The organism is Geothrix limicola, from assembly GCF_030268085.1.
GTDB classification, from domain to species: Bacteria; Acidobacteriota; Holophagae; order Holophagales; family Holophagaceae; genus Geothrix; species Geothrix limicola.
This window is the reverse complement of sequence record NZ_BSDE01000001.1, coordinates 682054-912739: the sequence shown is the minus strand read 5'-3', so window position 1 is coordinate 912739 and position 230686 is coordinate 682054. Positions and strand designations below refer to the sequence as shown.

The following is a 230686-nucleotide window of genomic DNA, read 5'->3' as shown; positions in this document are numbered from 1 at the left end:
CCAGGGACACGCCGAAAGCTCCTGGCAGGACCTTGCGCTGACCATCGAGCACGGCGCCCAGCACCGTTTCGAAGAGGTAGACCTGGATCACCAGCAGCACGAGGATGACGCCGAGGGCTGCGGGGGAGATGCGGACGCGGGGAGTCATGCCTTCACCTCCTGCCGTTCTTGAAGTTGTTGTTCCTTGGGGCAGTCGGCCCGGCGGTCGAGGTTTTCGAGGGTGGGCTTGGGAAGCTCACCCACGGCCCAGAGGCTGCCGTCGGGGCGGGTTTCCAGGGCGATGGCGGACAGGGGACGGCTGGGCGGGCCCTGCACGGGGAAGCCGCGGTCGGTTTCGAAGAAGCCCAGGTGGCAGGGGCATTCCAGGCGACCACCTGAGAAACGCACGGCGCAGCCCAGGTGCGTGCAGGTCTGCCGGTAGGCCTTCAGCTCACCTGTGGAAGTCCGAAGCAGGATGCAGGCGTCGTGGGCATCCCTGAACTTGAAGAGGCGGCTTTCGCCGGGCTTCAGATCCGAGGCCATGCCCAGGGCGACGGGCTGTCCCGTGAGTCCGGACTCGGGGTCGGAGGCACCTTCGAGAGGCTTCTTCCGCATCCACAGGAAACCAATGCCGGCGGTGAAGCCGGCGCTGACCAGGGCCAGGAAACGGGCGAACTCGCGACGGGAGAAATGGCCTTCCTCGGCGAGTTCAAGGGGGAAGGCGCGACGCCACCAGGTCATCAGAAGCCTCCGTCAATCAGCAGCGCAGCATCCAGGTGCAGGGGCGTTTCGGGGTCGGGCACCATGATGGCGTTCTTGGTCTTCACCCTCACGGTGCCGATGAGGAATTCGCGCAGGGGCTTGTTCTTGCGCATGCCCGCCACTTCGTCCTTGCGCACGAAGAGCAGGGCCTGGCTGGGGCAGACCGTGGCGCACATGGGCTTATGGCCCACGGAGGTGCGGTCGTAGCAGAGGTCGCACTTGAGCATCTGCTCGAGGCCCGAGAACACGAGCGGCACACCGAAGGGACAGCTCAGCTCGCAGTTCTGGCAGCCGATGCAGCGGGGTTTCTGGGCCGCGTGCACGACGCCGTCCTCGCTGCGCTTGATGGCATCCGAGGGGCAGACCTGGGCGCAGATGGGATCCTCGCAGTGCATGCACACGGTGGGCACCGTCTGGGTGCTGTTGAAACGATCCATCTCATCCAGGTGGATCATGGACCGGCCGCGGTGGGTGCCGCATTCGGCGCAGGCGCCCACGCAGGAGCGACAGCCGATGCAGCGCTGGGGATCGATAAAGAAGCCGTAGTCCTGGGGCACCATCAGAACACCTGCTCGGGCATGTCGGTCTGGTTGCTGCGGGCCTCGAAGGCCATGCGCTGCAGTTCGGCCAACTCGGGGGAGAACTGGTCCTTGGTGGTCTTCTTGAGCCGCACGGCGCTCACCTTGAACTCGGGAATCTTCGACACGGGATCCAGGTGCCTGGCCGTGAGCCGGTTGGCCGACAGGGCCCCGGCCCAGTGGTAGGGGATGAACACGGTGTCGGGGCGGATGGTCTTCACCACCTTGGCGGGCAGCACCATGGAGCCGCGCCGTGAGCTGATCTCCACGGCGTCGCCCTCCTGCAGTCCGTACCGCTCGGCGAGCCGCGGATGGATTTCCAGGTAGGGATGCGGGCACTGTTCGACGAGGAAGCCGATGCGCCGCGTCTGGGTGCCGCTCAGGTAATGGAAGACCACGCGGCCCGTCGTGAGCCAGATGGGGTATTCGTCATCGACCACCTCCATGGGCGGGCGGTAGGGCGTCGGATTGAACTTGGCCTTGCCGTCCGGGTGGAAGAACTTCCCGCCTTCGAAGAGCCGCGGCGTTCCGGGATGATCCTCCGTGGGGCAGGGCCAGAAGATGCCCATGTTCTTTTCGATCTTCTCGTAGGTGATACCCGCGTAGTCCGCCGTGCCGCCCTTGGAGGCGATACGCAGCTCGTTGAAGATGGATTCGGAACTGGTGAAGTGGTCGAAGTATTTGCCGCGGCCCAGGCGCTTCGCCAGCTCGACCATGATCTGCCAATCGGGGCGGGCGTCGCCGGGGCATTCCACGGCCTTGCGGATGCGGATGACGCGGCCTTCGGCACTCGTGGACGTGCCTTCGTCCTCCTCGTGCAAGGCCGAGGGGAACACGATGTCGGCGTGCTGGGCGCTTTCGCTGAGGAAGAAATCCAGGCAGACGAAGAACTCTAGCTTGCTGAGCGCCTCCCGGGTGAATTCGGTGTTGGGCAGCGACACCAGGGGGTTGAAGCAGAGCAGCAGCAGGCCCTTGATCTCGCCCGCATGGATGGCATTCATGATCTCCTGGGCGCTCTGGCCCATGCCCGGAAGCTCTTCATCCGTGCAGCCCCAGACCGAGCAGATGTACTTCCGGTGCTCGGGGTTGCTGATGTCGCGGTTGCCCGGCAGCTGGTCGCACTTGTGACCGTGCTCGCGGCCGCCCTGGCCGTTGCCCTGGCCCGTGATGGTGCCGTAGCCGCAGCCGGGCCTTCCGATGCGCCCCGTGGCCAGCACCATGTTGATGCAGCCCAGCACATTGTCCACACCCTTGCTCTGGTGTTCGATGCCGCGGGCGTGGAGCAGGAAGCTGGTCCGGGCCTCGCCCCAGATGCGCGCGGCCTTTTCGATGGCCTCCACGGGCAGGCCCGTGATCTGGCTGGTCCACTGGGGCGTGCAGTCCTTCACGGCCTCCAGGGTTTCTTCGAAGCCGTGGGTGTGCGCCTTCACGAAGTCCCAGTCGATGAGGTTCCACTTGTGCAGCAGGTGCAGGATGCCGTTGGTCAGCGCCGAGTCGGTGCCGGGCTTGAGGGGCAGCACCAGGTCCGCCGTGCGGGCCAAGGGCGTGATCCGCGGGTCCACGACGATGAGCAGGGCGCCGCGGTCCCGGGCGCGCCAGATGTAGTCGGTGGTGATGGGCGAGCACTCGGCCACATTGGATCCGGCCACCCAGATCACGTCGGCCAGCTCAATGTCGGCCCAGGAGTTGGCGGCACGATCGACCCCGAACGCCTTCTTGTTGCCCGCGCCGGCGCTCACCATGCAGAGGCGGCCGTTGTAGTCGAGGTTCTTGGTCTGCAGACCCAGGCGCGCGAACTTGCCCGCGAGGTAGCTCTTCTCGTTGGTCAGGGACACGCCGGACAGCACGGCGAAGGCGTCCTTGCCGTGGGTGGTCTGGATGCGCTGGATCTCGGCCACCGTGCGGTCCATGGCCTCGTTCCAGTCCATGGGCTCGAAGCCATTGGCCGTACGTTTCATGGCCTTGGTGAGGCGATCCGGGTGGTTGCCCTGCAGGTAGCGCTTCACACCCTTGGGACAGAGCTTGCCCTGGTTGAAGGGGAACTCCTCCCAGGGATCGAAGCCGATCACCTTGTTGTCCTTTACCTTCAGCTTGATGCCGCACTGTTGGCCGCAGAAGCAGCAGTGGGTCTCGACGATCTTGTCCGGCGTGGGATCGGCCAGCCAGCCCCCCGGGGGGGCCAGGTTCAGATGGGGGCCGAACTGGGCGCGGAGCTGATCCTGGGAAAGAGGAAGAACGCTCATGGGTACCTCAGGACTTCAAGCTGGTGAGATCGGGAATGGGCTCGGCGTGCACGGGGATGGTAGCGAAGGGATCGAAGGCCCCCTGAAGCCGCTCGCTCTGGGCTTTGGCGACGAGTCGCCGCTTGCACTTCGGGCAGAGATCCAGGTGGTGGATCTCCTTGCCGTGCCGCGCGCCATCCAGGTCGAGTTCTTTCCACAGTGCGCCGAGGTCACGGCGCTGGTTGGCGCGGATGAAGGGGCTGCCGCAGCCCTTGCAGGCGAGGCGTCCCTCGGCTTCTCCGTCAGCCTTGTAAAGGCTGACGCCCACCTGGGCGGGGCGCTGGATGACGTGGAAGAGTTTGCCGAAGGGCAGGCCCAGAAGCATGAGGATCACGGTGAGTTCGTGCATGAAGGAGAGGGTTTCGAAGTTGCGGCCCTGCAGCCACTTCTCCGAAGCCGTCAGCATCAGGCCCGTCATGCTGACGGCGATGAGCAGCACCAGCGGCAGCAGGTCCAGGTCGAAGCGCTGCGTGGCGGTGTCGCCCTCATCCTGCTTGCGGCGGATAAGGCTGAGCACGCAGCCGGCGATGACCATGACGGCGGCGAGATCCAGCACGTGGAAGCTGCAGAAGGCGATGAAGCTGTCGAGTGGGAAGGAACCCGCCGGGAAGCCGAAGAGCCAGGCCTGATAGCGGGTGGCGTCCAGACCTTCGCTGGTGAAGCGCACCCAGCCGAAGACCAGCGGGATGGTCACCGCGAACCCGAGCATGCAGCCCCAGGCGATCAGCGCGTGGGCGCCCCAGCGGCGAAGCGAGCGCTTCTCGATGAAGCGCTGCAGGAACATCTGGTCCAGCGCCAGCACGGCCATGCGGGGCAGGGCCTTGAAGGCCTTGGGCGAGAGCAGGGTGCCCATGGTGTGGCGGAAATACATGCGCGTGGCGGGCCGCTCGATCCAGGTGAAGTAGCGGTAGGCGATGCCGAAGCACGCGAAGAGGGTCGCCAGCAGGTAGCCGAGAAGGGCCGGATCCAGCCAGCGCCCTCCGCGGCTGCCCAGGGCCACCACGCCGCCCAGGACGGCGGTGACCAGGGTGGCCCGGATCAAGGGCCGGGGTTCGAGATCGAGACGGTCTGATAAGGACATGGCGTGTCTCCGGAGACCCTGTCTGGCGTTTCAGAGAATGGGACCCAAAAGGTGGCTGTTTCGGGAACGACAATCAAGACATTTGCAGGGGTGTTTCAGTGGACCAGCCCCAACCGGTTTTCATTCAGCCATTTGGAAGCGCCTATTGAATCCAGGGATGGGCAGGATTCCCTTGGTTTTCTGGCGCCTTTCGGGCTTTAGAATCGGCTGGGCCTGAGGACTGGAGCGGGTGAAGGGTTTAGGATTCATCACTCCGAATTGTAGACCGAGTGCTTGGACCCGGACAATCCACCACCCTGTGACGCAAGTCATAGCGCGACGTCGGTTCCCTTTCGAGGCTCCAGTCCCGTGTGGTTGAGAATGAAACGGGCGATGGCGGCCGGATCGTTCAGATCCAGTTGAGGAATCGTCTGGCCCGGCAGCTTCGTGTCGCTGGCCACGGCGACGATCTCCGGGTCCCCCGGATAGAGCAGGGGCTTGCCTTCCGACTCGCGATGGATTTCCAGCTTGGGATGATGGTGGGTCTTGAAGCCTTCGATGAGGAGCAGGTCCACGGGGGTCATGCGCTCGATCAGGGCCTCGATGCTGGGCTCGGGTTCCTCGCGGGATTCGTGCATGAGCACCCAGCGTGACGAGGTGACGACGAGTACTTCCGAGGCTCCGGCCTCCCGGTGGCGGAAGGAATCCTTGCCGGGCTTGTCGACGTCGAAGCGGTGATGGGCGTGCTTCATCGTCGAGACCTTCAGTCCCATGCCGCAGAGGATGGGCAGCAGCTCCACCAGCAGGCTGGTCTTCCCGCTGCCGCTCCAGCCGACGATGCCCATGACCTTCATGCGTGCCTCCCCTTCGAACCGGCCCCTTCCTCGCGGAACACTTGGATCTTGGTCGCAGGCAGGGCAATCCGGATCGGGTGCCCCGCCGCCAGGTTGCTCCGCTGCACCATCTGACGCGAGGCCGTGAGATGCAGGGTGCGTTCGGCGGCGCCCGGCAGGGCGAGCACCACGCGCGCCGTGTCCCCGAATCGCACCAGGGTCGAGATGGTGCCGCCGAGGTAGGTATGGCCGGGCCGGTCTTCCGGCGTGCCGGGGTAGCGATAGCTCACGTCGCCCGGTGCGATCACCCAGGACACGCGCTCGCCCAAGCTCAAGGGATCTGCCACCAGCGCGAGGATCTCCTCGCCCTCCCAATCCAGGACGGTTTCCCCGGTCACCGCGTCCTGCCGGCGCACCACCGCGGAAAAGATGTTGCGGTTGCCCAGGAGCCGCGCGACCTCGGTCGAGTTGGGCTTCAGCATGACCTCGTCCGGCGTGCCGCTTTGCAGGGTGCGCCCCCGGGAGAGCAGCACCATGCGGGAGGCGAGCATGGCGGCCTCGTCCAGATCATGGGTCACGAGGATCATGGGGATGGAAAGGCCCTGGAGCAGGTCCGCCAGCTCCAGGTAGAGTTTTTCCCGCGTGACGCGGTCCACGGCGGAGAAGGGCTCGTCCATCAGCAGCAGGTCGGGGTTGCGCGCCAGGGCCCTGGCCATGGCGACCCGTTGCTGCTGTCCGCCGGACATCTGGTGGGGTTTGCGGGATTCGAGCCCCTGGAGATGCACGCGCTCCAGCCACTGGCGGCTCCGGGCCCGCCGTTCGGGCACACTTCCGCGATCCACGGCCTCCATGACGTTTTCGAGGGCTGTCAAATGCGGGAACAGGCCGTAGTTCTGGAACACGAAACCCACGCGGCGCTGGCGGGGGCTGAGGTCGAGGTGCCGTTCGCCGTCGAACCAGATCTCGCCCTGACAGCGAATCAGGCCCGAAGCAGGCCGCACCAGGCCCGCGAGGGTGCGGAGCAGGGTGGACTTCCCCGAGCCGGAAGGCCCCACAAGGGCCAGGACCTCACCCGGGGCGCAGGCGAGGGTGGCCTCCAGCGGGATCGGCAGGGTCTGGGAGACCTGCGCCCAGAGGCCTTCGGCGCGCTCAGACATGACGCCTCTTCCGCCGCGCCGTGGCTGCGTATGAGAGCCCGATGGCCGCCAGCGAGATCAGCAGGAGCACGAGCGACATCAGCCCCGCGGCCGAATGATCGAGGCGCTGGGCCTGATCGTAGATGGCGATGGCCATGGTCTTCGTTTCGCCGGGGATGTTGCCGCCCACCATCAGCACGACGCCGAATTCGCCGAGGGTGTGGGCGAAAGTGATGACTAGGGCACTCAGGAGGCCCGGCCAGGCCAGGGGGATCTCGATGCGCCAGAGCGTTCGCCAGCGGGACAGCCCGCAGCACGCGGCCGCCTCGCGGACCTCCTTGGGGATGCCTTCGAAGGCCCGCTGCATGGGCTGGATGGCGAAGGGCAGGTTGAAGATCACCGAAGCCAGCAGCAAACCTTCGAAGGTGAAGGCGAGGGGGCGGCCCGCCAGGCGCGCGTATAGGCCCCCGAGGGGAGACTGGGCGCCCATGGCCACCAGCAGGTAGTAACCCAGCACCGTCGGCGGCAGCACGAGTGGAAGCGCAAGCAGCGCTTCCACGCCGCTCTTCCCGCGGAATGCCGACCACGCGAGTCTTCGCCCCAACAAGATGCCCACGGGAAAGAGGATCAGCATGGTCCAAAGGGCCAGGCGGAGCGAAAGAGAGAGGGCGGTCCAATCCACGCTCAGGGTCTTTCATCGGGAAGGACGAAGCCATGCTTCTGCAGGATGCCCCGGGCTTCGGGCTGCTGCAGGTAGACGTAGAAGGCCTTGGCGGCGGGCCCCGCCCCCTTCATCAACACCATGCGCTGGGCCAAGGGGCGGTGCCATTCCGCAGGGATGAGGGCGAAGGTTCCGGCTTCGGCGATCCGCGGTAACCGCGCCAGCGAATAGGCCAGGATCCCGCCCTGGGCGCTTCCCGAGGCGGTGAATTGGGCTGCCTGACTCGCGTTTTCCCCCAGCACCAGCTTCGGCCGGATGGTTTCCCACAGGCCCGCCCTGCGGAGCGCCTCTTCGGCCCTCTGGCCGTAGGGCGCGTGCTCGGGATTGGCGATGGCGAAGGATCGGAGGCGTCCGTCCTTCAATGCCACGCGAAGGTCCTCCAGGCTGCCGTCTGCCTTCAGGGGCGAACCCCGGGGCACGAAGAGGCCGATCCGTCCGATGGCATAGAGGGTTCCGGCATCCATCGTCCTGCCGGCCTGGGACAGGCGGGTCACGAAGGCTTCGTCCGCCGACATGAAGAGCTGGAAAGGGGCACCTTGTTCCAGCTGCCTGGCGAATTGGCCCGAACTGCCGAAGGCGAGCTTCACCTGCAGGCCGGTGCCGGCGCTGAAGTGCTGTGCGACCTCTTCCAATGCGAACTGGAGGTCTGCCGCGGCGGCCACCACTGGCACGTCCTTCGAGGGTGCGCGCCGGCAACCCACGAGGGATAGAACCAGGATCAGGGTGTAGGTCAAACCGCGCGACCAACGTGACATGCGTACTCCAATGCCTTTTGAGCATGACGGCAAATCGTCCGGCGAGCATCCTGGAATGAACCGTGAGGATGTGGTGAGGGCGGTCAGATGAAGGTCGGCGAATGAAGGTCGGGATGCTGCTGCTCACGGGCGGGCGGGGCTCCCGCATGGGCGCGCCCAAGCACAACCTGGCCCACCCTTCGGGCGCGAGCTGGGGAAGACACCTCATCGACGTATTCCGGGAAGTGTTTCCGGAAGGCCCCGTTCAGGTGCTCGGAGAACCTCTGCAGGACCTGCCGGAGCTGCCCCTGGTGGAAGATCCCCGCGAAGGGCCTGCGGCGGCCCTCCGCGCCTGGGCCCTGGCGCCTAGTCCCGCAGCGGACCTGTGGTGGGTGGTCGGTTGCGATCAGGTGCGCTGGCGAGCAGACGCGTTGAGGGCCTGGATCAATCAGGCCGAAGCCCTCGATCCGGCCCATGAACGTTGGATCCTGGCCCGGTCCGAAGGCATGCTGCAACCCTTGGGCGGCTGGCTGCCCGCGGCGCTCCGCCCGAACCTCGCCCAGGCCCGCGGGGCCTCGCTTCGGGACCTCGTGAACGCACTGCCGCACCTGATCTTGGATAGCGGCTTGGAGGGCTGGCGGGATGTGGATACCCCCGAGGAGCACACGGCCTTTCAGGATGAAGTGAAAGCCTGGAGACCTTCCGACTGAAGCAGGGCAGCTTCCTGCCAAAGACCAGAGCCTAGGCCTCAGGACTCGGTTCAGCGCCCAGTCGGGCTCGGAGCCTTCAACAACGCCACCGTGGCCGTCCCTCCGGCCCGGACCTGCAGCCGCACCACGGACATGGTCCGCCCGAGGGGGCCGCGTTCCAGACGGGCCTTCTGCGCTTTGCCGTTGACCCGGAGGACCTGGTGGCGCCCCTCGAAGGCCGCTTCCCAGGTCAGGTCCGGCCCGCGCTCATTGTGAAAGGTGCTGGAGCGCCCCGCCTCGTGCCGGAGGCCGATCTGGTTGTCCCTCACCGGCAGGTGCCTCAGCTCCACCCAGCCAAGCTTGCCGAGGGCGGGCAGGGTCCTCACGGCCACGGGCGCCGGAGCCTCCCTCCGCAGGACTGAGAAGGGGGAGGTGGGCACCACCTCGATCCCCATCAGGCCCGTCACGATGGCCCCCACCACCGAAAAGGAAACCTCCGGATATTCCTGCCTCGACCGGCGTTCCTGCGTGAGATCCAGCAGCTGCTGGCTGGCCAGATCCGGAAGGCCGCACCGGTACAGGACCTCGGCCTGGTGGGATTGTCCCTCCACGCTTTCGGAGGAAGGATCCTTGCGGATAGCCGCCACCAGCTCATCGACGGCCCCCTTGGCCTGGGGGCCTTCGTTCACGATCCCGTAATAGAGCGGGTCCAGGCCTCCGCGCCCCTCGAACGAACCTGGCCCCAGCGCCGTGGCGTGGAAGTAACCGCCCTGCGGATTCCACCAGGTCGTGTTGACGAGGGCGCGGACGCCTGTGGCCTTCTTCCGGAATTGACGGGCCCTGTCATGGCTGCCGCGGAGATCCTGGATCTGGGCGTAGGCCTGGTAGGCGGCGTACTGGGTGCCCAGCAGATCGAGGCTGGCGCAGTAGGGCGAATCCCCCTCGTCATAGCCGGGGATGCCGCGTGCCCCGCGGAACTTCAGAGTCGAGTCCTTCGCCGGGGTCTGGTTCATCGCGCGGCGCCGCTGCATGATCCGGTCGAGCCCCAGGTCCCAGCGCTGGACGTACTCGTTCACCGTCCGGTCGTAGAAATTCAGGAAGGCGGGATCGTTCAGATAGGCCGCATCGCCCGTCCAGAGGTACATGCGGTAGCAGCAGTCCAGCACGTCGAAGTTGGCCGGCAGGTTGTACCAGAAGTCCTTGTCGTCCTTGTAGTCGGCCGGCGCGGCGCGATTCAGCCGATCGATCTCCCAGTAGCTGCACCAGTCCCTGGATTCCGAAATGTTCTCCGCGAAGCGGTGCAGCATGTTCTTCGTGTGCCGGGCCAGGCCGAGCGCCTGCGCCCCGTTCGCCTGATGGGCCGTGTCCCGCATGCAGAAGGCCATTCGCCCAGGCAGCGCGGCCTCGTACCAAGGCCCCACGGGGTCCCCCTCGAAGACGTAGGCCAGAGCCTGCTTCTTTGCCCAGGCGAAGCCCTTCACCAGGTCTGCGTCCGAAGAGGTGAGTTCGAGTTCGGCCTTCGCATCCGACGGGTTGGATCCAGCCCTTAGGATCCCAAGGGAACCTGCGATGACGACGAACGCCACCACCGTTCGCATGACGGATGAGGCGTGGTGGGTAATCGAGTTCTTGAAGCAACGCATGGGACTCCTTGGCTGAGGCTTGGAACGGACTGGTAATGCGGACACCGCGTGGGGTTGTTCGAGGTCAAGCTGTCTTTGATATTAATATCTGATGTTTCTAAGGAGAATCTCAGATCTCGAACCACGCGCCCAAGACTCGGCCGACAGACTCGAACTGGCGCGTGGCTGGCCACGCCCGCGGACGCTGCGCAGGCCCCACTGGGGCCTTGCTCGCTGCGGCCTATCGGGCCGCCACTGCTTCTCGGCAGTCCGAGTCTGCCTTCCTTGCCGTACGTACAGAAGAAGATCGGGGCCGTGGCTCCGATCTTCTGAGTGGTGGCTGGAGGCAGACTCGAACTGCCGACCTAGGGATTATGAGACCCTCGCTCTAACCACCTGAGCTACCCAGCCAGAACGCACAGTGTAGCGTAGGCCTGGGCCTGCGTCTACGAGAGATCTTGCACGAGCACGACGATGAGGCGCTTGGGGCCGTGGACGCCATAGGCGAGAGTTTGCTCGATGTCGGCGGTCTTGCTGGGGCCGGAGATCATCAGGGCGTTGGGGGGCAGGCGGCGTCCCCATCCCAGGGACTTCACGGCGGACCAGAACGTGTTCTGGATGGTGGAGGCCCGCAGCAGGGCGATGTGGATGGGCGGTACCAGGGACATGAGCCGGGGTTCGGCGGGGCCGGGCATCAGCAGCAGTCCGCCGGTTTCGGCCACGCCGCCCACGGTGTCAGTAAACCCGGCATCGACGCCCGTGAAGAGCTCCTCCTTGAAGGTTTCCACGGGACGGTCATAGGGCAGGAGCTGGGTGCCGCCGGGGGTCCAGGCGTCTGCCAGAGCGGCGCCCGCTTCGCTGGCCGGCCCGAAGAGCAGGTTCTTCAGCCCCTCCCGGTCGCAGAAGGCACGGACCACCGCGGGCCAATCGGCGGGGGTGGCGTCGAGGAATTCCGTGTGGACGGCCTCCATGCCTTTCCGCAGGCGGACGACGCGTTCGGCGGCAGGCCAGGCGCGCCGTTCGAGCACGGCGGTGTCGAGGCCGGGCAGGGGGCCCGTATCCATGGAAGCGCGGAGGCGGCCCAGGATGGCGGAGCGGGCATCGGCGGTGGCGTTAGTCATGGCGGGCTCCCTCGGCGCGCATGCGCTCTTGCAGTGAGCGGCGGGCTGGAACGGGTTTGGTGCGGGTCCGCGTCCAATCCTTGATGAGCGGCGCCCCGGTCGGCAGAGCCTTGCCGAAGCGCGTGGCGAACCAGGCGGCCAGACGATAAAGGGTGGGGCGTTTGAGCACGCCGGCCCAGAGTCGCCAGGCCCAGTCTTCCGTGGCCGTGCGGCCCGTGCCGCGACCTTCCACTTTGGACCCGGCATCCTCATGGGTGGCCTCGCGGCGCAGGCGCACGAGGATTTCGGGAATGGGAATTTCGACCGGACATACCTCCGCGCAGGCGCCGCAGAGGCTTGATCCATGGATCAGGTCGTGGCGGACGCCGACGCCTTCCATCTGGGGCGTGAGGATCTTGCCGATGGGGCCGGGGTAGACGGCCTCGTAGGCGTGGCCGCCCACGCGGGTGTAGACGGGGCAGTGGTTCATGCAGGCGCCGCAGCGGATGCAGCGCAGGGTGGCACGCAGCTGGGGATCGGCGTAGATCCGCGAGCGGCCGTTGTCGAGGATGACCAGATGCACTTCCTGGGGGCCATCCTTCTCGCCGGTGCCTCGAGGGCCCGAGATCAGGTTGAAGTACGTGCTCACGGCCTGGCCCGTGGCTGAGCGCGTGAGGATCGAGTACAGCGGCGCCACGTCCTCCAGGCGCGCCACCACCTTCTCCAGGCCCATCACGGCGATGTGCAGGGGCGGCACGTGGGTGCTCATGCGGCCGTTGCCTTCGTTCTCCACGAGACAGAGAGTCCCGGTCTCGGCCACGGCGAAGTTCACGCCCGATAGGCCCGCGTCCGCATCGAGGAATTTCTGGCGCAGCACCTTGCGGGCCATGGCCGTGAGCTCATCAACGTCCTCGGTGTACTTCGCGTCCTTGATCTTCTGGCTGAACTGCCGGGCGATCTGATCCTTGTTCTTGTGGATGGCAGGCATGATGATGTGGCTCGGCGTCTCGCCATCGAGCTGGATGATGTACTCGCCGAGGTCGGATTCGAGGGCCTCGATGCCCTTGGATTCAAGGAAGGCGTTGAGGTGCATCTCCTCGGAGACCATGCTCTTGCCCTTGACGAGGGTCTTGGCACCCTTGGCCTGGAGCAAGCCCAGGATGAGCTCGTTGGCCTGTTCGCAGGTCTCGGCCCAGTGCACCTGGATGCCGTTCTTCCTGCAGCTGGCTTCCAGCTGCTCCAGCAGATCGGGAAGGTTCAGCAGGCTGCGCGAGCGGATGGCCGTGCTGAGATCCCGCAGATCCTGCAGGTCGCGGGGATCCGGGAACTGGGCTCGGCGCTTGGAAATGAGGCCATCCATGGCCCGGCGGAAATTGGCCCGGAGCTGGGGATCCAGCAATGCCTTCGCAGCGGCGTCGCGGAAGTGGATTTCGGATTCAACGTGCATGGGTCCGCTCCCACAGGAATTCAGCGATGTGCTGGACGCGGAGGGGGCTCTGCTTCGCCTCCAGAGTGCCGTTCACATTGAGCAGACAGCCGCCGTCCGTGGACAGGACCACGGAGGCGCCGGTGGCTTCGGCATCCGCGGCCTTGTCGCAGGACATGGCCCCCGAGATCTCCGGCTGGCGCACGGAGAAGGTGCCGCCGAAGCCGCAGCATTCATGCTCCCGTGCCAACGGGGCCAGGGTGACATTCGACAGCTGGCCGATCAGGGACTGGGGTTCGCCCTTCAAGCCCAGATCGCGAACGGCGTGACAGGAACTGTGCCAGGTCACCTTCACGGGCTCGCCCAGATCCTTCAGTTTCACGTCGAGGACCTCCACCAGGAACTGGGTCAGCTCGAAGACACGGGCGCTGAAGGCGCGGACCTTCGCCTCGTCCGGCTGGCCGTGGAACAGTTCCGGATAGTGCACCTTCATCATGCCGGCGCAGCTGCCCGAGGGCAGGATCACGGGCAGGTCCTGGGGGAAGAGGGCGACCTGGGTGCGGGCCACGTCACGTGCCTCCTCCCAGTAGCCGCAGTTGAAGGCGGGCTGGCCGCAGCAGGTTTGGCCCTGGGGGAAGATCACCTCCAACCCGGCCTCCCGCAGGAGCTGGATGCCTGCCATGCCCGCATCCGGAAAGAAGAGATCCACCAGGCAGGTGCCGTAGAAGTAGACCTTGGTCGGTTTCGAGCTCACTGGACCACCTCCGGCCGGGTCGCGGATTCCAGCAAGTATAGGAAGCTCCGATAGACCGCGCCGGTGGATCGCGTCATGCCCACCTCGCAGGTGCGACTGCTGGCGTAGTGGCCGTCGAAGGCCTGGGCCTTCACTTCGCGGGCCTCATGCTTGGTGGCCGAAGCCGTCAGCTCGGGGTGGGTGAAGCCCCGGTCCCCCGCGAACCCGCAGCAGCCGGCGTCGCGCGGCACCACCACGTTGTCAGCACAGGCCTTGGCCACGCCTTCAAGCTTGGGCAACAGGTTCATCTTGGTCACCGAACAGACCGGGTGCAGCGCCACCGAACCCACCTTGTGCGTGACCCGGAGCCGCGGCAGCAGCACATCGTGGGCGAAGGCGGTGCTGTCGAGAATCCTCAGCTTGTCGAACTTCGCCTGGTTCTCAGGCGTCAGATAGGCACGGCTGGTGATCATGCCGTAGGTGCAGGGACTGGTGTCCATGACGATGGACAAACGGCCCCCGTCGCTCCATTCCCAGAACTTTTCGATGGCATGGTTCACGGTGTACTTGTGGGCCAGGTCGAAACCTTTGGACGAGAAGGGCACGCCGCAGCAGGTGCCTTCCACATCGCGCGGGATGTGGACCGGAACACCGGCCCGCTCCGCCACCTTCACGAGGGCCTCCACGAGGCTCATCTCCTCGGGTTCTCCCGGCAGGTGGCCCATCATGCGGGAGATGCAGGCGGGGAAGTAGATGGCCTGGGCCTTCTCGTTCGAAGTCAGGGGAAGGGGCGCCTTGGTGGCCTTGGGCATCTCGGGGCTCCACTGGTGGGAGGCGCCGAAGGTCTTCAGGACCCGCGTGATGAAGGGCATCACCTTGGGTCCGAAGAGGCTCTGCACGAGGTGACCCGAGCGCAGGGCCACTCGCATGATGGGTTCCACGGTGGCGAAGTTCCGCGCGACGGAAAGAGCGATCTTCTGGGCCCGTCGGCTGTGGTTGGCCCTGCGGAAACGCTTGGTGAGCTGGCCCGTGTCGATGCTGACGGGGCAGGCCGTCGCGCACAGGCCGTCCACGGCGCAGGTGTCCAGCGCCATGTAGGGCCAGGCTTCTCGCAGGGAGGCGAGCAGGGCGGGGTTCTCGCGGCTGGATTCGAGGCGGGCCATCTCGCGGCGCACGACAATGCGCTGGCGGGGCGTGAGCGTGAGTTCGCGGCTGGGGCACTTGGGCTCGCAGTAGCCGCACTCGATGCACTTGTCGACTTCCTCCTCCACGCCGGGCATGGGCTTGAGGTCGGCCAGGTGGCACTTGGGATCGGCGTTGAGGATGACGCCGGGGTTCAGCAGGTGCTCGGGATCCACGAGGGCCTTGAGCTTTTCCATGACGGCCTTGGCTTCCGGTCCCCATTCGGCTTCCACGAAGGGGGCCATGTTGCGGCCCGTGCCGTGCTCGGCCTTGAGGGCCCCGTCGTATTTCTTGACGACCAGTTCCACCACGTCATCGATGAGCGCCGAATAGCGGTCCACCGCGGCCTGATCGTTGAAGGACTGGGTGATGACGAAGTGCAGGTTGCCGTCCTTGGCGTGACCGAAGAGGATGGCCTCGTCATAGCGGTGCTTGGCGAAGAGCTTGGTAAGGTCCACCGCCGCGTCCGCCAGTTTGTCGATGGGGAAGGCCACATCCTCGATGAGCACCGTCGTGCCGCGCTTGCGCACCGCGCCCACGGAGGGGAAGGTGCCCGACCGGATCTTCCAGAAGAGGGCCTGCTCCACGGGATCATGGGTGAAGCGGGCGGGCTCCAGCAGGGTGAGGTTCCCGGCGGCGGCCAGGGCGAGGCGCTCCAACTCGGCGCGGGCCGACTCGTTGGGGCCCTGGAACTCCACGAGGAGGGCGGCGGCGCCTTCGGGCAGGGTCTTGATGGAGGGCGGGGTGCCCGGCTGGTTCTCGACGGATCGCAGGGAGGCGCGGTCCAGCATCTCGAGGGCAGCCGCGCCCGCGTCGCGCAGGGGCACAATGGCCGCGCAGGCGGCGTGGAGATCAGGGAAGAGCAGGAAGCCCGTCACCTTCACGGGCAGATCGGGCACCGACTTCAACACCGCCTCGGCGATGAAGGCGAGGGTGCCTTCGGAACCCACCAGCAGGTTGCGGAAGATGTCCACCGGCCGATCGAAATCGATGAAGGCATTCAGCGAATAGCCCGTGGTGTTCTTCATGCGGTACTTGGCGCGGATGCGCTCGGCCAGGGGCCGGTTGGCCAGGAGTTCGGCCTTGAGGTTCAAAAGCCCTTGCGCCAAGGCTGGCTCCAGGGCGCAGAACTGTTCATTGGCGTCGGGCGAAGCCGTATCGATCACGGTGCCCGAGGGCAGCACAAAGGTCAGCGATTCGAGCGTGTGGTAGGCGTTCTGCGTCACGCCGCAACACATGCCGCTGGAGTTGTTGGAGAGGATGCCGCCCACCGTGCAGGTGTTGATGGAGGCGGGATCGGGGCCCATCTTCGCCTTGAAGAACTTGAGGGCATGGTTCACGTGGGCGCCGATGACGCCGGGCTGGACCTTCACCTTGGCGCCGCCCTCCAGCACCTGGATGCCGCGCCAATTGCGGGCGACTTCCACGAGGATGCCGTCCGACACGGACTGGCCCGAGAGGCTGGTGCCCGCGGCCCTGAAGGTCATGGGGATCTTCCGTTCGCGGCTCAGACGGAAGAGCGAACGAACCTCCTCCACGTTCGACGCGAAGGCCACGGCCTTGGGGATGAGCCGGTAGAAGCTGGCATCCGAGGCGAAGGCGATGAGGTCGACGGGTCGGTCGAGCACGCGGTCGGGCCCCACGATGGCCGCGATGGATTCCCTCAGGGGGGTACTGGCAGTGGTCATGAAAAAGATCCTCATTCCTTGCGGGGTGGTGCGAAATCCCGCCGACAGGTGTTGAGGTCGGCGGGATTCCATGCGTTCGTCGAAAGGCCGCCCTGCTTACTTCGCGGGGACGGGCAGGGCGGGAGCGGCGGGCGCCGCCGTCGTGCCTGTCGGAGCGGGAGGCGGGAGCTGGGGCATCCAGTTCGCGGGCAGGACCTTCGCGTAGAGGAAGATCACGATACCCACCATGGCCGCCAGGGAGAGGCTGTGGAAGAACACGTAACGGAGGATGGTGCCCTCCTCGCCCTGCTGGTTGGTGGCGACGGAGGCCACCACGAGGCTCTGGGCGTCGATCATCTTGCCCATGACGCCGCCGGTAGTGTTGGCCGCCGCGGTGAGGATCGGGTTCAGGCCCAGCTGCTGGGCGGTGATCTTCTGCAGGCCGCCGAACAGTACGTTGGCGGAGGTGTCGCTGCCCGTGAGGGCCACGCCCAACCAGCCCAGCATGGCGCTGAAGAAGGGGAAGAGAGCGCCGGTGCTGGCGAAGGCCAGGCCCATGGTGGCGTCCAGGCCGGCGGACTTCGACACGAAACCGAGGGCCAGCATGGCCGCGATGGTGAGCAGGGAGATCTTCACGCGATTGATGGTGTGGCCGAAGATGCGGACCAGGGCCATGGGGCGGAAGCCCAGCAGGAGGCCGCTGCAGATGCCCGCGAGCAGCAGGCTGGTGCCCGTGAGGGAGAGCCAATTGAAGGTCCAGGTGGCCGGTTCGACGGAGGCCTTGGCGACCACGGGCGGGGCCTTGATGACGTTCTTGTGGAGCAGGGGGATCTCGAAGGTCTTGACGGTGTACCCCGCGAGGAAGTTCGGCTTCTCCTTGGTGCCGCCATTGAGGAAGGTCTTCACCTGCGGCGTGCCCCAGGCGAACACGAAGAGGGAGAGGAACACCCAGGGCATCCAGGCCTTCACGACCTTGCGGGTGGGCTGCTCGACCTTGGCGGCGTGGGGTTCTTCCCGCTCATGCTCGTAGCGCCAGGTGGTCTTGGGCTGCCATACCTTCAGGAAGAGCACCAGGGACATCATGGAGACGATGGCGCCGATGATGTCCACCAGCCAGGGGCCATGGAAATTGCTCACGGCGAACTGGGTGATGGCGAAGCTGCCGCCCGCCACCAGGCAGGCCGGCCAGACTTCCAACATGGCCTTGCGTCCGGCCATGGTCCAGATGATCCAGAAGGGCACGATCAACGAGAAGAAGGGCAGGATGCGGCCCGCGGCAGCGCTCAGCATGTCCAGGGGCAGGCCGGTGACACCGGCGAGCGCGATGAGGGGGCTACCCAGGGCGCCATAGGCCACGGGAGCCGTGTTGCCGATCAATGCAAGGCCGGCGGCCTGGAGAGGGCGGAAGCCCAGGCCGATGAGCATGGCGGCGCTGATGGCCACCGGGGTGCCGAAGCCCGCGGCCCCTTCGATGAAGGCCCCGAAGCTGAAGGCGATGAGCAGGGCCTGGATGCGGCGATCCCCCGCCAGCCCCGCGATGGAGTGCTTCACCACCTCGAAATCGCCGGATTTCACGGTGATGTCGTAGATGAAGATGGCGTTCAGCACGATCCAGCCGATGGGCGCCAGGCCGAAGAGGGCGCCGTTGACGGCGGCCATGCCGGCCAGACCTGCAGGCATCTTGTAGACGGCGATGGCGACGGCCAGGCAGGTGATGAGGCCCAGGATGGCGGAGTAATGGGCCTTCACGTGCTTGGCCAGGAAACCCAGGAGCACAAAGACCGGCAAGGCGGCCACCAGGGCGGAAAGAAAGATATTCCCCGCCACGGGGGAATAGACCTGAGTCCAGGGGGTCATGAAGCCTCCTTTAAGGGGGTAGATGATGGATAGATAGCGTTTTTGAAAAGATCCTGGCCGAAGATTACAATGGGTCTAGTGGTCAGACCAGTAGTGAGCGTGGTATTTTGATCACAGGTTGCATGTTCTTTTTTCCTACTGTTTAGACGTCCATTTCAAAGTGACCCCATGGATTTCACCCCGATAAAGACCAAGCGCCTCTACGAAGAGATCGTGGAGCAGATCAAAAAACTCATCACCGATGGCCGGTTGAAGCCCGGGGACAAGCTGCTGGCCGAGCGGGAACTGGCGGAACAGTTCCAGGTGAGCCGCGCCTCAGTGCGGGAGGCCATCCGGACCCTGGAGATGCTCGGTGTCATCGATATCCGGCCGGGAGAGGGCACCTTCGTGCGAGGCACCGAGACCGACGACATCATCCGGCCTCTGGCGATGTTCCTGGCGGTGGAGCGCAGTTCACTTCTCGATATGTTCGAGATGCGGCGCATTTTCGAAACGGCCACGGCCAGCCTGGCCGCTGAACGGGCCACGGAAGAAGAGCTGGATCACATCGAGGCCATGCTCGAAAAGATGCGCGAACGGTTGAATGTGCTCGATCCCGAAAAGGGCGAGGAATTCGACGCGGCCTTCCACTACGCCGTGGCCGAGGCCACCCACAACAGCCTGCTCACCAAGCTGTTCAAGACCGTGTCCGAGGAATTCGCCAAGGCCAATTCCGTGGCCCGGCGACAGCTGTACCACGACAACATCCAGAACGCGCAGCGGATCATCGATCAGCATTCCGAGATCCTGGAAGCCATCCGCTCCCGGTCTCCCAAGAAGGCGTCCGAGGCGATGCTGGCCCACCTGATCTTCGCCGAGGGGGAACTCCGCAAATGGATCATCTAGGCAATCGCCTTTAACAGCCAAATATGACAAGGGTTAACGAGGACACTTCATGTGCCCTCGTCCTTGTCGCCAGCCATGGCAAATGGTGGCCCCGGTGGGGTTCGAACCCACGACCAAGCGGTTATGAGCCGCCAGCTCTGACCGCTGAGCTACAGGGCCGCAGCCAGTGTAGCAAATGGAATGAGGCGAACCAGCCTAGAGCCCCTGGATGGAACGGCCGCCCACGGCAAAATCCAGCAACTGAAGCATGCGGTCGGCGAGGGTCAGAAGGTCCTTCGACTCCAGCAGGAACTGGCGTTCCGTGGGCTCGAAATCCAGAGCCATGGCCAACGTGTTCAATCGGCCGATGTCTTCCAAGGGAAGATCGAGCAGCTCTTTCAATTGAACTTCGATCCCTTCGGATGCAGCGTAGGCGTGCAACGATTCCATCAGGCGGCGCCGGTGAGGTCCCGGCCAAAGCACCGAAGCATCGAATGGCACAGTTTCGGTCCTGGCCTGACGGTACGGCTTTCCCGGGGCTTCTTCGAGGATCTTCACGGAGTTCTTGCCTTGAAGCAGCAGGTTCCACCTGCCCCCGGTGAGGGGTTCTGCTCGCACCACTTCTGCCAGGCAGCCCGTTTCAAACACGGGCGCCTTTTCCCCGAGGGCGCCCGCCTCTGGAGCTTCCCGCATCAGGGCGATGACCAGGTGGTGGTGGGAATTGAGCACCTCCACCGTCATCTCCTGGTATCGCGGCTCGAAGATGTAGAGCGGCAGAAAGGTCTGCGGAAAGAGCACGACCTGGGGCAGGGGGAATAGGGGCAGAAGGGCTGGTAGCATGAACACCTTGCTCGTCATAGCATCGGAGTCTGCGCAGTGAAGGATGAGAACGAGGGTGCCGGGGCACTGGAAGTTGGAAACGCCGTACTGGACGCGGCCCGCAGAGCACTCGACGACCTCAGGGGCGGTTGGGATGCCCGCAAGGTTGACGACTGGACCAGCATGGTGGTGGCCCGACCCGGACGCGTCGTCCTGACCGGCATGGGCAAGTCGGGGCTCGTCGCACAGAAGATCTCCGCCACCCTCGCATCCACCGGGTGTCCGAGTTTCTTCCTCCATCCTGCGGAAGCCCTGCACGGCGACCTCGGCATGGTGACGCCCGAGGATTCGGTTCTGGCCCTTTCGAACAGCGGTGAGAGCGAGGAAGTGGTGCGGCTGCTTCCCAGCCTCCTTCGTCTGGAAATCCCCCTCGCAGCCATCACGGCCAAACCCGAAAGCAGCCTGGGAGTGGCCGCGGATTGGACCTTCAGCTATCGGCTGCCCCTCGGGGAGGGTTGCCCCTTGGATCTTGCGCCCATGGCGAGCACCACCCTCCAGTTGGTCTGGGGCGACCTCCTGGCCGGAAGCCTCATGGTTCGGAAGGGCTTCACCCGGGACCTCTTCGCCTTGAACCATCCCGGTGGAAGTCTTGGAGCCAAACTCATCAAAGTTGGCCCCTTAATGCACGATTCGTGGCCCAATGTGCCGCCCGAGGCCTCTTTGACCCAGGTGTTGAAAGCCATGACTGAAGGTCGGCTCGGCATGACCAGCGTCATGAAGGGATCGGTTCTGTCCGGGGTCGTGACGGATGGGGACATCCGCCGCGCATTGGAAAGGTCTGAAAAGGAAGGCGGCAATCCCTTGGATCTGACCGCGGAACGCATCATGACCCGGACGCCATCCACCATCGATGAAGAGGCTTTGGCCTTGGAAGCGGCCGGAACCATGGAGGCCCGGAAGATCACCTTTCTCATCGTGACCCGGAAGGGAGCTCCGTGCGGTGTCCTGCACATCCACGATCTCTTGGCAGCCAAGGTCTTATGATTCGCGGGCCAGTTCGCTGGTTTGTATTCAAGGTTACATAATATACATTATCGAAAGTCAAATATTGACCTCAAGGTGCCTCCTTTGCTGACGCGATACGTCCTGAGACGCTGGGCCACCCCGTTCCTGGGTGCCCTTCTGTTCTATGGGTTCCTCCTCCTGTCCTGGGAGATGGTTGCCATCTCCCGAGAGATCTTTTCAGAAGGCGCTCCACTCCGCTGGCTCGTGCCGCTGCTGCTGACCTCCATGCCCGAAAACCTGGGGACGGTCATCCCCATGGCGGCGGTCCTCGGCGGCCTCCTGGGAACCCAGCAGATGATGGAAGGCTCCGAACTCGTGGCAGCCCAGGGACTCGGCGCCGGACGGCGCACCTGGACGGCACCCTGGATCCGCATGTCCTTCTGGCTGGTGCTGCTCGCCACCCTCAATGCCCATTTCCTGGTTCCCGCTGCGGCGCGAATCCAACAGTCCATCAAGGTCCGAATGGCCGAGGAGGCCAAGGCCAGGTTCCTTCGGCCCGGTGCCCCACCCTGGTTTCCCCCGAGCGCGCCCCACTCAGCCTTCTGGGTGTCTCCCGAGGGGCAGATCCACATCATGGAGTCCACACCCCAGGGGGTGCAGCACCTGACGGCCTCCTCCATGACCTACGCCCTTGAAGCCAAGCCTGACGGATCATCCGAGCTGCAGCTTCACCTCTCCGGGCTCCAGGGGGCGCTCTACCAGACCTCCGGAGCAGGGAGCGTCCTGCACCTGAGCCAGAAGGAGCAGGTCCTCCGGTTCGCCATCGCCGCAGGCACCCGTCTGCTACCCCCGACGCCCATGCGCTACGAAAGCTCGGCGGCCCTGCTCCGCAAGCTCTGGGCCTCGTCGCCCCTCGCCGAAGCAACGCCGGAATCCAAGGAGCAGCGCCTGCAGGCGGCTCAGGAATTCTGCCGACGGGTAACGCTGCCCCTGGCCGCCGCGGCTTTGTTGCTGCTGGGGATCGCCCTGGGGTTTGGCCATCCCCGGTTCTACCGAGGGGGCGCGATCCTCAAGAGCCTCGGCATCATCATGCTTTATTACCTGGTGATGAAGTACTTTGAAAACATGTGGATGGGTGGAAAGATTCAAACCATTGCCCCCATGCTCCTGGTGCCGATCCCCTTCCTTGTGGGTGGCTGGCTCCTCCTGCGTGAACGCCTCAAGCCCCACCATTCCAGTCGATTGATAAGACAGTTGGCGCCGGTCTTCAGGCCGTTTCGACACCAACTGAACCCCCTTCTCGGCCGCCTTCAGCGATCCAAGGATTCCGCCCTTTGCTGGCTGCATGGCAAGGGCACCCAGCACGGGGTGCTGAGACATTGGGCCACCCTCGCCTGGTGGCGAAATTGGGCCTCAGCCCTTGGCAGCCTGCTCGTGCTGAACCTGCTGGTGGAGTACGCGACCCTGGCGGGAGATCTGTCGAAGAATGGTGTCCATTTTATTGTTTTTGTTCGATATTGGATCTGGAATCTTCCGCCGTTTCTGGTGGTCGCCCTTCCGATGGCCTTCCTGCTTGGATCCCTCCTGACCCTTTCAGAGGCCGCCTTGAACCGGGAGTGGCTGGCCCTCCGGGCGGGGGGCGTGAGCCTCCTGCGGTGGCTTTGGAGCAGCCGATGGGCCTGGGGCCTGGTGGCCGGTCTCACACTGCTTCTCCAGGTCGGCGTGGCGCCTTTCGCCATGGGCCGTGCCAACACGCTCTACAGACAAATCCTCAAGCGATCCCAGAACGCCACCGCGACCAAGCCCTGGCTCTACCTTGGATCGACCGGTGTGCTTTGGCACCTCCAGGCTGAGCAACGGTGGGGATTTCCCCTCAAGGCCCCAGGCGAAGCCCCGATCCTGCTGCACTGGCGCATGGGGGATTCCCATTCAGAGGCCCTGGCCTGGGGTGGACTGCGTCTGGTTCAGGGCCCTCCAGCCGAGCGCCTGTTCCCTTCCCAGGCCCTGCGCAACGCAGCCAACGCCGAGGAGGCGCGCACCCTGGATCTGATCCGCTGGCAGGCCTGGGCTCCGGATCCCGAGCGGGCCTACATGTTGTGGGGAAGGATCCTGGGCTGGTTGGCAGGTCCCTGCCTGGCCCTGGCCATGCTCTCGTACGCCTTCCCGGGACCCCGACAGGGTCGTGGCCAGGCCCTTGGCGCCGGCTTGGTCGCGGGGCTCATCTTCCTCGGGCTCCAGACCCTCTTCGGAGGCGCCGCCCGAGCTTCCGAAATTCCAGCCTACTGGGGCGTTCTCGCCCCCCTTCTCCTGCTGTTGGCGGCCTCGTTCCTGCGCCTCCGGCGACTGAGGACCTGATCTTGAGTGACCTGCTTGATTTCGCCCTGGCTCCCCTGCGCACCCATCCAACCTTGCGCCAGGGCGACCGCATCCTCGCGGCCATGTCCGGAGGTGTCGACAGCTCGGTCATGGCGGCCCTCCTTCACCACGCAGGGTACGAGGTCATTGGCATTTCCATGCAACTCTTCGACAAGAAGACGACCCGAGATTCGGACGGGAAGTGTTGCACTTTGGATGACTTCCAAGATGCTCGCCGAGTGGCTTATGAGATGGGATTTCCGCACTACGTGATGGACTTCGAGGCGAAGTTCCGCGACACCGTCATCGAAGGTTTCATCCAAGGGTATTTGAACGGCGAAACCCCAAGCCCTTGCATCCGTTGCAATCAACACCTTAAATTCTCTGCGCTCATGGATCGGGCCAATTCCATGGATGCGGCTTTCGTCGCAACCGGACACTACTCGACCATCTCCCTCGCCGAGGGGAAATGGCACCTCCGAAAGGCATCCGACGCCGCGAAGGATCAGAGCTATTTCCTTTTCCACCACACCCAGGAGAGCCTCGCCCGAACCTTGTTCCCCCTGGCCCACCTCACGAAACCCGAGGTCCGCCAGCTGGGCGCCGAATTGGGGCTGCATCTGGCCGAAAAAGCCGAAAGCCAGGAAATCTGCTTCGTGACCCAGGACCGCTACGATGCCTTCCTGGAATCTGAAGGGCGCGATCCCGGACGGGGCGAAGGCGAGATCCGGCACCTGGACGGTCGTGTCCTGGGTCACCATCAGGGCTATTGGAGGCACACCATCGGCCAGCGGCGCGGTTTGGGGGTGGCTTCCACCGAGCCGCTCTATGTCGTTCGGATCGATCCAGACACCAACACCATCTGGCTGGGGCCGGAATCGGGCCTGATGTCCCGGGACCTCGTGGCGCGGGAGCTGAGCTGGGTCGATGGGGCCCCGGCGGCACCCATCGCCTGCGAGGCCCGCATCCGGAGCCGCGCCCCTGAGGCCGAGGCCATCGTCATCCCGCTTCCCGACGGCCGGGTGAAGGTGGCCTTCGCCGAACCCCAGCGCGCCATCGCGCCAGGCCAGGCCGTGGTCTTCTACCGCGATGGCGAGGTGCTTGGCGGCGGCTGGATCGACGGCCGCTGAAAGCGGGCTGTGACCCCCGCCCGGCCCGGCCCCCGGTAGCCTGCAGGCATGGATACCTATCGCCTCTGGGTGCAGGCCCACCCCTTCCTGTCCGCCGCGCTCCAATTCGGCCTCCTGGGCACGCTGGGGGAACTGGTGGCGGCCAGCCTGAGGGCCCGCCGCTTCACCCTGCCCTGCACCCCCCTCCAACTCTCGGCCAAGGTCCTTGCCTGGGCCCTGCTCGGGCTGGTGATCAAGGCCGGATTCGTCGGCATGAAGGGGTTCACCAAGGCGCTTCTGGATCACCACATCCTGCCGGCCTTCCTCGGAACCGGCATGGGCTGGGCCTTCGCGCTATCAACCCTCACCAACGTATTCTTCGGGCCCCAGATGATGCTGTTCCATCGCCTGGAAGACAACCTCATCCTGGGTCGGCGCGGTTTCGACGGCATGGCGCCCGCGATTCGGACCCTCGTCTGGTTCTGGATTCCCGCCCACACGCTCACCTTCAGCCTGCCCGTGGACTTCCAGGTGGGCCTGGCGGCCCTGTGGTCGTTGGCGCTGGGCGTGATTCTGGGCCTGGCATCGGGTTCCGCCGCGAAGCAAGTCACTGACGATCGCCCAGTCCCCCAGCCCGAACATATGTGAACGCTGACGGGCGATCCGGGAAGGGATCGCCCGACGACTGAAACGGGTGTGGCGCGACGTGCGCGGGTCCGCGGCCTACCTGCGCGCCATCCGCGACTTCGATTCCGATCGGCATGAGAAAGCCCCCTTGCGGGGGCTGGTTGGAGGCGCCGATCGGAATCCGGTTCCCGCCGCGCGCTGGCTGCGCACGGCCCCCTTCGCCCCGGCCGCCACATTCAGTGGCGCCCGAGGCGGGGCCTACCTGCGCGCCATCCTCGACTTCGATTCCGATCGGCACGAGAAAGCCCCCTTGCGGGGGCTGGTTGGAGGCGCCGATCGGAATCGAACCGATGAATACAGGATTTGCAGTCCCGGGCCTTACCACTTGGCTACGGCGCCTTGGTGTTGCACTGGTTTTCAAACGATCCGGGCCGCTTGCGCGGCCCGGTTAGTGGAGCGGGTGATGGGATTTGAACCCACGACTTCAACCTTGGCAAGGTTGCACTCTACCACTGAGTTACACCCGCGTTAGACATCAAGACTAGCAATGGCGCGCGATCCGGTCAACGATCTTTTTCAGCACTGCAGGCTCCGCAAAGGCCGAAGAGCATGAGTTGATGGCGCGTGATCTGGAAACCGGAGAGGGATTCCAGTTTCCTCAAGGACTCTTCCAGACCGCAGGCATCCACCTCCGCCGTGCGGCCACAGCGCTCGCATTGCAGGTGGTGGTGGTGGTGGCGCGAATCGCAGCGGACGAAGCGCATCACCTGATCCGCGCCGAGGATGCTCTCGGCCCAGCCCTCGCGCACGAAGCGCTCCAGGTTCCGGTACACCGTCGGCAGGCCTGATCGCCGCTCGGGCATGCGCTCCCAGATTTCCTCCACCGTCAGGGGCCGGTCGGAGTCCTTCAGCACGTGGAGGATGCCTTCGCGCTGCGGGGTCTGCCGCATGCCGGCGGCTCGGAGGGATGGGGTGGATGAGGCGGCGGTGTTGGACACGCCCATAGGATGGCAGATTCGGGCACCATGAACGCTATGCTCCAGCGCACATTGGACCGGTTGGGTGTATCAGACCCGAGCGCCCCCTTCCTTCCGCTCTCCTTCCGCCTGTTCGCCACCTTCGGCCTGCTGATCCTGCATGCCGCCCTGCCCATCGACACCAGGCCTTCGGGCCCGGGGGAACTGGCCTACCTCCTGGTCCTCCTGCTGATGTTCGCCGAATCGGCCTGGGAGTCGGGACGCAGCCAGCTGGCCTCGGGGCACCTGTTCAGCACGCCCCCGAAGGCCTGGATCTGGTGGAACCTCGCGCTGGACCTGGCCATGGTCACCCTGATCATCGCGTTCCACGGGGTGGTCCAGGAGCGCTTCGCCACGCTCTACATCTTTCCCGTCCTGGCCTCGGCCTTCTACCTCAGCACGGTGGAGATCGTGTGGGTCGGGGTCGCCTCGTCGCTGACCCACGTCTTCCTGGTGCTCGGCTTCGCCTTCAACCTGTTCCCCCCCTTCGGCCTTTCAGGCGAGATGGGGGAACCGGACCAGGGCCGCCTCTCCTACCTGCTCGGCATCGCCTCCCTGCAGGTCTTCGCGGCAACCCTGGTGGTCGTGCTCATCCGGAGGAACCTGGACCGGCTCCGCACCGACCTCAAGGACAGCGAAGCCGCCGTAGACAAGCTGTCCGCCCTGCACCAGCGCGTGGTGGAGTCCATGAGCTCGGGGCTGATCACGCTGGATCTGAAAGGCCTGATCACGTCCGCCAACCCCGCCGCCGAGGCCATCCTGGGGCTGCCGATCACCACGGGGGCGCCCATTCAAGACCTGCTGCCCATCGGCGATCCCATCCCCTGGCGCCGGGGGCGTGAGCACCGGTTCGAAGTGGTGCTCCCCGGGCCTGGCAAGGAGCGCCGTATCCTCGGCGGACACCTGGCCTCGCTTCGCGATTCCTCGGGCATCGAATCCGGGCAGCTCCTGCTGTTCCAGGACCTCACGGACCTCAAGGCCCTGGAGGAGCGCACCCGCATCAGCGAAAGGCTGGCGGCCATCGGGCAGCTGACCGCAGGACTCGCCCACGAACTCCGAAACCCCCTGGCCTCCATCAGCGGATGCGTCCAGCTGCTGGGCCGGGAAGGCTCTCCCGAAGAGGTGCGCACCCGTGTGCTGGGCATCCTGGAGCGGGAAACCCACCGGGTCGGGGCCATCGTGTCGGACTTCCTGGATTTCGCCAAGGTGGCCTCCCCCAACGGCGCCGTGCTGTTCCTTCCCAAGATCCTCGAAGAGGTGCGTTCCAGCTGGGAGATGGACCCGCGCACCGTGGGCCTGACGCTGGCCATGGAACCCGTGCCTCCGGTGTGGATCCAGGCGGATCCCACGGGCCTCCACCGGGCCCTGATGAACCTGCTCAGCAACGCCCGCAAGGCGGTCAAGCACGTGCCCGCGCCATCGGTGCGGCTGGCCTGTCTCGTCAGCGAGGCCTCCATTCGACTCACCGTCTCCGATAACGGCTGCGGCATGACGCCCGAGCAGCTGGACCGCCTGTTTGTGCCCTTCGCGGGAAGCTTTGAAGAGGGATCAGGACTGGGCATGAGCCTGGTCTACAAATTCATCGAGGCCATGGGCTGGCAGATCGAAGTGGAAAGCAGTCCCGGCCAGGGCACCCTCGTCCAGATTTTCCTTCCGGTCCAACGAAATGAAGAGGCAATGGCGCCGCAGGCCGATCAGTCGTAAACTTCTCCCTGCTTTCAAGCATCAAAAATTGGCATCCACCCTTGCAGGGGCCGCTCGGCACCTGCCACAGTGGTTCATCCCCTTTCAGTGCGCTCAGTCCGCCCATTCACGGGTCTGGCTGTCCAGGTCTGATCGGAGTTCGGCCACTGGCCGATGCCTTTGACATCTCCCGTACCGCCCACTGGGCCAGGATCCTCCATGAACCGGAAGCTCATCCGACCGAATCTCAGTGAATTGAAAGACAAGCTTGGGATCCCTGCCAAAGGTGGCGGAGGGGAAGCCATGACTGCCCTTCCTCCGGCGACGACGTCGAGCGGTGAACCCAATCCGGCGGTCAATCCCTCGGCCGCCACGGCTCCCCAGGGACTGGGCAGCCCCCGGCGGAAGATCGCTCCGCCCGAACAGACCAACGCCGAAAGCTTCTACTACCTCAAGCAGATGCAGTCCAAGACGCCGATGGTGATCGTGCTTCAGGACGACGAGAAGGTGCGGGGCGTCATCGAGTGGTACGACAAGCACTGCCTGAAGATCAACCGGGTCAAGGAACCCAACGTCCTCGTGCCCAAGCACAACATCAAGTACATCTACAAGCAGGAGGAAGAGCCGCGCATCCGCCGCAGCCGCTCCTCCAAGAAGGAAGAGCCTCTGGCCGCCGAGGTCGAGATCCCGGTCTACGATTGAGCCCTGGCACCAGTACGCAGGGGACTCCATGAGCCGTCGTCCGCACATCGTCATCAGCCTCGGAGATCCCTGCGGCATCGGCCCGGAGCTGCTTCTGGCGGGCCTTTCGTCCATCCGGCCCTGGACGGATGTGACCGTGGTGGGATGCAAGGGCGGCGTGGATCTGCTGCTCGATCGCCCCGGCGCCCCCGTGGCCTGGCGCTGGGTGGAGCCGCCGATCCAACCCCCCGGGGGATTCTCGGGCAAGGCGTACGGCCTGCAGGTGCTTTCCCTGGGCGAAACGCCCGGCCAGATCCTGGGAGAAGCGCTCTGGCTGGATCCCACGCCTGAGATCGGGACCGCAGATCTGACCCTTGGCGAAGGCTCCGCCGCCTCCGGGCAGGCCACGGTCGAAGCCATCCGTGTGGCCGCCCTGATGGCGCTCAGCGGTGCGGCAGATGCCCTCGTGACCCTGCCCATGGCCAAGTCCGCCGCGCACCTGGCCGGCTACGACATCCCCGGCCACACCGAGTATCTCCAGGACCTGTCGGGCGCCCCCATCACCCGCATGGCCTTCGTGAGCCCGCGCCTGAACGTCGTGCTCCACACCGTGCATCAGAGCCTGCGCTCGGTCGTCGAAACCATCGATGCCGACGAGGTGGCGGAAACCCTCGTCTTTTCGGCGGATCAGTTCATCCGGCTCACCGGAAAGCTCGACCTGCGGGTGGCGCTTTGCGCCCTGAATCCCCACGCCGGCGAACAGGGGGCCTTCGGTGGAGAAGAGGTCCTGCTGGAAGAGGCCATCGTGCAGGCCGAGGCCGCCTTCATGGACTTCCCCACCGCCAAGGGCCCGGCATCCGCCTCCGTCTCCCCCTTCCGCCTCACGCTGCCCCCATCGGAAGTGGCCCCGCCGCAGCATTCCGCAGGACAGCGCGGGCTGGAGGTCCTCGCCACCGGAGACCTGCCCGATACCCGGCCCGCGCCGCGCTTCTTCGGTCCCCTGCCCTCGGACAGCCTCTTCGGGCGAGCCTCTCGCGGCGAGTTCGACCTGGTGGTGGCGCTGTACCACGACCAGGGCCTCATCCCCGTCAAGGTTCTCGAACCCGCCCGCGCCGTGAACCTCACGCTGGGCTTGCCCTTCATCCGCACGAGCCCCGACCATGGGACGGCCTTCGACAAGGCCGGGAAATGGATCGCGGATGCCCAGAACTTCCTGGAGGCCGCCGCCCTCGCCGTCCGGCTCTCTGGCCGAGCCGGCCAGCTCGCGCATCCCAACGTGCCGTTGGCATGAACGGTCTTCGATCCTTCGGTCCGGGCGCCGGCGTGACACCTGCGCCCGTGCCAACGACCGGTCCCCTGCCCCGCACGGCCCTGCCCGTGCTGCAGGGCATCCCCCGGCATCTGGAAGCGCATCTGCGGCGATTGGAAGCAGGGGCGTCGATCCAGGGTCATCCCGCGCCCTGGCTGCCGGGCCTTCAATCTGAAATCGAAGCCTGGCTGGGTTCGAGCCTGTCCGGTCAAGACGCCGCGCTGCGACTGATCCTGCATCCGGATTTGGGGCTTCTGTCCGCCAAGCTGGAGGCCCTACCGGTCGCCCCGGCGCCGTACCGCCTGGTCCTAATGCCGCATCCCCTGGCTCTCCGACAAGCGGATCCCCTGGTCACCCACAAGGGACTGGCGGGAGCGTGGTGGGTCGAGCCCCTCGCCCGGGCCCGCGCCCGAGGTGCCGAAGACGCTCTGCTCGCCTGGTCCGATGGTTCCCTCGCGGAAACCGCCATTACGTCCATCGCCCTGCAGGTCGATCAGGTGCTGGTGGTGCCGCCGGCTCCCGGCCGCGTGGCCAGCCTGGCGGAACGACTGGATCTCCCCGGATGGGCCGCATCCAGGGGGCTCCGGACCGAGCAGGACCACCTATCCCCCGCCCAGATGAGTGCCGGCCAGCTGTGGTGCATGAACGCGCTGCGCGGCATCTGGCCCGCGACCCTTCTGTGAGACGCTTCAAGAGAGGATTCCTCCCATGGCCGTTGCGGACCTGATCGCCGCCCTCCTGCTGCCCCTGCCGCCCTGGCTGGGGTTCTGGATCTTCCGCCGAAAAGGACGGATCGGCCTCAGCTACGGCTACTTCCTCGGTGGCATCCTCACCATGCTCGCGCTGCCCTGGGCGCACCTCGCGGGCAGCCCCGTGCCCACCGCGCAGCTCGGCGGCGCGCTCTTCGGGTTCACCCTCTTCCTGCAGGCCCAGCGCGAAGGTGTGCAGGGCGTCCGGCGGCTGGCGCTGGGCGTCGGTGGAGCCACGGGCTTCCTGCTGCTGCTGCTCCTGCGGTTGCACCTGCCGGCGCGCGAGGTGGCCCATTTCTGGGTGGGTGCCGCACTGGAAGGCCTGCTCTGGCTGCTGTGCTCGGATCTCGCCTACCGCTGGGCGAAGGGCCGCCAGCTCGAGGTCCGCATGCCCCTCGTGGGCGCCGCGGCACTGGGCCTGGGTGCCCTGGCGCAGCGGTTCCTCCCGGCCGGAGCACCCCGGGTTTCCTGGTCCGCGGCGCTGCTTGCGGGCATCCTCCTGGGTCTGGTCGCGCTTCAGCAGCTCCGCTGGCTGAGGAGCCAAGGGGCCTGGGTCGAGGGCCGGGGCGAAGGCCTGCGCGTGGCCCTCGCCATTCTCGATCAGAAGACCCTGGGCACCCCTCCGGCCCTCGCCCTGGGCCTCGAGGCCCGGCAGCCCATGTGGCTCGTGGACGCGCAGGGAAGGATCCTCGAATCCAACGGCCCCTTCAGCCAGCTGGCCGGACTCCCCCGCCATCGGCTGCGGGGTTATGCGCTGGATGCCATCTTCCAGGGCGGGGTGACCGCGGTCTGGGAGGATCTGCGCAGCCAGCTGCTGCAGTACGGCTGCGGTGCGACCCAGGCCACCCAGGTCAGCGAGGACGGCACCTTCCGTCAAATGGGTCTGGAAGCCGCCGCCTTCGATCGGGGCATGGCCCTGGTCTGGATGCGCGACCCGGCCGCCGGATCCCTCAGCCTGAGCGGGGCCGGGGCCCTCGAGGCCGGGGGCGCCGAGGAGGGCCGCCGTCAGCGGACCAACGCCCTGCTCGCCCTGTCCGCCGCCATCGAGCGCTTCCGTTCCGAGCTTCCCCAGGGACCCCTACATGCGGTGGTCGATCAGATCGGCGCCGCCGCGGCCCGACTGGACCCGTCCCCGGATCCGCAGACACCCAGGCCCCACCTGGACGGAAAGGAGGCCCTCACGATGGTGCTGCCCTGGCTCCAGACGATCCTCCCCGTGGGGGGTTCGCTTCAGCTGGAGGCCGAGGCCCTGCCTTTGGCGATGGATCCCGATGCGCTGCGCCGCATCGCCACGCACCTGGCCCTCCATGCGCTTGAGCATGCGCCCGAGGGACGCCTCACCCTGATCCTCGAATCTGTCCTCCTGGGCAGCCGGACCTTCGGACTCCTGCACGTGCGCGCCCAGGCCGGCCGCACCCGGCCCGTCGCCACCATTTTCGGTTTGGGTTGGCTGCGCCAGTCCGTGCTGGAGGTCGGAGGCCTGCTGGAACTGGATCAGGACCTCCACGGCGGGCTTCGGCCGCGGGTCTACCTTCCGACGGCCTCCCGACTGGAAACACCGGCGGCGCAGGCTCTCGCAGGCCGGCAGGTCTGGGTGGTGGATCAGGATCCCCTCGCCTGCGAAGCGCTGACCACCCTGATCGAGCTGGGAGGTGGCCAGGCACGGAGCTTCGAGGACCTGCGCGGCCTGCTGCGCGACAGCCGCGAGCAGGCCCAACCCGACGTGCTGGTGCTGGAGCGGACGCCGCGCCTCGAACGGTTCCACCGCTCTCTTCGCGCCTTCCAGAAGGAGCCCATCCCCACCCTCGTATTGGGCATGGGCCATCCGCTTCCGATCAACCCCAGCGCCCTCGGGCTGCGGCGTCTCGGGTTCCTGGAGAAGCCCTTCCGAGCCGAAGCCTTCCTCGAGGCGCTGCTGGCCCTGCTCCATCAGCCGGATGGAACGGGACACGGCCTGTTGTAGGCTGATGGGGTGCGTTGTTTGAGATCCGAGGGAGGTGGCATGTCCACGGTTGCGGTCATCATGGCGGCGGGTCTCGGAACCCGCATGAAATCCCGGCTTCCCAAGGTCCTGCATCCGATCCTGGGCGACCCCGCCCTGCTGTGGGTGCTCCGCACCCTGCCCAAGGATCTCGGCGGAGCCGTCGTCATCGTCCACCACGGGAAGGAGCAGGTTCTCGCCGCTCTGGAAAGTTGGCGGAAGGCCGGGCTGCTGCCCTGTCCCGTGACCACGGTGGACCAGGGCGAACCGCTGGGAACGGGGCACGCACTTCAGACCTGCATCCCCGAACTGGACCGTCTGGGGGCCACCAAGGTGGTGATCCTCTCCGGCGACGTGCCCCTCACGACGCCGGCCACCGTGGCCCGGCTCTGCACGGCGGATTCGCTGCTGCTGGCCATGGACCTGCCGACGCCCGGCGCCTATGGCCGCGTGCTGCAGCATCCGGACGGGCGTCTCGCGGGCATCGTGGAGGCGAAGGACGCCACGCCCGAGCAGCTGGCCGTCCGTCGGGTGAACGGCGGAACCTACGCCCTTCCTTGGCCCGCGCTGCGCCAGGCGCTGCAGGGGCTGACGAACCACAACGCCCAGAAGGAGTACTACCTCACGGACGCGGTGGCGGCTGTAGCCCAAGCCTTCCCCGTCACCGTGGAGGTCTGCGACCCCGAAGAAATGGCGGGCATGAACTCCCGCCAGGATCAAGCCAGCCTGCAGGCCGCCGCCCAGCGGCGCATCCAGCGGCACTGGATGTCCGAGGGCGTGACCTTCCTCCATCCCGAAGGCACCTTCGTGGGACCGCGCGTCACCCTTGGGCGTGACGTGCTGCTGGAACCCGGCGTCACGCTGGAGGGCTACGTCGCCGTGGGCGAAGGCACCCGCATCGGCCAGGGTACGGTCATCACGGATTCTGAACTGGGCACCAATGTCGAGGTGCGTCCCTACTGCGTCATCGAACGGGCCCTCGTGGGAGCCGGCGCGAAGGTGGGGCCCTTCGCGCGGCTGCGCGAAGGCACCGACCTGGCGGAAGAGGTCCACGTCGGCAATTTTGTGGAAACCAAGAAAGCCAAGCTCCATCGCGGCGTCAAGGCCAACCACCTGGCCTATCTGGGCGACACCGAGATCGGCGAGAAGAGCAACATCGGCGCCGGCGTCATCACCTGCAACTACGACGGCGTCAACAAGCACCACACCGCCATCGGACGGAACGTCTTCGTCGGCTCCGACACCCAACTGGTGGCCCCGGTGGCCATCGGAGACGGCGCGCTCATCGGAGCCGGGAGCACCATCACCCAGGATGTGCCCGCGGATGCCCTGGCCCTCAGCCGGGTGCCCCAGACCTCCAAGGAAGGCGGCGCTGTCAGGCTCAGATCCAGGCAGAAGAATCCGACTCGGGTAAGCTAATTCTTTTGGCTCGGAGCCCCATGGTCCTGACTGTATTCGACAAGGTCGGCGCGGCTGTCTTGAAGGGCACGGACACCTTCGGCGATTTCGCCGTCCTGGCGGGACGCACCTTCGCCGCCATCTTCAAGCGCCCCTTCGACATCAAGAATCTCCTGAACCAGTTCCAGTCTGTGGGCGTGAACTCCATCCCCGTCGTCGTGCTCACGAGCCTGGCCGTGAGCATGGTGTTCGCCGTGCAGCTGGCCTTCGGCTTCAAGCAGTTCCAGGCGGAGGGCCTGGCTTCCCAGGTGGAAGGCCTCGCCATCATGCGGGAACTCGCGCCGGTGATCACGGGCCTCATGCTGTCGGGACGCATCGGATCCGCCATGGCCGCCGAGCTGGGCACCATGCAGGTCACCGAACAGATCGACGCGCTGGAGTGCCTGGCCACGGATCCCGTCCACTACCTCTTCGTGCCCCGCCTCCTTGCCTCCATGCTCGTGGTGCCCCTGCTGACCGTGGTGTCCGTGTACGTGGGTTTCTGGGGCGGCTACCTCATCCTCGTCGGCGTGGAGGGCCAGAGCGCCTACGTCTACGGCAACGAGTTCTACAAGCTGCTGGCCTTCCGCGATCTTCGCATCGCCATCTACAAGGCCTTCGTGTTCGGCATGATCATCGCGCTCGTGGGCTGCTGGAAGGGTTACCGCACCCAAGGCGGTGCCGAGGGCGTGGGCAACGCGCCCACCAGCAGCGTGGTGACGAGTTCGCTGTGGATCCTCATCTCCGACTTTTTCCTGACCAAGCTTCTGCTGGTGTGACGACATGGCCCTGATCGATGTCGTCAACCTCTCCAAGGCCTTCGGGCCCAAGGTCGTGCTCTCCAACGTGAACCTTCAGGTCCAGGAGGGCGAAAGCCTGGTGGTCCTCGGCGGTTCGGGCACGGGCAAGACCGTGCTGCTGCGCAACATCATGGGCCTGCTCACGCCGGATTCGGGCCACGTGGCGGTGGAGGGCAAAATCATCGCCCAGCTGTCGCGCGAAGAGCTCTTCAACGTGCGCCAGAGCATCGGCATGTGCTTCCAGATGGCCGCCCTCTTTGATTCCATGACCGTCTTCGAGAACGTGGCCTTCGGGCTGCGCAGGCACATGAAGGCCACCGAGGCCGAGATCGGCGCCCGGGTGGAGGAATGCCTGACCATGGTCGGCATGAAGGGCACGGACAAGCTGAAGCCCGCGGAGCTTTCCGGCGGCATGAAGCGGCGCGTCGGCTTCGCCCGCGCCATCGCGCTGAAGCCCAAGATCCTCCTCTTCGACGAGCCCACGACAGGCCTGGATCCCGTGATGACGGACGTCATCGGTCGCGTGATCCTCGATCTCAAGGAAGAACTGGGCGTCACGACCATCACCATCACCCACGACCTCAAGTCCGCCTTCGAGATCGCCGACCGCATCGCCCTGCTCTTCCGCGGCGAATGCATCGCCTGCGAAAAGCCCTCGGAGTTCAAGGTCAACCCGCATCCCGTCATCCAGCAGTTTCTGCGCGGCGATGCGGACGGTCCCTTCCTTCAGGACCCGCCCCCACCCAAACGCAAAATTCAGGAGGCCCATTCATGAAGCTTGAAACCAAGGTCGGCCTCTTCTTCACCGGAGCCATCGCCCTCATGGGCGTGCTGATTTTCCGTACCGAAAAACTGGATTTCGGCGGCAAGCGCAACATGGCGGAACGGTTCACCTACTTCGACCAGGTGGCGGGTCTCAACCTGCAGAGCAAGGTCCTGATCGCCGGCGTGAAGGTCGGTGAGGTGCGCGCCATCTCCCTCGAGAACGGCAAGGCCCACGTGGTCCTCGGCCTCTCGAACCAGGTGCCGGTCTATGGGGATGCCACCGTGTCCCTCGGTTCCATCGGCATCCTGGGCGAAAAGTTCGTGGATCTCGATCCCGGCCACAGCGCCAAGGGACCCTTCCCCGAAGACAAGCCCCTGCCCAGCAAGGCCGGTGTCAGCCTCGATAACCTGATGGAGACCCTCTCTGACATCGGCAAGAACGTGAAGGGTGTCACCCAGGCGCTCAACGAATCCATCGGCGGTGAACAGGGCCGCCAGAAGCTCGACGAGATCGTCGACAACATCCGGGTGCTGACCGCCGAAGTGCGCAGTATGGCCCAGGAAAACCACGGCGCCATCAACCACACGATGGCCAACGTGGAAGCCATCACCGCGGAGCTGCGCGATCGGCTGCCCAAGCTGGCCCAGCAGTTTGAAAGCGTCGGCCGGAACCTGAACGCCATGATCGAGGAGAACCGCCCCGAGCTGAAGGGCGTCATGGGCGATGTGCGCAAGCTGGCCCAGAGCTTCCAGGGATCGGCGGACAACATCAAGGTGCTCACGGATCGCCTCAACAAGGGCGAAGGCACCATCGGCAAGCTGCTGAACGACGACGCCACCGTCAAGAAGATCAACGAGGCCGTGGACAACCTGAACGGCCTGCTGGGCGGCGTCAACAAGATGGACTTCCGCCTCGACATGAACGGCGCCCAGTGGGACAAGCGGCACGACAGCCGCGTGGGCCTCGATCTCGAGATCGCGCCGCGGCCCGACTACTGGTACGCCTTGGGCTTCGCATCGACTCCCGACGGGAAGATCAACGAAACCACCCATTCGGTCACCCAGATCGATCCGATCACCGGCAAACCCATCACCGTCACCCAGAAGGACAGCTGGGTCACCACGGACAAGGCCTTCACGGTCTCGGCCCAGTTCGCGAAGCGCATCGGCGCTGCCGTCTTCTCCGCCGGCATCGTCGAAGGCAAGGGCGGCGGCGGCCTGGAATTCCGCACCCTCGAAGATCGTCTGCGCTTCGGCGTGCTGGCCTACGATTTCACCAAGCGCGACGACAAGCCGAACCCCCGCTACCGCTTCACCAGCAGCTATCAGTTCTGGAAGGGCGCCTACATCCAGGCGGGCCTGCAGGACATCGGCAACAAGGATCTCCGCACGGTCTTCTTCGGCGGCGGCCTGCGCTGGAAGGATGACGATCTCAAGAAGATGATCGGTCTCGCCGGAGTCGGGAAGTGAAGGAACTCCGCGCCCTGCCCGCCCCCGGCCCCTTGCCGGACGAGCAGGGCCGGCTGTTTCTCTGCGTGCGCCGGGGGGTGCCCCTGGCTGCTGCGGCCCTCGCCTTTTTGGCCGCCGCGCTGCACGACGTGGGACGCGGATGGTGGATCCTGGCAGGTGTGGGTGCCCTGGCGGCCGCCTGGCCGAGCTTCCTCCGCGGCGAATCGTTTCAACGCAACCGGACCCGGGTCATGCGCCAGGACAGCCTCTGGGCCAACGCCCTGCGCCCCCTGGCACGCTGGCTGAACCAGGAAGACGCCTGGATCCTCTCCTTCTGCCGTCACAACAACAGCCGTGTGCGCGAGGCCTTCGGCGGCCGCCGGGCCAAGCGGGCCCTCATCCTGCTGCCCCACTGCATCCAGATGGCTCGATGCAAGGCCGGGATCCTCGACGACCTGCAGGCCTGCTACGACTGCGGCCTCTGCCCGGTCGGCGACTACATGAACGCCGTCCTCCTGAATCACTGGGAAGGCCGCATCACCAACCGCAGCCACAAGGCCTACCGCGAGGCCCGGGAATACCGCCCGGACCTCATCGTCGCCGTGAGCTGCACCGACCGCCTGCTGAAGGGCCTGACGAAGCTGCCGGAGATCCCCTCGTACGTGATTCCGCTCTCCCTGCCCCACGGCATGTGCGTCGATACGGATTTCAGCATTCCCCTGCTGCTTTCGGCCATGGAGGCCCTCGTGGAGCCCAAGCGCCCATCCGGGGATATCCAGCCCCTGCGGCGGGAAGGCATCGCTTGAGCGGAGACCGGTTTCCCATCCGCCGCTTCTTCGAAGGCCTGATCGGCGCCAGGGCCATGCCCTACCTGCTGCACCTCCGGCCCCTCGAATGGCCGATCATGACGGCCCATTTCTTCCTCGGCGCGCTCCTGGCCTTCGGTTGCGGGTTGCGTTTCTGGCCCTCCTTCCTGGGTTGGCTGGTCTTCGTGGCCCTGATGAACGGCGGCACGCTGGCCATCAACAGCGCCTTCGACAAGGATGAAGGCGACATCGGCTACCTGAAGGCCCCGCCCAAGCCCCCCGAACACCTGCTGGCCTTTTCATCCGCCCTGCTGGGAGCCGCGGCCCTGCTGGGTTTCCTGCTGCCCCTGCCCTTCGCCCTGATCAACCTTGCCTGCGTCGTCATGAGCCTGCTCTACTCGGTGCCCCCGGCCCGGTTCAAGGCCCGCGCGGGCTGGGACCTCATCATCAACTGTGTGGGCTTCGGCCTGCTCACGCCCATGGCGGGCTGGGCCCTGACGGGGCGGCCCTTCAGCCGCACCATCCTGCTGGCTTCGGCCGGCTTCGCCTTCCTGTTCGCCACCCTCTATCCCATGACCCAGATCTACCAGGTGGCCGAGGACAGCCGCCGGGGAGACCGGACCCTGGTCATCCAGATGGGCGTGGGCCGCAGCCTGGTCATGGCCCTGCTGGCGGCCTTCGTCGCCCACGGATTCTTCCTGGCGGGAGTCCTGGCACTCGGACGGCCCACGATCTACCTGCTTCCCTCCCTGCTGGCCTGGCTGGCCATCCTCCTGCCCTGGATGCGCGGATGGCGGACCTGGACGGATGCCCGGCACGAGGCGGGCATGTACTGGGGCCTGGGCGCCTGGGCCGTGACCGACCTGAGCCTACTCGCCCTTCTTTGGCCCTGAGGCCTTGAGCAATGGACTCCCGGATCCGATAGACTGGGAAGAAGTGATAACAATCGGAATCTTCAGGAGTGTTCATGGGCTTCAACCGAAGCACACGGGGATGGGTGTTGAGCTGGATCATGGCCGGTGTTGCGGTCACGGGCCTGGCCTCCTCTCACGCCACCCCCCGGCTGTCCCTCAAATCCGCCTCGGCGCTGGTCCTGGATCAGAGCACCGGGCAGGCCCTGCTCGAAAAGCAGGCCGGGGCTTCGGTTCCCATCGCCTCCCTGACCAAGCTCATGACGGCCATGGTGCTGCTGGACGCCCACCTGGACCCCAGCGAAATGCTCACCATCACCGACGATGACAAGGATTCGCTGCGCCACAGCAAGTCGCGGCTGCCCGTGGGCACCCGACTTCCCCGCGAGCAGGCCCTCCTGCTGGCCCTGCTGGCCTCGGAAAACCGCGCGGCCCACGCCCTCGGGCGCACCTACCCCGGCGGACTCCCCGCCTTCGTCCAGGCCATGAACGCCAAGGCCAAGGAGCTCGGCCTCACGGGCGCCCGCTTCGCCGATCCCACGGGTCTTTCCAGCAGCAACGTGGCTTCGGCCTGGGACTTGGCCCGCATCCTTCAGGCGGCCTACGCCTACCCCGAGATCCGGGACTTCACCACCCGCCCCGAGACCTCCATCCAGTCCGGGCGCCGCAGCATCCAGTTCCCCAACACCAATGCCCTCGTGCGCAGCCGCCACTGGAACATCGGCCTGTCAAAGACCGGCTACATCGAGGAAGCGGGCCGCTGCCTCGTCATGCAGGCCATGCTGGCCAACCGCCCGGTCTTCGTCATCCTGCTGGATTCCTGGGGCAAGTACAGCCGCCTGGGCGACGCGAACCGCATCAAGCAGTGGCTGGAGGCCCGCCTCGGATCGAAGGGCTGAGCTTTCCGTGCTGATCCCCGACATTCCGACCCCCTTTCCCATGAGCTGGGGGTTTTCCACCCGCCTGGATGCCGAAGGTGACCTCCCGGCCCGCCGCCTGAACCAGGTGCACCGATGCGGCATCGTGGAAGCCTCGGATGCCGTGGTCGAAGGCGACGGCCAGTGGACCACCACCCGGGGCCTGCGCATCGGCGTGCGCGTCGCAGACTGCGTGCCCGTGCTGCTGGCGGGCCCTCTGGCCGATGGAAGCCCCTGGATCGCGGCCCTGCACGCGGGCTGGCGAGGCGCCACGGGATTCGGTGATCCCGAACCTGGAGGTGGCATCCTCCGACGTGGCGTGGCCCGCTACCGCTCCCTGGGCGGCGACCCCGCAAAGCTCACCTGGGCCTTCGGTCCAGCGATCCTCGTTTGTCATTTCGAGGTGGGCGAGGAAGTCATCGAGGCCGCGCGCCTGGATCCCGCCTGGCGGGACGAGCTGCGATGCATCGGCCCTTCCGGTAAGCCCCACTTGGACCTCCATGGCTTTCTGAGGGCGCAGGCGCTGGACCTGGGCTTGAATCCGGCGCGGGACGGCAGCGTCGCCCTCTGCACAGTCTGCCGCCCGGACCTGCTCTATTCCTACCGCCGCGGAGAAACCACCGGGCGCCAGTGGGGCTGGATCGAGATCGGATAACCTGAGAGGCGGCCCCGTGGTTGGGCCGACGATTCGGACCGAGGACGGACATGCTCAACATCACGGACATTCGCATCACCAAGGTCGAGGGTGACGACAAGCTCAAGGCCTTCGCGGCCCTCGTCATCCAAGACTGCTTCCTGGTGGGCGATCTGCGCGTGGTGGAGGGCGAGGACGGCTACTTCGTCGCCATGCCCAGCCGCCGGAAGCGGGATGGCAGCTTCAAGGACATCGCCTACCCCCTGAACAACGCCCTGCGCGAGCAGATCGAAGAGAAGGTGCTGCTGGCCTACGAAACGGCCACGGGCCACCGCGCCCTCAGCCGCATCGAACGGGGCGAAGCCGCCCAGGTGCGCCCCGACCTGCTGAGCGTCGAGGAGTTCGGCTTCACCCCCAAACCCAACCCCTGAAGACCGGAACTCAGGCTTGGGAAGAACGCGAACCCGCGCTATGCTTATGTTTCCGCCTGGGGAGTAGCCAAGTGGTAAGGCAGCAGGTTTTGATCCTGCGTATCGAGGGTTCGAATCCTTCCTCCCCAACCAGACAAGCGCCCGACCACAAGTCGGGCGTTTTTGTGACTGCGGATGAGAAGACGAAAGCCCCACCTAGAGCGAGCGTTCCTGTGGTTTTTTAAGATTTCCCGCACACTTGGGTGGGCCAGCGGCTGTATACAGAAATTCTGAGAAACGGCCCTGTTGGCCACGACTTTGTGGCCCACGTCTGACGGTGATCCGCCAAAGCAGGGGCCGCGCCATGACCGTGAGGTCTGGGAAAGTCACAGGTCAGGCCTTCAGATGGGACAGCAGTACCTTCTCTTGGAGATTCGAGGGCAGGCAGACCAGGACATCAACCTGGACGAGGCGCTTCACCTGAATCGATGTGAAGGACGAGTCCGTTCGTATTGATGGGACCGGCTCGTTTAACCTTGGCTATTACAATTTAAGGCGTTTATTTAGATGTATTTCCAGTTTGGATTCAATTTTGCACACCAACAGGAATACTCACGGATGGCACGCTGCCCTCCGTTCAACGCCACCGACCTGGTGGTCCATGGAGTTCGTATGAATCGCTTCGCCATCTTTCCCCTAGCCGTGGCGCTCTCCCTGCCTCTGGCTGCCCAATCCACTAGTCATCCCAGTTTCGGATTCTCTGCCCAGCTCAACTCTCCCCTGGGGGAATTGAAGGACGACACGGACAAGACCCTCGGTGCTGGTGCAAGTTTCCTGGTGCAGTGGGACTTTCCTGAGGGCCATGCCATCCGCCCCAGGTTTGACGTGAACCGCTTCAACGTTTCTACCTATGAGCCCAGCCACAGCAACTACCGCGAGTCCCGCGATCTCACCTCTTTGGGCCTCGGCCTGGATTACCTCTACTACCTGAACGGCGCGCCGAAGGGCCTCTACCTCACCGCGGGCGCGGGAGTCACACGCTGGGATCTCTCGTACACCACCTCTGACAAGATCGGAAACACCTTCTCTTCAAGCCGGGACACGACGAAGAACACCACAAGCCTTGGCCTCGCCGCCGGACTCGGCTGGCAGTTCACGCGCGTCATCGGTTTGGAAGCCCGTTTCCTGCACTCACCCTACAAGGCCTTCGATTTGAATGACCCCACCTCAACCGCTCGCACAGACGTGAACCGAGATGGCAATTACCTGCAGTTCGCTGCAACCTTCCGTTGGTAGCGCGAACCTTGATGTGACACCCTGTACCCGAAAACGCCCCGACCCTGGGGCGTTTTCATTGGCAACTCAACCAGAATGATTCAAGGCTTTCGGGCCGGCCTTGGAACTTTGGTCCGTGCTCCGGGATTCAAGGATTCGATCCGCAGCGTTCGCGCTTTGCGCTTCCGTTTTCAAGGCCATGTACGTGGCCATTCGGGTGACTCTACCTCGGTCCGGTGAAGGACAATCCAGCGATTTCGAAGTTCCGGATCTCGAAGAGGGCCTCACTTAAATTCATCTCATTCGCGTCCAGCAGCTTGGCGACCAGATGTTCGGTCAACGGCATGAGGCCCGCCAGAATGGCCCTGGTTTCTCCATACAGCCGCTCGCTTTGGGCTTCCATGATGCTGCGAGTTTCATCGTCCACCTCCTTGCCTCCGCCGGATTTGTCCTCGGAGAGCGCACCAAAGTTCAGGCGGGTCTTACGGTACATGCCCATTTCGCCCACCGCATGATGGAGCAGCTTCGTCACGCGCGTGATGTCGTTATGGGCCCCGTTGGTGGTCCCCTCCTCACCAAAGAACAACTCCTCATTGGCCATTCCGCCGAGAAGCACACGCACCTCATGCTCGATGTCGCCCTTGGTCTTGAGCAGGTTGACACCCTGCTTGTGAAAGACGAACCCCAGCGCATTGGTGCGCGGATTGGCCTTGAGGGATATCTTGATGGTCTTCACTTCGGCCAGCATCTGCTCCCAGTTGTCATGGGTCAGTTTGCGTTCGCGATCGAGGTCGACGAGGAAGTGGCCCCATTCATGGGTGGCGATGATGCGGCGATCGCGTTGGCGTTCCTGCGTGGTGTTGATGTTGACGTTGCCCACGAGTACCCGCTCGGCGGCTTGCATCAAGGTACCGGCCCCGATCATCCCCTTTGCTTGTACGGCCGTGATGCCGGCTTGATTGACGATGGTTTCCAAGTCTGCCGGACTGCAGCCCTCGGTCACGGCGACCAGGTGGCGAAGGTCCAGATCGGGTAGCACCTTGTCGGCGCGTTGCCCGAGGTAGTGGTCGATGATCGCCAAGCGCTCCTCCTGGTTGGGCAGGCGGAAGTCCACCTTCATCTGGAAGCGCCGCAGCATGGCCTCATCCATCGCCATGGTTTCGCTATTGAAATTGCTGGCCACGATCCAGATGATCTCGGCCCCATTCCTGCTGCGGACGCCGTCCAGCACAGACAGGAACGTGTTCGAGGTGTCGTCGTCGAACTTCCTGCGACCGCCGCGTTTCATGAACAGGTCTTGGGCCTCGTCCAGGAAGACGATGCAGCGCTTGCGCCGCTTCGCCAACGCCAGGATGCGCGTGAGCGTATTCGACCCCCCGGAGACGAGGCCGGTTTCGAGGTTGGCGGCAGAGTGGAACAGGATCGGCAGCCTCAGCTCCTTGGCCAGGTAGCTGGCCAACTTGGTCTTGCCGGTACCCGCCGGGCCGCTGAACATCACATTGAAGGGCTTGGCGATGCCGTATTCGGCGTACTCCGCCCGGCGCTGGTACTGATCCTTGATCTGAGCCACTTCAGCCTTGATGTCGTCCATGCCCACCAGGTCGTCGATGGAGCCATGCACCTGCGAAGGCTCGATGAACTTGAGCGCCTTGAACTGCCCCTTAACCTGCATAAAAAGGAATCCCAGCACGCCAAGCAGAGCCAGAACCGATAGCAATCCACTCGCGATCGTCGTCCAGGCATATTTCTCGGATTGTGGGCGGGCCCCGGAAAAGCGCTCGTCCAATCGCTCGATCAACCTGAGATGACTGGCACTGAGTTCGCTCCGCGGGATGAAGACAAGCTTGCCGCCCCAGGCTGCGGTGACGGCCTTGTCGGTGAAGATCTTCGTCTCCATGTCGCTGGGATAGAAGGCGTAATACCTGTTGTGCGATTCGATGAGGAAGATCCGCTCGGAGACATTCCACATGAGGGGTTTGTAGATCACATTCACCCGCTCAATCGGATGGGATTCCAGGAAGCTCAGCAGGGAACTGGTACCCAGAACCACTGGCAATTGATCGTTGAGCGACCCCACCCCGACGCCCGTCTGGCCCTCCATGACGAAAGCCCCGACCTGCCCCGCCACGGGCCCTCGCCTAAGCATCAGACTGAAGGAGTAGAGGCCGGCAGCCACCATCAGGACGCACAAGGAGAGCATCGCCACCTTGAGGACCCGGGGCTGGATGGTGAACCAAACCCGGATCCGGTCGATGGCCTTTTTGACGGAAAACCGCAGGCCCGTGGCGCTCCTTGCCGTTCCGCCTGGTTTGGGTGGATTGGACATGATCCCCCTAGATCAACCGTCTCCCCTGAATCACCTGGACGAGAATGGCAATGACGGCGAGCACGAGCAGAATGTGAATGAATCCGCCCATGGTGTAGGCACTGAGGAGCCCCAGAACCCAGAGAACGATAAGGACGACAGCGATGGTCCACAACATGATGATTTCCTTTCAAAAGGGACTTCCCATACGGGAAGCCCCGACCCCACTAGGTTGATTACTTGCCAAGCACCTTCTCCACCTGGCCGATCTTCTTCTGAACTTTGCCGCTGACTTTTTCAGCGCGACCCTTGTCCTTCAACCGAGGATTTTTCGTCACCTTGCCCGCGGTCTCCTCGACCTTGCCTTTGAGTTCATGAAACGTACCTGCGACCTGATCCTTCGTGCTTGATTTCATGGTTCTGACTCCTCGTGTGAAACTGCGGTTGTGCGCACCGGATGGTGGCCAACAGAACTGAGCAGGTTTCAAGCCACAATCAATGCTCCTTAGTATTCATGTCTTTACAATTGCGATCAGGGCGCGAGCGAGATGGATCCATCATTCTGAATGAGCCCCCGCCTTCACGGCCGCATCCTCGCTGAACGATCGGCATCCGCGATCGCCACCATCCTTCCCGCCACACACCTTCCGCTCCCAGCCTTGCCGGGCAACGCGCTCGCCTTGATCTGAATGCGACCCGCTCGCGACAGAGAACCTCGCCAAGTTGAACGACTTGATCAAGGCGTCCACGCGCAGTCGTCCACGTGGGAAATCGATGAGACGCATTCAGGCATGCAAGGGAAGGTCGAAGGATTTCGCCTTCGCGGCCATTCGCCCCGCTCCAACGTGCCTGCCGGCTGATCAGGCTGAAAGCTTCCTGGCCACGTCCGCCACATGCGCGCCCTGGAATCGCGCGATCGTCAACTCGTTCTCTGAGGGTTGGCGGTGGCCATCGCCACCCGCCAGCGTACCGGCGCCGTAGGGCGACCCACCGCTGATTTCACCCATGTTTCCGATCTGTACGCAGGAATAGGGGACGCCCACGATGACCATGCCGTGATGCAGCAGGGTGGTATGGAAGGACGTGATGGTGGTTTCCTGCCCGCCGTGCTGCGTGGCAGTGCTGGTAAACACGCTGCCCACCTTGCCGATCAGGCCGCCCTCCTGCCACAGCCGGCCCGTCTGATCGAGGAAGTTCCGCATCTGGGCGCACATGTTCCCGAACCGCGTCGGGGTGCCGAAGATGATGGCGTCGTACCCCGAGAGTTCATCGACATTCGCAAGGGGAGCGGCCTGATCGACCTTGGCGCCGGCTTTGCGGGCCGCCTCTTCAGACATCAATTCGGGCACGCGCTTGAGGGTGACCTCGGTGTTTGCGACTCCCCGGGCGCCCTCCGCCACCGCCTTGGCCAGGCTTTCGATGTGGCCATACATGCTGTAGTAGAGAATCAGGATCTTGGTCATGGGATCGCTCCTTGGAGATGGGGTGGTGGCAGTTTCAAAGCCTTGATCGCGCGTTTGTTCCGCCGGCCTGCGGCAACCTCAGGTACTCAGGAAGGCCAGGAGGTCGGCATTCAGCTCGTCCTTGTGAGTGTCGGCAAGGCCATGGGACCCCCCTGGGTACAGCTTCAGGGTTGCCTTCGGGATCAATTGGGCCGTGGCATAGGCCGAGGAACGGACCGGAACGATCTGATCGTCGTCGCCCTGGATGATGAGGGTGGGTACATCCATTTTTTTAAGGTCCTCCGTGAAATCCGTTTCAGAGAACGCTTTGATGCACTCGAGCTCGTTCAGGAGGCCGCCCTGGATGCCCTGGAACCAGAAGGCATCCCGAACCCCCTGGCTGATCTTGACGCCGGGTCGATTGGCGCCGTAGAACGCGGTCGTCAGGTCCTTGAAGAACTGGGAGCGGTCGGCCCGCACGCCGGCTCGGATCTGATCAAAGACCTCCATGGGCAGGCCATCGGGATGGTCGTCTGTCTTCAGCATCAGCGGCTGCACGCCGCTTACGAGGACCACCTTCGCGACCCGCTTGGTGCCATGGCGTCCGATGAACCGAGCGATCTCGCCCGCGCCTGTCGAATGGCCCACCAACGACAGGTTCGTGAGGTCGAGCCGGTCGATGAGTTCTGCCAGGTCGTCGGCATAGGTGTCCATGTCGTTGCCGATCGAGGGCTGGGCTGAGCGTCCATGTCCGCGTCGGTCGTGGGCGATGCACCGGAATCCCTTGGCCGCAAGGAAGAGCATCTGGCCTTCCCAGGCATCCGCGGTGAGGGGCCACCCGTGGCTGAAGACGACGGGTCGTCCCGACCCCCAATCCTTGAAATAGAGTTCCGTTCCATCTTTGGTGGTGAAGCTGCTCATGGTTTGTCATCCCTCCATTGGAAACAAGGCCCGGATGCGCCTGGGATCGAAGGCGGGTAATAGGACCCCGTCGAGCCCGAAAGCACGCTCATGGCACAGGCCTGGCAAGTAAGGCGGTCAATTTTCGGGCGTGCCCGCAATACCCGATGCTTTGTGAATGCGTGAACACGAACTGGAACTGATCGCTCACCCTTCCGGTGAGAAGCAGCTTCCAGAAAGCCCAGCTGAAGATCCGCGGACGAACCCCCCGAACCTCTTCCACGACCAGGTGTTGGCGGGCGCAGAGATCCCTCAATTCGGAAGGCTTTAGGAAAAGCCGGTACACATGCATGTGCGCGGGTGTGTTCTTCACAAACCACTCGACGCCCTTGATGCCGATGAGCCAACTGAGGAGCGTCCGATTGAAGGTGTGGAAGAAGAACCACCCACCCGGCTTGAGGACCCTGGAGGCCTCTCGCAGCACCTCTTCCTTTTCCGGAAGATGTTCGAGGAAATCCATCATGCAGACCACATCGAACCGCGCGTCGGGAAAGGACAAGCACCGGGCATCCATGGGGAGGTACGTCACGGATCGGGTGTGATCGTGCCGTTTCGCCACCTCGAGGCTGCTAAGCGAGAGGTCGATGCCGGTGACCTCATGCCCGGCCTGTGCCAGCGGGTTGCTCAGAAATCCAGCTCCACAGGCCACATCGAGAATGGCCAAGGCTTCTTCGCCAAAGGCTGCGTGAAGGTCCGCCTGCACCCAGGAAGTCCGGAGTCGCGACTCGGCCCTAAGCAGCGCCACAGGGTCGTCGGTGGTCGTGTACCAACGGTCGCCCAGATCCTCGTAAATGCTGTTGTTGATCTCCGGACCCTTCCCTTCCCACCGAGCCCGCCAGAACCACTCGGCAATCTGGTACACCAGAAATCCGAAGACGAGGGCCGCCTGCAACTGGAGCAGCCATGCGGCCAGGGGTCGAGGGAAGGTCTGAGAAAGGGCGGCGGATCCAAGGTCGATCCAAAGCATGGCTGTGGCTAACAGCACGATGGGATGGAGGATGAACAACACGGCATGAAGCCAATGCTCCCCTCCCGAGCAGAGGCGCTGGTGGATGAATTCGTCCTTCGTGATCAGAAGACATGAGCACACGGCCATGCCACTGAAGAGCCGGATGTTCGAAGGTGTGGGAGCGACCAGCACCGGGAGCACCAAGCAAGCCAGGAAGACCAGGCTGTCCAGCACGTGTCCCAGCCCTTCCCAGCGGGGCACCTCCCGGCGGCGGTGGTAGATGAACGTGTCAAACCCCATGGCCAGGCCCTGGAATCCGAAGGGCAGGAGCCAGAACAAGGTACCGTTCACGGCGTTTTCCGGAGGATGGCACCCGCGATGGTCAGTCCGGGCCCAAAGGCCAGGGAGACGATGAGGGTGCCGGGTTTCACGGCTGGATCCGCCAGCACGGCCTGCCACACATGGGGCAACGTGGCGGATGACATGTTGCCGAACTGGCTGAGAATGGCGTTGCTGGCGCTCACCTGTTCGGGCCGCAGGCCAAGGTGTTCCGCGATCTCATCGATGATTCGCGGGCCGCCGGGATGTATGGCGAAGATCGCCTCTTCGATCAGCTGACCCGACGTCAGCTCCGCTGAAGCGGCCAACCTGTCGAGGAACGCCCCCAAACCTGCGCGAATGTGATCGGGCACCTTCCGGGAGAGCGTCATCAGCATCCCGAAATCCGAGACCATCCAGGTCATGGCATCGCCGGTGCCAGGCACGATTTCCTCACGGGTGGTGATCAGCTCCAGGCCATTCGAAAGGGGTTTCCCGGCCCTGGCACGAGACACCGAATACCGAATCAAACCATCCGCGAACAGGGTCTGCACCACCAGTTGCTCGGGCAGGTGCTGGCTGGGATCCATGTGCAAGGTGCACAACTCGGTGTGGACGATGTCCACACGGGCCTTACCCCTTTCCACAAAGCCCGCTGCCATGCGAATGGCTGGCATCGAGGCATAGCAACCCATGTGATACGCGTGAAACACTTCCGTGGACCGGCCCCAGTCCCGGCTGGCCACCAGCCGTTGGGCGCCGCTGGGGGACACGTACCCCGTGCACGTGACATGGATGATGACCGGAGGCGGCTCGCTCTCATGGGCGTAGAACTGTTCGAACGCTTCGCCGCTGATCTCACTGAAAAACCGGCTCCGCTCCCCGCAAGGCCTTCCCGAGGGAAACTTGTTCAGCTGGAAGATCCTCATCCGATCCCAATCCGTATGGGTGAAGTCCTCCAGTGAGGAATTCCGGAAGGCGATCCGATCCGTGCTGCAGCCAAACCGCCGAACCAACTTCCGGAATTTCCGGACGAGGGTTTCACGGGCCTCATCCGTCGGTGGTGCCTGAAGGGTGATCTCCGCCTGGGCGTGGGCCGCGGCGATCCAATCCACGATGGTCGCCTGATCCGAGTGGTACCTCGCGGGCTGGATCTGGAAATCATGTAGATGGATCGGGACACGCGCCATGCTGGTCGACCTCAAGATTCAGATCACTCTGCATTTCTTGAGCCCGTTAACTAATATCTTATTTGTTTACATTTATACACGTTTGAGCAAACGACGAGGTTCGGGCCTTCGATCAATTTGAGACGCCGATCAAGTCACTTCGAAGGAGTCTTGCCGGGGAACACCCATGGCAGGAATGGCATGGTCTTCTCCCCCCAAATGGACAGTCGAGAGCGACTTTGATGGGGCCTTCAAACTGAAGCAGCAGGGGCATCATTTTGGTGGAAAGCCCTCTCGGAAGAATCCCTTGCAAGCGCATAAACACTTTACTTAGACGCACTTTCGCATTGGATTGGAAATTGCTCCAGACCTTCAGGCGTAGGAATTCTTTTGCTTCAATCGACCGGCATCCTGGAGGCGTTTCATGACCTACGAAGCGATGAATTACGAGCACCTGAAGGGTGGGGCCCTGAAAGGGTTCAGCGATAGCCAGCTGGAACTGCATTTCACCCTCTACAAGGGCTACCTGGCCAAGCTCAATGAAATTGAGGAGAAGCTGACGGTGGAGAACAACACCAAGCCCAACTACTCCTTCAATGAATACAGCGAATTGAAGCGGCGGGAGGCGGTCGCCTTCAACGGCTCCTTCCTTCACGAGCTCTACTTCGAAAACCTGGGTGCCGACGCCACCACCGCTCCGGACTTCCAAAAGGCCATGGACGCGCAGGGTGGCAGGGACAAGATTCTGGCGGACCTCAAAGCCACCGCCCTGGGCGGGCCGGGGTGGGCCCTGCTCACTCGCAACCGACGGGACGGCCGCCTCCACACCTACTTCGTAGCCGAGCACCACCTGGGGATGCCCATCGACCAGGATCTGCTCCTGGTGCTGGACAGCTGGGAGCATGCCTTCATGGTGGATTTCGGCATCAAACGGCCCGACTACATCAATGCCTTCTTCGACAACGTCAAGTGGAGTGAGGTGTCCAGACGATTCAGTGCGGCGACACGTCACGACCAGGCCAAGAGGCAGCGATGAGCAGCGGACTCCTGGAAGCGGGCCTTTCGCCTGAGGCGCTCGGTTTCCATAGGGCGCTGGCCAGTTTGCAGGAAGAACTGGAAGCCATCGACTACTACCACCAACGGATGGATGCGACCGCTGACGAGCCGCTCAAGGCCATCCTGATCCATAACCGCAATGACGAGATGGAACATGCGGCCATGCTCCTTGAATGGTTGCGACGAAACCGGCCCGAGTTTGACGTCCAGCTGAGGAAGTTCCTCTTCACCTCCGGTGAATTGACCGCCCTGGCCAAGGGATTGGAGCCTCCCCCAGCGCCGGGAAACGGGCTGGGATTGGGGCGTCTCACATGAGCCACCTACAGGGGAAACAGATATGACTGACATGCTCCGGCGCCACGTGGCGCCCATCGTGGATGAGGCTTGGAAGGAAATCGAACTGCAGAGTTCGCGCATTCTGAAGGGCAATCTTTCCGGGCGGAAGCTGGTGGATTTTTCGGGCCCTCATGGTTTGCCCTTTGCCGCGGTGAGCCTCGGCCGCCTGGATATCGGCCCTGGGAGCGACGCCGATGATGTGGCCTGGGGCCTCCACAAGGTGCTTCCCCTCATGGAGGTCCGGGTGCCTTTCAACCTGGGAATCTGGGAATTGGATGACATCGCCCGAGGCGCGAAGAACCCGAATCTGGATGCCCTCAAAGCTGCCGCGCGAAAGGTGGCCCTTTTCGAAGAAACGGCCCTCTATTGGGGGTTCAGCGCTGCCGGCATCCAAGGCATGCTTGCGGGCTCCAGCCATCCTCCGGTGGTGCTCAGTTCCGATCGGGGCAGTCTCACCGAATCGGTTGAATCGGCCCTGCTCTGCATCCAGAAGGCAGAGATCGGTGGCCCCTTCGCCTTGGTGCTGGGGACCGATCCCTACCAGTGGTTGATGGCCGGAGAACCAAATGCCTACCCCCTGCGCGAACGCATCAAGTCCCTGGTCACAGGTGGCATCCACTGGAGTCCGGTGCTTGAAGGTGGTGCCGTGCTTTCGCGACGGGGCGGGGATTTCGAAATGACGGTGGGTCAGGATCTCGCCATTGGCTACAAGATCCACGATGCACGCGAGGTCGAGCTGTACTTCACCGAGTCCTTCACGTTCCGCGTCCTGGAACCAGCTGCGGCAGTTGAGTTAAAACTTCATAATCGCGTCAGTTGAGAGGACGGATGATCATCGCAGCACTTGGTTGATCGATGCCAAGACCTCGCTGCCAATGAAACCACCTTGAGGCGTGGTTTCTTTGTCTGAGTCCCAACCTTCCATTCGCCCCCGTGAGGGACCGCTTCTTCTGAGAAGCCGCTTTCCCGAAAAAGATCCCCGCGGTAGGGTCACCTTCACGCGGGTGATCCCATGACCGAATCGACATCGAAACCGAAAGTGGATGCCGCCCGCGCCTGGCGTGAGGCGCGTGTCCTGCTCCGCCAGCATCGGGGCTCCCTGGGCCTGGGGCTTTTCCTCATGCTGATCAGCCGTCTGGCGGGACTCGTGCTTCCCGCCAGCACCAAATACCTGATCGACGAGGTCATCGGAAAACACAACGGGCGCCTTCTGCTGCCCTTGGCTCTTGGAGCGGGCGCGGCCACGTTGCTGCAAGCCATCACCAGCTACGCCAATTCCCAGGTGGTCAGCGTGGCCGCCCAGCGAGCCATCATGGCCATGCGTCAACGGGTGCAGGATCACATCCTCCGCCTGCCCATTCGCTACTTCGACAACACGAAGAGCGGCGTGGTGATTTCCCGCGTCATGAACGATGCGGAAGGGGTCCGCAACCTGGTGGGTACCGGAATCATCCAGCTCGTGGGCGGTGTTCTCACGGCGGTGATCTCGCTCGCGGTGCTGTTCTGGCTGAACTGGAAGCTCACCCTGGCGACCCTCATCTTTTTATCGGCTTTCGGAGGAGCCATGGCCCTGGCCTTCCGCAGGCTCCGCCCGCTGTTCCGGAAGCGCAGCGAGATCACGGCCGATATCACCGGGCGCCTCACCGAATCCGTGGGCGGCATTCGGATCCTGAAGATCTATGTGGCGGAAGACCGTGAACGTCGGATCTTCGCGGAGGGCACCGAGCGACTCTTCCGCAACATCGCCGGAACGCTGACGGGCACCAGCGCCATCACCGCCTTTGGCACGGCCATTGTGGGAGCGCTCGGCGTGTTGATCATGATCATCGGCGGCCGAGCCATCCTGGCCGGGGCGATGACGCTGGGTGACTTGATCATGTACACCTTCTTCGTCGGACTCATGGCGGCTCCGGTGGTCCAGATCGCCAACATCGGGACCCAGGTCAGCGAGGCTTTCGCAGGCCTGGACCGCGTCCGGGAGGTCCTGGACATGCCCACGGAGGATCAGGAGGATGCCGCCCGGGAACCTCTGCCGATCGTCGAGGGGTCCGTCGCCTTCCATGATGTGCACTTCGCCTACGAAGAAGGAAGCCCGGTGCTGAAGGGCATCTCCTTCGAGGTTCCGGCGGGCAGCACGGCCGCCCTGGTGGGCTCCAGTGGTGGCGGCAAGAGCACCATCCTGTCGCTCGCGATGGCCTTCAACCATCCCCAACAAGGCCGGGTTCTCGTCGATGGCAAGAACATCGAGACCCTCAGGCTTCGGGAATACCGGGCGAAACTGGGCGTCGTCATGCAGGACAACTTCCTTTTCGATGGCACCGTCGCCGACAACATCGGCTTTGCCAAACCCGGTGCGACCCGGGAGGAGATCGAGACCGTGGGCCGCATCGCCCATGTCCACGAATTCGTCGACCGCTTCGATCAGGGCTACGACACCGTCGTTGGTGAACGGGGCGTGAAGCTCTCGGGCGGCCAGCGTCAACGCGTGGCCATCGCGCGCGCCATCCTCGCGGATCCCCGCATCCTGCTCCTGGATGAAGCCACCTCGAGCCTCGATAGCGAAAGCGAAGCCATGATCCGGGATGGCCTGAGGAGGCTGCGGACCGGCCGCACCACCTTCGTCATCGCCCACCGGCTCAGCACCATCGAAAGCGCGGACCAGATCCTCGTGGTCGAGCAGGGCGAGATCGTGGAACGCGGCACACACCGCGAACTGCTCGCCTTGAACGGACGCTATAAACAGCTCCACGACCGTCAGCACGGCGTGGAAATGGATCAGTTCATCAATCCGGGCGAGGACTTCACCGCCCCGCCCGTTTGATCAAAGCGGGTGATCAAAGTGGGAACTTCAGCCCCTTGTCTCCGGTGAGGTCCACGGTCTGGTGCTTGATGCCCTTCGGGCCGCGCACGGACACGTTGTGGCGCCCCTGGGCCACCTGGACACTGCTGCCGTCGCTTTCGATGCCCGTGTCCTGATCGTCCACGAACACCTTGCCGGTGCCCGGGAAGGTTTCCACGGTCAGCGTGGCGAGGCCGGGCAGCGTCAACGTGGCGGTCTGGCCCGCGATGATCGAGACGGTGCGGGAATCCTTGTAGTAGTGCCTGGGGCTCGCCAGGTCGAGGCGGTGACTCCCCGGAGTGAGCGGCAGTTTCGAACCGGGGCCGAGTTCACCCTGGTCCTTGCCATCCACCTTCACGCGGACACTGAAGCCTCCGGCCAGTTTCAGGCTGCCGGGAGCGTTGGGATCCAGCGGCGGCTCCTGGCGCGTCTCCGACGTGGCGGCTTCCTTCAATTCGAAGGCCCGCCCGCTGGGCACTTCGCCGGGGCCGAAATCCGCGGCGTAGATCAGCTTCCCGAGGGTGAGGGTCAATCGGTGGGTCTGGCCCTGGTTCCAGCGCACCTTCAGGGGCGTCACGCCCTCGAGGGCCTTTTCATCGATGACGACGGTGGCCCCCTGCGGCGTGGAATCCACCAGTTCCTCGTTGATGATCGGCTGCATCGGGAAGGCCGAGGGCGCCTGGTTGGGCTTGACCTCGTAGACGACTGGCAGATAGCCCTTCAGCTCGAGGCGCAGCTTGTCTCCGGCGGTCAGGGGCTGATTCATGGGCGTGCTGCCCACGGGCAGGTCATTCACGAAGACCTTGGCACCTGCAGGCAGGGAATCGATCTGGAGCCGGGTTCCCTTGGAGCCCCGGAACAGGAACCAGCCCGTGCCCACCACGAAGGCCAGGGCCAGGGGTGCGATCCAGAGCCAGCTGCGCCTGTGATGGTCGGCCGGGGGCACCACCATGGTTTCGTCGAAGGAGGTCGACTTGATTTCGGGGATGCTGGCATCGCCGTTGATGCCCATCAGTCCCATGATCTCGCGGCGATCGTCCTTGCCCAGTTCCACCACCACGTCCAGCAGGTCGCGCGCGAAGGCAAGGCAGGAGGGATGGCGGTCGCTCGGCTGCTTGGCGAGCACCTTGTCGAAGACGCGGCGCCAGCCTTCCGGAAGCAGGCCCAGCACCGGGGGATTCACCTCGATGGGCGGCTCGTTCACGATGCGATAGAGGATCGTGTTGATGGAGGTGCCCGGAAACGGAGACTGGCCGCTCATGAGCTCGAAGACCAGCACGCCGAAGCTGAAGATGTCGGAGCGGTTGTCGACGGTGCCTTCCCGGATCTGTTCGGGGCTCGCGTAGCTGGGCGTGCCCAGGAAGGTGCCCGTCTGGGTGAGGCTGGCATCCTCTCGCTTGGCGATGCCGAAATCCATCAGCTTGGGGCGCCCGTCCTCACTGACCATCACGTTGCCGGGCTTCACATCCCGATGGACGATCCCCTTGGCATGGGCGTGATCGAGGGCCTCGGCCAAACCCACGGTGATCCGGAGCTTCTCCTTGAGGCTCAGGGCCGGGCCGTTCTTCATGAGCCCGTCCAGGGGCTTGCCCGGCACGAACTCCATGGCCAGGAAGGGCCCGTGGCCCTCCACCTCGCCCACGTCGTAGATGGCCACGATGCCCGGGTGGTTCAGGAGCCCGGAGACTTCCGCTTCTCGTTGAAAACGCGCGAGATATTCATGCTGGTCCGCCTCGGTGCGCACGGCGTCCAGCTTCATGAGCTTGATGGCCACCTTGCGCTTGATCCGGGGATCCTCGGCCAGGACGACGCTTCCCATGGCCCCCGAACCCAGCAGCCGCAGGACCTGGTACCGGCCGATCGATCTGGGGAAGTTGAGGTTGTCGATATCACCCATGCTTGCCATCCTACCGGACGCTTCGGAGATGTGACGGTAGATTGTTAGGTTTTTCGTGGATTTTCCAAGAACAACTGACACAATAAAGCAGGCCCGCCGACCCGGGCTGTGGGGGGTGTATTCCGTGATGGAATTCGTCAAAACCGTCGTGCTCGTGACCTACTTCACGCTGCTCAGCATCCTGAGTGTCTACGGGGCTCACCGCCTCTGGATGCTCCTGCTCTACTTCCGCCACAAGAAGGACGTGCCTCAGCCCCAGGGCGACGAGAGCTACCTTCCCGTGGTCACGGTGCAGCTGGCCGTGTTCAACGAGATGAACGTCATCGAGCGGCTCATGGACCACGTCGTGAAGATGGACTGGCCCAAGGAGAAGCTCGAGATCCAGGTGCTCGACGACTCCACGGACGACACCGTGAAGGTCGCCAGCGCCGTGTGCGACCGCTACAAGGCCCTCGGCTTCGACATCCACTACCTGCACCGGACGGACCGCACGGGCTTCAAGGCCGGCGCCCTCTCCGAAGGCCTCAAGGTCGCCAAAGGCGAGTTGGTGGCCATGTTCGACGCCGACTTCCTCCCCACCGAAGACTTCCTCCGCAAGGCCGTCCCCCACTTCGCCAATGAGAAGGTCGCCTTCGTCCAGGGCTGCTGGGCCCACCTCAACCGCGAGTTCTCCCTGCTGACCCAGGTGCAGGCCATCCTGCTCGACGGCCACTTCGTCTTCGAGCACACGGCCCGCCACCGCTCCAAAGCCTTCTTCAACTTCAGTGGCACCGCCGGCATGTGGCGCGTTTCCGCCATCGCCGATGCGGGCGGCTGGGAGCACGACACCATCACCGAGGATGCGGATCTCTCCTACCGCGCCCAGCTCAAGGGCTGGAAGGGCGTCTACCTCAAGGATCTCGTCGTCCCCGCCGAGCTGCCCGTCGAGGTCAATGCCTTCAAGAGCCAGCAGCACCGCTGGGCCAAGGGCAACGCCCAGGTCATCCGCAAGCTGATGAAGACCATCTGGAAGTCCAACGAGAGCCTGCACACCAAGCTGGAGTGCTGGTTCCACCTGACGGCCAACTGCAACTACATGCTGATGGTGGTGCTCTCCATCATCATGGTGCCCGCCATGATCTTCCGGGCCGGCACCCCCGTGCACATCCTCCTGCTGACGGACGGCCCCTTCTTCCTGTTGAACGCCGTGAGCGTCGGCCTCTACTTCGGCCTCTCCCAGAAGGAACTGACGGACAACACGGGCTGGCTGCGCCGCCTGAAGTACATCCCCGGCCTCATGGGCCTGGGCATCGGCCTCGCGCTCAACCAGGCCAAGGCCGTGCTGGAAGGCTTCTTCACCGACGACAAGGAATTCAAGCGCACCCCCAAGTACGGCGTGGACGCCAACGGCAAGTCGGTCACCAAGCGCGCCTACAAGGTGCCCAAGAGCCTCATGACCTTCCTCGAACTGGGCTTCGCCATCTACTACTTCGGCGCGGTGCTGGTGGCCATCTACATCCGCAAGTGGGCCTCCGTGCCCTTCCTCTGGCTGTTCTTCAGCGGCTTCTCCTACATGAGCATCCTCTCCCTGGCCGACGTGAAGCTGTTCCGCCGCCTGGCCATGGAAGAGCCCGCCGACGACGCCCAGAGCGCCGCCAACTTCGTCCAGTAGCCGAATCGACCGATAAGGGCCCATGGCTCGTCCAGCAGCCCGTCCCGGAACCGCCCGCCCCCGCGCCGCCGCCCTGCGGTACCGGCCGGAGGCGCCCTTCCAGGACGCCGCGCCCCGCCTCGTCGCCAAGGGCCAGGGACTGCTGGCCGAGCGCATTCTTGAGTTGGCGAAACAGCATGGCGTCTCGGTGTCGAAGGATCCGGATCTGCTCTCCGCCCTCGAACCCCTGGATCTGAACCGGCTCATCCCCCCCGAGCTGTTCCAGGCCGTCGCCGTGCTGCTGGCCGCGCTCTACCGCGCCAACAAGAACCTCTCTCCACCGGCATCCGAGCCCTGACACTGTGATCGACCTCCACTGCCACACCTTCCATTCCGACGGAACGGACACGCCCGAGCAACTCGCCCTGCTCGGCGAAGAGGCGCGGCTGACGGCCCTCTGCCTCACCGATCACGACACCCTCGGCGGCATCCCCGACTTCCTCGCCATGCAGCCCCGCGTGAAGGTGCGCCTGCTGGTGGGTACCGAACTGAGCTGCCGCTTCCTGGGCCAGTCACTCCATGTGCTCGGCCTGCTCGTCGACCCTGCGGACGCCCGCTTCCAGGCGCGGCTGGAAGAACTGCGCGGACGCCGTGACGATCGCAACGGCCGCATGCTCACGCGCCTGGCTGAGCTGGGCTGTCCCGTGACCCGCGAGGACGTGCAGGCCCAGGCCGATACCCCCCTGCTCTCTCGCGTCCACTTCGCCAAGGCGCTCGCCGCCCGGGGCTTCGTGCGCCGCCCCCAGGAGGCCTTCGAGCGGCTCATCGGCGATGATTGCCCGGGCTTCGTGCCGAGGGAGGAGCTGAGTCCCGAAGAAGCCACCCGCTGGATCCGCGAGGCCGGCGGTGTGCCCGTGGTCGCGCATCCCGGGCGCTTCGGCGGCAAGGGCTTCCGCTGGGACGAGGCCATGGCGGATCTGCAGCGCAGGGGCGTCGAGGGCCTCGAAGGCTATTACGGCGAGTACCGAGCCGCCGAGCAGAAGTATTTCGTGGCCCTGGCGGCGCGCCTCGGCATGGTCGTCACGGGCGGGAGCGACTACCACGGCGCCAACAAGCCGGGCCTGCGCCTGGGCCGCGGACGGGGCGGGCTGCAGGTGCCCGACGACCTCCTCGAACGCTTGGAAACTCAGCAAAAGTTTGGCAGTTACCACTGACTGTCGATAGGCTGAAACAACTGAGGCGTTCATGTCCAACCGGATCCTCCTCGTCGAGGACGACCCCATCAATGTGAAATTCATCCAGACCGTGCTCGTCAAAAAGGGCGGGTACGAGGTGCTCGTCTCGGAAGAGGTGGAGGAGATCCTCCGCCTCGCCCGCGAAGCGGATCTGGCCGCCGTGATCATGGATGTCAGCCTCTCCCGGTCCAGCTACGAAGGTTCCAAGGTCGATGGCATCTTCATCACCCAGCTGCTAAAGAAGGACGAGGCCACGCGCCACATCCCCGTGCTGCTGGCCACGGCCCACGCCATGTTCGGCGACCGAGAGAAATACCTGGAACTGACGGGGGCCGAGGGTTACATCGCCAAGCCCATCCACGACCCCGCCACCTTGATCGAGGCCGTCAAGGCCGTCATCGGACGCTGACATGGCCATGAGATCCGCCCCCCTGGCCGCTTTCAGGCTGCTGATCGAATACGACGGAAGCCGATTCCAGGGCTGGCAGAAGCAGGGCGCCAAGCAGTCCCGCGAAGGCGTGCGCACCGTGGCGGGCAGCCTGGAGCACGTCATCCACGAGGCCGGCCTGCGCCTCGTCTATCTGGGTGGCGCGGGCCGCACCGACGCCGGCGTGCATGCCCTCGGCCAGGTGGCCCACCTCCACCTGGAGGCCAAGGGCGCACCCCGCCCCGGTGAGCTGCGGCGCATTCTGGACAGCGCCCTGCCCCAGGACATCGCCATCCGCGACATCCGCACCTGCCCGCCGCGCTTCCATGCGCGCCACGATGCCGTCGACCGCACCTACCTCTACCAGATCAGCCGGCGCCGCAGCGCCTTCGGCAAGCCCTGGATCTGGTGGGTGAAGCGCAACCTGGACCTGGATCGCCTCCAGCGCGCCTGGGGTGCCTTCGAGGGCGATCAGGACGTGTCGGCCTTCGCGGACCTCGATACCGAGGAGGATGGCCGTTCCCGCCTGTTGCGCTGCGAGGTGTCCGAGTCCGGATCGCTCGTCCTGCTGCGGGTCCGCGCCACCCACTTCTACCGCCGCCAGGTGCGCCGCATGGTCGGAGCTTCCGTGGCCTGCGCCCTCGGCGAGGAAGAGCCGCGGCGGGTGCAGGAGGATCTCCGGAACCCCACCGAGGCGGCCAACCTCTACTGGGGCGCGAAAGCCGCGCCCTCCTCGGGGCTCTTCCTCGAAGGCGTCCGCTACTCCGGCGATCCGGAACCCGGCGCGCCCATGCCCACGATCTTCATTCCCTGAGGGTGCCCGGATGCTGACCCGCGACGAAGCCTGGCAGCTGCTCTGCGACTGGACGCCCTCGGACAAGCTGCGCGTGCACGCCCGCGCCGTGGAGCTGGTCATGCGCGACCTCGCCACCGGACTCGACCAGGATGTGGAGCGCTTCGGCCTGGCGGGACTGCTGCACGACGCGGACTACGATTCCTGGCCCGAGGAACATCCCCGGCGCATCGTGGCCTGGCTTCGGGCGCGTGGTGACGAAGACATCGCCCACGCCATCAGCGCCCACTACACACGCTGGCAGGTGCCCTACGAGAGCCTGCTGGACAAGGCGCTGCTCGCCTCCGACGAAATCACGGGCTTCGTCATGGCCTGCGCCCTCGTGCGCCCCACCCGCACCGAAGGCCTGGAGCCCAAGAGCGTGAAGAAGAAGCTGAAGGACAAGGCCTTCGCCGCGGGCGTCGATCGTTTCGAAGTGGCCGAGGGGCTGCGGATGCTCATCGAAGCCATCGGCGGCACCGAAGACGAGCACCTCGCGCGCATCATCGGCGTGCTGCACGCGCATCGTGGAGAACTGGGCCTGAATTAGGGCTCCGGCCTAGCGGGTCCGGGCGGGGTGGAGGAAGCCGTCCACCGCCTCAAGGAAGGCCTTCGGCTGATCCACGAAGGTCATGTGCCCGCTGTTGGGAAGCACGACGAGGCGGGAGCCCGGGATCAGGCGGTTCATCTCGCGGGCCAGCGAGGGATCGCATTCATCGTGGTCCCCGACCGTGATCAGGGTGGGCATCTTGAGCCCCGGAAGCCGGTCGGCATATTCCACGGAAGTGAGGTTGCCATCGATGACGAACTCCCCGTGGGAACCCCACATTTCCCGGTAGACGGCCCAATCGTCCGGCCCCGCATTCGAGGCTTCGAAGCGCGGATCCGGACGCGCGCCATACAGGTAGGGGAAGTAGCCCTGGCCCCAGGCCGCCTCCGCATACTCGGCCGTGTAGCGGCCGCGCTCGTACGGCCTGCCCTTGCCGAAGAGGCCTTCGGCCTCCATGCGGTCGATGGAAGCGCGGAGCTCCGGTGGCATCTTCTCCTTCATCTTCCGGAACACCTCGTTCATGGCCCTGGCGGAATGGAAGGTGCTGCACAGAACCAAGTGGGAGAGGTTGGCGGGATACTTCAGCGCATAGGCCTGGGCCAGCACGCCGCCGCAGGAATGGCCGAGCACCGAGACCTTCCCCAGGCCCAGGGCCTTCCGCACGGCCTCCACGTCGTCGGCCATGGCCTCCGTGGTGTAGCGGGTGGCATCCTCCAGCTTCTGGGAGCGGCCCGAACCCCGCTCGTCGATGAACACGAGGCGGTTGTGCCGCGCGAGGGGAAGCAGGTGGGGCAGCAGATACTCGTGGGTGGCGCCGGGCCCGCCGTGCAGCAGGATGAGCGGATCCCCCTTCCCCACCGTCTTCACGTAGATCAAGACGCCGCCACTGTCGACGAACTGTTCCTGGACCGGATAGACCTGGGCCGGAGGCGGGGCCGCCCCGAGGCCACCAACCATGAGCGAAAGAACCAACGACAATGCGGCTTTCCGAAGAACACGGTCCGTCATGACTGCTCCCGGGAGGATGGGCCATTGTCGGCGCGGAATCCGGCCAGAGTCAACGCAGGGACGCGGCTTGCGTTCGTTCGAGGCTCTCTAGGGCGCCATCACAAAGGCTTCGCCGACCACCTCTGCCACGCGCTTCCGCCGCAGGATGAGGGTGCGCAGATACTCCTGCTTTTCGAGGATGGCCTTCCTGCGCTGGGCCTCGTCCGCCGCCGCCTTGGGCCCTTCGATGGGATCGGCCAGCCGGTCGAGTTCGGCACGGACGCGGGACTCAGCGGCTCCCACGCGGATCACGCGGATCTCCCGGCGAGCAGGGGAACCCCAGTTGTTTTCGGTCCAGAGCGGCTCGACCGAGGCTCCGGCCAGGCTTAAACGATTCCGCCCGTCGCCACCGGGCCTTTGTTCGAAACGCACCTTCAGCGCCGCGCCGTCGCGGTTGTCCCCTTCGGCCACGGGAAAGAGATCCGCACGGTACATCCGGTCCTGGTTGCTGATGAAGTTGCCCAGGGAGTAGGCCACAAGGGCCTTGCGACCCTCGACCTCCAGCAGCTCCGCGGGCTGGAGCACGTGGGGGTGATGACCCAGGATCACGTCGCAGCCCGCGCCCACCAGGGCGCGGGCGAGGTCCCGCTGCCGCTTCGTGGGCGTGTGCTGGTACTCGTTGCCCCAGTGCACGCTCACGACGACGAGATCCGCCTGGGCCCTCGCCTCCCGCACGGCCCGAAGGGCGGGTTCCAGATCCATGGGCCGCACCCAGGGCTCGGTGGCGCGCCGGTTCAGATCCAGGTTGAAGAGGTCGGTGAACCCGAGAAAGGCCACGCGGAGGCCGTGGCGTTCGACGATCCGCGTGGTTTCCGCCTGGGCGCGATCCTCGCCGCTGCCGACGGCCACCAGGCGTTCCGTCCTCAGGCGCTCCAGGGTCTCGCGAACGCCCCGGGGGCCCTGGTCGAAGGCGTGGTTGTTGGCCGTGGAAAGCACCGTGAATCCGCTGGCACGCAGGGCTGCCGGCAGGCCTTCCGGCGCGTTGAACTGGAAGGGGACGCCCGGCCGGCCGGTGCTTGGTGCCACGGGCGTCTCCAGGTTCCCGAAGGCCAGGTCCGCGCCCTGGAACAGGGGCACCAGATCGGCCCACAGCGCGGGGAACCCCTCGGGTGCCTGGGCGGCGGCCTGCTTCACATCCTGGTGCATGAGGATGTCCCCGACGGCCACCAGGCTGAGCGACACGGGGGGCGGCGGCGCGGGTTTCACCGCCCGGTTGCGACATCCGAGGCAGGCGAGGCCCAGCAGGAGGGCCGTGCCCAGGTGCCTCCGGCGCATCAGGCCCACTCCTCCGGACCGTAGTAGACCTCCACCGGCAGGTTCGGAAGCCGGCCCCGCAGGCTCGCCGCGATGGCGTCCATTTCGAGGCGACGCAACGGCCGCGCCTCGGGCTCGGGCGTGGGCCGGGCCACCGTGTAGAGCTGGATGGCCTGGAGCTGTCCGCCCTGGGCCAGGATGTGTTCCAGGCGCTGGCAGTAGGCCTCCAGCTCCGCGCCCCCAGGCCCCTGCCCCTGCCATTCGAGGAAGAGCGTCTGGATGAGGATGGGCCAGCGGCGGGCCGTGGCCAGCAGGTTGTCGAGGATGCGTTCGAAGGGGACCTGGCTGCGGCAGATCTCGCGGTAGTAGGCCTCGGTGCCCGCGTCGAGCTTGGCCCAGACCTCCCCCTGGTGGGCCATCATGATGTCGAGCCCCTTGACCACGTCGGGCGCCTGCAGACGGCTGGAATCCGTGATGAGCACGAGCTTCACCAGGTCCAGCCCCCGCCGTTTCTTGATCTCGGCGACGCGGGCCACCGCTTCCGCGAACTCGCGGACCGTGGTGGGTTCCCCGTCGCCGCTGAAGGCGATGTCATTGAGGCGGCGATGCTCGGGGCGGGCCGAATCAAAGGGAGGGATGTCGTAGATCTCACCGCTGGTGGCGAGGTCCATCAGCAGGCCCAGCTCCCGCTCCAGGGCCTCCAGATCGAGATCCTTCCGCTTGGGTGGCGTCAGGCGGTCCACCTCGCAGTAGACGCAATCGAAATTGCAGACTTTGTCGGGATTCAGGTTCACGCCCAGGCTCAGGCCGTGGCTGCGCCGTGAAATCACGGGATAACAGTAGTCGAAGTCCCGCCATACGCGCCGGTGATCCAGGTGAGCCTTGATGAGGTCCGTCATGCCACAAGGATACGCGGATCAGGACCCGTCCACCCGGAATCCGGTTCAACCCGGATGTCGGTCCGCATGGGCCTGGGCCGCCACCTGAACCATCTCCGGCTTCCACTGGATGAGGATCGGATGCAGGGATTCATCCACGGCCACCATCACGAATTCCCCGCTGGTCACGTCCCGGCGCCGGTCCGAGACGGGCTCGTAGACCTGGACCTCGATTTGCAGGGTGAGGCTCGTGCGCCCCTGGCGGCTGATGCCCACGTAGAACTCGATGATCTCCCCGGCCCGGACGGGACTGTGGAAGACCAGCTCCGAAACCTTGAGGGTGAGGAAGCGCCGGTTGCGCGACAGCAGCGAGGCCGCGATGCCCGCCACCTTGTCCATGCGCGCCATCATGTCGCCGCCGAAGAGGGCGGCGTTCAGGCCGATGTCCATGTCCAGGACCATTTCCCGGGAGATCAGCATGGGGCCTCCGTCTGCAGCATAGGCTCACCAGGCCCGGGAGGCGATGAGAACCGCCGCCAGGCCCCCGCTCAGGGCCAGGCCGACCGAGAGCAGGCGCGGACCGGCGAGGCGGGTCCAGAGCAGGGTCCCGCTCAGCGTGAGGAAGACCAGCCCTCCCGCGAAGCAGTCCACCAGCAGGATCCAGCCCGCCTGGCCGCCATCCGATTTGTGCAGGCGCTCCAGGGTCTCGACGAGATTCGCGTCGCTGCGTTCCAGGTCCACCGTGCGGTTGCCCGGCAGGTAGGTGGCGCGGGCGAAGTGGGCGTGGCCGCTGACCATCACCATCCACTGCGGCGCCGCCGTCACCTGCTGGCCCCCGAAGCGCGCGGGTCTGGGCGCCTGCACGCGCCAGCGCAGCCGGGACAGGGGCACCTGGAACCGCGCAGCCAGACCGGAGGCCAGTTCCTCGATGGAAGCGGGCGGGCGGTCCAGCTCGATCTGGACCTTGTGCTCCTCCACCGCGCCCGCCTCGATCTTCATCACCGAGCGGTGGCTCATGAGGAAGCCCGTCAGGCCGAACAGCAGGCCGAAGGCGGCCCCGCTCAGGCCCACCCAGGCATGGAAACGCCGCAGGTTCCGCAGGAAGGCGCCCTTGCGCCTGTTGGGGCGCGGTTCGGATCGAGTCTCAGTCAATGTCATCATACGAACATCATCTGATGAGGCTCATGCCTTCGGGAAGGCCCCACACGCGAAGACACCAAGCACGAAGTCGCCTTCGCCGCTTGGTGTCTCGTTGATCGGAACTGGGACTACTTGAGGCGCTCGGCCAGGGCCTTGCCCATGTCGGCGGGGCTCTGCACGACGGTGATGCCCGCGGCCTGGAGGGCCTTCATCTTCTCGGCAGCGGTGCCCTTGCCGCCGGAGATGATGGCGCCTGCGTGGCCCATGCGGCGCCCCGGAGGGGCCGTCTGGCCGGCGATGAAGGCCACCACGGGCTTCGTGACGTACTGCTTCACGAACTCCGCGGCCTCTTCCTCGGCGCTGCCGCCGATCTCGCCGATCATGATGATGGCGTGGGTGTCGGGGTCGTCCTGGAACATGCGCAGGGCATCGATGTGGCTGGTGCCGTTGACGGGGTCACCGCCAATGCCGATGCAGGTGCTCTGGCCGATGCCGAGCGCCGTCAGCTGGCCCACGGCCTCATAGGTGAGGGTGCCGGAGCGGCTGACCACGCCCACGTGGCCCTGCTTGTGGATGCGACCGGGCATGATGCCGATCTTGGCCAGGCCGGGGCTGATGATGCCGGGGCAGTTGGGGCCGATGAGGCGGCTCTTGGGGTAGTCGGGAAGGACGCGCTTGACCTTCACCATGTCGAGGACGGGGATGCCCTCGGTGATGCAGACAATGAGCTCGATGCCCGCTTCCAGGGCCTCGAGGATGGCGTCCGCCGCGCCCACGGGGGGCACGAAGATCATGGTGGCGTTGGCGCCCGTCTTGGCGACGGCTTCCTTGACGGTGTTGAAGACGGGGAAGCCTTCGATTTCGGTGCCGCCCTTGCCGGGGGTCACGCCGCCCACCACGTTCGTGCCGTAGTCGCGGCTGCCCTTGGCGTGGAAGAGGCCTTCGCGGCCCGTGATGCCCTGGACGATCAGCTTGGTGTGGTTGCCCACGAGAACTGCCATGTCATACCTCTCGAAAATGGGGATTCATGGGATGGGTGAAGGATGCGAGCACGGGCTCAGCCCGGGCGAGCATCGGGGGCTCCGGGGGTGTGCGCGCAGCGCGAAACCCCCGGATAGCGTGCCCTACTTGATGGACGCGACGACCTTCTCGGCGGCGTCCTTCAGGTCCTTGGCGACGATGAGGTTCAGGCCGCTGTCGGCGAGGATCTGCTTGCCCTCTTCGACGTTGGTGCCCTCGAGGCGCACCACCACCGGCACCTTGATGCCGATCTCCTTCGCGGCTTTCACAATGCCCGCGGCCACGATGTCGCAGCGCATGATGCCGCCGAAGATGTTCACCAGCACGGCCTTCACGGCGCTGTCCTGCAGGATGATGCGGAAGGCGTTCTTCACCGCATCCTCGGTGGCTCCACCGCCGACATCCAGGAAGTTGGCCGGCGAACCGCCGTGGTACTTGATGATGTCCATGGTGCCCATGGCCAGGCCCGCGCCGTTGACCATGCAGCCGATCTGGCCATCCAGCTTGATGAAGTTCAGGTTGAACTTGCTGGCTTCCACTTCCTCCTCGGCCTCTTCGTTGAGGTCGCGGAAGGCGAGGACGTCGGGGTGGCGGAACAGGGCGTTGTCATCGAAGCCGATCTTGGCATCCAGGGCAGTCACATCGCCGTCCTTGGTGACCACGAGCGGGTTGATCTCCACCATGGAGCAGTCCTTCTCCACGAAGAGCTTGTAGAGGTTCTGGAGGAAGACCACGCCCTTCTTGAAGGCATCGCCCTCGAGGCCCAGCGCGAAGGCCACCTGGCGGGCCTGGAAGCCGCAAAGGCCCAGGGCCGGATCCACGGCCACCTTGACGATCTTCTCGGGGGTCTTTTCAGCGACCTCCTCGATTTCCACGCCACCCTCGGTGGAGGCGAGTACCGTCACGCGGCTGGAGGCGCGGTCCACCAGGAAGCTCAGGTAGAGCTCGCGGGCGATGTCGATGGGCTTGGAGATGAACACCGTGCGGACCTTGCGGCCCTCATGGCCGGTCTGCTTGGTGACGAGCTGCATGCCGAGCATGGCCTTGAAGAGCTCGGCGGCCTTGTCGGGGTCGGTGGCGAACTTGACGCCGCCGCCCTTGCCGCGGCCCCCGGCGTGGATCTGAGCCTTCACGACACTGGCGCCACCGAATTCCTTGGTGATCATCCGCGCTTCTTCGGCATCCTGGGCCACCTTCCCATCGGGCGTGGCCACTTTGTAGAGCCGAAGCAGTTCCTTGGCTTGGTATTCGTGGATGTTCATGCTCACTCCAGGAAAAGGTGCATTCCAGTCTACAGGCCTGAGGCCCAGGGCCGAACCCCGAAGGCTGTGATCACTGCCATCCTTTGGCGTTGACAGAGGGCCGGAGAACTCCTAGTGGGAGGCCCGCAGGCCACGAAGCCGAGCCCCGCCGCGCCCACGCCTGTTACGCTTTGACTCGCAATCCCCCGCACCGCTCGTCCGGCCCACCGCACGGCCTTGCGGGGTTTTGTGAGGAGCTCTCGGCCATGGCCCAGCTGGATCGCCTACTCACCCACGTCATCTCGAAGGCTGGCAGCCGGCTGGAACTGAAGGCCGACCGGAAGCCCCGCCTGGAGCTGAAGTCCGGGGAGTCCGTGGACCTGCTGCCCAACCCCCTGCCCGCCGTGATGGTGGACGTGCTCGCCGGAGACGTGGTGCCCCCCGAGCTCAAGGGCGCCTGGCAGCAGGAGGGGCAGGCCGAATTCGACTACGACCTGGCCGGGCAGCGGTTCCACATCCGCCTCAACCGCTACATGGACACGCCCCAAATCCAGGCCGAACACCAGGGTCCGGCACCCGTCTCGACCAGGCCCCCCACCCCGGCGGCTCCGGCCCCGGCACCCATCGAGCTGGCGATCCCCTCTCCCGCGCCCACCAAGCCCCAAGCTCCGCCGACGGAGGCGCTGGCCCAGGCCGAGGCTCACCTGCCCCCGCCGCGACCTGCCCCAAAACCTCCAGCTCAGCCCACTTCCAGGCCCGCGCCACGGCCGAACCGGAACCAGGGCCATCCCCTGGCCGAGCGATTGCTCGCGGCACTCCTGGAGAAGGAGGGATCGGACCTGCACTGCACCAGCCACGAGCCGCCCATCATCCGCGTCCACGGCGACATGAAGGAACTCGAAGGCTTCGGCGCCCTCGATCCGGCCACCCTGCTGGAGATGATGGAGGCCCTCGCCACGCCCGCATCCTGGCAGCGCTTCGAGGAGCACCACGACGCCGACTTCGCCTACGCCTACGAGGCGGGCGGCTGCCGCCTGCGCGTGAACTATTTCCACGACCGCGTGGGCCCCGGCCTCGTCTGCCGCGTCATCCCCAACCAGCTGCCGGACCCCGACCGCCTGGGCCTGCCCGAGCCCGTGCGCCGCCTGGCGACCCTGTCCAAGGGCCTCGTGCTCGTCACCGGTCCCACCGGCAGCGGCAAATCCACGACGCTGGCGGCCATCGTCGACCTGGCCAACCAGAAGCGGAAGGACCACATCCTCACCATCGAGGATCCCATCGAATTCGTGCACCCCCGCAAGGGCTGTCTCGTGAACCAGCGCGAGGTGGGCACCCACACGGACAGCTTCAAGAGTGGCCTTCGCGCCGCCCTGCGCGAGGATCCCGACGTGGTGCTGGTGGGCGAGATGCGCGACCTCGAGACCATCGCCATCGCCCTGGAGACCGCCGCCACGGGCCACCTCGTCTTCGGCACCCTGCACACCAGCAGCGCCATCGGGACCATCGACCGCATCGTCGATCAGTTCCCCGCGGACCGGCAGCAGCAGATCCGCGTGATGCTCGCCGATTCCCTGAAGTGCGTCGTGAGCCAGGTGCTGCTCAAGCGCGTGGGCGGCGGCCGCGTGGCCGCCCTGGAGACCCTGTTCATCAGCCCCGCCATCGCCAACCTCATCCGCGAAGGCAAGAACTTCCAGATCGCCAGCGCCATGCAGACCGGTCGCAGCTACGGACAGCGGCTCATGAACGACGCGCTCATGGATCTCATCCAGGCCCGCAAGGTCGAGCCCATGGAGGCCTACCTCAAGTGCCCCGACAAGGAGAGCTTCATCGCCGCCTGCAAGCGGGCGGGGATCCCCTTCGATCTGAGACTCGGGGAAATGGAGAGCTAGACGAGCGGATCCCTTGCACAGGGCGGCCACTATCCCATCCTGGTTACGCTTGGGGTGAGCCATGGAAGTCTATCCACCCAATGGTCGTGATAGGGCGCGATCCGCAAAGGCCGCTGCACAGAGCCGAAACGGCCTGTGTACGGCCGGCGCCGGGGCTCCTCCGATGCATATCCTTCCCGGAGGTCGGACATGCCCTTGCGACTGGTCAAATCCCACCCGATGAAGCCGGGCCTCACGGCGAAAGAGGCCCTGCGCCACCCGAAATCGCGCCTGCACCAGCCCAGCCTGGCCGTGCTTCCCTTCCGGAACCTCCCCCAGAAGGAGGACGAGGGGCACGTGGGCGAGGGCATCGCGGAAGAGGTGCTGCTGGCGCTGAACCGGGTGGAAGGCCTTCGCGTGATCTCGAGGACGACCTCCTTCCTCTACGGAGGCTCCGGCCTTTCCCCCGTGGAGGTCGGCCGCCGCCTGGGCGTTCACTTCGTCCTGAGTGGCGAGCTGCTCGAATCAGGCGGATCCCGGACCTTGAGCACCGAACTGGTCGAGGTGCCTTCGGAGCTGGTCCTCTGGTCCCGGACCTGCACGTTCCAGCCGAAGGATCTGTTCGAGACCGTGGGCGATGTCACGAAGGGCATCGCCGAGGCCCTGCACCTGACCCTCACCCCGCGATCAAAACAGGCACTGGATCCCCAGGCCTACGACTACTACCTGCGGGGCCGGCAGTACTACTTCCGCTTCAACCGCCAAGGCATGGGCTTCGCGGCCCAGATGTTCCGCCGCGCCCTGGATGTCAGCCCCGAATACGCCTCGGCCTGGGCGGGGCTGGCCAATTGCGCCGCCTATTCCTACATCTACATCGAGCGCGCGGAACCTCAGCGCCAGCTGGCGGAATCCTGCAGCCTGAAGGCCCTGGAACTAGATCCGGACCTGGCCGAGGCTCACGCGTCACGTGGGTTGGCCCTGTCGGCGGCGGGGCTTCCCGAGGAGGCCGAGGAGGCCTTCGAGACCGCCCTCCGCCTGGATCCCAATCTGTACGAGGCGGCTTATTTCTACGCCAGGCACTGCTTCGCGGCGGGCAAGGCCGAGCGGGCCATCGAGTATTTCGAGTGGGCCGCGGCCCTGCGCCCCGAGGATTTCCAGGCCATCCTGCTCGTGGCCCAGGTCTACCACAGCCTGGGCGTGGAAGATGAGGCCGAGCGGGCCAGGAAGGCGGGCCTGGCGCTCGTCGAGGCTCGCCTGCAGCATGCACCGGACGATGTGCGCGCCCGCTACCTGGGCGCCAACGCCCTGGTGGCCCTGGGCGAGCGGGACAAAGGCCTGGCCTGGGCCCGCATGGCCAGGGAGATGGACCCCGAGGACCCCATGCTGCTCTACAACCTCGGGTGCATCCACGCCCTGGCCGGCGATCCCGACGAGGCCCTGGATTGCCTGGAGAAGGCCGCGGCCGGCGGTCTCTCGCAGAAGGATTGGTTCCAGCACGACGGGGATCTGGACGCCCTCCGAGCGCTACCGCGGTTCCAGTCCCTGATCGAGGCTCTGACGAAGTAGGCGCTGACCGTCTACATGCTGCGCGAAAGCAGGGCTTCAGGGATCTCCTGGAGCAGGTCGCCCGTGGCCGCATCGCCCGACATCCCGGCCACGTGGGCCACGGCGTTGCGTGACGCGATCAAGGCCAGCTCGCGGGTCTCGGCAAGGGCATCGTGCTTCTCGATGAGGGCGCGCAGCTTGATCTCTTCCCCTTCGGGGATGGGCACTTCCTCGCCGCGGTCCCAGATGGTGCGGATGAGGGGACGCACCTCGTCCGGAGCCTTCTCGAGGAGCGTGAGCATCGGCAGGGTGAGCTTGCCTTCGCGCAGATCGCTGAAGGCCGGCTTGCCCAGCTGGGCACTGGTGGCGGTGTAGTCCAGCAGGTCGTCGATGAGCTGGAAGGCACGGCCCACCTCCAGGCCGTAGCCCCGCATGGCCCGGCAATCGGCTTCGCCGCGGCCCGTGAGCACGGCCCCCGTTTCGGTGCAGCCGCTGAACAGCAGGGCCGTCTTCCGCTCCTGGATGTCGAAGTAGTCCTTGCGGCTGGTGTCGAGCTTGAAGAGCACGTCGTTCTGGATGAGCTCGCCCTCGGTCATGCGGGTGGTCACTTCCGCCAGGATCTCCATCATCCGCCAGCTGCGACAGGCGATGGCCTCGCCCATGGCCACCAAGTAGAGCAGGTCGCCAAAGAGCACCGTGAGGGTGTTGCCCCAGAGCCGGTTCAGCGTGGGCATGCCGCGGCGCAGCTGGGCGTGGTCGATGACATCGTCATGCACCAGGGTGGCCGTATGGATCAGCTCGAACACCGCGCCGAAACGCACGTCGTCGTCGTTCTGCAGGCCGCAGAACCGCGAGGACAGCATCACGAGGGCTGGGCGCAGGCGCTTGCCCTGCCCGCCGCGCACGTGGTCCGCCAGCTTCTGCACCACTTCCACATCGCTCTGCAGGATGCGCTGCAGCTCCGCCTCCACGCCCGCCAGCTTGGGGGCGATGGGCACGAAGTAGCGGGCGAGGTCCAGCCGGCTCACGGGCTCAGCCACGGTAGTTCGTGAACTGAAGGTCCAGGCCCTGGTCGTCCTTCTTGAAGAGGGCGATCACCTCCTGCAGATCGTCCCGGCTCTTGCCGCTCACGCGGAGCTGATCGCCCTGGATGCTGGCCTGCACCTTGATTTTGGCGTCCTTCACGGCCTTGATGAGGCCCTTGGCCTTCTCCACGAGGATGCCCTGCTGGATGGTGACCTCCTGGCGCACGCTGCCCTTCGCCGCGGGCTCGATCTTGCCGTAGACCATGCTGCGGATGCTGACGCCGCGCTTGTGCAGCTTGGTCTGCAGCACGTCGATGACGGCCTTGAGCTTCACCTCGTCGTCGCTGGTGAGCACCAGCACCTTGTCGTCCTTCAGCTCGATCTTCGAGACGGAGCCCTTGAAGTCGTAGCGCTGGCCGATCTCCTTCATGGCCTGGGAGAGGGCGTTCTTCACCTCGTCCAGGTCCACCTTGCAGACGACATCAAACGAGCATTCGCTGGCCATGGGCACTCCTCATCTGGAATCACCTTCCAGACTAGCGCCCGGCAGCCCTTAGGAAAAGGCAGCAGGGTCTTCCCGGCCCCCGGGGTGAGCTGAGTCCCGGCGCCCCTCAGGGTTTGGCGCCGCCGCCCAGGCTGCGGAAGAAGGCCACGGTGCTGAGCCGCAGGCCCACGAGCATGACGGCCTCATCCTTGCCGCGCCGCCCCTTGTTCACCGAGCCTTCCATGTAGAAGTCGCCGCTGGCCCCCTGGGAGCCGAACTGGGTGAGCACCACCCGGCCCCGCAGATAGAGCCGGTCCTGGGAGCGGAACAGCGGATCGCGGAGGTACGAGCACTCGGCGAAGGATCCCTTGAGGGCGCCCTCCTCCTGGCGCGTCGTGAGGCCCAGCTTGAAGCGGTTGTGGAACTCGTCGCGCGAGCTGCTGGTGAGATCCGCCTGGGAGATGGGTTTGCTGTAGCCCACCACGCCGGCGGTCCCCATCACGCCCCAGCTCACGCGCTCGGTGAGCGAGGTCATCCACCAGAGCCCCACGTCGCCGTGGAACTGGCCGCTGCTGGTGATCACGTTGAGGGTCTCGGAGGTTTCGAAACTGGAGGACTGGAAGGCCAGGGTGCTGAAGACCTCCCACCAGGTGTCCTGGGCCGGGCGGCGGAAGGTTTGGCGGATGTCCAGGGCCACGAAGGGGCGCGATCTCGAGAAGAAGGAACCGTTCTGATCCGGTTCGCTGAACAGGCTCGAGAACTGGAAGCCGCCGTAGAGGTCCACCTTCAGCTCGTCCGCATCGAGCTTCATGGGATCCTCGGTCCAGCGCGTACGCGCGATGACCTTGTCCATCTCCCGAAAGGCGGCCAACAGCCGCGCCTGCCCTTCCACCAGGGCCTGGCCCTGGGGCAGGTTCGGGGAATGCTCGCGCTCCAATGTGTTTCGCAGGGACTGGGCCTGCTGAAGACCGCGCTCGACCTCCAGGATGCGGTACTGCAGTTCCCGCTGCTTGGCCCGCAGCGCCTTGAAGAAGGCCTTGCGATCCGCCGACTGCAGCGACCGCACGGCCGCGTCCAGCTCGGCCTCGAAGCGCGCGTTGGGCGTGCCCGCGATCTGGCAGGGCGGCACGGCCGGAGCCGGGGCTAGGGCTTGAGCTTGGGCCACCAGAGCCGCGCAGAAGGGCAGGAGCAGGGCGAAGCGCTTCACGTCAGGCCTCCAGACGGCGCAACAGATCGGGCCAGCCCTCCCAGAGGCTGAGCAGCTGGAAGGCCGTGAGCACCAGCGCGTGGTGGATCTCCCCGCGGCGCATGCGGGCTTGCCACTCGGGCCAGGTGCAGGCCCAGACCTGCAGTTCCTCCGCCGGATCCAGATCCAGGGCCCCTTCCGGATCGCAGTCCAGGGCCAGGAAGGAGTAGCAGCGGTTGTTCTGGGTCGCGGGGTTCGGCGTGCAGGATCCGAGGGTGATCCAGCGCTCCGATACATAGCCGGTCTCCTCGCGGAGTTCGCGCTGGGCCGCCTGGAGCGGCGCCTCGCCGGGATCGCAGCCACCGCCCGGGATCTCCAAGGTGGCTTCGTCGATGCCGTGGCGGAACTGCTCGACGACGATCAGCTCGCCGACCCGGTTGAAGGCCACCACGTTCACCCAGTCCGGCCCCTGAAGGCGGTAAAAGGCGTGGTTCCGCCCTGTGTGGGGGCTGCGTCGCTGGGCGACGATCTGGCGGAAGAGCCGCGAGTCCTGGCGCACGCTTTCGGATTCCTGCACCCAGGGCGTCGTGGGGTTGAAACCCTCAGGATGCCGGTGCAGCAATCGCATCAGTACCTCGGCACGGACGGATCGAGACGGCTGTAGGCGTCGATGCCACCGGACAGGTGCGCCAGGTCCTTGAAGCCGACGCTCTGCAGGAAGCGCAGGGCCTGGAGGCTCCGCATCCCGTGATGGCAGTAGGCAGCCACGGGCTTGGCGGGGTCCAGCTCGTTCCAGCGCTCCACCAGCTGGGCCAGTGGGATGAGGATGGATCCAGGGATGTGGGCGCGGTCGAATTCCCACTGTTCGCGGACATCCAGCAGCTGCACGAGGGCCGGATCGAGGGCCTGGAAGGCCTGGGCATCCAGATGGGGACCAGATTCAAACACGGGCACTGCCCTCCTGATTGAGCACGCGGCTGCAGATGTGATGGAGGATCACATCCAGCGCGGTGCGGTTCTCCACGCCGGTGGGAACGATGAGGTCGGCCCAGCGCTTGCTGGGTTCGACGAATTCGAGGTGCATGGGACGCACACTGTTTTCGTACTGATCCATGACGCTTTCGAGGCTGCGGCCCCGCTCGCGGGTGTCGCGGCGGATGCGGCGCAGGATGCGAATGTCCGCGTCCGTGTCGACGAAGACCCGCACATCCAGCTGGTCGCGCAGCTCGGGCAGCGCGAAGAGCAGCAGGCCCTCCAGGATCACCACCTGGCCGGGCGGGATCGGATCCTCCCAGCCGGTGCGGTCCGAGAGGGTGAAGTCGTACTTGGGCTTCCGGATGCTTTCGCCGCGGTGCAGGGCCGACAGGTGGGTGGCCATCAGCTCCAGATCGAAAGCATGGGGATGGTCCCAGTTCACGGGCCGACCGTCGAAGCGGCCCTTCACCACCTCCAGGGGCGCGTAGTAGGCGTCCATGTCCAGCAGCATCGTGGCGATGGCCTTCTTGCGAAGTCGTTTCACCAGCTCCATGGCCACCGATGTCTTGCCGCTGCCGGAGCCCCCCACGATGCCCACCAGCATCGGTCTGTCCGTCATGAGCCCCCCCTTCCTCCCATGTTAGAGGCAAGCCCGCCCCGCGGCCTACTTCAATGCGGGCCACTTCAACGAGGGCCGGGGCTCTGCTATGGTTCAGGCCATGAGCCTGTCCCGAACCGTCCCTGCCCTGGCCCTGCTGGTCCTGATGGCTGGATGCAGCTCCGAGGATCCCCGCCTCCCGGCAAACCTCTATGAAGAAGCCCGCAAGCTGAACCTCGAAGGCCGCAGCCTGGAGGCACGGGCCATGATGAAGCAGCTGACCCAGCGCTATCCCGACAGCGAGGCCGCCCAGCAGGCCAAGCGCGATCTCTACCTCATCGAAGCCTTCGTCGCCCGCGACATGGCCGATCGGCAGAAACAGGTAAGGGCAGCCATGAAGCGCCTCACGGACGCCCTCACCCGCTACAAGACCAAGCGCGGCGAGTACCCCTTCTCCACCCAGGAGCTGGTGCCCGAGTACCTCGACCAGGTGCCGGAAACGCCCTGGGGGCACCCTTTCCTTTACCGTGCCTACGTCAGCAAACCCATCGAGGACGTCCCCGTGAAGCGCGGCCCCGCCAGGCAGCGCTTCAACACCAAGCTGGACGAGTACTACCTCATCTGCCTCGGCACGGACCTGCAGCCCGGCGGCGAAGGCCTCGCCGCCGACATCCTCATCAAGGACGGCGCCCCATTGGCGGAAAGCACCTTCCCGCCCGTGCCCGAACCCCAGCCGCTGCGCTAGATTCCGTGCTTCTTGGCCATTTCGGCGTTGAAGGCGGCGGAGCCGTGCCTGGCCACGCTCAGCGTCTGCCAGAGTCCGCCGGCCAGGTGCCCGGTCAGGTGCTTGGCGAGGAAGACCACCTGGCCCGCGTGGTAGGCATAGTGGGCCAACTGCCGGTTGATGGCCTCCACCACCGTCAGGGGCTGGGAGCGGATGGTCACGATGCGATCGAGGTCTTCGTCGGAAAGGCTCGACAGGGTCTCGAAGAGGCAGGTCCAGCCCCGGGTCCACCGGTCCATCAGCGCCTGCTGCGTCAGACCTTCCGGATCCTCGAATTCCGAGTCCCGATCCCGGTCCGGCTTTTCGCCGTCCGAAGTGAGGAACCCTCTCCAGCGCGACAGCAGGTTGCCCGACAGGTGCAGCAGCAACGTGTTGAGGCTGTTCGATTCGGGATCCAGGCGCACATTCCAAAGCTCGGCGGGCACCTGGGCCAGGGCCCGCTCGCACTGGGTGCGGGATTCCTGGAACCGCTTCTGCGCGTCCGCCAGATAAATGCGGCCGTTCATGGGATCTCCTGGGCCTGGGATAGATCGATTCACGGGATGAAAAGCCAGGCCTTCAGCCGCGGCGGCGCGGGCTGAAGGCCTGACTTGAACCAGGGGTTATTTCACGCCCCAATCCAGGATGACCTTGCCGGACTGCCCGCTGCGCATGGCGTCGAAGCCCTTCTGGAAGTCGTCGATGCCGTAGTGGTGCGTGATGACGGGCGTGATGTCCAGGCCGCTCTGGACCATGGCGGCCATCTTGTACCAGGTCTCGAACATCTCGCGGCCGTAGATGCCCTTCAGGATGAGCCCCTTGAAGATCACCTGGCTCCAGTCGATGGCGCAGTCGCCGGGCAGGATGCCCAGCAGGGCGATGCGACCGCCGTGGTGCATGGCCTCCAGCATGGATTCGAAGGCGTTGCGGTTGCCGCTCATCTCCAGGCCCACGTCGAAGCCCTCGGTCATGCCCAGGTCCTTCATGACTTCCGTGAGGTTCTTCTTCATGGGGTTCACGGCGACGGTGGCACCCATCTTCCGGGCCAGGTCCAGGCGGTACTCGTTCACATCCGTGATGACGACGTTGCGGGCGCCCACGTGCTTGGCGATGGCCACCGCCATGATGCCGATGGGGCCGGCGCCTGTGATCAGCACGTCCTCGCCCACCATGTCGAAGCTGAGGGCCGTGTGGGCGGCGTTGCCGTAGGGATCGAAGATGGAGGCCACGTCATCGGGCACGTTGTCGGGCACCTTGAATACGTTGAAGGCCGGGATGCTCAGGTATTCGGCGAAGGAACCCGTGCGGTTCACGCCCACGCCCACGGTGTTGCGGCAGAGGTGGCGCTTGCCCGCGCGGCAGTTGCGGCAGTGGCCGCAGGTGATGTGACCCTCGCCGCTGACGCGGTCTCCGGGCTTGTAGCCTTCGACCTCGGCGCCCACCTTCTCGATGACGCCGAAGTACTCGTGGCCCACCACCATGGGCACGGGAATGGTCTTCTGGGCCCACTCGTCCCAGTTGTAGATGTGGACGTCGGTGCCGCAGATGGCGCTCTTGTGCACGCGGATCAGCACGTCGTTGGGCCCCACTTCCGGCATGGGAACCTCGCCCATCCAGATGCCTTCTTCGCGCTTGGTTTTCAAAAGGGCTTTCATGCATGCCTCCAACCCCACCATTTCATCATCAAGCGCAACCATCTCCAACTTTTCACATTCCATCCTTGACGATCCGGGAAAGCCGCCGATAAGGTTCATGACAGGCAACTCATGACCCCCTCCTTCCAGCGGTTCAACCGCAATACCAATCGGCTCCCTCGCGCGGATCGCGCGTGGGCCGGCGAGGGTCTCTCCTAGATTCCTGACACCCCGGACCACCCCGATTCGCGAAAGCGGATCGGGGTTTTTCCTTTTTGGAGCAAGCCATGTGCGGCATCCTCAGCATCCTCAACCTGGACCCGGCGAAATCGAACGGGGCCGAACTCCGGCGTCAGGCCCTGGCCATGGCCCGGAAGATCCGCCACCGCGGCCCCGATTGGAGCGGCATCTACAGCGACGACCGGGCCATCCTCGTGCACGAGCGCCTGTCCATCGTGGACGTGGAGCACGGCGCCCAGCCCCTCGTGGACACCCTCCAGGGCACGGTGCTGGCCGTCAACGGCGAGATCTACAACCACCAGGATCTGCGACGAGGATTGACGGAGCCGCACGACTTCCAGACCCTCTCGGACTGCGAAGTGATCCTCTACCTCTACGACGAGCTGTCGCCCCGCGACTTCCTCAACCGCATGAACGGCATCTTCGCCTTCGTGCTCTACGATCCCAAGCGCGAGACCCACCTCATCGCCCGGGATCCCATCGGCGTCATTCCCCTCTACGTGGGCTGGGACCGCCACGAGCACCTCTACGTCGCCTCGGAGATGAAAGCGTTGGTCGGCCACTGCGAGCGCATCCGCGAGGTGCCGCCGGGCCACTTCTACCTGGGCCACGAACCGGACAAGGGCTTCCAGCGCTACTACCAGCCGGACTGGGCCGAGCCCGGCCACGTGCCCTCGGAACCCTACGATCCGGCCAAATTGCGCAGCGCGCTGGAGGCCGCCGTGAAGCGCCAGCTCATGTGCGACGTGCCCTACGGCGTGCTCATCTCGGGGGGCGTGGACTCCTCGATCATCTCGTCCATCGCGGCCAAGTACCGCGAGGGCCGCGTGGAGGAGGGCGGCGCCTCGCCCGCCTGGTGGCCCCGCATCCACTCCTTTTCCATCGGGCTGGAGGGCGCGCCGGATCTGGCGCCCGCGCGCAAGGTGGCCGAGGCCATCGGCGCCATCCACCACGAGATCCACTTCACCGTTCAGGAGGGTCTGGATGCCCTCTCGGACGTGATCTACCACGTGGAAACCTTCGACGTGACCACCATCCGGGCCTCGACGCCCATGTACCTCCTCATGCGGAAGATCCGCGCCATGGGCATCAAGATGGTGCTCTCAGGCGAGGGGGCCGACGAGATCTTCGGCGGCTATCTCTACTTCCACAAGGCCCCCGACGGCCCCGAGCTGCACTTCGAAACCGTGCGCAAGCTCCAGAAGCTGCACCTCTACGACTGCGCCCGCGCCAACAAGTCCAGCGCCGCCTGGGGAGTGGAGGCCCGCGTGCCCTTTCTGGACCGCGAGTTCCTCGACGTGGCCATGCGCATGGATCCGGCAGTCAAGCTGCCCTGCAACGCGCCGCGCCCGCGGCCCATCGAGAAGTTCCCCCTGCGCCAGGCCTTCGACGGCGCCATCCCCGACGAGGTGCTCTGGCGTCAGAAGGAGCAGTTCTCCGACGGCGTCGGCTACGCCTGGATCAACGCCCTCAAGGCCACGGCCGAGCGCGAGGTCAGCGATTCCATGATGGCCGGCGCGGCGGAGCGCTTCCCCGTGAAGACGCCCGAAACGAAGGAGGCCTACCTGTACCGGCAGCTCTTCGAACACCACTTCCCCAGCGCCACCGCCATCAACTGCGTGCCCTTCGAGCGCAGTGTCGCCTGCAGCACCGAGACGGCCCTGCGCTGGGATGCGGCCTTCGCGAAGATGACCGATCCCTCGGGCCGGGCCGTCATGGATGTGCATGACCAGGGCTATCAGGATCCTGCCGCCCCTGAGGCCGCGCCCTGAGACCCCGCCCGGCGGGCCCTGGGGTATCATGGCCAGGCCCGGATAACCCATGACGACGCCCATCCGGAATCGGCGCTTCCGCCGCATTCCCATCGCCTACCACGTGAAGCTGGTCTCCGACGACCGGATCATCGCCTACCCCGAGGCCATCGACCTGAGCATGGGCGGCATCCTGCTCAAGGGACGCGATCAGCTGCCCGTCGGATGCCAATGCGGGGTTGCCATCCTGCTCGCCAACGGCGACGCGGGACGGCGCGTCGTGGCCCGGGGGACCGTGGTGCGCAACGACGAGCGCGGCATGGCCATCGCCTTTTCGAAAGCCCTGGATTCGGGCAGCGAAGCCTCCCTGCGCAAGCTCATCCACTCCCTGGAAGCCGGCGCGGAAGATGAGCTCGATTCACCAGGACCTGGACCGGAGACGCAGAGCGAATGATGCCGGAACCCGAAACAGCCCTCGCCCGCCTGATGGACCGCATCAAGCCCGGCTCCGCCCGCCGCATGGCGGAAGGCGAAGCCTGGGAGCCGCCCGTCTTCGGGACCTACGAAGACATCCGCGAATGGCTGAAGGAATCCGTCATGAGCGCCACGATGTTCGAACGCTTTCCCGACGGCCGCTGGACCATCCAGCTGATGCTGAAAGAGCAGATCCCCGGCGGCTATCGCCACATCGTGCTTTGAACCGCCGCCCGTCGATGACGATCTCCCTGCGCTCCCCGTCCACCCAGATCCTCGCCCTGGCGGCGCTGGCGGTCCTCGCCGCACTCGTTTCCAACGGCCTCGCTTCCCCCGCCCGGCGCCTATCCTGGAGGCGGTCCGTCTCCCCCCTGCTGGGGCCACCGCCACCGATGACCTGGCCCCAGGCCCCCACGGCCCCAGCTGCGGCACCAGCCTCGGCGCCCTCCGTGGCGGCCGTCGAAACCCAGCCTCAGCGGCCCACGCCGCCTCCCAGGGCCGCAGCTCCACGAACCGCCCCGCCCGAAGCGCCGCAACCGCAGGAAACGCAGGCTTCCACACCCATCCGTGAAATCACCGGCGCCGAAGCCTGGAAGGCCTTCCAGTCCGGCGCGCCCTTCCTCGACGCCCGCCGCAGCGCGGAGTTCGCGGAAGGCCACATCGCCAAGGCCTGGTGCACGCCGGTGTGGGAATCGGATCTGGAGGACCGCCTCATCTCGTTCAAGGCCGCGCGGCACCCCGGCGCGGAGGATCCCATCGTCATCTACTGCAGCGGCGGCGACTGCCGGGATTCCCACCTGCTCGCCGCGAAGCTGCTCAACGAGGGCTACTTCCACCTGCTCATCTACCACGATGGCTACCCGGGCTGGGTGTCTCAGGGGCATCCGATCGAGAAGGGGCAGCCATGAGTCCCGCGACGTCGCGCCACCTTCTGCACCCGAGACTGACGCTGGTCGTGAGGATCGCGCTCGGACTGGTCTTCGTCGGCGCCGCCCTGCCCAAGATCGCCGACCCCCCCGCCTTCGCCAAGTCCATCTGGGCCTACGAGCTCTTTCCCGCCTGGAGCCTCAACCCCCTGGCCCTCGCGCTGCCCTGGCTCGAACTGTTCTGCGGGCTGGCGCTCTGCCTGGGCTTCTGGCTGCGGGCTGCGTCCACCTGGGTAGCGACGCTGCTCCTAGCCTTCGGCCTGGCCCTGTCCATCAATCTGGTGCGGCACCATCCCGTGGATTGCGGCTGCTTCGGCGCCACGGCCCCCAAGACTCAGGCCGAGCGCCTGACCGACATGCGCTGGTCCATCCTGCGGGATGCCGGGCTGCTGCTCCTGGCCATTCAGCTCCTCTGGGCCACAACCCCGCGGCGGCACGGCGGGAATTCAGCTCCGGCCGACGGCCAGCAGGTCTGAGGCCCAGTCCAGCCACAGGCCGGCCGTGGAATCGTGGCCCAGGTCGCGGGACAGCTCGTCCGGCGTGGGCTCCGGCAGCGACAGCACGGGGATGCCCGGCATGCCGTAGGCGATGGCGCACATCATGAAGCGCGCGGCTTCGCCCAGGGTGATGATCTTGAGCCGGTCCATGGAGCGGCTCCAGCAGCCCTGGGCCAGGGTTTCGAGGCGGTGGATGTTCCAGGGGTGCACCACCTGATCGAAGTCCACGGCCCCCTGGGCCGGACGGAAGCCCACGTAGGTCATGGCGAGCCCCAGGGTGCGCGGCGGCGCCGGATCCCAGAACCCGCCGCGCCCCAGGGTGTAGCCCGCATCCTTCTTGTGCAGCAGCTTCGCCCGGCCCAGGGCCTGCCAGATGAGGTATCCGCCGGCGGCGTCATCCTCCCAGAAAGGTGCCTGACGATGCAGCGAAGCGTCGGTGGCGAAGCCGCCCACCACGAGGATCAGGATCGGCCCCCGTTTCCGGGAAGAGGGTGGGCAAGTTCAGCGGCTTGAAGGTGCGTCGCTCGCCTGGGGCCGGTGCCTTCGAGTCGCCCTGCCTGCGCTCTCGCGGTGGCGCCTCAGCGTGCGTCATCACGAGGCGAGAGCCGGCCTCCGTGGCCTCCACCTGCAGGCGTCCCAGTTCCAGCCTCGCGAGGATCTCCTCGAAGGTGTATTCGGCGGTGTCATGCGGCGAGGGCTCACGCTTCGGCGGCAAGGTCACGCAACCTCCCGAGAATCCCGAGACACCATGCGCCCTTGTCCGCCGAGGCGCAAGCCCCGGCCAAAGGTTTTTCTAGCTGATCACGCCCAGTTCGCGGCCCACCTTGGTGAAGGCCTGGATGGCGTGGTCGAGGTCCGCGCGGGTGTGGGCCGCGCTCATCTGGGTGCGGATGCGGGCCTGGCCCTTCGGCACGACGGGGAAGAAGAAGCCGATGACGTAGACGCCCTCGTCCAGCAGGCGCTTGGCGAATTCCTGGGCCAGCGGCGCTTCGTAGAGCATGACGGGCACGATGGGGTGCTCGCCCGGCAGCAGCTTAAAGCCGGCCTTCTCCATGCCGGCGCGGAAGTACCGGGCATTCTCATGCACCTGCTTGATGAGGCCCTGGCTGTTCTTGAGCAGGTCCAGCACCTTCAGCGTGGCGGCCACGATGGCGGGGGCCACGGAGTTGGAGAACAGGTAGGGGCGCGCCTTCTGGCGCAGCCAGTCGATGGCTTCCTTCTTGCCCGCGATGTAGCCGCCGGAGGCGCCGCCCAGGGCCTTGCCGAAGGTGCCCGTCATGAAGTCGATGCGGCCCATGACCCCACAGTGCTCATGCGTGCCACGTCCGTTCACACCCATGAAACCCACGGCGTGGCTGTCGTCCACCATCACCATCGCGCCGTATTTCTCGGCCAGGTCGCAGATCTCGCCGAGCTTGGCGATGTAGCCGTCCATGCTGAACACGCCGTCGGTCACCACCAGCTTGAAGCGGGCACCGGCGGCGTCGGCGGCCTTGAGCTGGGCTTCCAGGTCGGCCATGTCGGAGTTGGCATAGCGGAAGCGCTTGGCCTTGCAGAGCCGGATGCCGTCGATGATGGAGGCGTGGTTCAGCGCATCGCTGATGATGGCGTCCTCCTCGCCCAGCAGACCTTCGAAGATGGCGCCGTTGGCGTCGAAGCAGGAGGAGTAGAGCTGCGTGTCCTCGAAGCCGAGGAAGGCGGCCAGCTTCAGTTCCAGTTCCCGGTGGATGTCCTGGGTGCCGCAGATGAAGCGTACCGAGGCCATGCCGAAGCCGTGAGCATCCATCACCGTCTTGGCGGCCTGGATGACATCGGGGTGGTTGGCCAGGCCCAGGTAGTTGTTGGCGCAAAGGCAGACGACATCCTTGCCGTTGGCCTTCATCTGGGGCTGCTGGGGCGAGGTGATGACGCGCTCGGTCTTGTAGAGTCCGGCCTCCTTCAGCAGCTCGATCTCGCGGTTGAGGTGGGCCAGGTAGCCAGGATTCACGACGATCTCCTATCATCAGAAGCTTCATAGGATACTGCGAGGTTGTGTGGCGAACAGGTTGTTGTGTCACCATTCTTGCGAAACGTTGCGAATCGATAAGGAAACGACCATGCGCCACCTTCTGCTCTTGCCCGCCCTGCTGCTCACCCTGGCCTGCAGCTCCAAGCTGGATCGCACCAAGGCCGAGGATCTGATCCGCAAGGACTACCCCGTGGTGGTCCCCGTCACCGTGCCCGATCAGGTAATGGCCGAGAAGGGCACCCCCGAACACCTGCGCATCACCGACCTCAAGGCCAACCTCGAGAAGACGGGCTGGTTCGACATCACCGCCAAGACCGAGGGCACCAGGGAGAGCTTCACCTTCCGACTGAAGCCGGATGCCCCCAAGGCCATCAAGGCCGCCCCCAAGGGCTTCGCGATGCCCGCCGCTGAGGCGAACTTCGTCCGCGCCTTCAAGATGGAGCCCACCCGCGAAGGCTGCCGCGTGGCCTACGAGATCCGGCTAGAGAAGCCCACCGCCCAGTTCGCCCTCTTCCAGGCCCTGCACCAGGATGCGAAGCTCGGCCAGACCCGGGTGCGCTACGCCACCTTCGAGCGCCGCAAGGGCGCCTGGGAACTCACGGGCACCGACGAGGTCTTCCACAAGGTGCAGTAGGCAGTTCATCACGCCAGGCGGGACTTGATCGGAGTTACAGCCTTGTGGCTTGGGGTAGCGGGGAGGCTCCGGTACCTTTGAATCCATCGAGGTTCCTTTGGATCACAGCCCCGCCTTTCGTTTGCGCCGCTTCCTGAACTGGTTTCCCCTGGGGCTGACCTACGCGGCCATGTACATGGGCCGCTACAACTTCAACATCGTGAAGAACGACATCGGCGCCTGGTACCACCTCGACAAGGCGCAGATGGGACTCATCGCCTCCGCGGGCTTCTGGACCTACGGCCTGGCCGTGGCCTTCAACGGCCCGCTGGCGGACCGCTTCGGCGGGCGCAAGGCCATCCTGCTCGGATCCCTCGGCGCGGCCCTCCTGAACCTGGCCATCGGGTTCATGTTCCTGAACAACCACGTCACCCAGATCCTCCTGAGCATGAGCCTGCTCTGGAGCGCGAACATGTACTTCCAGAGCTTCGGCGCGCTGTCCGTGGTGAAGGTGAACAGCACCTGGTTCCACGTCAGCGAACGCGGCGTCTTCGGCGGCATCTTCGGCATCATGATCAGCTCGGGCTACTTCCTGGCCACCACCATCGGGGCCTGGTTGCTGGCCAGCTTCCGCAGCTGGACCGTCATCTGGTTCGTGCCGGCGGCGGCCATGGCCTTCATGTTCGCCGTGGACTGGTTCCTCGTGCGCAACCGCCCCAGCCATGCCGGGCACGTCGATTTCGACACGGGCGACGGCTCCAACGCCCACCACGCCGAGGACGCGCCCCTGCCCCTGGGCGACCTCATGCGCAAGGTCTTCCACAATCCCGTGATCGTCGCGCTCATCTTCGCGGAGTTCTGCACGGGCTTCGTGCGCCAGGGCGTGATGCTCTACTTCACCGAGTACCTGCAGGAGATCTACCACCTGGGCAAGAAGGAGCACCTCTTCTGGTGGACGGGCATCGCCTTCATGGGCGGCGGCATACTCGGCGGCCTGCTCTGCGGCTGGATGAGCGACAAGCTCTTCCAGTCGAGGCGGCCTCCCGTGGCCTTCCTCTTCTACCTGGTGCAGGTGCTGATGCTCGGCCTGCTGGGCATGACGCTCGGCCAGGGCACGCCCGGTGGCCAGGTCTGGGCCGTGCTGCTGCTGGGCCTCACGGCCATGTTCATCTTCGGCGTGCACGGCATGCTCAGCGGCACCGCCAGCATGGATTTCGGCGGGCGCAAGGCCGCGGCCTCCGTGGCGGGCGCGCTGGACGGCATCCAGTACATCGGCTCGGGCCTCACGGGCTTCGGCCTCGGCTGGGTGCTCAAGACCTACGGGTGGGATGGCGTGGCCACGCACGGCCACCAGCCCGCCCACGCCTGGGTGTGGGTCGGCTCCATCATCCCCTTCAGCCTCATCGGCGCCTTCATCATGACCCGCATCTGGAACGCCAAGGCCGGCAACGGGGCGCACTGATTAAAAGACACGCCAACCGCAGAGAACGCCGAGAACGCAGAGGAAGGCGATCTTGGCCTCTGCGTTCTCGGCGGTGAATCAACCGGCGGGTGTTAGCGCTTCGCCAGCTGGTCGAAGGCCGCCTTCAGGCCGCCGTGAATGGCCTTCACGTCCTCGGGCTTCCACTGCTTCTGGTCTTCGCGAACAAAGGTGGTCAGGTCCCGGCGGTTGTCGAAGCGGGCCACGGGCAGGTGGTAGACCCGGGTCTCGTACCGGTCGCCGACCTGGATGAGGCGCTCCACTCGGATGGTGCCGGGGCGGTCGCTCTGCTCCATGAGCCAGGCCATGTCATCGGTGCCGTACTGGCCCAGCATCACCTCCATGGGCACGCTGTGGTGCAGGATGCTGCCCTGGCCGTCGGGGCGGCCGCGCTCGATGTTCTTGCGGCGGCTTTCCGTCGGATCCACCCACACGTAGAGCACGGAGGCTTTGTCGAGGATGGCCGGGGACAGCGTCTGGAAGGCCGTGTCGTAGCCGTGAGGCGGGCAGAGCGGGAAGGCCGATCCGTTGGCGCCGCCCCGGGCGGCTTCGATGACCAGCGTGCGCCCGGCCTTGTCCTGGGCGTTCTGGCGGTTGAGGGCGTCCAGCTCGGCGCGGCACTCGGCCTCGAGCGCCTCGGCCATGCGCACGCGGATGCGGTGGGGGATCTCGCCGAGGGGCTGGGACAGGCCCACCTTCGCGTGGGCCGCGTCGAGGCGGTCGAAGAGGTGCTGGGCGGCGCTGGCCACCAGGGTCTGGCGGCTGGCCATGAGGTTGGCGTAATCCTCGTTCAGCAGCTCGATGAGCACGGCCCAGGTCCAGTTGTCACGGAAGGGGCGGTTGGGGCCGTGGTAGTAGGCGTAACCAAGGCCGTTCGCCTTCAGCTCGTCGTCGATGCGGTGCATGAGGTGGACGTAGGGATAGTCGTCCAACTGCAACGTGGGGCCCATGTGGAAGTCGTTCCGGCACTGGTCCGGCGTGAGGCTGGCGAGGTAGCGGCGCACCTCTGACTTGCCCGAGGCGGGCAGGCTGAAGAGCAGGATGGTGTCGAGGAGCTGGCTCATGGGATTCACCGAACGAATCCTCAAGCATGCCACGCCCTAGCCAAACGTAAATCACGGAAGAAAAGGCACTCGCAGAGAGCACCGAGAAAGCAGAGGGCGCCGAGGTTATGCTGTTGGAAGGCTTTGCTATGCACCCTCGGCCACCTCTGCGACCCCGCGAGTGTGGTTTCTTTTTTTCAGGAAGTCTCAATCCATGCGTGACCGTGAAATCGTCGAGCGCGTCCGGGACGCCACGGACCTGCTGGCCCTGGTGGGCTCGGCGGTGAAGCTGCGCAAGCAGGGCTCGGCCCACGTGGGCCTCTGCCCCTTCCACGCCGAGCGCAGCCCCAGCTTCCAGGTGGTGCCGGGACGCGGCTTCTACCACTGCTTCGGCTGCGGCAAGCACGGCGATGCCTTCGCCTGGCTCATGGAGCGGGAGGGCATGAGCTTCCCCGAGGCTCTCGAGCAGCTGGCGCGGGCCGCGGGCATCGACCTGCCCCAGCGGCGGGAGCGACCTTCCGCCGAAGTGGATCTGGAAACCCGCATGCGCTCGGCCCTGGACGCGGCCCAGGCCTTTTTCGAGGCCCAGCTGGCCCGGCACGAGGGCGCCCGCGCCTATCTGCGAAACCGCGGCTACGAAGGGGCCTTCCTCGCCGAGGCGGGTTTCGGCATGGCGCTCGATGCCTGGGATGCCCTGGTGAACCACCTCCGCGGCCTGAACTTCTCCGGTGAGCTGCTGGAGCAGACGGGCCTGGCCAGCCGCAGCGAGCGGGGCACCCAGATCGACTTCCTCCGCAACCGCCTCACCATCCCCATCCACGACGCCCGCGGCCGCATCGTGGCCTTCGGCGGAAGGATCATGGGCGAGGGGCAGCCCAAGTACCTCAACACCCGCGACACGCCCCTCTTCCACAAGGGGAACACCCTCTTCGGCTTCCACCGCGCCAAAGGCGCCATGCGCGACGGAGCCCTGGTGGTGGAGGGCTATTTCGACGTGCTGCAGCTTCATCAGCACGGCATCCACCAGGCGGTGGCGCCCCTGGGCACGGCCCTCACCGAGGATCACCTGAAGGCCTTGGGCCGCTTCACCCGCCGCGTCATCCTCTGCTTCGACGGCGATTCGGCGGGCCGCCGGGCCATGGAGAAGAGCCTGAGAATGGCCCTGCCCCTGGGTTTCGAGGTGCGCCTGCTGGAACTGCCCCAGGGCGAGGATCCCGACACCTGGTGCCTCAAGCTCGGCGGCGAGGCCTTCCGCGACCTCCTGCGCGCCGCGCCGGACTGGACGGCCTTCATGGTGGACCGCGCCATGGAAGGCAAGGATCTGCGCCGCATCTCGGATCGCATGGGCGCCTTCAAGGACCTGCTGGATTTCCTGCCCTACCTGCCCCGCACCACGGAAACCCGCGACCTCTTCTCCAGCCTGGCCCACCAGCTGCAGGTGCCCATCCAGGAGCTGGACCGGGCCGTGAAGGGCCGCCAGGCGCCGATCCAGGCGACCGAGGAGGCTCCGGCCCAGGCCCCCGTCCTGCCCCAGATGGACGAGCTGATCCGCAGCCTCCTGCTGCTCTGTGCCTCGGGCCAGTGGCGGCGCGTGCAGGAGGCGCCCCCCGCCTGGTGGGAAAGCCTGGACGGCGCGCCATTGCTGCAGGCCCTGCTGGATGCCGAAGGGGATTCCTCCCTGCTGCCCGAAGGCGTGGTGGCCTGCCTGCGGCATCTGGAAGCCCAGGCCAGCCGCCAGGATGAGGCGGGACGCGATGCCGAGGCCCTGTTCGTGAAGCTTGAAGGCCGGTACGTGGACCGGGAGCTCCAGGCCAACAACCGCCTGCTCCAGGATCCGAGCACCGTGGTGGACCAGGCCCTCATGAACCGGGTGATGGCGCGGCAGAACGACCTGCTGGCCCGCCAGAAGGAGCTGTCCCGTCGCCGGAGGGGTCTGCGCTGATCTCTGCCAAGACTTCAGCTCTTGCCTGATTCGGCCGATCCCCTATACTGAAAAGTTCCGGACTCGGTCGGTACATTGGCCGAGATCTGTACATCCCTCGGTTACCGGGTCCCCCGGTCCGAAGTTCGCAGCGCTCTTTGAGGTCCGAATGGTTCCAACGCCGCAACGCGACAGCTACTACGCCCTGACCAAAGCCCTGATCTCCATCGGAAGGAAAAACGGATTCCTGCTGGTTGACCAGCTCAATGACTTCCTCCCCGACGCCGCCTCCAGCCCGGCGGACCTCGAGGTGGTCCTGAGCCTGTTCGCCCGTCTGGGCGTGGGCATCGGCGCCACCGAAGAAGAAGCCCAGGCCAACCGCGAAGCCATCGAACCCGAATTCATCGTGGTCGAGGGCGGTTCCGGCAAGGCCGACAAGGATCTCGAAGTCGAGATCGACAGCCCCGACAGCGACAAGTTCAACGATCCCGTCCGCATGTATCTCAAGGAGATGGGCACGGTGCCCCTCCTCAAGCGCGAGGACGAAGTCGAGATCGCCAAGCGCATCGAGATCGGCGTGCGCAGCGTCATGCGCGCGCTTTCCCGCTCGCGTCTGGCCGCCAGCCTGCTCATCGACATCGGTCGCATGCTGAAGGAGAACCCCGGCAAGATCCGCGAGGTGGTGGGCCTTTCCGACGAGGTGGATGACGACGAGGATGCCGAGAGCACGTCGGCCACCCAGCACGTGCACCACCAGTTCGAGAAGCTGCTCGTCTACGATCAGGCCCTCCAGGAACTGCTGGACCTCAAGCTGCAGGTGGATGCCGGCACCAAGACCCTGCCCAAGAAGCGCAAGCTCGACCGCGAAGTCCTCATGGCCCGCGGCCGCCTGTCCCGTCAGATCCGCAAGCTGGGCCTCAACAGCCTGGCCGTCACGCGCCTCATCGACCGCATCACCCACCAGCACAGCCAGGTGATGGCCGGCGAGCGCAAGTGCCGCGAACTGCGGGACCGCCTGAAGAACCCCGCCTTCGCCAAGCTGAAGGACAAGTACAAGGACGAGCTCGCCCACATCGAAAAGACGCTGGCCGAGTTCTTCGAGAAGTACGAAACCACCAGCGAGCAGTTCCACAAGGACTTCAACGGCCTCAAGGCCGCCGAAAGCATCAGCCGCGGTGCCAAGGCCGAGCTGATCGAAGCCAACCTGCGCCTCGTGGTCAGCATCGCCAAGCGCTACACCAACCGTGGCCTGCAGTTCCTGGACCTCATCCAGGAGGGCAACATCGGGCTCATGAAGGCCGTGGACAAGTTCGAATACAGCCGCGGCTTCAAGTTCTCGACCTACGCCACCTGGTGGATCCGCCAGGCCATCACCCGCGCCATCGCCGATCAGGCCCGCACGATCCGCATTCCCGTGCACATGATCGAGACCATCAACAAGCTCATCCGCACCCAGCGCGAGCTGGTGCAGAAGCTGGGTCGCGAACCGTCCAGCGAAGAGATCGCGCACGCCATGGACATGCCCGTGGGCAAGGTCCGCAAGGTGATGAAGATCGCGCAGGAGCCCATCTCTCTCGAAACGCCCATCGGCGAGGAGGAGGATTCCCACCTGGGCGATTTCATCGAGGACAAGACCGTCGTCTCCCCCGTGGAGCAGGTCGTGCAGCAGCGCCTCAAGGAGACCGTCCGCAACGTCCTCAACACCCTCAGCGAGCGCGAAGAGCGCGTCCTCCGCATGCGCTTCGGCGTGGGCGACGACGGCTCCGAACACACGCTGGAGGAGGTGGGCAGCGAGTTCGCGGTCACCCGCGAGCGCATCCGCCAGATCGAGTCGAAGGCGCTGCGTAAGATCCGTCATCCGCGGTATTCCAAGACGCTCAAGGCGTTCCTGGGCTAACCCGCCGCCGGCACACCGAACCGCGAAAGCGCGCAGCGAGAGGTTCTCCTCCCTGCGCGCTTTCTTTTTCATGCCTCGTCATGAGGTGTATTTCCCTCCCCGGACCGGATAGCCTGAACCTGTGACCGAAGCCAGAAGCCCTTTCGCACCCCTTCGCAACCGCCTCTTCCTGGCCATCTGGATCGCGGCCATGGCCTCGAACGTGGGCACCTGGGTGCAGAGCGTCGGCGAGAAGTGGCTCATGGCCGAGCTCACCCGCTCCCCGCTACTCATGAGCCTCATCGAGACCGGGGCCACCCTGCCCATGCTGATCCTCTCCATGCCCGCCGGCGCCATCGCCGACATCGTGGACCGGCGGCGGATGCTCCTGCTCACCCAGACCTGGATGCTGTCGGCAGCCACGGCCATGGCCATCCTTTCCGCCCTGCATCTCGTGACACCGGGCGTGCTCATCTCCATGTCCCTGCTGCTGGGCGTGGGGGCCGCGCTCAACGCCCCGGCCTGGCAGGCCTCGGTGCCCGACCTGGTGCCGAAGGATCAGATCGCCGCCGGCGTGGCACTCAATAGCGCCGGGTTCAACGTGAGCCGCGCCGTGGGTCCCGCCTTGGGCGGCCTGGTGGTGGGCTGGCTGGGGCCCACCTGGGCCTTCGCCCTCAACGCCGTCTCCTTCCTCGGCGTGCTCGCGGTCTTCAAGAGCTGGAAGCGCCAGCCCACCACCACCGACCTGCCCGCCGAGCGGTTCAGCGCCGCCATGAAGGTCGGGCTCCGCTACACGCGCCACCGCACGGTGCTCCAGATCATCCTGCTGCGGGGCGGCGGCTTCGTCTTCTTTGGGGGGCCGATCTTCTCACTCCTGCCCACCCTGGCCATCCACCACCTGCACCTGGGATCTTCGGCCTTCGGTCTGCTGCTGGGCTGCACCGGCGTGGGCGCCGTCACGGCCACGCTCCTGCTGCCGGCCCTCAAGGCCCGCATCAGCCCCAATCAGCTGCTGGCGCTGGCCACGGCCACCTTCGCCACAGGCCTGCTGGGCCTCGCCTTCGTCGTCCACGCCATTCCGGTGGCCCTCATCCTCCTCGTCTGCGGGGGCGGCTGGCTGACGGTGCTCAGTACCTGCAACACGGGCGTCCAGCTCTCCGTGCCTTCCTGGGTGAGGGCGCGGGCCCTGGGCGTCTACATCACGGTCTGGGGCGGCGCCATGGCGGGCGGCGCGGCCTTCTGGGGCTGGGTGGGCGAGCACCGCGGCATCCACACCGCCTTCGCCGCGGCGGGCATCGGCATGTGGCTGCTGCTCGCCGCCACGGCGCGCCTGAAGATCCAGGCCCTGGACGAGCCCATGGATCTGAGCCCCCATCGCCAGAAGCCCCACGCCCCCGAATCCATCCATCCCGACGAGGGCCCGATCCTCACGGTGCTGGAGTACCTCGTGCCCGAGGATCGCAAGGCGGCCTTCCAGGAGGCCATGCGAGAGGTCCGCCGCATCCGCATCCGGGATGGCGCCGTGCGCTGGTCGCTCTTCCACGACCTGGCCCAGCCCGAGCCCGGCCAGATCCGTTTCGTCGAAAGCTTCCTCAGCTCCAGCTGGGGCGAGCACCTGCGCCAGCACCACCGCGCCACGGTGGAGGATCGGGCCGTCTTCCGCCGCGCCTACAGCATGGGCGTCGAGGCATCGCCCAGGATCCGCCACCTGATCGGCGCCTGGGAGGACCGGGATTCCCTCTTCGACCGCATCTTCGATTAGGAACCGCACCTCGCCGCACTAGGATGTGCCGCGGGTTTCGGTCATGCTGAATCCATCGCTTCGGAGCCTCCCCCCGTGCTTTCCAAGGACCAGACCCTGGGCAAATACCAGATCCTGGACCGCCTCGGTTCCGGCGGATTCGGCGCCGTGTACCTGGCCATGGACACATGGGTGAACCGCAAGGTGGCGCTGAAGGTGCCCCACCAGCAGCAGGACGAGATCGTGGACCTGCTGAAGGAGCCGCGCATCATGGCGGGCCTGAAGCATCCGAACATCGTCGAACTCATCACCGTCGAGCGGAAGAACGGCATCTTCTTCATGGTGCTCGAATACGTGGAGGGCGAGGGGCTCGACCGCTTCATCCGCCGCGAGCGCTCGCTGCCGCCCACCCGTGCGCTCGAAATCGGGCTCGATGTTTGCAGCGCCATCGCCTTCGCCCACGGGCACCAGATCCTCCACCGCGACCTGCGCCCGGCCAACATCCTGGTGAACCGGGACGGCGTCGCCAAGGTCACGGATTTCGGCACCTCCCGCGTGCTGGAGATGCAGCACGTGCCCTACGCGCCCACGCGCATCGGCTCGCCCCCCTACATGGCACCCGAGCATTTCCGGGGCCGCGCGGTGTTCCAGTCCGACCTCTGGTCCCTGGGCATCACGCTCTACGAAATGCTCACCGGCACCGTGCCCTTCTACGACGCCGATCCCCTGAAGATCGCCCAGGCCCTCACCAGCCAGCAGATCGTGCCGCCGCACCTGCGCAACCCCATCGTGCCGAAGGCCTTCTCCGAGGTGGTGATGAAGGCCCTCGCCGTCAACCTGGGTGAGCGCTTCCTCTCCGCCCAGGCCCTGCTGGAGGCTCTCCGTCGCCTGAAGGACAACGTCGCCCGCGAGACCCGCCCCCTCGGCACGGCGGTCCTGTCGACGACCACTTCCGGCCCCCATCCCACCCTTCGCGCCGCCACCCAATCGCGGCTCTGCCGCTTCTGCTACCGGCAGCTGCCCCGCATGGCCATGGTCTGCCCGAACTGCGGCGAAAAGAACTGATGGTGTGGCATCCCACCAAGGACGCGGTGAAACGGCTCTGGGGGCGAAGGTGGGTCCGCCGGGTGTCCTACGCCCTCGTCGCCGGCGGCACCCTCTTCAACGTCCTGCCCTGGATCGCCTCCCGGCCCGCGGTGCTCCGCTGGACCGTGCGCCAGCTGGACGCGATCGTCCGGGATGAGACGGGGCTGCCTCTGGCCATCGGACACATCGAGCTTCGCCCGGCCGGAGGCTCCCTCGTGCTCCAGGACATCCAGCTCGGCGGGGACCTGCTGACCATCAAGCGGGCCGAGGTCCACGCCGATCTCTGGTCCCTGCTCAGTCCGACCCACCACCTGTACTTGATCCGCCTGGAGCATCCCCACCTGCGCCTGACCGAAGCCGGGCTCGCTGCCATCAAGCTCAAGGAGCATCCCCCGCGGAAGGGCCCTCTGCCCCAGTTCCGGCTGGACTACTTCAGCCTCACGGGCGGCGAGATCGACGTGCCCGAGCCCGTGCGGGGTATTCCGGCCCTGCACTACCAGTTCGATGTGAAGGCGACGGGCCTCGGGCCCAACCATGTGCGGGTGGACCTGACGGGCGCCCACCTGTCGGTCAAGGGCCCGGGCGGCTGGGAGAAGGGCCGGCTGGACCTGAACGGCGAGGTCTCCGAACCCTCCGCTTCCATCCAGGAGGCCTACCTCCGCCTCGGTGAAAGCCAGGCCCGCCTCAACGGCCGGATCGAAACCGGAACGCCGCCGTCCGCAGGCCGAATCGACGCCCGCCTGAAGGGCGTGCTGGACCTGGCCCAAGTCTCACGCTGGGTCTCGCGCTGGAGCGGAACCCAGCGCCCTCCCCTGACCGGCGACCTGGACTTCACGGGCACGCTCCAGGGCCCGCTGACCCAGCCCAAATGGACCTTCGCGGCCGACGGCCAGGACCTGCGCCCGGCCGCCGGCGTCTTCCTTCCCGGCAATCTGGATGTGAAGGGCAGCGGGGGGCTCGACCGGGTCCACCTGGATCATCTGCGCTGGGCCTCCTCCCAGGGCGAGCTGGAGGCGCAGGGCAACTGGTCCCGCCATGCGCCGGTGCAGGCCACGCTCCAAGGCAAGAACCTCGATCTGGAGGCCGTGGGACGCGCCCTCCGCGTGCCGGAATTGAAGGGCGTCCGGGGCGCCATACAGGCCCAGGTCAAGGGGCCGGAGGCCATCGAAACCGCCGGGCACCTGGACCACTGGCAGGCCTCGCTCCAGGCGACCCTCTCCCAACGGGGCCTGGAGGCCGGCGGCCTGGAGGCCACCCTCGAACGGGGCCGCGCCACCTTGAAGCGCCTGAACCTGGACCTTGAGGCCCTGAAGGTGAACGGCACGGGCTGGGCCACGCTGGACGCCCGGGGTCTCACCCAATTGGACGCCGAAGGGAGCGCCGAAGTCGGCGCCGATCAGGTCGCCGAGGCGCTGCGTGCCTGGAAGGTCGTGGATCTGGACATGGAAGGCCAGACCCGGGCCCAGGCCAAGGTGCGCTGGAGCCGGAAGGCCGGTCTCGAATTGGATGGGTCCGCTGAGGTGGACCATCCGCGCTGGCATGGCGCCCACGCGGACAGTGTCTTGGCGAAGACGGTCGAGATCCGCGGTTCGGACCTTTGGATCAAGGACATCGACCTGGTGAAGGAGACCGGCCGGGGCGGAGGCGACATCTGGCTCACCTGGGCCCGGACGGCGCCCGGACAGCCGCAGATGGACATGTGCTTCACCGCCTTCAAACTCCCCGCCGCCGAAGGACTCCGGGCGGCGGACCTGAAGGACGAATCGGGAAAGGACCTGCCCATCACGGGAATCGGAAGCGGGTGGGTGCGCCTTTGGGGGCCCTACGACCATATCCTCATGACTGGATCAGCCCAAGTCGAATCAGGAGAAACGTACGGAATCAAAATTCCAGCGGCCTCCTCGGACTTCTGGATGGATCTGGACACTCTCCGAATGAGGCTGTCGGACACGCGAATTGCCGAAGGGCCTGATCGACTGGGCCAGGGCGACCGGTCGCCTGAGGGGTCGCTGGCCCTCACCGGACGGGCCGACATGGATTTCAAGCACTGGACCTGGTGGGTGGACCTGGAGGGCCGCCTGGATTCCCAGCTGCTGGCGCTGCCCGGGCCGCATATCCAATCCCAGGTGCAGGCCAGGCTGCTCGGTCCCATCACCAAAGCCTTCGGGGACCTGGAACTCCCCGAGGGGCGGGTCTCCCTGAGCCGGGGCCGGATCTTCTTCGGCGAGCGCAGTGTCGAAGGCCTGGAGGGCCGGGCCCAATTGGAGCGCGGCCGCCTCGAAGGCCAGCTCGGTTTCGAAGGCATGACCCGGCCCCTGCTCGAACTCAGGGCCCGCCAGGAGGGCCAGGATCTCGCAGGCGAGGCGAGCCTCAACGTGTCCCCCGAAAGCGCACACACCGACGTGCTGGCCCAGGGGCTGTCCGATGACCTGCTCGAGGATCTTCGCCTTTCCGCCAAGGCCAAGGGCCGCTGGAAGCATGGAGGCGAGCTCGCCTGGACCGGCTCCCTGGACGACCTGGCCGCGCAATTCGGAGCCTTCGAACTGCACCAGGTGGGCCCCTCGAACCTGCGGGGCACCGCACAGGGCGTGGCGGTGGATCTCAGCCTGGAGGGCGGCGGGCGTGGCCCCGCCTCGCAGCAGACGTCCCAGGCCGCGCAACTGCACCTCTCCGGCAGCCTGCCCTTCACGAGTTCGGTTCCCCTATCGCTTCGGACCCAGGGATCGGCGGACCTCGCCCACATGAAATCGATCCTGGACCGGGTCATGGAGGTGGACGATTACAGCCTGCTGTCCGAACTGAGCGTCCACGGCACCAGCCGCTTCGACCTGCTGATGCACGGCACCTACTTCGATCCCCTGCTGGACGGAACCCTGTCCCTGGAGAAGGGCCAGATGAGCCTGCGCGGGTATCAGGGCGCCGAGGACATCCAGGCCTCGGTCATCCTGAAGGATCGGACCCTGGCGGTTTCCGAAGAGAACCCCGTGCGCGGGACCCTGGCCCATGGGGATCTGAAAGCCAGCGGGGCGGCCACCTGGCGGCTCGGCGGGCTGGAGGCCTACGCCCTGAAGGCCACCCTTTCCAACTTCCAGCTGCGGGATGTGCCCGACGGGTTGGACCTGCAGGGCAGCCTCCAGGCCACCCTCAACGGCACCGAGGAAAGCGGCGTGCTCAAAGGGAAGCTGCGCGCCGACCGCCTGAGCTACCAGTCCGAAGTGAAGCTCGCGGACCTGATCCTGCGCAGCGCCCTCAGCGACAGCGGGGGCCTGACCGGGTTGGATCTGGACGATCCCCTCGAAAGGATCCGCCTGGACCTGGACCTGGACCTCCGCACGCCCTGGAGCTTCGATACCAACCTCCTGAAGCTGGAGGGCCGCACCGAGGGCCCCTTCCAGGTGCTCGGCACCCTCGGCCATCCCGTGCCCAAGGGCACGATGATCTTCCAGCCCGGGGGCCGGGTCACCAACATCTTCCCGGCCGGCGACATGGTGGTGGACCGCGGCTCCCTCGCCTTCTCCGAATCCAGGCCCCTGGACCCCGCCATCAACCTTCAGGGCAGCGTGAGCTCCATCCCCGGCTATACGGTGAACCTCGACATCCGCGGCACCCTGAGCAACCTGACCATCGTGCCGACCTCCATCCCCAGCCTGCGCCAGGATGAGATCGTCGCCATCCTCATCAACCCTGGCAACGTGGCCAACGTCGGCACCGCCGGAGCCTCCTCGGGGGCCACGCAGGGCGCCATCACCTCGGGCCTGGCCAGCGCCGGTTCCGGCCTCATCACGACCCTCGCCTTCGCCCCCTTCCAGGAGCAGCTGCGACGCACCCTGGGCCTCGACCGCGTGAACGTCGCCGTGCGCACGACGACCCTGGGCAGCACCGAAACGGAGGTCACCATGGGCAAGAGCGTCAACCTCCTGGGTCAGCGCAGCGCCTTCGTCATGTCCCACAAGAAGAGCGGCGAACTGAGCATCACCTCCGGCCAGATCGAGTGGCGCTTCGGCAACGTCATCCTCCAGCTCGGCGCCAGCAAGGGCAGCGGCGGCCTCGACCCATCCGGGGAGATCCGCCACACCTGGAGCCCCAAGTAGGTCGTGCGGGACCAGACCGCGTTGTAGTCTGGGAGCGGAGACACGCATGCTCACGGTGAAATGCTTTGCCCGCTACCGCGACCTGCTCGGATTCACCGAGCAGACCTGCGCCACGGCGGCCACCCTCGGGGACCTGCTGATGGACCCGCGGTTCGAGCGGCTGCCCAAGGACGCCCTGCTGGCCGTCAACCAGACCTTCGCCGACCGCGCCACGCCCCTGCGGGATGGCGACGAAGTGGCCCTCATGCCGCCGGTGTCAGGCGGGTGATCAGCCGGGCACGTTAGAGACAAAAAACAGAAAAGAATTTTTAAAGCGGAGGAAAGCAGAGTTGCTGAGGAAAGCGGAGAAGGACAAGAAGGTTTTTTTCTCCGCTTTCCCCCGCTCCTCCGCAAACCTCCGCTTATTCCATTCTTTGATCCATAAAGGGCCTCAGCCCTCGCGCCGGATCTCCAGCACTTCGCCGCCGCTGAGGCGCAGCAGCTCCTGGAAGGCGGGTTCGCGGCGGAGGCGATCCTCAGGTTTCTCGGCTGCGGCCCCGCCCTGCTCGTCGAAGCTGATCTCCACGGCCTTCAGGCCCGGCAGCACACCGCCGAGGGCCTCCAGGAGGTGCGGGCTCGCCTTCTCCCGCTCGAAATCCTGAAGCGTGTGGCGCACGTTGCCGGGAAAACGGAACCGAAGGACGGGCGGTTCCCAGCGCAGGTCCGCCGCCATCTGCGGGGCCGTGGCCAGGGCGCGCAGGCCCGGAGCCTGGCGCAGCGCCTCACTGCAGGCCGTGCGCAGCTGATCGGGTGAGGCCGGAACCGGGCGGATCGCCGGGCGAGCTGCGGGCGCAGAGGAAGCCGGGACAGGAGCCGCTGCGGGAGCCGGCCTCCGAGGCCCCTCAGGCGCCGGCGCGACCTGGGGGGCCCTATGAGGGACCGGTGGAGGGCCCGCGGGAGGACTTGGCGGCCGGGGCGGAAGCGCGCCCGCGCTGGCGGCACCGGAGACCAGGGCATCCAGGGGGGCCAGATGGGGCAGCTGGGCGGCCGTGACCAGGGCCAGCTCCACCACCACCCGGGGCAGGCTGCTGTCGCGCAGATCGCGTTCGCGGCTGAGCAGCAGATTGAGCATCCGCGCCCAGCGCAGCATCTCCTGCGGCCCCCGCTGGGCCCGTGCCTCCTGCTCCAGCCGGTCGCGGAAGGCCAGCACCAGCTCCCGCCAGAAGGTCGCCCAGTCGGCGCCCTGATCGGTCAGTTCGCGGCAGGCCTCCATCAGGGCGGCGGAATCGCCGATGGCCAGGGCCGACATCACGCCCTGCACCAGGTGGGCGCTGACGATACCCAGCTGCTCGCGGACGGCCTCCTCCAGCACCTTCCCGTCACCGGCGGCGATAACGCGGTCGAGGATGGTGAGGGCGTCGCGCATGGAGCCCTGGCCGGCTTCCGCCACCAGGCGCAGGCTGCCGCCCTCGGCCTCGACGCCCTCCTGCTCGCAGACGTGCTTCAGGCGGCTTTCGATGAGCCCCACGGGGATCAGGCGGAAGGGGAAGATCTGCACCCGGCTCTTGATGGTGTCGGGCACGTCCTGCAGTTCGGTGGTGGCCAGCACGAAGATGGCGTGGGGCGGTGGCTCTTCGATGACCTTCAGCAGCGCGTTGAAGGCCTCGGTGCTGAGCATGTGCACTTCGTCGATGATGTAGACGCGGTATCGGCAGAAGGCGGGCCGCGTCTGCACCTGCTCGCGCAGCGCACGCGCGTCAGCCACGGAGGCCCGGCTGGCGGCGTCGATCTCGACGATGTCCAGGCTGCTGTCGGGCTGTTCAGCCGCCCGGCAGGGATCGCAGACCCCACAGGGCGTGGCCGTGGGGCCTTCGGCGCAGTTCAGGGCCCGCGCCAGGATGCGCGCCGTGCTCGTCTTGCCCGTGCCGCGCACGCCCGCGAAGAGGTAAGCCTGATGGATCCGGCCGCTCTCCTTGGCCCGCTTCAGGGCGTTGGCCAGGGCCTTCACGCTGCCTTCCTGCCCCACGAGGTCGGACAGCAGACGGGGACGGTATTTGAGGGCGAGGGTGGTCATGAGGAATCCAGTTTCCCACAGGTCGGGGCCAGCGTTCAGAAAGGGACGCAGAGGCCCGCTATAAGCGGATCCGGGGGACCCCCATAAGCGAAGCTTGGGGTCCCGCCGACCGGGCCTTTCGGATAGTCTGCTCCACATCCCGAAGGGAAGAGAGATGCCACATGCATCCCGGAACGAGCACGACGCGTGCGGGGTTGGCTTTATCGCCAGCCGCAATGGTGAGGCCTGTCACCAGATCCTGAAGGACGCCCTTCATGCCCTGAGATGCGTGGAGCACCGCGGCGGCTGCGCGGCCGACCAGATCTCGAGCGACGGCGCGGGCATCATGACCGACATCCCCTTCGATCTGCTGGGCTACAAGCCCGGCGAGATCGCCGTGGCGAACCTGTTCATGCCCCAGGATCCGGAGCGCCTCCAGCGCGCGCTGGACACCTTCGCCACCACCTTCAGCTTCTTCGATCTCGAGATCCTGGCGAACCGCGAGGTGCCCGTCGATGCCTCGGTGCTGGGCGAGGATGCCCGCAAGACCTTGCCCTCCCTGCGCCAGGTCATCCTGAAGCGGCCCGCCCACTGCCGCACGGACGCCTCCTTCGACAAGCTGCTCTACAACGCCAAGCAGGTGCTGCGCACCAAGCAGACCGAACAGGGCATCCGCGGAGAATTCTTCTTCGCCTCGCTCTCGCCCCGCACCATCGTCTACAAGGCCCTCACCCGCGCCGCCGACCTGCACCGCTTCTACCTGGACCTGCAGGATCCCCGCTACGCCACGCGCTTCGCGCTGATCCACCGCCGCTTCAGCACCAACACGCGCACGAGCTGGGACAAGGCCCAGCCCTTCCGCCTCATCGCCCACAACGGCGAGATCAACACCATCGCGGGCAACCGCTCTCGCGCCATCTCCCGCGAGCTGTCCATCGGCCTGAAGACCGACCAGCTCGTCACCCACGGCTCCATCAGCGATTCGGGCAGCTTCAACGAGATCGCCGAGGCCCTGCTGAACCGCAGCAGCATCCCGCACATGGAGGACATCCTCGCCATCATGATGCCCCCCGCCGAGGGCCAGACGGACTTCTACACCTTCTGGAGCCGGGCCATGGAGCCCTGGGACGGGCCCGCCATCGTGATGTTCTCCGACGGCAACACCGTCGGCGCGCGCCTGGACCGCAACGGCTTCCGCCCCGCCCGCTGGACCATGACGGACGATCGCTTCATCCTCGCCTCCGAGGCCGGCGCCTTCCCTGTCGACGAGGCCGCCATCCGCCGCAAGGGCATCGTCTACGCGGGCACAGGCGTGAAGGTGGACCTGCCCACGGGTCGCGTCCACTTCCGTGACGCCAGCCTGTCGCGCGAGAACCGCGATGCGGCCTTCGACGCCCGCACCACGCCCATCGGCTCGATCCCGGAGGAAGTCGCGCCGGAAGGCCCCGTCAGCGTCTTCCGCAAGACCCTATTCACCTGCTCCCGCGAGGAGCTGGAGAAGATGATCTACCCCATGATCGCCACGGGAAAAGAGGCCATCGGCTCCATGGGCGACACGGCCCGGCCCAACGTCTTCTCCTCCGAGCCCAGGCCCTTCTTCGACTACTTCTACCAGCACTTCGCCCAGGTCACGAACCCGCCCCTGGACTACATCCGCGAAGGCAACATCACCGACCTGCGCGTGTTCCTGGGCCGGGCGCCGAACATCTTCTTCCCCAAGGATCTGGTGCCGCTCAACGAGGCGTTGGAGCTGCCGCGGCCCATCCTCGACCTGGGCCAGATGCGCTTCCTGGCGCGCATGCAGTCCATGCGGCCCTCGGAATCCCAGATCATCCCGCGCACCTTCCCCATCCTCTTCAAGCGCACGGACGGCATCAGCGGCTTCCACGCGGCCATCGACAAGCTGGCGGCGGATGTGCGCCAGGCCGTGGAGAGCGGCACCACCGTGATCATCCTCAGCGACCAGGATGCCAGCGTCGAGCAGCCGCCCATCCCGGGGCTCATCGCGCTACGCGCCGTGGTGCATACCCTCAACGAATCCGGCCTGCGCCTCAACGCTTCCATCGTCATGCACACGGCCGAGGCCCGCACCTCGCACCATCTCGCGGCCCTCATCAGTTTCGGCGCCTCGGCGGTCTGCCCCTACCTGGCCCTCGACATCGCGCGCCGAGACGAGCATCCCTCCTTCGCCAAGCTCTCGGCGGACGAGCGCGAGCAGAACCTCATGGCGGCCCTGGAATCCGGGTTGCTGAAGATCATGGCGAAATGCGGCATCTCCGTCGTGCAGAGCTACATGAGCGCCAAACTCTTCACGGCCGTGGGCCTGGGCCCCGAGCTCATGGAGACCTTCTTCCCCGGCCACGCGAGCCCCCTGGGCGGCATCGGCTACGAGGAACTGGCGGGCGACGTGCTGCTGAAGACCGGCTACGCGGCCCAGTCCGGCTTCCAGGACAAGCTCCTCCACACGCACCAGTTCCGGGAATCCACCAAGCCCGGCGAAGGCGAGCGCCACGGCATGACCTCGGCGCGCTCGCGCATCGTGCACCGCCTCGTGGGTCTCGATCCGGATCTGCCGGAGGCCCGCGAGGTCTACCGCGAGTACCTCGCCTCCCTGAAGGTGGATGAACCTATCAACCCCAGGCACCTGCTGGCCTTCCGGGAAGCGGAGACACCGCGTCCCATGACCGAAGTGGAACCCAGGAGCGCGATCTTCAAGCGCTTCGGCGCGGGCGCCATGTCCTTCGGCGCCGTCAGCGCCGAGAGCCAGCGAGACCTCATCCGCGCCATGGAGGCCCTGGGTGGCCGCAGCAACAGCGGCGAGGGCGGCGAGAACCCCTACTACTGGACCGAGGGCCTGACGGCCAGCACCAAGCAGGTGGCCTCGGCGCGATTCGGCGTCACGGCCGAATACCTGGTCTCGGGCCAGGAGATCCAGATCAAGGTGGCCCAGGGCGCCAAGCCCGGCGAGGGCGGCCAGCTCATGAAGGTGAAGGTGGACGACACCATCGCCAGAGCCCGCTTCTCCCTGCCCGGCGTGGACCTCATCTCGCCGCCGCCCCTGCACGACATCTACAGCATCGAGGATCTGAAAGAACTCATCTACGAGCTGAAGCAGGTGCACCCCACCGCCAAGATCAGCGTGAAGCTCGTCTCGGGCACGGGCATCGGCACCATCGCCGTGGGTGTCGCCAAGGCCGGCGCGGACATCCTCTACATCGCCGGGGGCGACGGCGGCACCGGCGCCGCCACGCTGGGATCGATGAAGCACGCGGGCCTGCCCTGGGAGATCGGACTCGTGGAGGCCCACCAGACCCTGCGGGAGAACCGCCTGCGCGACCAGGTGGAGCTTCGCGTGGACGGCGGCCTGCTGACGGGCAAGGACATCGTCACGGCGGCCATCCTGGGCGCCGAGGGTTTCGAGTTCGGCAAGCTGCTGCTGGTGGCCGAGGGCTGCGTCATGGCCCGCATCTGCGAAAAGAACACCTGCCCCGCCGGCATCGCCACCCACGACCCGAAGTTCAAGGCGCGCTACACGGGTAGCCCCGAAGCCATCGAGCGCATGCTGACCCACATCGCCGAAGACGTGCGCCGGCACCTGGCGGACCTCGGCGTGTCCGCGCTCTCCGAGGTGATGGACCGCACCGACCTGCTGACCATTTCGCCGGATCATGCGGCCTTCGTGCGGGACCGGAAGCTCGACCTCTCCTCCTTCCTCGAAGCCCCGGCCGAGCCGGTCGCCGGCGAATCCGCCAGCTTCCAGCCGGAGGGTGTGGGTCTGCTCAACCAGCGCATCGTCGAGGCCGCGCGCCCCTTCCTGGAAGCCGGCGGCCACCAGGAGCTGGCCTTCCCCATCGATACGGAGGACCGGGGTGTGCTGGCCACGCTTTCGGGCGAGATCGCCCAGCGCATCCGCGAACGGCGCCGCGAAGGCGCCGATGCCGCCGTGCCCGGCGAGCTGCGGCTCACCTTCACCGGCAGCGCCGGCCAGGGTTTCGGCGCCTTCCTCACCGAAGGCCTCCACGTGAAGCTGCTGGGCGAGGCCAATGATTCGGTGGCCAAGTCCATGTCCGGCGGAACCCTGGTGCTGCGACCCAACCCCGCCGCCACCTTCACACCCGAAGAGAACGCCATCCTCGGCAACGGAGCCCTCTACGGCGCCACAGGTGGACGCTTCTTCGCCCGCGGCCTCGCCGGCGACCGTTTCGCGGTGCGCAACAGCGGCGCCAGCGCCGTCGTCGAAGGCGCCGGACACCATGCCTGCGAATACATGACGCGCGGCGCCGTGGCCATCCTCGGCCAGGTGCTCACCAACGCGGGCGCGGGCATGACGGGGGGCTGCCTCTTCCTGAGGCGGGATTGCGCCACCCGCGTGAACGGCGATTACCTCTCGGCCATCCACTGGCGCCAGGAGGAGGAAGCCCTGTTCCGCCGCCTGCTGGAAGCCCATGCCGAAGAAACCGGCAGCGCCACCGCGGCGGCCCTGCTGGCGGATTGGGCCGGCACCCTCAAGGCCTTCACGCCTTACGTGCCGGTGGCCGTGGCCACGGCCCTGGCGCCCAAACTAGCCTACCCGGTCGAATAGGCCCGGCTGCCTCACCAGAACCCCAGCCTGGGCCGCGGCCGGCTTGGTCCGCGGCTCCCGGGCCGCCTTGCGGTGCGGGAAGGCTTCATGGAAGGCCGCCCGGATGCCCTCCTTGTAAGTTGGATCCAGCACCTTCAGCCAGCCGTGATCGGCCAGCACCTTGTAGAAGGGATCCTGCGCGAGCAGACGCAGGCCGCCCACCCAGGCATGGGAAGCGCCGCTGGCCTTGGCGCGGCGTGCGAAGGCCTGGGCATCATGCACCGCCATCAGGGGCGCCACGCCGATGGTGACGGAGATCCCGGCGGCGGTGAGCCGCTCGGCCGCCGCCCAGCGGCTGGGGATGGCGGGCGCATGGGGTTCGACGATCTGCCTCACGGTGTCGTCGTCCGTCGGAATGGAAAGCCCCACGGAGAGCCGGTCCCCGAAGGCCCGCAGCAGGTCGAGATCCTGGAGCACCATGGGCGAACGGGTGTGGACGATCACCTCCGTGGTGGGACATAGCAGCAGCACTTCCAGGCAGCGGCGGCTCAGGCGGTACTGCCGCTCCAGGGGCTGGTAGGGATCCGTGGCCGAGGCCATGAAGACCCGCGCGCCGTGGAGCTTGTGGCGCTGGGACCAGAGCAGTTCCGGCGCGTTCAGCTTGGGCGTCACCCAAGCGCCCCATTCCTCAGGCTTGTGGAGGGCGTTGGGATAGTCGCGGACGTAGCAGTAACGGCAGCCGTGGCTGCAGCCGCGATAGGGACTCAGGGCGAATCCGAAGCCGTAACGCTCATCCTTCTGGGGGCGCAGGATCGAACGTGCCTCCTCGGGTTCCACGAGCAGATCTTTGAATGGGAGGGGCGGAACCGAGGGAAGCGGCAGGGGCAGCGGCGTCACGCGACACCTCCCGCGGGCTGGCCTTCGTGCTGCGGCTTCGCCAAAGTGGCATTTCGTTCATGCTTCACGCTCATGCCACAAGTTTTCGCTTTTTATTCGTTTCGTCAAGCCTTCTCGACGGATTTCGCGATCACATTGATCCGGCCGTTGGTTTCGAGGATGGCGACGCGCACATCCGCCAGATCCGACAGCCCCGCCTGGCGCACCGCGGCCATCAGCTCATGTCGCGTGATCCGCTCCGAGGCCAGCACGCCCTCATCCACGGCTCCGTTATGCACGAGGATCTGCGGACGGCCCTCCAGCAGGATTTCCGCCCGCTTGTTGCGCCAGGTGATCCAGGACATGATCCCGTTGGCCGCCAGCAGTGTGCCCACCAGGATGAACCCTGCGGCCACGGTGTTATCGCCCGCGTTCATGCTGTTCTGCACGGCGTTGCTGAGCACCAGCAGCAGCACCAGGTCGAAGGGCGCCAGCTGGCCCACCTGCCGCTTGCCTGTGAGGCGGAGCGTGATCAGCAGGAATCCGTAGACCACCAGGCCCCGCAGCACGAATTCCCACCAGGGCTGGGTGATCTTCCACATGGAAACCCCCACCGGCAGGGCGCCGTCGAGGATGGCCATCAGGGTCATGGAGGCTCCGGGTCTAGAAGGTGATCACCAGCGAGGTTGTGAACACCGTATCAGTCTTCTTCAACTGGAAGGGTACCTGACCCAGCACCACCGGAGGCGTGGCGACGGGCGTCTGGACCACGTCCACCCCCACGAAGGCCGGCTTGTTCTTGTAGGTCACGTCGTAGCCCACCTTCAGGGCGAGGCGCGAAGACAGGGTCGTCGTGAAGGCATTGCGCCACACCGCCAGGTAGTTCTGGCTGTCCTTGAAGCTGTCGGAGACGGCCAGTTCGGAGGTGAACAGCGAGGCCTCGTAGACCTTCTGCTCCAGCTTGGCGCCGAGGCGGAAAGTGGCGAAGGATTCATCCTCGCCGGGCTGGCTCAGCAGGGGCGTTTCCTTGGTGTAGCCCACACCCGCATCCGTGAAGAACTTGGTCCGGTCGGCCTTGATCCACCAATGCCCCAGGCCGGCGATCACCGCATACCGGCCTTCCAGACCCGCCGGAATGTTCCGCTCCCAACCCGCCGAACCGAACCACTGCAGCTGCTCCGACAGCTTGTGGTCGTAGCGCAGGTTCGTGAAATAGGACTCCGTGCTGGTCTTGGTGGTCCGCGTTTCCGTGATGGTGGCCGCATCCAGGCTGGGCCCGCTGGCCGCGCGATCCACGGTGGTCGCGGCCGCGCGCACGCCGCCGAGGTTGAAGGCGAAGGTCGCGTTGCTCCATGTGTATTTGTACTCGTTGGAAAAGCCGAGGGTCTGGCTGGTCGCATTGCCGGCGACCGCCACGTAGCTCAGGGCGGCCTTGTCGGACCAGGGGGATTTCGGCGGTTCAGGCGTCTGGGCCGTCAGGCACGGCGCCACTCCACATGCGGTGGCGAGCAAAAGGCAGGAGGTCCGCATCAGACTATTCGACCTCGACCTTGAAGGTGGCCGTGCCGAGGACGGCGTCCTGATCGCCCATGAGCTTCACGGTCCATTCGCCCCCGTCGCCCTTGCGGAAGGTCCGGTACGCGTGGGTCCGGTAGGGCGAGCGCGGCACCTTCAGCTCCTGCTTCGAGGTCTGGTCACCCTTGCTGAAGACGAAGGTAACGTTCGTATCGGCCGCACCCATGACCTTCGCCCAGGCGTAGATCTTGGTGCCGGCAGGCACCTTGAATTCGGAGGCTTCGCCGACGATCTCCATCTTCTCGACGGCGGTGCCGGTCTTCAGCTCGGCGTGGGGCCGGATGGGCGTGGCCTGGGCCATGAGCAGTGAAGGCGCGAGGAAGGCAGCGAACAGGAGACGACGCATGGGAACTCCTTTCTGTGGAAGTGAGCCCCCATTCTGGATCGTCGGCCAGCGCTTGTCATCAACAGGAAAGAACCGTTCCCTGAAATCAATTCCAGGTTTCGAGCCCTTCGAGGATATCGCGCACGCCGGGGCCGAACCGCGCGTTGCTCAGCCAATCGAGCCCGGCGGGCAGCCCCTCCACCGCGGCCTTCACGCGCGCCCGGTGGCCAAGCTCGGGGCGCGGGATGGCCCGGTCGGCCCGTTCGTGGCGCATGGCCACCGTCTCGCCGAGGCTGGGGATCCAGTGCTTCAGGCGCGCGTAGACGCCTTCCCAGCTCTCCAGATCCGCCGGCTTGCCAAAAGCGCCGCCGATGAAGCTCCGCAACTGCATGAGGCCTTCCGGCGCACTCTGAGGATCCATCCAGGAGGGCACCAGCGAACCCAGGTACCCCCGGCCTTCCGGCGGATGGATGAGGAAGCCGAAGCTGTCCTTCAGGGCCGGCAGCGGCGCGTGACGGCTGTGCCAGAGATCCACAGACGTGTACGGAATGGCCGCCAGGGCCTCTGCGCTTTGCGGCGCGGCGGAACCCAGCAGGGCCGTCGCCTCATAGGCCGGGAGGGCCAGCACCACGCGGCTGACCTCGCGGACCTCGCCCCCGCCGCTTACCCGCCAACGGCGCCCCGGCAGCGCCTCCAAGCGCTCCGCGCGCAAGCCCGTGCGCACGGAAGGAAGGTTCGCGGCGAGACGGATCGGCAGCTGGCCCATGCCGCCTTCGGGCACCACCATGTGGCTCACGCCGCTTTTGCGGATGCCGTTCACCAGACTGCCCGTGGCTTCCCACTGGCGTAGCTTCGGGATGGCGTCCACCGAAAGGATCTCCGCCGGCGCCGCCAGCACGCCCGCGATCATCGACGGCAGCAGTTCCGTCGCCACGCCTTTGCCCAGGCGCCGCGTGATGAAGGCGGACAGCCCTTCTTCGGGTTCGCCATCGCGCACGGAGACGAAGGGCTCCAGCATCATCCGCAGCTTGGCGCCCAGCGACATCAGGGGTGAAAGCATCAAGGCCGGTGGCGAAGAGGGCACGGGGATGAGCCGCCCGCCCTTGCCCACCCAGCGGGCCCCGGTGCCCGGCGATTTGAACGGAAGCTCGAGGGCGCTGAAGAGGCGGTCCACCGCCGTGCCCTTCTGCCAGAGCACACCCTGGGGGCCCGTTTCGAAGTGGCCGCCTTCCCAGGGCAGAGTCTTCATCCATCCCCCCACACTGGCGCCCGCCTCCCACACTTCCACGGATTCACCGCGCCGCTGCAGGTGCCAGGCGGCCGCCAGGCCCGTCACGCCGCCGCCAAGGATCAGGGTGCTCATGGGAGGATCTCCAGGACGCGCCGCGCGAGGCAGCGGATGTAGGCCGGATCGGCGCCCGGTGCGGCCACGCGGCGGTAGGTGCGGATGCCCGCCTGGTCAGCCACGTGGCGGTATTCGATATCGAGTTCGTGCAGGGTCTCGATGTGTTCGCTGACGAAGCTCATGGGCACGACGATCACGTCCTTGCCGCCCATGGATTCGAGCACGGATTTCAGGGGCGGTTCCAGCCAGCGCACGGGCCCGGTGCGGCTCTGGTAGGCCAATGTATAACCGCCGGGGATCTCGCCCAGCCGCGCCATCAGCGCATCCCGGGTGGCGTGGATCTCGCGCTCGTAGGGGTCGCCGGCTTCGATCTGGCGCACGGGCAGACTGTGGGCGCTGAAGATCACCGTGGCGCCCGGCAGCTCTGCCAGCGCGGCCCGCAGCGGGCGCTCCAGCGCGTCCAGGTAGTCCGGGTCCGTGGCGTAGTGGTCCACACCCGGCAACACCTCCATGCCCGCCTTGGCCGCTTCCACGGCCAGTTCCCGCAGGCTCGATCCGGTGGTGGCGCGGCAGTCGTGGGGGTAGAGCGTGACGGGCACGAGTTTCCGGATGCCCTGGCGCTTCAAGGCCTTCAGCAGGCCTTCGGCCCGTGGCGCCGCGTAGCGGAAGCAGAGCTTCACGGGTTCATTCCGGCCCGAGGCGCGCAGCGCCGCGCGCAGCGCCGAGGCCTGCAGCGCGCTTTCGCGGAGCAGCGGAGAACCGCCGCCGATCTCGGCATAGCGGCCCTTTGCGCCCGGGGCGCGGAGCTTCGCGATGAGCCGCGAGAAGGGCCCCTGCAGCCAGGCGGGACCCGGCAGGCGGATGAGGTCGCGGTCGCCGAAGAGGGCCGCCAGGAACGGCTCCACCTGGTCCAGATTCACCGGACCGCCCAGGTTCAGGAGAAGAATGGCCGTATCTCGCATCGTCCTCCACCTTACGCGAGACTGCCCCGAACTTTCGTCACGGAAACCGAGACGTGTTTGAACAGGAGATGAAGCCGGGAGCGGCGGCATCCCATAGACTGTCCTGAACGACTGGAGTCCCCGTGTCCCTTTCCGCCTTCGATTCGCTGCCCGATGAAGCCCGCCTGTGGCTGTTGGCCCTGGCCCAACCCACCGAAGCTTCCGTGATCACCCCCGAGATGGAGGCCCTCATGGGACGTTGGCGGCACAAGGGCGTGCAGTACCAGGGCGCCTGGACCCTCCTGGAGCACCGCATCCTGGCCGTGGCCGAGCCCATCCTCGCCAGCCAGCCCTCCGGTTGCGCCATCGACGGCATGCTGCGCGGCGTGAACCAGCTCATGGGCAAGGTGGGGTTGTCCCTGGAGGATCCCCAGGCCGTGATCGTGCGACTGGGCAGCGGCCTCCGGACCATTCCCCGCGCGAACCTCGAAACGCTGCTGGCCGACGGCACCCTCGACGGCACCACGCCGGTGCTGGACCTGGCGCTGCTGACCCTGGGCGACCTGCGGCAGGGCCGGCTCGAACGCCCCCTTTCCGCCACCTGGATCGGGCGGAAGTTCCTCAGGCCTGCAGCCAGCCAAGCCTAGACACAGGGCCTATTGCCCCCGTGTAGACAAGAAGAGGGCGGCCTGTGGCCGCCCTCTTCTGCATCCGTTTGGCTGCGAATTAGAAGATCGATTCACCGGGCTTGCGGCGCCAGGCTTCGGAGCGCTTCTGGCCATCGGCCTTGGGCTTCGCGTCCTTGGCGGCGGCCAGGGTCTGCAGCAGCGAACCGCCCAGCTTGGAGGCCACATTCTTGGCCAGGGCGGGCGCGGCGGGAACCACGGGGGCGCTCACGGGACCGGAGGCCGAGCCTTCGGGGGCCGGGCTCTTCGCGGTGATTTCCTTCAGGCGCTTTTCGTACCAGACCTTCCGCTTGGGATCGATGGTCCGGACATTCCCGGCCTTCTCTCCCTTTTTGAGAACCTTGGGCTTCGGCTTTTCGCGGTCTTCCCGCAACACGGAATCAGGCTTTGCGGCTTCTTCAAGGATCTTCGCCAGGTTGCCAAGGCCACGCAGGTTCATCATGTGCGGTTATTTCTCCGAAGGGGGCCACGGGCCACCGCTCATCAGACTACCGGCAATACCTTTGCTTACATAGTGATTTTCGGCACGAGGTGCGGTTTTTTCGAAGTACGGAGGTCCCTCCCTCCTGGGACACTGAGGCCATGGGAACCTCGGTCTCTACTCTTAAAACGCGGCTGGACGGGCTTTGCGCCCGCTACGACACCGCCGAGGCCCTCGAAAAGGATCCCTTCAGCGTCGTGCTCGCCTATGACTCCCCCATGAACCGGGAAGTCGCCGCCTTCGTGGCGGCCCACCTGGCCTATGGCCGCGTGGATCCCATGATCCGCGCCGTGCGCGTCGCGCTGGCACCCCTGGGCTCCAGCCCCGCGGACTGGCTTCGCACGCGAAGCGGGGCCGCCATCCGCAGGGAGCTCTCCCGGGCCCTGTCCACCTGGGCCTGGCGCTTCCACACGGCCGCCGACCTCATCGCCTGGCTGCTGGCCTGGAAGCAGCTCGATGCGGAAAGCGGCCAGGGCCTGGAATCCCACCTCCTGCCCCGGGCCGGAGAAGGGCCCGATGACGCGCTCTCGCGCCTGGTGCAGCGCCTGCGCACGGACCTGCCCGCTTCGTACGGATCCCGTTTCTCCCTGCCCGATCCCCTGGAAGGCGCGGCCTGCAAGCGCTGGCGCATGTTCCTGCGCTGGATGGTGCGCTCGGGTTGGCCCGACCTCGGGCTCTGGACCCGCTACCCGGCCGATCAACTGGTCATCCCGCTGGATACGCATGTGGCGCGGGTCTCACACTTCATCGGCCTCAGCCGTCGCACGACGCCTGACGGGAAAATGGCCCTCGAGATCACCGAATCCCTCCGCCGCCTGGATCCCGTGGATCCCCTCCGCTACGACTTCGCCCTTAGCCACCTGGGCATCCTAGGCGACTGCCCCGGCATCCGCAAACGCAGCACCTGCGCGGCCTGCCCCTTGTATTCCGTGTGCCGGGCGGGCTCAGAATCCGCTGCGCGGATTCCGAGGTAGGCTCATTTGTTTTTCGCTTGTTGGAACCCAGGGCCGGGCTCACCACGTGCGCGACCGCCGGGTGATGGAGCAGGCTCCCGCGGAGCCTGCGGAGTCGGGCTCCGGCGCAGAGCGCATGCCAGTGCCGATTCGAGAGGCCAAGCCGAAGGCGCAGGCCGATCGATGGTAAGCCTGGCCCCGAAAGGGGCCGGGCTTACCACGTGCGCGACCTAAGTGGGTCGCGGAGCAGAGCCTGGGGGGCTCTGCGGAGCGGGGACCCACTGGAAGCGTATGCCAGTGCCGACCCGTGAGCGCAAGCCGAAGGCGCCGCGCGAACGGATGGTAAGCCTGGCCCCGAAAAGGGGCCGGGCTTACCACGGCACTCGGGGGAACGACTTAGGGCTGCTTCTTCCGACCTGACCCGGTTCATCGCACCCCGATGCATGGGGCCCGGCTTGAATCCAGACTAGCCGCGATCCTCCCTGCAACGCCAGCGGAAGGACCCTTCGCCAAGCGGCACTGGCACTCAAAGTCCCTTATTTCTGCGAGGTTTTTAATCTGCGGAAAAATCCGCTCCAGGCCCCTTGACACCCCTACATCTTGGGGCCATCCTTTTCTCCCGGCACAACCCATAGAGGTCAGCTTCAAACTTCCCCACCCCCCGGGGAGAGCTTTGTGCGCCTCACGGAAAGCCATTTCTTTCGAGCCCGTCCTTTCCACCCACTGCCCACAGGACAGTCACATGAAGATCGCCCGCCATTTCACCAAGGCAGGTCACGACCCCTTGGAAGGGATTCCTTTCGTTCCGCGCACCAGCCGCATCTCCAAGCTCGACGGCACCGTCGTCTTCGAGGCCAAGGATGTGATGGTGCCGGAGACCTGGTCCCAGGTGGCCGTGGACATCCTGGCCCAGAAGTACTTCCGCCATAAGGGCATCGACGCCCAGAACGGCGGCGAGAAGGACTCGCGCCAGGTCTTCCACCGGCTGGCGGGCTGCTGGCGGCACTGGGGCGAGACCCACGGCTACTTCGACGCCGCCGAGGATGCCCAGGCCTTCTACGACGAGCTCACCTACATGCTCGCCAACCAGATGTGCGCGCCCAATTCGCCGCAGTGGTTCAACACGGGCCTGCACTACGCCTACGGCATCTCCGGCCCGGCCCAGGGCCACAGCTACGTCGATCCCAGGACCGGCGAGATGAAGAAGTCCACCTCGGCCTACGAGCGTCCCCAGCCCCATGCCTGCTTCATCCAGAGCGTGACCGACGACCTCGTCAACGAGGGCGGCATCATGGACCTGTGGACCCGCGAAGCCCGCATCTTCAAGTACGGATCCGGCACGGGCACCAACTTCTCCAAGGTGCGCGGCTCAGAAGAGCCCCTTTCGGGCGGCGGTCGCAGCTCGGGTCTGATGAGCTTCCTCGCCGTGGGCGACCGCGCCGCGGGCGCCATCAAGAGCGGCGGCACCACACGCCGCGCCGCGAAGATGGTCTGCCTCGACCTGGATCACCCCGATATCGAAGCCTTCGTCGACTGGAAGGTCACGGAAGAGCGCAAGGTCGCCATGATGGCCGCCGGCAGCGCCATGCTGCGCCGCCACTGGGACGCCATCTGCAAGACCGTGGAAGGCTCCACCTCCAAGGATGCCGACCCCAAGACCAACGAGGCCCTACGCAAGGCCCTCGCCCGCGCCAAGCGCGAGGGCGTGCCCGCCGCGTTCCTGACCCAGTGCCTGGGCCGCCTGGCCGAAGGCGATTTCCTCCGCGATCTCGCGGGCTACGACACGTCCTGGGACGGCGAGGGCTACCTCACCGTCGGCGGCATGAACTCCAACAACTCCGTGCGCGTGCCCGATGCCTTCATGCGCGCCCTGGAGATGGACGGCGACTGGGAGCTCAAGCGCCGCATCGACGGCAAGACGAGCAAGAAGCTCCGCGCCAAGGATCTCTGGGAGAAGGTGAACCGCGCCGCCTGGGCCTGCGCGGACCCCGGCATCCAGTTCAACACCACCATCAACGACTGGCACACCTGCCCCGAAGACGGCCCCATCAACGCGAGCAACCCCTGCTCCGAATACATGTTCCTGGATGACACGGCCTGCAACCTGGCCTCGCTGAACCTCTGCACCTTCCTCACGGAAGACGGCGGCTTCGACCTCGCGGGCTACCGCCACGGCATCCGCCTCTGGACCATCGTCCTCGAGATCAGCGTGCTGATGGCGCAGTTCCCCAGCGAAGCCATCGCCAAGCTCAGCTACGACTTCCGCACCCTGGGCCTGGGCTACGCCAACCTCGGCGCCATGCTCATGCGCATGGGCATCCCCTACGACAGCGTGGAAGGCACCCAGTGGTGCGCCTCCCTCACCGCCATCCTCACGGGCGACGCCTACGCCGCCAGCGCCGAGATGGCTCGCGAACTGGGGCCCTTCCCCGGCTACCAGAAGAACGCCCAGCACATGCTGCGCGTCATCCGCAACCACCGCCGCGCGGCCTACAATGCCCCTGCTTCTGAATACGAACAGCTCTCCATCCGGCCCCAGGGCCTGCACGGCGCGGGCGTGCCCAAGCGCATCACCGATGCGGCCCGCGAAAGCTGGGACACGGCTCTCACCTACGGCGAGCAGTGGGGCTTCCGCAACGCCCAGGTGACCGTGCTGGCGCCCACGGGCACCATCGGCCTGCTGATGGATTGCGACACCACCGGCGTCGAGCCCGACTTCGCCCTCGTGAAGTTCAAGAAGCTCGCCGGCGGCGGCTACTTCAAGCTCGTGAACCGCGCCATCCCCGAGGCCCTGGCCCGCCTGGGCTACTCGCCCAGCCAGATCCACGACATCGAGCGCCACGTGGTGGGCTGGCTGCAGATCACCGACGAAACGCCCGGCATCACCCGCTCGATGCTGAAGGCCCACGGCTGGGACGACGAGGAGATCTCCCTCGTGGAGCAGAAGCTCCCCACCGCCTTCGATCCCGCCTACGCCATCGACGTCGAACGTCTGAAGCGGGACTTCAGCCCCGAGCAGGTGGAGACCTTCATGCTGGCCCTCAGCGGTACCATGACCGTGGAAGGCGCGCCGCACCTCAAGGATGAGCACCTGCCCATCTTCGATTGCGCCAACCGCTGCGGCCGCACGGGCAAGCGCTACATCGCGCCCATGGGCCACCTGAAGATGATGGGCGCCGCCCAACCCTTCCTCAGTGGCGCCATCAGCAAGACCATCAACCTGCCTGCGGAAGCCACCGTCAACGAGATCGGCGGCATCTACGAGGCCAGCTGGCAGCTCATGCTCAAGGCCGTGGCGCTCTACCGCGACGGTTCGAAGATGAGCCAGGCCATGGCCACCAACCTCGACCTGCTGGACGGCGCCGACACCCTGATGGATGAATCGGCCACCGCCACCGAGAAGGCCCCTGCGGTGGCCCAGGCGATGACTCAGCAATTGGCGCAGCAGCTGGTGCGCACCTACCGGCGCCGCATGCCCAACCGCCGAGGCGGCTACACGCAATCGGCCACCGTGGGCGGCACCAAGCTCTACCTGCGCACCGGCGAATACGAGGACGGCAGCCTCGGCGAGATCTTCCTCGACATCCACAAGGAGGGCGCCGCCTTCCGCGCCGTGCTCAACTGCTTCGCCATCGCCGTGAGCATGGGCCTCCAGCACGGCGTGCCCCTGGAAGAGTTCTGCGACGCCTTCCTCTTCACCCGCTTCGAACCCGGCGGCATGGTCATGGGCAGCGACACGATCAAGATGAGCACCAGCATCATCGACTTCGTGTTCCGCGAACTGGCCATCAGCTACCTGGGCCGCTACGACCTGGCCCATGTGGAACCCGAGCAGATCGTGAACGCCGCCACGGGCCTGCGCCCCGCGAGCCAGGCTGGCGCTGCCATGCCGGCCCTGCCCACGGGCACGCCCCTGCCCTTCCCCGAGGGTTCCATGACGGGCGCGCCCGCCCAGGAAGACGCCCCGGTTCCCGTGCTGGTAGGTGTGTCCGGAGCCAAGGCCACGGTATCGGCCGCGCAGGCCGCCCGCGAGAAGGGCTACACCGGCGATCCTTGCCCCGAATGCGGCCACCTCACCCTGGTGCGCAACGGCGCCTGCATGAAGTGCCAGACCTGCGGCGCGACCACGGGCTGCAGCTAGGAAAAGACGCGCTGAGAAGGGTGCGAGACGGGTAAAAGGAGCGGGACACCCGCTCCTTTTTTTGCGTCGGGAATTCAGGCTGAACGGGGATGCCCAAGATTCGTATATCCGGTCCACCAGCCAGGCATTTTGTTGAGGGATCGATCAGATTCGATGTGCTCGTACCAGCTCAATAAAATATTGGATGAATTTTGAATGGTATGCCGACAGGATTCCGGATTTAATGTGTCGTGTTTCAGCATAGAAGATATGCCTGTTAGATTTTCCATTCCGAACTGTGCCACAAGGATGCATTCATGGATTATGTCGAAGCGAAGCATCCCTCAGGCCTGGGAAGCTGGCTCATCATCCTGGGCTGCCCACGCGGCCAGTCGCATCACCTCCGAGATGAAGACCGCAACCTCTCCGGCCCATCCTTCGCCTTCTGCGCCAGCTGCGAACACCAGGCGGGCATCGATTTCGAGAGCCAGGATTCTGAGACAGGCTGGAGCGTCCAGGTCTTTCCCGAGCGCTTGGTGTGCGGGTACGAGTCCGGAATCGCTTGAAGGCCCCCATGGCGACCTCCCGGTCGGGCCGGGTGGGTGGTAAGTTGTCCCTGCCTGCTCGCCCGGGGGATGCCACCACCTCGCAACCCTGAAGGATCCGCGGCCGGGCCCTTCCTCCGCCCGAGCCGCCCATGCCCGATCTCCTCGATCCCGCCGCCTTGGACCTGGCCTCCGACGCCGAACTGGGCCCCCTGCTGGCGGCCTGTCCGGACATCGTGGCGCTGCGCTTCAGGGACGGCGAGCTGCTGGTCCGCGAAGGCGAGGATTCACAGGATCTCTTCATCGTGCGCAAGGGCAGCCTGGTGGTGGAGAAGGCCCAGCCGAACGGCACCCATCAGCCCCTGGCCCAATTGGAATGCCATCCGGACAACCCCGTGATCGTCGGCGAAATGGCCTATTTCGGGGCTCAGCACCGCACGGCCACGGTGCGCGCCGTGGGCGCCTGCCAGGCCCTGCACCTCAAGCCAGCCCATCTGGACGCCATCATGGCGGGCTTTCCCGGGCTCACACGCATTCTCTGCCGCCAGTTCACGAGCCGCCTCAAGGAGGCCAACGAGGAACTGCGCGACCTGCGCGCCCGCTTCGACTGTGCGCCTGAGCGCCGCCTGGCCAAACCGGGAGAACGCCTCTACGAAGCCGGCGGCGAAGCCCGCTCGGTATTCCAGCTCGCCATGGGCTCGGTCAGGCTTGAAGGCGCCTCCGGTTCCCGTGTTCTGCGGGCCGAAGACCTTCCGTCAGGGTTTCTCGGACTGAGGGAATACCTCCTGGGGCTTCCCTACGCAGAATCAGCAGTGGCGGAGGATTCCTGCTTCCTCGCCGTGATCAGCATCGACCGCCGCGAGGCCTTTCTTCGCAGTTATCCGACCCTGGCTTTGACAGCCTTCCATTAAGCACCCGATCCATTCCTCCCGGCCTCAATAAGCCAATAGTCCACACGGCATCGGTCTTCCGCGGGCGGATGCCACACCCGGAATCAATCGGTTTCCGCCAGGGCCGCGTCCATCATCCACCTCGCGATGCTGATGGTGCTGGGAAGATCGGGAAGGGTCTCGCGGGTGAACCAGCGGGCGTCTTCCAGTTCGGAAGGATCCGGCCTCAAATCGCCATCGAGGTACTCGGCCCGGAAGCCCACCATCAGGCCGTTGGGAAAGGGCCAGGGCTGGCTTCCGAAATAACGCAGGTGCTGGATGCGGATGCCCAATTCCTCCGAGACTTCCCGGTGCACCGCGGCCTCGAGGGATTCCCCGGGCTCCGTGAACCCCGCCACGGAGCTGTACACGCCCGGTTTGAAATGGGGCGAGCGGGCCAGGGCCCATTGGCGAGCCGGCCCCCTGCCGCGCTGGATGAGCACGATGATGGCTATGGAATTCCCGGGAAAGACGGCGCGCCCGCAGGACGGACAACGGCGGCCGTGCCCTTCGGCCGGAACCAGCGCCGCCGCGCAGTGGCCGCAGAAGCGATGCCCCGCCTCCCATTCCAGCCACTGGTAGGCCCGCCCGGCACGCAGCCAGTCCTCCCTGGCCATCCGCGGGTGGGCTTCGCGCAGTCCCAGGGCTTCCACACCCGCAGGCGGGGCCTCGTCGGCCTCGGCTCGCAGCACGGTCACACCCTCTGGCAGGCTCAGGCGTGCCCGGGCTCCCGTGGGCACCGAGCCGAGGGGCAGCCACAGCCGGTCTCCCTGGAAGGTGATGGGGCCTTCGTGCATTCGTCCTCCTCAGGCCGCAGGGGCCCGCCTCCAGCCTAGCCCAGCCCCCCTATACGAACAGTACGGCATGGACCGGCGGCAGATGCTCTGCCAGCGTGATCCAGTCGTCCCCGGCGTTCTCGCTGATCCAGACGGAACCGGTGGTGGAGCCGAAGGCCAGGCGCTCACCGTTGGCGTCCAGATCCAGGGCGTGGCGGTAGACCAGGTCATAGGCCCAGCTCTGGGGTAGGCCCCGGTGCAGGGTCTCGAAGGTGCGGCCTCCGTTGCGGGTGCGGTTCACCACCACGCGGCCCTCGGCGGGGATGCGGCGCTCGTCCTTGATGGCAGGCACGAACCAGGCCGTGTCGGGATCCTTCGGGTGCACCACCACGGGAAACCCGAAGACGGAGGGCTTCACGTCCGTGATCTCCGTCCAGGTCATGGCGTCGTCCGTGCTGCGGAAGATACCGTTGTGGTGTTGGATCCACCAGACGTGGGGCGCGGCGGGGCACTGCACCATTCGGTGGGGATCCTGGGATTCCGGGGCCTCGACCAGCTCGGGGGGCGCGTAGTCGGCGCGCATGCCCTGAGTGTGGGCGGTCCAGGTCTTCCCGCAGTCCCGGGAATGCCACACGCCGCCGCTGGAGACTGCCACCACCACACGGTTCCCGTCGCGCGGATCCACGACGACGGAATGGATGCCCGGCACCTCGGCGCCGCCGCCGGCCCACTTTCGCCGCTGGGGCATGTTCCACAGAGCCTCCACCAGGTGCCAGGTGGCGCCGCTGTCCTCGCTCCAGAAGAGGCCGCCCGGAAGGGTGCCGGCCCAGAGCAGGCCGGGCTGGGAGGCGAGACCTGGCGTGAGACACCAGAAGCGGATGAGGCGCCAGGGGATCTCGCGCCCCAGGAAATCCTTCTCCACATGGCCCTCGGGCGGCTCCGGGTAGGCGGGCACGCCGATCTCCTCCCAGGTGGCGCCGCGGTCCTTGGACCGGTGCAGCTTGGCGCCGAAGTGCCCGTGGTCCAGGGCGGCGTACCAGGCGCCGTCGCGGGGATCCTGCATGGCCAGGGAAACGTTGTCCCCGAGGAAGTGGACCTGCACCAGGTCCCAGATCCCGTTCCGGCGCTGGGCCGAGAAGAGACCTTTGCGGGTGGACACGAGCAGCTGGTCCGACATCTCAACCTCCGGAAAGGGCCTGCATCACGTAGATCTCGGCAGCTTCGGACACAGGATCGCCGAGGGTCCGGCGGTCCTCGACGGGCACGCCATCCACGAAGATGGCCATGTGGAACCTCAGGGCACCATGCTCGTCCAGCACGTACCCCCGCAACCGGGGACGCTGCTGGAAGGCCGCCTCAAGGGCCTCCCGCACCGATGCCCCCGGCACCGTGCAGGGGTCGCAGGCCACGTGCCGTCGGAGGTTGCTCGTGAAGGTCACACAGGGCATGGCGCCTCATCGCCGAATCCGCCAATGTCTTCCCTGTGAAGCCTCACGTCAAGCGCCGGCCTTCAATCGAACCGGGTGGGGTCGTCCCAGCGGTCCAGGTGTGCCTGGGCCCGCCGTTTCTCCCGTTCGAGCTGCTTCTGGGCTTCGATGAACTCTTCGTCTTCAAGCCGTGTGGGATCCGGAAGCGGGTGGCCATCCAGATCATGGACGGGCGCAGCCCGACGCTCCACTCCGACGATCCTGCTCCACACTTGGCGCCGTTCCACTGGACTCATCATGGTCCACCTCTGGCTCAGCCCAACATAGGTTCACCCTATGAAAACGCCAGGCAGAAAAAAACGCAGGGGTCGCCCCCTGCGTCATTTCTTCTGGTCTGAAAGCTTAGACGAGCCCGAGCTGCTTGACGGCCTGGCGTTCCTCGTCGAGTTCCTTGGCCGTGGCATCCATCTTGGCGCGGCTGAAGGCGTTGATTTCGAGTCCCTTCACAATCTCCACCTGGCCGTTCTTCACGGTCACGGGGAAACCGTAGACCAGGCCTTCGGGTACGCCGTAGCTGCCGTCAGAGACAAAGGCCATGCTGGTCCAGTCACCTTCGGGAGTGCCCAGAGCCCAGGAGCGCATGTGGTCGATGGCGGCGTTGGCGGCGCTGGCGGCGCTGCTGAGGCCCCGGGCCTCGATGATGGCGGCGCCACGCTTGGCCACGGTGGGAAGGTAGACGTTCTCGTACCAGGTGTGGTCATTCACCAGGTCGTAGGCGTTCTTGCCGTCGACTTCGGCGTGGTAGAGGTCGGGGAACTGCGTGACGCTGTGGTTGCCCCAGATGGTCATCTTCTTGATCGCGGTGACGGGCTTGCCGGTCTTCTCGGCCAGCTGCGAAATGGCGCGGTTGTGATCCAGGCGCACCATCGCGTGGAACTGGGTGGGCTTGAGCTTAGGCGCGTTGGACAGCGCGATGAAGGCGTTCGTGTTGGCGGGATTGCCCACCACCAGCACCTTCACATTGCGGCTGGCCACTTCGCTGAGAGCCTCACCCTGGGGCTTGAAGATGCCACCGTTGGCGTTCAGCAAGTCGCTGCGCTCCATGCCGGCCTTGCGCGGAAGCGCGCCCACCAGCAGCGCGTAATCCGCATCCTTGAAGGCGACCTTGGGGTCGTCCGAAGTGACCACGCCCGCCAGCAGGGGAAAGGCACAGTCATTGAGTTCCATGACGACGCCGTTCAGGGCCTTGAGGGCTGGCGTGATCTCCAGCAGCTGGAGGATCACGGGCTGGTCGCTGCCCAGCATCGCGCCACTGGCAATGCGGAAGAGCAGGCTGTATCCGATCTGACCGGCAGCGCCGGTGACGGCCACGCGAACGGGGGGCTTCATACGGGTCCTCCTGAAGATAGGTCATTCTATACCTTCACGGGTTCTTGGAAACCGACAGGTCGGGAATTCCTGTGGACCTTCCTTCAAATCCGCCCGAACAGCAAGTTTCCGGTCCAGACACCGATGAGGATCCCCAGATCCTCCCATGCCAGGATTATCCATCCGACTCGCATCCCTTTTCTCCCTCCTCCTGCTCGCCTTGCCGCTGGTCCGCGCGGCGGGGATTCCTGTGTCGGGGCGCATGGTGTTCCGTCCCCACGGCGCCGCGGAAGGCCTGGAGCACATGAGCCTCACCTGCCTCGCCCAGGACCAGGCCGGCTTCCTGTGGGTGGGCACCGAAGGCGGCGCCTACCGCTATGACGGCACCAGCTTCCGGCTCTGGAGCCTGCCCGAGGGGCTTCCCTCCGCCTGGGTCCGCACCTTCGCCTCGGGGCCCGAGGGCAACCTTTGGATCGGCACCCGGGCGGGACTCTGCTGGTTCAAGGAAGGCCGGATCCACCTGCTGGACGTCAAAGATCCGCTGGCCCACGCGCTCATCCATCAGGTCACCACCGATGATCGGGGCCGGATCTGGGTGGCTTCCCAGCAGGGCCTGTTCTGCAATGAAGGCGGCGCTTCCGGTTTCCATCCCGTGCCCGGGTGGTCCGAGGGCCCGGCCTTCTCCCTCGCGCGGGACGGTTCAGCCATGTGGGTCGGGGGCACCTCAACCCTCTGGCGGCTCGCGGACGGGTCCCCGCCAGCCACTTGGTCCAGCCGCCAGGGGTTGTCCGCCGAGCCCGTGAAGGCCCTACACATGACGAGAACCGGGGATCTGTGGATCCGCACGCCGAGCCAGCTCCGGCTGCTGCGCCGGGGCGCCGCCACCGCCATCCTTCCCGCCCAGGGCCTGCCTCCCGTGGCCGTCAGCTTCTACGAGGAATCCCTCTGCGCCGACGGAAGCGGCGGCGTGTTCGTGCCCACCGCCAAGGGCCTCCTGCATTTCCCCGCCGCGGGTCCATGGCGGCTCCTCGGCGAGGATCGCGGCATACCCAACGGCTGGGCCAACCAGGCCCTGGTGGACCGGGCGGGCAACCTGTGGCTGTCGAGCCTGGGGCTGCACCTGCTTCAGGGCAACGGGTCCTGGCAGAACTACACGCGCTTGGACGGGCTGCCTGGGGATACCACCTGGGGCCTGCTCCGGGATCGCGAAGGCACCCTCTGGGTGAGCACGAGCAATGGCCTCGCCCGCATGGAAGCGAGCGGCCCCAGGGCTTTCCCGCCCGGTGCGGGCCTCGTGCTCTACACCCTCACCGAAGCCGCGGACGGCAGCATCTGGGGCGCGGGTGAACATCCCTTCCTCGTGCGCATCTCCCCGGATCGCCGAAGCCTGTCGCGCATTCCCCTGCCGCCTTCCCCCGCCATGGCCATCCCTGTGGCGATCGCCTTCGACGCGGCGGGAACCCTCTGGATCGCCACCTCCAACGAGGGCCTCTGGCAGCTGCAGGCACCCCATGGACGGCGGCATTTCCAGCATGTCGACCTGCCCGGAAGCGGCGATCTGGGCCAGCTCACGGCCCTCCACGTCGACGCCAGACAGCGGTTGTGGGTGTCCACGGGTCGAGGGCTGGCCTGCCTGGATCGCGGAGTATGGCGGATGTTCGGCGCCGAGGTCGGACTGCATGCCTCCCCGCTGTGGGCCATGGCGCCCATGCCCGACGGTACCGCCTGGCTGGGCTATCTAGAACCCGTCGGTCTCACCCACCTCGACCTCAACGGCGAGACGCCCCGCCTGCTCGAGCACCGCACCCGCAAGAACGGGCTGGCCAGCGATTCCATCTACAGCCTGGTGGCCGATCCCTCGGGCAGCCTGTGGGTGGGTGGACCGCGCGGCGTGCAGCGCCTCCAGGGGCAGAACCAGCGCCTGTTCCGCCGCGAGGACGGCCTCATCGGGACCGACTGCAACCCCTTCTCCACCTGGGCCGACGCCGATGGCGGCCTCTGGTTCGGATCGACGACGGGCCTGCTCCACCACCTGCCCGAAGCCAGCGGCACCGCCACCGAAGCCCCCAGGACCGTGCTCATGTCCCTTCGTCTCGGCTCGAAGGCCTGGGACCTTCCCAGTGAGGAAACCCGGGAACTCGGCAGCGTCTCGTACCGCGACCGCACCTTGTCCGCGCGCTTCACCTCCCTCGACTACCAGCAGGAGGGCCGGCTGCACTTCCAGGGGCGCCTGCTGGGGCTGGAAGAGGAATGGATGGACCTGGGCACCCGGGATCTGCGCTATTCCACCCTGCCGCCGGGGCGCTACGAGCTGCAGGTCCGCGCCTTCCTCGAAGGCGAACCTCCTGGACCGATGGCCAGCGCGCGGTTCCAGATCCAGTATCCCTGGTGGGCCCGGTGGTGGATGTGGATCCTCGGCATCGGCGCGATGCACGTGATCGGACGCGCCGGATTCCGCTGGCGCACGGGGCGTCTGCGACGGCGCAATGAAGAGCTCCAGACCCTGGTGCAGCAGCGCACGGAGGCCCTGGAACTGAGCAACCTCGCCCTGGAGGCCATCTCCACCACCGACCCCCTCACGGGTCTGCGCAACCGGCGCTATCTCAGCCAGGAGCTGCCGCCGGTGCTGTCGCTGATCCTTCGCAGCCAGCGCTCGGGGGCCGCCGGATCCGAGGCTTTCCTCGTCTTCGCACTCCTGGACATCGACCACTTCAAGCGGGTGAACGACACCTGGAGCCACGAGGCCGGAGACCGTGCCCTGAGGCAGATCGCCGACATCCTCCGGCACGTGGCCCGGGAATCGGACTTCCTCGTGCGCTGGGGCGGCGAGGAGATCCTCTTCGTCGGGCGGACGACCGATCTGGATGGGGCCGCCGCCGTCGTGGCCCGCCTGCACCAGGCCATCCGGGAACAGCCCCTCGACCTGGGCGTCTCGGTTCCTGTGCCCCTGACCTGTTCCATCGGCTTTTCCATCTTCCCCTTCCAGACGGATCACCCCGAAGCCACCTCCTGGGAAGACCAGATCCGCCTGGCGGACCGCTGCCTCTATGCCATGAAGCGGTCGGGGCGGGATGGCTGGCTGGGTGTCGCCGGGCGGGCAGGCGCGGAGGCCTCTGCGAGTGGCTTCGAGGACGCGCCCGCCGAAAGCGTGCTCGCCGATCAGGTCGCCTTGCGCGCCAGCGACCAGCGGCCCCTGGTCTGGGATTCGGAGGGAGGGGCCTGAGCCTACAGGGCCTTGACCATCTGTTCGCCGCCCAGCTGCCGCATCTGGTTGAGGATCCAGCCCTGGCGCCCCCGGATGTACTCGCTGGGGGCGCTCACCTTGAACTTTCGCGGATTGGGCAGCACCGCGGCCATGAGGGCGGCTTCAGGGGCGCTGAGCCGCTTGGCGGGTTTGCCGAAATAGGTCCGCGCCGCCGATTCGGCGCCGTAGACGCCGTCGCCGAACTCCACGATGTTCAAGTAGACCTCGAGAATCCTCCGCTTGGACCAGCCCGCCTCCATGAGCAGGGTGAACCAGGCTTCGAAGCCCTTGCGCACCCAGGAGCGGCTGTTCCAGAGGAAGAGGTTCTTCGCCGTCTGCTGGGAGACCGTGGAGGCCCCCCGCTTCCGTCGGCTCTTCTCGTTGTGCTGGATGGCCTTCTCGATGGCCTGCCAATCGAAGCCGAAATGGTCGGCGAAATTCTGGTCCTCCGCGGCGATCACCGCCAGGCCCAGGCTGGGGGAGATCTCCTCCAGTGGAACCCACTGATGGTGCGAGGTGTAGGGCCGATCCTCGCTCCAGGCCTCCATGCGTCGCTGGATCATCAGACCCGAGACCGGCACCGGCACGAACCGGAAGATCAGCACCAGGAGGATGTTCAAGGCGAGGAACAGGCCCAGGGCCCACCCCAGGCCCACCAGAATCCGTCCCATCCAGCCCCGCTTCTTCGCCATGTCGCCTGATCCCGTCAAAACATTCAGTCTGCCAGCCCGGCAGCCGATGGGTCAGGGACGGCTTTTGGATTCCGGCCCGCCGGAACCCTCCGCAGGGGAGCACCTCCAGGATGTCCAGTCAGCCCGAGAAGCGGAAATACCCGCGCCTCAGCATCAACGATGGCGCCTACGGGGTCAGGTTCCAGGCCCAGGGCACCCCCATCCACGACGGCCGCCTGGTCAATCTAAGCGCCGGCGGATGCGGACTGGAGATCCAGACCGCCGATGCCCGTCACATGGAAGTGGGCGACCTCCTGGAGTCCGTGTTCCTCGACCACCCGGACCTTCCCTTCGTGCCGCTGTCAGCGGTCGTGGTGCGCCTGCTGGGCAAGGTGCCCGGAAAGACCGGCGGCTACGTCCTCGCGGGTCTGGAATTCCAGGAGACGACGCCCTTCGTGAGGGAACTCATCGCCGGCCACGTGGCGGAAAAACTGAAGAAGGAATAAAGCGGCGGTCCAGGATCAACCCCCGCCCCTCCGGTGCCGATGGAAACAGGACCCGACGCTCCCCGATGAAACAAACCCCCTTCGAACTCTTCCTCGATCGCCTGGACCCGGCCTGGCGGGACGATCAGCTCGCCTTCTTCCGCACCGTCGCGGGGCTGGGCACGGCCGCCGTGGAAGAGCTGGCCGGGCGGGTGTCGCGAGTCTCCTGTCCCCCGGGACTGAAGCAGCTCGTCCTCGAATTCAGCTACTACTTCCCCTGGCAGGAATGGATCCCCATCGTTGATCGCATCCTCCGCCATGAGAAGGACCTGGCCCTCTTCGATACGGGTGTGCGGGCCCTGGGACGGATGGGAACGCCTCCGGCCCTGGAATGCCTCCGCGCCCTTTCCCTGAGCCGCGTCACACCCGGCTTCTCCGAGATCGTCAACCAGGTGCTGCAGGAATCCGACCCCGCCGAGGCGTTTCTCCACCATTTCTCGCGCCTGCTTCAGGGCAGCGTCCAGCCCGCGGATGCCAACGAGGGCGCCCATCAGCTCGCCAAGCTCATCACCGCCGACAGTTTCGGGGCCCTCCGCACTGCGGTGGACCATCCCGACCCCCTGATCTTCCGGCATGCCCTCAAGCTGATGGGTCAGGTGCCATCCGAAGAGGCCGCCGCCTTCCTGCTCGCCTACCTGGAGGCGACCCATCAGGAGGCCCTGCAGGACCGCGAAGTCCGCGTGCTCCTCACCGAGTTCCGCAGCCTTCCCCGCACCGAGGTGATGGCGAAGGTGATCCAGATGCTCACGGCCCGCTGGACTGATCATCCCGCACAGCCGCTCACCGAGCTGGCGGACCTCGCCTCGGGCAATGGTGATCGGATCCAATCGGCGATCACGCGGCTTCACGCCTGCGAGCCCGGCGTGCTGGACGCGTTCCTCCTCGACACGCTCAAGGAAGCCCTCGTCGACAAGCCGGCCCATCTGGCGAAGGCCCTGGGACAGGCGGGCGAGGCCGCGCAGCGCCGCACCCGGCGCATCGAATTCGGAATGGATTCGGCCTCCCAATCTCTAGCCACCCTGGCGGGCCAGGGGCTCATCGACGCCGGACAGGTGATCCCCGTCCTGGCCGAATCCCTTCGCCTGGGCACCGGCCACGCGGGCGCCGCCTGCGCGCTGGCCAGGCTGGTTCCGCCCGAAGCCCAGGACCTCATCGACCTGGTGCTGGATCAAAGTGACGGCGCCATCCGCGGCGCGGCCCTGGAGGCCCTGGGCGAGCGCTCGGACCCGGGCCTGCGCTACGCCTTCATGAAGCTGCGGCGGGATGCCATCACCGATATCTCCGACCGGAGCCTTTGGCACCTCGGCCAGCTGCCGGAAGCCGTGGGCACCGCGCGGGCCTTCCTCGCCGACGAGGACCCCGCCGAGGTGGAGGTGGGCCTGCGCTTCATGGCCATGCACAAGTTGGAGGAGCTTGTGCCGGACCTTCTGGAACGCATCCCCACCGAAACCCGAGAAGCCCTCCTCGTGGGCATCCTGGCAACCCTCGGCGCCATCGGCTCGCCGTCGGCCGTGGATCCGCTGGTGAACCTCCTTCATTCGGGCCAGGCCCCCAAGATCCAGGTCGCCATCGCCGAGGCCCTCCGCGATCTGGGCGACGCCAACGGCGCCCTGGCCCTTTGCGCCAAGGCCGAAGAACTCAACAGCCCCACGCTGCGGGCCATCGCCGTGGAAGCCCTGGCCAAGGCCCACCCGACGCCGGAAAACCCACTGCCCGCCAGCCGTTCGAACGTGCTGATCAAGGCCGTGCGCGGCGGATGGAGCGACCGCAATCCCTGGCCTCTGCGGCGCCGCATCGCCGACACCCTGCTGAACGTCCATCCCGAGAATTCCGGTGTGTGGGTCGAATTGTCGACCCTCTTCCAGGCCACCCTGGACGAGAAGCGCCCGCCGGGGGCCGTTTCCCCCGAGGACCTCACGCACCTCCAGACCTGCGCCCGCGCCCTGGCCCAGCTGGCCTCGGTCTGAGCTCGACAGGAGCCGCGCCCCGCGCCATCCTCCCAAGCGGAGGAAAGCATGAGCGAAGGCGCCCAGGATCGGATGTCAGGCCAGGAGCTGGTGGCTCTGGTGCGGCGCGTGTTCCAGCCCCGGCCAGGAGAAGGCTCCGTGGCCATTCTGGTGGACCTGCCCGACGCCAAAGTCCCCGATGATGCGAGCTGGGTGGCCCGCCGCGCCATCGCGGCCGAGTGGGTGCGGGAGCTCCACGCGCACCGTTCAGAGCTGGGCATGGACACGCATCTCGTCGCCTTCCCCAACGTGCACACCAACAACGGCGACTTTCCGGAAAGAGCCTGGGTCCTGGATGGAGGCCCCCTGCCCTCCGTGGATTCACTGGATCCGGCGGCCGCCATCGGTTTCACGGAGCTCTACGCCACCCATCCCATCCTCCTCGCGCTGACGAAATTCTCGGCCACGGCGCCCCTGAAGATGGCCGCGAAGAAGCATCCCATCCGCGCCGCGACCATGCCGGGCTTCCGGGCCGACATGGTCCCTGCCCTGCGTCTCGACTACGTCGAGGTGAACCGCCGCGTCGTGCTGCTCAAAGACCTGTTGGACCGGGCCGAAGGCGCCGATTTCAGGTTCGAGACTCCAGAGGGCCCCTGCGACCTGCACCTGGACCTTCGCCACCGCACGGGGCACGCCTCGGGAGGCCTGCTTCCGACACCCGGCATCGCCGGCAACCTGCCTTCGGGCGAAGCCTACATCGTGCCCTACGAGGGCGAACGCGAGGGTGATCCCAGCCGCACGGCGGGCATCCTGCCCGTGCAGTTCGGCCCCGAGATCGTGCGCTACCGCATCGCGCAGAACCAGGCCCTGGAAGTCCTCAGCGAGGGGCCTGCCTCGCGGGAGGAGGCGGCCCTGCTGGCCAGGGAACCCGCCTACGGCAACCTCGCGGAACTGGGCCTGGGCGTGCTCGCGGCCTTCGGCGTGAAGCCCATCGGCGTCATCCTGCTGGACGAGAAACTGGGCCTGCACATCGCCTTCGGCCGCAGTGACCATTTCGGCGGCCAGGTGGGCCCGGCCCAATTCTCCAGCCATGACGCCGTCATCCACATCGACCGCGTCTACGTGCCCGAAACCCAGCCGGACGTGAAGGTCGTGGCCGTGGATCTGAGCATGGCTGATGGCGAAACCCTCGCGCTCATGCGCAACGGGGAGTACAGCATCCGCTTCTGAACAGGTCTCGAACGCGCTTTGCCTGTCCTAGGAAGGGTCAGAGGTCTTCGAGGATCTGTCTTGCAAGCGATATATCCCTTAGTGATGATCGCTTGTTATTACTTGCAGCGATCTATATTATCTCTATCTCGACCCGCCGGACTGAACTCAGCCACGGATCGAGGCGGTCTTGGAAGTGGTGGGAGCCCAGGGTGCGACTCACTGCGCTTGGAGGTCCCCGGTATGCCCCGCCTGAAGAGCACGGTGCTCTGGAAGTCCATCCTACTGACGGGGCTTTGCGGTTTGGGCCTCTTCAGCCTCTGGTGGTGGGGCGTTGTCCATGTCGTGGAAACCCATGGGCGCTCGCGCGCCGAGGAATCCCTGGTGCAGATCCGACAGACCGTCGACCGGGAATTCAAAAGGGCGGAAGACACCGGACACGCCTTCGGCGCCTGGTGGTCCAGCACGCAGGGTCGGCTCGATGAGCCCGAAAACCTCCAGAGCGTCATTCCCTTCCTGGAAAAGGGCGCCATCATCACCAACCTGGTGCTGAGCTGCGAAAACGGGGATTCCGCTTGCGTCGTCCGCCGGGATGGCGAGTGGAACCTGATCCTCTTCAAGGATGGGCGGAGCCCCAGACGCTACATGGTGCGGAACGGTCACTGGGTGCTGGGCCCAGGGGATGAACGCGAAGTCTACGTGGCGAAGGATCGCTACTGGTACCAGTTCGGCGCCGCCCACTCAGCGCCCGCTTGGACCCCGGAGGCCTACCGCTACTTCTCATCCGCCGTGGCCGGCTTCACCTACACGGTTCCCATCCGCAGCGGAGACGGACGGCTCCTTGGCGTGATCGGGGTCGATGTCTCCCTGGAGGAACTGACCCAGCTGATCTGGGAACAAAGGCCCACCCCGGATTCCCGAACCATCGTCACGGATTCCGAAGGCCGCCTGCTGGTGCCGCCCCGCCTCAAGGGGATGCTCGACCCCCCCACGCGCTTCGCCCACCACCTCATGCCCCTGTCTCCCTCGCTCATGGAAACCCTCCTGAGCGGTCAGATGAGCGTCCGTCCCGGGGAGACCCCCTATCTCTTGGATCTCGGCAAGACGTACGTGGGCGCCACGGGACTGTTTTCTCCAAAGAGTAGGCCGCAGATGAACCTTCACGTGGCCATCCCGGAAGACGATCTCTTCCCCGGCCAGCGGCGCTTCGCCCTGCTCACCTTCCTCGTCGCCTTGCTTGTGGTCCTCGGCGTGGCCTGGTCCCTGTTCGACCTCCACAATCGCGTCATCCGCCCCATGCGCCAGCTGGCGGAAGAAGACGCCTCGCCTTCCGCAGATCCGCTCGAACCCATGAACTTCAACTCGGACATCTGGGAACTGCAGCGCGTCGGGGAGAAGCTCCATCTCGCCGGGCGTGCGGACAGCGAGCGGAAGCGCCTCATGACCCAGGTCGAGCACAGCCAGCGGGTGGACGCAGTCGGCCACATGGCCCCGGGAATCGTGCATGACGTGAACAACCAGCTCTCGCTGGTGCTCGGACAGATCGGAATCTGTCGCACCATCCTGGGGGTCCATCCCGAGCTGGAACCCCATCTTCGCGCCGCGGAAGGCGCCACCCTCAAGTGCTCCGAGGTGCTCCGCGCCCTCATGGACTACAGCCGGCCCAACCACGGGCAACGGGAGCTGCTGAGCCTCAACGATCTCGTGGAACACGCCGCAGCCCTCCTCCGCCGAGTCATGGGAGGTCGCATCCGGGTCGAGACCGACCTGTCTCAAGACCTTCCCCTTCTGTTTGGCGAACCCATCAAACTCCAGCAGATCCTGGTGAACCTCGGACTGAACGCGAGGGATGCCATGCCAGAGGGGGGTGTGCTTCGGCTGCGGACCTTCCGGCTCGAAGAGAAGGCCTGCCTGCTGGTGGAAGACACGGGATCCGGCATGACGGCGGAGGTAAGGGAGCGCGTCTTTGAACCCTTCTTCACCACCAAAGCGCCGGAGAAGGGCACCGGGCTCGGCCTGGCCATGGTCGCCAACATCGTCTCGGCCCACGGTGGGAAGATTCATCTCGAGACTGAGCCCGGAGCAGGCACCCGCTTCCAGATCGAGTTCCCGCCCACCCTCCGCAAGCAAGATGGGCGTCGCGGGGATTCGTGAAACAGCCAAGGGCCCTGAGGAAACCTCAGGGCCCTTGGCTCACTCGGACGGCTCAGCGCTTGGGATAGGCGGGCACCGGCGGGAAGCTCGGCGTCGGATTCTCCTTCAGATTCTTCAGCAGGGTCTCGATGCCCACTTCGAGCTGGCGGTCATGGCCCTGCAGGAGGCTGGCGGGATCGTTCTCCACCGTGAAGTCGGGCTCGGCGCCGTGGTTCTCGATCCACCACTGCCCTTCCTTGCCGTAGAAGGCGTTGTTGCTCTGCTCGACGCGGCCGCCGTCCAGGGTGAGCTGGGTGTTCACGATGCCCACCAGACCGCCCCAGCTCGGCATGCCGACGATGGGGCCCAGGTTGCGGGCCTTCACGTGGGCCAGGAAGGCTTCGCCGTCGCTGCCGTTCTGCTCATTGCTGAGGAAGACGTAGCGGCCATCGGAGGCAGTGTTGGGGTAGCGGAAGGGACCCATGCCGCGCAGCACGTTGAAGCCCACCTGCTTGCGTTCCAGCTTGTCGATCATGAAGTATTCGGTCCAGCCGCCGCCATTGCCGCGCACGTCGATGACGATGCCCTTCTTGTAGCGGAAGGCGCGCCAGTACTTGTCGAACTGGCCGATGTTCTGATCGGTCATGGCCGTGATGTGCATGTAGCCGAGCTGCCCGTTGGAAGCCTTGTCCACGGCGGCGATGTTGCCCGCGATCCAATGCTCGTAGCGCAGGTCCCAGTCGTTGGGAACGGGCTCCACATCCAGGGTGCGCGCCCCTTCCATGGTGGGCTTGCTGTTCACGGTGAGCGTCACCTTCTGGCCCTTGATGACCTGGAGCCGGGCCTGGATCACCTCGGGCGCGCGCAGGGGCTTGCCGTCGATGGCCAGCAGGTACTCGCCCTCCTTCACCTTTGGAGCCGGATCCGCCAGGGGGGCCTTGAGGTTCCGGGCATAGGCCGTGGGTCCGTAGACCTTGGCGAACCTGTAGACGCCGTTCTCGGCGCTGAAATCGGCCCCCAGCAGACCCGGATAGACCGGGCTCGGGACGGGCCGGCCGGGGCCGAAGTCGCCGCCGCTCACATAGGTGTGACTCACGTTGAGCTCGCCCACCATCTGGCTGAGCAGCCAGTTCAGTTCCTGCCGCGAGTTCAACTCGGGCAGCAGGGCACGGAACTTGGCGCCGATGGCGTTCCAGTCGTTGCCGTTCATGTTCGTGTCGTAGAAGAAATCCCGGTACCAGCGCCAGGTGTCTTCGAAGATCTGCTTCCACTCCTCACGGGGCGCGGCTGTCATGACCATGCGCTCCAGATCCAGCTTCTCGGGCAGGGCCTTCGAAGCGAACACGGCCGAGACGTCACCCGCGTGGAAGTTCGGCCCCTTGCGGAGGAGGATCCGCTTGCCGTCGGCATCGAAGGTCCAGTCGCTGACGGCATCGTTGAGCACCGCCTCCTTGTCCTTCTTGGCCGCAGGATCGTAGAGGTGCACCTTCCACTTCTCAAGGCCGCGGGCCCCGTAGACCTCTTCCATCACACCGTCATCCCAGCCTTCCACCTCATCCCAGCCGACGAGGCCCTTGCCCGCCTTCAAGTGGAAGAGGTTGCCCGGCTTCACCGGCAGGGGCTCGATGCGGTCGGTCAGGCCCGCCGCATCGATGCGGAAGACGCTCGTGGAAGAAGAAGCGGCCTTGTCGTCGGCCTTCAGCTTCACGGCCATGACCTGCACGGGCGCGGACTGGATGTGGTTGTCCTGGCTGGGATCCAGCCGCGTGTGGAAATTGCTGTAGCTGAGGAAATACAGCGTGCTGCCGTCCAGGTCGAAGCGGGGGTTCAGGCAATCGTAGAAGCCGTCGGTCAGCGTCAGCTTCTGCTTGGTGGCCAGGTTGGCGAGGTAGATGCGGCTGTTGCGGTTGGGCTCGACGAAGCTGTAGGCCACCCACTGGGAATCCGGCGACCAGGCGTAGTCGCTGACCTCCCAGGTGAACTGGTCGTTCTTCAGCTCGTGGGATTCGTCCACCTTGGTGAGCTTCTTCGTGGCCACGTCCATGACGTAGATGGCGAAGCTCTTGTCGCCGAAGAGAATCTTGGTGCCGTCGGGGCTCCACTCCAGGTGGTAGAGGGCCGTCTTCAGGCCCGTGGGGATACGCTCGGGCTTACCGTCCACAGGCTGCACGTAGAGGTCGTAGTCGCCGCTGGCATCCGCGAAGTAGGCCACGCGCTTGCCATCCGGCGAGAGGCGCGGCATGCGCTCGCGCACGCCCGGGGTCTTGGTGAGGTTCTGGGTGGGTTTGGTGGCGTCGGTCGGCACGAGGAACACCTCGCCTCGGGCTTCGAAGACCGCCTGGCCGCCCGTCATGCTCATGGACTGGATCCAGTCCTTGGGGTTCAGCGAACGCGGCGCCGCCTTCCAGCCATCGCTGGAGGTGGTGATGGGCACCGTGCGCAGGGCCTTGGTGGCCAGGTCCAGGGCCTGCAGCCGGCCGCCCTGCACGAAGACGACGGTGTGGCCATCACTGCTGGGCTGCTGCGCGTCGAAGTCCTTCAGGTCCGTCAGGGGCTCCACGGCCTTGGTGGCGGGATCCACCGCATAGAGGTTGGTGATGCCCGTGCTGCCGCGGTCGGATTCGAAGATCACCTTGGCGCCGGCCCAGATGGGTGCGCCGTTGCGGCCCACGTAGTCCGAGAGCTTGGTGAAGGTGCCCTGCTTCAGATCCGCCAACCAGAGGTCCTGGTGGTCGCCGCCCTTGTAGCGTTTCCAGTAATACTCGACGTGGCCCTTCGCGTTGTAGGCGAGGCTCCGGCCATCGGGCGACAGGGAGCCCTGCACGCCGCGGGGCACGGCCAGCGCCTCGGGCTGGTGGCCTTCGAGATCCACCGTGAAGAAGCGCTCCACGGGACGGCGGTCGAAATCGGCGACGGTCTTGTAGAGGACCTTCATCCCGTCCGGCGTCCAGCCCTGCACCGTGGCCGCGCCGCCCCAGGTGAGGCGCCTGGGCGCGCCGCCTTCGGCGGGCATCACGTAGACCTGCGGAACGCCGTCGTACTGGGCCGTGAAGGCGATCCACTTGCCGTCGGGGCTGAAGCGGGCCGCGGTCTCCAGGCCCGGATGGGTGGTAAGGCGCCGGGCCTGACCGCCCTTGAGGGATCCGAGCCAGAGATCGTCCTCCCACGTGAACACCACGCGGTCGCCGTTCACGTCCGGCGAACTGACGAAGCGGGGGACTCGGTCCTGGGCCACCAGGGCGCCAGCGACGAGAAGCAGGGCGGAAGCACGGATGCGCATCATCAAAGACTCCGGAACGGATGAAGCAATATACCTCGCTTCACGAGGAATCAACACCGGGATCCCATCCGGATCCAAGGGCCGCGCATGGCCCCCGCCAGGACCGATCGGCTTGTGCATCCCCGGGCCGGGTGCTAGCTTGGCTTTTCGGTTCAGCTTCATGACACCTTCCCGGCTTCCCATCATTCACCCCGCCATCGCGATTATTCGGTCGCGCGAGGGGGCATAGGCCGGATCCGATCTCCGATTCCAAGCCCCCCGCACCGTCAGGTCGGGGGGTTCTTCTTTATCCAGGAGCACCCCTTGAACGCATCCATGCCGAACACATCCATGTTGAACGCCTCCGGGGCCCAACCCCCTTCACGGGATCTGCTCGAACGCATCCTCACGGCCCTGGTCTACGACGTGGCCATCGAATCGCCGTTGGAGGCCGCGCCGCGCCTGTCGGGCCGCCTGGGCGAGAAGGTCTGGCTGAAGCGCGAGGACCTGCAGCCGGTCTTCTCCTTCAAGCTGCGGGGCGCCTACAACAAGATCGCCAAGCTCGATCCGGCCCAGCGCGACCGCGGCGTCATCGCGGCCTCCGCGGGCAATCACGCCCAGGGCGTGGCCCTGGCCGCGCAGAAGCTCGGCTGCCGGGCCGTGATCGTCATGCCCGTCACCACGCCCCGCATCAAGGTGGACGCCGTCCGAACCCTGGGCGCCGAGGTGGTGCTGCACGGCGATTCCTTCGAGGAGGCCTACGCCCATTCCCAGGCGCTGGCGGCCTCCGAGGGCCGCGTCTACATCCACCCCTACGACGATCTGGATGTCATCGCGGGCCAGGGCACCATCGGCATGGAGCTGCTGCGTCAGATGCCCAGGAACCTGCAGGCCGTCTTCGTGCCCGTGGGTGGCGGCGGCCTCATCGCGGGCGTGGCCGCCTACCTCAAGCGGCTGCATCCGGAGATCCGCATCATCGGCGTGGAACCCGTGGACGCCGACGCCATGCGCCGCTCCCTCGAGGCGGGCCATCGCGTGAAGCTGGAGCGCGTGGGGCTGTTCGCCGACGGCGTGGCCGTCAGCCAGGTCGGCGAGCTGACCTTCGAGCTTTGCCGCCAGCATGTGGATGAGATCGTGCTGGTGAACACCGACGAGATCTGCGCCGCCATCAAGGATGTCTTCGAGGAGACGCGATCCATCCTCGAACCCGCCGGAGCCCTGGCCCTGGCCGGGCTGAAAGCCTGGACCGCACGGCAGGAGGGCGGCTCGCTCTCGGGAAACCTGGTGGCCATCCTTTCCGGCGCCAACACCAACTTCGACCGACTCCGCTTCGTGGCGGAGCGCGCCGAACTGGGCGAGCGGCGCGAGGCCCTGCTGGCCGTCACCATCCCCGAGCGGCCCGGCAGCTTCAAGGCCTTCTGCGAGCTCATCGGCCACCGCGCCATCACCGAGTTCAACTACCGCCTGGCGGATCCCGAACGGGCCCACATCTTCGTCGGACTCCAGATGGCGGACCGCTCCGAGGTAGAGCCGCTCCTCGCCCGGCTCCGGGCCGAAGGGCTCGAGGCCCAGGATCTCAGCGACAACGAAATGGCCAAGCTCCACGTGCGCCACCTCGTGGGCGGCCGCGCGCCCGGCGCGACCCACGAGCGGGTGTTCCGCTTCGAATTCCCCGAACGGCCCGGCGCCCTCCTGCGCTTCCTCGACCGCATGAGCCACGGCTGGAACATCTCCCTCTTCCACTACCGGAACCACGGCGCGGACTATGGGCGGGTTCTGGCGGGCATCCAGGTGCCTCCCGAAGACCAGGACGCCTTCCGGACCTTCCTCGACGGGCTGGGCTACCGCTTTGTCGATGAAGGGGAGAACCCGGCCTACGGGCTCTTTTTGAGCTGAGGGTGGGAGCCGCGACCTAGAAAAGCTTCCCCACCAGCGCCGCCAGCGCGGTCTCGGTGCGCAGGATGCGGGGGCCGAGGTCCAGCGGCTGCAGGCCCGCCTTCAGCAGGCTCTGCACCTCGGCTTCGATCCAGCCGCCTTCGGGGCCGATGGCCAGAGTTACAGGGGTCGCACCGATCGGCGGCGCGGGTGTTCCAGATCCCGGATGGGCCATCAGGCCGAGGCCGCCTTCCAGGAGGCCCGGCAGCTCATCCTCCACGAAGGGCCGGAAGAGTCGCGCCAGGCGCAGCTCCGGAAGCACCGTGTCCTTCGCCTGCTCCAGGCCCAGGATCATCTGCTGCCGCAGGTTCTCGGGCTTCATCTTCGGGCTGGCCCAGTAGGCTTTCTCCACCTTCCAGGCGTTCAGCAGCACGATGCGGGCGGCTCCGAGGCTGGCCGCTGCCGCCACGACGCGGTTCAGCACCTTGGGGCGCGGCACAGCGATGACGAGCGTCAGCGGCAGCTTCGGCGGCGGCGCCTGAGCGAGCGCCAGTTCCAGTTCGAGCGCTTCCTCATCAAGTCGAAGCACCCTGCCCCGCCCCATGTTTCCGTCCAGCAATCCTACCGCCAGCTCCTGGCCGAGCGCGGCGCGGTGCACCTCGCGCACATGCTGAAGGCGGCGTCCCGCCAGGCGGGCGCGGTCCGGAGCCAGAAGATCTTCCGGGAAGAGAAGCACCAGATTCAAGACAGATCCTTAGCGAGGATCAGATCCCGATCCGCCTGATCGCCGATCTGGAAGATGTGCTCGCCCACTTCCCGGAACCCGCTGCGGGCGTAGAAGGCCAGGGCCCGGTTGTTGTGCTCCCAGACCCCCAGCCAGATCAGGTCCGCACCCCATTCGCGGGCCAGTTCCAGAGAGCGTCGCATCAGGGCCGCGCCGTGCCCGCCGCCATGGCCGGCCCGCAGCACGTAGATGCGCTGCAATTCGACGGGGCGCTGGCTGGTGATGCAGGGTTCCCGGTGGCCCAGACGAAGCTGTGCGAAGCCGATGGGGACGCCGTCCACTTCGAGGACCAGCGCGGGCCGCGAGGGATCCAATAGCTCGGCCCGCTGGACGGCCTCCCCATAGGTGGACGCCAGGAAGGCCTCCATGTCCTCCGGCGAACAGATCTGTTCGAAGGTCTCGCGGAAGGTGCGCGCCCCCAGATCGGCCAGGGTCGCGGCGTCGGCGGGGCCGGCCGGGCGGAGCAGGACAGAAGCCATGGCGGCCTACTTCCGCTTGGCAGCCGGCTTGGCCGAGGATTTGGGTTTCGAAGAGGTCTTCTTTCCGGCGACGCTGGCCGCTTTCGAAGGGCTGGTTGCTTTCGCGGGGCTGGCCGCCTTTACGGGACTGGCCTTGGCCCGGTTCTTCGCTTTCGCCCGCGCCGCGACGGCGATGGCCTTGGACATCCAGACCGCCAGCTCGTCGGTGTCTTCCAGCACCTCCTCGGGCAGCTGGTAGTACTGCATGGGCTTGTCGGGATCGCCGAAGGGCAGGAAGGGCCCCATGCCCGCCGCCTCGAAGTCGGGGCGGTTCGTGTCGTCCACCTTGAAGTAGAGCGTGTCCTCCGCCACCAGGGCGAAGGCGCGCCCTTCGAAGAAGAAGGTCATACCGCCAAACATCGGTCGCGTGGTCACGGGGCGGATCTGCCCCAATTGTTCGAGGAGGTATGTGCGGAAGCTCACTGAGACGGCCATGGCGACAATGCTACTCTCCTCCCGGACGCGCCGGAGTACCGGCGGCTTTCGACAGGATCCGCCATGCGCATCAACAGCCTCGACGAGCTTCTCCGCGCCGTGAAGGACCGCCCCCGCAAGCGCCTGGTGGTGGCCTGGGCCAACGACGCCCATTCCATGGAGGCCGTGAACGCCGCCGTGGAAGCGGGTCTGGTGGAGGCCATCCTCGTGGGCGACGAGCCGGTCATGACGAAGGTCTGCGAGGAGCACCACCTGCCCAAGGAGCGCTTCCGCATGATCCACGCCGCCACGGACACCGAGGCCGCCACCAAGGCCGTCGGCATGGTGCGCGCGGGCGAGGCGGACCTGCTGATGAAGGGCCTGCTCAGCACCGACAAGTACATGCGCGCCATCCTGAACAAGGAGCAGGGCCTGCTGGATCCCGGCGCCATCCTCAGCCACGTGACGGTCATGGAACATCCTGGGCATCCGAAGCTGCTCATCGCGGGCGACGTGGCCGTCATCCCCGAACCCGAGTTCAAGGAAAAGGTGGCCATCCTGAACTACCTCGTGAAGACCGCAAAGGCGCTCGGCATCGATCAGCCCAAGGTCGCAGTGCTGGCGGCCTCCGAGCAGGTGATGCCCAAGATGAGCTCCAGCGCGGATGCCGCCATGCTCTCGAAGATGGCCGACCGGGGCCAGATCAAGGGTGCCCTCGTGGACGGGCCCCTGGCCCTGGACGGCGCCCTCGATCCCGAATCGGCGAAGATCAAGGGCCTGGGCGGCCCCGTGGCCGGAGACGCCGACTGCCTGCTCTTCCCCAACATCGAAGCGGGCAACGTGTTCTACAAGGCCGGCACCAAGCTCGGCGGCGCCGAGATCGCCGCCCTCGTCATGGGTGCCCGCGTCCCCTGCGTCCTCAGCAGCCGCGGTGACAGCGCCAAGACCAAGCTCAGCTCCATCGCGCTGGCGGCGTTGCTGGCCTAAATAAGCTCACCGCAGAGAACGCGGAGAACGTAGAGGGAATCTCCTTCTTTCTCCGCGCTCTCGGCGTTCTCTGCGGTGAATCAACCGCTCGTGTGGGTCGGCCCCCTCAGTTCGCGGCCGAGTAGTCCTTGGCGACTTCGCGACCGGAAAGCACGCGCAGGGCGCCCTTGGCGAGGGCGGCCATCTCGTTCTCGCCGGGGTAGACCTTCACGCCGCAGCCCAGGGCCACCGTGAGACGGCCCAGCTCGCCCACCAGCTTGGCCGATCGCGCCATGCCGCCCGTCAGCAGGATGGCGTCGATGGCTTCGCCCTCGAAGGCGGGCACGAGGGCGGTGATGCCCTTGGCGATCTGGTAGGTCATGGCTTCGTAGACGAGGGCGGCCTCGGCGTCGCCGGCCTCCACGCGGCGCTCCACTTCGCGCATGTCGGCAGTGCCCAGCAGGTCGATGAGGCCGCCGCGTCCCTTGTTCAGCAGCTTCAGTTCGGCCTTCGTGTACTTGCCGGAGAAGCAGAGGTCGATGAGCTGGCCCGGAGGCAGGCTGCCCGTGCGCTGGGGCGAGAAGGGCCCCTCCCCGTCCAGCCCGTTGTTCACGTCGATGTAACGGCCCTTGCGGTGCGCGCCGACGGTGATGCCGCCACCCATGTGGGCCACGATGACGTTGATGCGCTCGTAGAAGGTCTCGTGCTCCTCGGCGTAGCGGCGGGCCGTGGCGATCTGGTTGAGGGCATGGCTGATGACTCGGCGGGGCAGTTCCTTCAGGCCCGTGATCTTCACCTTGGGATCCGCCTCGTCCACCACCACCGGATCCACGATGAAGGCGGGCTTGCCGGATCCTGCCACCAGCTCGGCGGCGATGAGGGCGCCCAGGTTCGACGCGTGCTCACCGCGCTTGCCGGCCTTCAGATCCTCCAGCATGGATTCGCCGACATTCCAGGTGCCGTGCGGAATGGGCCGCAGGAGACCGCCGCGTCCGGCCACCGCGTCGATGTCCTTGAGGCCGAGCCCCTGGTCCGCCAGGAAGCGCAGCACGGCCTCCTTGCGGAAATTGAACTGCTCGGTGATGGGCCGGCCCTCGAACCCCTTGAGCGCCTCGGCGGGATGCTGGATCTCCTCGGTGCAGCGTTCCTCGTCCCCTTCGAAGACGGAGGTCTTGGTCGAGGTCGATCCGGGATTCAGCACCAGCACCCGATGGCGGCGGAAGAAGGTGTCCTTGGGCGTGCGCTTCCATTCGCCATAGTGGTGCAGGCGCATGACGGAGGCCTTCACGGCCAGGCGGATGTCCTCGGGCGTGCAGTCCATGGCCAGGTCCACGCCCTGGAACCAGAGGCCGAACATCACGGGGAACTTGCGCGCATCCGGGAACCGCGTGGCGTAGAGGTGGTAGAGCAGGTTGCCCATGTCCAGGTTGGGGCACACGATCACGTTGGGCCCGCCCTCCCAGGGCAGGCCGTCGGCGTGGTAGAGCCCGGCGGAGCGGCGCGACAGCGCGACGCTGACCTTCACTTCGCCGCGGATGTGGATGGTCCCGTAGCGCGCCGCGTGCTTCACGCGCTCGGCGAGGATCTCAGGCACCAGGTCGGCGGCCTGCCTCACCAGCTCGGGCGAAGGGCCCTCGTCGCTGCCCCGGTTGGAGTAGGACACCATGGCGCAGCGGATCTCGGGCAGCACGTCCTCGGGGATGAGGTCGCGAGCCACGGCGCAGGTTCCCACGGCCACTTCCGCCAGGATCCGCGGCGTCATGGTGGCGTTCACGCCCACGTCGCCGAACACGACGATGTTGTGCGGGTAGACCTCCTCGGGATGTTCGTCCGGCAGCACGAAGATGCCCGCCTCGCAGGCCACGCTGCGCTGCACGAGAAGATCGACCATGGGCCGGAAGAAGGCCTTGGGCTCGTGGATGGCGCCGCCCACCACCATGTCGGCATGTCCCAGTTTCACGGCCCAGATGCCGAAGAGGCCCGGTTCGGAAACCTGCGCCCGCGCCTCGTCCAGGCTCAGGGGTCGCCCCTGCTCCTGATGCCAGGCTACGCTGGCGGCGGCGAAGGTCTCGATCAGGTCCGGGCGCGAGGCCGGATGCACGTACGCACTTTCGGAGAGGGTGTAGGCCACGCGGTCTTCGCCGAGGTGTCCCAGGTCGCGGGTCGCCAGGGCGCGCACATCGCCTTCCGACGCGAGGAAGACGGGGCGGATGAAGCGGCCGAGGAAGCAGGCCGCTTCGAGGGTGCGGGCATCCAGGGCCTCGGGAAACACCACCGTCGGGCGGTTCCGGGGCACGGCCAACAGTCGGCTGTCGAGGGAGGCTTCGATGTCAAACATGGGGGCTCCAAGGCCACGGAGGACCTTCGTGGGCCGAGTCTAGCAGGGGGAATTCCTCTGTTTCCCGGCCCCGGATCACATGTGATGTCAGCGGTCTGCGGCCCGCGCGGATTCCACCCAGATCACCTCGCAGGAGCCATCTCCGGTATCCGTCCGGGACAGGCTGCTGACCCAGTGCCAGCCATCCGGCCCATCCACCCGCACCAGCTGTCCTCGCAGCTCCACGAGCTGTCCCGTCTTGACCGAAAGGAGGCGCCGGGCCACGGAATCGGTGGCGGGGATCAGGTGCATGTTCGCGCTGTGGGAGATGATCACGGACGGGATGACCGGCACCTCCGTGGACCAGAAGTACCAGCGGTCGCGCTGATGGATGGAGAAGGCTTCCAGCACGCGCGAATCCGACATGGGCCCCCAGCCCAGGGCGAAATCCACCGGCGAGAGTTCCGAGGCCCGGTCGAAGCGGTAGCGCTCCGTGCTCAGCACCCGCGCCCGGATTTCAAAATGGGCGAGCGGAGTGATCCGGTGTTGTTTGAACGTCCATGGTTCCGCCGGGTCCGGTTCGGTCTGGATGGGCTCAGCCGCCACGAGCACGCCCGCGGGATGGGTCACCGCACGCCCGTGCCACCACCAGGCGCCGCCCAGGAAGGTCAGCGCCAGCATGATCAACAGGCTGCTGCGATCTCGGATCCATTCCCGCCATTCATCCATCGCGCAAGCATAACCGCCGCCCACAAAATTCACGCGCGCCGCGGGAATTCGGGAAGAATGCACCCAACGGGTTGATTGAAAGGTGCTGGTTGTTTTGGAAAATCTGAAAACGACGTTTTTCAACAACCGATGGTTTTTGGTTGGATTTGGTGACGTCCATCACGGCGCGAAGCCAGAACCAGCCTATGTTCTACGCCTTCGTATGGTTCTTTCCCCGTTGGATCCCAGTCGCCCGCTCCCAGTCGAGCCGGGGCGCCAGACCACGGAAGAACCCCGGAGCCCAGGCGGGACGGCGCCCTGGTCCGGTACACTTCCCGAAACCCGTCCCCTGGAGCCTTCATGGACTTCTCCTGGCTTTCTGCCAACCCGGGCCTGACCCTTCTGGCCCTTCTCGGCATCGCCTTCGCGCTGCTGCTGCTCAGCAAGTGGATCCGCTACATCCCCAACAACCGCGTGGGCATCGTTGAGAAGCTCATCAGCGGCAAGGGCTCGGTGAAGACGGGGCTCATCGCGTTGAACGGCGAGGCCGGCTTCCAGCCCCAGCTCCTCCGCGGCGGCTGGCATCTGCTCACGCCCTTCCAGTACCGCATCCACAAGATGCCTCTCGTGACCATTCCCCAGGGCAAGATCGGCTACGTCTTCGCCCGTGACGGCAAGGACCTACCGCCCACCCAGGCGCTCGCCAGCAACGCCCACGGCGCGGACTTCCAGGATGTGGTGGCCTTCCTTCAGAGCGGCGGCCAGAAAGGTCCGCAGCGCCAGATCCTGCGCGAAGGCATGTATGCCATCAACCTCGCCCAGTTCGTCGTGCTCACCGAAGACCAGCTCTACTACCTGCCCCTCGACCGCAGCGAGCTGGAGACCTTCCAGAAGATGAGCGCCATCATCGCCGAGCGCGCAGGCTGGCGGCCGGTCATCATCCGCGGCGCGGACGACGCCGTGGGCATCGTCACCGTCCAGGATGGTCCCAGCCTTGGCAGCGGCGAGATCATCGCCCCGACCGTCGGGGAGGATCCGGAGAAGCCCTCGACGTACCACAACAACTTCCAGGACGCGGACAAGTTCCTCTTGGCGGGGGGCCAGCGCGGACGCCAACACCAGGTGCTGGTGGAGGGCACCTACTACATCAACCGCCTCTTCGCGACGGTGGAGATGATTCCCAAGACCGTCGTGGAAGTGGGCACGGTGGGCGTGGTGGTGAGCTACACCGGCGAGATCGGCGCCGACATCAGCGGCCAGGAATACCGCCATGGCGAGCTGGTGGCCAAGGGCAACCGCGGCGTGTGGAGCGACCCCCTGCTGCCCGGCAAGTACGCCTTCAACACCTACGCCGGCAAGGTGCTCATGGTGCCGACGACGAACTTCATCCTCAAGTGGACGAAGGGCGAGGTGGGAAGCCACAAGTTCGACGAGAACCTGACCGAAGTGAGCCTCATCACCAAGGATGCCTTCGAGCCCAGCCTGCCGCTATCTGTGGTGGTCCACATCGACTACCGCAAGGCGCCCCTCGTCATCCAGCGCTTCGGCGATATCAAGAAGCTCGTGGAACAGACGCTGGATCCCATGGTCAGCGCCTACTTCAAGAACATCGGCCAGACCCGCACCCTCATCCAGCTCATCCAGGACCGCAGCGCCATCCAGGAGCAGAGCGGCGTGCAAATGAAGGAGAAGTTCGCCCAGTACAACCTCGAACTTCAGGAAGTGCTCATCGGCACGCCCACCAGCGGCGCGCCCGGCGGGCAGATCGAGCAGATCCTCGTGCAGCTGCGCAGCCGCCAGATCGCCGATGAGCAGGTGGAGACCTACGGTCGCCAGCAGAGCGCCGCGGTGAAGGAACGCGAACTCCGCGAAGCCGAAGCCCGCGCCAAGCAGCAGACCCTGCTCACGGAATCCGCCATCGGCATCGAGGTGCAGAGCAACCAGGGCAAGGCCGACTACGCCAAGGCCCAGCAGCAGGCCGCACAGATCCAGACCCTCGCGGGCGCCGAGGCCGAGAAGGTGCGCCTCATGGGCGAAGGCGAGGCCAAGCGCATCAAGGTCATGGCCGAGGCCCAGGCCGAGCAGGCCGCGCGCGTGGGCATCGCCCAGGCCATGGCCATCGAGGAGCAGGTCCGTGCCTACGGCGGCCCGCAGTTCCAGCTGGTGCAGCAGGTCATGAGCCGCTTCGCCGAAGCCATCGAAAAGTCCCAGGTGGATGTGGTCCCCAAGATCCACATGGGCGGTGGCGACAAGGGCGGCGGCAGCCTCATCGAAAGCCTGCTGGGCCTGCTGCTCAGCGAGAAGGCCGGACAGCTGGCGGGCGTGACGACGGCGACCGCGGCGAACCCGGAGGCGGAAGCCTTCAAGGCGGCCCTTCGCAAAGACATGAGCAAGGGTGGACTGAGTTAGGCGATTCCCGTTTTCGATGGGCGGGGCGACCACGGTCGCCCCGTTTTTTTTTGAGCCATCCACCGGATCGGCCTTGTTCTCTTGACCCCATGGTGAGACGAGAGTATCCCGAAGCAAGAAATCCAAAGCCTTCCTTTCTGACCCACCGACGCGGATCCGCCTCCCTTGCGGATTTGCTTCGGGTGGCTGTTGATGGCCGTTGCGAGATTCCGCGCGGGCCATTCCACATGAGGCCGAGCATGCAGACCAACCCAAACCAGACCCATCCCTCGCGCCGCTGGGCGCGATGGCTCTTCCGCACCATTGCCGGGGCCGCCGGCCTCGTCCTGGTGCTCGTGGCGGCCCTGTCCGCCTGGTTCTACGCGCGCATGCGCGCCAGCCTGCCCAGGCTCGATGGCACCATCACCGTGGCCACACTCGCGGCGCCGGTCACCATCGCCCGCGACGGCCTCGGCATTCCCACCATCAGCGGCCGGAACCTTGCGGAGGTCTCCTTCGGCCTGGGCTTCGCCCATGGGCAGGACCGCTTCTTCCAGATGGACCTCCTCCGCCGGAACTCCGCCGGAGAACTCGCGGAGCTGATCGGCCCGGCCCTCGTCAAGGCCGACCGGGAGAGCCGCCTCCATCAGTTCCGGCTCCGCGCCAAAGAGGTGACCGCGGCCGCCACTCCGGAGATTCGCGCCGCCCTGGAAGCCTATGCCAAAGGCGTGAACGAAGGCCTGTCATCGTTGCGGGCCAAACCCTTCGAATACGCGGCGCTGAGGGTGGATCCAAGCCCCTGGCTGCCCGAGGACACCTTCCTCGTGATGTATTCCATGTACAGCGACCTGAGCAATCGGAGCGGCAGCAGGGAATCCAACCTCGGCCTCATGCAGGACCTCCTCCCCCGCGAGCTGTTCGAGGCCATCGCCCCTCCTGGGACCGCGTGGGACGCACCCCTCGACGGCGGCATGTTCCCTGACCCGCCCCTGCCCGGCCCCGATGTCATGGACCTTCGGAAGGCCCCTCCGACCAAGGTGTCCGGCTGGTTCAAGGGCGCTTCCGATGTGGCCCTGGGCAGCAACAACTGGGCGGTGGCCGCGATGGCCACGGCCGATGGCAGGGCCATTCTCGCCAACGATCCCCACCTCAACATCGGCGTGCCGAACACCTGGTACCGGGCCTCGCTGCGTTGGCAGGATCCCGATGGCCAGGCCCGCTCGGTCACCGGCGCCACCCTTCCAGGAGCGCCCTTCGTGGTGATCGGCAGCAACGGCAAAGTCGCCTGGGGCTTCACCAACAGCTACGGCGACTACAGCGACATCGTCCTCCTTGAAACCGACCCGGCCCAGCCCGGCACCTACCGAACACCCGATGGGCCCCGCAGAATCGAGACCACGGAGGAGCGGATCAGGGTCAAGGGCGCGGCGGACGTGCTCCTGAAGATCCAGTCGACGATCTGGGGGCCCGTCATGGGCACCGATCACAAGGGACGCCTGAGGGCCTTCTCATGGACCGCGCATCGGCCCAAAGCCACCAACATGAACCTGCTGGGCATGTCGCGGGCGGAGACGCTCGAAGCCGCCATCGAAGCTGCCCACGCCTCGGGCATCCCACCCCAGAACTGCGTGATCGCCGATGCGGCGGGGCGCATCGGCTGGACCATCATGGGCCGAATCCCCCGCCGCAAGGGCTTCGACGGCCGCGTTCCCGTGAGCTGGGCCGACGGCTCCCGCGGCTGGGATGGATGGCTCAGCTCCCCGGAAATCCCCACCCTCCTGGATCCGCCGGCCGGACGGCTGTGGACGGCCAATGCGCGTCCCGCCAGCGGCGAGATGCTGCGCAAACTCGGCGACGGCGGCTATGTGCTGGGCGCCCGCGCGCGCCAGATCCGGGATGACCTCTTCCAGAAAGCACGCCTCGACGAGCGGGATCTGCTGGCCATCCAGCTGGACGACCGTTCCCTCTTCCTCCAGCGATGGCGGGACCTGGCCTTGAAGATCCTGACGGCCGAGTCGTTGAAGGGTAAGCCCCAGCGCGCGGAGTTCCGAAAGTTGCTGGAAACCAACTGGACGGGCCACGCCTCCATCGATTCGGCGGGCTACCGGATGGCACGCGGCTTCCACGTATTCTTCGAAGAGCTGGTGATCGAATCCCTCCTCGCGCCATGCAAGCAGGCCGACCCGACCTTCGATCCCATTCTTCCCCAGGATGAAGGATTCCTTTGGCGGTTGGCGACGGAGCAGCCGGCCCACCTGCTGGACGCAAATTACGCGAGCTGGAACGAGGCCATGCTTGCCGCCGTCGACCGGGCCATCGACTACTTTCTCAAGGACAGCCGCAGCCTTGCCCAGGCCACGCTGGGTAGCCGGAACCTCACCCAGATCCGCCATCCCCTGAGCCGTGCCATTCCGATGGTGGGCTGGTTCCTCGACATGGACCATCACCCGTTGCCGGGGGACAACGACATGCCGCGCGTCCAGTGGCCTGCGATGGGCGCCTCCTTGAGGATGGTCGTTTCGCCGGGCCACGAGGCCGATGGAACCCTGCACATGCCCTGCGGGCAATGCGGCAACCCCCTCTCGCCGCATTACCGCGATGGACACGAAGCATGGGAGCAGGGCAAACCCACAACATTCCTGCCGGGGCCCACCCAACACACGTTGGTGCTAACGCCCCGCCAGCTTAATTCCGCCCTCAAACAGCAGGAATACGCCGAGAGCTACGTGATGGAGGGCATGGCGAGAGAGCTGCTGAAGCAATCTCCAGCCCTCAAGGCCGAATTCGAGCAGAGGAAGTCCGAAGACAAGGCCTTTGCGGCCAATCCCGAGGCCATCCTCAACTGGTTCTATGCCAAGTCCCCCTACTGGGATCAACGGGTGAAGGTCTACCCCGTGGGAAGGATCACCGATGAGACCCTCTTGAAGGATCTGATGACCAAATGAAGGCGGTCGACCCCGTCCTACTTCGGCTGTTCGACCAACAACGCTTCGACCACCTTGTCCACATAGTCCGGCTGGAGCCCGATGGCGCGCAGGGTGCCGTTGCGATCGATGACGGCGTAGGTAGGCCACCACTGCACATTCCAGGCCGAGGTGCTGGCCTTGGCGACCCGCGCCGTGGGGTAGGCCAGACCCGTGGCCTTGGCGACCTCTTCCATCTTTTCCTCGCCCCGGCCGCTGCCACAGGCACCGATGAGCAACACGCCCCGGTCCGCGTAGCGCTTCACCAGCGCATTGTTATGGGGAATGGAGGCGCGGCAGGGGCCGCACCAGGTGGCCCAGAAATCCACGACGACGATCTTGCCCTGCATGGCCGAGGCTTTCACCTCGCCGTTCAGCCATCCCGTCAATTCCAGTCCCGGCGCAGGTTTGCCGAGCATGGGCCCGTGGGCCGCCCAGCCCTTTTCCAGCCAATGTCCCTCCTTCGCCAGCGCGGCCACGTGCGGGTTTTCGGCGCAGACAGCCAAACCGGGGATCAACAGGCTGAGGGTCCAGGCACGTTTGGAAATCATGGGTGCTCCGTGAATGTCCCAGGTTAACGGGGCTTGGACCCGGTCTGGGGTTCATTTCGGAGTAGGTTCGACGGGCTGAAATGTTAGGCTTGTTTTTTCCACCCTCATCTCACCCGACGCAGTTCCACGTCAGTCTCACGAGGATGCCTGCCTTGATTCTTCCTCTGTTCGGATCCGCCTCCATCGCCTTCCTTCTATTGCAGACCCCACCCCCGCAGGTTCTGAACCAGGTCCCCATCGGCCACCTTCCACCGGGGGGCGATGCCCTGGTCGAGGCCAAGGATTGGTCCGGTCTTGCGGACTGGTTTGAGAGGTTACCGCCCGCCACCCGTGGCACCCACTACCTCCTATGGCTCGAGTGCCTAAACAAGAGCCAGCGCTGGGATCGCCTCCTAGAGGTTTGTGAAGCTCTGCAGCCCCAGCTGGAAGCGAAGACTGGCCCAAAACTGGGAATCCATCGCGTTCTACGAGCCCAGGCTCTTTCCAAGTTGGGCCGCCACGCGGAGGCCGCCCAGTGCCTCGCCGAAATGGCCCGCCTGGGCGATGCGGTCCGTTTTGTGGATGCCTGCAACGAAGCCCGCTTGGCCGAAGACTGGTCCCATCTGCTGGCCTTCGCAGAGGAACTTCAGCAGAGGTATCCCCGGGATGCCAATGCCCTCGCCTGGAAGGGAGAGGCCCTGGTCCAGCTGTACCGTCTCGCGGAAGCCGAGCCTGTGCTTCGCGAAGCCGTGGAAAAAGCCCCTGCCAATGTCTACGCCTGGAACAACCTGGGCCATTGCCTCAACGAGCGGAAGGCCTGGGCCGAAGCCTGCGCCGCCTTCGACAAGGCTCTGGCGCTCAACCCCAAGCTGCTGGAAGGCTATTTCAACCGGGGCCGTGCGCACTTCGAGCTGAAGCATTACAAGGAAAGCCGGGATGACTTTCGGGCCGCGCTCGACCTGCAGCCGGACAACCAGCTGATCGCCGAGAACCTCAAACAGGCGGAGCGGTACGCGGCCCTGCCCCCGGCCCCCACACCTGCACCCAGAACATCCAAGGCCGCGAAAAAGCATTAGCCGGACCTACACTGGTTCCATGTCCGACGCCCTCCTCTACGATCTGCTCGATGCCTGCCGCCGCCTGCACGCGGGAGGGCTGCTGGCGGCCTCGGATGGCAACCTGTCGGTGCGCCTGCCCAACGGCCTCATCGCCATGACGCCCAGCGGTGTGCCCAAGGCGAAGGTACAGCTGGAGGATCTGGCCCATCTGGAACTGGATGGCACCATCATCTCGGGGCGCCCCAGCAGCGAGCGTGCCATGCACCTCGCCATCTACCAGACCGTGCCCGAGGCGAAGGCCATCGTCCATGCCCATCCGCCCACGGCCATCGCGTGGTCGCTCGCGAGGCCCGAGTTGGAGGAGCTGCCCTCAGACGGCCTGCCGGAAGTGATCCTCGCCGCGGGGCGCATCCCCATCGTGCCCATGGCCATTCCCGGTACCGAGGCGATGGGCACGAACCTGCTACCCTTTCTCCCCGCCCACCGCCTCCTGATCCTGGCCCGCCACGGCGGCCTCTGCTGGGGCGAGCACATGAACGAGGCCGCCGGTGGCATGGAGCGCCTGGAGCAGGTCGCCGACATCCTGTGGAAGGCCGAAGCCCTCGGCGGCGCCAAACCGCTCTCAGTGGCCGAACTCAAAGAACTCCGGGCCCTGCGCGCCAAAATCGGACCGAGGATCATTTGACCCGCCATCCAAGCGCAAAACGCCAACCGCAGCCAGCGCCTAGACATGAAAAGGATTCCTCCGCGTTCTTCGCGTTCTCAGCGGTGAACAAACAGAAGGTTCCTTCCAAACGACTGACCCAGAAGCAATCGATGATGTGGCCAGAAGGTGAAGGACGCCCATGAATCCCTTTGAATCCCTCGGATTGAAACACGACGGCCGCACGCTCTGGGTGCTGGATCAGACGCAGCTTCCGGATGCGGAGGTGTGGTTGGACGGCAGCGAACCCGAAGCCATGATCGCCCTCATCAAGCGCCTGGCGGTACGGGGTGCGCCGCTCATCGGCGTGGCGGCGGCGGCCTGCCTGGCCACCTTCGCCCGGCGCGGCGCGAGCGCCACCGAGTACGCCACCGCCTGTGCGGCCCTGCGCGCGGCGCGGCCGACGGCCGTGAACCTCATGTGGGCCATGGACCGCATGAAGGGCGCGGGCGATCCCGTGGCCGAGGCCCAGGCCATGTTCGAAGAGGATGTGCGCCTTTGCGAAGGCATGGCGCAGCATGGATCGGCCCTCATCCAGGACGGCGAAGGCCTGCTCACCCACTGCAACACGGGCGGGCTGGCCACCGCGGGCATCGGCACGGCCCTGGGCGTCATTCGCCGTGCCTTTGAACAGGGCAAGCGCATCCATGTCTACGCCGACGAAACGCGCCCGCTGCTGCAGGGCGGACGTCTCACGGCCTGGGAGCTGAAGAAGCTCGGCATCCCATCCACCCTCGTCACCGACAGCATGGCGGCGCTGCTCATGCGCGACGGCCGGATCCAGCGGGTGCTGCTGGGCTCGGACCGCGTGGCCGCCAACGGCGACTTCGCCAACAAGGTGGGCACGTACGGCGTGGCCGTGCAGGCCCGTTTCCACGGCGTGCCCTTCCATCCCGTGGCGCCCTTCTCCACCGTGGATCTGGCCTGCCCCAACGGCGCGGCCATCCCCATCGAGGAGCGCGATCCCGCCGAAGTACGCGGCTATGGCGCGCTGCGCTGGGCGCCGGAAGGCATGCCGACCTGGAACCCCAGCTTCGACGTCACGCCTGTCGACCTCGTCACCAGCCTCGTGCTGGATCGGGGCGTCTACAGCGCCGCGGAGCTTCGCTCAGGCGTGCTCAGGCAGGTGTGCCTCTAGGCACCAGTCTGCCCGCGACCCCATCAGGCTCCCGCGAGTTCCCGCATCGGAAAGCGCAGACGGAAGATGGTGCCCCGTCCTTCCTCGCTTTCCACATCCACCGAACCGGAGGCTTGCGCGACCAGCGCCTTGACCGAAGCAAGCCCAAGACCGGTGCCCCGGCCGGGCGGCTTGGTCGTGAAGAAGGGGTCGAAGATGCGCCGGCGCACGGATTCCGGGATGCCCACGCCTTCGTCCTCGACTTCCAGAAGAGCCTGTCCTCCGTCCTGGCGGGAGCGGACCCAGATGCGGCCGCCGCGCGGCATCGCATCCCGGGAATTGGAAAGCAGGTTCGCCAGGATCTGATCGACCTTGGAAGGATCCATCAGCACCGGCAGTTGATCGGGGCTCTGTTCGAGCATCAACTGAACGGGGGGACGGACCACGGCCTGCAGGAGGCTCCGCCGCAGTTCCAGGTGGCCGCCGAGGTCGAAGGCCTGCGCCGGCAGATCCTGCTGACGCGCGAAATCCATGAGCTGGGCCGTGAGCTCTCCAGCCCTCACGGCGCTCTCCTTGAGGCGTTGCACGTCCTTCAGGGCTGGCGTCTTTCCGCTCGTCAGGTCCAGCTCCAGCAGGTCCGAATACATCCTGGACACGCCGATGAAGTTGTTGAGGTCGTGGGCCAGCCCCGCGCCGATGCTGGCCACGGTGTTCATCCGCTCGGTCTGCAACAGCAGCGCCTGGGCCTCTTCGAGGGAGCGGGTGCGCTGGGCGACCTGCGCCTCCAGGGACTTGGCGAGGAGCTGGGTCTCCCGCATGACCAGCCCCTGCCGCCAGAGCAGCAGCACCATCATGGGGATGAGCAGGACCACCACTTCCCAGTCCAGGCGCTGGGGAGCGAAGGCGAGCAGGATGCAGACCAGCACCAGGGAACACACGGCGGGAAGGTAGGGGAACAGGCTTTTGATCCACGATGGCTCCGCGGTCTCGGCATGGTCCGCGGTGCGGGGCGTGAGGAAGGCCTGGGCCCAGCACAACCAGGTGAAGGCGTCCAGGGCCTCCACCTCCAGGATCAAACGCGCCCATCCGTGCTGATGTGCCGCAGAAAGCGCCGCATTCCGCACCAGGGAATACAGCAGCCCGAGACCGATCCATCCCAATCTCCGCCGGTCTCCCGGCAGCGGACGCAGGTAGAGGCTCGCCCACAGACCAAACGTCAGCGTGGTGACCAGGAAGAGCGCCACCAGCAGCTTCAGCTCCGGACCCGGCAGCGATCGTGCGGCGACGAAGTCCCGAAGCCCGAGATTCCAGACGAGAAAGAATCCCCCCGCGGCGAAGAGGAGATCCTCCAGCACCATCCACAGGTGCTGGACCTGGCCCCTGCGCGGCGCGCCCCAGGTGAGGAGCGCCGCGATTTCCAGGGCGTAGGAGATCAGGTGGTGCGGCTGGCCCCAGGGCAGCCTGGGCAATGAAGCCTTCCAACCAGGGAGAATCGCAAAGAGCGCACGAACCAACAGGAGGAACCCGAGCTGAAGGGTCCAGAACATCCAGGTCAGCTTCGGCGCCTCCCCCGACTTCCAGAGGCGGAAGGCCGCGCCGAAGGCCAGCAGGAGCGCGGCCAGGGTGCAGGTTCCGAACCAGGTTTTGAGGCCCTCCATGCCAGGCAACACCCACGGGAGCACAAGGTTGCAGCCGAACAGGCCCCAGACTCCCCACAGGAATGCAGGGAAGGGGCGGCCAGCCTGGTTGGATGGGGAGAGGGGCATGTGACCCTCCTGTATGTCTATTCGGCTGGCATCCCCAAGGGCTGCACTTTCCGGGCGGCCGCCAGGGCCCGTGGACCCAAGTCGGCTCCAGGCCGTGGTAAAGATCAGCCTCACCGAGAAATCGGCGGATGAACTTTCATGCCCACCCTCGATGCGCCGATAGAGATACAACCTGGCTCTCATCCACCAACGGGAGCGTGATGATTCCCCGTGCGGCCTGTCTCGTCTTGATCTTGGGCGCGACCTGGGCTGGTGTTCTGCGAAGCGGGGCGCCTCCCGGGCTGCCCACGGCCCAGATCATCGGCCAGCGTGCGGGTTTCACCGGGGCCTATCCGCGGGCGGTCCTGGCGGACAGCCAGGGTCGGCTCTGGGTGGCTTCGGACATCGGAGGCCTCTACCTCGGGGATGGCCTCCGGTTCCTGAAGGTCGATCTGCCGGGTCCGCTCCAGGGGAGGTCCGACTCCGACGTCGCGGAGGACCGACACGGCCGCATCTGGCTGTTGTCCACGGGCGGACTCGGCACCTGGGACCGGGGTGCCTGGCAAGTGGATGAAACCATCAAGGACCGCGAACTGACGCTGCGTCGCCGCAGCGAGGGGATCTTCAGCCAGCCCGGCGGGGACCTGCTGGTGGTGGCCTCGGGTCGGGCCTGGCGCATTCCGGAGGGCGGGCGTCCGGCACCGATCCCGCTTCCCGGCACGGATGCCGACGGCGATCCCAGCCTGACATGGCAGGGCAGTCAGCTCATCGCGAACCGTGGCGGGCGCTTCTGGCGCGAAACCGCTAAGGGCTGGACCGACCTGCCCTCCCTTCCCATGGGGGGTATGGAGCATCCGCAGGGACCGCTGCGCTGCGATGGCGATGGACACCTCTACCTGCTCACGGAACATCACCTGTACCATCTGGCGCCCGGCGCCTCCGCCTGGCGTCCTCTGGAGCTGGCCCTTCAAGTGGACGGCACGCGAATGACTCGCCTTCAGGACGGCCGCATCTGGATCCTGCAGAACCAGCAGGCCCTGCGCATCCTGGGCGGGGTGATCACATCGCTCGCCATGCCGCGGGGGTTCAGTTCGTACGGCGCCGAGGCCCGCTGCCTGGACGCCGAAGGCAACCTCTGGATCACCCGCACGGATCTCGTGAGGATTCCGGCTCTGGGGCTCGTGCTCTCCCACGTCGGAGAGGGCTTTCCCCCGCCCAGGGAGGTCTGGAGCGTTCACCGTGACCCGAATGGTCCGCTGTGGATCACGTCGGAGGCTGGCGTCTTCCGCCAGAACGCCGAAGGCTGGCGCGAGGTGAAGGGCATACCGGTGGCCAACGGCCTCAGCGCCGGCCCTGACGGCTGGCTCTATACGCGGAGCCGCCGGCACCTGATGCGGGTGGACCCCCGCACCCTCCGATCCGAGACCGTGCGAATCCCATTGCGGAAAGAGGGAGTGGAGATCCGGCGCGGTCCGGTGATCCACGGCAGGCGCCTGTGGGCGCTGGATCCGGACGGCCAGCTGGTGGCGGGCACTTGGAAGGACGGGCATTGGGACTGGGCCTGGGAGTCTTCCCCGCCGGTTCCCAGCGGAAGCAGCGCCTTTTTCCTCGGTGACGAACTGGGTCGCCCCTGGCTCACGTTTGGGCACCGCACCTTCTGTCGCGTGGCTGAGCGTTGGGAAGAGGTCCCCATGCCCGACGGCATCCAGCCGGTGGACCTCAGTTTCTCCTCCGCGGAGGAAGGTCTGGCGGCGCAATTCGCACCGCCCGCCGTGGTCGCGCTCGCACGCACCGCCACGGGCTGGAAATCCCGCCGCATCGTGAGTCCCTCCGAGCTCCGGAACATCGGCACCCTCTACGCCATCCGCAAAGACGGTCGGGGCAATATCTGGATCAACTCGGATCGGGGCGTGGTCCGCCTGGAACCGGGCGATCCACCCAGACTGCACCGCTACGGCAGCGATCTGGGCCTGCCGGCGGACGACACGGACCAGGCGGCCCTCCTTCCCGAAGGTACCGAGCGCATCTGGGTGGGCACGATCCTCGGCCTAGCCGAAATCCGCCCCGGAGAGGGGTCCGGCATCCCGCCGCTGACGGTGCCCAGCCTGCTCGAAGCCCGCTGTGGCGACTGGGTGCGCCAGGCCGCGGAACCCTTCATGTCCATCCGCCATGGACAGGGATCGGTGGTCTGGGAGCTGGGATTTCCGGGGCCGGTGCGCGGCGAGGGCGCCCACTTCGAATTCAGGGAGGCCGGGGGAAGCTGGGCCACCCTGGCCGGCACGGCGCTGCAGTTCCCCACCATCTCCCCGGGACGTCACACCTACGAGGTGCGGGTGGTGCCGATGCTGGGCCAACCCGGTCCCATCAGGCGCCTGGAGATCCGCGTGCTGCCGCCCTGGTACCGTCATCCGGCGGCCTACACGCTCTGGGCGCTGCTCCTCGTGGGAACCGTGCACCTGCTCATCCGCTGGCGCCTGTCGAGGCTGGAACGGCGCAACCGGGAACTGAGCCTCGCCGTGGCCCAGGCGACGGAGGGACTGCGCGCCAGAGAACGCGACCTGGAACTGGTGAACCGCCGCCTCTACGAACTCAACGACGCGAAGAACCGCATCATCGGCCTGGCGGCCCACGACCTCAGGAATCCGCTGTCGGGCATCCTGCTTCACGGCGAATTGCTGCAGGAGGATCTGCAGCATCCCGAGGCGGCGAAATCCCTGGGCGCCATCCGCACCCTCGGCACCACGATGATGGACCTCATCCAGCGCCTGCTGGATGTGCATGCCATCGAGGTGGGCCACGCCGAAGCGCCCCGCATCGACGCGATGGATCTCGCCGCCGCCCTGGCCGGGACGCTGGAGCGGGCCCGCACGGCCGCGGAACGCAAGCACATCTCCCTGTCCTCCGGCCCCGCGCCAACCGCCTGGGTCATGGGGGATCCTGCCCAGGTGGCTCAGATCCTCGACAATTTCCTTGGCAATGCGGTCAAGTTTTCTCCCGCGGAAACGACCATCACCCTGGGGCTCGAAGACGCGGGCCCGTGTTGGCGGGCCTACGTGAAAGACCAGGGGCCGGGCCTCTCGGCGGAGGATCTGAGCCGCGCGTTCGGGGAATATGCCCGCCTCAGCGCCCAGCCCACGGCCGGCGAGCCCTCCGTGGGGCTCGGGCTCTCGCTGGTGAAACGGATGGCCGAGGCCATGGGCGGCGTGGTCGGCGTCGACAGCGTGCAGGGCCACGGCGCCACGTTCTGGCTGGACCTGCCGAAGGTCTGAGCCATCAGGGCCAGTTGCCCCCCTCGGATCCTCAGCCGCGCCCGCTCAGGGCCTGCAGGCCCACGCCGATGACGATGACGGCGAGGGCGACCCAGCGCATGGGCGTCATGGCTTCGCCCAGGAAGGCGCGGGCCATGAGCGCATTGGCCAGGAAGCCCAGGGCGAGGAAGGGATAGGCGTAGTTCACCTGCACCAGGGACAGGGCGCCCAGCCACACCACCACGCTCACGGCGTAGCAGGCCAGGCCCGCGATCACCCAGGGTTCCAGCATCAACCTGAACAGCGGGCCGACGGCCAGCTGCATGCCGCCCGCGGCCTGCAGGCCCTTCTTCAGGCAGATCTGCGCGGCGGCGTTGAGCAGCACACCCAGCACGATGAGGGGAATGGCTTTCACATTGGGGCTCATGGATATCCTCGGTGGGGCGTTCCAGATCGATGGGCGGGCAGTGGAACGAAGCGGCCGGCGCCACCCCCATCTTCCCGTGGAAGCGGCTGCTCCGCCCAGGCGTAGAATAAAGGCATGAACCCCTTCGTGCTCAGCGTCCTCCTCCTCGCCGTGCCCGCCGCGGACGGCCCCAAGCAGGAGATCAAGCAGGCCGCCAAGGAAATCGGCCAGGGCTTCAAGAAGGGCGGCAAGGCCGTCGGCCAGGCCGCGAAGGAAGGCGGCAAGGCCGTCGGCCGCGGCGCCAAGACCGCGGCCAAGGGCGTGGCCAAGGGGGCGAAGGAAGCCGGCCACGGCATCAAGGAGGCCGTGAAGAAGTAGCGGCCCAGCGCCGCCGCGCCGGTCATCTTCAGCGCCTTCGCGCCAGAGATCTTCAGCGCCGCCGCGCCACCACGGCCGCCGGGCTCCGCGCCACTTCCACCCAGTGGATCCGCTCCTCGGGCCTGAGGTTCTTCCAGGTGGAGGGCTTGGTCATGACGAGGACGGGCCGGGCGGGGCCTTCGGCCTTCATGCGCTCGGCCACCGGGCCGAGGGCGGCCATGTCCTCCTGGAACCACCGCTCCGCATCCGGCAACCGGTCGCGTCCGTAGCCCATCTCGCCGGTGCTGGCGATCACCACGGCCCGCGTGCGGGCGTAGAAGGGGACTCCCTGGAAGGTGTCGTTGTACAGAATCCACTGGGCGTTCGCGGGAGTGCTTCGGACGAGGTCGGCCACCGATTTGCCAGGCCCCGCCACCGCCTGCCCGGCAACCAGCAGCAGCCACATCACGCCGCCGAGGGCCGCCATCAACTGCGGCGCGCTGAGGGCCGCGCGGCGATGGGCCCAGAGGCCCAGGCCTGCGAATCCCGCTCCCACGGCAAGCACCCAACCCCGCCCCTGCACCTCGTGGCGGAAGAAGGCGCCGGCGAGCAGGAAGAGAAGGCCGAGCACCACCAGTTCCTTGCCCATGCGCCGGTAGGCGGCGCGCTCCTCCCCTTCCCGTTCAAAGGTGCAGGCCAGGGCCGCCAGGGGCACGATGGCGGGCAGGATGTAGGGCGGCAGCTTGGAGCCTGACAGGCTGAAGAAAGCCAGGGGCCAGAGGAAGCCCAGCACCGCGATGCCCACGGTCCAGCGGGCCAGATGATCCGTCCCCTGGGGCCCGCGGCCCTTCAGGAAGGTGAATCCGCGTCTGACGCCCACCACGGTGGCCGACAGCCAGGGCAGCACGCCCACGGCGAGGAAGGCCACGAAGTAGAGCTTGTCCAGCACCCAGTTGTTGGAGCCCTGGCGCGCGTGCTCGTGCGTGAGAAAGCGCGTGAAGTGCTCGTGGATGAAGAAGAACTGGGCGTGGCCGGGGTTGGCGCGGTTCACCGCCCAGAACCAGGGCACGACGAGGGCGAGGTAGAGCAGCCAGCCCAGGGGATCCAGGGCCGTGCGCACCACAGCCCGGCGCAGGTCCCGGTCCTTCCATGCGAAGGCGAGGGAGAAGAAGAGAATGCCGCCCGTGAGGATCACTTCCGCCAGGCCCTTGGTCAGCATGGCGCCCGCCAGCAGCAGGAAGGTGAACAGCGTCCAGCCCAGCGCCGGCGCGCCCTCGCGACGGCGCGCCACGGCCTCGACGAAGGCGGCGAGGGCCGCGACGAGGAAGGCGCTGAAAAGCGCATCCAGGGTCAGGTACTGGCCCACCACGAAGCCCATCAGGCCTGTGGCGGCCATGAAGGAGGCCCACAGGGGTTCCCGCGCGCCGAGGCGCTTCGCCAGCCGCCAGGCGGCCCAGAGCATCAGAGCCGAGGCCAGGGCCAGGGGCAGCCGGGCGGCGGCGCCGTTCAGTCCGAACAGCTTCATGCTGATGGCCGACAGCCAGTACTGGAGCGGCGGCTTTTCGAAGTAGAGCACACCGTTCAGGTGCGGTGTCAGCCAGTTCCCCGAGGCCAACATCTCCCGCGGGATCTCCGCGTAGCGGGTCTCGTCCGGCTCCCAGAGGGGCCGCAGGAAGAGCGGCAGCAGGCCGAGGAAGAACCAGAGCGTGAGGAGGGTGGAGCGTTCGCGGCGCGTCATCCCTCCAGGCTAACGCCAAACCCCTACTTCCCCAGAGGGCCCAGCAAACACCAGGGCTGCGGCTCCATGTCCTGGAGCACGGCCGCCATCCAGCGGTACTGGGGATGGGCCGCCATGAAGGCCCCGGCCCTGAAGGGTTCGCCGCAGGGATGCCCCATGCGGCCCCAGAACGTGAAGGCGCGGGCCAGGTCGGCCGTGGTCACCTTGGCGTTGATGGCCCCGATGGGATAGAAGGGGTCGTTGGACCATTCCGGAGCACCCTGCGGATCCCGGTCCACGTGGCCGCAGAGGCCGCAGCGGTTGAGGGCCTCCTTCCCCTGGCTGCTGTCCCGGTGATCCGCCAGCACGGCCTTGCCCAGGTCCGCGTCGATGCGCCCCCGGTTCTGGGCCATGAGGCCGTCCCAGCGGGCCTTCCGGGCGTTGGGGGAACTCGTCGGCGCCTTGGCATCGAAGGTCGTCTCATCCTTCAGGAGCATCTCGTCCGTGGCGAAGTTGGATCCGACGAAGGCGCCATCCTTCGCGCGCCAGAGCTTCTGGTGCTTGAGCCCCAGGTCCAGCTTGGCGATCTCGTTGGTCTTGAGGTCGCCCACCAGCCAGGTGTTGGCGTAGGCGCCGTTGTTGTCCTCGGAGATAAGACTGACGAAGTCCTCGATGGAGCGGGCGTACTGGGCGGCCCGGCGGGCCCGCACGAACTCCGGCGTGCGCCCTTCTGCGAAGCCCTTGAAGCCCGAGATGGTCGTCTCGGTGATGAGGATGCCCGCGCCGTTGATGGCGAAGTCGTCCCCGCTTTGGATGCTGCCGGGGAATCCGTCCATGGCGAGGCGCTGCCCCTTGGAGGGGTGCAGATCGAAGGCGATGCGCCAGCGGCTGCCGATGGGGTAGTCCACCCAGGCGTTGTGCCCCATGACGATCCTGCCGTCTCGCGTGGCACTGCCCGTGGCGATGAAGGCGCTGCAGTTGCCTGGGGCCTTGTTGTCGGCGCTGCCCGGCTTCGCCTGCTCCGCCAAGGAAGGCAGGTAGTACCAGCTGAGCTCCAGCCACCCGTTCAGCACCACCAGATCGAGGGCGTCGTACTGGTAGCCCCGGGCCTTCAGGCCCTTCGCGATGCCTTCGATCTCCGTGCGGTATTCGTCTCCCAGCTTGGGCCAGAACAGGCGCTGCACCGCCTCCCGGAAGAAGGGCCAGTCCCTGCCGGTGCTGCCCTTCAGGAAGGTGGGCAGCATCCTCAGGGCGTCATCGATTTCCGGGGCGAGCAGGTAGCCATGCTGGAAGCCCAGCGTGGCCGGATCGCCTTCCAGACGCACCTGGATCCAGCCCCCGGTTTCCTTACGGGAAGCCCCCTCCAGGCGCGGGTCCGCAGGGGCGGCCATGAGGAAGACGGACGACAGACACACCAGGAAGGTACGCAGCATACAGACCTCCAGGGACTTGGGGGCCTGAGCTTAGCGCCAGTGGGTTTCCAGCGATACGGATTGGCTTCGTGAAACGAGCCGGGAAACGCGAAGTGGATCATACCGACTGGCGAATTCTCTGTCAGGTCGGATCCAGGCTTAGGCCATTCCTATCAGGGCACGCCCGGCCATCATCCCTTGGTCAAGACGTTCTGGAGGGTTGATTCCACGAGAGAAGCGAGCACCCGGTAACCTGCCCCATTGGGATGCAGTCCATCCTCCGCCAAGTCCACCTTGAGAAAGCCGCGACCATCCAGCATGGGCGTAAAGGCATCCAGGTAGGCGTAGCCCTTGGCCTTGCAAAGGGCCTGTAGGCCCTGATTCAGGCCCCGGATGCGTTCCATGGGGCGGGTGGCGTAAAAATCCCGGGCCTGGGGCGTGCCGTTGTGCACAGGCAGGATTGAGCAGAACACGATCCGGATGCCGTTGGCCGTGGCCATATCCCCCATGGACGCGAGGTTGGCGAGAATGTCGGCATCAGTGGTGGGTCCGGTATTGCCTGAAATGTCATTGGTGCCAGCAAGAATGAACACCACTCGCGGTTTCAGGTTGATGACATCCGGACGGAACCTCAGCAGCATCTGCGCCGTCGTCTGCCCGCTGATGCCCCGATTCACGTACGGCCGCCCAGGAAAGGACTGGGCGAGCGGCCAGGCTTCAGTGATGGAATCGCCGAAGAATACCACTCGGGATTCGTCAGCCTTGGGGGCCGGTAGCGTCTGGTTCGCCGCCCGGTAGCGCGCAAGCTCACCCCAATCATCCCGCAAGGATGCCTGACGACTATCGCGCCAAGCCTCGAGACGAGCACGGGCCTGAATCTGGACTTGGGTTGGGGAATTCGGATGAACGTCCTCGGCCCGTATCGACAGAAACCGAGACACCACCCACAACCCCATGGCGATCTTGCGCATGCCCGCTCCCAGCTGAAGCGAAACCCTTAGCTTTCGGTCTCGATGACCTTCTCGAGCGCCTTGTGCTCTTCGACGAAGAAGTCGATGGCTTTCTTCAACGAATCCTTCATGGAGACCTTGGGCTCGAAGCCGAAGGTGTTCTGCATGCGCTTGATGCTGGGGGTGCGGCGGGCCACGTCCTGGTAGCCCTTGCCGTAGAAGTCGCCGCTGTTGGCTTCCACCATGCGGCCTTCGGGGATGCCGCGCTCGATGCGGAAGGGATGATCCTTCCAGATCTCGATCATCTGCTCGGCGATTTCGCGCACGCTGAAATCGTTCTTGGGGTTGCCGATGTTGAAGATCTGACCGTCGGCCTTGCCGCCCTCATTGCGCAGGATGGACATGAGCCCGTCGATCGCGTCGGCCACGTCGATGAAGCAGCGGCGGGCCGTGCCGCCATCCACCAGCTGCAGGGGCTCGCCGTTGAACAGGTTCCAGCTGAACTGGGTCACCAGGCGGCTGCTGCCTTCCTTGGCGGTGTTGAGGCTGTCCAGTTTGGGGCCCATCCAGTTGAAGGGGCGGAACAGGGTGAACTTCAGGCCCTGCTGGAAGCCGTAGGCCCAGATCACGCGGTCGAGCAGCTGCTTGCTGGTGCTGTAGATCCAGCGGTTCATGGGGATGGGGCCGGTCACCAGGGGGGACTCGTGCTCGTCGAATTCCTCGTCGGGGCACATGCCGTAGACTTCCGACGTGCTGGGGAAGACGACGCGCTTCTTGTACTTCACGCACTGGCGGACGACCCGGAGGTTCTCCTCGAAGTCCAGCTCGAAGACGCGGAGGGGATCGGTCACGTAGATCTTCGGCGTGGCAATGGCCACCAGGGGCAGCACGACGTCGCACTTCTTGATGTGGTACTCGATCCACTCCTTGGAGATGGTGACGTCGCCCTCGACGAAGTGGAATCGCGGGTTGTTCAGGTGGTCGGAAACCTTGTGGGTGCCCAGATCCAGACCGTAGACCTCCCAATCCGTGTCCGCCATGATGCGGTCGACCAGATGGGAACCGATGAATCCGTTGACGCCGAGGATGAGGACCTTCACGGGGACTCCAAAGACAAACGAATGATTCTAGCAGGAGTTGGGGAGATGGCCTCTGGGCCGATGCGCGGGGCCCGGGGGTGTGCGCGCAGCGCAGAACCCCGGGACAGCATCACACCCGGCAGACCACCTTGCCGAAGCCTTGCCCCGCTTCCAGGTGGCGCTGGGCCTCGGGATAGTCGGCCAGATCGAAGACCCGGTCGATGACGGGGCGGAAGGGCGGATTGATGGGATTGCGCTGAAGGAGCGAGAGCAGGGTCCAGAGGTGCTCCCGGCGGCCCATGTACGAACCGAGGATGCGGATCTGTTTGGCGAAGAGGGCCCGAAGATCGAAGGTGGTTTCACGTCCCGTGGTCGCGCCGCAGGTGACGATGCGCCCGCCCCGGGCGCAGGCCGCGAGGCTGGTGGCCCAAGTGGCGGCGCCGGTGTGCTCGAACACCACGTCCACGCCCCGTTTTCCCGTCAGTTCGCGCACCTTCGTGGCCAGGGCCTTCAGGTCGCTGCGGACGATCACGTGCTCGGCGCCGAGATCCCAGCAGTGCATGGCCTTGGCCTCGCTGCCCACCACGGCGATGGCCGCCCCGCCCAGGGCCTTCACGAGCTGGATGGCCGCGCTGCCCACGCCGCTGCCGCCGCCCCAAACGAGCACCGTCTCGCCAGGCCGCAGGGCGGCCTTGTGTACGAGCATCTCCCAGGCCGTGAGGAAGACCAGCGGGAAGGCCGCCGCCTGCTCGAAATCCCAGTTGCCGGGGATGGGCAGCAGGTTCGCGGCAGGCACCAGCACGTGGGTGGCGGCCGTGCCGTCGCACACATGACCCAGTACGCCGTAGCCGGGGCATAACATGTCATCGCCGCGCAGGCAGGCCGGGCACACGCCGCAGCTGAGCCCGGGCGCGATCATCACGCTGCCACCCAGTTCCACCCCTGGCGGCAGGATCGTGCCCTCGCCCGCGGCCTCGAGCACGCCCGCGCCGTCGCAGCCCGGCGTGAGCGGCAGGGGCAGCGGAAAGCCGGGGATGCCCTCCGTGGTCCATAGGTCCAGGCGGTTCAGGGCCATGGCCTTCAGTTCGAGCCGGACCCAGCCCGGCTTGGGATCCGCGGGCTGGAACGCCTCGCGCACCGGCGATCCCGCCGGCCCGTGCTCGTGGATGCGGAAACGGAAGGATTCAACCATGGGAACCTCCGGACTTTCGGATGTTCATCACTCCGACTTCAGCGAGCGCGTCATCAGGCGCCGCACGGCTTCCTGGGGCGATTCGCCGTTGAGGAGGCGCTGCACTTCAGCTGCGATGGGCAGGTCGAGACCGTGTTCCTTCGCGAGGGCGAGAGCCGCTTCGCAGGTGAACATGCCTTCGATGACCTGGCCGCCGAGGGCGTCGCGGGCCGCATCGACGCTGTGGCCCTTCCCCACCAGTTCTCCGAAGGTGCGGTTGCGGCTCTGGGGGCCCGTGGCCGTCAGCAGCAGATCCCCCATGCCGGCGAGGCCCATGACCGTGGACGACTGGCCGCCCAGCACCTCCACCAGGCGCGCCATTTCGGCGAGTCCGCGAGTGATGAGCGCCGCCCGGGCGTTGTAACCCAGTTGCAGGCCGTCCACCAGCCCAGCGGCGATGGCGAGCACGTTCTTCAGCGCGCCGCAGAGCTCGGTGCCGACGACGTCGCGGCTGAGGTAGATGCGCAGCCGCTCCGAGGCAAGCTGGGCCTGCAGGGCCTTGGCTCGGTCCTCGGAAACCGAGAGCGGCAGGGCCAGCACGATGGCCGATGGCACGCCACGAGACACTTCGTCGGCGAAGGTGGGTCCCGACAGCGCGCCCACGGGCGCGTCCAGCACGCCCGTGAGGGCCTGGGACAGCGTCTGATGGGTGCTCTGCAGGATGCCCTTGCTCACGTGGATCACGGATTCCGGCGCCTTGGGCGCGCGGGGCCTGAGGGTACGCCAGGCCTCGGGCGTCACCTGCGTGGGCATGGCCGAGATCCACAGAGGTGCGGCGAAGGCATCCGTCGGATCATCCGAAGTCGTCAGTCCCTCCGGAAATTCGACGTCCTTCAAGCGCAGGTGGCGCCGCGTGGCGGCCATCTGGGCCATCTCCTCCGGGAAATTCCCCCAGAGCGCGACCCTGGCGCCGGCGCGGGCCCAGGTGATGGCGAGGGCCGTGCCCCAGGCGCCCGATCCGAAGACGCCGATGTCCGCGCGCCTAGACATGGGCCTTCTCCTTCTTGGCGCCCCAGAGGGGGGACTCGGTGCCCTTCAGGAGGCGGCCGATGTTCTCGTGGTGCTTGACGATGACGAGGAGCGAAATGCCCGACCAGAGCAGCAGGACCATCGGCGGGGCGCCCTTCCAGAGCAGCACGAGGGGCAGTGCCGCAGCCGACATCACGCTGCCCAGGCTCACATAGCGGAACACCAGCAACAGCACGATGAACACGCCCAGGGCCGGCAGCACCATGGAGGCCTTGAAGGCCAGCGCCACGCCAAGGGCCGTCGCCACGCCCTTGCCACCCTTGAAGGCCAGCCAGGGGGTGAACACGTGGCCCAGTACCGCCCAGAGGGCCAGCAGTGCCAGGACAGGTTCTCCAAGTCCCAGGCGCTTCGCCAGGAACACGGGCAGGAAGCCCTTCAGGATGTCCAGCAGCAGGGTGACGATGCCGAGGGCCTTGCCGCCCACGCGGCTCACATTGGTTGCGCCGATGTTGCCGCTGCCGTGCTGCCGCACGTCCCCCTTCCCCGCCAGCTTCACCAGCAGGAGGCCGAAGGGGATGCTGCCGCACAAAAAGGCGCCGAGGCACCAGAGGACCAGGGAAGACAGGGATGGCGATGACATGGACGCAGTGTATCAGCGCCTCGGGGCCTTCCCGGAAATCCGACGGGCCCACATGCCACGGGCCCAGAAACAGACGATGGCCCACGCGGGGCGGGTCCATGCACAGGCGAGGGCCCGCATGCGGCGGGCCCCCGGGATGGATCGCAAATGCAGGGCGTGGCCCGGAAAATCCGGACCCCGAACGAACCTAGTGCATGCCCTCCTCTTCCACCCTGGAGGCGTAGGGCTGGCCCGCGGCATTGGTCTTGGTCGAAAGGGCGCGAACCTCCACCGCGTCTCCCACCTTCAAATCGGAGAAAGCGATGGCGGCGTCGTCGCGGATGAAGACGGTCTGTGCATCGGTCCAGTACGTCGTTCCGCCGAGGGTGAAGGTCAGGTCGGCCGCGCTCACGGCGCTGAGCATCCCGCGGGCCTCCTCATCGCTCGCGCCGTCGCCGTGCTGAGCGAACCGGACCTCCACCCGCGTGGCCAGGATCGTGTCCGGGGCGGTCGGGCTGGGGTTGCCCTCCACCTCGACCACGGCGCCCACCGCCAGGGTGCCCTGCACCGCCGCAGCACTGAAATCCACTTTGAAGGTGAGCAGGGTGAAGGTCTTCGCCGTCGCATCCAGCGTCAGCACGGGGCCGCGCAGTTCCATGGCCGAGCCACGATCATCCTCCATGTCGGTCTCCACCTCCACCCGGGTGGCCGTGAAGGTCGTACCGGACAAGGTGCCGCCGATCTCCACGCGCACGCCGTTGGCCAGGGTGCCGCGGACCGTGGCTGAACCATAGTTCACGGTGATCGTCCCGATCATGAAGGTCGAGGCGCCTGCATCCAGGCCGGAGACGAGACCTCGCAGTTCCTCACCCTCATGGGTTCCGGCGGCTCGCCGTTCGATGCGCGTGGCGAGGAAGCTGCCGTCGCTTTGCGTGGATCCGAAGGCGCGAACGGGATCACCGACCTTGAAATCCGCCAGGGCCAGGGGCGTGAAGGTGTGATCACTTCCCTGCTGCACCAGCACGGTGAGCGCGTCCACGGTCACGACCTTGGTCAGGACCGTGATCTTGCCGCCGGTCACGTCCACGGCCGTGATGGGTCCGCAGAGATCAGGCCGCACGTCTGCACGGCTCAGATGAAGGCTGGAACCCGCCACGCTCCCCTTGGCGTGCAGCATGACGCCAGGCTGAAGGTCTGCGGCGGATCCGGGCTGGCCGTTTACGGTCACCGTGGCGGCCGTCGCGTCGACGGGCTGCCCATTGAACTGAAGCGCCGAGGCGGTTCCGGCGAGGGCGCCCACCACGGTCACCTGGGCACCGGTGGCGGGCGGCGGCGCGCTCTGAGTCTTGTACCCACTGCCACCACAGGCGGACAGCAGGGCCACGCCACAGGACACGACGAGGATTCGTACAGATGAAACCATGTTCACCTCCAAATGCAGGCCACGGGCAGCCCCCTTCTTGAGCGGAAGAGGGCGGGATTGGATGTCCCCACAATGGTTCCTGCCCGCGGGCCCATCAAGATCCGGTTTCGTTTTTTCCAGGCCTCCGGCCTCCGGTTAAATCGAAGTCCAAAAGGTAATTAGACCAATCGAACTAGATCAGGGCCCGGCGCAGCAGATCCAGGGCCAGGGCCGTGCTGCGCACCTGGATTTCCACCCGGTCGCCCACCAGCGCATGGGTCTTCGTGAGGGTTGTGCCGGGCCCCGCCAACGAGATGAACACCGTGCCCACGGAGCCGGCACCATCGCCATCTGTGGTGGGGCCCGCGTGGCCCGTGATGGCCAGGGCCCAGGTGGCGCCCAGCCGTGTCCGCGCGGCCTCCGCGAGGGCCTGGGTGGTGGCTTCCGACACGGTACCGTGGGCCTTCAGCTGGACCGGATCCAGGCCGAGGAGGATCCGCTTTGCCTGAGCGGTGTAGACGGTGGCGCCACCCAGGAAGGCCGCGCTGGCGCCGGGAATGGCCGTGAGGCGCGAGGCCAGCAGCCCGCCGCTCATGCTCTCGGCGACGGCGAGCGTCTCGCCCCGCGACTTCAGCCGGTCGAGCACCGCGTCTTCCAGGTTGCCCGCGCCGACGCAGGCCAGGTCGGCACCCAGCAGGGGCGCAAAGTCGCCGCGCGCCGCTTCCAGCGCGGCGGGATCCGTCCCCCGCGCCAGCAGCTCCACCTGGCTGAGGTTGGCGAGGATGGTCCAGTCGAGGTGGCCGTGCTGTTCCCGGAGGCTGCGCGTGCGCTCGTCCAGGTTGCTTTCGGGCACGCCGGCCACCACCATGCGCAGCGTGTGGACGGTCTGGGCCGCGAGGGGCCGGAGCCGCGGCTGGACCTGGTCTTCCCACATGCGCTTCATCTCGCGGGGGACGCCGGGCATCATCACGATGCGCACGCCCGGATGCCCCGCAGGGTTCTGCCACCAGACCCCGGGGGCCGTGCCCACGGTGTTCTTCAGGGGTTCCGCACCCTGCGGGATGAGGGCCTGCTTGAAGTTCGCCGCGGGCGGCACGCGGTTGCGCGCGGCATAGAAGGCCTCCATGTCGGCCCGACAGCCCGCGTCCTCCACCAGTTCCGCCCCGAGGAGTTCGGCGAAGAGCTCCTTCGTGAAATCGTCGAAGGTCGGCCCCAGGCCGCCCGTGGTGAGGATGAGGTCCGAGCGCGTCAGGGCCTCGCGGAACAGTTCCGCCAGGTCCTCACGACTGTCGCCCACGGCGGTCTTGCGGTGGAAGGCCAGGCCCAGATCCGCCAACCGCTCCCCCAGCCAGACGGAATTGGTGTCGAGGCGCCGGGTGGTGAGGAGCTCCGTGCCGATGGCGATGCATTCGATGCGCATGAGGGAATGGAACCACGGCAGCGGAGAAACCTCCAAGCCTCAAACCGCACCTGCGCCACACGCGGCCCGATCAGCTATTCCGATCCATTGGTGCCTCAGGATTGGCGCCTCAGGACTCCAGCCACTCGCGCGCGAGCTTCCGTCCGGCCCACAGGCCGAAGCCCGAACCTACCAGGCTGAGACAGGCGCCCGTCATGAAGCCGACGAGGGCGCCGAGGTACCAGCCCACCAGGCTTCCCACCGTGGCACCGACCCAACCCATGAGTTTTTCCATGCCCGATCCTCCGGGAGTACGATGAGCCCCATGACCAAGGTGTTCCCATGATCGTGCATGATCTCGATGACCTGATGCTGGAATCCGACGAGGAGTCCGGCATCCAGGAGCTGGGCCGGCGCTTCCTTGCCCGAGGCCCCTGGACCACGGTGGCCTTCCTCGTGAAGACGAAGACCGATCCCGAAGGCGCCTGGGAGGGGCCCTTCCTCTGGCTGCACCGCTACCAGAAGGTCGCCCAGGGCTGGAAACTCGTGAGCCGTTTCCGGACGACGGAAACGGCTCAACTGGAGGCCCTGGCCTCGGCCTTCGAGGACTGGAAGGACTACTTCAGTCCCGGCAGGTAGCGCTCGCGGATCACGGTCAGGTGGTGCGCCACGTGGCCGAGGCAGATGTAGGGGATGCAGCGGGCCGTGATGGACCGGTTGTTGGTGGTGCCCTGGTTTCCCCAGGCGGCGTCGGGCATGCCGCGGAACATCGTGAGGGTGGCCGCCCGCGCGGCCTGGAAATCGGCCAGCAGGTCCGCCAGGCTGCGCGCATCGGCCTGGGCCGTGGCGGCGTAGTCATTCTCCTCCCAGCCCGGCAGCGGCGTCGTGTCGCCACGGCCGATGCGCAGGCAACGGTAGGCGAAGATGCGCTCGCCGTCGCTGAGGTGCTGGATCAGATCCTTGAGGCTCCACTTGCCCGGGGCGTATTTGTAGGCGCCCTGGGCTTCGGAGATGCCCGCGAAGAGCTTCGCCACTTCGTCGGCCTGGGCCTGGAGCAGCGCCAGCGGATCGCCTTCGGGCGCGGCGGCGATGTAGGGCGCGTAGCCTTCGGAATATTCGCCGGGCTGGGGTCGGGTCAGGGTCATGGTGCCTCCTTAGAAGGTCATCACCTTCATCGTGTTCGTGGTGCCGGATTTCCAGAGGGGGAGGCCCATGGTCATCACGACGCGATCGAAGCTGCCGACATCGTGCTTGGCCAGGAGCAGGTCGCGGACGACCTCCACCATTTCGTCCGTGCTGGCCACGCGCGGGATGATGAGCGCCGTCACGCCGCGCAGGATGCCCATGCGGCGGGCCGTGAGTTCGTCCACCGTGGCGCCCAGGACGGGCGTGCGGCCGGCCAGGCGGCTCACCATGCGGGCGGTGCCGCCACCTTCGGTGAAGGCCACGATCCAGCGGGCGTTGATCTCGTCCGCCGTGCGGCAGGCGGCGAAGGCCACGGAGATATCCGTGCGCGCCAGCACCTTCTCGGCGAGATCCTCGGGCAGCGTCGTGGTGCGCTGCTTCACGTTGGCGTCCGCCTCGGCGGCGATGCGCGCCAGCCACTGCACGGCTTCCACGGGATAGGCGCCCGAGGCACTCTCCGCGCTCAGCATCACGGCGTCGGTGCCGTCCCAGATGGCGTTGGCCACGTCGCTGGCCTCGGCGCGGGTGGGCTGCGCGTGCTCGATCATGCTCTCCAGCATCTGGGTGGCGGTGATCACGGGCTTCAGCGCCTTGCGGGCGGCCTTGATGATCTGCTTCTGCAGGCCGGGAACGCGCTCCACGCCCAGTTCCACGCCCAGGTCGCCGCGGGCCACCATGACGCCCCAGGAGACGTCGAGGATCTCGGCCAGGTGCGCCAGGGCCGTGGGGTGCTCGATCTTGGCGATGATGGGCTGGGTACCGCCCAGGTGGTGGATGATGGCCTGCAGCTGCTGCACGTCCGAGGCGCGACGCACGAAGCTCTGGGCGAAGAGGTCGACGTTGTGCTCCACGCCCCAGCGGATGTCGGCGTGATCCTTTTCCGTGAGGGGATCCACGTTGATGTCCATGCCGATGGGATGGACGCCCTTGCGGGCCTTCAGGGGGCCACCGATGACGACCTCGGCCTTGAGCAGTTCGGAGCCCTTGGCGAGGATCTTCACCGTGATGGCACCGTCATCCAGAAGCCAGTGCTGGCCGGGCTCGGCGCCTTCGAACAACTCGGGGTGAGGCAGCGGGGCCGCCCAGGCGAAGCCGGTCGGAACCTCGGTGCCGGGCGCGTAGAAGACACCCTCGCTGCCGGTGGCCAGGTCCACCGGGGACTCCAGCAGGCCCACACGCCACTTGGGACCCTGCAGATCGAGGAACACGGGAATCGCGCGGCCCAGCTCCTGGGAGATGGACCGGACCTTCTCGAGGGCGACAACCCGGGATTCGGGGTCGCCATGGCTGGCATTCAGGCGGACGGCATCGGCCTCTTTCAGCGCTTCCCGCAGCCGATCGCCCTGCATCAAAGCGGGACCCAAGGTCATCACGAGTTTAGTCTTGCGCACAGCGCCCCCTATGTCTTGCACAGGCATTCCACACACTTTTCCACAGCCCGCGCTCGAGTTACAAAGTTATCACGAGGTCTTTCCCTGCGGTCATCACAGTGATACCTTCGTTCTCCCGATACGGTCATTGGAGAAGATGGAATGCGCGAAAAGCTGCGGATTCTCGTGGCAGAGATGGTGCGTGGAGGCATCCCGCTGGAGTTGGCTCGACGCGAGTTTGAACGGGTGTACCTGGAGGAGGTGCTGGCTGCCCACGAAGGCAACCACAGTGCCGCTGCCCGCGAGCTGGGCATCCACCGGAACACGCTCGCCAAGAAACTCGAGGCCCCGCAAAGCCGCCTCCGCCGCGTGAGTCTGGCGAGCTAGGCCCTCTTGTCCATCCGTCAAAGCCCGGCCCGCGCCGGGCTTTTTCTTTCGACAGGGCCCCCTTAGCCCGTTACAACAAGGATTCGGAGGGCGCGTGAAGAAGGTCGCCATCAATGGGCTGGGACGGATCGGAAGGCTGGCGCTGCGCCACCTCATGAAGGTCCCCGGGATCCAGGTGGTGGCCGTGAATGATCTCGCGGACGCCGCCACCCTGGCCCACCTGATGACCTACGATTCCATGCACGGCCGGGCGGAATTCTCCGTGGCTTCCGACGGTGAATGGCTCCTTCTGGATGGCCGGCGCGTGCGGGTCTACGCGGAGCAGGATCCTCGGAATATTCCCTTCGGCGCCCAGGGTGCCCAGCTCGTTCTCGAATGCACGGGCCGCTTCAATGGGAGGGCCGAGGCCGCCGCGCACCTCCGCGATGGGCTCGGCCACGTGCTCATCAGCGCACCCTCGGAGGACGCGGACCGCACGGTGGTCCTCGGCGTGAATGAAAAAAACCTGGATCCTTGTAGAGATCGGGTCATTTCCGCCGCGAGCTGCACGACGAACTGCCTCGCCCCGATGGTGAAGGTGCTCGATGACGCCTTCGGCCTCGATTACGGATTCATGACGACGGTCCACAGCTACACCAACGATCAGCGCATCCTCGACCTGCCCCACGAGGATCTGCGCCGCGCCCGGGCCGCCGCCCTCAGCATGATCCCCACCAGCACCGGCGCCGCCAGGGCCATCGGCCAGGTGCTGCCCCACCTCGATGGTCGCCTCGACGGCCTCGCCGTGCGCGTGCCCACGCCGGACGTGAGCATCGTGGACCTCACCGCCACACTGAGGTCCGAGGTCAGCCTGGAGGCCGTGCACGCGGCCTTCGACCGGGCCGCATCGGAAGGCCCCCTGGCGCCCTACCTGGACGTTCTTGAAGCCGAACTCGTCAGCGCCGACCTCGTGGGCAACAGCGCCAGCTGCCTCTACGACCCCTTCCTCACCAAGGTGCTGGGGCCGAGGATGGTCAAAATCTTCGCGTGGTACGACAACGAGTGGGGCTATGCCGCGCGGCTGAAGGACCTCTGCCTCCATGTCCTGGATCGGGTGTAGACGATGAAGCACATCGCCCTCAACGGTCTTGGCCGCATCGGTCGCCTCGCGGTCCGGCGCCTCGGTGCCGGGGCGCCCGAATGCCTCTGCGCCGTGAACGATCCCGCGCCCCTCGATCAGGTCGTCCACCTGCTTCGCCGCGATTCCGTGCACGGCCCCAGCGCCCTGCCCATCGAAGGCCAGACCGAATCCGGCCAGGACTATTTAATTCTCGGCGAGCGCCGCGTGCCCCTCTACCACGCCCTCGATCCCGCCCTGATCCCCTTCCCGGATGAAACGCGCCTGGTGGTGGAGGCCAGCGGCCGCTTCACGCACCGCGCGGACGCGGCCCGGCATCTGAAAGCCGGCGTGTCCCACGTGGTCATCAGCGCCCCCAGCCCCGATGCCGATCTCACCGTGATCGCCCCGGTGAACGGCGCCGAGCTGGACCTGGCGCGCCATCGCGTCATCTCCAACGCCAGCTGCACGGCCCACGCCACGGCCCCCATGCTGAAGATCCTGGAAGACGCCTTCGGCCTCGACCAGGCGGGCATGAGCACGGTGCACGTCGTCACCAACGATCAGCGCCTGCTGGATCTGCCCCACAAGGATCGCCGCCGGAGCCGCGCGGCCTTCCAGAGCATCATCCCCACCACGTCGAGCGCCTTCGGCGCCCTGCACCGCGTCATGCCGACCCTGCCCACGGGCTTCGGCGGCGCCGCGATCCGCGTGCCCTCCCTCAGCGTCAACCTCGTGGATCTGGTCGCCACCCTCCGCCGGGACGTCGACGTCGCGAGCCTCCGTGCCGCCTTCGAATCCGCCGCCCGGGGCCCGTGGAAGGGCCTCGTCGCCCTCGCCGAACCCCACACCGTCAGCTGCGACATCACGGGCCGCACCGAAAGCGTCGTGATGGACCTGGACCTCACCATGACCTTGGGAAAGCGCTTCGTGAAGGTCTTCGGTTGGCACGACAACGAGACCGGCTACGCCGCAAGGCTCTGCGACCTCGTGATGGATCTGGTGGGACGGATCTGAACGGATAAAGATCCACCACGGAGACACGGAGAAAAACAGGGAGACTCAGTGGGGCGAAGTTGGGTTAGGCCCTTCGCACACCTCTCTTTATTCACCTCCGCGGTTCCTCGGTGCCCTCAGTGTCTCCGTGGTGAGTCCGTTTCTAAAGCGTGCCCGCAGCGTAGCCCGTGCTGAAGGCGGCCTGCAGGTTGTAGCCGCCCACAGGGCCGTCGATATCCAGCAGCTCGCCGCAGATGCGCAGGTTGTCCCAGCCGCGCAGGGCCATGGTGCGTGGATCGACGGCGCCGAGGTCGACGCCGCCCGCGGCCACCTCGCCGCGGGCCAGGGGCACCGCCTGGGGTTCGCCCAGGGGCAGCGCCGTGGCCAACGCCACCAGGGCCTTCCGCGCGCTTCTCGACAGGTCCTTCAGCATCAGGCCGCGGTCGATTCCGGCCTCCTGCAGCAGCGGTTCAACGAGGCGTTCCGGCAGGTGACGCTGGATCCAGGTGGCCGCCAGCAGGCGCGGATTGGTGCGCTGCTCGGCCTGCAGGGCCGCGTCCACCGCTTCGGGAAGCTCCCGGATCGAGGCATAGGTCAGCCAAGCCGCGCCTTCGCGGCGGGCGCGTTCCGTGGCCTGGCTCAGCTCCAGCGCCGCGGGACCGCTGATGCCAGCCTTGGTGAACACGATGTCGCCCGCGAAGGTCTCCAGGCGCCGGCCCTCGGGCCCAGCCTGGAGACGCAGGTCGCCCTCCCGCAGCGACACGCCTTCCCAACTGGGCCTCGGGCGCTGCAACGGGATGGGCGCAAGGGCCGGAAACCAAGGCAGGACGGGCACCCCCAGCCCCTTGAGCCAGCCCAGCACCTCGCCGCGCGTGCCCGTTTCCGGATAGCTGGCGCCCCCCGTGGCCAGCACGTAGACATCGCAGTGGAGAGGCTCCCCATTGAGAAGCAGCCCCTCCAGCCGGGGCGCGCGCCCCTGCAGGGCCGTCACGCGGGCACCGGTCCGCACATCTACGCCGACCCGGTGCGCCAGGGTCTCGAAGGCCGCCACCACGGCGCCGGCGCTGCCCGGACGGTCCAGCGGAAAGACGCGGCCGTTGTCGCGTGTGTAGGTCTCCACGCCCTCACGGCGCAGCAGATCAAGCACCGCGGCGTTGTCGAAGGCGTGCAGCGAGGGACGGAGAAACCGCGCCTGCGCCTTAGAGAAGGCCGACAGCAGCGCTTTCGGCGGGCCATCGTGGGTGATGTTGCACTTGCCGCCACCGCTGATGCGGAGCTTCACGCCCAGGCGGCCGTTCGCCTCCAGCAACTGGACCGCATGCCCCAGCGAGGCTGCCCGCCAGGCCGCCACCAGCCCCGCCGCGCCTCCGCCCACCACGATAATCTTCGCCATGCCTCCATCATGGCCCATGCGGTCACCACCAGAGCTGGCGACTACTTCTTGAGAAGGTCCCGGAAGAATTTCTTGACCTTGCTTTCCTCTTCCGGAGGCGCCGGCTCTGTCTTGGCTTCGGCCTTTCGAGGCGGACGCTTCTTGGTCGGAGCTTTCTTCTCCTCGACCTTCCGGACCGGCACAGGAGCTGTCTCGGCCGGGATCTTCTGGAGGACCACGGGATTGGGCAGGGGTTTGCGACGCTCGGGGATGAGGCTCCAGGGCTCGTAGCCTTCCAGGACCAGGCGCAGCTGATGGGTGCCACTGCCGGGCACTTCGACCGACATGGGAGCGCGTCCCTTGGAGGCCCCATCGAGGAACACCTCCGCTGCGGGCGGCTCGGTGGCGACGGCCACCTCGAAGGGCGCGGGCTCGAGGTTGACGCCGAGCTGCCGATCCTCGGGACGCAGCGCGATCTCCTCCGGCAGGTAGTCCGGCAGCTCCACCCGCACCCGGTCGGCCTTGCCCTTCACCACCTGGCGCAGCGGCGTTCTCCCCAGCGGCCGGCCGTCGAGGTAGACTTCCGCGCCGCTGGGCTGGGATTCGATGGACAGCTCCCGACTCGGCTCGAGGAGCAGGTAGGCGATCCCCATGAGGAGGGCCAATCCCAACCCCGCACCGATCCACAACCAGCGGAAGCGGCGATTCGGCGAGGGTCTGGCCGGAAGCTCCATCTGCAGGGTGGCGGCGGGCTTTACCACGGCGGGGGATTCCAGGTGGGCCAGGCTGCTGCGCATGACGTCGGGACTCAGCGGCAGGGCTTCGATGAGGGCCCGCATAAAGCGCTTCTGATCCGGGAAGCGGGCGGCGGGATCCTTGGCCAGGGCCTGTTGGAAGACCCGCCGCAGCCCGGGGTCCATGCCCTCGGGAAACACGGGATCCTCGTGGGCGATGCGGTAGACCAGCGCGCCCACGCTATCAGCCGAAAAGGGCAGACGTCCGCTGAGCATCTCCAGGGCCGTGAGCGCGAGGGACCAGCGGTCCGTGGCCTCCGTGGCCCGGGCGCCGTTCAGCACCTCCGGGGCCGCGTAGGCCGGGGTTCCCAGGAAGGTCGCCGTGCTGGTGAGCCGAGCCTGATCGCCCCGGGCGATGCCGAAATCCATGAGCTTCAGGCGGCCATCGCGAGCCACCATGAAGTTCTCGGGCTTGATGTCCCGGTGGACGATGCCGAGGGCGTGCACGGCCTCCAGGGCCGCTCCCGCCTGCAGCAGCAGCCCCACGGCCTCGTCCGGACCCAGGGGGCCCCGCCTGATCCGATCGGACAGGGGTTCTCCATCGATGTATTCCATCGCCAGGAATGGCCCCAGGCCCGGTTCCTCGCCCACGTCGAAGACCGTGATGGCATTCGGATGGTTCAGGCTGGCGGAGACCTCGGCCTCGCGCTTGAAGCGCTGCAGCACCTCGTCCCCACCCGTCCCCTCGCGCACCACCTTGATGGCCAGGGGACGCTTGAGCAGGGGATCCTCGGCCAGGTAGACCGTCCCCATCGCCCCCGAGCCGAGTACGCCGCGGACCTGATAGCGGCCGATGGTGGAAGGTTCCGGACTCATCGCACCTCGATGATGCTAGGGGGATGATGGCAGAGAGATGAAGGCTGAGGTGGCAGGTCCCGGCCTGCGGGTACACTACCCCCATGTCAGAGATCGGCTTCACCGTCCCCCGCCCTGCCCAGCTGCGCCGCTTCGGAAGGGTGTTCTATCCCGCCGGCCTCCGCATGCAAAAGGCCCTGGCCGAATACGTCAACGCCGAGAACCGGCCCGATCAGCTGGTGATCCTGGAGCACGACCCGGTCTTCACCCTCGGCCGCAATGCGACGCCCGCCGACATTCACATGAGTGACGATTTCCTCCGCGCCCAGGGCGTCAGCGTGCACCGCACGGATCGCGGGGGCGAGGTGACCTACCACGGCCCCGGACAAATCGTCGCCTACCCCATCTGCAACCTGCGTGGCGGCCGCGAAGACGTGGGCAAGCTCGTGCGCGGGCTCGAAGAGGCCATGATCCGCACGGCCGCGGATTTCGGCGTGGTGGCCGACCGCCTCAAGGGCGCGCCGGGGATCTGGGTCGAGACGGCCAAATACCGACCGGGCGGTGGCCTGGAAAAGCTCGGCGCCATCGGCCTCCACCTCAGCCGCTGGATCAGCACCCACGGCATCGCCTTCAACGTGCGGCCGAACCTCGATCACTTCCGCTGGATCACGCCCTGCGGCTTCACGGACAAGGGCGTGTGCAGCCTGGCCTCTCTGCTGGGCGACGCCGCGCCCACCTGGCAGGAGGCCGCGGACCACCTGCAGGCCCACCTCATCGCCTGCCTGGCCCTGGACCTCCAGCCCACGCGGGAGCCCAGCCACAGCGTGTCGGCCCTCACCTGGCGCCGGGGCCCCTCGGGCCCGGAGATCCTCATGATGCTGCGCGTACCCGCCCACGGGCTCTGGTGGCAGAGCGTCACCGGCATGATGGAGCCCGGCGAGGTCCCCGAACAGACCGCCCACCGCGAACTGATGGAAGAGACGGGCCTCGCGGGCACCCTGAGGCCCCTGGGCCTGTCCCACAGCTTCTGGGTGGATCCCTCCATCGTGCATTTCCCCGACGGGGAACCGCGCTTCAACACCGAGACCTGTTTCTCGATGGAAGTCGCGCCCGGGGCCGAGGTCCGCCTGGAGCCGGCCGAGCACAGCGAATACCTGTGGTGCGGCCTGGACGAGGCGCAGGAGCGCATGAAGTGGGAGGGCTCCAAGGCCGCCGTAGGCCTGCTGAGGAAGGCCCTGGAGGCCTGAGGGCGCGCCGCACCCTGGACTCATGGCGCGGCTCAGCTGGACCGATGGATTCCTGAGAACCGACATGCTCCCCCCGGACACCCACCCTCCGCCCGACGCCTTCGGCTCCTGGCCGAAGTCCGCGCCCTGGCTGGTCCTGGCCTACGGACTGTTGGGCCCGGCCCTGCTGCTCGTCCTCGCGCCGGGCGCCCGGGGCTTGGCGTTGAACGCCCTGAACACGATCATCTTCGCCCATGCGGGCATCCTCGCCCTTGCCCGCGCCCGCAAGGAGCGCGACGCCCGGTGGGGCTGGCAGGGCATCGCCGCGGGCCTGTTCGCGCAGACGCTCAACCAGGCCTGGGCCACCTTCAGCATCCTGCGGTACGGAACCGCACCGCCCTTCCCGTCCTGGGGCGATCTGCTCTCCGTCCTTACCCTGATCCTGATCGCCGCCTCCCTGCTCGCCTGGCCCCTGGCCTCCGCCTCGGGATCGGAGCGCTGGCGCAAGGGCATGGATGGCCTCGGCGCAGGCATGTCGGCCTTCTTCATCGGCTGGTTCCTGGCCCTGGGCCCGCTCTTCCACAGGCCCGGATCCTCCCCCGAAGAGCGCGGCGCCATGGTGGTCTTCTTCCTCGGCAACGCGACGATCCTGGGCATCTGCGTCTACCTTGGCGCACGCCGGACCTCGCGGTTCCGGGGACCCCTCGGATGGGTGACGATGGGCTTCGCGGCCTCCCTGCTCCAGATCACCCTTCAGGTTCCGCTCGTCCTCGTCGGCCAGTACCGCCTCGGCGATTCCCTCGATCTGCTGGTCCTGCTGGCGGCCATCTTCATCCTGCTGGCCCCCATGGCGCCCTTCCCCGTGGAGCCGGGACATCCCCCGGACGTCGAGGTCCAGGACCGGTCCATCGGCGCGCTGATGCTGCCCATGCTGCCCGCCGCCCTCGCCCTGGCCGTGGTCCTGGCGGCTCTGGCCTGGGCGCCCTCCACCCTGGATGCACCCCTGCTCGCCATGGGCACCACCATGGCGGGTCTGGGGCTCTTCCGCGGCATGCTCGCGTTGCGCGACCTCCAGCGGCTTTCCGCGGCCCTGGAATCCCGCGTGATGGCGAGAACCCATGATCTCGAAGCCATGCAGGAAACCATGCTCAGGACCGAACGCATGAATGCGATGGCCGTGCTGGGCGCTGGCATGGCTCACGATCTCAACAACGCCCTGGCCACCATCCGGGCCTGCGCCGAACTCGCCATGGCCAGGCTCGAAGAGGGCCAGGCCCCCGAAGGCAAGGATCTGGCGCATATCCTCGTCGCCGCGGACCAGTCGACCGCGCTCACCCGCCGGCTCATGAGCTTTGGACGCAGCGAGGATGAGCCCCACGCCTCGATCTGCCTGCGGGACGAGCTCTCGCACATGGAGACGATCCTGCGCATGCTCCTCGGAAGGCAGTGCAGCCTGCGCCTGGAGCTGGGCGAGACCACCGTGCCGATCCTCGGTTCCCGCACCCAGATCGAACAGATCTTCGTGAACCTGGTGTCCAATGCCCGGGACGCCATGCCCCAGGGCGGCGATATCACCATCCGGCTTTCCCGGATCCTCTTCGCCGGAAAACCCCTGGCCTGCGTGGAGGTGGAGGATACGGGCGAAGGGATGCCGCCGGAGGTGCAGGCCAAAATCTTCAGCCCCTTCTTCACCACCAAGGCCCCGGGCCGCGGCACGGGTCTGGGTCTGCCTTCGGTGCGCCAGCTGATGCACAACCTGGGCGGGGATCTGAGCGTGACCTCCCAGCCGGGCGTGGGCACCACCTTCATGCTCCGGTTTCCTGTAGCCGAGGGCTAGTCGTCTTCCCGGCCTGCGAAGCGCCTACAATCACCCCTGCCCCTCCGAGCCACATCCCGATCCAGCCCTTCCTTGCCGGCCACCCGGTGCAGGTCGCCATGATCCCTCCTTCGCCAGCCAGGGCCCTTCGCCCGCTCCTCCTCCTGGCGGGAGCCCTGGTGCTGATGGCCGCCTTTGGCTGGCTGGTCTCGGGGTTGCCGCCGAGGCTGGTCCAACCCGCGGTGGGCCTGGGTCTCGGCCTATCCAACCTCGTGGCCTTCGCCTTCCTCGTCGTCCGCGCCCGCGAACCCGGGCCCGAGCAACGGGGCTGGCTGCTGCTGACCCTCAGCTTTTTGGGCGTCATGGGCTCCAATGCCGTGCTGCTCTTCACCCCATCACCCCTCATCGAGGTGTCCACGGCTGAGCGGCTCTACTTCCTGCTTCAACTGGTCATCGCCCTGATGCAGGCCTGGGCGCTGCTGAGCTGGCCCCTGCAGACCTCGGCGCGAACGAGCCACCGGTACATGAACCTCCTGGGCTGCCTGATCTTCGGGTGCTCTCTCTTCCTGGTGCTCTGGACGACGGCGCTCTTCCAGGAACTGGATCACGGCCAGTGGCCCCTCTACGTCCGCATGATGGGGCTGGGAGTCCGCGTGGCCATCGTCGGCGGCGTGGTCACCTACCTCCTGGCCGACGATCCCCGTCGCGTGCGGGGCCCCGTGGGGTGGATCTTCCTGGCCGCGGTGGCCACCGTCACGATCCTCGTGTTGCTTCGTCCCTACCTTTTCGACGCCCGGGCCATGATCCAGCCCTCGCCCTTCTTCGGCATGGTGGTGAGCGCGCCCCTGTCCTACGTCGCGGCGGCCTGGCTGCGGGCGCCGGTCGAAGTCCCCGAGGAGGCGCCCCGCCTGCGCTTTCCCATGGTGGATGGTCTGCTCTACCTGCCCTTCATCGCCGCCGGCGGAGTGCTCATCGCCTCGGATTTCCGGCGCCAGAATCACTTCCCGGCGCCACTGGCCGGATTCATGACCATCAGTGCCCTCATGCTCGTCCGCCAGTTCCTGCTGATCCGCGCCGTTCGGAACGCCAATGAAAAGCTGGAGGAGCGCGTGCTCTCGCGAACCCGCTCCCTGGAGGACCTGCAGCGGATCATGCTGCGCAATGAGCGGATGAACGCCTTGGGCCTACTCGGGGCGGGCCTGACCCACGATCTGAACAACGCGATCACCGGCATCCGCGGCTGCGCGGAGCTGGCGCGCATGCAGGTGGAAGAGGGGGAGACCCCTTCGGTGTCGGATCTGGACCGGATCCTGGTGGCCGCGGATCAGTCCGCCGCCCTGACTGGCCGGCTCATGGCCTTCGCGCGCCAGGAGGAGGAGGTTCTTGGAAGCCTGGAGCTGGTGGAGGAGGTCTCCAGCCTCGAACCCATCCTGCGCATGCTGCTCACGCGAAAGCTCTCCCTGAAGCTGGACCTGGGCGAAGGACCGATCCGGATCCGCGGATCGCGGCCCCAGATCGAACAGATCCTCGTGAACCTGGTAGGGAACGCCCGCGACGCCATGCCGAAGGGGGGACTCATCAGCCTGAGGGTCTGGCTGGATGACCAGGCTGTCCCTCCCGTTGCCTGCCTGGAAGTCAGCGACACGGGGGAGGGCATGCCACCCGAGGTCCAGGCCCACATCTTCGAGCCCTTCTTCACCACCAAGATCGCCGGAAAGGGCACGGGCCTCGGCCTGGCCTCGGTGCGCTACCTGATGGAAGAAGCCGGAGGCTCCATCCAGGTGGATTCCCAGCCGGGCCTGGGCTCTCGGTTCACGCTGCGGTTCGCCCCGGCCGGCTGACAAAGCCGCACAGACCGAGCGCCGTCAGGACTACCCACCGCCACATCCTTTGACTGCGGTCTGTGGTTCGCGGCCTCGCTACCCGCGCTCCAGCCGGGCCAGGAAGGGGGCTTGCTAACCTAAGGCATTCTCCGGAGTGCCCATGTTTCCCCAATTCACTGAGGATCAGTCTGCGATTCGTGAGGCCGCCCGCGATTTCGCGATGTCCGAAATCGATCCCGGCGCCGCGGGACGCGACGCCAGCGGTGAATTTCCCAAGGCCATCCTGAAGCAGCTGGGCGAGATGGGATTTCTCGGCATGACCGTGCCCGAGGCCTACGGTGGCGCGGGTGTGGACTTCCTCAGCTACATTCTCGCCCTGGAGCAGATCGCCTACGCGGATGCCTCCGTGGCCGTGACCATGAGCGTGAACAATTCTGTGGCCTGCGCGCCCATCCTGGCCTTCGGCAACGAGGCCCAGAAGCAGAGGTACCTCAAGCCTCTGGCCAGCGGCGAGCTGCTGGGCGGCTTCATGCTCACCGAACCCGACGCGGGTTCGGATGCCGCGGCCCTGAAGACCCGTGCCACCAAGGTGGACGGCGGCTGGAAACTGAACGGTGCGAAGGCCTGGATCACCAACGGCGGCGTGGGCCGCTACTTCGTCACCATGGCCCGCACGGATCCCGACAAGGGCAAGAAGGGCATCAGCGCCTTCATCCTCGACGCCGACCAGCCTGGCGTCGTCATGGGCCGCCCCGAAGAAAAGATGGGCCTGCGCTCCAGCAAGACCGTCATGGTGGCCCTCGAGGACGCCTTCGTACCCGAGGACGCCATGCTGGGCAAGCCCGGCGACGGCCTCAAGGTGGCCTTCGGCGGCCTCGACGGCGGGCGCATCGGCATCGCGGCCCAGGCCCTCGGCATCGCCCAGCGGGCCATGGATGAGAGCGTGACCTACGCCAAGGCCCGCCGCTCCTTCGGCAAGGCCATCGGCGAGCATCAGATGATCCAGACCTACCTGGCCGAGATGGAGGCCCGCCTCCAGGCCTCGCGCCTGCTGGTCTACCGCGCCGCCTCGCTCAAGGAGGCGGGGAAGACCTGCACTGTGGAAGCCGCCACGGCCAAGCTCTTCACCACCGAAAGCGCCGTCTGGCTCTGCGACCGCGCCGTGCAGATTCACGGCGGCTACGGCTATTCCCGCGAATACCTCGTCGAGCGCCTCTATCGCGATGTGCGCGTCACCACCATCTACGAAGGCACCAGCGAGATCCAGCGCATGGTCATCGCCCGGGAGTTGTTGAAGTAGACATTTCTGCTCCGGGGGTTCCCCTCGCAACGCATGCGTCACGAGGACCTATGGGCGCGCTTTGCGCACACCCCGGGCCCCCACGCCGATTCACGGTCAAGCCGCGAATCGACTTTTCAACATCTGATGAAATAGAACTTGCCCTCATCTAGCGAGGGAGGCATCCTGCTTGCTGGGTTAATCTAAACCGGCCCCTGCACTCGTCCGTAGGCAGCCTGTCCCTGTGGCAGCTCTTTTCGATCTTCAAGGAGTGGTGATGACGCGTCTTCCGATCCTCCCGGCCCTGCTGGTGGCCTTCTCCCTGGTGGCCCAGGACGCTCCCAAGGCCGATGCTCCGAAAGCCGCGGGCATCAAACTGAGCCTGCAGGATGCCATCGAGACCTCGCTGAAGAACAATCTGCAGGTCGAGATCGCCAAGCAGTCCCGGATCTCCACCCAGGCGGGCGAGACCCTCGCCCTCGGCAGCTTCGACTGGAACCTGGGCAGCAACCTTAGCATCAGCCACTCGAAGTCCACCTTCGAGGACAAGCAGCTGGGCCTGCAGACGGCCTCGGGCAACACCACCAACGACTATCGCAGCTGGAGCCTGGGCCTGAACAAGCCCTTCGACTGGGGCGGCACCTTCCAGCTGAACTACAACCCGACCTACAACTCGAGCACCTCGCACTACCTGGCGACGAGCACCTTCCCCGGCGCCAACGTTTCGAGCTCGCTCCCCTACACGGGCACCTTCGGCGCGTCCTACACGCAGAACCTGCTGCGGGGCTTCGGGCGCGATGTCACCGGCGCAAACCTGATCGTGGCCAAGCTGGGTTCCAAGTCCGCGGACTACGCCTTCCAGCTCTCCATCATCAACCTGGTGGCGAGCACCGAATCCCAGTACTGGGATGTGGTCTTCGCCCAGCGCAACCTCGAGAACAAGCAGCAGGCCCTGGAGCTGGCCCAGAAGCAGCTCAAGGAGAACCAGATCCGCGTGGACGTCGGCACCCTGGCGCCCATCGAAGTGACCTCCTCCGAGGCCTCCGTCGCCCAGGCCGAGCAGGACATCATCGCCGCCGAGGCCCAGCTGCTGAACGCCAAGGATGCCCTCATCCGCGCGCTCTATCCCGGCTCGGAACGCCCCGCCGGTCTCGAACTGACCGACGCGCCCACCCTCAGCCATACCGCGCTCAAGGAGGACGAGGCCGAACGCATGGCCCTCGACCGCCGTGTGGAACTCAAGAACGCCCGCCTGGATCTCCAGTCCAAGAACGTCCTCGAGAACGCCGCGAACAACCGCCTCCTGCCTCAGCTGGACCTCAGCCTCGGCTACAACGGCACGGCCTCCAACTACGACACCCTCTCCCCCGTGAACAAGGACCTGACCCAGGGCAAGAATCCCGGCTACTCCATCGGGCTCCAGTTCTCCATGCCCATCCAGAACCACGCGGCCAGGGGCAGCCTCTACCAGGCTCGGGCCGCCCGTCACAGCAGCGAGCTGAACCTGCAGGACCAGGAACTGGCCATCCGCCTCCAGGTGCGACAGTCCATCCGCAACATCGAGGCCGCCGAAAAGGGCGTGAAGGCCGCGGAAAAGACCCGCATCTTCCGCGAGAAGGATCTCGACGCCGAGAAGAAGAAGTTCGAAAACGGCATGAGCACGAACTTCCTCGTCCTCTCCAAGCTGAACGACCTCAACACGGCCAAGGGCAACGAACTCCAGGCCCAGATCAACTACGCCAAGGGTGTCACGGCCCTCGAACAGGCCGTGGGCAACCTGCTCGAAGCACGCAAATTGTCCGTGAAGTAAGAGCTTCTCACCTTGCGAAAACGGGCCCCGATCGGGGCCCGTTTTCGTTACCTCCGCCGCGCAGTGGCGGAGCCTGCCGGTGTTTCCGGTTTGGTCTCCGCGTCCGCGGGCAGCGTGTCCAGCAGTGTCTTCCAGTCGAACCATTCCTTCTGGCCCTTGATCCATTTCTGGAACCAGTTGAACTCGGCGACCATCTTCACCATCTGGTAGCGGGGCTCGGTGAGGCCGTGGGGCATGCCGGGATAGACGAGGTACTCCACGGGCACCCCCAGCTTCTTGAGGGCCATGTAGAGCTCGTCACTCTGCGGCTTGGGCACGCGCTGATCGGCCTCGCCCACATGGATCAGGGTGGGCGTCTTGGCGTTCTTGATGTACTTCAGCGCCGATTCCTGGATGAAGTTGTCCCAGGCCTCGTAGGGTTTCCCGCCCAGATAGAACTCGCGGACGCTCTGCACGTCGCTTTCCGCGTACATCGAAATCCAGTTCACGGCCCCTGCCCCGGTGCTGATGGCCTTGAAGCGGTCCGTCTGGGTGAGGGTCCAGCTGGACAGGTGCCCGCCCGCGCTCCAGCCCATCATGCCGAGCTTGTCCGGATCCGCGAGGCCCATCTCGATCAGGTGGTCCACGCCGCTCAGGATGTCGCCGTAGGACAGGCGCATGAAGTTGCCGCCGATCTGGCGCATGAAGGCCTCGCCATAATTCGTCGAGCCGCGGTAGTTGGGCTGCAGCACCAGGTAGCCCGCCGCCGCATAGATGTGCGGGTAGGTCACGTAGCGGGCCTGGAACCCGTTCATCTCCGCGGAGGCGGGCCCTCCATGGAGCTGCACGATGAGCGGATAGCGCTTCCCCTTCACGTAATCGAGGGGCTTGATGAGCAGACCTTCCACCGTCACGCCATCCTTCGCCTTCCACCGGATCGTGTCCGTCTCCGCCAGGGAGAACTTGGCCACCTGGGGATTCGCGTTCGACACCTTCACCCAGGCCGCCGAAGATCCCACCGTCTGCGGCTTGGCCACGTAGTAGTCCTGGGGCTGCTTCGGCGTGCTGAAGCTGAGCAGGAAGGCTTTCGCCTCCGCGTGGTAGGCCCCTCCAACCACGCCCGTCATGTGCGTCAGCTGGGTCATCGCGCCCGTGCCCAGCGACAGCGAGAAGAGGTGCTGGTCCGCACCCAGGCCCTCGGTGAAGTAGAGGGTGCTGGAATCTTCGCTCCAGCTGGCGCTGGCAACGCTCATATCCTTCCCGGCCATCAGGTTCCGGGCCGCTCCTCCCGCCGTGGGCAGCGCCCAGAGCTTTTCGTTGCGAAGGCGGTCGAAGCGCTCGGGCGCGGCGTAGACGAGCCATTGGCCGTCCGGGGAGAAGGCCGAAAAGCCCGCAAACTTCTCCTGCACCTGACGGGTCTTGCCGGATTCCAGGTCCAGCAGGTGGAGGCTCGCCTCCTCCTGGGTGATGTCGCCCGTGCGGCGCCCGGCGGGGTGGGCCCGGTACGAGGCCCAGTGGCCGTTCTTCGAGATCTGGAAGGAGGTGAGGGTCAGGTCGCCCCCTTCGGTCCAACGCTTCTCCGTCCGGTCCTTCAGTCCGATGGACCAGAGATGCACCGGGGGCTGCTCCGGATCCGCGACGCGCACGTCGAACTTCTTCTCTTTGCGTTTGACGTCATCCTTGTCCAGCCGGTCGGCGCTGGTGAAGTAGATCCGCGCACCATCATCGCTGATGGCGAAATCCCGGATGGGCGTGGCGTGCTTGGGAAGGGCCGCCACCGCGAGGTCCTCCGAGGCCAGATCGATGAGCGAGATCTGACGGTCCTCAGCCTTCCCGGCGCTGAAAGCCAGCCATTTCCCATCGTGGCTGAAGGCGAAGGCGTGCACGCCGTCCTTGGCCTCCGTCAGCTTCCGCGCCTCGCCGCCCTCGATCGACATCAGGTAGACCTGCTGGGCGCCGTCGCGGTCGCTGAGAAAGGCGACGCGCTTGCCGTCCCGCGCCCACTGCGGGGCCGTTTCATTTTTCTCCCGCGTGAAGGTCATCTGCCGCGCCGCGCCAGTGGCCGCGTCCGCCACGAAGAGGTCCGTATAGGCCTTGCCTGATTTCCAATGAGGGATGCTCACGGTGTAGACGACACGGGCACCATCCGGCGAGAGCTGGCCACCGCCCACGGCGCGCATCTCCATCACATCCATGAAGGTCATGGGGCGCGTCCCCGGAACGGTGGCTGGCGCCGCAGCCGGAACCGCCGTCTGGGCCGTCAGGGAACCCATCCACACCAGGGCTCCCAGGATCCCCGCCCATCGCATCGAACGCATGCCCCCTCCTGCCTCGTTAATTGAGGCTTTCATCATGGCCGGATGCCAGGCTTCAGTCCATGCGCAGGCTGAGATCCACGGAGGGCGCGCTGTGCGTGAGGGCCCCGACGCTGAGGAAATCCACGCCCGTCTCGGCTACGGCCCGCGCCCGGTCCAGCGTGATATTGCCGCTGGCCTCCAGGAAGAGCCGCCGCCCGCTCCGGTCGCGGAGGGCCACGGCCTCCCGCATCTGGTTCAGATCCATGTGGTCGAGGAGAACACCGTCCACATCCGGCAGTTCCAGGCAGGCCTTGAGCTGGCCCAGGTTCTCCACTTCGACTTCGATCTTCACCAGGTTGGGCGCCACGCGCCGCGCCGCCTCCACCGCCGCCCGGATGCCGCCCACGGCCGCCAGGTGGTTCTCCTTGAGGAGCACTCCGTCACCCAGGCCGAGCCGGTGGTTCACGCCGCCGCCGCAACGCACGGCGTATTTCTCCAGCAGCTTGAGGCCGGGCGTGGTCTTGCGCGTGTCGAGCACGCGGGCCCCCGTGCCTTCGATGGCATCGACGAATTTCCGGGTGAGCGTGGCCGTACCGGACAGCCGCTGCAGCAGGTTCAACATCACGCGCTCGACGAGGAGGATGCCGTGGCTGGACCCGCGGAGGCGCATGACTTCCGTGCCCGCCAGCACCTTCTGGCCGTCGCCCCGGGGCACTTCGAGGGTGATGGCGGGACAGGCCAGGCGGAGGACCTCCGCCGCCATGGGAAGACCCGCCAGCACGAGGTTCTCCTTGGCCGTCAGCCGGGCCGTCATGGGCCGGTCCGGAACCGCTGCCGTGGTCCAGTCCTGGGTGCCCCAGTCCTCGCGCAGGAAGGCACGGAGCTGGTCGCGGTAGGTTTCGGGGTGCGGCGGATGGAACATCGATCACTCCGGGTTCAGCCTACAATCATTCCAAACCCGGAGTCCCCATGTCCTTTGTTCTCGTCGAGAAATCTGATCGCATTGCCTGGATCACCCTGAACCGGCCCGAAAAACTCAACGCCTTGAACAACGACGTACTGAAGGAGCTCGAGCAGGTCTTCGCAGACCTGGAGCACGACGCCGAAGTGGGCGTGGTCGTGGTGACGGGCGCGGGCGAAAAGGCCTTCGTGGCCGGCGCCGACATCTCCGAGCTGAAAAGCCTGGATTCCGCTTCCGCCCGCGTCCAGGCTCTGCGCGGCCAGGCCGTCTTCCAGCGCATCGAGGCCATGCCCAAGCCCGTCATCGCCGCCGTGAACGGCTTCGCCCTGGGCGGCGGCTGCGAACTGGCCCTGGCCTGCCACATCCGCATCGCCAGCGAGAACGCCCGCTTCGGCCTGCCCGAGGTGAGCCTGGGCATCATCCCCGGCTACGGCGGCACCCAGCGCCTCCCACGCCTCGTGGGCAAGGGCGTGGCCCTGGACATGATCCTCAGCGGCGAGATGACGCCCGCCGCCGATGCCCTGCGCATGGGGCTCGTGAGCCGCGTGGTGCCCCAGGCCGAGCTCAAGGCCGCTGCCGAGAAGCTGGCAAAGACCGTCCTTTCGCGCGGTCCCCTGGCCCTCCGCAGCGCCCTCGCCGCCGTGCACGAAGGCCTTGAGATGCCCCAGGAGCAGGGGCTTCAGTACGAGGCCGCCCTGTTCGGCCTCCTGGCCGCCACCCAGGACATGCAGGAGGGCATGGGCGCCTTCCTCGAGAAGCGGACCGCGCAATTCAAGGGGCTCTAGGCCCCGCTGATTCCCCGATGACGACCCTTCTCCGAGCCCTGCGGATCCTGGCCATCGCTTGTTTTTCGGGACTCTGCCTGGTTCCGGCGCCCCCTTCATCCACAGGGGGACGAAAGGTTGTCGTCGGAATCAACCGCGACTTCCCCCCCTACGAATATCTGGACGCGAAGGGACAGCCCGAGGGCTACGACATCGACCTGATGCGGGCGGTCGCCGAGCTGGAAGGGCTGGACCTGGAATTCCGGGCCGATACCTGGGATGGCACCCTCAGCGCCTTCCGCGAGGGACGCGTCGATGTCCTCGCGGGCCTGCTCCACTCCAAGGCGCGGGAGGCCTTCGCCGACTTCTCCACGCCCCATCTGGTGGTTCACTACGCCATCTTCGTGCGCAACGGGGACCTGCGAATCCAGGATGCAAGCCAGCTCAAGGGCCACCGGATCCTCGTGGAACGGCAGAGCCAGATGCACGATCATCTCCGCTCGCTCGGCCTGGATTCGGAGCTGCTGCCCGTGGGTTCCGAACCCGAGGCCCTCCGCCGTCTCGCCAGCGGCGAGGCCGATGCAGCGGCGGCCCCGCAGTTGGAGGGCCTGGGTCTCGCCAAACGCGAACACCTGACCATCCGCACGGCCGGCGGCCCTCTGATGACCCGGCAGCTCTGCTTCGCAACGCGCAAAGGTGACGCGGACCTGCTTTCCAAGCTCAATACCGGTCTCGCCATCCTCAACGAGACGGGACGCTACGCCGACATCTACAAGGCCTGGTTCGGGGCCCTCCAACCCGACCCGAGGACGGGCGCCCTCCTCATCCGCCGCGGGCTGATCGTCCTTGCCGCAGTCTGCCTGGCCTTGATCCTGCTGGGCGTCTGGAACCGCTCCCTGAGCCGGAAGGTGGTGCGGGCCACGGCGCAGTTGCGACAGGCCAACCAGGAGATCCAGGACCGCGAAGCCTTCCTCGATACCGTCATCGAAAGCCTGCCCGTGGCCATATTCGGGAAGGATCCCCGCAAAGGCTACGTGTTCACGCTCTGGAACGCCCGCAGCGAAGAGATGTTCGGCCTTCCGCGCCAGGAGGTGCTGGGCAGGACCGACTACGATTTCTTCCCCAAGGAGCAGGCGGATTTCTTCCGTGCCAAGGATGAGGAGGTGGTACGCGAAGGGCGCCCCGTCGAAATCCAGGAAGAACGGATCTCTTCGGTGTCCCTCGGGGACATCACGCTCCACACGCGGAAGGTGCCCCTCTTCGATGACCACGGCCCCGCCCTGCTCCTCGGGATATCCGAGAACATCACCGAACGCAAAACCATGGAGGAGGCCCTCCGGCAATCGCAAAAACTCGAAAGCCTGGGCATCCTCGCGGGCGGGATCGCCCACGACTTCAACAACCTGCTCACGGCCATCATGGGCAATCTGGGGCTTGCGGAATTGCATACCCCGGAAGGGCATCCGGCCCAGCCCTTCCTCGCCAACGCCCAGGCCACGTCACTGCGGGCAGCGGAACTCACGCACCAGATGCTGGCCTATTCGGGCAAGGGCCTCTTCGTCGTCAAACCCGTGGACCTCAGCGAGACCGCGGGCGACATGGCCAGCCTGCTCAAGGTCTCCATCTCGAAGAAGATCACGCTGCGATTCGAATTCACCCCCTACCTGCCCCGTATCCAGGCCGATCCCGCCCAGCTCCAGCAGGTGGTCATGAACCTGGTCACCAATGCGGCCGAAGCCATCGGCGATGCCGAAGGGGAGGTGCGGGTGGCCACGGGCCTCGCGGACTTGGAAGCCGCCCAGCTTCCCGGCCTCCATCCGGGGTCCCAGATTCCGGCGGGTCGCTACGTCACGCTGCGGGTGACGGACAGCGGAATCGGCATGGCGCCCGAGGTACTCTCACGCATCTTCGATCCCTTCTTCACCACCAAGTTCTCCGGACGCGGCCTCGGGCTCTCCGCCATGCTTGGCATCCTCCGGGCCCATCACGCGGGCATCAGCATCAAGAGCCAACCCGGCGCCGGCACCGAATTCTGCCTCTACTTTCCCGTGAGCGACCAGCCTCCGGATGCGGAAAAGCCTCGGCCGGTCTACGACGGACTGATGCCAGACCTGGGCACGGTGCTCGTGGTGGAAGACGAACCCGACGTCCGCCAATCCACCGTCGCCTTGCTCCGGCATGCCGGCTACGAGGTGCTGGAAGCCTGGGACGGTCTGGAAGCCTGCGTCCTCTACCGCCAGGAACGGGCCCGCATCGACCTCGTGCTCATGGACCTGACCATGCCGAAGATGGATGGGCGAACGGCCGCGGCGGAGATCCTCAGCTTCGATCCCAAGGCGCGCATCGTCCTCACCAGCGGCTTCCAGATCCTGTCCGCGGAGCACGCGCCCGGCGGACTGGCGGGCTTCCTGCAGAAGCCTTTCCAGATGGAGGATCTCCTCGAGATCCTCCATCTCGCCAACCCATCTTCAGATCAACAGTCCTAAGTCCTAGCGCTTCTTGCCTGCCTCGGAAAGGCTGACAGCCGCGGACTGCTCGTTGTTGTACTGATCGACGACCTTCACCAGCAGGCGGTCGCCACGCAGCGCCTCCCGGGGCACCAGGACATCGAAGCGCTCCTCCTTCTGATCGAAGACGCGATCCTCGGGCACGATCTGGAGCCAGTGCTCGCCGTCCGCGCTGATGGCGGCCTCCTTCAGCACCGAAGTCTCGTCGCGGGCCACGAACTTCAGGCGCACGCCCCCGCCTTCGGGCACGGCGCTGAGCTCGGCCAGGGCGGGCGGGGTGTGGTCCACCGTGAAGGGCGCGGTGCGCCAGGTGCCCGTGAGCACCGCGTTGAAGGGCGCCGAGGGGGCGTCCGAGGCGGTCACCTCCAGCCGGTAGCGCCCATCGGGCACCGGCAGGGTGTCGAAGCTGAAGAAGCGCTCCTTCCAGGCCTTCTCCAGCAGGATGGGCGAGCCGTGCTCGGGCACCAGCTGGATGGTGAATTGCAGCGCATCACCGTTGGGATCGTTCACGCGGAAAAGGAAGCTCTGGCCGCCCCGGCGGAAGCTGCGTTTCTCCGCGCCCATGTAGCCCAGGGCCGGGATGAGCTTCTGGGTTTCCAGCGGCACCCGCTCGATGCCGATGTCATCGGGCGGCGCGGTGCGCGTGATGACGAGGCCCGGAGGCATGATGTCCACGCCCTCCCAGACCGGCGCGAGATTGCGGTGAGCCCAGTAGAGGCTCACGGTCTCCACGATGGGCGTGGCGCCGCCGCGGGTGCTGCTGAGGCGGAGGCGGAACTGCGCGAAACGCGCGGGCGGCAGCGCGGGGCGCTCGCCACTGCGAAGGGGCGGCGTCCAGGTGCTCCAGGTGGCGTCGGGGGTTTCCGTGCTGCCCGTGCGGAATTGGAGTTCCACATTGGTGCCCGTCGGCGCCTCGGCGTCCAGGTAGGCCCGGCCCCAGTCCGCGATGGGAGCCCCCTTGAGGATCTTGGATTCCAGCGTGCCTTCGGTGGCCTGGGCCTCGGACAGGAGATGCAGTTCGGCGGGGTTCGATCCCACCACCAGCAGGTCGCCGCCCACGGGCAGGAAGGCCGTGGCCTGGGCCGTGCCCAGTTCCTGCACCACGGCGAAGGGGTCGGTGTCACGGGCCTTGCCGAGGGGCAGCGCGAAGAGACGGGAGCGGTTGCCCGTGCCCACCAGCAGCTGGCCCTTCCAGGCGGTCAGGGCGTAGACCTGGCTCTGGGCGCTCTGCCACAGGGTTTCGGGCACGCGATTCTTGTCCAGGCGGATCACGGCCGAGCGGGTGGTGGCCGAGGTGTCAGCCTGGAGGTAGCCTTCGCGCCGCTCCAACTGGCCGGTGCTGAACTTGGGCGTCAGGCCGTTGTCGGCGCCGATGTAGAGCTGGCCGTCCACGAGCGTCAGGGCCCGCACTTCCTCAAAGGGCGTGTCCATCAGGGTTTCCAGGTGGTCGCCCAGGCGGTTGTAGCGAAGCACGAGGCCACGGCCATGACTGCCGAGGTACCATCCCCCCTGCCCATCCGGAGTCATGGCCGTGAAGGCCGTTTCGTCGGCCAGTTCGGCCAGGCGTCGGCTCGACCCTTCGCGGGCCTGCACGAGCACCGCGCCCTTTTCGGCCCCGCCGGCCACGAGCACGGCGTCGCCCTCGACGGCGAGGGACCAGACGATGCGGGCGTCGATGTCGGCGAAGGGTTTCACATCACCCGAGGGCGTCACGCGGAAGAGCTTGCCTTCACCGGTGGGGGCGACGATCAGATCCTGGCCCAGGCGCGCCATGGCGAAGACGATGCCTCCCTTCACCTGGCCCAAAGGCTTCATCTGGCCGCCCACGTAGTGGAATAGCTTTCCGTCCGTGCCCGCGGAAAGGTAGGCGCCGCCCGTGCCGTCCGGCACCGCGGCCCAGATCACGCCTTCGGGCAACTGCGCCACCCGGCGCAGATTGGGCGCCAGGCGCAGGCGACCATCCGCGCCGATGCGCACACCGCGCGCCTCGGAGCCCAGCCAGTCGTTGAAGCCCGAGAAGGTGGCCGAGGGTTGGTCCGCCAGGGCGGACACACCCACGGCTGCGGACAGGAGGAAGGTCATCCAGCGCATAGATCCCTTTCGTACATGGCACATGGTCTACTCGATCTCCACTTCCATCTGGCTGATTCCGCGCACCTCGCGTTCCAGAGGGAGCAGGGCCCTCCCCACGATGCGGCGCTGGAGCCGGTTGTCGCTGCTGGAGCCGTCGCCATTCACCAGGCTGGCGACGGAGGGGGGAATGCCTTCGATGCGGCTGCCACGCAGGCCCGCGCCCGGCTGCGCCTGCACCAGCAGGGCATAGGCGTGGTTGTTCCGCATGGCGCCGTTCAGGATGCGCACCACGTCGCCCAGGGAGGCGGTTTCGACCATGCGCTCGTCGGGATCGGCGGCGGTGAGACTGAAGCCGTCCCCCACCATGAGGATGGCCTTCCCCTTGGCGGCGGAGGAGGGCACCTGGATGTTGAAGGTGGCCGTTTCGCGAACTCCCTGGATGTTCTGCAGGGTGACCAGCACGGGCAGGATCTCGCCCCGCTTGGCCCGGGCCTTGAGCAGGCGCACGCCCGCGATGGCCGTCAGGTCGAGGCGCTCCTCGGCCTTGATGGTGAGCGAGATGCCCTCAAACACGGGTTTTTCGTAGGGGTTCAGACAGATGGCCTGCAGCATGGCGCCTAGGTACTGGGCGATGCGGCCGGGGTTCAGGTCCGCGATGACGTTTTCGATCTGGATGGCCGGATGCCCCACCAGCTTGATGTTGCCCTGCATCGAAAGGCTCTGCAGGCCCAGCCCGCGGGTGTGGGCATCCAGGGTCTGGGCCACGGCCGTGGCGGCCAGGGCCGCCGTGGCGACGGGATGGTCCATGATCTCGAAGCGGAAATTCTGGGTGCGCTTGCCCCCCAGGTTCAGGCCGATCCGCATGGGCACCATGTGGGCCTCGGCCCCCAGGATGCCCGCCACGCCCGAACTGCGATCCAGCCGGAGGGCGCCGATGGGTGCCACGGGCATGGCCATCTTGAACGAGCTCTGGTAGCTCGCCACCGTGGTGGCCACCGTGGCGGACCAGAGGGGCAGGTCCACGGCCCCGAGGTTGAACAGTTGGTGGCCGAACATCAGCACGCGCTTGCCGGAGACATAGGTGATGGTGCCGGAGGCGGCCAGATCCAGGTCCCCCTGCATCAACGTGATGGCCGCCATGCCACCGGGTTCGAGGGGACTGGCGTCCTCCTTGCCGCCGGACAGGGACGGGCCCGCCGTGAAAGTCACAGGCCACCCGGACCAGAAGCGCTGGGCCTCGGGCCCCAGCGGGGTTCCCGCCATGGCCATGGGCAGCGCCTGAGGGTCCTGGTCCCCCATCAGCGACTTGAAATCCAGCATCTGACCCTGGAGGGCCGCCTTGAGCACCTTGGGGGGTTCCAGCTTGGGCAGGATCAGCGGAGTGTGGCTAGGCGCCGTCTCAGGGATGTCGCGCAGCTGTTCGAGCATTTCCGCGATGGGTGTGATGCCACCGATGGGCTCCTTCTCGAAGAGGATGCCCGTGCTCAGGGCGCCGATCAGCTTGCCGTCGATGTAGCAGGGGCTGCCGCTCATGCCGGCCAGGATGCCCGTCTCCGCCAAGGGACCGCCCGAGGCCCGCACCATGATGCGGCTCCGGCCCGGCGCGGCGTTCCTCTGCACGCCCAGAACCTCGAACTCGAACCGTTCGATCTTCCCGCCCTGGAACACGGTGCGGCCATAGCCCTTCATGCCCGCCCGGATCTCGGACACCCCCAGGGTGCCGGGTCCCTGAGCGCATAGGGAGGACACGGACAGGAATAAAGGAGCCAGAACAGCCAGTTTCATGGGGATCTCAAGGAAAGTAAGAAGCCTAACAGACGGCCCGGGCGGATCCCCCTGTGACCATCCTGTGCCATTTACGTCACATTCGTTCCTAGACCCAAGGTCAACCCTCGTAAGACGACTGGAGCCCGCTACTCTTTGGGAATCGGAGGAACTTCTTATGCGTTCAAGGCATCTGCACAGCTCATCCCTGGTGGCCCTACTGGTGGCCTCGACCCCTCTGCTCGCCCAAGGCGTCTCCGCCCAGCTCGGCGGACGGGTCCTGGACGCCAAGGGCCAGGCCATCGCCGGCGCCACGGTGGTCATCCACAACCAGGAGACGGGCCTGACCCGCACCCAGCAGACCAGCTCTGAGGGCCGCTACCTGGCCACCCTGCTGCCCGTGGGCCCCTACACGGTGACCGTCACCAAGGCCGGCTTCCAGACCGCCAGCAACGTGAAGGTGAACCTGAACCTCGGCGATGCCGCCCCCCTGACCATCCGTCTCGCCGCTGAAACCGGAGCCGTGGTGGAAGTGACGGCCAGCGCCACGCAGCTTGATGCGGATCGCGCGACCGCCGCCACGAGCATCAGCCCCGATGCCCTGGCCAGCCTCCCCGTGAAGGGCCGCGGATTCATCGATTTCGCAACCCTCACCCCCCAGGTGCAGGTGGATTCCAGCCGCGGCAACCTGGCCATCGCCGGCCAGCGCGGCATCAACACCTCGATCAACATCGATGGTGGCGACTACAACCAGGCCTTCTTCGGCGGCATGACCGGTTCGGCTGAAGGCAAGACGCCCTTCACGGTATCCATCGAAGCCATCCGCGAATTCCAGGTCATCACCGACGGCGCCAGCGCCGAGTTCGGCCGCATGGGCGGCGGCTACGTCAACGCCATCACCAAGAACGGAACCAACGATCTCGCGGGCAGCCTCTTCTACTACACGCGCCCCCACAGCCTGGTGGCCAAGGATCACACCACGGGCCTTGAACTGACCGACTTCAAGACCGAGCAGTTCGGGTTCTCCGTCGGCGGCCCCATCGTCAAGGACAAGCTCTTCTACTTCGTGGCCGTCGACGGTCAGAAGGAAAACCGCCCCGATGGCTTCCTGCTCGGCAGCAGTACCCCGCCGGCCGGTCTCTTCCCCCTGAACCCTGCCGTTCCCGCGGACGCGGCCCTGATCGCCAGGAACGCCGATTACAAGACCAAGGCGGATTCCACCACGGTCTTCACCCGGTTCGACTGGATCGTGAACAACGACCACAGCCTGCAGTTCCGCGTGAACCACTCGGATTTCAAGGGCAACGTCAACACCGGCACCTTCAACTCCCTGGACGCCGTGTCTTCGGATGACATCAAGACCACCTCCCTCGTTGGCCAGTGGAACTGGACCCTCGGCGCGAACTGGGTGAATGAATTCCGCATCACCTCCACCAAGGATGAACAGCCCCGGCACCCCAACAGCACCCTGCCCCAGGTGTCGGTCTCGAGCGTGATCACCTACGGCAGCGGCCCCAACTACGAACGCGAGTTCGAGACCAAGCGCACCCAGATCACCGAGACCCTGACCTACGTCACGCCCAGCCTGCAGGTGAAGGGCGGCGTCGACCTCAACAATACGGACGTCTCGGAAGTCTTCGCCAGCACCCAGTACGGCTCCTACAGCTTCTCCGACATCGCCAGCTTCCGGGCCGGCAACTGGTCCCAGTACCAGCAGCGCTTCAGCCTGATTCCTGGGCTGACCGCCAAGGATTCGGGCACCTTCTCCGCGAAGGAAAAGGAGACCGCTCTCTTCGTCCAGACTGACTGGACTCCGACCAATGGCGTCAAGGTCGGGCTCGGCCTCCGATGGGACCGCCAGGAGCACCCGGATTTCCTCATTGCGGACTTCAGCAACCCCATGGCGACTTCCATGCCCGTTACCGCCCACATCCCGAACGACAGCCGCTACTCGCCGCGCCTCAGCGTCGTCTGGACCCCCGAAGAAGACAACGGCCGCACGGTCGTCCGCGCCAACGTGGGCCGCTACGTGAGCCGCACCCCGTCGGTCTTCCTCTTCCAGGTCTATGCGGAGAACGGCGTGCGGGCGGCCCGCATCACCTTCACGCCGACGGCGACGGGAGGCGTTCCCCGCGGTGCCGGCTTCGATCCCGCGAACCCCTTCGTGCTCGCCAGCCTGCCGACAGTCGCTCTGCCTGCCCTCGACGTCTTCACCTTCTCCCCCAATTTCCGGAACCCCTACACGGACCGGGTCAACGTGGGTGTGGAGCGGACCTACGGCGGTTGGGTGCTCGGCGCCTCGGCCGCCTATGCCAAGGGTGAGAATCTGGAGCGTCTGAACGACATCAACCTTCCCAACCCCACCCTCAACGCCCAGGGCCGCGAGGTCTTCGGAACCCGGCCCAACACCAAGTTCCGCTGGCTGGCGCAGTACACCAGCGACGTCTCCAGCACCTACAGCGCACTGACTCTGAGCGCCAAGTACCAGAAGGATGATTCTCCCTTCACGGCACAGTTCTTCTACACCTTCGCCCAGAACCGGGACAACGACTCCAACGAGCGGAACTTCTCCGGCTACGGCGCCCAGAACAGCCGGAACCTCGACGCAGAGTGGAGCTGGGCCGACACGGACCGCCGCAACACGCTCACCGGCTACCTCAACTTCCACGAACGGCGGTGGACAGGCATCAACTTCGGCCTCAACGTCCGCTACCTCAGCGGCAGCCCCTACAGCGTCTTCCGGACCACGGACCTGAACGGAGACGGCAACACCAGCAACGACCGGCTCCTCGGCACCCAGCGCAATGGGTTCCGCCGTTCCACCATCACCAACCTCGACCTCAAGATCAGCCGGGATTGGACCCTGGTGCGCCGTGTCAAGCTCGGCCTCTCCGGCGAAGTGTTCAACCTCCTGAACCACGTGGATCGCTATGCCCAGGTCCGCTGGACCAGTGGCACCGATGCCGCGCCCGTCCTGGCCTATGGCCAGCAGGCGACCTCCAGCCCCCGCCAGGTGCAGCTCGGCGCGCGCCTCAGCTTCTAGTCCGAATCAGCACCCAAGGGCGGCGCGCAAGCGCCGCCCTTTTTCGTTATGGTTGATCCATGCGAATTCTTGCCCTGGGCGATGTCGTAGGTGAACCGGGCCGGCGCCTGGTGGAGGCTTTTGTGCCCGAACTCCGGCGCGAGACCGGCGCCGATTTCGTGGTGATCAACGGCGAGAATGCCGCGCACGGACATGGGATCACCGAGCCCATCGCCCGCGAATGGTTCGAACGCCTCGGCGTGGATGTGATCACGACGGGCAACCATGCCTTCGACGTCAAAGGCATCGAGACCTACTTCCGCCAGGAACCGCGCATCCTGCGCCCGGCGAACCATCCCCCTGAAACGGCCGGCAACGGCTGGGTGAAGCTGCACACCCCCTCGGGCGCCGAAGTGCTGGTCATCAACCTCATGGGCCGGGTGCACATGCCCCCCTGCGACTGTCCCTTTCGCTGCGTGGACACCATCCTCCAGAGGGAACGCGCCGACCTCGTGATCGTCGACATGCACGCCGAGGCCACCAGCGAGGCCCAGGCCATGGGATTCCACCTCGATGGCCGAGCTGCCGCGGTGGTGGGCACCCACACCCACGTGGGCACCCTCGACGCCAAGGTGCTCCCCGGCGGCACTGCCTACGTGACGGACATCGGCATGACCGGCCCTTACGACGGCGTCATCGGCATGAAGAAGGAGGCCAGCCTGGGCCGCTTCCTCAAGGTCCAGCGACCCAAGTACGAGGTGGCCGAGGGTGACCTGCAGCTCCACGCCGTGCTCATCACCACCGAAGGCCGCAAGGCCACGAGCATCCAGCGGATCTTGCGGACGCTTTGACACAGGCTTTACTTGAAGGCTCGCCGGGTTGGACTTACTTTTTGGAAGGAGTTGATCCGGCTGGATTTCCTGACTCAACCCGCCAGGCTCAACTGCGGTCTAATGAGGTAGGGAGGTGCAGCCATGACATCCGCACTGAACACATTGCTGATCCTCGCAACCCTGAATTCCATGCCCATTATGGCCACCCCGCAGGAGCCCGAACGGCCTGAGCGGGTGGTTCGCGCGGATCCTCAGGCCCCCGAAGCGACCAAGCCTCCCACACCGCCACCCGCGGAACTGCCCCCTCCCCCGGCCGCCCGCCCCGCTCCGCCCACGGATGCGGCGCCTCCCACCCAGCGAAAGCCCGCCGACCGGGATGGCCAGTGGGTGCACACCGAGCAGTACGGCTGGGTGTGGATGCCCTATGGAGAGGCCTACACGTACAGGCCCCCCGATGATTCAACCCCCAGCATGTACGTCTACTACCCGGACAACGGCTGGTGCTGGGTACTGGCGCCGTGGCTATGGGGCTTAGGCCCCATGCCCTATTTCGGCGTGCTGGGCCCGGCCTACTACGGGTGGTACGGGTACGGATGGGGCCATTGGTACGGCTTCCACCGCGCCTACTGGGGCTGGGGTTGGCACGGACCCGCGTACTGGGGCGGCGGCCGCTGGCACGGCGTGACCCGGTACTACGGCGGGACGGCCCGGAGTTTCCGTGGCGGCTACCTTGGCGGCGGCTTTCGCGGAGGTGGTTTCCGCGGTGGGTTCCGTGGCGGCTGGTCCGGCCGGCGTTAGGCCCAGTCCATACAACTGATTCCGATTCAGGTGGCTGAAGCGCATTCTCGGCGCACGGGTCCCCGCTTCGCCAAAATCTGATTCGCTTCCTGCGGGTCCCCGCTGCATACGCGACTTCTGTCGCGCATGCAGCGACCCGCATGGGCGCGACATTCAGCCGCGTGCTCCGCGACCCGTCAGCCGCCTTCAGCGGCTGAAGCGCATTCTCGGCGCACGGGGCCCCGCTTCGCGCGCGGCATTCAGCCGCGTGCTCCGCGACCCTTCAGCCGCTTTCAGCGGCTGAAGCGCATTCTCGGCGCACGGGTGCCCCGCTTCGCGCGCGGCATTCAGCCGCGTGCTCCGCGACCCGTCAGCCGCCTTCAGCGGCTGAAGCGCCTCAACATCCGCATATTCCTTCGGTAGGCTACGCCTCGGGTGAAGTTGATGGCGACCTGTTTGGGGAAGCGGGTGATGGAGCTGGCGAGGGTGATGAAGGTGCGCACGATCTGGGCCGGGCCGCGGCCCTGGCGGCTGGCATTGTCGTAGTAGACCATCAGGGCCTGGCGCATGGTGGCGCGGGGCAGGTTGAAGAGGCCATAGCTCTCGATCACGTCATGGTTGATGCGACGGGTGCCATCCTGTTCGGTGACGATGAGGTCCTCGGGGCGGATCTCTTGGCTCATGGCAACTCCTCGGGTCAAAAGTGTATCGGCCCGGAAAGGGGTTTGCTCAAGCCATGCCAGTCTGAACCCCGAACTCACTCCTCCAGCTTGGGGAAGAGCGTCCCGGCCAGGGCGGCGCCGATCAGCGGGGCCACCCAGAACAGCCAGAGCTGGGACAGGGCCCACCCGCCCACGAACAAGGCCGGCCCGGTGCTTCTCGCCGGATTCACGGACGTATTCGTAACGGGGATGCTGATGAGGTGGATGAGAGTCAGACAGAGACCAATGGCGATGGGCGCGAAACCGGGAGCCGCCTTCTTGGCCGTGCTGCCCAGGATCACCATCAGGAAAAAGAAGGTCATGACCACTTCGGTCAGGAAGGCGGCGCCCAGGCCGTACTTCCCGGGCGAATGGTCGCCAAATCCGTTGCTGGCGAAACCGCCGATGGCGGATCCGTTGCCCGTGGCGATGACGTAGAGCAGGGCCGAGGCCGCCACGGCCCCCAGGACCTGGGCCAGCCAGTAGCCGGGCACGTCCTTGAAGGAAAAGCGCCCGCCCACGGCCAGACCGAGGGTCACGGCCGGGTTCAGGTGGCATCCGGAAATGGGCCCGATGGCATAGGCCATGGTCAGCACCGTGAGGCCGAAGGCCAGGCTTACACCGTGGAGCCCGATGCCCACACCCGGGAAGGTCGCCGCCAGCACCGCGCTGCCGCATCCGCCCAGCACCAGCCAGAGCGTTCCAAAGAATTCCGCCGCCATGCGCTTGTTCACACGTCCCTCCTGGGAAGAAAACGTCCGATGGGTGGAAATATCGGAGTCAGTCTATCCGGGCGGAACGAGGGTTCAAGTCTTTGCGGATCAGGAAAGTCGGGTCCAACCCTCGAGGAAGAGGTTGAAGAGGGGATCGATGGTCGCCTTCTGCTCGACCAGCGCCCGGATCTGAGCCTCCTCGGCTTCCATCTGTTCGGGCGTGAGATGGCCCGACAGGGTCATGGCCCGCAGCCAAACCAGGAAGGTGGTGAGGGCGTCGAACTGGTTGTAGCGGACGATGCCCGTGATGTCCCCCGCCCGCCACAGGTCGATGACGCTCTTGCCGTCCGTGCCCAGCTTGCCGGGAATGCCGCAGGCCGTGGCCAGTTCGTGGAGCGTGGACGAGGCCTTGCCCCAGGCGCCGGTGATTTCGCGGAGGTCGATGTGCTGGTTGCCGTAGCGGTCGAAGAAATCCCCCGCGGCCCATTTCTCCGCGCTGCGACCCAGGCCCGGGATCGACAGGCGGTGGACCATGGCCCGCTGCACGAGGATGGGCAGGTCCGCATCGCGGGAGTTGAAACCCACCAGCTGCGGCTTCTTGTCGCCCATGGCCACCAGGAAGCGCCGCAGCAGATCGTCCTCCGGCAGGGCCTCCGGCCCCTCCGGCAGCGCATAGAGGCGGTGCGTGACCTCGCCGTGCTTCACGGTGCGGATCACCGCCGCGATGGACACGACGCGACAAAGGATCGTCTTCAGGTAGGGTCGCGGATCGGCCTCCGTGGCGCCGCCGTAGGTCCACATGCGCATCATCACGTCCTCGTCAGGCATCTCCTTCGGCAGGTCCAGCACCCGCCGGCCCGTGGCGGGGTCGGGCACCCACTCTGCGTCGAAGGCGAAGATCTGGTGGTGAGGCGGTCTTAGCATGGATTCTCCCCAAATGACCTAACCAATTCACCACGGAGACACTGAGCTCACCGAGGGAAAACACGGAGAAAAGAACATGGCCTGAGCCTGGTTTTCTCCCTTTTTCTCCGTGAGTTCCTCGGCGCCCTCCGTGCCTCCGTGGTGGAACTTTTATAGGGTTCCTACCGGTCCAAGGCCCATTTGCCGCCGCCACCCAGGGCGCAGGCGAGGCCCACGAGCAGGCGGAAAAGCGCGCTCAGGTTCGACAGAAGACCGGCGCCGTGCATCCATCCGTGCACCAGGGGCCAGCCCAGCACTGCCGCGAGGATGCCACCCGCCAGGGATACCCAGATGCCCAGCAGGATCAGCACGCCGCAGACCAGCTCGCCCAGGGCCAGCCCCCACGTCGAGGCGTGGGCCATGGTGATGGCGCCGTGGGCGCCACGGAGCACCGAAAAGCCTTGCATCACGGCCATGCCGCCCACGGCCAGCCGCAGCAGGAACAGGGCCCAGTCGATGCGGGTCTTGGATGCGGCCATGGTGTCTCCGTGTATCGTCCATTGTAGGCTTGGGAATCTGCCCGGGATCAACCATGATGCGCACCCTCGCGTTCGACGCCGACGACACCCTCTGGCACAACGAGACCTATTACGCCGAAACCCAGGAGGCCTTCCGCGCCCTGCTGCGCCCCTTCCACGACGACGCCTGGATCGACGCCCGCCTGCACGACACGGAGATGCGCAACCTCGGCCACTACGGCTACGGCATCAAGGGCTTCACCCTCTCCATGATCGAGACAGCCCTGGAACTCACGGAGGACCGCCTGGACGGCGCGGGCATCCGACAGGTGGTCGAGCTGGGCAAGGCCATGCTCGCCAAGCCAGTGGAGCCCCTGCCCGGCGTGGCCGAGGTGCTGCAGCAGCTGGCCCGATCCTTCGACCTCATGGTCATCACCAAGGGCGACCTCTTCGACCAGGAGACCAAGCTGGCGAAATCCGGCCTCGGCGGCCATTTTTCGAAGATCGAGATCGTCTCCGAAAAAGACGAGGCCGCCTACGTCGCCATCCTCGACCGCCACGACATCGCGCCAGACGCCTTCACCATGGTGGGCAATTCGGTGAAATCCGACATCCTGCCCGTGCTCGCCCTCGGGGCCCGCGCGGTCCACATCCCCTATCACCTCACCTGGGCCCATGAAGTGGTCGCCGAGCCCGTCGAATCCCCCTTCCCCGTGCTGGATTCCATCCGCGATCTGCCCGCCTGGCTGGCGGCCCATTCCTCATAGCGCCACCCAGAGCTATCTTTGCAAACCCGCACCCAGGCTTGCTTTCATGCCTGTTCTGATGCCTTGTCTGTAGTAGGATTGGACTTTCCCATGGAGTCATCGTGAAGCTTGTCCCCGCCCTGAGCGCCAGCCTCCTCCTTGCACTGATGGGCTGCGCCTTTCCCATCACGGAGACCCGGCTCCTCTCCGGCCGCAAGGTCCAGCCCCTGCCCGAGCGCATCGCCCGCCAGCCTCTGGAACTGGCCCTGGCGGGTGGCGGGCAGCTGCGTGGCTGGCGCCTCGCGCACCCGGCACCCAAGGCCACTCTCATCTACTTCTACGGCAATGGCGATTCGCTGTGGAACGTGGGACGCCGCCTCTGGTCACTGGCAGAAACCTACCAGGTGGACGTGGTCTGCTTCGACTACAGGGGCAACGGGTTCAGCGATGGCGCCATGGGCTTCCAGGCCATGCGGGAGGACTGCCTGCGCATCTTCGACAGTGCGAGGCGCGAGGGCCTGCCCACCCTGGTGATGGGCTACTCCCTGGGCAGCCAGAGCGCGGCTTACCTCGCCGCCAATCGGCCCGTCGACGGCCTCGCGCTGCTGGCCGGGGCCTCCAGCTTCGAGGAGGTCCTGCCCTCCTTCCGCGCCCGCGTGCCTCTGCTGGTGCGCCCCTTCACGCGCCTCAGTTTCGACCCGATCCTCACCGCCAAACCCCAGGCACGGGATCTGGTCGCCACCGTGAAGGCGCCGACCCTCATCATCCATGGCGAGGCCGACCAGACCCTGCCCGTGGCCTGTGGCGACACCTTCAACGAGGTGAGCCCCGCCGCGTGGAAGCGCTACCTGCGGCTGCCGGGCATCGGCCACGAGGACCTGCCCATGGTCAGTGGGGCCTCCCTGCCCGCCATCCAGGCCTGGGTGGAAGCCGCCACGCATGCGGGCAAGACCTCCTGACGGCCGGGAAAGTGGCTCCGGGTTGATGACGCCCTCCTCAGGGCACCGGCGCTACCATGCCCGTTGAGGTCCACACCGACAGCAGCCGAGCGCCTTCCTTGCGCCATCCAGACGTCCATTCCCAACGCCCTTTCTTTCAGGAGTTCTCCATGAGCATTCAGACCATCGGTGTCATCGGCGCGGGTCAGATGGGCAACGGCATCGCCCACGTCTTCGCCCAGGCGGGCTTCCAGGTCCTCATGCAGGACATCAGCGAAGCCTTCACCCAGAAGGGCCTGGCCACCATCGACAAGAACCTGCAGCGTGGCGTGGACAAGGGCAAGATGAGCGCCGAGGAAAAGACCGCCGTACTCGGCCGCGTGAAGCTGACGACCCGCCTGGAGGATCTGGCAGACTGCGACCTCGTCATCGAGGCCGCCACCGAGAAGTGGGAGGTCAAGAAGCTGATCTTCGAAACGCTGGATGCGGCGTGCAAACCCGGCACCATCCTCGCCTCGAACACCAGCAGCATCTCCATCACCAAGCTGGCCGCCGTCACCAAGCGCCCCGAAGCCTTCATCGGCATGCACTTCATGAACCCCGTGCCGGTCATGCAGCTCATCGAGGTCATCCGCGGCCTGGCCACCAGCGAGGCCACCTTCGAGGCCGTGATGGAGCTGTCCCGGAAGCTCGGCAAGACCCCCATCCCCTGCAACGACTTCCCGGGCTTCGTGAGCAACCGCGTGCTCATGCCCATGATCAACGAAGCCATCTACGCGCTCTACGAGGGCGTGGCCAGCGTGGAAAGCATCGACGGCATCATGAAGCTGGGCATGAACCATCCCATGGGCCCGCTCGCCCTCGCGGACTTCATCGGCCTGGACTCCTGCCTCTTCATCCTCAACGTGCTGCGCGAGGGGCTCGGCGATCCCAAGTACCGACCCTGCCCCCTGCTGATCAAGTACGTCGATGCGGGCTGGCTCGGCAAGAAGAGTGGCCGCGGCTTCTACGACTACGCCAAGGCCTGACGCGGATCCGCCTTGCGTCGCGCGGCGCTGGCCCTGCTGGCCCTTCAGCGGCTGCTCGCGGAGGAGCCCCTCCACGAGATGGGGCCGCCCTCCACGCGGGAGATGTTCCCCCTCTTCCTGCCGCCCATCGCCTACCAGCCCGCCGACCCGCGCCCCCTCGGAGGCGGGCGCTGGCGCTGGGCGTTGCATTGGATGGAGGCGAACACCTTCCAGTTTTCCGATGTCTTCGATCAGAACCCGCCCCGGGACACCCAGGGCCGCGTGGCCGTCACCCGCGAGTACGTCGAAGCCCGCCTCAAGGACTATGCGGATCTGCCCACGGTCTACTTCTTCGACGAGGAGATCGCGCGGTTCGAGGTGGAAGGCCGCTACGGACTCACCGACGACACCGACCTGTGGCTGCGGTTTCCCGTGCAGAACCACACGGGCGGCTTTCTCGACCCCCTCATCGAAGGTTTCCACAAGATCGGCTTCGAGCAGTACGGCCGGGATCTCGTCCTGCAGAACCAGGTGACGCTCGTCGTCGTCCAGCACGGAAAACTCATCTTCTTCAACAACGAGAGGATCCTCGGCAAACCCCAGGATCCCGTCCTCGGCCTCACACACCGGCTGCTGAATCGCGGCCCCTGGACCCTCTCCGCCACCTTCAGTCTGAAACCGCCCCTCACATGCACCTATGGCGTGTATCAATCCGGCTGGGACCAGAGCTACGGCCTCACGGGCGCCTGGTGGAATGGCGGCCGCCACGCCTTCTACTTCGGGGGCGCCTACCTGCATCGTCCCCCCGGCAGCGCGGACTACAACACCATCGGGTTCCACGATGGCACCGGGGCCCACGCCACCTGGGAGTACCGGCGCTGGCCCCGGGTGCAGCCCTTCCTGCAGCTCTACTGGCAGAGCGGGTTCATGGCCGCCCAGCCGCACCAGGCCTTCGACCGGCCCAGCCTCCAGCACGACCTCGGAGCCCACTGGCACTGGACGCCGCACATCACCCTCAGTTTCCACTACCTGAACAACATCACCCATCAGGGCAATACCGCCGACATGGGGTTGGGCCTCAGCCTTACGTCACATTTCTAGCCGGCCATCGCCTGAAATCGAGGAAGAGGCTAGGCGAACCGGTAGAATGCGGGCATTCACCCCCCATCCAAGGAGTCCCCATGGCCACGGCGAGAGTCCGCGAAATCCTTTCCTGGTACACCTCAGAGAACCCCGGCGTGAAGGCGAACCTGGCCCGCATCATGAACACCGGCCGCCTCGCGGGCACGGGCAAGTTCGTGATCCTGCCCGTGGATCAGGGCTTCGAGCACGGGCCCGCCCGCAGCTTCGCGCCCAACCCGGCGGGCTACGATCCCCGCTACCACGTGGAGCTGGCCATCGAGGCCGGATGCAACGCCTACGCGGCACCCCTCGGTTTCATCGAGCACGTGGCCTCCGACTACGCCGGTGACATCCCGCTCATCCTCAAGCTCAACAACAGCGATGGCCTCAGCAAGGGCCACGAGCCCTGCAGCGCCATCACCGGCAGCGTAGAAGACGCGCTGCGCCTCGGCTGCGCCGCCATCGGCTACACCATCTACCCCGGCAGCGGCGCCCGCAACGAGCAGTACGAGGCCCTCCGCGAACTCATCCTCGAAGCCAAAGCCGTGGGGCTGCCTTCCGTCGTGTGGTCGTACCCCCGTGGCATCGGCCTAACCAAGGAAGGCGAAACCGCCATCGACGTCTCGGGCTACGCCGCCCAGATCGCCGCCCAGCTCGGTGCCCACATCATCAAGGTGAAGCCCCCCAAGATGCACCTCGAGCAGGCCGAGGCCAAGAAGGTCTTCGAGAAGCACGCCATCCCCATCGGCACCCTCACCGAGCGCGTGAAGGAAGTGGTGCGCAGCGCCTTCAACGGACGGCGCATCGTCATCTTCAGCGGCGGCGAAGCCAAGGGCACGGACGAAGTCCTGGCCGAGGTGGCGGAGATCGCGGCGGGCGGGGCGTTCGGAAGCATCATGGGCCGCAACGCCTTCCAGCGCCCCAGGGCCGAAGCCATCGAGCTACTGCATGCGGTGATGGATCTGCACAAGAACGCCAGGTAGGCGCGGAACGCTGCGCGTTCCGCGATATGAAAAGCGGCGCATCTGCGCCGCTTTTCCTTTACCTCAGCCGGATGCCGATCCAGAACGTCCGCGGATCGATGCGGTAATCGAAGGGGAACTGGAAGTTCTTCGCCAAGTACCCCTTCTGATCGAAGGCATTGCTGGCGCCGAGTTCGACTTCCACCGCCGGGCCGAAGCGGTAGGCGACACGCAGATTCGCCGAAGTCCAGGGATCCACGGATTCGGGCCGCTGGGCCGCGAAGAGCGGCACGTTGTTGTCGCTGGAGCGGCGCAGCACCTTGCCCTGGTAGTGCACGGCAGCGCTCAGGCTCAGGTTCTCCCGCTTCCAGGAAACTCCGACGTTGGCCGTTTCGGAAGGCAGCCATGTGACGTCCCCACTGGACTGGATGGTGGGATCGAGGATGGTCTCATCCACCCGCTTGGCGTAGGACAGGTTCCCGTAGCCGCTCCAGGCGCCGCTGGCCCACAACAGTTCGGTTTCCAGGCCCCGCGTCGTGAGCGTGTACAGATTCGTGCTCAGGTTCGCGTTGGCCACGCTGTAGCCGATGAGGTTCTTCATCTTGGCCTGGTAGGCATTGATCCGCCAATTCAGGTTCTTGCTGATGATCCAGTCCGAAGCCAGCTCCACGCTGTCCGATGTCTCCGGCTGAAGCTGGTGGATGTTCGAGGCCAGGGCATAGGTGTTCGCGCCGAAGGTCTCGGCGGGTGATGGGGTTCTGAAGGCGCGACCCACGAGCACCTTGAAGCTGTAGTCATCGCCCGCGTGGAAGACCAGGCCCAGTCGCGGGCTGACCTTCGAATATTCCAGCTTGTTCTGGACGTAGGTCCCTGGCGTGGGCGAAGGCTGATCCAGGGCGTTGTAATCGGAGCTCTGCTTGTCATAGCGAAGCCCCGCGGTGACATCGAGAACCCCGTTCAGGATCCGCCCCGTGGCGGCCTGCAGGTAGGCGGCGGTCCGAAGCACCGGATCCCTCTGGGTCCACTGGAGGAAGCCCTTGAGTGGGATGGGGCTGCCGTCCGGTGAGGCGGTGAAGCTGCCGTTGGTGTTCAGATCCACGTTGCTGTAGTGGGCCCGGTCGCCGTCGTAGGTGAAGCGGTTGACCTCGACCCCGCCCACCACCGACCCGCTCTCCCCCCATTTCAGCGTCGCCTGGGCCCGGAAGAACAGTTCGTCCGCGGACGTCTTCAGGATCTCCGTGAGTCCCGGAGCGTAGACCGTTCCGGCCGGGTAGTAGCGGGTGTTCCAGTCGATGGCGTGGGTCTGGTAGCGCAGGCTGTACTCCTGCGTCAGATCTCCGGTTTCAAGCCCGTAGCGCAGCACGATGATCTGCCGCTGCTCGTTCATGCTTTCGGGCACATCGGGAATCTGGAACAGCCAGCCATATCCCGTATCGAAGGACCAGCGCTGCTGGTGGAACTGCAGGCTGAGTCCCTCCAGGCCGTAGAGACCCTCCACCTTGGCGAAGAAGTAATCGTTGTCCCGGTGGTCACGCGTGTTGAAGGAGGACAGCCCCCCGGAACTCAGCGTGCGCCCCGATCCATCCAGCGTGGCGTATTCATTCCCATTGGTCGCCATCGTGCTGTACGAGGCCACGTAGGTGAACAGTTCCGCGCTGCCGCCGGTCATGAAATCCAACGAGCGGGTGGCTCGATCACCGAAACGCAGGCGGGCCTGACCGCCCTGCTTGATGTCCTCGGCCTTCACGGTGTTGATGGACACCACGCCGGCCACGGCATTGGAGCCGTAGAGCGCCGAACCCGGGCCCCGCATGACCTCGAGGTTCTTCGCCATGAACAGCGGCGTCACCTCCCAGGTGTAGGCCGTCCCGTAGATGTTGTCGTTCATGGGAATGCCATCGACGAGCACCAGCAGGTGGTTGTTGTTCCAACCTTCGAACACCCCGCGGGCGCTGATGGTCCGGCGGTCGAAATCCTGGCTGGGCGAGAAGCCCGGCTGGTTGCCCAGCACGTCGTTGAGGCTGGTCCAACCGTAGTCGGTGATCTGATCTCGGCTGACGGCACCCACGACCCCCGGCGCATCGATGGGCCGCTGGGCCACCTTCGACACGCTGATGATCTTGATGTTCAGGAGCGCCTGGAGCTCCTGCAGATCCTTGTCCGGATCTTCTTCGTTCTTCGGATGGGCGACTGCTTCCTTCGGCTTCTGGGACTGCCCCCACAGTCCACCTCCCGCCGTCAGGGCCAAACACAACCAAGTACACGCGATACGCGTCTTGAACATGGTCCCCTCCTATTGAGGTCTGGGGAACCTATCGGAAGACGCGTGAGGATCATGAATTTACGGAATAAAGATCTAATATTTCATGCCCGCGAAAATCGCCCGGTCATGACTGGAATTATTTCGGCGGATGCTCCAGGAAGGTCAGGCCAGGGCATTTTTCGGCCGTGGTTCGGCGCTGCCAATCGTTCTCGAAGAGGATGGCGGGATTGCCCTCCACATCCTCCACCAGCTCGCCCCAGAAGCGACTGGGTTCGGGCCAACCGCCCTCGAGCCAGCGCGCCATCTGGAAGCCGCGGGGCTCCAGCAGCACGGGACAGGCGTACTCATCCTTGAGGCGGTGCTGCAGCACTTCGAACTGCAGGCGTCCGATGGCGCCCAGGATGGGCAGCGGCGCGCCGCCCTTGGGCCAGAAAACCTGCACCACACCCTCTTCCGCGATCTGTCCCAGGCCCTTGAGGAAGCCCTTTCGTGCGCCCGGGTCCGCCAGGCGCACGGAGGCGAACTGCTCGGGCGAGAAACGCGGCACCGCATGGAATTCGACGGCCCCGGCGGCGCTCAGCACGTCGCCGATGCGGAAGAGGCCGGGGTTGATGAGGCCCAGGATGTCACCCGGATAGGCCTCGTCGACGATCTGCCGTTCACGGCCGAAGAACATGTGGGGGTAGTTCAGCTTGATGGATTTCTTTTCGCGCACGTGCAGCGCGTCCATGCCCCGATCGAACTTCCCGGACACGATGCGGGCGAAGGCCACGCGGTCCCGGTGGGCCTTGTTCATGTTGGCCTGCACCTTGAACACGAAGGCCGTGAAGGGCTGCTCCGGTTCGACAACGCCACCGTTCATGAGGGGCCGCGCGCCCGGCGCCGGGGCCAGATCCAGGAACTCTTCCAGGAATTCGGCGACACCGAAGTTGTTCACGGCCGATCCGAAGAACATGGGCGACTGCTCGCCCCGCAGGAAGGCTTCGCGGTCGAAGGCCGGCAGCACGTGGTCCATGAGGTCCACGTCGTCCTTGAGCTGCTGCAGTTCGGCGGGTGTCAGCAGGGCCGCGATCTCGGGATCGTCCAGCCCGCCCTGCCCGGCCACGCGGGCCTTACGGCCGGCCTTGGCGCGCTCGAAGACCTGGATCTGTCCCGTGGCGCGCACGTAGACGCCCTTGAAATCCGTGCCCGATCCGATGGGCCAGGTCATGGGCACTGCATGGAGGCCGAACAGCTCCTCCACCTCGTCGATGAGCTCCACCGGCTCGCGGCCGGGGCGGTCCAGCTTGTTCACGAAGGTGAAGATGGGCAGCCGGCGCTCTCGGGCCACGCGAAACAGCTTCTTCGTCTGCTCCTCCACGCCCTTGGCGCAGTCGAGCAGCATCACCACAGCGTCGGCCGCCGTGAGCGCGCGGTAGGTGTCCTCGCTGAAATCCTGGTGGCCCGGCGTATCCAGCAGGTTGATGGCGCGGCCCATGTATTCGAACTGCATGGCCGCGGAGGTGACGCTGATGCCGCGCTCCTGCTCGATGCTCATCCAGTCCGAATGGGCCGCCGCGCCACCCTCGCGGGCCTTCACGCTACCCGCGCGGTCGATGGCGCCGCCGTAGAGCAGCAGCTTTTCCGTCAGCGTCGTCTTGCCCGCGTCGGGGTGGCTGATGATGGCGAAGGTACGCCGCCGCTGGATTTCTTCCGCAAGGTTCATGGGTTCCAACATAGAAAGGCGCGGCTGAGCCGCGCCATGTCCATTCTAACTCCAAAGGGCGCTTCCGCGCCCTTTGGAGATTGGCTTCAACCCCGGATCGCCATGCGTCTCTGGACCTCGGCCTCGTCCACGTCCTCGATATGAGTGGCGATCCACCAGTTGTTGCCCCAGGGATCCTGTACGCCGGCGTTGCGGTCTCCGTAGAACTGGTCGGCCGGTTCCAGCAGCGACACCCCACCGGCGGCCAGGGCCGCCCGGTAGGTGACATCCGTATCGGGCACGTAGAGGTAGAGGCCCGTAGGCATGGGCACCCAGGGTTCCTTCGCCTGGGCCACCATCACCATCGAATCCCCGAGGCGCACCTCGGCATTGGCGATGGAGCCGTCCGGGCGCACGGCCCGGCTGACGACCACCGCGCCGAAGGCCGCCTGCAGGAAGGCAAGCAGCCCCTCCCCATCGCCCACGACGAGGTAGGGTGTCACCGTGTGGTACCCCTCGGGCACAGGCTGAACCATGGCTTCCTCCTTCCGGGATGGGTTTTATTTGGACAGGCCCACCTGGGACAACATCCAGGCATATTCGAAGGCCGTATCCATCAGGCGGTCGTAGCGGCCCGAGGCGCCGCCGTGACCCGCGGGCTCCATCTTCATCTTCAGCAGCAGCGGATGGCGATCCGTCTTCAAGGTGCGAAGCTTGGCCACGTACTTGGCGGGCTCCCAGTACATCACCTGGCTGTCATTGAAACTGCTGGTGACGAGCATGGCCGGGTAGGCCTTCTTCTGCAGATTGTCGTAGGGGCTGTAGGCGCGCATGTAATCGAAGGCCGCCTTCTCGTTGGGATTGCCCCACTCCAGGTACTCACCCACCGTCAGGGGCAGGCTCGCATCCAGCATGGTGTTCATCACGTCCATGAAGGGCACGGCGGCGTGGACGGCCTTGAACAGGTCTGGGCGCAGGTTTGTGACGGCACCCATCAGGAGGCCTCCGGCGCTGCCGCCCTCGATGACGAGGCGATCCTTCGACGTCCACTTCTCCTTCACGAGCCACTCGGCGGAATCGATGAAATCCGTGAAGGTGTTCATCTTCTTCAAGAGCATGCCGTCGTCGTGCCAGGCCTCGCCCATCTCGTTCCCGCCGCGGATGTGGGCGATGACGTAGACCATGCCGCGATCCAGGAGGCTGAGCCGAGGGATGTTGAAGGTGGCGGGCATGCCGATGCCGTACGAGCCGTAGCCGTAGAGGAAGAGCGGTGCCGTGCCGTCCCGCTTCATGCCCTTCTTGTAGACCACGGACAGCGGCACCTTCACGCCGTCCCGCGCCGTCGCCCACAGGCGCTCCGTGACGTACGCGGACTTGTCGTAGCCGCCCAGCACCTCGGTCTGCTTCAGCAGCGTCTGTTTGCCCGTGGCCATCTCGCAGTCATAGACGCTCGGCGGCGTGACCATGGACTGGTAACCGAGGCGGACCGAGGCCGAGGTGAATTCGGGCGTATCGCCGAGCGCCGCACTGTAGACGCTTTCGGGAAAGCGGACCTCCCGCCAGGCCTTGGTCTTCATATCCAGGATCCGGAACCGGTCCAGGCCCTGGCTCTTTTCCGATACCACCAGGAAATTCTGGAAGGGCTCCATGCCCTCCAGAAGCACGTCGGCACGATGGGGCAGCACCTCGGTCCAGTGCCTGGGATCGGGTGTGGCCACCGGAGCCGACACCAGCCGGAAATTCTTGGCGCCCTTGTTGGTGCGGATGTAGAAGAGGCCGTCACGGTGTTCGAGGTCGTACTTGTGCCCCTTCTCCCGGGGCAGCAGCGCCTTGAAGGCGCCTCCGGGATCACCCGCGGCCAGGTAGCGAACTTCCCAGGTGTCGGTGGCTTCGCTGCTCAGCATCACGAACGCGTGATCCTTCGTGCGCTTCACTTCAAGCAGGAAGAGTTCGTCCTTTTCTTCGAACACGAGCTCCGGCTTCCCCGTCCGCAGATCCAGGCGCCAGAGCTGGTTGGAGCGTTTGGTGGTGGCGTCCTCGGTGACATAGAATACGTGGTGCGCGTCACCGGCCCACGTGAAGGATGTCACCCGTTCTGCCAGGGCCATGCTGACCTTGCCCGTGGCGAGGTCCTTCGTGAAGAGTTTGTACTGACGGAAGCCCGTATCATCCGTGCTGAAGAGCAGGGTCTTGTCGTCATCGCTGACGGACAGGCCGCCCAGACCGAGGAAGGCTAGCCCTTTCGCCAGTTCGTTCTGATCGAGCAGGACCTCTTCGGCGGCCTTTTCGTCGTAGCTTCCCCCCGGAGCAGCCTTGCGCCGACACTGGACGGGATACTGCTTCCCCTCTTCGGTGCGCGAGTAGTAGAAGTAGGCGCCGCGGCGCACGGGGACGCTCAGATCCGTCTGCTTGATGCGACCGAGGAACTCCTTGTACAGGGCTTCCGAAAAGGGCTTGAGCCCTGCGGTCATGGCCTCGGTGTAGGCATTCTCGGCGTTGAGATAAGCCACCACCTCGGGATTGGATTTCTCGCGCAGCCAGAACCAGGGGTCGTTCACCTTCTCGCCCCGCCAGACCGAGATGTGTTCAGCAGTCTTGGCCCTGGGGGGAACGGGGTTCTCGGCCATCAGACCCGAGGCGCTCACAAGGACCGCCAGGCCCGCCAAGCGGAAGGAATGAAGGGGCATGGAAGGCTCCTGTCAGGCATGCGGTCCACCGTACCACAAAAGGCCGGGCCCCTCGCTTGAGGGGCCCGGATGTTGATCGCGCCAAGAATCGAGCGCGAGACCTACTTCACTTCCATGTTCGGGATGCGCATGGCGTAGAAGGAACGCCACACGAAGACCGTGGAGATCAGGAAGAACACGAGGGCCCAGATATGCGCCGTCACGGGGTTCAGTTCGATGGCCAGTTCCACGGCCAGGAGGCCGAAGAGGGTCGTGAATTTGATGACCGGGTTCAGCGCGACGGAGGAGGTGTCCTTGAAGGGATCGCCGACCGTATCGCCCACGACGCAGGCATCGTGGAGCGGCGTGCCCTTGGCCTTCAGCTCGGTTTCCACAAGCTTCTTCGCGTTGTCCCAGGCGCCGCCGGCATTGGCCATGAAGATGGCCTGGTAGAGGCCGAAGACGGCGATGGAGATCAGGTAGCCGATGAAGAAGTAGTGGTTCGCGCAGGCGAAGGCGAGGGTGGAGAAGAACACCGCCAGGAAGATGTTGAACATGCCCTTCTGGGCGTACTGGGTGCAGATCTCCACGACCTTCTTGGAGTCTTCCACCGAGGCCTTGGTGGCGCCGGAATCCAGGTTGATGTTCTGCTTGATGAATTCCACCGCGCGGTAGGCGCCCGTGGCCACGGCCTGGCAGGCCGCGCCGGAGAACCAGAAGATGATGGCACCGCCGGTGATGATGCCGAGCAGGAAGAGCGGGTTGATGATGGACAGGCCGCGGAACACGCCATCCACACCGAACTTGCCGTTGAGCACCTGGATGATCGAGAAGATCAGGGTGGTGGCACCCACGACGGCGGTGCCGATGAGCACGGGCTTGGCGGTGGCCTTGAAGGTGTTGCCGGCGCCGTCGTTCTCTTCGAGGTACATCTTGCCGTTCTCGAAGTCAGGCTTGAAGCCGAAGTCCTTCTGGATTTCTGCTTCGATACCGGGGACTTCCTCGATGGTGGACAGCTCGTAGACGGACTGGGCGTTGTCGGTCACGGGGCCGTAGGAGTCCACGGCGATGGTGACGGGGCCCATGCCCAGGAAGCCGAAGGCCACGAGGCCGAAGGAGAAGATGGCGGGAGCTTCCATGAAGCCGCCCAGGCCGAAGGTCGACACGTAGTAGGCGGCGCCCATGAGGGCGACGATGGTGAGGCCCATCCAGTAGGCGGAGAAGTAGCCCGCGACGAGGCCCGAGATGATGTTGAGCGAGGCGCCGCCTTCCTTGGAGGCCGTGACAACTTCCTTCACGTGGCCGGAATTGGTGGAGGTGAAGGCCTTCACCAGTTCGGGGATGAGCGCGCCGGCGAGGGTGCCGCAGGTGATGATGGTCGACAGCTTGCACCAGAGGTGGTCCGGCAGCTTGCCGATCAGGATGTAGGACAGGACGTAGGTCGCCACGATGGAGACGATGGAGGTCAGCCACACCAGCGTGGTGAGGGGGGTCTCGAAATCAAACTTGGAGGCCGCGCCGAACTTGGCCTTCGCCCAGAGGCCGTTGATCCAGTAGGAGGCGGCTGAGGTCACGATCATGCCGACGCGCATGACGAAGATCCACACCAGCAGGGACACCTGGATGGAGGGTTCCTTGACGGCCAGCAGGATGAAGGTGATGAGCGCGACGCCGGTAACGCCGTAGGTCTCGAAACCGTCAGCCGTGGGGCCGACGGAATCGCCCGCGTTGTCGCCCACGCAGTCGGCGATGACGCCGGGGTTGCGGGCATCGTCTTCCTTGATCTTGAAGACGATCTTCATGAGGTCAGAGCCGATGTCGGCGATCTTGGTGAAGATGCCGCCCGCGATACGCAGGGCCGCGGCGCCGAGGGACTCGCCGATGGCGAAGCCGATGAAGCAGGGGCCCGCGGCGTTGCCGGGGATGAAGAGCAGGATCGCGAGCATGAGGAGCAGTTCGACCGAGATGAGCAGCATGCCGATGGACATGCCGGCCTTCAGGGGGATCTCCATGGTCGGGAAGGGCTTGCCGCGCAGGGATGCGAAGGCCGTGCGGGAATTGGCGAAGGTGTTGATGCGGATGCCGAACCAGGCCACGGCTACGGAGCCGAGGATGCCGATGATCGAGAACAGCAGGATCACGATCACCTGGCCCCAGCCCATGGGCGTGTGGGCGAGGAACTTGAAGTACGCAACGATGATCACCGCGATGAAGGCCCAGAGGATCGCGATGAACTTGATCTGCGTGACCAGGTAGGTCTTGCAGGTCTCGTAGATGAGCTCGGAGATCTCGAGCATGGACTTGTGCACCGGAAGATCCCGGATCTGGGCGTACTGCACGAGCCCGAAGCCGATGCCGAGGAGGCAGATGAAGAGACCGATGAGCAGCAGGTTGTGGCCCGTCATGCCCATGAAGCTGCCCTGCAGGGCGGGGATCTTCAGCTCGGCTTCACCGCCCGCAAAGACGGGCGAGGTCATGAGCAGGGCGATGAGCGAGGTCATCACACCTTTCGTGATTCGGCCGGGCGCGAGCGCGCCAAGCAGGCGTTTGATCGTCTCCATGGTTTTCCTCCAAATGGATTCAGAAAGGGGAACTAGGGATGTTGAAGTGGATGAGAAGCGTGGAACCCAGGCGGCCTGTGTTGAAGCGACACGAGCCCCCGACCGGGAGCGAACCACCGAAGATCGTGTTGGATCGTAAGCAACTCTAGCCTGGAACAGCGTCTCCCCGCAAGGCTGGGCCGCCCCCGGGGGCCCTTCCTCTATTCATCAGGACAGGTCAAGATGCACTGTGACCAACGCCCGCTCCAAGGGACTTGGGAATCCACCCCCCGGGGAAGATAATCGGGTCACCTACGGCCCGTTCTTCGATCCAGGTGCACCGCCGCTGCGGGCCCTCAGTTCCACCCTCACCCCTTCTTCAAGGAGTCCACCTATGTCCGTCGCTGAACAGAGCATCGCGGGCGCGGAAGCCCGCGGCCACGGTTTCCTGGCCTCATCGGTCGGGAGGAAGGTGGTGATGGCCGTCACGGGCATCGTCCTCTTCGGATTCGTCACCGTCCACATGATCGGCAACACCCAGGCCTACATGGGTGCGGAGCATTTCAACGCTTACGCCCACTTCCTCAAGACCATGCTGCATGGCGGGGGCATCTGGATCTTCCGCAGCATCCTGCTGACTGCCGCGGGCTTGCACGTCTGGGCCGCCGTCACCCTCACGCTGGACAACCGGGCCGCCCGTCCCGTGGGCTACCGCGCCCAGCAGAATGTCGGATCCACCTTCGCCTCGCGCACCATGCGCTGGAGCGGCACCATCCTGGCGGTCTTCATCGTCTACCACCTGCTTCACTTCACGACGGGCACCGTCCACCCGAACTTCGATCCCGCGAACCCCTACGCGAATTTCGTCAATGGCTTCAAGGTGCCCGCCGCGGCCGGTTTCTACATCGTGGCCCAGCTCTGCCTCGGCCTGCACATGTGGCACGGCGTGTGGAGCTGCACCCAGTCCCTGGGACTGTCTCATCCCCGCTATGACAGCCTCCGGCGCGGCTTCGCCACCGGCCTGACCCTGCTGGTGGTGGGCGTGAACATCACCTATCCCATCGCCGTCCTCGCCGGCATCATCCACTGATCCAGGAGCAGCCATGGAATTCAATGCACGCATCCCAGACGGCCCCATCGAGAAGAAGTGGGAGAAGCACAAGTTCGAGATGAAGCTTGTGAACCCCGCCAACAAGCGGAAGTACCGGGTGATCATGGTCGGCTCCGGCCTGGCCGGTGGCGCCGGCGCCGCCTCCCTGGCCGAACTGGGCTACAACGTCGACTGCTTCTGCTACCAGGACTCGCCCCGCCGCGCCCACTCCATCGCCGCCCAGGGCGGCATCAACGCCGCCAAGAACTACCGCAATGATGGCGACAGCGTGTTCCGTCTCTTCTACGACACGGTGAAGGGCGGCGACTTCCGCGCCCGCGAAGCCAACGTCTACCGTCTGGCGGAAGTCAGCGCCGACATCATCGACCAGTGCGTGGCCAACGGTGTGCCCTTCGCCCGCGAATACGGCGGACTGCTGGACAACCGCTCCTTCGGCGGCGCCCAGGTGAGCCGCACCTTCTACGCCCGTGGGCAGACCGGCCAGCAGCTGCTCATCGGCGCCTACCAGGCCCTGGAGCGCCAGGTGGGCCTCGGCACCGTGACCATGCACTCCCGCCACGAGATGCTCGAACTCATCGTGGTGGACGGCGTGGCCAAGGGCATCGTCGCCCGCGACATGGTCACCGGCAAGATCGAAACCCACCTCGCCGATGCGGTGATCCTCGCCACCGGCGGCTACGGCAACGTGTTCTACCTCTCCACCAACGCCATGGGCTGCAACGGCACCGCCATCTGGCGCGCCCACAAGAAGGGCGCGGCCTTCGGCAACCCCTGCTTCACGCAGATCCACCCCACCTGCATCCCCGTCACCGGCGACCATCAGAGCAAGCTCACGCTCATGTCCGAATCGCTGCGCAACGACGGCCGCGTCTGGGTGCCCAAGAAGAAGGAAGACTGCGCCAAGCACCCCAAGGACATCAAGGAAGAGGACCGCGACTACTATCTCGAGCGCAAATACCCGAGCTTCGGCAACCTCTGCCCCCGAGACATCGCCAGCCGCGCCGCCAAGCAGGTCTGCGACGAGGGCCGCGGTGTGGGCGCCTCCGGCCGGGGCGTCTACCTCGACTTCTCCGATGCCATCCAGCGCCTGGGCAAGGCCAAGGTCGAAGAGAAGTACGGCAACCTCTTCGAGATGTATGAGCGCATCACGGACGACAACCCGTACGAAGTGCCCATGCGCATCTACCCCGCCGTGCACTACACCATGGGCGGCCTGTGGGTGGACTACAACCTGCAGAGCACCATCCCCGGGCTCTTCGTGGGTGGCGAGGCCAACTTCAGCGACCACGGCGCCAACCGCCTGGGCGCCTCGGCCCTCATGCAGGGCTTGGCCGACGGCTACTTCGTCCTGCCAGCCACCGTCAGCAACTACCTGGCCGGCATCAAGCCCGGCACGCGCCCCACTGCGGACCACCCCGCCGTGAAGGAGGCCGAGGCCAACGTGAAGGCGCGCATGGAGAAGCTCCTCTCCATCAAGGGCACCAAGAGCCCCACGCACTTCCACCGCGAACTCGGCAAGATCATGTGGGAATACTGCGGCATGGCCCGCAATGAAGCGGGGCTCAAGAAGGCCCTGGAGCTGATCCCCAAGCTGCGCGAGGAGTTCTGGAAGGATGTCCGCGTGCTCGGCGAGGGCGAAAGCCTCAATCAGAGCCTGGAACTGGCCGCCCGCGTGGCCGATTTCCTGGAACTGGGCGAACTGATGTGCCTGGACGCCCTTCAGCGCCGCGAAAGCTGCGGCGGGCACTTCCGCGAAGAGTTCCAGACCGAGGAGGGCGAGGCCCTGCGCGACGACGAGAACTTCTGCCATGTCGCCGTCTGGGAATACAAGGGCGAAGGCCAGGCCCCGGAGCGGCACATCGAGCCGCTCGCCTTCGAGAACGTCCACCTCGCCACCCGCAGCTACAAGTGAGGAACTGATCCATGTCCAAACATATGAATCTCACCCTTCACGTGTGGCGCCAGAAGAACGCCAAGTGCGATGGCAAGTTCGTGGAATACCCCGCCGCGAACATCAGCCCCGACATGTCCTTCCTCGAGATGCTCGACGTCGTCAACGAGGGCCTCATCGAGAAAGGCGAGGAGCCCATCGAGTTCGACCACGACTGCCGCGAAGGCATCTGCGGCACCTGCAGCATGGTCATCAACGGGCGCCCCCACGGTCCCCGCGAGCGCACCACCACCTGCCAGCTGCACATGCGCAGCTTCAAGGACGGTGACAGCATCACGCTGGAGCCCTGGCGCGCCGAAGGCTTCCCCGTGCTGCGCGACCTCACGGTCGACCGAAGCTCGTTTGACCGCATCATCGCCGCCGGCGGCTTCATCACAGCCCCCGCGGGCACTCCGCAGGACGCCAATGCCCTGCCCATCCCCAAGGAGAACGCCGACCTCTCCATGGACGCGGCCGCCTGCATCGGCTGCGGCGCCTGCGTGGCCGCCTGCCCCAACGCCAGCGCCATGCTCTTCGTCTCCGCGAAGATCAGCCACCTGGGCCTGCTGCCCCAGGGCCAGCCCGAGCGCCATATTCGCGTCCGCGACATGATCGCCCAGATGGACGCCGAGCAGTTCGGCACCTGCACCAACCATGGCGAGTGCGAAGCCGCCTGCCCCAAGGGCATCAAGATGGAGAACATCGCGCGCATGAACCGCGACTTCATCAAGGCCAGCCTCACCTACCGTCCCGCCACCGGCGGTGGCGGCGGCGTGGGCTGAACCGGCCTGCTCCATGGAAACGCCCGGCGATGCCGGGCGTTTCCTTTGTGGGCCAGCGGATGAAATCCACTGAATCACACCGTGCTTCTCGAACAGATGAGGCAGGCCGTATCAAAACCAGCTTCTCATTTCCAGCAACTCATGTTGTTTTTTGACAATATGAAAATAATATTACCTCGTAGGTTGACTTCGATTAATTCCTAACCCACTGTGACTCTTCCCTAAACCCATCGCCCCGGTTTAAGCGATCCGGGGCCTTCGGAGGTTCCAGAACATGCGTACAACCTTTGGCGCGCTCAGTCGCGTCTCCGTCCTCATCGTGATGGGCGCCGCCCTCCCGCTCCTCGCGCAGGGTGTACAGACTTCGGATGTTTCCGGCCTGGTGGTGGATGACAAAGGCCAGCCTGTCACCGGCGCCCGTGTGGTCCTCACCAGCCCCTCACTTCAGGGCCAGCGCACCTATATGACCGACGCAACCGGACGGTTCTCCGCCCGCTTGCTGCCCCCGGGCGCCTACACCTTCCAGATTTCGGAGGCTGGCCACCAGACCTTGACGGCCAACCAGCGTTTGGAACTGGGACAGCGGTACAGCCCCCGTTTCGCCCTGCAGCCCGTGGGCAACGCCATTGTCAGCGTCGTTGGCACCCTGGCCCAGGTCGATAAGCAGGAGACCAGCACGAGCTCCAATTTCCGCATGGAGGAAGTCAACAACCTGCCGACTGGTCGCAGCGTCGAGAACATGATGGCCCTGGCACCAGGCGTCGTCGATTCCAACACCGTGAATGGCTATGCCCAGGTGCGCGGGGCCATGAGCTCCAACAACCGGTTCATGCTGGACGGCCAGGAAGTCTCCGACAGCCTGTACGGCAACCGTGGCATCTCCGTCATCGACGATGCCATCGATGAAATCCAGATCATCACCGGCGCCATTTCCGCGGAGTATGGCGACGTGGATGGCGGCGTGATCAACGCGGTCACCAAGACCGGCGGCAATGAATTCTCGGGCGTCTTCCGCTCCCAGATGAGCAATGCCTCCTGGAATGCGGTGAAGCCCTTCACCACTTCGGCCAGCCGGGCCCTCATACCGAACAAGCTGAACCACACGGACAGCCTCAGCGTCGGCGGCTACCTCATCAAGGACAAGCTCTGGTTCTTCCTCTCCGGCCAGCAGCGCAATACGTCGACCTTCCAGACCATTGATGCAGGTTCTTCGGTGGACGCAGGCAAGGGCTACGCCCAGGGGGATGACGACAAGCGGCTTCAGGCCAAGTTCACCTATCTGGTCAACCAGGACCACACGCTGTCTTTCGCCTACGTCACCCACCGGGAGATGGTCAACAACAACGACTTTCTCGCAGGTGAACTCGCCGCGCTGGAACCCCAGCTCTCCCAGGACAGTTCCTGGAGCCTGAACTGGTCCGCCAACTGGGCATCGAACCTCTCCATGGAGGCCCGCATCGGCGAGAAGAAGGAGGCCCTCACCGGCGGTGGCACCATTCCCGGCGTCACGCCTGTGTATGACTACAACTCCGGCCTCGGATACCTGAACGGATTCTTCAACAACTACGACGGCGGTGACCATCGGGACAACCAGAGCGCGGACATTAAGTTCACGATGCTGTTCGAGGGAGCCGGCTCCCACCAGGTGGTATTCGGCGGCAATTACCTGAAGGGCAGCCACCGGGCCCAGAACCAGCAGTCTCCGACCAACAACATCTTCAACGTGGCCGGATGGGATCCGAACGGAACCCTCGGAGGCACGCCGGATGGTGGTGTCCCCTACGTCTACCAGACCTACCAGTCATCCACCGCTACCGCCTATGACAACAGCCTTGGCTTCTACATCAACGACAAGTGGTCCATCAACGACCGGCTGTCTCTGAACCTGGGCCTCCGCTGGGACCGCTATCACGCCTATAGCGAAGACACCTCGGCGAGCGCTGGCGCCTCTGGGTGGTCGCCGCGCATGGGTGGCAAATGGGACATCTTTGGTGATGCCTCCTGGCAGGTCACAGCCAGTTTCAGCCGCTACAATGCGAAGCCTCTCTCGGCCATCGTCAACTCTGTGAGCAATGCGGGCAATCCGACGGAGATCGACTACGCCTACACCGGGCCTCTGAACGGCGCGACGCCTGGCGCCACGGCGAAGCCTTCCGATGTCACCAATCCGGCCAACTGGACCCAGCCGTACAACTACGCCAGCCCGCAGACGACCAGGCTCGCGGCCAATCTGAAGGCGCCCCACACCAACGAGTACCAGGTGAGCCTGACCCATGGCTACAAGGTGATGGGCCACGACGCTTATGCCAAGGCCACCATTGTCCGCCGGGATTACAAGGATCTCTTCGACTACCGCTCCGGCAACGACGGAACCTTCACGCCCCCGCCTGCTCTCGGGCTCGGGGACATCTTTGTGAAGGTCTGGGAGAACAGCAACCAGGCCAAGCGGACCTACAAGGATCTGGAACTGGAATCCGGAATCCACATGACCAGCTGGGACGTGTCGGGCAACGTGGTCTGGTCCTCGCTCAAAGGCAACTACCAGGGCGAAAGCAGTGGTGTCGGCCCCTCCGGCCAGGGTCTCGCCTACTTCACTTCCATCAATGGGACTCCGACCTACGACATCAGCCACTTCTCGCCGAGCGGCCCCTTGCAGGGGCACATCCCCCTCCGCATCCGCGCCACCGCTGACTACCACTTCGACTGGTCCTGGGGCAAGACCACCCTTGGCCTGATCTACCGCTTCGATTCCGGTGCGCATGACAGCGAGACCCGCACCGTAACCGCCACGGACGTCAATGCGAACCTCACGCAGATCAGCAGCCTGACCCAGTACCGCAACGATGCCCGGGGCAACATCGTCTACCCGGCCCAGGCCTTCACGGATTTCGCCGTCACCCAGGATTTCGCGTTGTTCAAGGTCGCGGAAAAATCGGTGGCCTTCTTCGCGAAAATCACGGTGCTGAATGTCTTCAACCATCAGCAGCTGCGTTCCTGGCGCAACCAGTGGGAATCCCCCAATGGCGGCAACCTGTATGATCCCGCGAGCTGGGTCCCCGTTTCAGGCAACGGCCTGCCCCACGGGTCCAGCAACTTTGGAGAAGCCCGGAGCGTCCTCGCCCAGGCTGGTTTCAAGTTCTGATCAACCGGAACCCCAGCTTCACAAGAAGAACGCCTGGCCTAGCCAGGCGTTCTTCTTGTTTGGCCGCCCCATCCGTCAGGCCTTGTCCCGCCATTCAACGGACCTAGGCGGCCATTCGCCGGGAAATGCCACCATGGAGCCACCATCCTTCCCTGAACCGAACCATGATCAGGTCGGAGCCGATCACGTCGCTTCAGGACATTGTGGTTCGACCTGTTGCTCCCGACACCAAGCCTTCTGACTGCCAAGATCCCACCGCCCATGCGCCTGCCCGCCATCCGATCCTCCCTGAAGGCCCGCCTCTGCCATCCCGGGTGGTGGGCGGTGGGCCTCGCCCTGGCCGTCTTCCCCAGCCTCTTCGTGATTCTGGGGTCGGGAGGTCCTTCCTACCGGCGCTTCCTGGGTCTGGCCCTGATCATTCCGGTCCTGAACCTCGGCCTCTTCGTTTCACCCGCACCCTGGCAATGGACAGGCGACGACCGGTCGCTGGCCCCGTGGTGGAGGGGGTTGCTTCAGCTCCTGGTCTTCGGCCTCCTCATGGGCCTGCTCAGCGCGGGCGCCCTCCGTCTGGCCGGGGCCCCGGACACGGATCCCAAGACCGCCTTCCGCCTGGGTGAAATGATCGGCATGGCCCTGCCCTTCCTGCTTCTCATGGGCCCCGCGGGCTGGATCGCCGCCAAGGCCGAGCGATTGGCCCAGGAAACCCGGGAGGCCCAGGCCAGGGCCCGGGAAACCCAGTGGATGAGCCACCGCGGCGCCTTCAGCCCCCGCCTCCTCTTCAGCAACCTGAACCACCTCGCGGCGCTTGCGGGCCGCAACACCCGCTCGGCGGAACAGGGACTCGTGGACCTGGCCTCCCTCTACCGCCGCTGGCTCGTGGAGGCGGAATTGCCGCTGGTCTCCCTGAGCACCGACCGGGACCTCACCGAGCAGTACCTGGCCTTGGAGCGCGGCCGCTGGGGCGACCACCTGGTGCTCCGCTGGCACCTGGCTCCGGAACTGGGCCACGTCCAGGTCCCGCCCCTCTTCCTTCAGCCCCTCCTTGAAGCGATCCTGGAACCCGACCCCTCGGCGACCCTGGAAGTGGATCTGAACGAAAGGCGCCTACGACCGCGCCTCCTGGAAGTTCAGGTCAACGTCCGGGGCGCCGCTCCGCCCCCGGAAGAACGCCTGCTTCAGCACCTTCGACAACGCCTCCAATCCGACCTCGGACGCGATGCGGACGTCGTGTCCACGCCCTGTCCCGGCGGCTGGGAAGCCTCCCTGCGCATCCCGATCCCGGAAGGGGAAGCCGAACCATGATCCTTCGTGATGCCCTCCAGGCCCTTTCCCGCCGAAGCCGACGTCCCCTGATCCTCGGGCTCATCGGCGGCATGAGCCTCTTCAACTTCGGCATGCTCGCGCTCAGCCTGGTGGTGCAGCGCCTGAGCCCCCACTCGATCGCCACGCCCCCCATCATCCTGAATGCCAGGATGGTCAGCACGACGCTGCTCGGCTGCGTGTTCCTGTTCATCATCAGCCCCTTCGGCTGGCAGTGGACCGGAGATGCCCGCCGGATGGCGCGGCCCGCGCGCGGCATCCTCCAGGCCTGTGCGCTGCACGCCATGCACGCCCTCGCGAGCCTCAGCATCGGCTGGCCCAACGTGCGGAGATACCTGGAATTCGCCACCGCATCCGCCCAGTCCAAGGGGCCCCACCTCTATCCCATCATGCTGCTCGGCCTGCTGATGGGGTTCGGATTCACCGTGGTGATCAGCTTCGCCCTCGCCTTCTGGGAGGCCAAGAACGCGGAAAAAGCCGAAGCCCTGCGCCATTCCGAGGAGGCCCGCTGGAACCTGCTCAAGGCGCAGATGTCGCCCCACGTGCTGCTGAACAGCCTGAACGGACTGGCGGAACTTGTGCGGGAAGACACCGAGGCGGCGGTCAAGGGCATGCGCGACCTGGCGGAGATCTACCGCCAGCTCTTGGCCCTGGGAGAGACGCCCAGCATCCCATTGGGCGAAGAACGGAAGCTGCTGTCGCGCTACCTCGACGTGGAAAAGCTGAGGCTGGGCGAGGCGCTGCGCGTGGAATGGGACTGGGACCCCGCGCTCGACGCGCTGCCCGCGATGCCCCTGCTTCTGCAGCCCCTGGTGGAGAACGCCATCAAGCATGGCGTGGCCGCAGATCCCCAGGGCGGTCTCATCCGCGTGAGCGGACGACGGGAGGGAGCCAGTCTCGTACTCACGGTGTCCAATACGGGTCAGCATCCCAGCCCTTCCAAATCGAAGGGCACGGGCATCGGTCTTCGGAACCTCAAGTCCCGCCTGGAATTGGCCTATGGCACGCGGGCCAGCTTCGACCTAGTGCGCGAATCTCCCTGGACCCGCGCCATCCTGACCTTGCCCCTGGAGGAAAAGCCATGACCCTTCGCGTGGTGCTGGCCGATGATGAACCCCTGGCCCGCAAGCGCCTCGCCCGACTGCTGCGGGAGGCGGGCTGCGAGGTGGTGGCCGAACTGACCGGGAGCGCCGCCACCCTGGAATGGTTCGGGCAGAACAGGGAGGGCGATGCGCTGTTCCTCGACATCCAGATGCCGGGGCTCAGCGGGCTGGAGGTCCTCGCGGAACTGCAGGATCCGCCCCCCGTCGTCTTCGTGACGGCCCATGTGCAGTACGCCGTGCAGGCCTTCGAGGCCGCGGCCGTGGACTACCTGCTGAAACCCGTCACCGAGGATCGTCTCCTGAAGACCCTGGAACGCCTCCACCACCAGCAGATCCCCCGCCGGAAGGGGGCCGAACTGGCGGCCCTGATTCCCGCCCCGTCGCCCCGCTTCCCCGTGCGCGCAGGTGAAGGCTTTGTTTTCCTAGATCTCCGTAAAGTCAGCCATTTCGAAGTGGAAGATGAAGTGGTCTACGCCTGGTCCGGCGAGCGCTTCAAGACCTCCTGGACCACCCTGCTGGAGATCGAGCAGGCCTTCCCCGACGAGGGCCTGGTGAAGGTCCACCGTCACCTCCTGGTTCGGCCCCAGGCCATCCTCGGCTTCAAACCGCTGATGGGCGGCCGCGGGGACATCACGGTCACCGGGGGCCGGGTGCTGCCCGTCAGCCGAGCCTCGGTGCCCAAGCTGAAGGGCCTGCTGGGCCTGCTGTCCCGGGGAGAAGGCATCTAGGCTGCGGGGGAAGCGCCCCGCTCAATCCCGTTGCTTGAGCCATTCCTTTACGATCTCGCTCAGGCGCTCGGCCGTGTTGAGGTCCGGTGCGTCCAGCACGAGTTCCAGCAGGCGCTTCTGAAGCTCCCCCAGCCAGGGCCCGCCCCCACGCCCCGCCAGGGCCATGAGCGCCGCGCCGTCCAGGGCCAGATCCCGCACCGACAGCGGGGGCGCTGCGGCCGCCAGGGCCTCCAGGCGGACCATGACCCGGCCGTGCTCCTCCACGCGCGCGCCTTCGTCCAGCCCCTTGCCCCTCTGGTCCGCCAGGCGGAAGGCCGCCCAGCGCTCGAGGGGCAGCCCGTCTTCCGCGAGTCGGCGCAGGAGGCGGCGGCAGGCGGCATCCTTCCATTCGGGGGTGGGGTGTACGCCGTGGTGGCGGATCAGGGCCAGCACCTCCTTGCGGAGGGCATGGCTGGCCTTCAGGCGCTCGAGGATGGAGGCGGCCAGGTCCAGGGATTTTGATTCGTGGTCGTAGAAATGGGCCTCGCCATCGGGCCCCACCGTGCGCGTGCCGGGTTTTCCGGCATCGTGAAGGAGGGCGGCCCAGCGCAGGCCGGGTTCGGCCGGTGCGAAACGGAGGACTTCCAGGGTGTGGGTCCACACGTCGTACCGGTGATGGCGGTTCTGTCCGCAGCCGATCATGGGAATCAGCTCCGCCAACCAGAGATCCATCAGCCCGCTTTCGGCCAGCAGCCGCATGCCGCGGCCAGGGTCCAGCCCCCGCAGCAGCTTATCCAGTTCGGTGAAGACCCGCTCCACCGCCACCTTCCGGGACACCTCGAGGCATTTCGGAATGGCTTCCAGGGTCTTCCCTTCGACCTCGAAACCCAGCTGGGCCGCAAAGCGGCAGGCGCGCAGGGGCCGAAGCCCGTCCTCGCCGAAGCGCAGGAGTGGATCGCCCACGGCCCGGATCGTCCTGGCCGCGAGGTCCGCGCGGCCGCCGAAGGGATCGATCAGATCGCCGCCCTCCACCGGCAGGGCCATGGCGTTGATGGTGAAGTCCCGCCGCGCCAGGTCCTCCGTCAGATCCACACCCAGGCGCACGGACTCGGGATGCCGCCCGTCCAGGTAGGCCCCGTCGCTGCGGAAGGTGGTCACTTCCACGGGGCGATCCTCGAGGATCACGGTGACGGTGCCGTGCTGGAGGCCCGTGGGGATGACCTTCAGACCCGCGGCCCGCGCCCGGTCCATGACGGCCTGGGGCATCAGGCGGGTGGCCAGGTCCCAATCCGCGTGCGGCCGGGCCAGCAGCTCGTCGCGCACCGCGCCGCCCACCACCACCAGCTCGGCCCCGGGTCCCAGGGCCTCCTTGAGCCGGAGCAGCGGCGGCCAGGTCAATCGACTTCCTCGGCGAGGCGGTGCAGGGCCTCGCCTTCCACCCGGCAGTTGAGCCAGGGCCGCAGGACCTTGGCGCCGTGGGCCTCGTAGAACTCGATGGCCGGAGTGTTCCAGTCCAGCACCTGCCAGGCGAAGCGGGTCCAGCCCTCCTGCACGGCGAGGCCCGCCAGATGCTTCAGCAGGGCCTTCCCGATGCCGTGACCCCGGAAGCTGGGCCTCACGAAGAGGTCTTCGAGGTAGATGCCGGGCTTGCCTTCCCAGGAGCTGAAGTTCAGGAACCAGAGCGCGAAGCCCGCGGGCGCCCCCTCCCACTCGGCCAGGGTCACCCGCACCAGGGGATGATCGGAGAAGACGTACCGCTGCAGATCGGCCCCGGTGGCCCTGGCCGCATCCGGCTCCCGCTCGTACTCCGCCAGTTCGCGGATGTACTCGAGGATCAGGGGGGCGTCGGCGGGAACGGCGGGGCGGAGGGTCAGCATGGGTCTATGCTAACCCGATGGACCGCGAGACCGCCCTCCGCCTCTATGAGGCCATGCTGCTCACCCGTCTCACGGAAGAGCGGCTGGTGAAGCTCTTCCGCCAGGGCAAGACCCTCGGCAGCGTGTACCGAAGCCTGGGCCAGGAGGCCACGGCCTGCGCCACGGCCATGGCCCTGGGGCCTGACGACGTGATCGCGCCGCTCATCCGCAACCTAGGCTCCATGTTCGTCCGCGGCGTCACGCCCCGTGAGATCTTCCTTCAATACCTGGGCCGCGCCACGGGCCCCACGGGCGGGCGCGAGCACAACAACCATTTCGGTGCGGTGGCGCGGGGCATCATCGCGCCCACGTCCATGCTGGGCGCCCTCATCCCCGTGATGTCGGGCGTGGCGCTCTCCTTCCGGCAGAAGGGCGAACGGCGCGTGGCCATGACCTGGATCGGCGATGGCGGCAGTTCCACAGGCGCCTTCTACGAAGGCCTCAACTTCGCCGTGGTGCAGCGGCTGCCCCTCATCGTTGTGGGGGAATCCAACGGCTACGCCTTTTCCACCCCGCCGGACCGCCAGATGGTGGGCCGCATGTCGCAGCGGTCCCAGGGCGCCTTCACCCTGACGGTGGATGGCAACGACGCCGCCGCCGTCTACCAGGCCGCCGCGGAAGCCCGCCAGCGCTGCCTGGAAGGCAAGGGCCCCGCCTTTCTCGTCTGCGAAACCTTCCGCATGAAGGGGCACGCCGAGCACGACGACCAGCGCTACGTGGATCCGGCGCTTCTCGCGGAATGGGCCACCAAGGATCCCCTGCCCCGCTTCGAAGCCTGGATGCAGTTGCGGGGATGGAAACCCGATGCAGGGTTGGGACCGAGGATCGAGGCGGAACTCCTGGCGGCCGCGGAAGCGGCGCTCGAAGCCCCCTGGCCCGATCCCGCGTCTCTCCAGGCGGGTGTGTTCTCCAGCTGAGCCCCGCCTTTCGGCGGGCTTCCGGACCTGGCGACACTGACATCCAGATTCACGGAAACCCGCGCCAGCCCGATAAGGGCGAAAAGGAGCCGGACATGAATCTCGGAAGGTTCACCGACAATTTCCGGATGCGCGGGAAGTTCGTCTTCCTTCTCCTTATCCAGACGCTGGCCCTGCTGCTGGTCGGGAGTCTGGGCTGGTTCACGGTGACCCAGCTGCAGACGGGCCAAGTCGAGGTGGCGGAGCATCTGACCGAAACGGTCGCGCTGTCGAAGGTCCTGAATGACCTCAACATCATCCGGACCACCGAGGTCAGCATGATCGGCGGAGCCGCGGATCCGGACTATCTGACCGCCCGGAACAAACGGCGTCTGGAATGCCTGGAATCGCTCAGCAAGAACCGGGCGGCCCTCAGCGCCCTCGGTTTTTCGCAGGAAGAAAAAACCCTCCTGGCGGAAGGCCTCCAGGCCTTCGACGCCTACGAGAAGGCCTATCCGGCCGTGCTAGCCGAGGCCCAGGCCGACCATTCGTCCAAAACCATCGGCAAACTGATGGAGGCCAACGTCGAGCAGGTGCGCGTCGCACGGGACCGGGTGCTGAAGGTCCAGCAGGAAGCCCAAACCACGGCCGATCAGATGATGAAGGCGGACCTCGGACGTTCGGCCCGGGGCAAGCTCTGGATCCTCGGCGTCGGCCTGGGGGCCATTCTGATCGGAGGCTTCCTGAGCCGCCGCATCGGCTTGCGGCTCGCCAACAAGGCCCAGGACATCGAAACGGCCATGGATGCCGTGGCCAAGGGTGATCTGACCAGGACGCCCGACATCGAGGGACGGGACGAGCTCGCCCGGGTGGCGGCCGGTCTGGCGGAGGTCATTCAGGGCCTTCGCAAGGACATCCAGGCCATCGCCCAGTCGGCGGAGGGCACCGCATCCAGCGCCACGGAACTCGCGGCCACCACCGAGCAGGTGAACCGCACCGCGGAGGAACTCCGCCGCAGCACCGAGCAGGAGCGCCTGGCCATGGACCGCTCTTCGGCCGCCCTTGAACAGATGAACGCCAACATCCAGCAGGTCAAGGAGAGCACCCAGCGGGCGGAGGAATTGGCGGCGCGGTCCCAGGAGGCCGGCCACCAGGGCCTCATGGCCGTCCAGGACACAGGCAAGGCCATGGAAGCCATCGAGGAGAGTTCCGCCAAAGTTAACCGGATCATCACGGTCATCACGGACATCGCCCGCCAGACCAACCTGCTCTCCCTGAACGCCGCCATCGAGGCGGCCAAGGCGGGCGCCATGGGCAAGGGCTTCGCGGTGGTGGCTGAGGAGGTGCGGAAGCTCGCCGAACGCAGCGGGGCCGCGGCCAAGGAGATCACGGCCCTCATCCAGGAAAGCACCGACCGCGTGAACCTGGGGACGGACTCCGTGCGGGAGGCCTCCCGCAGCCTGGAGCGCATCGACGGGCACGTCCGGGACAATGCGGGCCAGCTGAAGGAGATCGCCCACGCCATGGATGAGCAGGGACGCGCCAGCGAGGAAGTGCTGCGCGCCATGGACTCCGCCACGCAGATGGTGGAGCGCAATGCCTCCGCCACCACCCAGCTTTCGGCCACCGTCCAGGAGACGGCCCGGACGACGGATGAATTGGCCAACCTGGCCCAGCAACTGCAAAGCCTCACCCGCCGTTTCAGGCTCTCATGATGACCCTAGCGTCAGCAATGCGGCATTGGTCACGTGGTCTGACCGGTAGACTGATCCTGTTATGGGGGATACCGTGTTCGTTCTCGTACTCAATGCCGGCTCATCGAGCCTGAAGTTCAACCTCTTCGATATGGCGAAGGAAACGTCCCTCGCCGAGGGCATGGCCGAGCGCATCGGCCTGGGCGAGGCCAACCTTACCTCCACCATCGAAGGCAACAAGCACAGGGAGACCCTGCCCCTGCCCACCCACAAGGAGGCCCTGGAGGCCATCCTGGAGCAGCTGCGCGCGACCGTGCTTCACGAGACCCCCATCCACGCCGTGGGCCACCGCGTGGTGCATGGCGGCCCCAAGTACGGCGATTCGGTCCTGGTGACCGACGAGGTGCTTCAGGACATCGACCATTTCGCGATGTACGCGCCCCTGCACAACCCCGCGAACGCGCTGGGCATCCGCACCGCCATGGCCGCCTTCCCGAATGTGCCCCATGTCGCCGTCTTCGACACGGCCTTCCACCACAACATCCCGGATCACGCCCGCATCTACGGCATCCCCTACGAGATCAGCCAGAAGTACGGCATTCGCCGCTACGGTTTCCACGGCTCCAGCCACTCGTACGTGGCGGCCCGCACGGCCATCCTGCTCTGCCGCCCCCTCCGGGCCCTCAAGATCGTCACCTGCCACATCGGCAACGGCACCAGCATCTGCGCCGTGCACAACGGCAAGAGCGTGGACACCAGCATGGGCATGACGCCGCTGCAGGGCGTCATCATGGGCACCCGCTGCGGCACCATCGATCCGAGCGTGGTGGAAATGCTCATGGAATACGAGCACCTCGACTACAACGGCATCACGGATCTGCTCAACAAGAAGTCCGGCCTGCTGGGCATCTCGGGCGTATCTTCCGATTTCCGCGAGATCGAGCGCGCCGCCGAGCAGGGCAATGACCGCGCCCGCCTGGCCCGCGACCTCCTGACCTACAACGTGCGGCAGTACATCGGCGCCTATGCCACCGTGCTCGACGGCGTCGACGCCATCACGTTCACCGCGGGCATCGGCACCCACAGCACCTTCGTCCGGGCCAAGGTCTGCAGCAAGCTCAGTTTCCTGGGCGTCAAGTTGGATCACGAAGCCAACGAACACGGCACTGGGGAGCGCATCATCAGCACGCCTGATTCGCGCGTCACCGTCACCGTCGTTCCTACCAACGAGGAACTGATGATCGCCCGGGAAACCGTGCGGTAGACCTTCGCCTCGCACGAGAACGGCCCCCAAGCGGGGGCCGTTCTGTTGAAGGGTCGAAGGCTATTTGCCCGCGGCCTCCATGCGCTCGCCCTTCTTCTCGACGCGCTCGCCACGGTTCTCCCTGCGCTCACCCTTGCGCTCGTTGCGTTCGCCGCGCTTCTCCTGGCGAACGCCCTTGGCCCGCTGGGCCTGGCCAGCCGCCTCGCGCCGCTCACCCTTGCGCTCGAGGGACTCGCCGGCGTTCACCTTGCCCTCGGCCACGAGCTTTTCGCCATTCTTCTCCATCCGCTCACCCTGGCGCTCCTTCTGCCCGCCCTTGACCTCGTTGCGCTCGCCCCGTCTCACCTGGCGCTCGCCGTTGCGCTCCTGGGCTTCGCCACGGCGCTCGATGCGTTCGCCCTTCCGCTCGACCTGCTGGCCCGTCGGCGGCTGAACCGGGGGCTGCTGGGCCGCCAGGGACATCCCGATGAGGCCGGCCGCCACGACGAGGGCGATGCGTTTCTGTGTGTTGAACATGGTTGCTCCTGATGCGGCGGCGCCGCCTGAGGGAATCGTCCCGCGGGCTTTATTGCGCTTGGCATGCCAATTCCACATCCGCACTTATTCCTGCAATAGGAAAAGGTTTAACGGCAACACTGCGGTTCCTTGCCACAGCCATGTTGCGGGACGCCACGGCCCGGCCCGCGGCCTCAAAAGGGGACTGGCCGGTCGAGAGCGGCGGCTTGCCGATTCCCCGAAGAACCGGCCTCTAAACGACCCCAGACTCTGCCGCGTAGGCATTCCATCATCCCGGCGAGTCCGGCGTCTTTCCCATCAGGGAGGTTCCATGCAAAAGCGATGGGTCATCGTGTCCGTGGCCGGTGCGGTCTTGGCGGCGGGCATGTTCTTCACCCTGAAGGGCGGCGACGGCAAGGCCAAGAAAGCCGAGACCAACACCCCGTTCCGGGTGGGCAAGGTGCAGGCCGAGGATCTGCAGGTCAGCGTGCGCGAGGTGGGCGTGGTGGATCCGCTCATCAAGGTGGATGTGAAGTCCACCGTGTCGGGGCGCATCGTGGGGCTGAAGGTCCGCGAGGGCGCCACCGTGCGCAGCGGTGAGGTGCTCGCCGAGGTGGAGCCCGACGTGAACCAGGCGCAGACGCTATCCGACGTGCAGGGCAGCGTCTCCCAGGCCCGGGTGAGTTTCAAGAACGCCGAGCGCGACTTCACCCAGCAATCCGAGCTCTTCAAGGCTGGCCTCATTTCCGATCAGGCCTACCGCAGTGCCAGGACCGCCCGTGACCTCGCCGAAGAAACCTACAAGAGCGCCCAGACTCGCTACCAGATCGTCGAGGATCGCGGCATTCCCATCAGCGGCAACGCCTCCACTCAGCTCGCCCGTGTCACGGCGCCCATGAACGGTGTCGTCATCAAGAGGGGCGTCGAGCTGGGTGACACCATCACTTCTGGCGTCAGCTCCTTCAACGCCGGCACCGTCGTGTTCACCGTGGCCGACCTGGCCTCCCTCATCGTGAAGGTGAACCTCAACGAGGTCGACATCGCCAAGGTACAGGTGGGCCAACCCGTGCGCATCACCCTGGACGCCTATCCGCAGCGCGCCTTCACGGGCAAGGTGCGTTTCGTCGCCCCCGCCGCCGACCTCGTGGAGAAGATCAAGGTCTTCCGCGTGGAGATCGCCCTGGACGAACTCACTGATGCCTTCAAGACCGGCATGAGCGCCAACGTGGAGATCCTCGGCGAGAAGCGCGCCAAGGCCGTCAGCATCCCGCTGGAGGCCCTGCAGCGCCGCGATGGCCAAACGGTCGTCTACCGCATGAAGGAGAACCTCACGCCCCAGGACATCGCCAAAGCCAAGGATGGCCTGACGGGGCGCGGCAAGTTCATCTGGCTCTCGGACCACTGGAAGGAATACTTCGAAGTCGTGCCCGTCAAGGCCGGCATCGCCACCCTGGAGCGCGTGGAGATCCTTTCGGGCCTCAAGGCCAACGACCAGGTGAGCC

Annotated in this window: 193 protein-coding genes, 5 tRNA genes, 1 other RNA gene and 1 pseudogene (2 of these 200 running past the window's edge); 98 read left to right on the top strand and 102 right to left on the bottom strand. The window is 66.1% G+C overall.

All coding sequences use genetic code 11. The features are described from left to right. The 9 genes from QSJ34_RS03895 to modA all read right to left on the bottom strand — a co-directional run. On the bottom strand, positions 1 to 148 hold the 5' portion of the coding sequence (locus QSJ34_RS03895) for a DUF6755 family protein (RefSeq protein WP_285570584.1). Its footprint begins 65 nt before the window's first position; the window shows 148 of its 213 coding nt (coding positions 1-148); it begins with the start codon at positions 146 to 148; the stop codon falls past the left edge of the window. Continuing rightward, the gene (locus tag QSJ34_RS03890; RefSeq protein WP_285570582.1) at positions 145 to 720 is read right to left on the bottom strand and encodes a QcrA and Rieske domain-containing protein; all 576 of its coding nucleotides are present in this window, start codon (positions 718 to 720) and stop codon (positions 145 to 147) included. The genes QSJ34_RS03895 and QSJ34_RS03890 overlap by 4 nt, the downstream gene beginning before the upstream one ends. After that, positions 720 to 1301, bottom strand: coding sequence for a 4Fe-4S dicluster domain-containing protein (locus QSJ34_RS03885; protein WP_285570579.1), 582 nt, complete (start codon positions 1299 to 1301; stop codon positions 720 to 722). Before QSJ34_RS03885 ends, QSJ34_RS03890 begins: the two co-directional genes overlap by 1 nt. Then, complete coding sequence (locus tag QSJ34_RS03880; RefSeq protein ID WP_285570577.1) at positions 1301 to 3562, bottom strand: molybdopterin oxidoreductase family protein; 2262 nt, start codon at positions 3560 to 3562, stop codon at positions 1301 to 1303. Before QSJ34_RS03880 ends, QSJ34_RS03885 begins: the two co-directional genes overlap by 1 nt. Before the next feature lie 7 nt (positions 3563 to 3569). Then, entirely contained in the window at positions 3570 to 4682 is a 1113-nt protein-coding gene (locus QSJ34_RS03875; RefSeq protein ID WP_285570575.1) for a hypothetical protein, read from the bottom strand. Between the two features lie 308 nt (positions 4683 to 4990). Beyond that, the gene (gene mobB / locus QSJ34_RS03870) at positions 4991 to 5515 is read right to left on the bottom strand and encodes a molybdopterin-guanine dinucleotide biosynthesis protein B (protein ID WP_285570572.1); all 525 of its coding nucleotides are present in this window, start codon (positions 5513 to 5515) and stop codon (positions 4991 to 4993) included. Beyond that, entirely contained in the window at positions 5512 to 6651 is a 1140-nt protein-coding gene (locus QSJ34_RS03865; RefSeq protein ID WP_285570570.1) for an ABC transporter ATP-binding protein, read from the bottom strand. The genes mobB and QSJ34_RS03865 overlap by 4 nt, the downstream gene beginning before the upstream one ends. Continuing rightward, complete coding sequence (gene modB / locus QSJ34_RS03860; protein WP_285570567.1) at positions 6644 to 7312, bottom strand: molybdate ABC transporter permease subunit; 669 nt, start codon at positions 7310 to 7312, stop codon at positions 6644 to 6646. The genes QSJ34_RS03865 and modB overlap by 8 nt, the downstream gene beginning before the upstream one ends. Positions 7313 to 7314: 2 nt before the next feature. Further along, positions 7315 to 8106, bottom strand: coding sequence for a molybdate ABC transporter substrate-binding protein (gene modA, locus QSJ34_RS03855; protein ID WP_285570564.1), 792 nt, complete (start codon positions 8104 to 8106; stop codon positions 7315 to 7317). A gap of 113 nt (positions 8107 to 8219) precedes the next feature. On the opposite strand from modA, the gene mobA reads away from it, so the two are divergent. Next, complete coding sequence (gene mobA / locus QSJ34_RS03850) at positions 8220 to 8795, top strand: molybdenum cofactor guanylyltransferase (RefSeq protein ID WP_285570561.1); 576 nt, start codon at positions 8220 to 8222, stop codon at positions 8793 to 8795. A 50-nt stretch (positions 8796 to 8845) separates the two neighbouring features. On the opposite strand, the gene QSJ34_RS03845 is transcribed toward mobA, so the two are convergent. From QSJ34_RS03845 to QSJ34_RS03815, 7 genes are all read right to left on the bottom strand, one after another. Next, positions 8846 to 10417 carry a hypothetical protein gene (locus tag QSJ34_RS03845; RefSeq protein WP_285570558.1) on the bottom strand — a complete coding sequence of 524 codons (1572 nt, stop codon included), beginning with the start codon at positions 10415 to 10417 and terminating at the stop codon, positions 8846 to 8848. 313 nt (positions 10418 to 10730) lie between these two features. Further along, positions 10731 to 10807: transfer RNA gene (locus tag QSJ34_RS03840), tRNA-Met, on the bottom strand. 35 nt (positions 10808 to 10842) lie between these two features. Next, complete coding sequence (locus QSJ34_RS03835; RefSeq protein ID WP_285570555.1) at positions 10843 to 11517, bottom strand: LutC/YkgG family protein; 675 nt, start codon at positions 11515 to 11517, stop codon at positions 10843 to 10845. Then, positions 11510 to 12943, bottom strand: coding sequence for a LutB/LldF family L-lactate oxidation iron-sulfur protein (locus tag QSJ34_RS03830; protein ID WP_285570552.1), 1434 nt, complete (start codon positions 12941 to 12943; stop codon positions 11510 to 11512). The genes QSJ34_RS03835 and QSJ34_RS03830 overlap by 8 nt, the downstream gene beginning before the upstream one ends. Further along, on the bottom strand, positions 12933 to 13676 hold the full coding sequence (locus QSJ34_RS03825) for a (Fe-S)-binding protein (protein WP_285570549.1): 744 nt from the start codon (positions 13674 to 13676) through the stop codon (positions 12933 to 12935). The genes QSJ34_RS03830 and QSJ34_RS03825 overlap by 11 nt, the downstream gene beginning before the upstream one ends. Continuing rightward, complete coding sequence (locus QSJ34_RS03820) at positions 13673 to 16525, bottom strand: FAD-binding and (Fe-S)-binding domain-containing protein (protein WP_285570546.1); 2853 nt, start codon at positions 16523 to 16525, stop codon at positions 13673 to 13675. Before QSJ34_RS03820 ends, QSJ34_RS03825 begins: the two co-directional genes overlap by 4 nt. Positions 16526 to 16621: 96 nt before the next feature. After that, positions 16622 to 18361, bottom strand: a complete 1740-nt coding sequence (locus tag QSJ34_RS03815) for an L-lactate permease (protein WP_285570544.1) — start codon at positions 18359 to 18361, stop codon at positions 16622 to 16624. Between the two features lie 168 nt (positions 18362 to 18529). On the opposite strand from QSJ34_RS03815, the gene QSJ34_RS03810 reads away from it, so the two are divergent. Next, complete coding sequence (locus tag QSJ34_RS03810; protein ID WP_285570541.1) at positions 18530 to 19246, top strand: FadR/GntR family transcriptional regulator; 717 nt, start codon at positions 18530 to 18532, stop codon at positions 19244 to 19246. An 83-nt stretch (positions 19247 to 19329) separates the two neighbouring features. Here the strand turns inward: QSJ34_RS03810 and QSJ34_RS03805 are convergent. Together QSJ34_RS03805 and QSJ34_RS03800 are read right to left on the bottom strand one after the other, a co-directional pair. Continuing rightward, positions 19330 to 19405 (bottom strand) — tRNA-Ile (locus QSJ34_RS03805). 36 nt (positions 19406 to 19441) lie between these two features. Next, positions 19442 to 20065 carry an LON peptidase substrate-binding domain-containing protein gene (locus QSJ34_RS03800; RefSeq protein WP_285570540.1) on the bottom strand — a complete coding sequence of 208 codons (624 nt, stop codon included), beginning with the start codon at positions 20063 to 20065 and terminating at the stop codon, positions 19442 to 19444. A 36-nt stretch (positions 20066 to 20101) separates the two neighbouring features. Here QSJ34_RS03800 and QSJ34_RS03795 point away from each other — a divergent pair, with 36 nt between their 5' ends. The 4 genes from QSJ34_RS03795 to QSJ34_RS03780 all read left to right on the top strand — a co-directional run bounded on the left by QSJ34_RS03795 (position 20102) and on the right by QSJ34_RS03780 (position 25161). Continuing rightward, entirely contained in the window at positions 20102 to 21088 is a 987-nt protein-coding gene (locus QSJ34_RS03795) for a KpsF/GutQ family sugar-phosphate isomerase (RefSeq protein WP_285570539.1), read from the top strand. Between the two features lie 84 nt (positions 21089 to 21172). Then, the gene (locus QSJ34_RS03790) at positions 21173 to 23404 is read left to right on the top strand and encodes an LptF/LptG family permease (RefSeq protein ID WP_285570537.1); all 2232 of its coding nucleotides are present in this window, start codon (positions 21173 to 21175) and stop codon (positions 23402 to 23404) included. A 53-nt stretch (positions 23405 to 23457) separates the two neighbouring features. After that, positions 23458 to 24534 (top strand): tRNA 2-thiouridine(34) synthase MnmA, encoded by a 1077-nt coding sequence (gene mnmA, locus QSJ34_RS03785; protein WP_420798827.1) that lies wholly within the window; start codon positions 23458 to 23460, stop codon positions 24532 to 24534. 48 nt (positions 24535 to 24582) lie between these two features. Continuing rightward, positions 24583 to 25161, top strand: a complete 579-nt coding sequence (locus tag QSJ34_RS03780) for a hypothetical protein (protein ID WP_285570532.1) — start codon at positions 24583 to 24585, stop codon at positions 25159 to 25161. Positions 25162 to 25464: 303 nt separating this feature from the next. Here the strand turns inward: QSJ34_RS03780 and QSJ34_RS03775 are convergent. From QSJ34_RS03775 to QSJ34_RS03765, 3 genes are all read right to left on the bottom strand, one after another. Continuing rightward, a tRNA-Cys gene (locus tag QSJ34_RS03775) sits at positions 25465 to 25539 on the bottom strand. 53 nt (positions 25540 to 25592) lie between these two features. Next, a tRNA-Gly gene (locus QSJ34_RS03770) sits at positions 25593 to 25667 on the bottom strand. A gap of 36 nt (positions 25668 to 25703) precedes the next feature. After that, the gene (locus QSJ34_RS03765) at positions 25704 to 26090 is read right to left on the bottom strand and encodes a Fur family transcriptional regulator (protein ID WP_285570530.1); all 387 of its coding nucleotides are present in this window, start codon (positions 26088 to 26090) and stop codon (positions 25704 to 25706) included. A gap of 75 nt (positions 26091 to 26165) precedes the next feature. Between QSJ34_RS03765 and QSJ34_RS03760 the strand changes: the two genes are divergently transcribed. The 16 genes from QSJ34_RS03760 to QSJ34_RS03685 all read left to right on the top strand — a co-directional run bounded on the left by QSJ34_RS03760 (position 26166) and on the right by QSJ34_RS03685 (position 41984). After that, the gene (locus tag QSJ34_RS03760) at positions 26166 to 27860 is read left to right on the top strand and encodes a two-component system sensor histidine kinase NtrB (protein ID WP_285570528.1); all 1695 of its coding nucleotides are present in this window, start codon (positions 26166 to 26168) and stop codon (positions 27858 to 27860) included. Positions 27861 to 28142: 282 nt separating this feature from the next. Next, on the top strand, positions 28143 to 28541 hold the full coding sequence (locus tag QSJ34_RS03755; RefSeq protein ID WP_285570526.1) for an LSm family protein: 399 nt from the start codon (positions 28143 to 28145) through the stop codon (positions 28539 to 28541). A gap of 28 nt (positions 28542 to 28569) precedes the next feature. Beyond that, positions 28570 to 29811, top strand: coding sequence for a PdxA family dehydrogenase (locus tag QSJ34_RS03750; protein WP_285570523.1), 1242 nt, complete (start codon positions 28570 to 28572; stop codon positions 29809 to 29811). After that, entirely contained in the window at positions 29808 to 30512 is a 705-nt protein-coding gene (locus QSJ34_RS03745; protein WP_285570521.1) for an aminotransferase class IV, read from the top strand. Before QSJ34_RS03750 ends, QSJ34_RS03745 begins: the two co-directional genes overlap by 4 nt. Positions 30513 to 30537: 25 nt before the next feature. Continuing rightward, on the top strand, positions 30538 to 32541 hold the full coding sequence (locus QSJ34_RS03740) for a hypothetical protein (RefSeq protein ID WP_285570518.1): 2004 nt from the start codon (positions 30538 to 30540) through the stop codon (positions 32539 to 32541). 39 nt (positions 32542 to 32580) lie between these two features. Continuing rightward, positions 32581 to 33978: a bifunctional UDP-N-acetylglucosamine diphosphorylase/glucosamine-1-phosphate N-acetyltransferase GlmU gene (gene glmU, locus QSJ34_RS03735; protein ID WP_285570515.1), complete on the top strand. Its 1398-nt coding sequence runs from the start codon at positions 32581 to 32583 to the stop codon at positions 33976 to 33978. A 20-nt stretch (positions 33979 to 33998) separates the two neighbouring features. Then, entirely contained in the window at positions 33999 to 34775 is a 777-nt protein-coding gene (locus tag QSJ34_RS03730) for an MlaE family ABC transporter permease (RefSeq protein ID WP_285570512.1), read from the top strand. Between the two features lie 4 nt (positions 34776 to 34779). After that, a complete protein-coding gene (locus tag QSJ34_RS03725) occupies positions 34780 to 35571 on the top strand; it encodes an ABC transporter ATP-binding protein (protein ID WP_285570509.1) in 792 nt (263 codons plus the stop codon). Beyond that, on the top strand, positions 35568 to 37031 hold the full coding sequence (locus tag QSJ34_RS03720; protein WP_285570506.1) for an MlaD family protein: 1464 nt from the start codon (positions 35568 to 35570) through the stop codon (positions 37029 to 37031). The genes QSJ34_RS03725 and QSJ34_RS03720 overlap by 4 nt, the downstream gene beginning before the upstream one ends. Continuing rightward, on the top strand, positions 37028 to 37816 hold the full coding sequence (locus tag QSJ34_RS03715; RefSeq protein ID WP_285570503.1) for a DUF116 domain-containing protein: 789 nt from the start codon (positions 37028 to 37030) through the stop codon (positions 37814 to 37816). Before QSJ34_RS03720 ends, QSJ34_RS03715 begins: the two co-directional genes overlap by 4 nt. Further along, the gene (locus tag QSJ34_RS03710; protein ID WP_285570500.1) at positions 37813 to 38709 is read left to right on the top strand and encodes a UbiA family prenyltransferase; all 897 of its coding nucleotides are present in this window, start codon (positions 37813 to 37815) and stop codon (positions 38707 to 38709) included. The genes QSJ34_RS03715 and QSJ34_RS03710 overlap by 4 nt, the downstream gene beginning before the upstream one ends. A 74-nt stretch (positions 38710 to 38783) precedes the next feature. Continuing rightward, the gene (locus QSJ34_RS03705; RefSeq protein ID WP_285570497.1) at positions 38784 to 39626 is read left to right on the top strand and encodes a serine hydrolase; all 843 of its coding nucleotides are present in this window, start codon (positions 38784 to 38786) and stop codon (positions 39624 to 39626) included. Between the two features lie 7 nt (positions 39627 to 39633). Beyond that, complete coding sequence (locus QSJ34_RS03700; RefSeq protein WP_285570494.1) at positions 39634 to 40299, top strand: purine nucleoside phosphorylase YfiH/LACC1 family protein; 666 nt, start codon at positions 39634 to 39636, stop codon at positions 40297 to 40299. Positions 40300 to 40349: 50 nt separating this feature from the next. Beyond that, a complete protein-coding gene (locus tag QSJ34_RS03695; protein ID WP_285570490.1) occupies positions 40350 to 40709 on the top strand; it encodes a SpoVG family protein in 360 nt (119 codons plus the stop codon). A 57-nt stretch (positions 40710 to 40766) separates the two neighbouring features. Further along, a tRNA-Gln gene (locus QSJ34_RS03690) sits at positions 40767 to 40841 on the top strand. A gap of 519 nt (positions 40842 to 41360) precedes the next feature. Next, positions 41361 to 41984 (top strand): outer membrane beta-barrel protein, encoded by a 624-nt coding sequence (locus QSJ34_RS03685; RefSeq protein WP_285570488.1) that lies wholly within the window; start codon positions 41361 to 41363, stop codon positions 41982 to 41984. A 202-nt stretch (positions 41985 to 42186) separates the two neighbouring features. On the opposite strand, the gene QSJ34_RS03680 is transcribed toward QSJ34_RS03685, so the two are convergent. The 7 genes from QSJ34_RS03680 to QSJ34_RS03650 all read right to left on the bottom strand — a co-directional run bounded on the left by QSJ34_RS03680 (position 42187) and on the right by QSJ34_RS03650 (position 49127). Next, on the bottom strand, positions 42187 to 44289 hold the full coding sequence (locus QSJ34_RS03680) for an AAA family ATPase (protein WP_285570486.1): 2103 nt from the start codon (positions 44287 to 44289) through the stop codon (positions 42187 to 42189). A 7-nt stretch (positions 44290 to 44296) separates the two neighbouring features. Then, on the bottom strand, positions 44297 to 44446 hold the full coding sequence (locus QSJ34_RS03675) for a lmo0937 family membrane protein (protein WP_285570484.1): 150 nt from the start codon (positions 44444 to 44446) through the stop codon (positions 44297 to 44299). Between the two features lie 58 nt (positions 44447 to 44504). Continuing rightward, entirely contained in the window at positions 44505 to 44684 is a 180-nt protein-coding gene (locus tag QSJ34_RS03670; protein WP_285570482.1) for a CsbD family protein, read from the bottom strand. 444 nt (positions 44685 to 45128) lie between these two features. Next, positions 45129 to 45731, bottom strand: coding sequence for an NAD(P)H:quinone oxidoreductase (gene wrbA, locus QSJ34_RS03665; RefSeq protein ID WP_285570479.1), 603 nt, complete (start codon positions 45729 to 45731; stop codon positions 45129 to 45131). Between the two features lie 78 nt (positions 45732 to 45809). After that, positions 45810 to 46631 carry an alpha/beta fold hydrolase gene (locus tag QSJ34_RS03660; RefSeq protein ID WP_285570477.1) on the bottom strand — a complete coding sequence of 274 codons (822 nt, stop codon included), beginning with the start codon at positions 46629 to 46631 and terminating at the stop codon, positions 45810 to 45812. Positions 46632 to 46719: 88 nt separating this feature from the next. Beyond that, positions 46720 to 47853, bottom strand: a complete 1134-nt coding sequence (gene ubiG, locus QSJ34_RS03655; RefSeq protein ID WP_285570474.1) for a bifunctional 2-polyprenyl-6-hydroxyphenol methylase/3-demethylubiquinol 3-O-methyltransferase UbiG — start codon at positions 47851 to 47853, stop codon at positions 46720 to 46722. 113 nt (positions 47854 to 47966) lie between these two features. After that, entirely contained in the window at positions 47967 to 49127 is a 1161-nt protein-coding gene (locus QSJ34_RS03650) for a 3-oxoacyl-[acyl-carrier-protein] synthase III C-terminal domain-containing protein (RefSeq protein WP_285570472.1), read from the bottom strand. A gap of 403 nt (positions 49128 to 49530) precedes the next feature. On the opposite strand from QSJ34_RS03650, the gene QSJ34_RS03645 reads away from it, so the two are divergent. The 4 genes from QSJ34_RS03645 (at position 49531) to QSJ34_RS03630 (ending at position 53319) form a co-directional block, all read left to right on the top strand. Continuing rightward, positions 49531 to 50142 (top strand): superoxide dismutase, encoded by a 612-nt coding sequence (locus QSJ34_RS03645; protein ID WP_285570469.1) that lies wholly within the window; start codon positions 49531 to 49533, stop codon positions 50140 to 50142. Next, positions 50139 to 50477 carry a ferritin family protein gene (locus QSJ34_RS03640; RefSeq protein WP_285570467.1) on the top strand — a complete coding sequence of 113 codons (339 nt, stop codon included), beginning with the start codon at positions 50139 to 50141 and terminating at the stop codon, positions 50475 to 50477. The genes QSJ34_RS03645 and QSJ34_RS03640 overlap by 4 nt, the downstream gene beginning before the upstream one ends. Positions 50478 to 50499: 22 nt before the next feature. Beyond that, positions 50500 to 51318 (top strand): family 1 encapsulin nanocompartment shell protein, encoded by an 819-nt coding sequence (locus QSJ34_RS03635; RefSeq protein ID WP_309568720.1) that lies wholly within the window; start codon positions 50500 to 50502, stop codon positions 51316 to 51318. Between the two features lie 192 nt (positions 51319 to 51510). Then, a complete protein-coding gene (locus QSJ34_RS03630; RefSeq protein WP_285570464.1) occupies positions 51511 to 53319 on the top strand; it encodes an ABC transporter ATP-binding protein in 1809 nt (602 codons plus the stop codon). Between the two features lie 13 nt (positions 53320 to 53332). On the opposite strand, the gene QSJ34_RS03625 is transcribed toward QSJ34_RS03630, so the two are convergent. Next, positions 53333 to 55234, bottom strand: coding sequence for a serine/threonine-protein kinase (locus QSJ34_RS03625; protein ID WP_285570461.1), 1902 nt, complete (start codon positions 55232 to 55234; stop codon positions 53333 to 53335). A gap of 127 nt (positions 55235 to 55361) precedes the next feature. Here QSJ34_RS03625 and QSJ34_RS03620 point away from each other — a divergent pair, with 127 nt between their 5' ends. The 6 genes from QSJ34_RS03620 to QSJ34_RS03595 are packed head-to-tail and all read left to right on the top strand — an operon-like array spanning position 55362 to position 59908. After that, entirely contained in the window at positions 55362 to 56885 is a 1524-nt protein-coding gene (locus QSJ34_RS03620; protein ID WP_285570458.1) for a cellulose synthase family protein, read from the top strand. A gap of 22 nt (positions 56886 to 56907) precedes the next feature. Beyond that, on the top strand, positions 56908 to 57222 hold the full coding sequence (locus QSJ34_RS03615) for an EscU/YscU/HrcU family type III secretion system export apparatus switch protein (RefSeq protein ID WP_285570456.1): 315 nt from the start codon (positions 56908 to 56910) through the stop codon (positions 57220 to 57222). A gap of 4 nt (positions 57223 to 57226) precedes the next feature. Next, complete coding sequence (locus tag QSJ34_RS03610; RefSeq protein WP_285570453.1) at positions 57227 to 58078, top strand: PHP domain-containing protein; 852 nt, start codon at positions 57227 to 57229, stop codon at positions 58076 to 58078. 31 nt (positions 58079 to 58109) lie between these two features. Continuing rightward, positions 58110 to 58508: a response regulator gene (locus QSJ34_RS03605; RefSeq protein ID WP_285570450.1), complete on the top strand. Its 399-nt coding sequence runs from the start codon at positions 58110 to 58112 to the stop codon at positions 58506 to 58508. Position 58509: 1 nt separating this feature from the next. Next, on the top strand, positions 58510 to 59340 hold the full coding sequence (locus QSJ34_RS03600; RefSeq protein ID WP_285570448.1) for a tRNA pseudouridine synthase A: 831 nt from the start codon (positions 58510 to 58512) through the stop codon (positions 59338 to 59340). 10 nt (positions 59341 to 59350) lie between these two features. After that, positions 59351 to 59908, top strand: coding sequence for an HD domain-containing protein (locus QSJ34_RS03595; RefSeq protein ID WP_285570445.1), 558 nt, complete (start codon positions 59351 to 59353; stop codon positions 59906 to 59908). A 9-nt stretch (positions 59909 to 59917) separates the two neighbouring features. On the opposite strand, the gene QSJ34_RS03590 is transcribed toward QSJ34_RS03595, so the two are convergent. From QSJ34_RS03590 to sucC, 7 genes are all read right to left on the bottom strand, one after another. Next, positions 59918 to 60916 (bottom strand): proline iminopeptidase-family hydrolase, encoded by a 999-nt coding sequence (locus QSJ34_RS03590; protein WP_285570443.1) that lies wholly within the window; start codon positions 60914 to 60916, stop codon positions 59918 to 59920. 87 nt (positions 60917 to 61003) lie between these two features. After that, the gene (locus QSJ34_RS03585; RefSeq protein ID WP_285570440.1) at positions 61004 to 62230 is read right to left on the bottom strand and encodes a CapA family protein; all 1227 of its coding nucleotides are present in this window, start codon (positions 62228 to 62230) and stop codon (positions 61004 to 61006) included. Next, positions 62230 to 63108, bottom strand: coding sequence for a radical SAM protein (locus QSJ34_RS03580; RefSeq protein WP_285570438.1), 879 nt, complete (start codon positions 63106 to 63108; stop codon positions 62230 to 62232). The genes QSJ34_RS03585 and QSJ34_RS03580 overlap by 1 nt, the downstream gene beginning before the upstream one ends. 45 nt (positions 63109 to 63153) lie before the next feature. Next, positions 63154 to 63567, bottom strand: a complete 414-nt coding sequence (locus QSJ34_RS03575; protein ID WP_285570435.1) for an acyl-CoA thioesterase — start codon at positions 63565 to 63567, stop codon at positions 63154 to 63156. 24 nt (positions 63568 to 63591) lie between these two features. Further along, positions 63592 to 64248, bottom strand: coding sequence for a PepSY-associated TM helix domain-containing protein (locus tag QSJ34_RS03570; RefSeq protein ID WP_285570432.1), 657 nt, complete (start codon positions 64246 to 64248; stop codon positions 63592 to 63594). A 107-nt stretch (positions 64249 to 64355) separates the two neighbouring features. Continuing rightward, positions 64356 to 65228: a succinate--CoA ligase subunit alpha gene (sucD, locus tag QSJ34_RS03565; RefSeq protein WP_285570429.1), complete on the bottom strand. Its 873-nt coding sequence runs from the start codon at positions 65226 to 65228 to the stop codon at positions 64356 to 64358. A 123-nt stretch (positions 65229 to 65351) separates the two neighbouring features. Continuing rightward, entirely contained in the window at positions 65352 to 66509 is a 1158-nt protein-coding gene (gene sucC / locus QSJ34_RS03560) for an ADP-forming succinate--CoA ligase subunit beta (protein WP_285570426.1), read from the bottom strand. A 245-nt stretch (positions 66510 to 66754) separates the two neighbouring features. Here sucC and QSJ34_RS03555 point away from each other — a divergent pair, with 245 nt between their 5' ends. Further along, entirely contained in the window at positions 66755 to 68377 is a 1623-nt protein-coding gene (locus QSJ34_RS03555) for a type IV pilus twitching motility protein PilT (protein ID WP_285570423.1), read from the top strand. A gap of 189 nt (positions 68378 to 68566) precedes the next feature. After that, the gene (locus QSJ34_RS03550; protein ID WP_285570420.1) at positions 68567 to 69922 is read left to right on the top strand and encodes a TPR end-of-group domain-containing protein; all 1356 of its coding nucleotides are present in this window, start codon (positions 68567 to 68569) and stop codon (positions 69920 to 69922) included. Between the two features lie 11 nt (positions 69923 to 69933). Here QSJ34_RS03550 and QSJ34_RS03545 read toward each other — a convergent pair whose 3' ends face one another. From QSJ34_RS03545 to udk, 6 genes are all read right to left on the bottom strand, one after another. Continuing rightward, positions 69934 to 70941, bottom strand: a complete 1008-nt coding sequence (locus QSJ34_RS03545; RefSeq protein WP_285570418.1) for a polyprenyl synthetase family protein — start codon at positions 70939 to 70941, stop codon at positions 69934 to 69936. Further along, entirely contained in the window at positions 70934 to 71431 is a 498-nt protein-coding gene (locus QSJ34_RS03540) for a YajQ family cyclic di-GMP-binding protein (RefSeq protein WP_285570415.1), read from the bottom strand. Before QSJ34_RS03540 ends, QSJ34_RS03545 begins: the two co-directional genes overlap by 8 nt. 106 nt (positions 71432 to 71537) lie before the next feature. Next, positions 71538 to 72617, bottom strand: a complete 1080-nt coding sequence (locus QSJ34_RS03535) for a hypothetical protein (RefSeq protein ID WP_285570412.1) — start codon at positions 72615 to 72617, stop codon at positions 71538 to 71540. A 1-nt stretch (position 72618) separates the two neighbouring features. Further along, complete coding sequence (locus QSJ34_RS03530) at positions 72619 to 73224, bottom strand: NUDIX hydrolase (protein WP_285570409.1); 606 nt, start codon at positions 73222 to 73224, stop codon at positions 72619 to 72621. Further along, positions 73224 to 73544: a rhodanese-like domain-containing protein gene (locus QSJ34_RS03525; protein ID WP_285570406.1), complete on the bottom strand. Its 321-nt coding sequence runs from the start codon at positions 73542 to 73544 to the stop codon at positions 73224 to 73226. The genes QSJ34_RS03530 and QSJ34_RS03525 overlap by 1 nt, the downstream gene beginning before the upstream one ends. Beyond that, positions 73537 to 74190, bottom strand: a complete 654-nt coding sequence (gene udk, locus QSJ34_RS03520) for a uridine kinase (RefSeq protein WP_285570403.1) — start codon at positions 74188 to 74190, stop codon at positions 73537 to 73539. Before udk ends, QSJ34_RS03525 begins: the two co-directional genes overlap by 8 nt. A 100-nt stretch (positions 74191 to 74290) precedes the next feature. On the opposite strand from udk, the gene QSJ34_RS03515 reads away from it, so the two are divergent. After that, positions 74291 to 74914 (top strand): hypothetical protein, encoded by a 624-nt coding sequence (locus QSJ34_RS03515; protein ID WP_285570400.1) that lies wholly within the window; start codon positions 74291 to 74293, stop codon positions 74912 to 74914. Here the strand turns inward: QSJ34_RS03515 and QSJ34_RS03510 are convergent. After that, entirely contained in the window at positions 74911 to 75459 is a 549-nt protein-coding gene (locus tag QSJ34_RS03510) for a DUF1572 family protein (protein WP_285570398.1), read from the bottom strand. The genes QSJ34_RS03515 and QSJ34_RS03510 overlap by 4 nt on opposite strands. A 96-nt stretch (positions 75460 to 75555) precedes the next feature. Further along, positions 75556 to 76587 carry an L-threonine 3-dehydrogenase gene (tdh, locus tag QSJ34_RS03505; protein WP_285570395.1) on the bottom strand — a complete coding sequence of 344 codons (1032 nt, stop codon included), beginning with the start codon at positions 76585 to 76587 and terminating at the stop codon, positions 75556 to 75558. A 266-nt stretch (positions 76588 to 76853) separates the two neighbouring features. Between tdh and asnB the strand changes: the two genes are divergently transcribed. The 5 genes from asnB to QSJ34_RS03480 are packed head-to-tail and all read left to right on the top strand — an operon-like array spanning position 76854 to position 80433. Beyond that, positions 76854 to 78578 (top strand): asparagine synthase B, encoded by a 1725-nt coding sequence (asnB, locus tag QSJ34_RS03500; protein WP_285570392.1) that lies wholly within the window; start codon positions 76854 to 76856, stop codon positions 78576 to 78578. 49 nt (positions 78579 to 78627) lie between these two features. Further along, entirely contained in the window at positions 78628 to 79011 is a 384-nt protein-coding gene (locus QSJ34_RS03495; RefSeq protein WP_285570389.1) for a PilZ domain-containing protein, read from the top strand. Then, positions 79011 to 79256, top strand: coding sequence for a hypothetical protein (locus QSJ34_RS03490; protein ID WP_285570386.1), 246 nt, complete (start codon positions 79011 to 79013; stop codon positions 79254 to 79256). Before QSJ34_RS03495 ends, QSJ34_RS03490 begins: the two co-directional genes overlap by 1 nt. 14 nt (positions 79257 to 79270) lie before the next feature. Continuing rightward, positions 79271 to 79939 carry a rhodanese-like domain-containing protein gene (locus QSJ34_RS03485; protein ID WP_285570383.1) on the top strand — a complete coding sequence of 223 codons (669 nt, stop codon included), beginning with the start codon at positions 79271 to 79273 and terminating at the stop codon, positions 79937 to 79939. Beyond that, complete coding sequence (locus QSJ34_RS03480; protein ID WP_285570380.1) at positions 79936 to 80433, top strand: MauE/DoxX family redox-associated membrane protein; 498 nt, start codon at positions 79936 to 79938, stop codon at positions 80431 to 80433. Before QSJ34_RS03485 ends, QSJ34_RS03480 begins: the two co-directional genes overlap by 4 nt. Here the strand turns inward: QSJ34_RS03480 and QSJ34_RS03475 are convergent. Together QSJ34_RS03475 and QSJ34_RS03470 are read right to left on the bottom strand one after the other, a co-directional pair. After that, positions 80404 to 80907, bottom strand: coding sequence for a hypothetical protein (locus QSJ34_RS03475; RefSeq protein ID WP_285570377.1), 504 nt, complete (start codon positions 80905 to 80907; stop codon positions 80404 to 80406). The two genes, QSJ34_RS03480 and QSJ34_RS03475, sit on opposite strands and share 30 nt — an antisense overlap. Before the next feature lie 340 nt (positions 80908 to 81247). After that, positions 81248 to 82441, bottom strand: a complete 1194-nt coding sequence (locus tag QSJ34_RS03470) for a glycine C-acetyltransferase (RefSeq protein WP_285570374.1) — start codon at positions 82439 to 82441, stop codon at positions 81248 to 81250. 109 nt (positions 82442 to 82550) lie between these two features. Between QSJ34_RS03470 and QSJ34_RS03465 the strand changes: the two genes are divergently transcribed. After that, a complete protein-coding gene (locus QSJ34_RS03465; protein WP_285570371.1) occupies positions 82551 to 83096 on the top strand; it encodes a hypothetical protein in 546 nt (181 codons plus the stop codon). Between the two features lie 97 nt (positions 83097 to 83193). Continuing rightward, positions 83194 to 84537 (top strand): MFS transporter, encoded by a 1344-nt coding sequence (locus tag QSJ34_RS03460; protein WP_285570368.1) that lies wholly within the window; start codon positions 83194 to 83196, stop codon positions 84535 to 84537. Positions 84538 to 84629: 92 nt separating this feature from the next. On the opposite strand, the gene QSJ34_RS03455 is transcribed toward QSJ34_RS03460, so the two are convergent. Continuing rightward, positions 84630 to 85619 carry a hypothetical protein gene (locus tag QSJ34_RS03455; RefSeq protein ID WP_285570365.1) on the bottom strand — a complete coding sequence of 330 codons (990 nt, stop codon included), beginning with the start codon at positions 85617 to 85619 and terminating at the stop codon, positions 84630 to 84632. A 193-nt stretch (positions 85620 to 85812) separates the two neighbouring features. Here QSJ34_RS03455 and dnaG point away from each other — a divergent pair, with 193 nt between their 5' ends. The 6 genes from dnaG to QSJ34_RS03425 all read left to right on the top strand — a co-directional run bounded on the left by dnaG (position 85813) and on the right by QSJ34_RS03425 (position 96581). After that, complete coding sequence (dnaG, locus tag QSJ34_RS03450; protein WP_285570362.1) at positions 85813 to 87540, top strand: DNA primase; 1728 nt, start codon at positions 85813 to 85815, stop codon at positions 87538 to 87540. Positions 87541 to 87688: 148 nt separating this feature from the next. Continuing rightward, entirely contained in the window at positions 87689 to 89416 is a 1728-nt protein-coding gene (gene rpoD, locus QSJ34_RS03445) for an RNA polymerase sigma factor RpoD (RefSeq protein WP_285570359.1), read from the top strand. A gap of 121 nt (positions 89417 to 89537) precedes the next feature. Further along, positions 89538 to 91157: an MFS transporter gene (locus tag QSJ34_RS03440; RefSeq protein ID WP_285570355.1), complete on the top strand. Its 1620-nt coding sequence runs from the start codon at positions 89538 to 89540 to the stop codon at positions 91155 to 91157. Between the two features lie 75 nt (positions 91158 to 91232). Next, positions 91233 to 92201 carry a serine/threonine protein kinase gene (locus QSJ34_RS03435; protein WP_285570352.1) on the top strand — a complete coding sequence of 323 codons (969 nt, stop codon included), beginning with the start codon at positions 91233 to 91235 and terminating at the stop codon, positions 92199 to 92201. Further along, positions 92201 to 96313 (top strand): translocation/assembly module TamB domain-containing protein, encoded by a 4113-nt coding sequence (locus QSJ34_RS03430; RefSeq protein WP_285570348.1) that lies wholly within the window; start codon positions 92201 to 92203, stop codon positions 96311 to 96313. The genes QSJ34_RS03435 and QSJ34_RS03430 overlap by 1 nt, the downstream gene beginning before the upstream one ends. Before the next feature lie 46 nt (positions 96314 to 96359). Next, entirely contained in the window at positions 96360 to 96581 is a 222-nt protein-coding gene (locus tag QSJ34_RS03425; RefSeq protein ID WP_285570345.1) for a MoaD/ThiS family protein, read from the top strand. Positions 96582 to 96743: 162 nt separating this feature from the next. Here QSJ34_RS03425 and dnaX read toward each other — a convergent pair whose 3' ends face one another. After that, positions 96744 to 98366: a DNA polymerase III subunit gamma/tau gene (gene dnaX / locus QSJ34_RS03420; RefSeq protein ID WP_285570342.1), complete on the bottom strand. Its 1623-nt coding sequence runs from the start codon at positions 98364 to 98366 to the stop codon at positions 96744 to 96746. A gap of 154 nt (positions 98367 to 98520) precedes the next feature. Between dnaX and gltB the strand changes: the two genes are divergently transcribed. Continuing rightward, the gene (gene gltB / locus QSJ34_RS03415) at positions 98521 to 102927 is read left to right on the top strand and encodes a glutamate synthase large subunit (protein WP_285570339.1); all 4407 of its coding nucleotides are present in this window, start codon (positions 98521 to 98523) and stop codon (positions 102925 to 102927) included. On the opposite strand, the gene QSJ34_RS03410 is transcribed toward gltB, so the two are convergent. From QSJ34_RS03410 to hemH, 6 genes are all read right to left on the bottom strand, one after another. Next, a complete protein-coding gene (locus QSJ34_RS03410) occupies positions 102907 to 103803 on the bottom strand; it encodes an SPL family radical SAM protein (RefSeq protein ID WP_285570336.1) in 897 nt (298 codons plus the stop codon). The genes gltB and QSJ34_RS03410 overlap by 21 nt on opposite strands. Positions 103804 to 103907: 104 nt before the next feature. Next, positions 103908 to 104384: a DUF421 domain-containing protein gene (locus QSJ34_RS03405; RefSeq protein ID WP_420798826.1), complete on the bottom strand. Its 477-nt coding sequence runs from the start codon at positions 104382 to 104384 to the stop codon at positions 103908 to 103910. Positions 104385 to 104445: 61 nt separating this feature from the next. Then, a complete protein-coding gene (locus tag QSJ34_RS03400) occupies positions 104446 to 105273 on the bottom strand; it encodes a DUF481 domain-containing protein (RefSeq protein WP_285570330.1) in 828 nt (275 codons plus the stop codon). A gap of 43 nt (positions 105274 to 105316) precedes the next feature. After that, positions 105317 to 105703: a DUF2914 domain-containing protein gene (locus QSJ34_RS03395; protein WP_285570327.1), complete on the bottom strand. Its 387-nt coding sequence runs from the start codon at positions 105701 to 105703 to the stop codon at positions 105317 to 105319. A gap of 85 nt (positions 105704 to 105788) precedes the next feature. Next, entirely contained in the window at positions 105789 to 107045 is a 1257-nt protein-coding gene (locus tag QSJ34_RS03390) for a protoporphyrinogen/coproporphyrinogen oxidase (RefSeq protein ID WP_285570321.1), read from the bottom strand. After that, on the bottom strand, positions 107042 to 107989 hold the full coding sequence (gene hemH / locus QSJ34_RS03385; protein WP_285570318.1) for a ferrochelatase: 948 nt from the start codon (positions 107987 to 107989) through the stop codon (positions 107042 to 107044). Before hemH ends, QSJ34_RS03390 begins: the two co-directional genes overlap by 4 nt. Positions 107990 to 108111: 122 nt before the next feature. Between hemH and QSJ34_RS03380 the strand changes: the two genes are divergently transcribed. Next, positions 108112 to 108615 carry a hypothetical protein gene (locus QSJ34_RS03380; protein WP_285570315.1) on the top strand — a complete coding sequence of 168 codons (504 nt, stop codon included), beginning with the start codon at positions 108112 to 108114 and terminating at the stop codon, positions 108613 to 108615. Positions 108616 to 108694: 79 nt separating this feature from the next. Here the strand turns inward: QSJ34_RS03380 and QSJ34_RS03375 are convergent, their stop codons facing one another. After that, a complete protein-coding gene (locus QSJ34_RS03375) occupies positions 108695 to 109096 on the bottom strand; it encodes a hypothetical protein (protein WP_285570312.1) in 402 nt (133 codons plus the stop codon). Positions 109097 to 109236: 140 nt separating this feature from the next. Between QSJ34_RS03375 and QSJ34_RS03370 the strand changes: the two genes are divergently transcribed. Further along, on the top strand, positions 109237 to 110109 hold the full coding sequence (locus tag QSJ34_RS03370; protein ID WP_285570309.1) for a TIGR02757 family protein: 873 nt from the start codon (positions 109237 to 109239) through the stop codon (positions 110107 to 110109). 339 nt (positions 110110 to 110448) lie between these two features. Here the strand turns inward: QSJ34_RS03370 and ffs are convergent. After that, positions 110449 to 110544, bottom strand: an RNA gene (ffs, locus tag QSJ34_RS03365) — signal recognition particle sRNA small type. A gap of 286 nt (positions 110545 to 110830) precedes the next feature. Between ffs and QSJ34_RS03360 the strand changes: the two genes are divergently transcribed. The 3 genes from QSJ34_RS03360 to QSJ34_RS03350 all read left to right on the top strand — a co-directional run bounded on the left by QSJ34_RS03360 (position 110831) and on the right by QSJ34_RS03350 (position 115664). Beyond that, the gene (locus QSJ34_RS03360; protein WP_285570306.1) at positions 110831 to 114229 is read left to right on the top strand and encodes an adenosylcobalamin-dependent ribonucleoside-diphosphate reductase; all 3399 of its coding nucleotides are present in this window, start codon (positions 110831 to 110833) and stop codon (positions 114227 to 114229) included. Positions 114230 to 114525: 296 nt separating this feature from the next. Then, positions 114526 to 114774 (top strand): hypothetical protein, encoded by a 249-nt coding sequence (locus QSJ34_RS03355; RefSeq protein ID WP_285570303.1) that lies wholly within the window; start codon positions 114526 to 114528, stop codon positions 114772 to 114774. Positions 114775 to 114905: 131 nt separating this feature from the next. Then, a complete protein-coding gene (locus QSJ34_RS03350) occupies positions 114906 to 115664 on the top strand; it encodes a cyclic nucleotide-binding domain-containing protein (RefSeq protein WP_285570300.1) in 759 nt (252 codons plus the stop codon). Between the two features lie 83 nt (positions 115665 to 115747). Here QSJ34_RS03350 and nudC read toward each other — a convergent pair whose 3' ends face one another. The 5 genes from nudC to QSJ34_RS03325 all read right to left on the bottom strand — a co-directional run bounded on the left by nudC (position 115748) and on the right by QSJ34_RS03325 (position 119274). Next, a complete protein-coding gene (gene nudC / locus QSJ34_RS03345) occupies positions 115748 to 116479 on the bottom strand; it encodes an NAD(+) diphosphatase (protein WP_285570297.1) in 732 nt (243 codons plus the stop codon). A 49-nt stretch (positions 116480 to 116528) separates the two neighbouring features. Further along, positions 116529 to 117635 (bottom strand): sialidase family protein, encoded by a 1107-nt coding sequence (locus tag QSJ34_RS03340; RefSeq protein WP_285570294.1) that lies wholly within the window; start codon positions 117633 to 117635, stop codon positions 116529 to 116531. A 1-nt stretch (position 117636) separates the two neighbouring features. Then, on the bottom strand, positions 117637 to 117906 hold the full coding sequence (locus tag QSJ34_RS03335; protein ID WP_285570290.1) for a MoaD/ThiS family protein: 270 nt from the start codon (positions 117904 to 117906) through the stop codon (positions 117637 to 117639). Between the two features lie 62 nt (positions 117907 to 117968). Next, a complete protein-coding gene (locus QSJ34_RS03330; protein WP_285570287.1) occupies positions 117969 to 118136 on the bottom strand; it encodes a hypothetical protein in 168 nt (55 codons plus the stop codon). 151 nt (positions 118137 to 118287) lie between these two features. Further along, complete coding sequence (locus QSJ34_RS03325) at positions 118288 to 119274, bottom strand: malate dehydrogenase (RefSeq protein WP_285570284.1); 987 nt, start codon at positions 119272 to 119274, stop codon at positions 118288 to 118290. 145 nt (positions 119275 to 119419) lie between these two features. Between QSJ34_RS03325 and QSJ34_RS03320 the strand changes: the two genes are divergently transcribed. Next, complete coding sequence (locus QSJ34_RS03320) at positions 119420 to 122476, top strand: ligand-binding sensor domain-containing diguanylate cyclase (protein WP_285570279.1); 3057 nt, start codon at positions 119420 to 119422, stop codon at positions 122474 to 122476. A 2-nt stretch (positions 122477 to 122478) separates the two neighbouring features. On the opposite strand, the gene mtgA is transcribed toward QSJ34_RS03320, so the two are convergent. Next, positions 122479 to 123189, bottom strand: coding sequence for a monofunctional biosynthetic peptidoglycan transglycosylase (gene mtgA / locus QSJ34_RS03315; protein ID WP_285570276.1), 711 nt, complete (start codon positions 123187 to 123189; stop codon positions 122479 to 122481). Positions 123190 to 123299: 110 nt separating this feature from the next. Here mtgA and QSJ34_RS03310 point away from each other — a divergent pair, with 110 nt between their 5' ends. The 4 genes from QSJ34_RS03310 (at position 123300) to QSJ34_RS03295 (ending at position 129022) form a co-directional block, all read left to right on the top strand. Continuing rightward, entirely contained in the window at positions 123300 to 123674 is a 375-nt protein-coding gene (locus QSJ34_RS03310) for a PilZ domain-containing protein (RefSeq protein WP_285570272.1), read from the top strand. Positions 123675 to 123739: 65 nt separating this feature from the next. Next, positions 123740 to 125680 carry a HEAT repeat domain-containing protein gene (locus QSJ34_RS03305; RefSeq protein ID WP_285570269.1) on the top strand — a complete coding sequence of 647 codons (1941 nt, stop codon included), beginning with the start codon at positions 123740 to 123742 and terminating at the stop codon, positions 125678 to 125680. 48 nt (positions 125681 to 125728) lie between these two features. Then, complete coding sequence (locus QSJ34_RS03300) at positions 125729 to 126889, top strand: M29 family metallopeptidase (RefSeq protein ID WP_285570266.1); 1161 nt, start codon at positions 125729 to 125731, stop codon at positions 126887 to 126889. 222 nt (positions 126890 to 127111) lie between these two features. Further along, positions 127112 to 129022 carry a sensor histidine kinase gene (locus tag QSJ34_RS03295; RefSeq protein WP_285570262.1) on the top strand — a complete coding sequence of 637 codons (1911 nt, stop codon included), beginning with the start codon at positions 127112 to 127114 and terminating at the stop codon, positions 129020 to 129022. A 52-nt stretch (positions 129023 to 129074) separates the two neighbouring features. On the opposite strand, the gene QSJ34_RS03290 is transcribed toward QSJ34_RS03295, so the two are convergent. Then, a complete protein-coding gene (locus QSJ34_RS03290) occupies positions 129075 to 132284 on the bottom strand; it encodes a S41 family peptidase (RefSeq protein ID WP_285570258.1) in 3210 nt (1069 codons plus the stop codon). A gap of 327 nt (positions 132285 to 132611) precedes the next feature. Between QSJ34_RS03290 and ilvA the strand changes: the two genes are divergently transcribed. Beyond that, positions 132612 to 134156, top strand: coding sequence for a threonine ammonia-lyase, biosynthetic (ilvA, locus tag QSJ34_RS03285; RefSeq protein WP_420798825.1), 1545 nt, complete (start codon positions 132612 to 132614; stop codon positions 134154 to 134156). Between the two features lie 16 nt (positions 134157 to 134172). Here ilvA and QSJ34_RS03280 read toward each other — a convergent pair whose 3' ends face one another. From QSJ34_RS03280 to QSJ34_RS03270, 3 genes are read right to left on the bottom strand one after another with little or no spacing between them, the layout of a single operon-like run. Beyond that, entirely contained in the window at positions 134173 to 134880 is a 708-nt protein-coding gene (locus QSJ34_RS03280; protein ID WP_420798812.1) for a 16S rRNA (uracil(1498)-N(3))-methyltransferase, read from the bottom strand. Continuing rightward, positions 134877 to 135398: a GNAT family N-acetyltransferase gene (locus QSJ34_RS03275; RefSeq protein ID WP_285570255.1), complete on the bottom strand. Its 522-nt coding sequence runs from the start codon at positions 135396 to 135398 to the stop codon at positions 134877 to 134879. The genes QSJ34_RS03280 and QSJ34_RS03275 overlap by 4 nt, the downstream gene beginning before the upstream one ends. Before the next feature lie 6 nt (positions 135399 to 135404). Beyond that, positions 135405 to 135872 carry a TfoX/Sxy family protein gene (locus QSJ34_RS03270; RefSeq protein WP_285570252.1) on the bottom strand — a complete coding sequence of 156 codons (468 nt, stop codon included), beginning with the start codon at positions 135870 to 135872 and terminating at the stop codon, positions 135405 to 135407. A 63-nt stretch (positions 135873 to 135935) separates the two neighbouring features. Here QSJ34_RS03270 and QSJ34_RS03265 point away from each other — a divergent pair, with 63 nt between their 5' ends. Further along, entirely contained in the window at positions 135936 to 136838 is a 903-nt protein-coding gene (locus QSJ34_RS03265; protein ID WP_285570248.1) for a bifunctional enoyl-CoA hydratase/phosphate acetyltransferase, read from the top strand. 106 nt (positions 136839 to 136944) lie between these two features. On the opposite strand, the gene buk is transcribed toward QSJ34_RS03265, so the two are convergent. From buk to QSJ34_RS03255, 3 genes and pseudogenes are all read right to left on the bottom strand, one after another. After that, the gene (gene buk, locus QSJ34_RS18540) at positions 136945 to 138090 is read right to left on the bottom strand and encodes a butyrate kinase (protein ID WP_420798824.1); all 1146 of its coding nucleotides are present in this window, start codon (positions 138088 to 138090) and stop codon (positions 136945 to 136947) included. 36 nt (positions 138091 to 138126) lie between these two features. Next, a pseudogene (locus QSJ34_RS18535) lies at positions 138127 to 139155 on the bottom strand (phosphate acyltransferase); the annotation flags it as partial. Positions 139156 to 139242: 87 nt separating this feature from the next. After that, the gene (locus QSJ34_RS03255) at positions 139243 to 139863 is read right to left on the bottom strand and encodes a hypothetical protein (protein ID WP_285570240.1); all 621 of its coding nucleotides are present in this window, start codon (positions 139861 to 139863) and stop codon (positions 139243 to 139245) included. A gap of 339 nt (positions 139864 to 140202) precedes the next feature. Between QSJ34_RS03255 and QSJ34_RS03250 the strand changes: the two genes are divergently transcribed. Continuing rightward, a complete protein-coding gene (locus tag QSJ34_RS03250) occupies positions 140203 to 142251 on the top strand; it encodes an SPFH domain-containing protein (protein ID WP_285570237.1) in 2049 nt (682 codons plus the stop codon). A 239-nt stretch (positions 142252 to 142490) separates the two neighbouring features. Next, entirely contained in the window at positions 142491 to 145175 is a 2685-nt protein-coding gene (locus QSJ34_RS03245) for a penicillin acylase family protein (protein WP_285570234.1), read from the top strand. A gap of 17 nt (positions 145176 to 145192) precedes the next feature. On the opposite strand, the gene QSJ34_RS03240 is transcribed toward QSJ34_RS03245, so the two are convergent. Next, positions 145193 to 145744 (bottom strand): TlpA family protein disulfide reductase, encoded by a 552-nt coding sequence (locus tag QSJ34_RS03240; protein WP_285570231.1) that lies wholly within the window; start codon positions 145742 to 145744, stop codon positions 145193 to 145195. A gap of 488 nt (positions 145745 to 146232) precedes the next feature. Between QSJ34_RS03240 and QSJ34_RS03235 the strand changes: the two genes are divergently transcribed. From QSJ34_RS03235 to mtnA, 3 genes are all read left to right on the top strand, one after another. After that, positions 146233 to 146799, top strand: coding sequence for a tetratricopeptide repeat protein (locus tag QSJ34_RS03235; protein WP_285570228.1), 567 nt, complete (start codon positions 146233 to 146235; stop codon positions 146797 to 146799). A gap of 19 nt (positions 146800 to 146818) precedes the next feature. After that, the gene (locus QSJ34_RS03230) at positions 146819 to 147466 is read left to right on the top strand and encodes a class II aldolase/adducin family protein (RefSeq protein ID WP_285570226.1); all 648 of its coding nucleotides are present in this window, start codon (positions 146819 to 146821) and stop codon (positions 147464 to 147466) included. A 160-nt stretch (positions 147467 to 147626) separates the two neighbouring features. Continuing rightward, on the top strand, positions 147627 to 148622 hold the full coding sequence (gene mtnA / locus QSJ34_RS03225) for an S-methyl-5-thioribose-1-phosphate isomerase (protein WP_285570223.1): 996 nt from the start codon (positions 147627 to 147629) through the stop codon (positions 148620 to 148622). 23 nt (positions 148623 to 148645) lie between these two features. Here mtnA and QSJ34_RS03220 read toward each other — a convergent pair whose 3' ends face one another. After that, positions 148646 to 150367: a sensor histidine kinase gene (locus QSJ34_RS03220; protein ID WP_285570220.1), complete on the bottom strand. Its 1722-nt coding sequence runs from the start codon at positions 150365 to 150367 to the stop codon at positions 148646 to 148648. A 200-nt stretch (positions 150368 to 150567) separates the two neighbouring features. Between QSJ34_RS03220 and QSJ34_RS03215 the strand changes: the two genes are divergently transcribed. Further along, positions 150568 to 153615, top strand: coding sequence for a sensor histidine kinase (locus QSJ34_RS03215; protein ID WP_285570217.1), 3048 nt, complete (start codon positions 150568 to 150570; stop codon positions 153613 to 153615). Positions 153616 to 153646: 31 nt separating this feature from the next. Here QSJ34_RS03215 and QSJ34_RS03210 read toward each other — a convergent pair whose 3' ends face one another. Beyond that, positions 153647 to 154021 (bottom strand): DMT family transporter, encoded by a 375-nt coding sequence (locus QSJ34_RS03210; protein ID WP_285570215.1) that lies wholly within the window; start codon positions 154019 to 154021, stop codon positions 153647 to 153649. Between the two features lie 114 nt (positions 154022 to 154135). Here QSJ34_RS03210 and QSJ34_RS03205 point away from each other — a divergent pair, with 114 nt between their 5' ends. Beyond that, a complete protein-coding gene (locus tag QSJ34_RS03205; RefSeq protein WP_285570212.1) occupies positions 154136 to 154378 on the top strand; it encodes a hypothetical protein in 243 nt (80 codons plus the stop codon). Positions 154379 to 154430: 52 nt separating this feature from the next. Here the strand turns inward: QSJ34_RS03205 and QSJ34_RS03200 are convergent, their stop codons facing one another. The 10 genes from QSJ34_RS03200 to QSJ34_RS03155 all read right to left on the bottom strand — a co-directional run bounded on the left by QSJ34_RS03200 (position 154431) and on the right by QSJ34_RS03155 (position 165430). After that, on the bottom strand, positions 154431 to 156095 hold the full coding sequence (locus QSJ34_RS03200; protein WP_285570210.1) for a phospholipid carrier-dependent glycosyltransferase: 1665 nt from the start codon (positions 156093 to 156095) through the stop codon (positions 154431 to 154433). A 23-nt stretch (positions 156096 to 156118) separates the two neighbouring features. Then, complete coding sequence (locus QSJ34_RS03195) at positions 156119 to 157507, bottom strand: C45 family autoproteolytic acyltransferase/hydrolase (RefSeq protein WP_285570206.1); 1389 nt, start codon at positions 157505 to 157507, stop codon at positions 156119 to 156121. Between the two features lie 170 nt (positions 157508 to 157677). Continuing rightward, positions 157678 to 158457 (bottom strand): GDSL-type esterase/lipase family protein, encoded by a 780-nt coding sequence (locus QSJ34_RS03190; RefSeq protein WP_285570204.1) that lies wholly within the window; start codon positions 158455 to 158457, stop codon positions 157678 to 157680. 26 nt (positions 158458 to 158483) lie between these two features. Beyond that, positions 158484 to 159536, bottom strand: a complete 1053-nt coding sequence (locus QSJ34_RS03185) for a bifunctional UDP-4-keto-pentose/UDP-xylose synthase (RefSeq protein ID WP_285570201.1) — start codon at positions 159534 to 159536, stop codon at positions 158484 to 158486. Positions 159537 to 159645: 109 nt separating this feature from the next. Next, complete coding sequence (locus tag QSJ34_RS03180) at positions 159646 to 160707, bottom strand: zinc-binding dehydrogenase (RefSeq protein WP_285570198.1); 1062 nt, start codon at positions 160705 to 160707, stop codon at positions 159646 to 159648. 27 nt (positions 160708 to 160734) lie between these two features. Next, positions 160735 to 161736 (bottom strand): NAD(P)H-dependent glycerol-3-phosphate dehydrogenase, encoded by a 1002-nt coding sequence (locus QSJ34_RS03175; protein WP_285570196.1) that lies wholly within the window; start codon positions 161734 to 161736, stop codon positions 160735 to 160737. Further along, positions 161729 to 162355, bottom strand: a complete 627-nt coding sequence (plsY, locus tag QSJ34_RS03170; protein ID WP_285570193.1) for a glycerol-3-phosphate 1-O-acyltransferase PlsY — start codon at positions 162353 to 162355, stop codon at positions 161729 to 161731. The genes QSJ34_RS03175 and plsY overlap by 8 nt, the downstream gene beginning before the upstream one ends. Positions 162356 to 162542: 187 nt before the next feature. Then, positions 162543 to 163757 carry a DUF5666 domain-containing protein gene (locus QSJ34_RS03165; protein ID WP_285570190.1) on the bottom strand — a complete coding sequence of 405 codons (1215 nt, stop codon included), beginning with the start codon at positions 163755 to 163757 and terminating at the stop codon, positions 162543 to 162545. Positions 163758 to 163929: 172 nt separating this feature from the next. Continuing rightward, positions 163930 to 165156, bottom strand: coding sequence for a CinA family nicotinamide mononucleotide deamidase-related protein (locus QSJ34_RS03160; RefSeq protein WP_285570187.1), 1227 nt, complete (start codon positions 165154 to 165156; stop codon positions 163930 to 163932). 109 nt (positions 165157 to 165265) lie between these two features. Continuing rightward, complete coding sequence (locus QSJ34_RS03155; protein WP_285570184.1) at positions 165266 to 165430, bottom strand: hypothetical protein; 165 nt, start codon at positions 165428 to 165430, stop codon at positions 165266 to 165268. 47 nt (positions 165431 to 165477) lie between these two features. On the opposite strand from QSJ34_RS03155, the gene QSJ34_RS03150 reads away from it, so the two are divergent. Continuing rightward, the gene (locus QSJ34_RS03150; RefSeq protein ID WP_285570182.1) at positions 165478 to 165774 is read left to right on the top strand and encodes a hypothetical protein; all 297 of its coding nucleotides are present in this window, start codon (positions 165478 to 165480) and stop codon (positions 165772 to 165774) included. Here QSJ34_RS03150 and QSJ34_RS03145 read toward each other — a convergent pair. Both QSJ34_RS03145 and pyk read right to left on the bottom strand, forming a co-directional pair. Next, entirely contained in the window at positions 165753 to 166280 is a 528-nt protein-coding gene (locus QSJ34_RS03145) for a DinB family protein (RefSeq protein ID WP_285570180.1), read from the bottom strand. The two genes, QSJ34_RS03150 and QSJ34_RS03145, sit on opposite strands and share 22 nt — an antisense overlap. A gap of 9 nt (positions 166281 to 166289) precedes the next feature. Next, entirely contained in the window at positions 166290 to 167711 is a 1422-nt protein-coding gene (gene pyk / locus QSJ34_RS03140) for a pyruvate kinase (RefSeq protein WP_285570178.1), read from the bottom strand. 141 nt (positions 167712 to 167852) lie between these two features. Here pyk and QSJ34_RS03135 point away from each other — a divergent pair, with 141 nt between their 5' ends. The 3 genes from QSJ34_RS03135 (at position 167853) to QSJ34_RS03125 (ending at position 170190) form a co-directional block, all read left to right on the top strand. Then, positions 167853 to 168077, top strand: coding sequence for a helix-turn-helix domain-containing protein (locus QSJ34_RS03135; RefSeq protein ID WP_285570176.1), 225 nt, complete (start codon positions 167853 to 167855; stop codon positions 168075 to 168077). Between the two features lie 94 nt (positions 168078 to 168171). Then, positions 168172 to 169176, top strand: coding sequence for a type I glyceraldehyde-3-phosphate dehydrogenase (gap, locus tag QSJ34_RS03130; protein WP_285570174.1), 1005 nt, complete (start codon positions 168172 to 168174; stop codon positions 169174 to 169176). Positions 169177 to 169179: 3 nt separating this feature from the next. Next, entirely contained in the window at positions 169180 to 170190 is a 1011-nt protein-coding gene (locus tag QSJ34_RS03125) for a type I glyceraldehyde-3-phosphate dehydrogenase (RefSeq protein ID WP_285570172.1), read from the top strand. A gap of 142 nt (positions 170191 to 170332) precedes the next feature. On the opposite strand, the gene QSJ34_RS03120 is transcribed toward QSJ34_RS03125, so the two are convergent. Together QSJ34_RS03120 and QSJ34_RS03115 are read right to left on the bottom strand one after the other, a co-directional pair. Beyond that, complete coding sequence (locus QSJ34_RS03120) at positions 170333 to 171562, bottom strand: BaiN/RdsA family NAD(P)/FAD-dependent oxidoreductase (RefSeq protein WP_285570170.1); 1230 nt, start codon at positions 171560 to 171562, stop codon at positions 170333 to 170335. A 41-nt stretch (positions 171563 to 171603) separates the two neighbouring features. Next, complete coding sequence (locus QSJ34_RS03115; RefSeq protein WP_285570167.1) at positions 171604 to 173151, bottom strand: serine/threonine-protein kinase; 1548 nt, start codon at positions 173149 to 173151, stop codon at positions 171604 to 171606. An 83-nt stretch (positions 173152 to 173234) separates the two neighbouring features. Between QSJ34_RS03115 and lipB the strand changes: the two genes are divergently transcribed. The 5 genes from lipB (at position 173235) to QSJ34_RS03090 (ending at position 181084) form a co-directional block, all read left to right on the top strand. After that, positions 173235 to 174377: a lipoyl(octanoyl) transferase LipB gene (lipB, locus tag QSJ34_RS03110; protein WP_285570164.1), complete on the top strand. Its 1143-nt coding sequence runs from the start codon at positions 173235 to 173237 to the stop codon at positions 174375 to 174377. A 64-nt stretch (positions 174378 to 174441) separates the two neighbouring features. Beyond that, entirely contained in the window at positions 174442 to 176193 is a 1752-nt protein-coding gene (locus QSJ34_RS03105; RefSeq protein WP_285570160.1) for a sensor histidine kinase, read from the top strand. A 98-nt stretch (positions 176194 to 176291) separates the two neighbouring features. Further along, the gene (locus QSJ34_RS03100) at positions 176292 to 178013 is read left to right on the top strand and encodes a sensor histidine kinase (RefSeq protein WP_285570156.1); all 1722 of its coding nucleotides are present in this window, start codon (positions 176292 to 176294) and stop codon (positions 178011 to 178013) included. Positions 178014 to 178155: 142 nt separating this feature from the next. Further along, positions 178156 to 179295, top strand: a complete 1140-nt coding sequence (locus QSJ34_RS03095) for an acyl-CoA dehydrogenase family protein (protein WP_285570153.1) — start codon at positions 178156 to 178158, stop codon at positions 179293 to 179295. Between the two features lie 256 nt (positions 179296 to 179551). Continuing rightward, positions 179552 to 181084: a TolC family protein gene (locus QSJ34_RS03090; protein WP_285570151.1), complete on the top strand. Its 1533-nt coding sequence runs from the start codon at positions 179552 to 179554 to the stop codon at positions 181082 to 181084. Positions 181085 to 181131: 47 nt separating this feature from the next. Here QSJ34_RS03090 and QSJ34_RS03085 read toward each other — a convergent pair whose 3' ends face one another. Further along, a complete protein-coding gene (locus QSJ34_RS03085) occupies positions 181132 to 183381 on the bottom strand; it encodes a S9 family peptidase (RefSeq protein ID WP_285570149.1) in 2250 nt (749 codons plus the stop codon). Positions 183382 to 183433: 52 nt separating this feature from the next. Beyond that, on the bottom strand, positions 183434 to 184282 hold the full coding sequence (nadC, locus tag QSJ34_RS03080; protein WP_285570146.1) for a carboxylating nicotinate-nucleotide diphosphorylase: 849 nt from the start codon (positions 184280 to 184282) through the stop codon (positions 183434 to 183436). A 47-nt stretch (positions 184283 to 184329) separates the two neighbouring features. Here nadC and QSJ34_RS03075 point away from each other — a divergent pair, with 47 nt between their 5' ends. Both QSJ34_RS03075 and QSJ34_RS03070 read left to right on the top strand, forming a co-directional pair. Further along, a complete protein-coding gene (locus tag QSJ34_RS03075) occupies positions 184330 to 185106 on the top strand; it encodes an enoyl-CoA hydratase-related protein (RefSeq protein WP_285570144.1) in 777 nt (258 codons plus the stop codon). A 17-nt stretch (positions 185107 to 185123) separates the two neighbouring features. Beyond that, complete coding sequence (locus QSJ34_RS03070) at positions 185124 to 187571, top strand: transporter substrate-binding domain-containing protein (RefSeq protein WP_285570141.1); 2448 nt, start codon at positions 185124 to 185126, stop codon at positions 187569 to 187571. Between the two features lie 3 nt (positions 187572 to 187574). Here QSJ34_RS03070 and QSJ34_RS03065 read toward each other — a convergent pair whose 3' ends face one another. Together QSJ34_RS03065 and QSJ34_RS03060 are read right to left on the bottom strand one after the other, a co-directional pair. Further along, positions 187575 to 189707: a hypothetical protein gene (locus QSJ34_RS03065; RefSeq protein WP_285570140.1), complete on the bottom strand. Its 2133-nt coding sequence runs from the start codon at positions 189705 to 189707 to the stop codon at positions 187575 to 187577. A 3-nt stretch (positions 189708 to 189710) separates the two neighbouring features. Continuing rightward, entirely contained in the window at positions 189711 to 191450 is a 1740-nt protein-coding gene (locus QSJ34_RS03060) for a SpoIVB peptidase S55 domain-containing protein (protein WP_285570137.1), read from the bottom strand. A gap of 157 nt (positions 191451 to 191607) precedes the next feature. Between QSJ34_RS03060 and QSJ34_RS03055 the strand changes: the two genes are divergently transcribed. The 3 genes from QSJ34_RS03055 to QSJ34_RS03045 all read left to right on the top strand — a co-directional run bounded on the left by QSJ34_RS03055 (position 191608) and on the right by QSJ34_RS03045 (position 196082). Further along, complete coding sequence (locus QSJ34_RS03055; RefSeq protein ID WP_285570134.1) at positions 191608 to 194472, top strand: TonB-dependent receptor; 2865 nt, start codon at positions 191608 to 191610, stop codon at positions 194470 to 194472. Positions 194473 to 194531: 59 nt separating this feature from the next. After that, positions 194532 to 195302 carry a TIGR00282 family metallophosphoesterase gene (locus QSJ34_RS03050; protein WP_285570131.1) on the top strand — a complete coding sequence of 257 codons (771 nt, stop codon included), beginning with the start codon at positions 194532 to 194534 and terminating at the stop codon, positions 195300 to 195302. Positions 195303 to 195425: 123 nt separating this feature from the next. Then, positions 195426 to 196082, top strand: a complete 657-nt coding sequence (locus QSJ34_RS03045; RefSeq protein ID WP_285570128.1) for a hypothetical protein — start codon at positions 195426 to 195428, stop codon at positions 196080 to 196082. Positions 196083 to 196441: 359 nt separating this feature from the next. Here the strand turns inward: QSJ34_RS03045 and QSJ34_RS03040 are convergent, their stop codons facing one another. The 4 genes from QSJ34_RS03040 to QSJ34_RS03025 all read right to left on the bottom strand — a co-directional run bounded on the left by QSJ34_RS03040 (position 196442) and on the right by QSJ34_RS03025 (position 198917). Next, positions 196442 to 196744, bottom strand: coding sequence for a hypothetical protein (locus tag QSJ34_RS03040; RefSeq protein WP_285570125.1), 303 nt, complete (start codon positions 196742 to 196744; stop codon positions 196442 to 196444). 74 nt (positions 196745 to 196818) lie between these two features. Next, positions 196819 to 197484, bottom strand: coding sequence for an aquaporin Z (aqpZ, locus tag QSJ34_RS03035; protein WP_420798823.1), 666 nt, complete (start codon positions 197482 to 197484; stop codon positions 196819 to 196821). Positions 197485 to 197583: 99 nt separating this feature from the next. Beyond that, positions 197584 to 198399: a hypothetical protein gene (locus tag QSJ34_RS03030; protein ID WP_285570120.1), complete on the bottom strand. Its 816-nt coding sequence runs from the start codon at positions 198397 to 198399 to the stop codon at positions 197584 to 197586. A gap of 161 nt (positions 198400 to 198560) precedes the next feature. Next, a complete protein-coding gene (locus tag QSJ34_RS03025; protein WP_285570117.1) occupies positions 198561 to 198917 on the bottom strand; it encodes a hypothetical protein in 357 nt (118 codons plus the stop codon). Positions 198918 to 198970: 53 nt separating this feature from the next. Between QSJ34_RS03025 and QSJ34_RS03020 the strand changes: the two genes are divergently transcribed. From QSJ34_RS03020 to QSJ34_RS03000, 5 genes are all read left to right on the top strand, one after another. After that, a complete protein-coding gene (locus QSJ34_RS03020; protein ID WP_285570114.1) occupies positions 198971 to 199663 on the top strand; it encodes an HAD family hydrolase in 693 nt (230 codons plus the stop codon). Positions 199664 to 199764: 101 nt separating this feature from the next. Continuing rightward, on the top strand, positions 199765 to 200601 hold the full coding sequence (locus QSJ34_RS03015) for an alpha/beta hydrolase (protein ID WP_285570111.1): 837 nt from the start codon (positions 199765 to 199767) through the stop codon (positions 200599 to 200601). A 149-nt stretch (positions 200602 to 200750) separates the two neighbouring features. Continuing rightward, positions 200751 to 201608, top strand: coding sequence for a 3-hydroxybutyryl-CoA dehydrogenase (locus tag QSJ34_RS03010; protein ID WP_285570110.1), 858 nt, complete (start codon positions 200751 to 200753; stop codon positions 201606 to 201608). 12 nt (positions 201609 to 201620) lie between these two features. Next, on the top strand, positions 201621 to 202688 hold the full coding sequence (locus QSJ34_RS03005) for a DUF3187 family protein (protein ID WP_285570108.1): 1068 nt from the start codon (positions 201621 to 201623) through the stop codon (positions 202686 to 202688). Between the two features lie 80 nt (positions 202689 to 202768). Next, positions 202769 to 203692, top strand: a complete 924-nt coding sequence (locus tag QSJ34_RS03000; protein ID WP_285570105.1) for a class I fructose-bisphosphate aldolase — start codon at positions 202769 to 202771, stop codon at positions 203690 to 203692. A 58-nt stretch (positions 203693 to 203750) separates the two neighbouring features. Here the strand turns inward: QSJ34_RS03000 and QSJ34_RS02995 are convergent, their stop codons facing one another. The 5 genes from QSJ34_RS02995 to QSJ34_RS02975 all read right to left on the bottom strand — a co-directional run bounded on the left by QSJ34_RS02995 (position 203751) and on the right by QSJ34_RS02975 (position 212785). Then, entirely contained in the window at positions 203751 to 205955 is a 2205-nt protein-coding gene (locus tag QSJ34_RS02995; protein ID WP_285570102.1) for a TonB-dependent receptor plug domain-containing protein, read from the bottom strand. Between the two features lie 115 nt (positions 205956 to 206070). After that, entirely contained in the window at positions 206071 to 207639 is a 1569-nt protein-coding gene (locus QSJ34_RS02990) for a peptide chain release factor 3 (protein WP_285570099.1), read from the bottom strand. 86 nt (positions 207640 to 207725) lie between these two features. Next, positions 207726 to 208154: a VOC family protein gene (locus tag QSJ34_RS02985; RefSeq protein ID WP_285570096.1), complete on the bottom strand. Its 429-nt coding sequence runs from the start codon at positions 208152 to 208154 to the stop codon at positions 207726 to 207728. 24 nt (positions 208155 to 208178) lie between these two features. Continuing rightward, positions 208179 to 210305 (bottom strand): S9 family peptidase, encoded by a 2127-nt coding sequence (locus tag QSJ34_RS02980; protein WP_285570093.1) that lies wholly within the window; start codon positions 210303 to 210305, stop codon positions 208179 to 208181. A gap of 101 nt (positions 210306 to 210406) precedes the next feature. Next, positions 210407 to 212785, bottom strand: coding sequence for a sodium-translocating pyrophosphatase (locus QSJ34_RS02975; RefSeq protein ID WP_420798822.1), 2379 nt, complete (start codon positions 212783 to 212785; stop codon positions 210407 to 210409). 433 nt (positions 212786 to 213218) lie between these two features. Here QSJ34_RS02975 and QSJ34_RS02970 point away from each other — a divergent pair, with 433 nt between their 5' ends. The 7 genes from QSJ34_RS02970 (at position 213219) to QSJ34_RS02940 (ending at position 222940) form a co-directional block, all read left to right on the top strand. Next, the gene (locus QSJ34_RS02970) at positions 213219 to 213914 is read left to right on the top strand and encodes a succinate dehydrogenase cytochrome b subunit (RefSeq protein ID WP_285570088.1); all 696 of its coding nucleotides are present in this window, start codon (positions 213219 to 213221) and stop codon (positions 213912 to 213914) included. Positions 213915 to 213927: 13 nt separating this feature from the next. Further along, positions 213928 to 215847, top strand: a complete 1920-nt coding sequence (locus QSJ34_RS02965; RefSeq protein ID WP_285570086.1) for a fumarate reductase/succinate dehydrogenase flavoprotein subunit — start codon at positions 213928 to 213930, stop codon at positions 215845 to 215847. A 23-nt stretch (positions 215848 to 215870) separates the two neighbouring features. Beyond that, the gene (locus QSJ34_RS02960; RefSeq protein ID WP_420798821.1) at positions 215871 to 216647 is read left to right on the top strand and encodes a succinate dehydrogenase/fumarate reductase iron-sulfur subunit; all 777 of its coding nucleotides are present in this window, start codon (positions 215871 to 215873) and stop codon (positions 216645 to 216647) included. A gap of 274 nt (positions 216648 to 216921) precedes the next feature. After that, positions 216922 to 219789, top strand: a complete 2868-nt coding sequence (locus QSJ34_RS02955) for a TonB-dependent receptor (protein WP_285570080.1) — start codon at positions 216922 to 216924, stop codon at positions 219787 to 219789. Between the two features lie 261 nt (positions 219790 to 220050). After that, a complete protein-coding gene (locus tag QSJ34_RS02950; protein ID WP_285570077.1) occupies positions 220051 to 221091 on the top strand; it encodes a histidine kinase in 1041 nt (346 codons plus the stop codon). Then, positions 221088 to 222194: a sensor histidine kinase gene (locus tag QSJ34_RS02945; protein ID WP_285570074.1), complete on the top strand. Its 1107-nt coding sequence runs from the start codon at positions 221088 to 221090 to the stop codon at positions 222192 to 222194. Before QSJ34_RS02950 ends, QSJ34_RS02945 begins: the two co-directional genes overlap by 4 nt. Next, a complete protein-coding gene (locus tag QSJ34_RS02940) occupies positions 222191 to 222940 on the top strand; it encodes a LytR/AlgR family response regulator transcription factor (protein WP_285570071.1) in 750 nt (249 codons plus the stop codon). The genes QSJ34_RS02945 and QSJ34_RS02940 overlap by 4 nt, the downstream gene beginning before the upstream one ends. A 21-nt stretch (positions 222941 to 222961) precedes the next feature. On the opposite strand, the gene QSJ34_RS02935 is transcribed toward QSJ34_RS02940, so the two are convergent. Both QSJ34_RS02935 and QSJ34_RS02930 read right to left on the bottom strand, forming a co-directional pair. Further along, a complete protein-coding gene (locus QSJ34_RS02935) occupies positions 222962 to 224317 on the bottom strand; it encodes a CCA tRNA nucleotidyltransferase (protein ID WP_285570069.1) in 1356 nt (451 codons plus the stop codon). Further along, on the bottom strand, positions 224314 to 224796 hold the full coding sequence (locus QSJ34_RS02930) for a GNAT family N-acetyltransferase (protein ID WP_285570066.1): 483 nt from the start codon (positions 224794 to 224796) through the stop codon (positions 224314 to 224316). The genes QSJ34_RS02935 and QSJ34_RS02930 overlap by 4 nt, the downstream gene beginning before the upstream one ends. Positions 224797 to 224813: 17 nt before the next feature. Here QSJ34_RS02930 and QSJ34_RS02925 point away from each other — a divergent pair, with 17 nt between their 5' ends. From QSJ34_RS02925 to QSJ34_RS02915, 3 genes are all read left to right on the top strand, one after another. Continuing rightward, positions 224814 to 225752, top strand: a complete 939-nt coding sequence (locus QSJ34_RS02925) for a thiamine pyrophosphate-dependent dehydrogenase E1 component subunit alpha (RefSeq protein ID WP_285570063.1) — start codon at positions 224814 to 224816, stop codon at positions 225750 to 225752. A 95-nt stretch (positions 225753 to 225847) separates the two neighbouring features. Continuing rightward, entirely contained in the window at positions 225848 to 227446 is a 1599-nt protein-coding gene (locus tag QSJ34_RS02920; RefSeq protein ID WP_285570061.1) for a methyl-accepting chemotaxis protein, read from the top strand. Positions 227447 to 227519: 73 nt separating this feature from the next. Then, the gene (locus tag QSJ34_RS02915) at positions 227520 to 228689 is read left to right on the top strand and encodes an acetate/propionate family kinase (protein ID WP_285570059.1); all 1170 of its coding nucleotides are present in this window, start codon (positions 227520 to 227522) and stop codon (positions 228687 to 228689) included. 60 nt (positions 228690 to 228749) lie between these two features. Here QSJ34_RS02915 and QSJ34_RS02910 read toward each other — a convergent pair whose 3' ends face one another. Continuing rightward, on the bottom strand, positions 228750 to 229205 hold the full coding sequence (locus QSJ34_RS02910) for a hypothetical protein (RefSeq protein ID WP_285570057.1): 456 nt from the start codon (positions 229203 to 229205) through the stop codon (positions 228750 to 228752). 310 nt (positions 229206 to 229515) lie between these two features. Here QSJ34_RS02910 and QSJ34_RS02905 point away from each other — a divergent pair, with 310 nt between their 5' ends. Next, positions 229516 to 230686 carry the 5' portion of an efflux RND transporter periplasmic adaptor subunit gene (locus tag QSJ34_RS02905; protein WP_285570055.1) on the top strand. The gene runs 50 nt beyond the window's last position, so only the first 1171 of its 1221 coding nucleotides appear in the window; its start codon is at positions 229516 to 229518; its stop codon lies off the right edge, out of view.

Bases quoted from the DNA above. Each gene is read 5' to 3' on its own strand.
- QSJ34_RS03890 (WP_285570582.1), bottom strand. From the start codon at position 720: ATGACCTGGTGGCGTCGCGCCTTCCCCCTTGAACTCGCCGAGGAAGGC.
- QSJ34_RS03885 (WP_285570579.1), bottom strand. From the start codon at position 1,301: ATGGTGCCCCAGGACTACGGCTTCTTTATCGATCCCCAGCGCTGCATC.
- QSJ34_RS03880 (WP_285570577.1), bottom strand. From the start codon at position 3,562: ATGAGCGTTCTTCCTCTTTCCCAGGATCAGCTCCGCGCCCAGTTCGGC.
- QSJ34_RS03875 (WP_285570575.1), bottom strand. From the start codon at position 4,682: ATGTCCTTATCAGACCGTCTCGATCTCGAACCCCGGCCCTTGATCCGG.
- mobB (WP_285570572.1), bottom strand. From the start codon at position 5,515: ATGAAGGTCATGGGCATCGTCGGCTGGAGCGGCAGCGGGAAGACCAGC.
- QSJ34_RS03865 (WP_285570570.1), bottom strand. From the start codon at position 6,651: ATGTCTGAGCGCGCCGAAGGCCTCTGGGCGCAGGTCTCCCAGACCCTG.
- modA (WP_285570564.1), bottom strand. From the start codon at position 8,106: ATGTCACGTTGGTCGCGCGGTTTGACCTACACCCTGATCCTGGTTCTA.
- mobA (WP_285570561.1), top strand. From the start codon at position 8,220: ATGCTGCTGCTCACGGGCGGGCGGGGCTCCCGCATGGGCGCGCCCAAG.
- QSJ34_RS03845 (WP_285570558.1), bottom strand. From the start codon at position 10,417: ATGCGTTGCTTCAAGAACTCGATTACCCACCACGCCTCATCCGTCATG.
- QSJ34_RS03835 (WP_285570555.1), bottom strand. From the start codon at position 11,517: ATGACTAACGCCACCGCCGATGCCCGCTCCGCCATCCTGGGCCGCCTC.
- QSJ34_RS03830 (WP_285570552.1), bottom strand. From the start codon at position 12,943: ATGCACGTTGAATCCGAAATCCACTTCCGCGACGCCGCTGCGAAGGCA.
- QSJ34_RS03820 (WP_285570546.1), bottom strand. From the start codon at position 16,525: ATGACCACTGCCAGTACCCCCCTGAGGGAATCCATCGCGGCCATCGTG.
- QSJ34_RS03815 (WP_285570544.1), bottom strand. From the start codon at position 18,361: ATGACCCCCTGGACTCAGGTCTATTCCCCCGTGGCGGGGAATATCTTT.
- QSJ34_RS03810 (WP_285570541.1), top strand. From the start codon at position 18,530: ATGGATTTCACCCCGATAAAGACCAAGCGCCTCTACGAAGAGATCGTG.
- QSJ34_RS03800 (WP_285570540.1), bottom strand. From the start codon at position 20,065: ATGCTACCAGCCCTTCTGCCCCTATTCCCCCTGCCCCAGGTCGTGCTC.
- QSJ34_RS03780 (WP_285570532.1), top strand. From the start codon at position 24,583: ATGGATACCTATCGCCTCTGGGTGCAGGCCCACCCCTTCCTGTCCGCC.
- QSJ34_RS03765 (WP_285570530.1), bottom strand. From the start codon at position 26,090: ATGCGGCAGACCCCGCAGCGCGAAGGCATCCTCCACGTGCTGAAGGAC.
- QSJ34_RS03760 (WP_285570528.1), top strand. From the start codon at position 26,166: ATGAACGCTATGCTCCAGCGCACATTGGACCGGTTGGGTGTATCAGAC.
- QSJ34_RS03755 (WP_285570526.1), top strand. From the start codon at position 28,143: ATGACTGCCCTTCCTCCGGCGACGACGTCGAGCGGTGAACCCAATCCG.
- QSJ34_RS03750 (WP_285570523.1), top strand. From the start codon at position 28,570: ATGAGCCGTCGTCCGCACATCGTCATCAGCCTCGGAGATCCCTGCGGC.
- QSJ34_RS03745 (WP_285570521.1), top strand. From the start codon at position 29,808: ATGAACGGTCTTCGATCCTTCGGTCCGGGCGCCGGCGTGACACCTGCG.
- QSJ34_RS03740 (WP_285570518.1), top strand. From the start codon at position 30,538: ATGGCCGTTGCGGACCTGATCGCCGCCCTCCTGCTGCCCCTGCCGCCC.
- glmU (WP_285570515.1), top strand. From the start codon at position 32,581: ATGTCCACGGTTGCGGTCATCATGGCGGCGGGTCTCGGAACCCGCATG.
- QSJ34_RS03730 (WP_285570512.1), top strand. From the start codon at position 33,999: ATGGTCCTGACTGTATTCGACAAGGTCGGCGCGGCTGTCTTGAAGGGC.
- QSJ34_RS03725 (WP_285570509.1), top strand. From the start codon at position 34,780: ATGGCCCTGATCGATGTCGTCAACCTCTCCAAGGCCTTCGGGCCCAAG.
- QSJ34_RS03720 (WP_285570506.1), top strand. From the start codon at position 35,568: ATGAAGCTTGAAACCAAGGTCGGCCTCTTCTTCACCGGAGCCATCGCC.
- QSJ34_RS03705 (WP_285570497.1), top strand. From the start codon at position 38,784: ATGGGCTTCAACCGAAGCACACGGGGATGGGTGTTGAGCTGGATCATG.
- QSJ34_RS03695 (WP_285570490.1), top strand. From the start codon at position 40,350: ATGCTCAACATCACGGACATTCGCATCACCAAGGTCGAGGGTGACGAC.
- QSJ34_RS03685 (WP_285570488.1), top strand. From the start codon at position 41,361: ATGAATCGCTTCGCCATCTTTCCCCTAGCCGTGGCGCTCTCCCTGCCT.
- QSJ34_RS03680 (WP_285570486.1), bottom strand. From the start codon at position 44,289: ATGTCCAATCCACCCAAACCAGGCGGAACGGCAAGGAGCGCCACGGGC.
- QSJ34_RS03675 (WP_285570484.1), bottom strand. From the start codon at position 44,446: ATGTTGTGGACCATCGCTGTCGTCCTTATCGTTCTCTGGGTTCTGGGG.
- QSJ34_RS03670 (WP_285570482.1), bottom strand. From the start codon at position 44,684: ATGAAATCAAGCACGAAGGATCAGGTCGCAGGTACGTTTCATGAACTC.
- wrbA (WP_285570479.1), bottom strand. From the start codon at position 45,731: ATGACCAAGATCCTGATTCTCTACTACAGCATGTATGGCCACATCGAA.
- QSJ34_RS03660 (WP_285570477.1), bottom strand. From the start codon at position 46,631: ATGAGCAGCTTCACCACCAAAGATGGAACGGAACTCTATTTCAAGGAT.
- QSJ34_RS03650 (WP_285570472.1), bottom strand. From the start codon at position 49,127: ATGGCGCGTGTCCCGATCCATCTACATGATTTCCAGATCCAGCCCGCG.
- QSJ34_RS03645 (WP_285570469.1), top strand. From the start codon at position 49,531: ATGACCTACGAAGCGATGAATTACGAGCACCTGAAGGGTGGGGCCCTG.
- QSJ34_RS03640 (WP_285570467.1), top strand. From the start codon at position 50,139: ATGAGCAGCGGACTCCTGGAAGCGGGCCTTTCGCCTGAGGCGCTCGGT.
- QSJ34_RS03635 (WP_309568720.1), top strand. From the start codon at position 50,500: ATGACTGACATGCTCCGGCGCCACGTGGCGCCCATCGTGGATGAGGCT.
- QSJ34_RS03630 (WP_285570464.1), top strand. From the start codon at position 51,511: ATGACCGAATCGACATCGAAACCGAAAGTGGATGCCGCCCGCGCCTGG.
- QSJ34_RS03625 (WP_285570461.1), bottom strand. From the start codon at position 55,234: ATGGGTGATATCGACAACCTCAACTTCCCCAGATCGATCGGCCGGTAC.
- QSJ34_RS03620 (WP_285570458.1), top strand. From the start codon at position 55,362: ATGGAATTCGTCAAAACCGTCGTGCTCGTGACCTACTTCACGCTGCTC.
- QSJ34_RS03615 (WP_285570456.1), top strand. From the start codon at position 56,908: ATGGCTCGTCCAGCAGCCCGTCCCGGAACCGCCCGCCCCCGCGCCGCC.
- QSJ34_RS03605 (WP_285570450.1), top strand. From the start codon at position 58,110: ATGTCCAACCGGATCCTCCTCGTCGAGGACGACCCCATCAATGTGAAA.
- QSJ34_RS03600 (WP_285570448.1), top strand. From the start codon at position 58,510: ATGGCCATGAGATCCGCCCCCCTGGCCGCTTTCAGGCTGCTGATCGAA.
- QSJ34_RS03595 (WP_285570445.1), top strand. From the start codon at position 59,351: ATGCTGACCCGCGACGAAGCCTGGCAGCTGCTCTGCGACTGGACGCCC.
- QSJ34_RS03590 (WP_285570443.1), bottom strand. From the start codon at position 60,916: ATGACGGACCGTGTTCTTCGGAAAGCCGCATTGTCGTTGGTTCTTTCG.
- QSJ34_RS03585 (WP_285570440.1), bottom strand. From the start codon at position 62,230: ATGCGCCGGAGGCACCTGGGCACGGCCCTCCTGCTGGGCCTCGCCTGC.
- QSJ34_RS03580 (WP_285570438.1), bottom strand. From the start codon at position 63,108: ATGACGGACCTCATCAAGGCTCACCTGGATCACCGGCGCGTATGGCGG.
- QSJ34_RS03575 (WP_285570435.1), bottom strand. From the start codon at position 63,567: ATGCTGATCTCCCGGGAAATGGTCCTGGACATGGACATCGGCCTGAAC.
- QSJ34_RS03570 (WP_285570432.1), bottom strand. From the start codon at position 64,248: ATGATGACATTGACTGAGACTCGATCCGAACCGCGCCCCAACAGGCGC.
- sucD (WP_285570429.1), bottom strand. From the start codon at position 65,228: ATGGCAGTTCTCGTGGGCAACCACACCAAGCTGATCGTCCAGGGCATC.
- sucC (WP_285570426.1), bottom strand. From the start codon at position 66,509: ATGAACATCCACGAATACCAAGCCAAGGAACTGCTTCGGCTCTACAAA.
- QSJ34_RS03555 (WP_285570423.1), top strand. From the start codon at position 66,755: ATGGCCCAGCTGGATCGCCTACTCACCCACGTCATCTCGAAGGCTGGC.
- QSJ34_RS03550 (WP_285570420.1), top strand. From the start codon at position 68,567: ATGCCCTTGCGACTGGTCAAATCCCACCCGATGAAGCCGGGCCTCACG.
- QSJ34_RS03540 (WP_285570415.1), bottom strand. From the start codon at position 71,431: ATGGCCAGCGAATGCTCGTTTGATGTCGTCTGCAAGGTGGACCTGGAC.
- QSJ34_RS03530 (WP_285570409.1), bottom strand. From the start codon at position 73,224: ATGCGATTGCTGCACCGGCATCCTGAGGGTTTCAACCCCACGACGCCC.
- udk (WP_285570403.1), bottom strand. From the start codon at position 74,190: ATGACGGACAGACCGATGCTGGTGGGCATCGTGGGGGGCTCCGGCAGC.
- QSJ34_RS03515 (WP_285570400.1), top strand. From the start codon at position 74,291: ATGAGCCTGTCCCGAACCGTCCCTGCCCTGGCCCTGCTGGTCCTGATG.
- QSJ34_RS03510 (WP_285570398.1), bottom strand. From the start codon at position 75,459: ATGAACGGCCGCATTTATCTGGCGGACGCGCAGAAGCGGTTCCAGGAA.
- tdh (WP_285570395.1), bottom strand. From the start codon at position 76,587: ATGAAAGCCCTTTTGAAAACCAAGCGCGAAGAAGGCATCTGGATGGGC.
- asnB (WP_285570392.1), top strand. From the start codon at position 76,854: ATGTGCGGCATCCTCAGCATCCTCAACCTGGACCCGGCGAAATCGAAC.
- QSJ34_RS03495 (WP_285570389.1), top strand. From the start codon at position 78,628: ATGACGACGCCCATCCGGAATCGGCGCTTCCGCCGCATTCCCATCGCC.
- QSJ34_RS03490 (WP_285570386.1), top strand. From the start codon at position 79,011: ATGCCGGAACCCGAAACAGCCCTCGCCCGCCTGATGGACCGCATCAAG.
- QSJ34_RS03485 (WP_285570383.1), top strand. From the start codon at position 79,271: ATGACGATCTCCCTGCGCTCCCCGTCCACCCAGATCCTCGCCCTGGCG.
- QSJ34_RS03480 (WP_285570380.1), top strand. From the start codon at position 79,936: ATGAGTCCCGCGACGTCGCGCCACCTTCTGCACCCGAGACTGACGCTG.
- QSJ34_RS03465 (WP_285570371.1), top strand. From the start codon at position 82,551: ATGCGCCACCTTCTGCTCTTGCCCGCCCTGCTGCTCACCCTGGCCTGC.
- QSJ34_RS03455 (WP_285570365.1), bottom strand. From the start codon at position 85,619: ATGAGCCAGCTCCTCGACACCATCCTGCTCTTCAGCCTGCCCGCCTCG.
- dnaG (WP_285570362.1), top strand. From the start codon at position 85,813: ATGCGTGACCGTGAAATCGTCGAGCGCGTCCGGGACGCCACGGACCTG.
- rpoD (WP_285570359.1), top strand. From the start codon at position 87,689: ATGGTTCCAACGCCGCAACGCGACAGCTACTACGCCCTGACCAAAGCC.
- QSJ34_RS03430 (WP_285570348.1), top strand. From the start codon at position 92,201: ATGGTGTGGCATCCCACCAAGGACGCGGTGAAACGGCTCTGGGGGCGA.
- QSJ34_RS03425 (WP_285570345.1), top strand. From the start codon at position 96,360: ATGCTCACGGTGAAATGCTTTGCCCGCTACCGCGACCTGCTCGGATTC.
- dnaX (WP_285570342.1), bottom strand. From the start codon at position 98,366: ATGACCACCCTCGCCCTCAAATACCGTCCCCGTCTGCTGTCCGACCTC.
- gltB (WP_285570339.1), top strand. From the start codon at position 98,521: ATGCCACATGCATCCCGGAACGAGCACGACGCGTGCGGGGTTGGCTTT.
- QSJ34_RS03405 (WP_420798826.1), bottom strand. From the start codon at position 104,384: ATGTGGAAGATCACCCAGCCCTGGTGGGAATTCGTGCTGCGGGGCCTG.
- QSJ34_RS03395 (WP_285570327.1), bottom strand. From the start codon at position 105,703: ATGCGTCGTCTCCTGTTCGCTGCCTTCCTCGCGCCTTCACTGCTCATG.
- QSJ34_RS03390 (WP_285570321.1), bottom strand. From the start codon at position 107,045: ATGAGCACCCTGATCCTTGGCGGCGGCGTGACGGGCCTGGCGGCCGCC.
- hemH (WP_285570318.1), bottom strand. From the start codon at position 107,989: ATGCGAGATACGGCCATTCTTCTCCTGAACCTGGGCGGTCCGGTGAAT.
- QSJ34_RS03375 (WP_285570312.1), bottom strand. From the start codon at position 109,096: ATGATGAACCTGCGTGGCCTTGGCAACCTGGCGAAGATCCTTGAAGAA.
- QSJ34_RS03370 (WP_285570309.1), top strand. From the start codon at position 109,237: ATGGGAACCTCGGTCTCTACTCTTAAAACGCGGCTGGACGGGCTTTGC.
- QSJ34_RS03360 (WP_285570306.1), top strand. From the start codon at position 110,831: ATGAAGATCGCCCGCCATTTCACCAAGGCAGGTCACGACCCCTTGGAA.
- QSJ34_RS03355 (WP_285570303.1), top strand. From the start codon at position 114,526: ATGGATTATGTCGAAGCGAAGCATCCCTCAGGCCTGGGAAGCTGGCTC.
- QSJ34_RS03350 (WP_285570300.1), top strand. From the start codon at position 114,906: ATGCCCGATCTCCTCGATCCCGCCGCCTTGGACCTGGCCTCCGACGCC.
- nudC (WP_285570297.1), bottom strand. From the start codon at position 116,479: ATGCACGAAGGCCCCATCACCTTCCAGGGAGACCGGCTGTGGCTGCCC.
- QSJ34_RS03340 (WP_285570294.1), bottom strand. From the start codon at position 117,635: ATGTCGGACCAGCTGCTCGTGTCCACCCGCAAAGGTCTCTTCTCGGCC.
- QSJ34_RS03335 (WP_285570290.1), bottom strand. From the start codon at position 117,906: ATGCCCTGTGTGACCTTCACGAGCAACCTCCGACGGCACGTGGCCTGC.
- QSJ34_RS03325 (WP_285570284.1), bottom strand. From the start codon at position 119,274: ATGAAGCCCCCCGTTCGCGTGGCCGTCACCGGCGCTGCCGGTCAGATC.
- QSJ34_RS03320 (WP_285570279.1), top strand. From the start codon at position 119,420: ATGCCAGGATTATCCATCCGACTCGCATCCCTTTTCTCCCTCCTCCTG.
- mtgA (WP_285570276.1), bottom strand. From the start codon at position 123,189: ATGGCGAAGAAGCGGGGCTGGATGGGACGGATTCTGGTGGGCCTGGGG.
- QSJ34_RS03310 (WP_285570272.1), top strand. From the start codon at position 123,300: ATGTCCAGTCAGCCCGAGAAGCGGAAATACCCGCGCCTCAGCATCAAC.
- QSJ34_RS03305 (WP_285570269.1), top strand. From the start codon at position 123,740: ATGAAACAAACCCCCTTCGAACTCTTCCTCGATCGCCTGGACCCGGCC.
- QSJ34_RS03300 (WP_285570266.1), top strand. From the start codon at position 125,729: ATGAGCGAAGGCGCCCAGGATCGGATGTCAGGCCAGGAGCTGGTGGCT.
- QSJ34_RS03295 (WP_285570262.1), top strand. From the start codon at position 127,112: ATGCCCCGCCTGAAGAGCACGGTGCTCTGGAAGTCCATCCTACTGACG.
- QSJ34_RS03290 (WP_285570258.1), bottom strand. From the start codon at position 132,284: ATGATGCGCATCCGTGCTTCCGCCCTGCTTCTCGTCGCTGGCGCCCTG.
- ilvA (WP_420798825.1), top strand. From the start codon at position 132,612: ATGTTGAACGCCTCCGGGGCCCAACCCCCTTCACGGGATCTGCTCGAA.
- QSJ34_RS03275 (WP_285570255.1), bottom strand. From the start codon at position 135,398: ATGGCTTCTGTCCTGCTCCGCCCGGCCGGCCCCGCCGACGCCGCGACC.
- QSJ34_RS03270 (WP_285570252.1), bottom strand. From the start codon at position 135,872: ATGGCCGTCTCAGTGAGCTTCCGCACATACCTCCTCGAACAATTGGGG.
- QSJ34_RS03265 (WP_285570248.1), top strand. From the start codon at position 135,936: ATGCGCATCAACAGCCTCGACGAGCTTCTCCGCGCCGTGAAGGACCGC.
- buk (WP_420798824.1), bottom strand. From the start codon at position 138,090: ATGCGCCTGCACCACTATGGCGAATGGAAGCGCACGCCCAAGGACACC.
- QSJ34_RS03255 (WP_285570240.1), bottom strand. From the start codon at position 139,863: ATGGATGAATGGCGGGAATGGATCCGAGATCGCAGCAGCCTGTTGATC.
- QSJ34_RS03250 (WP_285570237.1), top strand. From the start codon at position 140,203: ATGGACTTCTCCTGGCTTTCTGCCAACCCGGGCCTGACCCTTCTGGCC.
- QSJ34_RS03245 (WP_285570234.1), top strand. From the start codon at position 142,491: ATGCAGACCAACCCAAACCAGACCCATCCCTCGCGCCGCTGGGCGCGA.
- QSJ34_RS03240 (WP_285570231.1), bottom strand. From the start codon at position 145,744: ATGATTTCCAAACGTGCCTGGACCCTCAGCCTGTTGATCCCCGGTTTG.
- QSJ34_RS03230 (WP_285570226.1), top strand. From the start codon at position 146,819: ATGTCCGACGCCCTCCTCTACGATCTGCTCGATGCCTGCCGCCGCCTG.
- mtnA (WP_285570223.1), top strand. From the start codon at position 147,627: ATGAATCCCTTTGAATCCCTCGGATTGAAACACGACGGCCGCACGCTC.
- QSJ34_RS03220 (WP_285570220.1), bottom strand. From the start codon at position 150,367: ATGCCCCTCTCCCCATCCAACCAGGCTGGCCGCCCCTTCCCTGCATTC.
- QSJ34_RS03215 (WP_285570217.1), top strand. From the start codon at position 150,568: ATGATTCCCCGTGCGGCCTGTCTCGTCTTGATCTTGGGCGCGACCTGG.
- QSJ34_RS03210 (WP_285570215.1), bottom strand. From the start codon at position 154,021: ATGAGCCCCAATGTGAAAGCCATTCCCCTCATCGTGCTGGGTGTGCTG.
- QSJ34_RS03205 (WP_285570212.1), top strand. From the start codon at position 154,136: ATGAACCCCTTCGTGCTCAGCGTCCTCCTCCTCGCCGTGCCCGCCGCG.
- QSJ34_RS03200 (WP_285570210.1), bottom strand. From the start codon at position 156,095: ATGACGCGCCGCGAACGCTCCACCCTCCTCACGCTCTGGTTCTTCCTC.
- QSJ34_RS03195 (WP_285570206.1), bottom strand. From the start codon at position 157,507: ATGCTGCGTACCTTCCTGGTGTGTCTGTCGTCCGTCTTCCTCATGGCC.
- QSJ34_RS03190 (WP_285570204.1), bottom strand. From the start codon at position 158,457: ATGCGCAAGATCGCCATGGGGTTGTGGGTGGTGTCTCGGTTTCTGTCG.
- QSJ34_RS03180 (WP_285570198.1), bottom strand. From the start codon at position 160,707: ATGGTTGAATCCTTCCGTTTCCGCATCCACGAGCACGGGCCGGCGGGA.
- QSJ34_RS03175 (WP_285570196.1), bottom strand. From the start codon at position 161,736: ATGTCTAGGCGCGCGGACATCGGCGTCTTCGGATCGGGCGCCTGGGGC.
- plsY (WP_285570193.1), bottom strand. From the start codon at position 162,355: ATGTCATCGCCATCCCTGTCTTCCCTGGTCCTCTGGTGCCTCGGCGCC.
- QSJ34_RS03165 (WP_285570190.1), bottom strand. From the start codon at position 163,757: ATGGTTTCATCTGTACGAATCCTCGTCGTGTCCTGTGGCGTGGCCCTG.
- QSJ34_RS03160 (WP_285570187.1), bottom strand. From the start codon at position 165,156: ATGCGCATCGAATGCATCGCCATCGGCACGGAGCTCCTCACCACCCGG.
- QSJ34_RS03155 (WP_285570184.1), bottom strand. From the start codon at position 165,430: ATGGAAAAACTCATGGGTTGGGTCGGTGCCACGGTGGGAAGCCTGGTG.
- QSJ34_RS03150 (WP_285570182.1), top strand. From the start codon at position 165,478: ATGATCGTGCATGATCTCGATGACCTGATGCTGGAATCCGACGAGGAG.
- QSJ34_RS03145 (WP_285570180.1), bottom strand. From the start codon at position 166,280: ATGACCCTGACCCGACCCCAGCCCGGCGAATATTCCGAAGGCTACGCG.
- QSJ34_RS03135 (WP_285570176.1), top strand. From the start codon at position 167,853: ATGCGCGAAAAGCTGCGGATTCTCGTGGCAGAGATGGTGCGTGGAGGC.
- QSJ34_RS03125 (WP_285570172.1), top strand. From the start codon at position 169,180: ATGAAGCACATCGCCCTCAACGGTCTTGGCCGCATCGGTCGCCTCGCG.
- QSJ34_RS03120 (WP_285570170.1), bottom strand. From the start codon at position 171,562: ATGGCGAAGATTATCGTGGTGGGCGGAGGCGCGGCGGGGCTGGTGGCG.
- QSJ34_RS03115 (WP_285570167.1), bottom strand. From the start codon at position 173,151: ATGAGTCCGGAACCTTCCACCATCGGCCGCTATCAGGTCCGCGGCGTA.
- lipB (WP_285570164.1), top strand. From the start codon at position 173,235: ATGTCAGAGATCGGCTTCACCGTCCCCCGCCCTGCCCAGCTGCGCCGC.
- QSJ34_RS03105 (WP_285570160.1), top strand. From the start codon at position 174,442: ATGCTCCCCCCGGACACCCACCCTCCGCCCGACGCCTTCGGCTCCTGG.
- QSJ34_RS03100 (WP_285570156.1), top strand. From the start codon at position 176,292: ATGATCCCTCCTTCGCCAGCCAGGGCCCTTCGCCCGCTCCTCCTCCTG.
- QSJ34_RS03095 (WP_285570153.1), top strand. From the start codon at position 178,156: ATGTTTCCCCAATTCACTGAGGATCAGTCTGCGATTCGTGAGGCCGCC.
- QSJ34_RS03090 (WP_285570151.1), top strand. From the start codon at position 179,552: ATGACGCGTCTTCCGATCCTCCCGGCCCTGCTGGTGGCCTTCTCCCTG.
- QSJ34_RS03085 (WP_285570149.1), bottom strand. From the start codon at position 183,381: ATGCGTTCGATGCGATGGGCGGGGATCCTGGGAGCCCTGGTGTGGATG.
- nadC (WP_285570146.1), bottom strand. From the start codon at position 184,282: ATGTTCCATCCGCCGCACCCCGAAACCTACCGCGACCAGCTCCGTGCC.
- QSJ34_RS03075 (WP_285570144.1), top strand. From the start codon at position 184,330: ATGTCCTTTGTTCTCGTCGAGAAATCTGATCGCATTGCCTGGATCACC.
- QSJ34_RS03070 (WP_285570141.1), top strand. From the start codon at position 185,124: ATGACGACCCTTCTCCGAGCCCTGCGGATCCTGGCCATCGCTTGTTTT.
- QSJ34_RS03065 (WP_285570140.1), bottom strand. From the start codon at position 189,707: ATGTGCCATGTACGAAAGGGATCTATGCGCTGGATGACCTTCCTCCTG.
- QSJ34_RS03060 (WP_285570137.1), bottom strand. From the start codon at position 191,450: ATGAAACTGGCTGTTCTGGCTCCTTTATTCCTGTCCGTGTCCTCCCTA.
- QSJ34_RS03055 (WP_285570134.1), top strand. From the start codon at position 191,608: ATGCGTTCAAGGCATCTGCACAGCTCATCCCTGGTGGCCCTACTGGTG.
- QSJ34_RS03050 (WP_285570131.1), top strand. From the start codon at position 194,532: ATGCGAATTCTTGCCCTGGGCGATGTCGTAGGTGAACCGGGCCGGCGC.
- QSJ34_RS03045 (WP_285570128.1), top strand. From the start codon at position 195,426: ATGACATCCGCACTGAACACATTGCTGATCCTCGCAACCCTGAATTCC.
- QSJ34_RS03040 (WP_285570125.1), bottom strand. From the start codon at position 196,744: ATGAGCCAAGAGATCCGCCCCGAGGACCTCATCGTCACCGAACAGGAT.
- aqpZ (WP_420798823.1), bottom strand. From the start codon at position 197,484: ATGGCGGCGGAATTCTTTGGAACGCTCTGGCTGGTGCTGGGCGGATGC.
- QSJ34_RS03030 (WP_285570120.1), bottom strand. From the start codon at position 198,399: ATGCTAAGACCGCCTCACCACCAGATCTTCGCCTTCGACGCAGAGTGG.
- QSJ34_RS03025 (WP_285570117.1), bottom strand. From the start codon at position 198,917: ATGGCCGCATCCAAGACCCGCATCGACTGGGCCCTGTTCCTGCTGCGG.
- QSJ34_RS03020 (WP_285570114.1), top strand. From the start codon at position 198,971: ATGATGCGCACCCTCGCGTTCGACGCCGACGACACCCTCTGGCACAAC.
- QSJ34_RS03010 (WP_285570110.1), top strand. From the start codon at position 200,751: ATGAGCATTCAGACCATCGGTGTCATCGGCGCGGGTCAGATGGGCAAC.
- QSJ34_RS03000 (WP_285570105.1), top strand. From the start codon at position 202,769: ATGGCCACGGCGAGAGTCCGCGAAATCCTTTCCTGGTACACCTCAGAG.
- QSJ34_RS02995 (WP_285570102.1), bottom strand. From the start codon at position 205,955: ATGTTCAAGACGCGTATCGCGTGTACTTGGTTGTGTTTGGCCCTGACG.
- QSJ34_RS02990 (WP_285570099.1), bottom strand. From the start codon at position 207,639: ATGAACCTTGCGGAAGAAATCCAGCGGCGGCGTACCTTCGCCATCATC.
- QSJ34_RS02985 (WP_285570096.1), bottom strand. From the start codon at position 208,154: ATGGTTCAGCCTGTGCCCGAGGGGTACCACACGGTGACACCCTACCTC.
- QSJ34_RS02980 (WP_285570093.1), bottom strand. From the start codon at position 210,305: ATGCCCCTTCATTCCTTCCGCTTGGCGGGCCTGGCGGTCCTTGTGAGC.
- QSJ34_RS02975 (WP_420798822.1), bottom strand. From the start codon at position 212,785: ATGACCTCGCTCATCGCCCTGCTCATGACCTCGCCCGTCTTTGCGGGC.
- QSJ34_RS02970 (WP_285570088.1), top strand. From the start codon at position 213,219: ATGTCCGTCGCTGAACAGAGCATCGCGGGCGCGGAAGCCCGCGGCCAC.
- QSJ34_RS02965 (WP_285570086.1), top strand. From the start codon at position 213,928: ATGGAATTCAATGCACGCATCCCAGACGGCCCCATCGAGAAGAAGTGG.
- QSJ34_RS02960 (WP_420798821.1), top strand. From the start codon at position 215,871: ATGAATCTCACCCTTCACGTGTGGCGCCAGAAGAACGCCAAGTGCGAT.
- QSJ34_RS02955 (WP_285570080.1), top strand. From the start codon at position 216,922: ATGCGTACAACCTTTGGCGCGCTCAGTCGCGTCTCCGTCCTCATCGTG.
- QSJ34_RS02950 (WP_285570077.1), top strand. From the start codon at position 220,051: ATGCGCCTGCCCGCCATCCGATCCTCCCTGAAGGCCCGCCTCTGCCAT.
- QSJ34_RS02945 (WP_285570074.1), top strand. From the start codon at position 221,088: ATGATCCTTCGTGATGCCCTCCAGGCCCTTTCCCGCCGAAGCCGACGT.
- QSJ34_RS02940 (WP_285570071.1), top strand. From the start codon at position 222,191: ATGACCCTTCGCGTGGTGCTGGCCGATGATGAACCCCTGGCCCGCAAG.
- QSJ34_RS02930 (WP_285570066.1), bottom strand. From the start codon at position 224,796: ATGCTGACCCTCCGCCCCGCCGTTCCCGCCGACGCCCCCCTGATCCTC.
- QSJ34_RS02925 (WP_285570063.1), top strand. From the start codon at position 224,814: ATGGACCGCGAGACCGCCCTCCGCCTCTATGAGGCCATGCTGCTCACC.
- QSJ34_RS02920 (WP_285570061.1), top strand. From the start codon at position 225,848: ATGAATCTCGGAAGGTTCACCGACAATTTCCGGATGCGCGGGAAGTTC.
- QSJ34_RS02910 (WP_285570057.1), bottom strand. From the start codon at position 229,205: ATGTTCAACACACAGAAACGCATCGCCCTCGTCGTGGCGGCCGGCCTC.